A 172467-nucleotide genomic window follows, 5' to 3' on the forward strand; every position below is an offset into this window, starting at 1 on the left:
CCGACAGGGCCAGCAGTAACCAGACCGGGTGCAGCCCGACAGAGCTGCCGACCAGCTTGGGTGTCAGGAAATTGCCCTCGGTGACTTGTCCAATGGCAAAGATACCCGCGATCAGCCCGATATGAGCCCAGTCGCCCCAGAACTGAAACAGCGCAAGCCCGATTGCCAGCGAGCCACCGATAAGGGCGCCCAGATAGGGAATGAACGTGACCAAGCCCGCGATAAAGCCCACAATCAGACCGAATTGCAGGCCAGCAAGCATCAGTGCGACCGCGTAATAGCTGCCAAGGATCAAGCAGACCGTTCCCATGCCGCGCACGAACGAGGCCAGAACCGCGTCGATCTCTCCGGCAAGCCGCCTAATGATGGGTGCATGGTCACGTGGCAGCAGCTCTCCGATGCGGGCGGTCATGCGATCCCAGTCCAACAGCAAGTAGACGGCCACGACCGGGACAATGACCAACAGAACAACGATGTTGATCGCGGAGCCCAGCGAGGTCAGCAGCGTCTGCATAACGTCGCCGGTCTTGGATTTCAGCGTTTCGCCAAAGGACACCAGCATCGCGTGCGTGCTCGAGTCCCGGTCAAGCAATGACGGGAACTGTTTTTCTATGAAACTGCGCAACTGTTTGAACAGATCGGGCAGTACATCGACAAGATCCAGCAACTGGGTGATCAGCGCAGGGACTACCATCAGAATTGCCAGTACAAACCCCAGAACACCGACGACCGTGATGACTGCCGTGGCGGCCATACGCGACAGGCCCAGCCGCTCCAGCCGGTCAGCGACCGGATCAAGGAAATAGGCAATGGCCCCGCCGATGACAAAAGGCAACAAGACATCGCCAAGGGCCCACATGATCAACGCGAAAACCGCAGCGGCGATGCTCCAGTATCTCAGCTGATCCTTAACCGGCAAAGCCATGGCGATCCCCTTGTTCAGGCCCTTGCAGGTGTTCTTGGCGCATCAAAGCCCATGATGCAAGCGGTTCATAGCGCTTGCGTTTGCAGGGGTCAGCCGCGCAAGGTTCCCAATTCAGGCGTGTCTTTGGTGGCGGTCTCATCGGGCCAGTTGGTGCGCCAAATCTCGGCCGACCAGTGCCCGCAATGAACCGCCGGGCGGTCAAAGCCGGGCAGGGGTGGCAGCAAAGGCGCGACGACGACGTCGTGACGGGGCACCGCGAAATAGGGAAAAGAATACCGTTCCTGACCCGATCGGTTCACAACCCGATGGGGCGTGGATTTCAACCGCCCGCCCGACCACAGTTCAAGCATGTCGCCGATATTCACCACGAAACCACCGGGCGGGCAGTCGGGCGTGATCCAGCCGCCGCTGCGGGTCTGCACCTCAAGCCCGCCCACCGGATCGGGGGCAATGATGGTCAAGGCGTCGGTATCCTTGTGCGGATGGATACCATAGCCTGCCTCATCCTCGGCCTGTGGCGGGTAATGCAGCAGGGTCATGTTGGTCATCGGGGCCCGGAATGCACTGCGCAGCGCGTCGGCTTTCAGATCCAGTCCCGCCTCTAACGCGCCCAGCAACAGATCGGTGACGCGATCCAGTTGCCGCCAGTAACCCAGAATGACCTCTTTCGCACCGGGTACACCGTCGGGCCAGATGTTTGGCCCGTATAACGCGCAATCCTCACGCACCGGGTCGTCTGCTGCGACCTCGTGATGCAGTTTGTACCCCTCGTACTTGTCGGCCTTGCCCGAGCCATCATTGGGTGTGAAAAACCCCATGGGTATATAGCCGCGATAGTTGGCGCGGGTGATGGCCTGATCCCATTTTTGTGCGTCATCGACGGCAAAAATCTGTCGGGTGATCTGGCGTACCTGATCCACGGTCTGCCGGGATACGCCTGTCCCGGTGATCGACAAGAAGCCGATCCCCTGACAGGCCGCAAGGATGTCTCGGACCGTCGCGTCATAGGCTGCGGTTCCCGGGGCAGTCAAAGGCGCAATATCAATCGTTGGGATACTGTCCATCAGTGAATCCTCACCCCCTGGCGTTGCAGTTCAGCTCGAACCGGTGCCAGATTCAGCTGGTCCAGCTCCTGATTGCTTTTCAATGATACCGCTGCGGCGATTCCCGCGCCCTGACCCATGACCGCGCAACAGGCCATGTTGCGCGTGGCGGCATGCGCCACCCGGTCCGCGCCATGTGACCGTCCTGCAACCAGCAGGCCTTTGATGCCCTTGGGCAGCATCGACCGATAGGGGATTTGCATATACCGCCCCGTAGTTGGCAGGATCAGAATGCCATAGCCGTCGATGAACTCGGGATAGATGCCGATCGTATCCTCGAACCGGCCCTGATGGCGGGCATCGTTTTCGGTCATGTTGTAGACCGCGTCGATCTTGCGGGTGTCGCGGATGCCGATGGTCATACCGAAATTCCGCAAACGTGCGTTTTCGCAACCGGGCATGAACCGTCGCAGCGCCTCGATGGCCAGCATGGTCTGGCGGCGACCTTCAATCTCGCCGCGCGTCAGGCTGTCGGGATCGGTGCCGTCAACCTCGGCCAGATGGATGAGGTTCATGTATGTCAGCTCGCCCGTGTCATGCATCGCGCCCCAGGTGCCGGCGATGGTGTTCAGATGCGGCGGGATCAGCCCCTGATCGATTGCTTGCTGGAACGGTTTGTGTACGAAGGGTGAGAACATGTCGTCCTCTTTACCCGAGGTCTCAATGTTCCACTCTCCGCCGCCGCCCCAATCCTTGTAGGTCTGCGGGTCAGCTTTTACACCTTCCATAAAGGCCCGCTTGTCGACGCCCGCCAGGTGAAACATGACCGAGGCCGCCATCATGTCCTCGCGCGGAGTTTTGTGGGTCGGCGCACCCGCGCGATGGGCCACATCCGCGTCGCCGGTGGCATCGATGACGACCTTGGCCAAAATCGCTTCGCGCCCGGCCTTGGATTCTGTGATGACACCGGTGATCCGGTCGCCTTCCAGGATCGGGGACACGAATTGCCGATGCAACATCGGATGCACGCCCGCTTCTTCGACCAGCTTGTCGGCCACCAGTTTGAAGCCTTCGCTGTCCAGCTCATAGCTCAGGGACTGGCTTTCCGGAACGGCGGCTCCCATCTCCTTGGCGCGGGTTTCAAACTCCATCCCGATGCCGCCTGCCTCGACGGTTTGCTCGTGCCGGTACCAGGCAAATCCTTCGACGCCGACGGCAGTGATATTGCCGCCCATGCAGCCGAAACGATCAACCAAAGATACCTCGGCCCCCGCACGTGCCGCTGCAAGCGCTGCGGCCAACCCGGCGGGGCCGGAACCGACGACCAGAACATCGGTTTGATGAATGACGGGGATTTGGCGTGCGGGTTCCTGAATGGTCTGCATCGGCGCCTCATGGAATTTGCGTTTCCGCTACCATGGCAGTCCCGATTGGCGGGTCAATCAAAAAACCGACTGCCGCAAGGTCGGAAAACACCAATGCGCGATTGCCCCCGGCAGGGCTTTGGCATAATCACCTGTCCAGTCGAATTCTTACCTTTGAAGGTCCGTCCATGCGCCTGAGCCGTTACTTTCTGCCCGTTCTCAAGGAAACCCCGTCCGAGGCTCAGATCGTCAGCCACCGGCTGATGCTGCGTGCAGGGATGATCAAGCAGGCCTCTGCCGGGATATATTCCTGGTTGCCGCTGGGCTTCAAAGTGCTGCGCAAGCTGGAAAACATCGTCCACGAAGAACAGGCGCGGGCCGGTCACATCGCGATTCAGATGCCTATAATCCAGTCGGCGGATCTGTGGCGTGAATCCGGGCGCTATGATGACTACGGTCAAGAGATGCTGCGGATGAAGGACCGTCATGACCGCGACATGCTGTTCACGCCTACGGCCGAAGAACTGGTGACAGATATCTTCCGCGGCCACGTGAACAGCTACAAAGACCTGCCGCTGACGCTCTACCAGATCCAGTGGAAGTTCCGCGATGAAATCCGCCCGCGTTTTGGCGTGATGCGGGGGCGCGAGTTCTATATGAAGGACGGATACAACTTCGACCTGACCAAGGAAGATGCGCTGCACGCCTATAACCGCCATCTGGTCAGCTATCTGCGCACTTATGAACGGATGGGACTTCAGGCGATTCCGATGCGCGCCGATTCAGGCCCCATTGGTGGCGATGACACGCATGAGTTTCTGGTTCTGGCCGATACCGGTGAATCCGAGGTTTTCTATGACAGCGCCGTCACCGACCTGACCTTTGGCGATCGTGAAATCGATTATGACAACCGCGAACAGTGTCAGGCCATTCTGGAAGAGTTCACTTCGAAATACGCCCGCACTGATGAAACCCATGACGAGGCGCTGTTCAACCAGATCCCCGAAGAACGCCGCCGCGTGGCTCGCGGCATTGAGGTGGGCCAAATCTTCTACTTTGGCACCAAATACTCCGATCCCTTGGGCGCAACTGTCCAAGGCCCGGATGGCAAACCGGTTCCGGTTCACATGGGCAGCCATGGTATCGGTGTCAGCCGCCTTGTAGGAGCCATCATCGAGGCCAGCCATGACGATAAAGGCATCATCTGGCCCGAGGGCGTGACCCCGTTCCATTGCGGTATCGTCAACCTCAAGCAGGGCGATGACGAAGCCGATGCAGCTTGTGACAAGATCTACACGGCGCTGACGGCTTTGGGTCTGGAACCGCTCTATGACGACCGCAATGAACGTGCTGGCGGCAAATTCGCCACGATGGACCTGATCGGTTTGCCCTGGCGCATCACGGTTGGCCCGCGTGGTCTGAAGAATGGTGTGGTTGAACTGACCTGTCGCCGCACTGGCGAAAACGAGGAACTGAGCCCCGAGGCGGCCGTTACCAAAGTTGCTGAGATTTACCAGCGGATCGCATAAGCGACCATCAGTTGCTGCTGCGAGGTGGTGTTGAAACTCACCCTGTGATCTGGATGGGGTGCCGGAGGCTCAGACCTGGCGGCCCTTCCCAAGTTACCTGAATACCGACCGCGTCAGTCGGTCGGTTCTCAGTTTTGATCCGACGTCGGGCGCTCGGCCAGGACGTCTCCGTTGGCTCCGTCACCTGTCGCCACAACAATCGGACGGCCAAGGCGGCTGATCAGTTCGCGAAACTCGATATCCAGAAAGCGCAATCCGCAAATCCGCGCATCAGTTGCCCGATCCGTGATACACAAACGGCCTTGCCGGAAAACCAGACGATATCCTTTGTCTTTCAGGATGTCTGCCAAATTGCCCCAGCTTGCCGCGGTGACAAAGATTGGCCGAATGGCCGCGCGCAGCAAGGCTGCGGTTTCACAATCTAATTCTGTTGAAGCCTGACGGGTCGAAATTGCACCCGCACCATTGGTTGAAATTTGTAAATTCATTGAGCGACCCCCGCTCTTTAAATGTGTTCCCCCATGGTCAGGGTGGCAAAGTTTCTGAAAATAATCAAAAAGAGTAATAAAATTTCGCACTTATTGTTGCCTTTACGATTCAGTGGCTCACGATGCGCGATGATTAACGTCATACCTGAAACAATCACCTTCTGTCTGTGATGCGCTTCACAACTCATGGTGTAGCGCCCGAATTGAAAGACACCTGTTTTGCACATGTATTTTGGTCATGTCCCGAAACGATTCGGCTCATTCAGGCTGAGGAACCGGTTCAGGGTGACAACCGGCTTGACCATTGGGCGAAATGCCGAAAGGGTCGCCGCAAACAAGAAAACCCGGAGCAGGCATGGCCAAGACACCCCCGCCCTTTGCCCCTTTTGAATGGAAAATCGCCTGGCGATATCTGCGCGCGCGCAGGGCCGAAGGCGGCGTCAGCGTGATGACATGGATCTCACTGATCGGGATCACGCTTGCCGTGTTCGCGCTGATTGCAACGCTGGCCGTCCGTTCGGGTTTTCGGTCTGAATTCGTCGGCACCATTCTGGGCGCCAATGCGCATGTGACAGTCTATTCCTCGGGTGAATTTGACGCGCAGGGCCGGGTGGATCGGACAATTGCCGACTACAACGAACGCACTGACCGCATTGCGCTGGTGCCCGGTGTTGAACGTGCCGCACCGCTGGTGAAGGGGCAGGTGCTGATCACCAACCGCGACAGCAGCAGCGGGGTCGAGGTGTTTGGCATCCGACCAGACGATCTGTTCGACCTGCCGGGTATCGCGCAGGCGGACCAGGCGGCGGGGGACCTGTCGGACTTCCAGACAGGTGAGGATGTCATCGCCATTGGATCGGGTGTGGCCCGCAGTATTGGGGTCACTGTCGGGGATGTGGTCAAACTGACCTCGCCCAACGGGGTCAAAACCGCCTTTGGCACGTCGCCGCGCGTGAATGCCTATCGCGTTGTCTATGTGTTTTCGGCCGGTCGCTATGACATTGACCGCACCCGCGTCTACATGCCGTTTTCGCAGGCGCAGGGCTTTTTCAACCGTGAAGGGGTGGCGGATGAGATCGAAGTGATGGTGGACAAGCCCGAAGATCTTGGCCCGATCCTGATTCCCATTCTTGAGGCGTCGGGCGAGCGCAGTCAGATCTGGACATGGCAGGACGCATCCGGCGGCTTCCTGCGCGCGCTCGAGGTTGAGGATAATGTGATGTTCATCATCCTGTCGATCCTCGTTCTGATTGCTGCGATGAACATCGTTTCGGGCCTGATCATGCTGGTCAAGAACAAGGGGCGCGATATCGGTATCTTGCGCACGATCGGCCTGAGCGAAGGATCGGTTCTGCGTGTCTTTTTCATCTGCGGTGCGTTCACCGGCCTGATCGGCACTGCAATGGGGGTCATCCTGGGATGCCTCTTTGCAATCTACATTGATCCGATCTTCTCATTCGTGAACTACGTGATGGGCGGTGGCGTGTGGGATCCGTCGATCCGCGGCATCTACGCTCTGCCGGCCGAACTGCATCTGAGCGATGTGCTCAAGGCGACGTGCCTGTCGCTTGGCCTGTCTTTCATCGTCACCTATTTCCCCGCCCGCCGCGCGGCGCGGCTGAACCCGGTCGAGGCGCTGCGCTATGAATGAAGTCACCTTGCGTCTGAACGGTCTGACCAAGACCTACCTCAAAGGCACACCGGGCGAGGTGCAGGTTCTGCGTGGGGTCGACCTCGAACTGCGCGCAGGTGAAGCTGTGGCCATGGTTGCGCCGTCAGGGGCAGGCAAATCGACGCTTCTGCACATTGCCGGTCTGCTGGATCGGCCTGACGACGGAACCGTCGAAATCGGAGGGCAGAATGTGAACGGCAAGGGCGACCGAACCAGAACGGCGTTGCGTCGGCAGGATATCGGGTTCGTATACCAATTCCATCACCTGCTGCCCGAGTTTACGGCACTGGAAAACATCACATTGCCGCAACTGGCCAATGGCGCGTCCGAAAAAGCTGCTCAGGCACGGGCATTGGATTTGCTGGACCGTGTGGGCGTCGCCCCGCGCGCCAGTCACCGCCCTGCGGCGCTGTCGGGCGGGGAACAGCAACGCGTGGCCTTTTGCCGGGCGCTTGCCAACGCGCCGCGTGTTTTGCTGGCGGACGAACCGACAGGCAATCTGGACCCTGATACTTCGGATCAGGTGTTCGATGCCCTGATGACACTGGTGCGGGACGAGGGATTGTCGGCGTTGATCGCAACCCACAACCTCGAACTGGCGGCGCGCATGGACCGCATGGTCCGGCTTGAGGGCGGCGTGCTCAGGCCAGTTGAGTGATCGCAACACCGATGGCCATGACGGCGATACCACCCGCCCGCATCAGGGTGAGGGGTGCCACCTGCGCGCCGAACAGGCCGAAGTGATCGATTGCCGCCGCACTGATCAATTGCCCCAACAGAACAAAGAACACGGCGTTTCCAACGCCGAAATGTGGGGCGACATGGGTGATCGACAACACATAGAATGCAATCAGGATGCCAGCGAACAACAGGTGTTTCGGGGCCTGCGCAACCTTGGACAAGGCTGCAAAACCGGGAAACAACAGCATGGTCAGCACCGAGGCGGCCAGGGCAATTGCAAACAGCACCACAGCTGCCGTTGTCGGTGATCCGATGACCTTGCCAAGGGCCGCGTTAAGAGCGGCCAGTATCGGAATTCCAAATCCGGCGGCCAGCATGATGGCTGCGTATTGTGTCATTGCCCGAACCCTCTGCACCTATTTCGTTGATCTGGATCATTGCGTCCATATGCCTGTCGGGCAACCCTGCAAATGTCAATCGTGACAGGAGGATACGATGTTCAAGGCAACGATCGGTATGCTGGTTCTCGGGGTTTCGGCTGCTGCCGCACAAGCTGCTTGGGCGCAGGATGCCGCGACCGGAGAGGAACTCTATTTGCATTACTGCGCGACCTGTCACGGGATTGACGCAACCGGGCAGGGGCCGATGGCCAGCGTGCTGGTTGTTCAGCCGTCCGATCTGACCGCATTGTCCGGCGAAAGCGGGGTGTTCCCGACCGCCCGCGTTGTCGCCCGCATCGACGGTAGGGACCCGCTGGTCAGCCATGGCAGCCCGATGCCGGTCTATGGCCCTTATTTCGACGGGCAGGACACATCCATGAAAACACCGGAAGGTCAGCCGATCCTGACCAGCCAGCCGATCGTTGATCTGGTGGCATATCTGGAAACCGTGCAGCGCGCACGGAACTAACTGCAAATCCCTTCGATCCTGGCTTCGCTCCATGGGATCAGGACCGGGCGCTCGCGCCCTTGTTCCGGCAGGGGCGACAGATCAAAATGGGTGCCCAGCATGTCGTGCAGTCTTTTGGTACGCTTGGCCTGGGGGGCCAATGCGCGACAGCACACGTATTCCTCGACGATCGCGCCCTGCTGTTCGAACCCGTAGGTCAGAAAATCCGGAGAGGTTTCGAGGTCGAACAGATACGGATCCCTCCGGCCTCCATGTTCCGCCGCAGCGCGCAGGGGGTGGTAACCCGTGGTCCGGCGATTCTGCCATTGCCAGACATGCGTCAGCTCATGGGCCAAAAGCATCGCGGCCAGCAGGTTCATCTGATCCGGAAATTCCGACATATAGTCCTCCAGATACCAGTCGCGGGCAAAGTAGACTTTGTTGAACAGGGCCACGGCGGCAGGTTTGCCCGTCACCGGCCCGGGGTCCACCGGGGGCAGAATGCGCTCGCGGCAGGCCAGTCGCGGGCGTTCTTCGCGGAAATACGTCACGTTGGTAACCGGGGCACCTTCGACCAGACGGATGTGATCCAGTTCCAGGGTTTCCCCTTGAATGGTTTCCGCAAAATCGCGCTCCTGCTCAGTCAACTCACGACCGCAGGCGGCCAGCAACAAAAGTGAAGCAATGAATACACGCAGAACCATAAGTTGAATCTTATTCCGCTGCGGGTATTCCGCAAACCGTTTTCACAGACTCATGGCCAGAACCCGGCTGATTTCCGTAAGTGATCGCCCGGACTGACCCATCCATGTATTAAAGGCGTTCTGAACCGCCTCCATCGCTTTCTTCGAGGTGGCAGGCTTGTCGATCACACCTTCAGCAATCAGCCGGGCGGTGACATCCTGAGACAGAATGAAACTGTCCCGCCCGGCAAACCGCATTGCGTACTGCGCCGAAGCGCCGCCCAGTCGGGCCCCGCGTTTTGCCAGCATTGCCAGAAGGTTGACGTAGTCATCAGATGGCCAGCCGCCTAACACTTTACCCGCGCCGCCTTCCTCACGCAGTTCAAGCAAGAATGCAGCGTTATCCCGTACAGCCGCGATCTTGGTTCCATTCCTTACGATGCGCGTATCCTGCAAAAGGGTGTCAAACTTCTCATCATCCATGAACGCGCATCGCCCCACGTCGAACCCGTTAAAGGCTGATTCGAACCCGTCCCATTTGTTTTCGATGACTTTCCAGTTGAAGCCAGCCTGAAAGATGCATTTCGTGATGACCGACAGCCAGCGATCCTCGGGCATCGCTGCCAGTTCCGCAGGGGTTTTCGGTTTGCTCAGTTTTGCGCCCAGTGCTTCTGGACCGCCGTGGCGCGCGGCTGCGATTTCAAAGATTTCGTCAAACGTTCGCATCTGTCTAACCTTGATGTTGCCCGACTATAAATGTTTATCTTTTGTTCTTGTTTGGCAATGAAAAATCTGACCGTGTCCAGATTTGAGGCAGCCCAACGAATAACCGGATTCGCAGAAAAATGCGGATTTTCGAAAGAAGTTCTCGACAAAAGGTGGCAAAATGTTTTCTGATTGACTCGTCAGTCAACGTCCCGTCTTAGCGAAATGGAACAAGGCAAGCCGGGTTGGATGCGTAAAGGGAGCCGGGAGGGGGGAACAATCTGGCAGAAAGATCTTTTCCACAATTTGGAAACGGATCACTGTTCTTTTCCAGCCAAATTTGTGCATGCTGCGGCATGGCATTGTCATCAGACAGAAAGACCGGCGGGAAAATCCTTGCCGGGATGGGCAAAACAAATATGACAGGGAGTTAAGTCCATGAAAAAACTAAGTGTAAGCCTAATGGCTCTGAGCGTTGCAGGCGCAGCGCAGGCGGCGGATATGGGTGCCGTGGATGAACCGATCAAATTGGCGATCAACGAATGGACCGGCCAGCATGTCACCACGCATGTGGCGGGAGAGATGCTCAAGGCTGCCGGGTACAACGTCGAATATGTGACCGCGGGCATGATGAACCAGTTCCAGGCGCTGGCCGATGGCGACATCGACGCGACACTGGAAATCTGGTCTTCCAACGTTTCCGATGAATACGCCAAGAAAATCGGTGAAGGCACTGTGGTTGAAATCGGTGATCTGGGTCTGGATGCCAAGGAAGGCATCGCATACCCGGCGCATGTGGCCGATCTGTGCCCGGGCCTGCCCGCATGGGAAGCGCTGAAAGATTGCGCTCAGGTCTTTGCGACGGCGGAAACTCTGCCCGGTGGTCGTCTGGTCGACTACCCGGCCGATTGGGGTACTCCGGGCGCCGATCGCATGACCGGTCTGGAATTGCCGTTCAAAGCCGTACCAGCAGGGTCCGAAGGGGCGCTGATCGCGGAATTGCGCGCCTCGACCGAACGCAAATCGCCGCTGCTGATCACTTTCTGGCAGCCGCATTGGGCGATGTCGGCCTATGACGTTCAGTTCGTCGAACTGCCCGCCGGTGAAGAGGCGTGCTTCAGTGATCCGGCCTGGGGCCCGAACCCGAATGCTGTCAATGACTGCGACTTCTCGCCCTCGCGCATCTTCAAGGCCGGCTGGAGCGGTATGGAGGAGAAATGGCCAGCAGCCTTTGAAATCCTGACCAACTATCAGCTGGCGGTTGAAGACCAGCAACCGATGATGGGCGCGATCGACGTTGACGGTGGAAAGGTCGAAGAAGTTGTCGCCGCATGGATGGCCGAAAACGAAGGCAAGTGGCGTCCGGTTGTTGACGCGGCAACCCAGTGAGCCCGCGTAAGTGACGGACACGACCATGCCAGCCATCGCCTGCCGGAATCTCTGGCAGGTGTTTGGCCCCGGCGCTGACAAAGCCCTGACCGACGCGCTGTCTCGGTCAGGGAATGACGCCGACAAGGCTGCCGCCGCCCTTCGGGAACAGGGGCTGATCCCCGCTGTTCAGGATGCCAATTTCGAGGTTCAGGAGGGCGAGCTTTTTGTCATCATGGGTCTGTCGGGCTCGGGCAAATCCACGCTGATCCGCTGCATCTCGCAGCTGCTGCCCGGTACGGGCGGCGAGATTCGGGTGGATGGCGAAAACGTCATCGGAGCCTCGAAGAAGGCCCTGACCGAGTTGCGCCGCAAAAAACTGGGCATGGTGTTCCAGCATTTCGGCCTGTTCCCGCATATGACCGTTTCTGAAAACGTGGCCTATCCGCTGCGCGTGCAGGGTGTGGGCAAGAAGGAACGGCTGGCGCGCGCGCAGGAGGTGATCTCCCTGGTCGGTCTGGAAGGGCGCGAAGACAGCTTTCCGCGCCAGCTTTCAGGTGGCCAGCGTCAGCGTGTGGGCATTGCCCGCAGCCTCGCTGTAAATCCCGATATCTGGTTTCTGGATGAACCGTTCTCGGCCCTCGACCCATTGATCCGCCGCCAGTTGCAGGATGAATTCCTGCGTATTCAGGCGACGCTGAAGAAATCCATCGTCTTCATCACCCATGACATTCAAGAGGCGCTGAAGCTGGCCGACCGCATCGCCATCATGCGCGACGGCAAGATTGTTCAGATCGGAACGCCCACTGATATCGTGTTGCGCCCGGTGGATGATTACGTGCGCGAATTCTCGAAGGATGTCGCCAAAGGTCAGCACGCCAAGGTCGCCTCGGTCATGCGGAGCGAGGCGGAATGTGGCCCCGATGATCCCGGCCTCACCACCTCGATGACGCTGGACGCAGCCCTTGCGCATTGCATGGAGCTGTATGAACCCGTGCCCGTGCGGGATGAGGCGGGCAATGTCGTTGGCACGGTGCATCCGTCCGATCTGGCCGCAGCTCTTCAGGTGGACGAGACATGACCGCCATAACCGACCTCCCGACACGGCGCAGTGCGCAGTTGACGGCAGGTGCGAAGGCCGCCCTGATAACTGTTATCGTCGGTGCAGTTTGCCTTGCGCTCGAGGGTATCGCCCCGTGGCTGGTCAAGTGGCCCGCCGCGTGGGAACTGCCTGCAACCCAATGGGTTGGCGCGTTTCTGGACTGGTTTCTGAACCTGATCAAACCGGCAATGCGGCTGTTTTCGGACCTGATGACCCACCCAATGAACTGGGCGAATTTCGTGCTGGGCAAAACGCCATGGCCCATTCTGATCGGGATCGTGACCGCGTTGGGCTGGTATCTGGGCGGCTTGTCCATGGCCGCACTTGGCTTTCTGGGCCTCAGCTTTGTTTTGGCCTCGGGCTATTGGGCCGAAAGCATGAATACGCTGGCGCTTGTCGCCGTGTCTGTCCCTGTGGCGCTGGTCATTGGGGGCGGCATCGGCATCCTCGCCAACGAAGTGCCAAAGGTGAAATCCTTTGTGCAGGCCGTGCTGGACATCATGCAGACGGTGCCAACCTTTGCCTATCTGACACCGCTGCTGCTGCTGTTTGGATTTGGTCCTGTTGTTGGTCTGATTGCTTCGGCCATCTATGCCGCACCGCCAATGGCGCGCAATGTCATGCTGGGATTGGAACGGGTAGAGCCCGAAATCAAAGAGGCGGCCATCATGTCTGGCGGCACTCGGTTCCAGCAGCTGTTCCAGGTCGAAATCCCTGCCGCCACCACTCAGATTATGGTCGGTGTGAACCAATGTCTGATGGCCGCATTGTCGATGGTTATCATCGCCGCCGTCATCGGTGGGTTCAACGATATCGGCTGGGAGGTTCTGCTGACCATGCGCAAGGCGCAGTTCGGCGAATCGCTGATGGCGGGTCTGGTTATCGTGGTCTTTGCCGTGGTGATCGACCGGATGAGCGGTACTTTGGCGACCGAGCGTAAACGCTATGACAGCCGCGTTGTCTGGGCGATGCTGGGTTTTGCTGTTGTCTTCACCGCCGCCTTCTGGGCGTGGTTGCCAAATCCTGCGGAATTGACCCTGCTGGACCCGATGGCCGAGGTCGTGGACAGCGGCCTGACCGCGTTCACGCAGGCCAACGGCCAGTGGCTGGACGCCCTCAAGAACAACTCATTGTTCTATGTACTGCTACCGCTTCGGATCGGGTTGGATCAGGCGGTGCTGCCCTTCACATGGGGTTTCCAGTGGACGTCGAGCATGAGCTATGGCCTGTTCGCGGCCGGTGCCGGAATTGCGCTTTTGATGGCGTGGCGCGGGCGGCTGACTGGCGGGCTGGTCGTTCTGATCTTGATCGGAATGCTGGAAACCGGCATCGCGAACCTGCCGTGGCCCTTTGTCCTGACCGGCGCTGCCGCGCTGGGCTGGGTCGCCGGGGGCTGGCGTCTGGCCGCGCTCTGCGTGGGGCTGCTCTGCACCATCCTCGTCTCGGGCCTGTGGGAAAGGGCGCTGCTGTCGCTCTATCTTAGTGGTGCAGCGGTGTTTACCTGCGCTTTGGCAGGGGGGCTGATCGGTCTTGCCAGCGCGGTATGGCAGCCTGTGTGGAACGTGGTTCGCCCGATCTGCGACATGTTGCAGACGATCCCCCTGTTCGTGTTCCTGATCCCGGTGCTGATGGTGTTCCAGATTGGTGAGTTCTCGGCCTTTCTGGCGATCTGTGCCTATGCGATTGTCCCGATGATCCGCTACACGCGGCACGGGCTGGTCAATACACCGGATGAGATGATGGAGGCCGCAATTTCAAGCGGTGCGACCGAGTGGCAGATCATGCGCGATGTGCGGGCGCCTTATGCGGCCCCGACCATCCTTCTGGGGCTGAACCAGACCATCCTTTACGCCTTCGCCATGCTGGTCATCGCGGCACTGATCGGGACCACCGGTCTGGGCCAGTCGATCTATCTGGCGCTGGGTCAGGCGGATGTAGGATTGGGCATATCTGCCGGGGCCGCGATGGCGATTCTGGCACTGATCGCAGACCGCATCGTGCAGGGCTTTGCCGAAGAACGCCGCGCGGCGCTTGGGCTGTAATACAGGGCAGGGACGGTGCGTCCGCCCCTGTGACCCAACTTGATTTCGGGCAAGGAAGTCGCTGTCCTCCCAGTCTAGACCGACCCCAACACGTTTGGAGAATATCATGACCGGTTGGGGCCTTTTTCTTGCAGCACTCATCGTTTTCCTGCTCAGCCATGCAATTCCTGTACGGCCCACCGTGCGGGGTTGGCTGATCGGCACGCTCGGCCGCCGGGGGTATTTCGCGGCCTATTCACTTCTGTCTTTGGCCGTGCTGGCCTGGCTGATTGTTGCCGCTGCAAACGCCCCCTATGTCGAGGTCATTCCGCCGTTCGCAGTCTTGCGCTGGTTGCCGATACTGATCATGCCCGTGGTGTGCTGGCTGGCTGTGACCGGGCTTGCGATCCAGAACCCGTTTTCTTTCGGAGGGATGGGCAACAGGTCCTTTGACCCCGAACACCCCGGTATTCTGCGCACCACCCGCCACCCGATCCTTGCCGCGCTGCTGTTGTGGTCCTTGGCGCATCTTCTGACCAATGGAAGCCTGTCACATGTGATTCTGTTCGGCCTGTTTGCCGGATTTTCTGTTATGGGCATGGACCTGATCGACAGGCGTAAATCGCGTGAGATGGGCTTTGAATGGGTCCGGTTGTCCCGAAATACGTCGCGGTTCTCACTCCGCTCACCGCGACCCTGGCCACGCCCCTGGGTCTGGCTGACCGCACTGGCCGCTTATGCGGTTCTTCTTCACCTGCACGCACCTGTGATTGGTCTGTCGCCGCTTCCTTGACTGGGGGAGTGGTCGGGCAGCGCCTTGCGTGCTATTTGAAACGTCACAATCGAATTACAAGAGGTCCAAGATGCATCTGGCCTATGTCACCACCACCGACCGCGGCGCGACGGATCGCCTGCTCAGTGCTGTTGCTGAACGTCTGCTGGCGTCCGGCGCGAAACTGGCCGGTGTCGTGCAAACAAACACGGAATGCGCCGACAGCAGCAAATGCGATATGGACGTGCGCGTGCTGCCTAATGGCGAAACCATCCGTATCTCGCAATCACTGGGCACCCAGTCCCGCGGCTGCCGTCTGGACCCCGCAGCGCTGGAACAGGCGGTTGGGTATGTGACCGCCTCGCTTGCGAACGCGCCGGACCTGCTGATTATCAACAAATTCGGTAAACATGAGTCTGATGGGCGGGGGTTCCGCCCGGTGATCGGCGAAGCGCTGGCGCTGGAAATTCCGGTGCTGGTCGGCGTGAACGGGCTGAACGCCGAAAAGTTCAACGCCTTCGCCGAAGGCGCGGCCGAGGAGTTGCCTGCGGACTTGGACGAAATCGTGCGTTGGTTCAACCGCATAGCTCAGATGCGCCCGGCTGCGGAATAGGTGGGCAATCGACCGGCGTGTTGATCTGAACGTCATGACATGCGGTGGCGAAGACCACGCGGAACCCTTCGTCCACGATCCAGTCGTGTTAGCCCCGGGTTAAGATCTGTAAAACTGATCAGGTCTGTCGCATCTGAGAATGGTGGCAGACCAAAAGCAATAACGCAGCTGCCAGATTACAGAGCAGTGCGGACTACACGTCCTGACCATCTTCGAAATACATTGGAAAGATGGTGGGCGACCCTGGAATCGAACCAGGCGTGCGTCTCCGCGAGGGAGTTACAGTCCCCTGCCACACCTTGCGGCCTGTCGCCCACTGTCAGGCGTTGCACCTGACGTGGAGGCGTGATTACTAGCGCACCAAAGGAGCGTCAACAGGAAAATTTCCCTTTGGCGCAGGAAACCGAATTCCCGGCCCGGAGGCCCTTGAAATGAAGAAACCCAAATGGGTCGTCGAAAAGGAACAGGCGCGCAAAGCTGCCGCTGCAGAAACCGTCTGGCTGTTTGGCCTGCACGCGGTTCGCGATGCGCTGATGAACCCAAAACGGCAAAAACTACACCTGATGGTGACGCGGAATGCATGCGATAAACTGGCGGAAGCTATTGAATTTGCTGGGATCGAGGCCGAGATAGTCGACCCGCGCAAGTTTTCTGCCCCCATCGATGCCGGATCAGTACATCAGGGCGCAGCGCTAGAGGTCAAGCCGTTGGAATGGGGTAGTCTGGCCGATAACTGCATCGGTCGCGAAAACCCTCGTGTCATTCTGCTGGACCGGGTCACCGACCCGCACAATGTTGGGGCGATTCTGCGCTCGGCCGAAGTTCTGGGGGCCAGTGCTGTGATTGGCACACGCCACCATTCCGCGCCCGAGACCGGAGCACTGGCAAAAACCGCCAGCGGCGCGCTTGAGCGGCAGCCCTATCTGCGGGTGCGCAACCTTTCGGACGCGATTGTCGAGCTTCAGGGCATGGGCTTTCTGGTTCTTGGACTGGACGGAGAAGCCGACGTGACAATCGAAGGCGCTTTGGGCACTGGCCGGAACCGCCCCGTCGCGCTTGTGCTGGGCGCGGAAGGTCCAGGATTGCGGCAGAAGACAAAGGAAACCGTGGATCAGTTGGTTAAAATTGACGCAGCCGGGGGATTTGGTTCCCTGAACGTCTCAAATGCTGCGGCAATCGCCTTATATGCATCGCGACCCTGAATAAAGGAGAGCATCATTCCCGGTCCTGCCAAAATCGCGACCTGCTGTTATTGCGGCACCCGGGCTGCCCTGATCCTGAAAGGCAAGGAACGGCACGAGCTTAGCTGTTCCAGCTGTGGGGCACCGCTGCACGACCTGAAGATGTTGCCCGTGCGGAAAGTACTCAAACCCGAACCGATGCGCGCCGCTGTGTCTCATACTGCCCCTCGGAAAACAAAGCGCAAAAAGAGGAAAAAGACCATGCTTGCGCGCGTGTTCGATGAAGCATGGGACGTGATCGAAGACGTCTTTGACTAAGTTTCAATTGGAGGACACTCATTCACAACCGCGTCAACAGGGGTTTCGAAAAGCGCGAAAAGTTGCATCTTGATGGTCTTGAATGTGCAGATTCCAATGTGACGATGCTGAACCGACGTACTCTTCTTTGCTCGCTGAGCACTGTGCTGCTTGCCCCTGCCGTATTTGCGCAGGACAAACCCGTGTATTACGCCACTGATGGTGTGGCGTTGGCGGGGTATGATCCCGTGTCATATTTTGGCAGCGATGCGCCCTCAAAAGGGGTGCCCGAAAATGCGGTCATGTGGAAAGGTGCCCGGTGGCATTTCAAATCGCAGACAAATCGTGAGCTCTTCGAGGGCAATCCGCGCGCCTTTGCGCCGCAGTTCGGCGGCTATTGCTCGTACGGGATGGCGATGGGCGTGCTGAAAAGCACAGATCCCAAGGCGTGGCAGGTGGTCGATGGGCGCCTTTACCTGACGCATTCGCCCGAGGTCGAGGAAATCTGGGGGCAGGATCGGGCAGGGTACATTGCGATGGCCGAGGAAAATTGGCCCGCAATTCTCTACGGAAGATAGGTAAAGTTCAGCTAATTGTGAAAAGTCATCACAAAAATGCGCTGCCCCTCTTTTTTTTAATAGATCCATGCTTAAATGTCACAGTGACCGCGGAACGGAACTGCCGCGGGTCATTTCACTGTCCCTCGTTCCAACAACTGGCGCCCAAGCTTTCTTGGGCGCTTTTTTCTTTTTGGAACACTGTTAAGGATAGGGCATGCCAGATTATTCCGATCAGTACCTCAAGGCCATTTTGCAACGCACCAAGACGGTGGCTGTTGTCGGCGTTTCCATGAACCCGGTGCGACCCAGCTATTACGTGGCTCGCTATTTGTCGCTGAAAGGGTTCAAGGTGATTCCCGTCAATCCGGGCCACGCGGGCAAAGACCTGTTTGGTCAGACGGTTTGCGGCAGCCTGTCAGAAATTTCCGAGCCTGTGGACATGGTGGACATTTTCCGGCGGTCCGAGGTCGTGCCACCTATTGTGGACGAGGCGCTGGATGCGTTTCCGTCGCTCGGTACGATCTGGATGCAGATTGGCGTGGAACACCCCGAAGCGGCGGCAAAGGCCAAGGCCCGTGGGGTCGATGTGGTGATGAACCGCTGCCCCAAAATCGAATATCAGCGCCTGTTTGGCGAATTGCGCATGGGTGGATTTTCGACCGGGATCATTTCGTCCAAGCTTTAGGGTTTGGCGGGGACGTAAGGTTTCAGGCGGGCGACCTGTTCCTTCCGCCGCTTTTCCAGCACCACGTCGCGCGGGACCCAGTCATACCGGGTATCCTCGACCAGCGGAGACCAGAACAACACGCCGCCATAACGCCACGGGTCCAGTACGACACCGTCATACAGCGTCGCGCCTTTACGGCTGATGATTGCGGTGCTGTGGTCGATCCGCGTCGGGTTGTCCGCGTTTGCGATGGCACGGTGCAGATCCAGCGTCCGGAAGTTTTCCTGTTTCAGCCGCCGTTCGATATCCTCGGCCCAATGCCAGCACAGCCCACGCGGGCGCAGCCCCTTGTTGACCTTCATATTATGGATCAGGGGCGGGTCTGTGATCTGGTATTCCTCGACCAGCTGGGCGGTATAGGCGTAAGCGATTCTCGCCGCGCGTCGGGCCTCCTCGGGGTCGATATCCGGGCCAAGGCCCTGAATCTCCGAGGCGAGCCGCTGCACCTCATCCCCGGTCGAGCGCGGCGGCGAGGTGCAGCCAGCCACGATGGCAAGGGTTGCCACAAGCATCAAAACTCGGATCATATCGCGCCTTCGCCCTGACAGTCTGGCATCCGATTATAACGGCACAGGCGACGGTGCGGAACCCGGGCCTTACCCTTTGGGGCGGGCAGCCTTTTCGGCGATACCACTGGTGCCCTGACGGCGGTCCAGCTCGGCCAGAACATCATCCAGCGCCACGTCCCGCGCGGCCAGCATAACCAGAAGGTGATACAACACGTCCGCCGCTTCCGAGGTCAGCTTAACCTGATCCCCTTTTACGGCTTCGATGATGGCCTCTATGGCCTCTTCACCAAATTTCTCGGCGCATTTCTCAGGGCCTTTCGCAAGTAGCTTGGCCGTCCAGCTGCTGTCGGGATCAGCCCCCTTGCGTGCCTCGATCGTGGCGGCCAGATCGTGCAAGATGCTCATGTCAACCTCATGGGGATGCCAGCTGCGACCATATGTTCCTTGGCCTCGCGGATGGTGTATTCGCCGAAATGGAAAATCGATGCCGCCAATACGGCGCTTGCGCCGCCCTTGGTGACGCCCTCGACCAGATGGTCCAGAGTGCCAACACCGCCCGAGGCGATCACGGGCACATCTACCGCGTCGGAAATGGCGCGGGTCAGCGGCAGGTTGAACCCGGATTTGGTGCCGTCGCGGTCCATTGAGGTCAGCAGGATTTCACCGGCCCCCTTGGCGACCACGGCTCTTGCAAAGGCAACCGCATCAATGCCGGTGGGTTTGCGCCCGCCATGGGTAAAGATTTCCCACTTGCCGGGGCTGACGGTCTTGGCGTCGATGGCGCAGACAATGCATTGACTGCCGAACTGATCTGCCGCTTCGGCAATCACGTCCGGGTTGGCAACCGCGGCCGAGTTGAAGCTGACCTTGTCCGCCCCCGCCAGCAGCAAGGCGCGCACATCGTCTTTTGTTCGCACCCCACCGCCCACGGTCAGCGGCACGAAACACTGTTCCGCCGTGCGCTGTACCACATCGAACATGGTGCCGCGATTCTCATGGGTCGCGTGAATGTCGAGAAAGCAGATCTCGTCCGCTCCGGCTGCATCATAGGCTTTGGCCGATTCCACCGGGTCGCCCGCATCGCGCAGGCCCACGAAATTCACGCCTTTGACCACACGGCCATCAGCAACATCAAGGCAGGGAATGATCCGGGTTTTCAGCATAGGATATCCTTTACGGGCGCACCTCTAGCGGCAAAGCCTTGCCGATGCCAGACTTGTGATTGTGAGCGGTCTCAAATCTGTGAGAATTGGGGTGAATTTCACAGAAGGAATATCGATATGCGTAGACTGATTCTGGCTTATGTTTTTTCGTTCGGAGGCGCGCTGACCGCTATGGCAGATGATCTGATCAAGGTTCAAACCGACAAATCCGTGGCCGAGGCGCTGGACGCGCTTGAAGCTGCCGTCGGAAATGCAGGCGCAACCGTGTTTGCCCGCATCGACCACGCGGCCGGGGCGGAAAAGATCGGCACGCCCATTCCCGCCAATCAGGTACTGATTTTCGGCAACCCTGCGCTGGGTACGCCAGCCATGCAGATCGACCCGCGTGCCGGGCTGTTTCTGCCTCTCAAGGTGCAGGCTTACGAAGACGCCAATGGCCAGGTGTGGCTGATCTATGAAGACCCGAAAGAGACATTGGACGACCTGAACGATGTCGACAAATCACCGGTCATCGAAAAGATGCGCGGTGCGCTGGCCAAGCTGACCGCCGCAGCCGCGCAATAACCGATCACGACAGGGCGCGGATGGCCTCGGCCAGGTCAATCGCGCCATCATAAAGCGCCCGACCCGAAATCGCGCCGTTCAGCGCAACGCCACAATCGCGCAGGGCGATCAGGTCGTCCAGCGAACTGACACCGCCTGAGGCGATCACCGGGATGGAAACGGCCTGTGCCAGGGCAGCGGTCGCTTCGATGTTCGGGCCCTGCATGGCACCGTCGCGATTGATATCGGTGTAGATGATTGCCGCAACGCCTGCGTCTTCGAAACTACGGGCCAGATCGGTGACCTGAACGTCGGTCTCTTCGGCCCAGCCCTTGGTGGCCACCATGCCGTTGCGTGCGTCGATTCCGACGGCGACCTTGCCGGGAAAGGCTTTGGCTGCTTCGCGCACAAGGTCGGGGTTTTCGACAGCGACAGTGCCCAAAATGACCCGCGCCAGCCCTTTCTCGATCCAGGTTTCGATCGTGGCCATGTCACGGATGCCGCCGCCCAGTTGCGCAGGCACCTTGCACGCTTTCAGAATTGCCTCAACCGGCGCTGCGTTGACCGGCTCGCCTGCGAATGCGCCGTTCAGGTCGACCAGATGCAGCCATTCGCACCCTGCCTCGACAAAAGCACGGGCCTGAGCGGCCGGGTCTTCGTTGAACACGGTGGCCTTGTCCATTTCACCACGCAGCAGGCGTACGGCATTGCCGTCTTTGAGGTCGATGGCGGGGTAGAGGATCATGTCGGGCGGCCCTATATCACTGTTACACGCGCGGGATATCGCACAAGCAGGGCAGGGGATGCAACGCGACGCTGGGTCATTCTTGCCCGTCGCCCACCGGCGGGTCAGACTGCCTTCAAAACAGGGAGAAAATCATGAAAACTTTTACTCTTTCAGCGGGCCTGATGCTGCTTGCTACGGCTGCTTTTGCGGACGATCCGGTTGACGGCCTGTGGAAAACCGCGCCGGGCGATACAGGTGGCTATCTGCATGTGACGATTTCCGAATGCGGCAGTGCGATCTGCGGCACCATCGACAGCGCTTTCGACGCGGATGGCAACCAGCAGCTGGAATATGAGAACCTTGGCAAAAAGATCATCTGGGACATGGTTCCCGAAGGGGGCGGCAGCTATGACAGTGGTAAAATCTGGGCCCCCGACCGGGACAAAACCTACAACTCGAAGATGTCACTGGACGGCCAGAACAAGCTGACCGTCAAGGGATGCGTGGCGGGCGGCCTGATCTGTCGCGGGCAAACCTGGACGCGGGTTCAGTAAGCCTCAGGGCTTCCAGGTCAGGAAGTTGCCCAGCATGCGCAGGCCAACATCCTGGCTTTTCTCGGGGTGAAACTGCATCCCAACCATCGTGTCGCGGCCAATCACGGCCGTGACGTCCTGCCCATATTTCACATAAGCCAACCGCTGCGCCGGGTTGCTTACACGGAAGTGGTAGGAATGGACGAAATAGGTGTGATCGCCTGATTTCACCCCGGCAAAGATCGGGTGATCGCTTCCCAGAACCAGATCGTTCCAGCCCATATGCGGCACTTTCAGCGCGGCATCTGACGGTTCGATCCGAACAACATCACCTGCCACCCAGCCCAGACCATCGGTCTCTGTGTATTCATGGCCTTTGGTTGCCATCAGCTGCATACCAACACAGATACCCAGAAACGGACGGCCCTTCTGTTCGACCGCTTCGACCATCGCGTCATAAATACCCTTATGGCCGCGCAGCTCGGCGGCACAGGCCGGGAAAGCGCCATCTCCGGGCAGAACCAGTCGGTCCGCACGCGCAACCACATCCGCGTCAGAGGTGACGACAACGTCACCAGCGCCGACCTCTTGCGCCATGCGCTGAAACGCCTTTTCCGCTGAATGCAGATTGCCGCTTTCATAGTCGATGATGGCTGTCAGCATTTACAGCGCGCCCTTGGTCGACGGAATCGCATCCGCCTTGCGCGGATCGGTCTCAACCGCATCACGCAACGCGCGCGCGACAGCCTTGAACGCAGCCTCGGCGATGTGGTGGCTGTTGAAGCCGTGCAACTGGTCAATATGCAGGGTAATGCCGCCATGGGTGCTGAGCGCCTGAAAAAACTCGCGCACCAGTTCCGTGTCGAACGTACCGATCTTTTGCGTCGGCAGATCGACAGTCCACATCAGGAACGGACGGCCCGACAGGTCCAGCGCACAGCGCACCTGAGCGTCATCCATCGGTAGATGGCATTCGCCATAGCGCCGGATGCCCTTCTTGTCGCCCAGGGCCTGTGTCAAAGCCTGACCCAGGGCGATGCCGGTATCCTCGACCGTGTGGTGATCGTCGATGTGATAGTCACCCTTGGCGCGGATTGTCATATCAATCAACGAGTGGCGCGCCAGCTGGTCCAGCATATGGTCAAAGAACCCGACGCCGGTCTGATTGTCATAGGTGCCGGTGCCATCCAGATTGACCTCGACCGAAATTTCGGTTTCGGCGGTCTTGCGGCTGATCGAAGCGGTGCGCATGGGCGAATTCCTTTTGCTACAGGCGCGCTTATAGACGGGGTGGGGCCGGTTGATCCAGACCATGCGTTGCAATCGCTGCAAACTGTTGCAAGGGATTGCACCCGGCCCGGCACCATGTCAGCTTGCAGACAACACGAACCAACAGGGCCACGCCATGTCCACCTGCGTATTCATCCAGATCCGCTGCAAACCCGGCACCACCTACAAGGTCGCCGAGGAAATCGCGCTGCGCGAAATACACTCAGAGCTTTATTCCACTAGTGGTGAGTTTGATCTGATGCTCAAGCTCTACATCCCCGAAACCGAGGATGTAGGCCATTTCATCAACGAACACCTGCTGGTGATTCCCAATATCGAACGCTCGCTGACGACGATGACGTTCAAGGCGTTTTAACCCAACTCAAACGTTGTCACGCCATAGATGCGGGTCAGGTCGATATCCGGTTGATCGCCGGAATACATCCGGGCGGTTTCGAACACTTTCGTAAGACCCAGCTTGTCGGCCAGTGCAAAGGCGGCGTTGTTGGGTTGTGGCATGTCGATGAACACCTCTTGCCCACTTTGATCTTCGGGCAGAGCTTTTAATACGCTTGCAAGCAGTGCTTCGGCAATGTCGGCGCGGTCCGCAAACAGCGGCCCGACCTTGTATCCGGTCCGACAGGGGCGCAGCGTGGCATAGCCTTTGATCTGCCCGTCTTCGGTAAACACGCGGGACACATGGCCGCTTGCGCTCAGCCAACCATGCAGGAACGCATCGCGCCGGGCGGGGAAAAGCTGACGATCATAGTCCCTTAACGCATCTGAAACGGTGCTCAGCACATCAACACCAGCGGTCGGTGCCAGCGCGCCTAGGATATCTGCAACCCGCCCTGAAAAGCGGTAGTTGTTATAGGCAAAGGTGAACCCGGATTTCCGGTAGTTGTCCTGCTGCTCGACCACGCCATCCAGACCCATGTTGCGCGCGGCACAGTGGGCCAGCGCGTGCTGCGCAATCTCAAGCCCGTGGCCATGGTGTCTGTATTCTGGCTTGACGATGTAGAAACCCAAAAAGGCAAAATCATCGTCGTAGTTCACCGCCGAGACAGACGCGATCAATTCGCCATCCAGAAAACCTCCCAAGAACCCATCGGGATCAGTTGTACGAAAGCACTCGGCATCGTGACGACCCGGATTCCACCCCTCGCGCCCGGCCCAATCCACAGCCTCCTGCAACTCATCAGCGGACAAGGGGCGGATAACATAATCAGACATGCGAACATCCCGTGTTGCGAATTGCATTCAGAATGCCGCAACCGGGGCAGAAGAACCAGCATGTTTGGAAGGTTTGGTATCTGGAGCGGGCGAGGCGATTCGAACGCCCGACCCTAACCTTGGCAAGGTTATGCTCTACCCCTGAGCTACGCCCGCATCAGATACACATGTGGTCCGAAGACCTCTCAATGGAGCGGGCGAGGCGATTCGAACGCCCGACCCTAACCTTGGCAAGGTTATGCTCTACCCCTGAGCTACGCCCGCGCCGTTGAGTGAGGAGGGATGTATAAATTCCCACGCGGGGCTGCAAGCGGAAAAACACAAAAAGCGGGAAAAATCTTTTCGACGGAATCCGGCCCGTGATCCGTTCAACCCGTAATGCAAATCAGTAAAACACAGGCAGGAGGTGCCGTCATGATATCCGTTGCAGACCTGAAGATCGTGACACTTGCCGCGATGATTCTGATCGGCGCTGCCATCCTGAAGCCGGACCTGCATGAACATGATCAGTTCACACCGGTTCTGCTGGGTGCACCGCAGATCGAAACAACCGTTCTGGCAGGGTAACACCCGCCAGACGGCCTAAAGCGCCAGAATCAGGTTTGCGAAAGCCGCCCCCAGAATGGCGAGGAACGTCAGGCTCATGCCGGCCTGCCGCAGGATGACGATCTGCGGCGTTCGCCCAAATCCGTACGCATGCAAAAGACGCCCCGCCAGCAACATCAGCCCCAGCAGATGGACCAATATTCCGGCCGCGCCCTGAAGCTCAACCATGGCAATCAGCAGCAGGGAAATCGGGGCGTATTCGGCGCAGTTCGAGTGTGTCCGTATCGCCTTGATCATCAGCTTGCTGCCACCATCCCCGACCGAGATCTTATCGCTGCGTCGTTGCAGGATCACTTTGACGCTGAGTGTGACGTAGAGAATTGCGACCAGGGCCGCATAGATCGGGGTGATTGCAAGCATAATGGGTCTCCGCTCAATCATAGAAAAAGGCCGTGCGGTCTCCCGCACGGCCTGATGAACATTAGATTGTTTTATGGCTTATTCCAGTTCGATCAGAAGGTCCTTTGCGTCAATCTGGCCGCCGGGCTGGATATGCACGGCTTTGACCGTCGCATCACGCTCGGCATGGATACCGGTTTCCATCTTCATTGCCTCGATGGTCAGCAGCATGTCGCCTTCCTTGACCTGCTGGCCTGCGGTGACGGTAACAGTGGCCACAACACCCGGCATCGGCGCACCGACATGATCGGGGTTGCCGACCTCGGCCTTGGGGCGCGCCTGTGTGGTTGATGTGACCATCCGGTTCGGCACCCGGATCACACGCGGCTGGCCGTTGAGTTCGAAGAAAACCTTGACCTCACCTTTTTCATCCGTCTCGCCGATGGCCTGACACCGGATTTCCAGCGTCTTGCCGGGGTCGATCTCGGCCGTGATCTCTTCGCCGGGCTCCATGCCGTAGAAGAAGGTGCGCGTGGGAAGGGTGCGGACCGGGCCGTAAATCCGGTGACGGCCCATGTAATCCAGAAACACCTTGGGATACATCAGGTACCCGTTCAGGTCCTCGTCATCGACCTCTTTGCCTTCCAACTGCTTGGACAACTCGGCGCGGGTGGCTTCAAGATCGACGGCAGGCACGTCCTTACCGGGGCGCTGGGTGTTGGGGGCCTCGTCCTTCAGCACCTTCTTGATGATGGTGTTCGGGAATCCTCCCGGAGGCTGACCCAGATTGCCGCGCATCATGTCGACGACCGAGTCGGGAAAGGCCACATCTGTCGCCGGATCCTCGACCTGTTCGCGGGTCAGGCCCTGACTGACCATCATCAGGGCCATGTCGCCAACAACTTTCGACGACGGCGTTACCTTTACGATATCGCCGAACATCTGGTTCACATCGGCGTACATCTGCGCGACCTCGTGCCAGCGCTCTTCCAGACCCAGACTGCGCGCCTGCGCCTTGAGGTTGGTGAACTGACCGCCCGGCATCTCGTGCAGATACACCTCGGACGCCGGGGCCTGCAGGCTCGATTCGAAGGCCGCATATTGACCGCGCACTGCCTCGAAGTAATCGCTGATCTCGCGGATGGCCTTGATGTCCAGCCCGGTGTCACGGTCGGTGTGGCGCAGGGCCTCGACCACGGTGCCCAGCGTCGCCTGGGAGGTGTTGCCGCTGAAGCTGTCCATTGCGCAATCCACCGCGTCCACACCCGCCTCAGAGGCGGCAAGGATGGTGGCGCTGGCGATGCCGGCCGTGTCATGGGTGTGGAAGTGGATCGGCAGTCCAACCTCTTCCTTCAGCGCCCGGATCAGAATCTTGGCCGAGGCTGGTTTCAACAGGCCCGCCATATCCTTCAGACCCAGAATATGCGCGCCTGCGTCGCGCAGTTCCTTGGCCATGCCGACATAGTATTTCAGGTTATATTTGGCGCGATCAGGATCCAGAATATCGCCGGTATAACAAACGGTGCCCTCGCAGATCTTGCCGTTGTCGATAACAGCATCCATCGCAATACGCATGTTCTCGACCCAGTTCAGCGAGTCGAAGACGCGGAAGACATCAATGTTTTTCGATGCCTGGCGCACGAATTCCTGCACCACGTTGTCGGGGTAATTGGTGTAACCAACCCCGTTCGCACCCCGCAGCAGCATCTGCGTCATCAGGTTCGGCATTGCCTCACGCAGGTCGCGCAGTCGCTGCCATGGGCATTCCTGCAGGAACCGGTAGGCCACGTCGAAGGTCGCACCGCCCCAGCACTCGACCGAAAACAGCTGCGGCAGGTTCGCGGCATAGGTTGGCGCCACCTTGATCATGTCGATCGACCTCATCCGGGTCGCCAGCAGCGACTGGTGTCCGTCTCGCATGGTGGTGTCGGTGATCAGCAGCTGCCGCTGCGCCTTCATCCAGTCGGCCACAGCCTGCGGGCCTTTCTGCTCCAGCAGGTTGCGCGTGCCCATCCGCGGCTCAGCCTTCGGCGCGGGGGGCTTGGCGACTTTCAGGTCGGCACGAGGTTCGGGGCGGCCCTTGGTTTCGGGATGACCATTCACCGTGATATCGGCGATATAGGTCAGAACCTTGGTGCCCCGGTCGCGGCGGCGCTTGAAGGCAAACAGATCCGGCGTCGTGTCGATGAACTTAGTGGTGTATTCATTCGACAGGAAGGTCGGGTGCTTCAGCAGGTTGATGACGAAATCGATATTGGTGCTGACGCCGCGAATTCGGAACTCGCGCAGGGCGCGGTCCATCCGGCTGATCGCCTTCTCGGGTGTCGGCGCCCAGGCAGTGACCTTTGTCAGCAGCGAGTCGTAATACCGCGTAATCACCCCGCCCGCATAGGCCGTGCCGCCATCCAGACGAATGCCCATGCCCGTGGCCGAGCGGTAGGCGGTGATACGCCCGTAGTCGGGGATGAAGTTGTTCTGCGGGTCTTCTGTGGTGATCCGTGTCTGCAGCGCATGACCGTTCAGATGCACCTCTGCCTGACTGGTGGCACCGGTGGCTTCGGCCAGCGTTTTGCCTTCGGCGATCAGGATCTGCGCTTGAACGATATCGATGCCGGTGACCTCTTCGGTGACCGTGTGTTCGACCTGTACGCGCGGGTTTACCTCGATGAAGTAGAACTTGCCCGTCTCCATATCCATCAGAAACTCGACAGTGCCCGCGCATTCGTAATTCACATGGGCACAGATCTTGCGGCCCAGTTCGCAAATCTCGGCGCGCTGATCTTCGCTCAGGTACGGGGCAGGGGCGCGTTCGACGACCTTCTGGTTCCGGCGCTGGACCGAGCAGTCGCGTTCATAAAGGTGATAAATCTCACCATGCTTGTCGCCCAGGATCTGCACCTCGACATGGCGGGCACGGATGATCATCTTTTCCAGATAGCCTTCGCCATTGCCAAAGGCGGCCTCAGCCTCGCGGCGGCCTTCCAGAACCTTTTCTTCCAGCTCATCCTCCGACTGGATCGGGCGCATCCCGCGCCCGCCGCCGCCCCAGGACGCCTTGAGCATCAGCGGGTATCCGATCTCGGCGGCCTCCTTGCGGATCGCGTCCATGTCATCACCCAGAACTTCGGTGGCCGGAATGACAGGCACACCGGCCGCGATGGCCACGCGCCGCGCGCTGGCCTTGTCACCCAGTGCACGCATGGTCTCGGCCCGGGGGCCGATGAAGGTGATGCCGTTTTTGACACAGGCATCCACGAAATCCGGGTTTTCGGACAGCAGGCCATAGCCCGGATGGATCGCATCCGCGCCGCAGTGTTTGGCCACGCGGATGATCTCGTCAATCGACAGATACGCCGCGACCGGACCCATGCCCTCGCCAATCTGATATGCCTCGTCCGCCTTGAACCTGTGCAGGCCCAGTTTGTCTTCTTCAGCGTAAACAGCGACGGTGCGTTTGCCCATCTCGTTTGCTGCGCGCATGACGCGGATGGCAATCTCGCCGCGATTGGCGATCAGGATCTTGTTGAAGTCTGTCATATCAGGTCCCGGTCTTTGGTGTTTGGGCGTCTTATTGGGCGGAGAATACGCACAGGTACATCCGTTCTTCTGGGTAGAACCGGCATGTTATCGCTCGCAAACGCCCTTTGGCCTCGGCACACTTATAGGGATGCCGCGTTGCAGCATCAATAATTTAGCGTTTCGTCTCAAACTGACATAAATCGGCCAGTCCCATCTGACCCATATTCGCGTGCAGATCCCGCCTCAGGATATCGATCACATGCGCGGGGCCTTTCGCGCCAAGTGCCGCAATACCGTACAAAAAAGCGCGCCCCAGCATGACGAAATTCGCGCCCAGCGACAGCGCGCGCAAGATATCCAGCCCGCCTTCGACACCGCTGTCGAATATCAGTGGCAGGCGGGTCGCGTTCCGGATCGCGGGAAGAACCTCGATGCTGGCCGGGGCTGCATCGAACTGTCGGCCCCCGTGATTCGACACCCACAGGGCGTCCACACCCACCTGTCCCAGCCTGTCCGCATCCTCGGGGCGTAGGATGCCTTTCACGACAAACGGCCCATCCCAATGATCGCGCAGCCATTTGACGTAATCCAGATCCGGAGAGGTTCGCAGCAGGTATCCGACATGGGCCGTCGGCGGCAGATCACCGGGGTCATCGATATACTTGTCCAGTGTGCGCATGTGTGGAACACCGCTGCGCAGCATGCCCAGCGCCCAGGCGGGCCTTTGAGCGATCTGCGCCAGCAGGCGCGGTGTCAGTTTCGGCGGCTGCCGCAGGCCCGAGCGTGTTTGCCGCTCCCTGCGCGAGGCGACAGGGACATCAGCGGTCAGAACCAGGGTTCGAAATCCCGCCCGGCGCGCCCGGTTCAGCATGTCCATGCGAATCTCGGGGTCCCTTGGCGGATACAACTGGAACCACGCGGTCTCGCCCAGATAGGGGGCCAGGTCTTCTGGGCTCTGACTGGCCACCGTCGACAGCGAATAGGGAATGCCTGCTTTGGCGGCGGCCTGTGCCAGCAACCGCTCCGCATCAGGCCAGACCAGACCGGACATCCCGATCGGCGCAATACCGAAGGGCAAAGGACAGGTGCCGCCCAAGATTTTCACTGACGTATCGAATTCAAGGTCCCCATGCAGGATCGAGGGGCTCAGACGGACATCATCCAGCGCCTTTCGATTGCGATGCCGCGTCGTTTCAATCCCGGTGCCACTGTCGATATATTCCCACACGAAGTGCGGCAGCCGACGGCGTGCGCGGCGTTTCAGATCGGGTATGCCGGGATAGGTACTGTGCAGGCCCATAAGGATTGATCCGGCCTGCGGGGCGATTCGGCAAGGTTTTCAAGCGGCTTCCGGCGATGGGCGTTTACCCGTTGCAGGAACGCGCCTTGCCTGCTCCAGCGCCCCGGCGGCGACGTGAACCTGATTGCGCCCCTTGTCCTTGGCGACATACAGCGCATCATCCGCGGCACGCATCAAATCCTGCGGCATGGTGCCGTGGGCGGGGTAATGCGCGACCCCGACCGAGATTGTGATACGGGGCAGGGCCTTTTCACCATAGCGGACAATGACCGCCTCGACCGACTGGCGCAACTGCTCGGCACGGGTCATGGCATCTTCGGGGCTGTTGTCGGGCAGGATCAGCATGAATTCCTCGCCGCCGATGCGGCAGGCGATCTCGTCCCGGTCGCAACCCTGTTCCAGCGCCGCGCCGACGGCACGCAACACCATGTCTCCGGCGTCATGACCGTGCGTGTCGTTGAATTTCTTGAAGTGGTCCACGTCCACGGCAATCAGGCTCAGCGCTGCGCCGGTCTGCTGGCTGCGGCTGATGGCCTTGCGCAATGTCTCGGTCATGTGGCGGCGGTTGAACAGCCCGGTCAGCGGGTCGCGCACCGACTGGTCATGCAGTTGATCGCGCATACGGACATTGGCGATTGCCATGCTGATCTGTTCGGCGCACAGCTGCGCCAGCTTGCGGCTTTTATGGAAACAGGCTTCACGCCCCTCAGCTGCACGCAGATGCAACAGACCAACGGTTTCCCCGTGGGCCAGAATGGGAAAACAGAAATAGGGCCGTCCGTCATGCGGTTCGGCATGTTCGCAGACAAAATCGATCTCTGAGGCACCGAACTCATAAGTCCGGCCGCGCCTCAAACCCCAGCATCCTTCCGGATGGATATGAGATTTATGCGTTCCCCCGTTCCAGCTGGCACATCCGTCCAGCACATCGCGCGAGTTGGAATAGACGTACACGCTGCCCTCAGCCTCGGGCAGGATATGGGTCATAAAGCGGGCCACCATGTCGAAAAGCTCATCCAGTGAGCGGCTTGATTGCAACCACTCGTTCAACTCGCCCAGCAGGCGCACCTCGCGCGCCAGGCGAAGCTGCTCTCCCATCAGTTCGCGTTCTTTCACGGCCCGTTTGCGCAGATCACGCATCTGGCGGCGGTTGGTGCGGTGGACAATCAGGATGACAGTGGTCAGTGCCAGCAGCGCGACACCGCTAAGAAACACCAACGACCAACGCACACGGGTAATGAACAGGGTCCTGAGATCGGTGATGTCCGAATAGAACTCGATAGCGCCCAGGAATACGCCATCCACGGTGATCGGCGTATAGACTTCGGCCACATGGCGGCTGCCCGGGCCGGTTCGCTTAGCGGGGTCGTTGTCAAATGAATCAACCTCTGTCGCGGGCTTTTCTTCGTGGTTGTAGTAGACCCTTCCGGCGGCGACGACCGACTGGAAGTAAGGTTTTGTATTCACGGCCCCAATATCGTTTGCACGGGTCGACCAGAACACCTGACCGGATGCGTCAAACAGCTTGAACCGATAAATATCCGAGGTTTCGGGCAACAGCATCAGGAATTCCGCGTCATGCTCGTTTAACTCATGGAACCGAAACGTTGCATCCAGATTGTTCAGATGGCTTTCGACCTGACGGCTTAGCCGCATGGCGTCTTTTCGCAGGTCCGATTCCAACATGCGGTCTACAACCGGGGCTGGGGTCGCATAAATCCCCCATCCCGCTGCCGCTGTCAGCGCGATCAGAATCAAGGTCACACCCACAAGTTTCAGCCGTGACGACCCGCCCGCCAGTTCCGTCGCTTCCATCTGTTCCACTCCCGCAGCCATGGAACCAGCATCCGGGTCAGGACTTGACAGAGGGTTAACAGCCCTACAGGACAGCGGCATCTTTGTTTAGAATTGAATGCAAAAAGACCTGAAAAATCCCCGCGAACAAGCCGTGAACAAACTCTTTCCCTTGGCGATCATCCGGCGTAGTTTGGGGGCATGAGCAGTTTTGACGAAATGGACGCCTTCGAAGGCGCATCGCTGTCGGCGCGGGCTATGGCCGTGCGCCCTTCGCCCTATCTGGATGATCTGAACCCGGCGCAACGTGACGCGGTCGAACGTCTGGACGGCCCGGTTCTGATGCTGGCCGGGGCGGGGACGGGCAAGACCAAGGCGCTGACGGCCCGGATTGCGCATCTGCTCAACACGGCGCGCGCGCGCCCGAACGAGATTCTGTCGGTGACCTTCACCAACAAGGCCGCGCGCGAGATGAAAGAACGAGTAGGCCGCTTGCTGGGCCAGCCAGCTGAAGGAATGCCATGGCTGGGCACCTTCCATTCTATTTGCGTCAAACTGCTCCGCCGCCACGCGGAACTGGTCGATCTGAAATCGAACTTCACGATTCTGGACAGCGACGACCAGCTGCGCCTGCTCAAGCAATTGGTTCGGGCCGCCAATATCGATGACAAACGCTGGCCGGCGCGGATGCTGGCGGGGATCATCGACGACTGGAAAAACCGTGCGCTGACGCCCGACAAGGTGCCTGTGGCGGATGCCGGGGCCTATAACAACAAGGGCATTGAGCTCTATGCCCAATACCAGACCCGCCTGCGCGAGTTGAATGCGGTGGATTTCGGCGACCTGCTGTTGCACATGGTCACGATTTTTCAGACCCATCCGGATGTTCTGGAACAATACCAGCGCTGGTTCCGCTACATCCTTGTGGATGAGTATCAGGATACCAACGTTGCCCAGTACCTGTGGTTGCGGCTGCTGGCCGGGGGTCACAAGAACATCTGCTGCGTGGGCGATGACGACCAGTCGATCTATGGCTGGCGCGGGGCCGAGGTCGGCAACATCCTGCGGTTCGAAAAGGACTTTCCCGGTGCCTACGTGGTGCGGCTGGAACAAAACTACCGCTCGACCCCACATATTCTGGCGGCGGCTTCCAACGTCATTCGGGGCAACGAAAGCCGTTTGGGTAAAGAGCTTTGGACCGATGCCAAAGACGGCCACAAGGTCAACCTGATCGGCCATTGGGATGGCGAGGAAGAGGCCCGCTGGATCGGTGAGGAAATCGACGCGATGCAGGGCGGGACGCGCGGTATCCGTCCGATGAACCTTGATGAGATGGCGATTCTCGTCCGTGCCTCGCACCAGATGCGCGCCTTCGAGGACCGGTTCCTGACCATCGGTCTGCCCTATAAGGTGATCGGCGGCCCGCGTTTCTACGAGCGGATGGAGATCCGCGATGCCATGGCCTATTTCCGGCTGGTGACCAGCCCCGAGGATGATCTGGCGTTCGAGCGGATCGTGAATACGCCTAAACGCGGATTGGGCGACAAGGCGCAGCAGGCCATTCAGATTGTGGCGCGCGAGAACGGCGTGTCTCTGGTCGAAGGTGCCCGGATCGCAGTCGACAATGGGCTGATCAAGGGCAAGGGCGGCAAAGCGCTGCGCGAATTGATCGACGGGTTGGCCCGGTGGAATGCGATGACACGCGGTCCCCGGATTGAGGTCGATGATGACACTGTTATCGATGATGGGGTTTCGCCGATCCGATATGGCGCGCCCGAGCATACCCATATCGAACTGGCCCAGATCATTCTCGACGAATCCGGCTATACGGCCCATTGGCAGAACGACAAGACCCCCGAAGCGCCGGGGCGTCTGGAAAACCTCAAGGAACTGGTCAACCAACTGGACAATTTCGAAAACCTGCAAGGGTTTCTGGAACATGTCAGCCTGGTCATGGACAATGAGCAGGATGGTGACGGCGCTAAAGTCTCGATCATGACCCTGCACGCGGCCAAGGGGCTGGAGTTTCCCGTCGTTTTCCTGCCGGGGTGGGAAGACGGGCTGTTCCCCTCGCAGCGGTCGATGGACGAAACCGGCCTCAAAGGACTCGAGGAAGAACGCCGTCTGGCCTATGTCGGCATCACCCGCGCCGAAGAGGTTTGTACGATTTCCTTCGCCGCTAACCGGCGGGTATTCGGGCAATGGCAGAACTCAATGCCGTCACGGTTCATTGACGAGTTGCCCGAGGACCATGTCGAGGTGCTGACACCTCCGGGCCTTTATGGTGGCGGTCATCAGACGGCGGGCATAGAAACCCGCGCGGCCGAAGCCAACGTCTATAACTCGCCGGGCTGGAGACGGCTGCAGGCGCGGCAGGGCCAATATGGCATGTCGCAACCCCGCGAAAGCCGCAACACGGTGATCGACGCCACCGCACTGGCCAGTTTCACGCTGGGCGAGCGGGTGTTTCACCAGAAATTCGGTTATGGCGCGGTGATCGGGATCGAAGGTGACAAGGTCGAGGTCGATTTCGACAAGGCGGGCATCAAGAAAGTGGTCTCGCGTTTTCTGACCAACAAGGATGACGTCCCGTTCTGAGGCGTCATATCCCGTCGACCAGAACCAGATTGGTGGTTGCGGTGGCCTTTCGGATCTTCGCCAGTTCGATGTAATCCGGGTCGTCCTTCCAGGCTTTCGCCGCTGCAAGATCCGGAAACTCCATCAACACAATCCCGCCTTCTGGCCAATCGCCTTCGATCCGTTCGACCGGTTTGGATGAGACCGTCAGCAGGCGACCGCCGTGGCGGTCGAAGATCGGCATGAAACCTGCCAGATAGCCCTGGTACCCGTCGGGGTCGTGAATGTTGATCTGCGCAATGAAATAGGCGGCCATGGCGTCCTCCGCATCAGAAGTCAGGATGCCATCCTACACCAGTGTCTGAAAAACAAAAAACGGCGGTTCCCAGGGAGGAGGAAAGGGAACCGCCGTCTTGTCAACATCAGAGCAGGGAGGAGGAGAGCCCTGATGTATGCGAACCCGGGTTTGAACCCGGTATGAGGAAGACGCGGCGATGTCAGGGAGGAGGAAGACATCGCCGCGCGCTTTCAACATCAAGGCAGGGAGGAGGAAGCCCCGATGTATCCGTGTCCGGCAGGTTGAGGCCGGTATAAGGTGCGGCAACGTCAGGGAGGAGGGAGACGCTGCCGCTGATTACAGACCCTAAGGGAGGAGGAAGGGCCTGATCTCAGTATGCTTGTTGCGCTTATCGCGCGGATTGTTCGCTCGCTGCCTGCATGGCAACGCGGCGGATCATCGAGCGGTGCAGGCCAAGATCGGCTAGCTCGCGGTTCGACAGAGCGGACAGTTCATTGACGGTCTGGCGGTACAGGCGATAGCGCACGAACCGGGTCTTTGCGTTTTCCAAAACTGCGCCAAAACCAAACGCCGGTGCGTTCTTTACTGCTGTATGCGTGCTTGCGACTGCCATGCTCATCATCCGTATCTTTTTGTCTTGCCGGTATCGTCCGGCCCTTGCTTGAGACTGAAGATAGGCAAATGCTGCAATTGCACAATAGGTCACGACATCAATGCTGCTATGCAGCAAATGCATAGATTGGCTCAGTTTTTTCTTCCTGCCGCGATGCGCCTTGAAAATATGGGGTCGACCCTAGGTCAGCTTTTGCGGCGACATCTGGCTCTTCACGGCGGCCTGCCTTTGAATTGAGCGCGCTCGGCGGGAAAATGGGCAAAACATATCCGTTCTGATGTTGACAAGGCATGGGTAAATCGCTCGTGGGAAATCATGGGGCGATGTGGTCGCGTGGGGGAGATTGCCGGAAAGCGATCCGAAATTCTGAACGATTCGAAGGGCTGATTGTGCATTTGGGGCTAATATTTCCAGTCCAAAAGAAAAGCAGGCAAATTTCTTGGGAAATCGCGGGAAAAAATTCGGCCGCAGAATTTTCTATATATAGGGGTGGGTTTTTCATCATCCGCTAAAACTGGTGTCATAGGACTCGAATCCTTCAATGATATTCCGCTCTGGCCGTGTTCCTCATGACACGCTGCGCAAGTTTCCTATTGATTTCCATGAATTCCCATGTCATCCCTAATGCATCCGATGAGGACGAGGCAGCAGGGGCACCAAACGACCCCGACCAAAAATATTCAGGTTTCATACAGGCATCTCGCTTTCATCAACCAAGAGATCCGGCGCGCGGGCGAGCAGACATCCCCCCAGGTGGCGCGCGCAGCTGGACATCCCGCTTAGCGGGTCAATGCGGCGGGTTGATCAGTGGCAGCAGATCAACCCGCCGTTTTTCATCCGGGGGGGCCGTGAATTCAAGGTGGGGCGCAAGCGAAAGGGACAGTCGTCTTGGCGCGCAGGTTTAGAGGTGAGAGCCACCACAAGGTGGATACGAAGGGCAGGGTGTCGATCCCGGCCTCGTTTCGCCGTGTGCTTGAATCGTCCGATCCCAACTGGCAGCCCGGTGACAACCCTGAACTGGTGATTGTCTATGGCGACCATCGCCGCAAGTTCCTTGAATGTTATACCATGCAGGCGATTGACGAGGTTGATGCCAAGATCGATGCCTTGCCGCGTGGCTCGATGCAGCGGCGGATGTTGCAGCGCATGTTCCACGGTCAGTCCTTCCCGACCAACGTGGACGAAACCGGGCGTCTTGTGCTGCCCGCCAAGCTGCGCAGCAAGATCAGTCTGGAAGGAGAGGCGTTCTTTATTGCCGCAGGTGACACCTTTCAGATCTGGAAACCCGAGACCTACGAGGTCGAGGAACTGGCCAAGACCGAAGAATGGATGGATGATCTGCCTGACGATTTTGATCCGATGCAGTTCCTAGATGGCACCGGGGATGCGTAACGGCATGGCCGGCGCTGCGTCCTCATCAGAAAAACCACATATTCCCGTTCTGCTGCGCCCCTTGCTGGCTGCGGTTGCGCCGGTCACTGGCATCTGGCTGGACGGCACGTTTGGCGCGGGCGGCTACACGCGCGGGCTGTTGGAGGCCGGGGCGGACAAGGTTATCGGTGTAGACCGAGATCCGCTGGCCTTTGAAATGGCGGCAGATTGGGCGCAGGATTACGGCGACCGGCTGGTGATGCAGCCCGGCGTATTCTCGCGCATGGACGAATACGCGCAGGACCTGGACGGCGTTGTACTGGATCTTGGCGTGTCCTCGATGCAGCTGGATCAGGCCGAGCGCGGGTTTTCCTTCATGAAGGACGGTCCGCTGGATATGCGGATGAGCCAGCAAGGCGAAAGCGCCGCCGATCTGGTAAACACCGCGACCGAGGCGCAACTGGCCGATATCCTGTTCCACTATGGCGAAGAACGCGCCAGCCGCCGGATTGCCAAGGCGATTGTCAGGGCACGAACCGAGGCGCCGATCACAACAACCCTGCGACTGGCCGAGATTGTCGAATCCTGCCTGCCGCGTCCGAAACCGGGGCAATCGCATCCCGCAACGCGCAGTTTTCAGGGCCTGCGGATCGCGGTGAATGCCGAATATGAAGAGCTGTTTCAGGGCCTTATGGCTGCCGAACGTGCGCTGAAACCCGGTGGGCAGCTGGCCGTTGTCACCTTCCATTCCATCGAGGACCGGATGGTCAAACGGTTCTTTCAGTCGCGCGCGGGCAAGACAGGGCGTGCGAACCGCTATGCGCCCGAGATGGAACAGGACCAGCCGCAATTTACGCTGAAGACCCGCAAGGCGGTGGGGCCCGACGAACAGGAATTGCAGGAAAACCCGCGCGCGCGCTCGGCCAAGCTGCGTGTTGCGATCCGTACCGATGCTCCGGCGGGGGAAATTGAGGCCCGCGCCATTGGAACGCCTCAACTGGGGGGAAGGGCAAGATGAAGAGTGTTTTGTATGTGTTGACTGCCCTGTCCGTGTTCGGATTGGCGCTTTGGGCCTATCAGGAGAATTATCGCACCCAACAGGTGGTGAAGGAAACGCAATCCCTGCAACGCGAGATCGGCATGGCGCAGGTGCGGCTGGCGGTCCTGAACGCCGAATGGGCCTATTTGAACCGCCCCGACCGGCTGCGAGAGCTGGCAGACCTGAATTTTGAACGTCTTGGTCTGCTGCCTCTGCGGGCCGAACAGTTCGGGCGCGCCGATCAGATTGCCTTTGCCGAGGATCCTGACCTGCCCATCGTTGACCCGATTGAATTGCAGGCCATCACCGACGTTCAGGCCTTGGGCGAGGTGCAGATCCCATGACACGCACGCCCCTTCGCCCACTGGCCCGTATCCTTGACGCCCGCGCTCGGGGCGAAAACCCAAAGGCGATCGAGCGTGAAAACATCCGCAAGCGCCACGAAGACATGAAAGACCGCGCCCGCGCCCGCGCCGAAGGGCGTCTGCTGGTGCTGGGGTTGTTCTTCTTTTGCGCTTTCACGGTGGTTGGCGTCCGCATGGGTATGTTGGCAACGTCCGAGGCGCAGGAGCCGCTGGCCAATGCGCCGGGGGCTGCGATTGCCATGCAGCGCGCCAATATCGTCGACCGCGAAGGGCGCATTCTGGCAACCAATCTGGACACTTATTCCGTCTACGCGCAGCCACCGCTGATGATCGACCCGATTGCGGCAGCAGATCAGCTGGTCGCGATCTTCCCCGATCTGGATAAAGAGCGTCTGGTCAAGGACTTCACCGGCAACCGCAAGTTCCTGTGGATCAAGAAACGCATCTCGCCCGAACAGAAACAGGCCGTGCACGACATCGGTGATCCCGGCATCCTGTTTGGCCCGCGCGAAATGCGCCTCTATCCCAATGGCAAGCTGGCCGCGCACATCCTTGGCGGCTCCGGCTTTGGCCGCGAGGGCGTCAGCGCCGCCGAGGTGATCGGTGTGGCCGGGGTGGAAAAGCAGTTTGACGACTATCTGCGCGATCCCGCCAACGGCAACAAGCCGCTGCAACTGTCGCTGGACCTGACCATTCAGGCCGCGGTCGAACAAGTGCTCTATGGCGGTATGAAGATCATGAATGCCAAGGGCGCGTCGGCGGTTCTGATGAATGCGCATACGGGCGAGGTTGTATCCGCCGCCTCGCTACCCTCATTCGATCCCAATGATCGCCCACGCCCGCCGACCTCAGGGTTTGATCCCTCGGACAGCCCGCTGTTCAACCGCTATGTGCAGGGCGTGTACGAGCTGGGGTCAGTCTTCAAGATTTTCACCGCCGCGCAGGCGGTTGAACTTGGGCTGGTAAACTCGAACACCATCATCGATACATCCGGCCCGATGAAGATCGGGCGCTTCCCGATCGGAGAGTTCAACGGCAAGAATTACGGCAAGATCAGCGTGGCGGATGTGATCGTCCACAGTTCGAACCGTGGCACCGGGCGTCTGGCGTTGCAGATCGGCGCGCAGCGGCAGCAGGACTTTCTGAATGCGCTCGGCATGTTCGACCCGACCCCGTTCGAGATTGTCGAGGCCACGGGCGGTGTGCCGCTGAAGCCAAAGAAATGGGGCGAGTTGAGCACTGTGACCATCTCCTACGGCCATGGCCTGTCAACCAGCCCGATGCATCTGGCAGCGGGATATGCGGCGATTGCCAATGGTGGGCACTATGTCAGCCCGACCATCCTGCGCCAGAACGGCCCGCAATACGGCCCCCGTGTGATGTCGCAGGGAACCGCGCGTCAGGCGCAGAAAATGTTGCGCAAGGTGGTGACGGATGGCACTGCCAGCTTTGGCGAGGTGAAAGGGTATGACGTGGCTGGCAAGACCGGCACGGCAGACAAGCCCAAGCCACGCGGCGGGTATTACGAAGACAAGGTCATCGCCACTTTCGCAACGCTCTTCCCGGCCTATGATCCGAAATATGTTCTGATCGTCACGCTGGATGAACCTTCAATCGTGGCTTACGGCGAAAAACGCCGCACCGCAGGCTGGACCGCGGTGCCTGTAGCTGCCGAACTTATTGGTCGCGTGGCACCTCTGCTGGGCTTGCGTCCCCGGCTTGAGCCTGAGGCGGGCGCTGCTATAACGCTGACCTCAAACTAGGCTGTCCGGCAAGAGGTGGGTCATGGGCACAAGGTCAAAGAAACTCAGCCAACTGGCCCTGACCGCGCGAGGCGGGGTAAACCCCGAGATCACCGGGCTGGCCGTTGACAGCCGCGAGGTGAAAGACGGTTTCCTGTTTGCAGCCCTTCCCGGCACGCGGGTTCATGGTGGTTCGTTCATCCAATACGCCCTGCGCATGGGGGCCGCCGCCATCCTGACCGATGCCGAAGGGGCGAGAATCGCAGCAGCTGAACTTGCGGTGTCGGATGCGGCGCTGGTGGTTGTCGAAGACCCGCGTCAGGCGCTGGCCGGGGCCGCCGCCCTGTGGTTCGGCGCGATGCCGCAGACCATTGTCGCGGTCACCGGAACAAACGGAAAAACCTCGGTTGCCACCTTTGTGCGCCAGATCTGGACCGAACTGGGCCATGCCGCCGTCAACCTTGGGACAACCGGTGTCGAAGGGGCATGGACAGCACCGCTGGCCCATACTACGCCCGAGCCGATCACCCTGCATCGCTGTCTGGCGGAAGCCGCCGAAAACGGCGTGACCCATGCCGCGATGGAGGCCTCGTCCCACGGCCTCGAACAGCGCCGCCTGGATGGCGTGCACCTTACCGCTGCCGGGTTTTCGAACTTCACGCAGGATCATCTGGATTACCACGAGACTTTTGAAGCGTATTTCGCAGCCAAGGCCGGGTTGTTCGACCGGGTTCTGCCGCAGGATGGCACGGCTGTTATCAACCTGAGCGATCCCAAGGGGTCTCGGGTCCGCCGGATCGCCGAGGCACGCGGTCAATCGGTGCTGACCGTCGGGTTGGGCGACGCCGATCTGTGCCTGATCAACCAGCGGTTCGATGCCACCGGGCAGGATCTGCGATTTGCGTGGCAGGGCCGGACCTTCCAGACCCGCCTGAACCTGATCGGCGGGTTCCAGGCCGAAAACATCCTGCTGGCCTGCGGGCTGGTGATTGCTGCGGGCGACAGCCCCGAACGGGTCTTTGAAACGCTGCCGCACCTGACCACCGTGCGCGGGCGTATGCAACTGGCCGCTACCCGCGACAACGGCGCGACGGTTTTTGTGGATTACGCGCACACCCCCGACGCCGTGGCCACCGCCCTCAAGGCGCTGCGTCCGCATGTGATGGGTCGTTTGATCGCCATTGTCGGCGCGGGCGGCGACCGCGATGCCACGAAACGCCCGCTGATGGGAAAGGCAGCCGCCAACCACGCAGATATGGTTTTCGTCACCGACGACAACCCACGCAGCGAAGACCCCGCCGCCATCCGCGCCGCCGTCATGGCAGGTGCACTCGAGGCAGCGGGCGACGTCAGCGTGACCGAGGTCGGCGACCGCGCCGAAGCCATTCTGCGCGGCATCGATGCCCTGCAACCCGGCGACGCGTTGCTGATTGCCGGCAAGGGCCACGAAACCGGGCAGGTCGTCGGCGATCAGGTGCTGCCCTTCGATGATGTCGAACAGGCCAGCATTTCCGTCGCCGCGCTGGACGGGAGGGTCGCATGACGCTCTGGACAGCATCCGAGGCCGCTCAGGCAACGGGTGGGCGGGTCACGGCCGACTGGACCGCTGATGGTGTCTCCATCGACACGCGCACCCTTCAACCCGGTGATCTGTTTGTTGCGCTGAAAGCGGCGCGGGACGGGCATGATTTCGTGGCTCAAGCGCTTGAGAAAGGCGCGGGCGCGGCTTTGGTCTCGCATATTCCCGACAACGTATCGCCAGACGCACCACTGCTGATCGTTGATGATGTGAAGGTGGCGCTCGAGGCATTGGGGCAGGCGGCTCGCGCCAGAACGAATGCGCGTGTGGTGGGGGTGACCGGCAGTGTCGGCAAGACGTCGACCAAGGAAATGCTGGCCGTGATCCTTGAAACACAAGGCAAAACCCATGCCAGCGTGGCCAGTTACAACAACCACTGGGGCGTTCCGCTTACCCTTGCACGGATGCCGCGCGACACTGAATTCGCGGTGATCGAGATTGGCATGAACCATCCGGGCGAGATTGCCCCGCTGGCCCGGCAGGCCCGCCCGCATGTGGCGCTGGTCACGACCGTGGCGGCGGTGCATCTGGAAGCCTTCGAGAATGTGGCTGGCATCGCCCATGAAAAAGCTGCGATCTTTGAAGGGCTCGAACCCGGTGGCGCGGCAATCGTCAACGCAGATATCGACCACGCGGACATCCTGCGCCAAACGGCGCTTGGGCAGGGGGCCGGGATTGTTGATTTCGGCCAAGGCGCAACGGATTACCGGCTGACCGACGTTCAGCAGGCGGCGAACACCGTGAAAGCCGAGGCTGCCGTTTGTGAACAGGTAATCCGATTTGAGGTGAACTCTGCCGGTACGCATTTCGCCATGAACGCGCTGGGGGCCTTGGCAGCCTGCGTTGAATTGGGTGTTGATCTCGATGACGCCGTCGCAGGTCTGCGCGCATGGTCCCCGGTCAAGGGGCGCGGCGTACGGGAAAGCATTCCTCTGCCCGGCGGCGGGCAGATCGAACTGCTGGATGACAGCTATAACGCCAACCCGACCTCGATGGAGGCCGCGCTGGATGTACTCGCTGCCTCACAAGGCAAACGCCGCATCGCCATTCTGGGCGACATGAAAGAGCTGGGCACACAGGAAGTGGCGATGCACGCCGCCATGGCCGATGCCGAAGCGATGGCACATGTCGATCAGGTGCATTGTATCGGCCCGTTGATGCGGGCACTGCACCACGCGCTGCCCCCTGCCAAACGCGGTCTCTGGTCCGAAACCAGCGCCGAGATGGCCGGACGGTTGCCGTCGCTGGTCAGGGACGGCGATACTGTTCTGGCCAAGGGCTCTCTCAGCATGGGATTGGCCTCGATTGTTGACGGTCTGCGCAAAATGGGGCAAGGGGGCGCGCTTGATGGGTGATCACGCCCATGCGCCTCGTGTGAGAAAGGTATTGTCATGCTGTACTGGTTGACCGCCCTGTCGGATGGCGGGGATTTCTGGAACCTCTTCCGGTATATCACCTTCCGCGCAGGCGGTGCCTTCATGACGGCACTGATCTTTGGGTTCATCTTCGGAAAGCCCCTGATCAACGTGCTGCGCAGAAAGCAGGGCAAGGGCCAGCCGATCCGCAATGATGGCCCCGAGGGGCATTTTTCCAAGGCAGGCACGCCAACAATGGGCGGGTTGCTGATTGTCGGTGCTCTTGTGACCTCGACCCTTGTCTGGGCACGTCTGGACAACCCTTACGTCTGGATGGTGCTTTTCGTGACCCTGTCTTATGCGGCCATTGGATTCGCGGATGACTATGCCAAGGTGTCGAAACAGAACACCAAGGGCGTTCCGGGGCGGATGCGCCTTGCCTTGGGCGTGATCATCGCGGTGCTGGCCGCGCTCTGGGCGACGTTGCACCACCCCGAAGCGTTGCAGAATCAACTGGCCGTGCCGGTGTTCAAGGACACGCTGGTCAATCTGGGTATCTTCTATATCCCGTTCTCGATTGTCGTGATCGTAGGGGCCGCCAACGCGGTAAACCTGACCGACGGTCTGGACGGTCTGGCCATCATGCCAGCGATGATCGCCGCCTCGACGCTGGGCGTGATCGCCTATGCCGTGGGCCGCGTCGACTTTACCGAATATCTCGACGTGCATTACGTGCCGGGCACGGGTGAGATCTTTATCTTCACCTCTGCGCTCTTTGGTGCGGGTCTGGGATTTCTGTGGTACAACGCCCCCCCGGCGGCGGTGTTCATGGGGGATACCGGATCGCTGGCACTGGGCGGCGCGCTGGGCGCTATTGCGGTGGCCACCAAGCACGAGCTGGTTCTGGCCGTCGTCGGCGGCCTGTTCGTGGTCGAGGCGTTGAGCGTGATCATTCAGGTTCTCTACTTCAAACGCACCGGCAAGCGGGTTTTCCTGATGGCCCCGATCCATCACCATTATGAGAAAAAAGGCTGGGCCGAGCCGACCATCGTCATCCGCTTCTGGATCATCTCGCTGATTCTGGCGATGATCGGTCTGGCAACGCTGAAGGTGCGGTAAGGCTCCCGCCAGGTTCGGTGGGCCTGCGGCCCTCCTGCCACCTGTTGGGCCCGGCTCGCGCCGCAGCGCGAGCCTGACACGCCCCTTGTCATTGTGATTTTCTTCAGTGCAGTGTGGCCTCCAAATCCAAATCAAAGAAGGTGTGTAGAATGATCCCGGTCAAAGGCTTTTCAGGGCAGAAAGTTGCGGTTCTGGGATTGGGCCGGTCCGGTTTGGCAACCGCACGCGCCTTGCGCGCAGGCGGGGCGGAGCCGGTCTGCTGGGATGACAACCCGACAACCCGCGCCATAGCCGAAGGCGAAGGATTCTCCTGTGCCGACCTGCGCAAACAGGGGGCGTTTGACACTATTGCCACGCTCATCGTTTCACCGGGCATTCCGCATCTTTATCCCGAACCCAACCCCGTGGTTGCCGCAGCCTTGGACGCAGGCGTGCCTGTGGACAATGATATCGGGCTTTTCTTCCGCTCCTTCGCGGGGCCGGAATGGAGCAACTATGACACTCCGCCACGGGTCATCGCGGTCACCGGCTCGAACGGGAAATCCACCACTGCGGCGCTGATCCATCACATCCTGACCGAAGCCGGGCGCGAGGCGCAGCTGGCCGGAAATATCGGGCGCGGGGTCCTGGATATCGATCCGGGTGGCGATGGCTCGGTCGTGGTACTGGAACTTTCCAGCTATCAGACGGAACTGGCCCGTGCGCTGACCCCGGATGTGGCGGTGTTCACCAACCTTTCACCAGATCATCTGGACCGCCACGGTGGCATGGGCGGATACTTCGCGGCCAAACGAAGGTTGTTTGCCGAAGGCGGCCCGGACCGTGCGATCGTTGGAATCGATGAAACCGAAGGTGCCTTTCTTGCTGGCCAACTGGCCGAAGGGCCGGCGGATGACCGGGTGATCCGTATCTCGGTAACGCGAAAGCTGACCGGGCCGGGTTGGCAGGTCTTCGCGCGCAAGGGGTTTTTGTCGGAATACCGCAAGGGGCGGCAGGCCGGGTCCATCGACCTGCGCGCGATCAAGGGCCTTCCCGGTGCCCATAACCACCAGAACGCCTGCGCGGCGTATGCGGCCTGCCGGTCGCTGGGCCTTGCGCCACGCGTGATCGAAGACGCGCTGCACTCGTTCCCGGGCCTGCCCCACCGCAGCCAGATCATCGCCGAGGCCGACGGGGTTACCTATGTCAACGACTCCAAGGCGACCAATGTCGACAGCGCCCTGAAAGCGCTTATGGCGTTCAAAAAGATCCGATGGATCTGTGGCGGCCTTGAAAAGGAAGGCGGTGTCGCAGCCCTGAACGCAGCAGCGGATCAGGTGATCAAAGCCTATGTTATCGGTCGTGAGGCGGCGGGCTTTGCGATGCAACTGACGTCCGACGCACAGGTTTGTACCACGATGGAGGCGGCAGTGGCGCAGGCCATGGCGGATGCACAGGCGGGCGAGACCGTTCTGCTGGCCCCGGCAGCAGCAAGTTTCGATCAATATGACAATTTCGAACAGCGTGGCGACGATTTCACAGCGCAGGTGCAAAAACGGCTGGGCTAACACCGCACCTGCAACAGCCTGCCGGTACGTGTGGACATTTTTCAGTCAGATTGACACTTTGTTGGAATTGAGGTTGCGTCACCTTAAGTTCAATATAGAGGAAGCGGAAATGTCTGCACGCAAAATTCTCTCCATCCTTCCCGTCGTTGCGCTGGCCGGGGCCTGTGCCAATAGCGGGGCGAATTATGTTCCTATCATCGACGGGCCTGTGGGGCCGAACTACCAGTCCGATCTGGCCAATTGTCAGGCGCTGGCGCGGTCCCGCCCGACGCTGGACAGCAACACCGCAGGCGCTGCCGCCATCGGCGCGGCCGGTGCTGCGGCAACCACGGCAATTATCGACAACAGCGCCAGCGATCTGGGTCGCGCGGCGGCCGCTGGTGCTCTGGTCGGTGTGGGTGCCAGCGCGATCAGCAACACCCAGAACCAGGAAGTGATCGTGCGCAACTGCATGCGCGGTCGCGGCTACAACGTCGTAGGTTAATGTCGCGCAAACGGAAGTGTAGGTTAATGTCTGGCGGCAATGGCAACACCTGCGGCATGGCCTGATGACCACGCCCATTGAAAGTTGTAGCCGCCAAGCCACCCGGTGACATCCACCGCTTCGCCAATCGCATAGAGGCCAGGGACATCCTTGGCCTCCATCGTTTTCGACGACAGATCATCGTTATCTATTCCGCCCAGTGTGACCTCGGCAGTGCGATACCCTTCGGTTCCCGACGGTACCAGCCGCCAGTCAGACAGGGCCGCGACCAGTTCAGACAGCTTCGCGTCCGACTGATCGGCCAGATTGCCGGACATCGGAATGACTTGGCTCAGATACTCGACCAGCCGGGACGGCAGATGCCGCGCCAGTTCCGTTGTCAGCGCCTTGCGCCCGGCGTTTTGCCGTTGCGCACGCAGCAGATCGAACAGGGGCAGTTCGGGGATCAGGTTCACGCCGATCTCCTCACCTTCGCGCCAATAAGAGGACAGCTGCAAAACGGACGGCCCGCTGAGGCCGCGATGGGTGAACAACAGCGCTTCGTCAAAACTTGTGCGTTTGTTGGAAAGCCGCACGGGCAGGGAAACACCGGACAGGTCCTTGAACCGGCCATCCGAAAAGGTGAATGGCACCAGCGCCGCGCGGGTGTCGGTCACCCGCAGGCCAAACTGCCGGGCAATGTCATAGGCCAGCCCGGTCGCGCCCATCTTGGGGATGGATTTGCCCCCCGTGGCCAATACCAGATTGGCACAGGTCAGATGCAGGCGCTGCCCCTCACGCTCGACCTCCAGCGCGAATCCGATGCCATCTTTGCGCAGATCACGCAGCGCGGTCTGCACCCACAGCTCGGCACCGGCGCGGCTCATCTCGTTCAGCAACATCTGGATGATCTGCTTTGAAGAGCCATCACAGAACAACTGCCCAAGCGTTTTCTCATGCCATTTGATGCCGTGCCGGTTCACCAGATCGACAAAATCCCACTGCGTAAACCGCGCCAGCGCGGATTTGCAGAAATGCGGGTTTTGCGACAGGAAGTTGTCCGGGCCTGCATACATATTGGTGAAATTGCACCGCCCTCCGCCCGAGATGCGGATTTTCTCGCCCGGCGCCTTGGCGTGGTCGATCACCAGCACCCGCCCACCGCAACGGGCCGCGCACATCATGCCTGCCGCTCCGGCGCCCAATATGATCGTATCGAACCTCATGCACCGCCCTTGGCGTGGATTTTCGGCGATGACAAGGGTGAAACCCAGCGCATCGGGCCTGAGGCAAAGGATTTAGTTGTCAGGTGAATGATTCCCGGAAATTCGGGGCTTGAGCGCGGTGACACCCTTGCGTGGGGTCCGATTTGGGCTGGTTGTCGGGATTTTGCGCGGGTGTTTCGGGGCTGGGCTGGAAGGGCGCAGATCGCAGAAAACCACGTTCGGGTCCGGTCAAAATGCGGCACCGTTCAGGTTGTGCAGGGCACCTGATCCCGCCACGTGTGGGGCCACCAAACAGAGTGGTGACTGGCTTGACCGGCAGAAACGGTGAGGGCCGGGCAACGTTCGGATACTTTTTGGAGAATCGATTTCCGGTACCTGTCAGCCGCTGTTGCGTCGTACTGTCCGCCCGGTTCAGCGGCAACAGGAAGGTCCAATGCCAAGGACTTGACCGGGGTCAGCCCTCGCGCACTCCTAACGGGAAGTCTTGCCGCATCATCCCGTCTTGCCCGCCAAGCACCAAGCGCCACAGATGCCGGGTAAATTGGCCAAATTACACCGAAAAATATGTGCAAAAATAAAAATATGTCGACGGAAGTTCACTAAAACAATACAATAACCCTTATTATTTTGAACTTAACGCATTTTAGAAACCAAATCTCATCAGCGGGCCGATTAATGCCTCGTGATTTCCATTCAGGCCCGTGGCCCGTCCCGCGCAATGCAGCGCCATTCACACCCGTCGGCTGCATTTGCAATCGCAACACGCCTTTGATGCGTGCCAGCCTGCCTGTTTTCGCGGTGGCACATTTCAACAAGTTAAAGAGTTCCGAGACACGATCATGGGTATTAATCTGAATTTGAACAATCCAAGCGACCTTCCCAAGGCGCGGCTCAGGGCGATCCTGTTCCTTGATGCATGTGATTACTCTGCCGCCGTCCGCGAGGCCGAGCTTGAAACGCTGGCCAGAATCCGCCGCGATCTGAACTGCGTCAGCGATCTAGTTAACAGCTTTCGGGGCCGGGTGACCGGCCTGACCGGTGACGGGCTGTGCGCCGTCTTTCCAAGTGCGCGTGCCGCCGTCGAAACTGCGCTGGGGGTGCAGGATGTCCTGACCCATGCCCCCGACCGGTACGCCAAGGGGTATCGAATTGGGATACATCTGGGCGACACGTTCGAGGTTGACCAGCAGATCATCGGTGACGCCGTGAACACGGCAGCGCGCATCGAAAGCGTCGGCTCATCCGGCGAGGTTCTGGTCTCAAGCGTTGTGCGCAATGCGCTGCGCGGGCGGCAGGATTTCCTGTTCAACTCGATCGGGCGGCCCAATCTCAAGAATATCGGTGCCTCGCTCGAGCTGTTTAAAGTTGCACGCGCGACAATCGACGTCCCCTATGAGAAGGACGGAAAAGAACAGCCGGTTCCTGTTCCCGCCAACCCAACGGCTTTCCGGTCAGAACAGCTGTCGTTCACCTTACCGCGCCCGAATTTCGTGATCGGTCTGTTGTCTCCGGATGTAGGGGGTGGTTCCGAAACCGCGGCATTCGTGTCCAACATCGTTGCGGAACAGCTGTCCAAATCCCTTACCGAAACCGAAGCGCTTGAGGTTCAGGATTACCGGGTGCCGCAGATTGCGTTCCCGCAGGAACCTTTGTCGGCAGGGCCTGACCTGTTCCTGCAATGCCGCGCCTCGACCTGTGGCAGCATGTTGCAAGTGTCCGCCACAGCAATGCGGTCGGAAGACAGGAAAGTGATCTGGAGCCAGAATGTAGTGGCCGATCAAGGTGACTTTCTGGGTCAAAACTGCTCTGGGCTGACGTCGTTCATCAGTTATGCCACCGACGCCTTGCTGACGGCCTTGCTGAACGGGCGTCACATGCGCGACCCGGCCGCCCATCACGCGGCGAAAACCGCCGTTGCCGCCGTGCATCACCTGCTGACCATGACCGGGCCGGGGCTGGACCAGCTCGAGGCCGATATTCTGGCGGCTTACGAGCTTGATCCCAAGCCGGTCTATCTGGCGTGGCTGGCCTATGTCACGACCTTCAAGGTCGGCGAACGGTACGGTACCTGGGATGCCGCGCTGGAAGCGCAGGCGCGCGATCTGGCCCGCCGCGCGGTCGAGGCTGACCCGGATAACGGCACCGTTCTGGGCCTTGTCGCCCACGTGCACTCCTACGTGTTCCGAGAGTTTTCGGTGGCGCAGGATCTGGTCGACCGCGCGCTCGAGCTCAGCCCTTATCGGGCGATGAGCTGGGATTCAGCCGCCATGCTCTATTGCTACACGGATCGTCCGGCGCTGGCGGTTGAAGCCGCGCAGAAGGCGCGGCTTATCGGGCGGCACAGCCCATACCGGCACCTGTTCGACGGGGCCGGTTGCGTCGCCGCGCTGGTCAATGGCGAGTTCGAGAAATCCATCAGGTTCGGAGAATCCGTGATGGAGGTTCAGCCGCAGTTCAAAACCGTCATGCGCTATCTGGCTGCGGCTTACGGGCACGCAGGTGACCGGCAGCGAGGCGAGTTCGCCTTGCAGCGGTTGACCAGTCTGGAACCGGACATGTCGCTGGCCTGCATCCAGCAGGACCGGTTCCCGGTGCCAACACGGTTCAGCGCGCAACTGATGGAAAGCGGCCTGTCCAGGATCGGGTTGCCGCAATACGCTTGAAGTAGGGGTAAAAGTAGGGGGTTTACTTATGTCTTACGTGTCCACGCTCAACGGTTTCGGAATGATGGTCCGACGTGGTGAGCTGATCTCGTGCAAAGTGGTGAAACTGATGAACCTTGCCGGAACCGGTGGTCTCGGTGCCTCACCGGGGGACAATCGAAAGGCGTTGGACAATTTCATTTACGACGCGCAGAGGGAAAGCTTCATCGATTACCTCAATGCCATTCATGATCTGGATCCCGAGTTGCTGGATATTGAAAAACTGCGCGAGCTTACCGAGTTCATGCAGAACGAAGAATTCATCGACCCCTTCAGGTCTGACAGCCGTGTAAAAGGTGCGAAAGACGAAGAGATCGGGAAACGCTCTGCCCTCGGCGCGGCGTCTGTCGCGATGAGCGCATCTTCGGCATTCGCACTGAACCGAAACCGCAATAGAAACCGCAATCGGAACAGAAACCGGAACCGAAACAGAAATCGCAATCGTAACAGAAACCGCAGCGATTTTGACGTCGGCGGCAGCGATGCCTCCTTCGGCTGGCGCGAGATGCGCGATCTGTGCCGGATCGGTATGCTGCCCGCATCCGGATTGCTGGGCAAGGTCTGGGAAAATATCGATCTTCTGCCGCCACCGGGGCCTGACGAAAGCATGAAGGAAACTGAATACCTGCTGATCCTGCAAGGGCGGCTCAAGTGGTCAAATCAGGCAACACGGCGCGAGGAAATCGTGGCGCAGGCAGGCTTTGGCATCGATGAATATCTCAGTCCGCTGGGCATTGACGAGAAGGGCGGCTTTGATGCGACCCGCGCGCTGATGACGATCCTGCTGGAACTGACGAATGAAATCGGCCTGACCTACAAGAACCGCTTCAGCCGGCCCAGACCCAATATTATCCAGCCGCTGATCCGGCCCTTTCTTCCGGTGCCTTATCATGCGGCTTACCCCTCGAACCACTCCTACCAATCCTTCGCGATTGCCGAACTGTTCTCGCGTCTGATCCCCGAACATCCGGGCACTGTCGCTTTGTTCCACCGCGCCCAGCGGATTGCTGAAAACCGCGAATGGGCCGGTTTGCATTATCCAAGCGACACAGCCGCCGGGCGAAGTCTGGCCAGAAAAACCGTGGCTTACCTGACCGAGGTTCTGGACGAACTGATGGACGAAGCACAAGACGAATGGCTGGGCTAAGGATCAACGCGAGGTGACGAAATGACCGCAGGAAACGAAGACTACGCACGCTATTACTATCTCTGGCATCTGGTCGCGATCAAAGCCTTGACCGTCAAGGCGCCCCTACCAGCCGACGGAGAGACCTGCCCGGAAATCGATACCGCGACCTGGGATTTCACAGGTCCCGCTCTGGCCGAGGCGAAAATCGCCCTGATCGACATGGGCGTGGCCCCGCATCACCCGAACCTGAAATCGCCGGACACCGGACCGGTTCCGGCGGACAGGGTCATTCGGGACGACGCCCTTGATCTGGCCAGCCACCCGTTCGGCGTCAAATACATCGACCGGTCGACTGTTGCGGCAGGGGCCGAGCATATCGAAGAACAGGTGCAACATCTGTCGGGCATTCAGGACCCCTTGGGCATTCCGGGCCTGACCTCTCAGGAACGGCGGGTGATTGCCGGGCTGAGGTCGGGTTTTGGCGTCAAACGTTACATCGATGCCTATGACGATCGCTATGCCGGGCACGGCACCAGCTGTGCCGGGCTGGCCTGCGGAACCAGCTTTGCAGCCGATCAATTCGGCAATACCGGCAATATCGCGGCGTATTACGGGGTCGATCCCAAAAGCAGGATTATTCCGATCACGACGTCGATCTCGCCCAGCCCGGAAGAATTGATTGCGGCGTTTCTTTATGCCCTCCACAAAGGCGCGCATGTCATCCTGTTTCCGCGCGATGCCGCGAACCCTGCTCATTGGCCGGGATATAGGTTTCGCCCTGCCACTGGCACCGAGCCGTTCTATCCGGGTCTGGACTCGCACGAAAAGACCCGCCTGCACGAGACGAGGCGCGACGAACCCGACGGCGACGCGCGCGACATCTCGATGGCATGGTCGGCGCTGGACAAGATCATCAAATGGGTCAGCACGAGAATCCCGGTGGTCTGTGCCGCTGGCAATGACGGTCGAAGCGAGTTGATTTATCCTGCCAGCTTGTCCGGTGATCCAACCAACGGGATCATCTCGGTGGGGGCCGTCAACTATAATGGCACCCGGTCCGGGTATTCGAACTACTCTGCTGATCTGACCGTTTCCGCCCCCTCGGATGACGGTGAGATATACAACCGCTATCAAATTCGTCTGGACCGTGATGCAGCCTCGGCCACTGACTTCCATCTGGAAAACCCGAAACATCACCTGAAACGCGACGGCAGTGGTGACGCGATCCCGATTGTCGATTTCGCATCTCAACGGTTGGTGACGTTGGATGTGCCGGGCCCGCGGGGCTATGTCGAAGGCAGCCTTGCCGCGGCTGTCGAAACCCGAAAAAAGGCTGTGGATGATCCTGCCGGGCTTTATACTGAATTCGGCGGAACTTCGGGGGCCTCGGCCCTCGTTGCAGGGGCGATCGCGATGATGCAGCGAAAGTCGCCCAATGTTCTCAATGGTGTGCAGATCAAAGCCATCTTCAAGAACCTCGAAACATCTGCAACGCGTTTCGACAACACCCACTGGTATTGGTCCTCTGCCGCAGGAACCCTGCAAGCTGACGCGATCAACGGTTACACGCCACCCCCCAGGGCCGAACTGTTCGGTGTGGCGGGGTTGCTGGATGTGCCGCTGCTGCTGACCAAAGTCTGACAGCCCGCCGCCTTCCGCCCGGTGGCCGTCGCAACACGGCTGACCGGCGGTCCGGGTGTGCGGCACGGGTCTTGGGCGGGAAATCCCGATTTGCCCGCGAACAGGCTGGCCTGATCGCCAAATTGCATGTAGACTTTCAGCCAGATCCCGAAAACGGGGCGTTAACGAGGCAGAGAGTGGCGGTATCTCATGACTGAGATGGTGTATGGCGCGGTCCAGGACCAGCGCGGAGAACCGATTCTACCGAAATGGTGGCGTACTATCGATCGCTGGACGATGTCCTGCGTTCTGATCCTGTTTACCATCGGACTGTTGCTGGGGCTGGCCTCTTCGCCGCCGCTGGCCGGTCGTAACGGGTTCGATCCCTTCCATTATGTCGAGCGCCAGGCCTTCTTTGGCGGATTGGCGCTGATCGCGATGCTGCTGACCTCGATGATGTCTCCAACCTTGGTGCGGCGTCTGGCCGTTCTGGGTTTTCTGGGGGCCTTCGTCGCTCTGGTCTTCCTGCCGGTGTTTGGAACGGATTTCGGCAAAGGCGCGGTGCGCTGGTATTCACTGGGCTTTGCCTCGCTGCAACCGTCCGAGTTTCTGAAACCCGGCTTTGTCGTCGTGGCTGCATGGCTGCTGGCCGCCTCGCAGGAAATCAACGGTCCTCCGGGGCGGTTGTGGTCCTTTGCGCTCTGCATGGCCATCGTGGCCATGTTGGTGATGCAACCCGATTTCGGTCAGGCCTGCCTGATCCTGTTCGGCTGGGGCGTCATGTATTTCGTGGCCGGGGCCCCGATGCTGCTGTTGCTGGGCATGGCCGGTGTTGTCGTTCTGGGCGGGATGTTGGCCTATTCGAATTCCGAACACTTTGCCCGCCGCATCGACGGCTTTCTGAATCAAGAGGTCGATCCGACCACCCAGCTTGGCTATGCCACCAACGCCATCCGCGAAGGTGGCTTGTTCGGCGTCGGCGTAGGGGAGGGGCAGGTGAAATGGTCGCTGCCCGATGCCCATACCGATTTCATCATCGCCGTCGCGGCCGAGGAATACGGCCTGATCCTCGTCATGATCATCATTGCGCTGTATGCGCTGATCGTCGTGCGCTCGCTGCTGCGGCTGATGCGCGAACGCGACATGTTCATTCGTCTGGCCGGTACCGGTCTGGCCTGCATGTTTGGCGTTCAGGCGATGATCAACATGGGTGTTGCGGTACGTCTGTTGCCCGCCAAAGGCATGACTTTGCCGTTCGTCAGCTATGGCGGCTCGTCGCTGATTGCAGGCGGTATTGCCGTCGGCATGCTGCTGGCCTTCACCCGAAACCGCCCACAGGGCGAACTAGGCGATATTCTGCGCGGACGAGGATAATGGGGAACCCTTACCTGTTGATTGCGGCTGGCGGCACCGGGGGCCATATGTTCCCCGCTCAGGCGCTGGCCGAGGCGATGCTGCACAAGGGCTGGCGCGTGCGCCTGTCCACCGACCCGCGCGGTGCGCGCTATACCGGCGGCTTTCCCCATTCGACTGAAATTGTCGAGGCGTCCTCGGCCACCTTCGCCCGTGGCGGTCTGGCGGCCAAGGCGATGGTTGGCCCGATTATCGCTGGTGGTGTCACCAGCATGGTCTTCCAGATGATGCGCGACAAACCCGATGTTGTCGTAGGCTTTGGCGGTTATCCCTCGATCCCGGCGCTGGGCGCAGCGACCCTGCTGAAAGTTCCGCGGATGATCCATGAACAGAACGGGGTACTGGGCCGCGTGAATCAGCTGTTTGCAACCCGCGTTGCACAGGTGGCCTGCGGCGTCTGGCCGACGGATCTGCCTGAAGGCGCGCATGGCATCCACACTGGCAACCCGGTACGTGCCGCGGTTCTGGACCGCGCCGCCGCCGGGTATATCCCGCCGGGTGACTATCCGATGTCGGTTCTGGTGATGGGCGGCTCGCAGGGTGCGCGCATCCTCAGCGATATGGTGCCCGGTGCGATTGCCGCGCTGCCCCAAGACCTTCGCGCGCATATCCGTGTCTCGCATCAGGCGCGGGATGAAGATGGCGAACGGGTCAGCGCATTCTACCAAGATCATGGTATCCGCGCCGACGTTCAGCCCTTCTTCGATGACATTCCCCGCCGCATGTCGGATGCGCAGCTTGTGATCTCGCGCTCGGGCGCGTCCAGCGTGGCCGATATCTCGGTCATCGGTCGCCCTTCGATCCTGATCCCGTTTGCTGCTGCCGCCGGGGATCATCAGACCGCCAACGCGCGCGGGCTGGTCCAGGCCGGCGGGGCCATCATGATCCCGGAAAATGCGCTTGACGTTCCCACGCTGACACAGCAAATCACCACGGTTCTCACGAACCCCGAAGCCGCACAGAAAATGGCCCATGGTGCCCTGTCGGTCGGGGCGCCCGATGCCACCCAGCGTCTGGTCGCTCTGGTCGAGCAGCTGGCGCAGAAGGAGACCACATGAACCCAGCAACCAAACTGCCGCAGGACGTAGGGCCGATCCATTTTGTGGGCATCGGCGGGATCGGCATGTCGGGCATCGCCGAGGTGCTGCTGAACCTGGGGTATCAGGTACAGGGCTCCGATTTGAAAGCCTCGAAGATCACCAACCGGCTGGCCAGTTTGGGGGCCGAGATTTTCGTCGGCCAGCGCGCCGAAAACCTTGAAAACGCCGCCGTTGTGGTTGTCTCGACCGCGATCAAACCGGGCAACCCGGAACTGGACCAAGCCCGCGCCCGAGGGCTGCCGGTTGTCCGCCGCGCCGACATGCTGGCCGAACTCATGCGTCTGCGCTCAAACATTGCCATTGCCGGAACACACGGCAAGACCACCACGACGACCATGATGGCCGAACTGATGGTGGCCGGCGATTTCGATCCGACCGTGATCAATGGCGGCATCATCCACGCCTATGGATCGAACGCGCGGATGGGGCAGGGCGAATGGATGGTGGTCGAAGCCGACGAGAGCGATGGCTCGTTCAACCGCCTGCCCGCAACCATTGCCATTGTCACCAATATCGACCCCGAGCATATGGAACATTGGGGTGATTTCGACAGGCTGCGCGACGGCTTTTACGAATTCGTCTCGAACCTGCCATTCTACGGTCTGGCCGTCTGCTGCACCGATCATGCCGAGGTTCAGGCCCTTGTCGGCCGCATCACCGACCGCCGCGTGCGCACCTATGGGTTCAACGCGCAGGCGGATGTGCGGGCTGTGAACCTGACCTATAAGGGCGGCGTGGCGCATTTCGACATCCACCTGCAATACGAAGACAAGATGATCGAAGGCTGCACCCTGCCGATGCCCGGCGATCACAACGTCTCAAACGCGCTGTCCGCTGTGGCTGTCGCCCGCCATCTGGGCATGAAAGCTGCGGAAATCCGCGATGCGCTGGCCAATTTCGGCGGCGTCAACCGTCGCTTTACAAAGGTCGGAGAAATCGACGGTGTCACCATCATCGACGATTACGGCCACCACCCGGTCGAAATCGCCGCCGTTCTCAAGGCCGCCCGTCAGGCGACCGAAGGCCGCGTGATTGCGGTGCATCAGCCGCACCGCTATTCCCGACTGTCCAACCTGTTTGATGATTTCTGCACCTGCTTCAACGACGCCGATGTTGTGGCGATTGCCGAGGTTTTTGCCGCTGGCGAAGACCCGATCGAAGGTGCCTCGCGCGACGATCTGGTGCAGGGCCTGATCCGTCACGGACACCGCCACGCCCGTGCGCTGCTGGATGAAGACGATCTCGAACGCCTCGTGCGCGAACAGGCCCGTCCGGGCGATATGGTCGTCTGCCTCGGGGCCGGTACGATCAGCGCCTGGGCCAATGGCCTGCCCGAGAGATTGCAAAGAAAACAAGCTGTTTGACGCGTCATTTGTTTGTCGCACAACTTAAAAGTGTGATACTCTGACTGCAGCAGTCGCGTGTCCTCGGAGGGGCGAATGGACTATTCGATGATCTTTGCAGCGCTTTGGGTGATCTGCGCCACCATCGTGGCAATGTTGCCGATGCGGCTGCAATTCCCGCCGGGGTTTGTCCTGCTGATCTGCGCACCAGTGCTGGTCGTGTGGCTTGGGTATGTCCATGGCTGGTTCTGGTCGGTCGCGGCATTTGCCGGGTTCGTGTCGATGTTTCGCAACCCCATCCGGTATTACTGGCGCAAATGGACAGGGCACGAGGTCGCGGAATGACATGGTCTATCGCTCTGGCGGCCCTGTGGGGCTTTGCCGCCAACATCCTTGCGCTGATCCCCAGTACCGACAACCACTGGACGCGCGCCTATATCCTGATCATCGTGGGCATTCCCATCGTCGGCTATGTCACCTATGAAAACGGCCCCTGGATCGGTTTGCTGGTGCTGGCAATGGGCATGTCCGTGCTGCGCTGGCCGGTGATTTATCTGACCCGTTGGACAAAGGCGAAAATGCAGGGCATGAAGGCGGCCAAAGAATAACCGGCCAACTTCAGGAGATCTGTCATGGCGACAATCGCCACATTTGCCTATCTACCGCTCGTTTCCTTCGTTCTGGGTGCCGCTGCCGGGTTTACGGCGGGCCGCTGGCTTGGCCTGCGCAGCCTTCTGTGGCTGATCGGGCTGACATCCGCGGTTGGTCTGGGGCTGATCGTCGTGCTGGCCGGTGTCGGAACGGGTGAAGAAGACAAGGCGTTCGGCCCGCTGGTCTGGTTGACTGCCGGCGTTCTCCCCTTCCTTTTCGCCGCAATCATGGGCGGGGTCGGTGGGCGCAGCCTGGCGGTGCGCGCGACTACATGACACGGCTTCCCCCTGTCCTTCCTGACGTCCGGGGCCGCCTGTCCAAAGCGCGTAACCTGTCTGACCTCACATGGCTCCGCGTCGGTGGGCCGGCGGATTACCTGTTTCAACCTGCCGATATCGAAGACTTGCAGGCCTTCCTGCGCGATCTGCCGGATGGTGTGCCGGTCTTCCCGATGGGGGTCGGCTCGAACCTCATCGTGCGCGATGGTGGCTTGCGGGCCGTGGTGATCCGGCTGGGGCGCGGGTTCAACGCCATCTCGGTTGAGGGCAATACGGTCATCGCGGGCGCTGCCGCACTGGACGCGCATGTTGCGCGCAAGGCCGCGGATGCGGGTGTGGACCTGACCTTTCTGCGCACCATCCCCGGCTCGATCGGGGGCGCGGTGCGGATGAATGCGGGCTGTTACGGCAGCTACACGGCGGACGTGCTGCGCAAGGCCACCATTGTCACCCGGCAGGGCGACCTGCGGGACCTGACGACCGAGGAACTGAACTTTCGCTATCGCCAGTCCGACTTGCCCGAAGGCGCCGTTCTGATTTCGGCCACGTTCGAAGGCCCGTCCGGCGATCCCGATGATCTTCATGCCCGAATGGAAGCGCAACTGAAAAAGCGTGACGAAACACAGCCCACCAAGGACCGCAGCGCCGGATCGACGTTCCGCAACCCGGCCGGGTTTTCTTCGACCGGGCAGGCCGATGACGTGCATGACCTCAAGGCGTGGAAAGTGATCGACGATGCCGGAATGCGCGGTGCGGCACGCGGCGGGGCGCAGATGAGCCCGAAACACTCGAACTTCCTGATCAATACCGGCACCGCCACCGCTGACGACCTCGAAGGCCTGGGCGAAGAGGTGCGAAAAAAGGTTTACGAAACAAGCGGCATCACGCTAGAGTGGGAAATCATGCGGGTCGGTGATCCGCTAAAAGAATAAAGCCCCGACCGTCAGACCAAAACAGGCAAATTCAGGCGACGGATCAAAGGCATAAACGCAGTACGGACCACCACATAAGGTCCGGGGACATTGAGGCGCACATTGGGTATGTCGAGCAGGACAAACCCCAAAGTGGCGGTATTGATGGGCGGCCCCTCGGCGGAACGCGAGGTGTCTCTCAGCTCTGGGCGCGAATGCGCAGCCGCCCTTGTGGGAGAAGGCTTTGAAGTGGTCGAACTGGACGCAGGTCCCGACCTCTATGCGCGCCTGTTGAATATTCAGCCGGATGTGGTTTTCAACGCCCTGCATGGCCGCTGGGGCGAGGATGGCTGCGTGCAGGGGATGCTGGAATGGATGCGTATCCCCTATACCCATTCGGGCGTTCTGGCCTCGGCCCTTGCGATGGACAAGCAGCGCAGCAAAGAGGTGTTCCGGTCCGAAGGCCTGCCCGTTGTCCCCAGTGTGATCGTCCCGCGTGCCGAAGTGACCCGCGCCCATGTGATGGAACCGCCCTATGTGGCCAAGCCCAATAACGAAGGGTCCAGTGTCGGTATCTACATCGTCCACGAAAACGCCAACGGCCCGCCGCAGCTGTCCGAAGATATGCCCGACCAGATCATGGTCGAGAAATACGTGGCCGGGCGCGAGTTGACCGTGACCGTGATGGGCGACCGCGCCCTGACCGTGACCGAGATCATGACCGATGGCGGCTGGTACGATTATGACGCCAAGTACAAACCCGGTGGATCATGGCACGTGGTCCCTGCCGATATCCCGCAGGACATCTTTGATCGCTGTATGGATTATGCCTTGCGCGCGCATGATGCTTTGGGCTGCAAGGGTGTCAGCCGCACCGATTTTCGCTGGGATGACAGCGCGGGTGCTGATGGGCTGTTTCTGCTGGAAACCAACACCCAGCCTGGCATGACACCCACCTCGCTGGCCCCGGAACAGGCCGCGCATATGGGCATGACATTTGGTCAGCTCTGCGCCTGGATGGTTAAGGACGCCTCATGCAACCGTTAATCGCCAGCCGCTCTCTGGAAATCCATCGCACCAAGCCCCTTGCCGGGCCGGATGCCGATTTTGCCTCGGCTGATACGGAGCCGCATGACACCCAGCCCATTTTGCGTCTGCGCGGGGCGCGGGTGTTTTCCCGCACCGCACGCCGCAGCGATCCGGCCCCGTCGCGCCTCAGCTATCGTCTTCAGCGCTGGATGCTGACACCGGGTATCCGTCTGGGCGTCAAGCTTGGCCTGCCGATCTGCGCCATTGCCGCGGCAGTTGGCGTCTATTTTGCCTCTCAGGAACGGCGCGAAGCGCTTGGTACCTATATTGCCGATATTCGCACCTCGATTCAGGAACGCCCCGAGTTCATGGTTAACCTGATGGCCATCGACGGGGCAGGCACCAGCCTGTCCGATGATATCCGCGAGGTCGTGCCTCTGGATTTCCCGATCAGTTCCTGGGATCTGGATGTCGAACAGATGCGCGACACGATCACCGGGCTTGATCCGGTGAAATCGGCAACCGTACGTATCCGTCCGGGCGGCATCCTTCAGGTCAACGTGGTCGAGCGTCAGCCCGTGATTGTCTGGCGGACGCATGACGGGCTCGAACTGCTCGACGAGACCGGCGCGCATGTCAAGGAAACCACCTCTCGCAAGGACCATGCCGACCTGCCGCTGATCGCGGGCGCGGGCGCGGATGCCCATGTGGCGCAGGCGCTCGAGATCTTTCAGACCGCCCGCAGCCTGGGCAATCGTGTGCGCGGGCTGGTGCGCGTGGGTGAACGGCGCTGGGATCTGGTCCTGGACCGTGGCCAGCGCATCATGCTGCCGACCGAGCGCCCGGTGCGCGCGCTGGAACGCGTCCTTGCGGTGAACGAGGTGCAGGACCTTCTGGAACGCGACGTGGCCGTGGTCGACATGCGCCTTGGCCAGCGTCCCACCATCCGAATGACCAAAGCCGCCAGCGAAGACTGGTGGAATACAAAAGTGACACTGAGTAACGGGCAGTAACGAGCATGATGACCGATCTTTATCAGTCCCAACGCGCCATGCGTCAAATGCGGCGCCAGGCATTGCAACGCGGTGTGATCGCGATTCTGGATGTGGGCAGTTCCAAGATTGCCTGCCTCGTTCTGCGTTTTGACGGATCGGGCCGGCTGAGTGAAGATAACACCATCGGCTCAATGGCGGGGCAGACTGGGTTTCGGGTTATCGGGGCCGCAACGACACGTTCGCGCGGCGTACAGTTTGGCGAAGTCACCGCCATGCAGGAAACCGAACGCGCCATCCGCACCGCGCTTCAGGCCGCACAGAAGATGGCCGATATCCGTGTCGATCACGTCATCGCCTGTTTCTCGGGGGCCAACCCGCGCTCTTACGGGCTGGACGCACAGGTTGATCTGGATGGCCAGCTGGTGACCGAGGCCGAAGTGGGTCGTGTTCTGAACGCATGCGACGTGCCGGATTACGGCGACGGGCGCGAGGTGCTGCACGCACAGCCGGTCAACTTTGCGCTCGACAACCGCTCGGGCCTGATCGACCCGCGCGGGCAGATGGGCCAAAGCCTTGCGGTCGATATGCACATGCTGACCGTCGATGCGATGGCGATCCAGAACATCGTGCGCTGTATCAAACGCTGCGATCTGGAACTCGCCGGGATTGCGAACTCGGCCTATGTCTCGGGAATTTCCGCGCTGGTCGAAGATGAGCAGGAACTCGGCGCGGCCTGTATCGACATGGGCGGCGGTACCACCAGCGTTTCGATCTTCATGAAGAAACACATGATCTATGCCGATTGCGTGCGTATGGGCGGCGATCACGTGACCGCCGATATCTCGATGGGGTTGGGTGTGCCCGCAGCAGTTGCGGAGCGGATCAAGACGTTCAATGGCGGCGTTCATGCGACCGGCGCTGATGACCGCGACATGATCGATATCGGCGGCGATACCGGTGACTGGGAACACGACCGCCGCACAGTCAGTCGGGCCGAACTGATCGGCATTATGCGTCCGCGCGTCGAGGAAATTCTAGAAGAGGTCCGCGTGCGTCTGGATGCGGCCGGGTTTGAACACATGCCAAGCCAGCAGATCGTTCTGACCGGTGGCGGCAGTCAGATCATGGGGCTGGACGGTCTGGCGACCCGCATCCTTGGTCAACGCGTGCGTCTGGGCCGCCCGCTGCGAGTGCATGGCCTGCCGCAATCGGCGACAGGACCGGCGTTCTCGTCCTCAGTGGGGCTTAGCCTGTTTGCGGCGCACCCGCAGGACGAATGGTGGGATTTCGAAATCCCGGTCGACACATATGCCGCGCGCCCGTTCAAGCGGGCCGTCCGGTGGTTCCGTGACAATTGGTAGACACCTGCAACGGGCCGCGCTGTGTACGGCCCTGTTGCCGGGATGGGTTTCGGCCCAGACCATCATCACGCCCGAGGCATTTCTGGATGCCGCCGTCGGCAAAACGCTCACGTTCCATGAGATTCGCAGCGGCTATTTCGTCGGGACCGAGCAATTTCTGAACCGTCACGCTTCGGTTTGGCGACAAGAGGGGCAGGGCTGTGTCTATGGGCAGATCACCACGCCAAACGGTCAAATCTGCTTTCTCTATGACAATGATCCAGATGGTATTCCCGTCTGCTGGTGGCCCTTCCTGCACGAAGGCCGTCTGATGGTGCGTCTGGCCTCGTTTGCAGAAAGCGAAATCCAGGAGGTGCGCAGCATCACCGAAACCAGCCTGAACTGTCCAAGTGCGCCGCTCAGTTGAAAAATCCGGTTGCGGCGCGCCGATTTATCCCTCAAGATATCCACAAGGCCCGGCAGAGGCCTCGCGGCAGGACCTGAGCAGTTTTCCGCAGTGTAAATGATGGTCGACCAAAGCGTGACGAACGGCTGAGTCCTCGCGCCGGGGTCGTCTGCCTAGTGATGGTCGCCGCTGTTTCCGCTATATCTGGCAGTACCTGCGAAATGCCGCCGGTTTCTGCCTTATTTCCTCCATATTTTGTGGTGAATCGCGATTTTTGACGTGACCTTTTCGCATCAGCCCGCTAGAATCGAGCAAGGATAGGTAAGAAAAATACCGCTTTGGCGGAACATAAATACAGGCGGACAGAGCATGACATTGAATCTTTCGATGCCCGGGCAAGACGAACTGAAGCCTCGGATTACAGTATTTGGCGTTGGCGGTGCGGGCGGTAACGCTGTCAACAACATGATTGAAAAACAGCTGGACGGCGTCGATTTTGTCGTCGCCAACACCGATGCGCAGGCGCTGCAGCAAAGCCAGTCCTCGGCGCGGGTGCAACTGGGTGTGAAGGTCACCGAAGGTTTGGGGGCAGGGGCCCGTCCGGCCGTGGGTGCCGCTGCTGCCGAAGAAAGCATCGAACAGATCGTCGACCATCTGGCAGGCGCGCATATGTGCTTTATCACCGCGGGCATGGGTGGCGGCACCGGCACCGGCGCCGCTCCGATCATCGCGCAGGCCGCGCGTGAGCTGGGTGTGCTGACCGTGGGTGTCGTAACCAAGCCCTTCCAGTTCGAAGGTGCCAAGCGGATGCGTCAGGCCGAGGACGGTGTTGAGGCACTGCAAAGGGTCGTCGACACGCTGATCATCATTCCGAACCAGAACCTGTTCCGCCTCGCCAATGAAAAGACTACCTTTACCGAGGCGTTCTCGATGGCCGACGATGTCCTGTATCAGGGTGTCAAAGGCGTAACCGACCTGATGGTGCGTCCAGGCCTGATCAACCTCGACTTTGCGGATGTACGCGCCGTGATGGACGAGATGGGCAAAGCCATGATGGGCACCGGTGAGGCAACTGGCGAAGACCGCGCCATTCAGGCGGCGGAAAAAGCCATCGCCAACCCGCTGCTGGACGAAATCAGCCTCAAGGGCGCCAAGGGTGTACTGATCAACATCACCGGTTCGCACGACCTGACCCTGTTCGAGCTGGACGAAGCCGCCAACCGCATCCGCGAGGAAGTGGACCCCGAGGCGAACATCATCGTCGGCTCGACGCTGGATACCGCGATGGAAGGCGGCATGCGCGTGTCGGTTGTTGCGACCGGCATCGACGCCACCGAAAAAACGGCTGATATTCCGGTCGCGCGCCGCTCGATGTCCGAGCCGCTGACCCGCACCGTTTCGGCCGAAGAATACGGTCGCGAAGAAGCGCCCGCAGCCGCCGAAATGGCAGAGCCCGCGCCGCAGATGGAAGAGGACCGCGAACCTTCGCTGTTTGAAGCCGCGGAAGAGCCCGCCCAGCCGAAGTTCCAGCCGTTTGATGAACGGGATGAGGACGATCTGCCGCCACCGGCCTATCAGCCGCGCGTCGCCGAATTCGAGCCGCAGCCCGAGCAAATAGAACCGGCGCCCGAGGCTTTTGTTGCCCCGCGCGCGCCTGTCGCAGGCACCCCGTCGCCCGAAGCGCTCCAGCGTTTGCAGGCAGCGGTTCAGAAGGTTCCCTCGGCAGCTCAGCGCGCCGCAGCGCCCCGCCCGCAAGCGGCGGTTTCGCATCACGAACCCGAAGAACGCTCGCGGTTTGGCTTCAATCGGCTGATCGACCGGATGACCGGGCATGCCTCTGATACACCGGCCCATCCGCCGCGTCAGCAGCCCGTTCTGCGCCAGTCCGAGGCCACGGCACCGATTCACGATGAGGCCGACCCGGATCAGGATCGTATCGAAATTCCAGCCTTCCTGCGCCGTCAGGCCAACTGATCGCGGTAACAAAATCCACTCACGGGGTCGCCATTTGGCGGCCCTAATTCTTTTTAAAACAGTGGCTTACGAACGGGTAAGCAGGGTTTTGCCGATCTGTTACATACATGTTTCATTCGGTTACAAAGAGTGAGTTGAGCCTTGACGCGGGCTTCCTTAACTGAGTGTCCAACACAGCCCTAGCAGGCTGGACACCACTCGCCGAGGCCCATTTTGCAACATACGCTCAAATCTCCGGTCACGTTTAAAGGCGTCGGGCTGCATAGCGGCAAGCCTGCGACCATGATCCTGAAACCGGCAGCAGCTGGTCATGGCATCTGGTTCAAACGGACGGATATCCATCTGGGCGATGCGATGATCCCGGCGATCTATCACGTGGTCGAACGGACCCCGCTTTGCACCCGTCTGGTGAATGATGCCGGGGTGTCGGTATCCACCATCGAACATATCATGGCAGCTTTGGCCGGGTGCGGCGTTCACAACGCACTGATTGAAATCGACGGCCCCGAAGTTCCGATCATGGACGGGTCTTCGATCGATTTCGTACGCGGCATCATGGCCCGAGGCGTGCGCCGTCAGGCCAGCCCGGTGCTGGCCTATGAGGTGCTGAAGACCGTCACCGCATCGCGTGAAGGGGCCAGCGCAAGCATCGCACCTGCGGATGGGCTGATCATCGATTTCCACATTGATTTCGAAGACAGCGCAATCGGCAGCCAGACCAAGACGCTGGATATGCGCAACGGGTCGTTCGCGCGCGAACTCAGCGATTGCCGCACCTTCTGCCGCCGCATTGATGTTGAAGCCATGCGCGAACACGGGCTGGCCCTGGGCGGTACTCTGGATAACGCCGTGGTCGTGCAGGGCAGCGAGGTTCTGACGCCCGGCGGGTTCCGCCGCGTCGACGAAGCCGTGCGCCACAAGATGCTGGATGCTCTGGGTGACCTCTATCTGGCAGGCGGGCCGATTCTGGGCCGTTTCACGGGCGACAAGTCGGGTCATTCGCTGACCAACACATTGCTGCGCAATCTGTTTGAAACGCCCGGCGCGGTGCGCCCGGTTCTGTGCACGCCGGAACAGGCCGCACGCCTGCCCGGGCAGGGCTTGATCGTAAACGAAATTCCCGAAGTCGCCTGATCAGATCAACTCTGACGACATTTGCGCCAGATGTTGCATAAGGCGTTTTGCACCGGAATATTCTGTGCTAGACCATGGCTCAATTCGGGGCGAACCCCATTAAGTAAGACGACAAGGATGGGCGGTATGGTTGGCAGCAAAGCGGCAGTCAGATTCGCAGGCGCGGTTCTTCTGGCAGCAGTTTTGACGGCATGCGGTAACGGGGGCGGCCTTTTCGGCAACAAGGGCGCGGACCGGGAACAGAATCTGGAAGGGTTCACACCGGAACAGATCTACACCCGTGGCGAATACGAATTGTCGCAGAATCGCTCGGATGACGCGGCTTGGTATTTCTCCGAGGTTGAGCGTCTGTATCCCTATTCAGACTGGGCCAAGCGTGCGCTGATCATGCAGGCGTTCTCGTTCCACTCCGACAAGAACTACGAAGAAAGCCGGGCCGCGGCCCAGCGGTATATCGACTTCTATCCAACGGACGAAGACGCGGCCTATGCCCAGTATCTGCTGGCGCTCAGCTATTACGACCAGATTGACGAGGTCGGGCGCGATCAGGGGCTGACCTTTCAGGCGCTGCAATCGCTGCGCACCGTGATCGAGGTTTATCCCGACAGCGAATATGCCACCTCGGCAGTGTTGAAATTCGATCTGGCCTTTGACCATCTGGCCGGCAAAGAGATGGAGATCGGGCGCTATTACCTGCGTCAGGATCACTTTGCCGCGGCCATCAACCGCTTCCGCGTCGTGGTCGAGGATTTCCAGACCACGTCCCACACCGCCGAAGCGCTTTATCGTTTGGTCGAGGCTTATCTTTCCCTCGGCCTGCTGGATGAGGCGCAAACCGCAGGTGCCATCCTTGGCTACAACTACCAATCCTCGGAATGGTATGACGATGCGTACAAGCTGCTGACCTCACGCGGGCTTCAGCTCAAGAGCCGTGGCAACAACTGGCTCAGCACGATCTATCGTCAGACCATCAAGGGTGAGTGGTTGTAATCGCCATGGCATTAGGCTTGGGACGCTGAAGACCCGATGCTGCGCGCCCTTGATATCCGCGACATGCTGATCATCGACCGGCTGGAACTCAGTTTTCAGCCGGGCCTGAATGCGTTGACCGGTGAAACCGGCGCGGGCAAGTCGATCCTTCTGGATTCGCTGGGCTTTGTTTTGGGCTGGCGCGGGCGTGCGGAACTGGTACGGCAAGGTGCGGCACAGGGCGAGGTTGTGGCCGAGTTCGAGCTTTCCGCCGATCATCCCGCACATGCGATACTGTCCGAAGCGGGCCTGCCAGGCGGGGATGAGCTGATCCTGCGCCGGGTCAACACCGCCGAAGGGCGCAAGACCGCTTGGGTCAATGACCGTCGCTGCTCGGGCGATGTGCTGCGCGCACTGTCGGAAACCCTGATCGAACTGCACGGCCAGCACGATGACCGCGGGTTGCTGAACCCGCGCGGCCACCGGGCCATGCTGGACGATTTCGCCGGGGTCTCGGACCGGCTGACATCCGTTCGTGCGGCCTGGACCGTTATGTCACGCGCCCGCAAGGCTCTGACCGAGACCGAGGCCGCGCTGGCCGCCGTCCGAAGTGAGGAAGATTTCCTGCGCCACGCGGTTTCCGAGCTGGATCAGCTTGATCCTCAGCCCGGTGAGGATGCCGAACTTGATGCCCGCCGCCGCATGATGCAAGGGGCCGAGCGTATCCGCGATGATGTCGCCCGCGCCTACGCGCTGCTGTCGGGGGACGGTGCCGAAGGGGCGATGTCCGACGCTATCCGGTGGCTGGAAGGCGTGTCCGGCAACGCAGGTGGTCAGCTGGACGAACCGATTGCCGCGCTGGGGCGCGCGATGATTGAACTGGGCGAGGCGCAGGATGGCGTGAACGCCTGCCTTCAGGCGCTGGACTTCAACCCGTCGGAACTGGAACAGGCCGAGGAACGCCTGTTTGCCATCCGCGCACTGGCCCGCAAACATGACGTGGCCCCGGATGACCTGGGCGCGTTTGCCGACACTCTGCGCACCCGCCTCAACCAGTTGGAAGCAGGCGATGCCGACCTGGCGGACAGGCGTGCCGCTGTGGACGCGGCACAAAAGGCTTATGACAATGCTGCCGCCGACCTCAGCGCGGCCCGCGCGGCGGCTGCCGGGCGGCTGGACGCTGCCGTCATGGCGGAACTGGCTCCGCTCAAAATGGAACGCGCGGTGTTCCGGACCGAACTCATCCCGGCTGAACCCGGCCCCGAAGGAACCGACGCGGTGGCCTTTACCGTGGCCACCAACCCGGGCGCGCCGGCGGGGCCGCTGAACAAGATCGCCTCGGGGGGTGAACTCAGCCGCTTCCTGCTGGCGCTCAAAGTGTGCCTGTCGGGCGATGACAGCGCCCGCACGATGATCTTTGACGAGATTGATCGCGGCGTTGGCGGGGCCACTGCCGACGCGGTCGGGCGCAGGCTCGCGTCATTGGCGCAGGGCGGGCAGGTGCTGGTTGTCACCCATTCTCCGCAGGTCGCCGCGCGTGCGGCGCATCACTGGCGGGTGCAGAAACAGGTCACGGACGGGCAAACCCTGTCCACCGTCATCCCTCTGGCCCAGCCCGACCGGGTGGACGAGATTGCGCGCATGGTGGCGGGCGACACCATCACGGACGAGGCCCGCGCCGCCGCCCGGGCCCTGCTGCAGGCCTGATGCGCCCGTGGCACGAATTGGCCTCACACTGTCGCTATCTCACTTTTATTAGGGTGCTCCGTGGCTTACTAAGGGTTACGTGATGATCCCCGAGGGCCAATGACCCAGTCGACCCGCACCGTTCTGCGCAACCAGCTCAATCAGGCTCTGGCCGCGATCAAGGATGCGTGGCGGGTGATGCTGCGCCGGGGGCCAAGCCAGATCCAGTTCTGGTTCATCGCACTGGTCATCGGTATCGCTGCCGGTTTCATGGCGCTTGGGTTCCGCAAAGCCATCCGTGCGTTGCAGGCCTATCTCTATGACACCGGCGACGTCCTGCTGCTGCACAGCCATGCCGAGAAACTGCCGTGGTTCATGATCCTGATCATCCCGATCATCGGTGGGCTGGTCGTGGGCCTGATCCTGAACCGGTTCACCAATGACGGGCGCGTGAGGTCAGTCGCAGATGTGATCGAAGGGTCCGCCATCACCGACGGGCGGGTCGAGGTCAAGGCCGGCATCGCCTCGTTCTTTGCCTCGCTGATCACGCTCAGTTCGGGCGGGTCAACGGGCCGAGAAGGCCCCGTGGTGCATATGGCCGGGGTGATTTCCACCTGGGTCAGCAACCGCATCCATGCCGACGGGATTACGGGCCGCGACCTGCTGGGCTGTGCTGTCGCCGCCGCCGTATCAGCCAGCTTCAACGCCCCCATCGCCGGGGCCCTGTTCGCGCTCGAGGTCGTGCTGCGCCACTTCGCCGTGCATGCCTTTGCCCCGATCGTCATCGCCTCGGTCGCCGGAACGGTAATCAACCGCCTCGAATATGGCGACGTTACCGAGTTCACGCTGGAAACGCCCGGATCGCTGCAATTCTATGTCGAACTTCCCGCCTTCCTGATCCTCGGCCTGATCTGCGGCTTTGTCGCGCTGCTGCTGATGCGATCGATCTTCTTTGCTGAAGATATCGGCAGCCATATCCAGAACCGCCTGTCCATTCCGGGCTGGCTGCGACCGGCCGTGTCCGGCGCGATGCTGGGGCTGATGGCGATCTGGTTCCCGCATATCATCGGTGTGGGCTACCAGACTACGATCCGCGCTTTAACCGGTGATCTGGTTCTGACGACCGCGATCCTTTTTGCGGTGACCAAGACAATCGCCGTGGCGATCACCATGGGCGGGCGCATGGGGGGTGGGGTGTTTTCACCGTCCCTGATGATCGGCGCGCTGACCGGGCTGGCGTTCGGACTGATCGCCACTGGGCTGCTGCCGGATGTGTCCGGCACGCACACACTTTATGCCTTTGCCGGAATGGGCGCGGTGGCCGCGGCGGTGCTGGGTGCCCCGATCTCGACCACTCTGATCGTGTTTGAACTGACCGGCGACTGGCAGATCGGCCTTGCTGTTATGGTCAGTGTGTCCATGTCCACGGCGCTGGCCTCACGCCTGGTGGACAGGTCCTTCTTCCTGACCCAGCTGGAACGCCGCGATGTCCATCTGGCCGCCGGGCCGCAGGCCTATCTGCTGGCAATGCTCCGTGCCGGGGCGGTAATGCGTCCGCTTGGGGATCAACGGTCGATCACTGCGGACGAGGCGCAAGCCCTGATCAAACAGGGCCTGTGCATTCAGGCCAGCGCCACGCTTGAGGCCGCGATGCCCTATTTCGACCGCGACGACATTCCCTGCATTCCGGTTATCGTTCTGGAACAGGACGGGTCCGAGACACCGGTTGGCGCGCTCTACCATGTCGACGCGCTCAAGGCTTACAACCGGGCCCTTGCAGCCACCGCGGCCGAGGAACATTCGTGAGGGGCCCGCGACCGGGACAAGCGTTCCCGAAGCCTCCGCTGAAACCCTGTCCGGCGCCTCTAAATCTGCTCCACCTTCACCGAGTCCACCGGATAAAACGCCAGGTATCCCTTGATCTCGGCCACGGTGGAAATCGGGTCTTCATAGCTCCAGACCGCGTTTTCGGTCACCGAGGATTTGTTGACGATGGAAAAATGCGTCGCGTCGCCCTTGCCGGCGCAATGCGTCACCTTGTCGGTCTGATCCAGAAACGCCATCGCAACATCGCCGCGCGGAAAGTAAATCACCGGAGCTTTGTCGCCTTCGTGCAGTTCCAGCGCGTTGCTCGTTTCGCCCAGAATCGCACCGCCCGAACGGACAGTCCATTTGCCCGGTGCTTTTTGGATCGTGATCTCAGTCATTTCTATTCCTTCCGTCGACGTATTGGGGCCTCTCCTCTGCCCGTTCTATGTAACAGGCGGGTGTCAGATCGGCGCAGTTGCGGCATCCAACCACAGTTGCGCGTCATGTCCCAGCCTTGGGCGGATTTTTTCCGCGACGTCGCGATGATAGGCGTTCAGCCAGCCGCGTTCGTCAGGCGTCAACATATCCACCATGATCAGCCTGCGGTCAATTGGCACAAATGTCAGGGTGCGCCAGCACAGCATCGCGCGTTCCGCATCGCCACCGGGCAGGGCCGGGGCTTCTTCTACAACCACTAGGTTTTCTATGCGGATGCCAAAAGCGCCCTCGCGGTAATATCCCGGCTCATTCGACAAGATCATGCCGGGTTGCAGCGGGACATGGCTGACCTTCGACAGGCGTTGCGGCCCCTCATGCACGCTCAGATAGGCCCCGACACCATGTCCGACACCATGGTTGAAATCCTGCCCCGCCGCCCATAGCGGCGTGCGGGCCACGCATTCGATATCACGTCCGGCCAGCCCTGCGGGCCAGCGCAGCATCGACATGGCAATCATGCCCTTCAGCACGCGGGTGAAGCAGGTCTTTTCCTCCGCCCCGACAGTGCCGATGGCAAGCGTCCGCGTGATATCGGTGGTGCCATCCAGATATTGCCCGCCACTGTCCAGCACCAGCAGATGACCGTCCTGCAACCGGCTGTCGGTCTCGTCCGTCACGCGGTAATGCATGATCGCGCCGTTCGGGCCTGTCCCGGCAATGGTATCGAACGAGATATCCTGCAACACATTGTCCCTGCGGCGGTTGTCTTCCAGTCGCGTGACCACCTGCGTCTCGGACAGGCTGCCGGGGGGCTGTGCGTCCAGCCAGCACAGAGTTTCGACCACCGCCACCGCATCGCGCAAATGCGCCTCGGCGCTGCCCGCGATTTCGGCCGGGTTCTTGCAGGCCTTGGGCAGGGCACAGGGGTCGCCGCCATCCACCATGGCATCGCCCAACGCGTCTGCCACGATCTGCGGCACCGTGCTCAGATCCACCTGCACCGCACCGTCCAGCACTGCCACCGCATCCAGAAACTCCGCAGGGTTGCGAACCGTTACCTTCGGGTCCAGATGATCCTGCACGTCCAACAGTTTTGCCGCAGCCATGAACAGCTCGACCCTGCCGTCGTCATGCAAGATCGCAAACCCGTGGGCCACGGGGTTGTAAGCGATATCCGATCCCCGGATGTTCAGCAGCCACATGATCGAATCCGGCAATGTGATTACTGCGGCCTTTCGCCCGGCCTGCCGCAGGTCTGCGGCCAGTCTGGCAATCTTGCTGTCAGCGGTTTCACCCGCAAATTCGATCGGATGCGCCTTGACGGCCTGCATCGGCGGTTCAGGCTGGTCTGCCCAGATCCGGTCCACCAGATTGTCGCAGCGCACCAGTTCGACGCCTGTGCCCTCAAGCTCGTCAAGCGCGGCCGAGATTTGTCCTGCCGCGTGCAGCCATGGGTCGAAACCGACCTTGCCTCCACCGGGCAACTGCTCTTTCAGCCATGCACTCAGGCTCACGTCAGGCCACGGCACCGGCGTGAACACATCCGCGACCTGCGCCTTGACCTGCGTGCGATACCGCCCGTCGATGAACACACCAGCCATGTCGGTCAGCGCAGCACAGAACCCGGCCGATCCCGTAAACCCGGTCAACCAGGCCAGACGCTCATCCCGCGGGGCCACATACTCGCCCTGGTGCGCATCCGACCGTGGGATCAGAAACCCGTCCAACCCTTCGTGCACCAGCTCAGCGCGCAACGCAGCCAGACGCGGCGGCCCCTGCTCGGGCCGCGCGGTCACCTCAAAGGACTGGAACATACTACTCCTCCCTCAGCCGGGCGGTCGATATCGCCGCCTTTTCATCTTTTGGGAAATACTCCCGCCGGAGGCAAGGCCAGCCTAGCCGACCTTTTTCATCCCCATCACCCGCGCCCGCGCGCGTGGATCACTGTCGAACAAAGCCGCCAGTTGTTCCGTCATCGCACCAGCCAGCTGTTCCACATCGGTGATCGTCACCGCACGGTCGTAATACCGGGTCACATCATGACCGATACCAATCGCCAGCAGCTCGACCATCTTGCGCTTTTCCACCATGGCAATCACATCGCGCAGGTGCTTCTCCAGATAGTTGGCGGGGTTCACGCTCAGCGTTGAATCATCAACCGGAGCTCCATCCGAAATCACCATCAGAATCTTGCGCTGCTCGTGCCGCGCGATCATCCGGCGATGCGCCCATTCCAGCGCCTCACCGTCGATGTTTTCCTTCAGCAGGCCCTCTTTCATCATCAGCCCCAGATTGGGCCGCGCCCGCCGCCACGGCGCATCGGCACCCTTGTAGATGATGTGGCGCAGGTCGTTCAGACGGCCGGGTTGCTGCGGGCGGCCATCGTTCAGCCATGCCTCGCGCGCCTGACCGCCTTTCCACGCCCGCGTGGTAAAGCCCAGAATCTCGACCTTCACATTGCAGCGTTCCAGCGTCCGCGCCAGAACATCGGCACAAATGGCCGCGATCGAGATCGGACGCCCCCGCATCGACCCCGAATTGTCCAGCAACAGCGTCACCACCGTATCGCGGAACTCGGTATCCTTCTCGACCTTGAAACTCAGCGGTGTGGTGGGGTTTGCCACAACGCGCGCCAGACGGCCCGCATCCAGAATGCCTTCCTCGCGGTCGAATTCCCAACTGCGATTCTGTTGCGCCTGCAATCGGCGCTGCAACTTGTTGGCAAGGCGCGAAACCGCCCCTTTCAAAGGTTCAAGCTGCTGATCCAGATAGGCCCGCAGCCGTTCCAGTTCCGCAGGCTCGGCCAGATCTTCGGCCGCAATCTCTTCATCATGCGTGCTCAGATAGACCTTGTAATCCGGGTCGGCCTCGGATGCGGGCGGCGGGGCAGGCGGCTCCAGCGGCGCTTCGCCATCCGGCATCTCCGCCTCGTCACCCAGCTCATCCTCGGCCATCTCATCCATCGAGACCTGCGCCTGAGATTGATCCTGCTGCTCTTCCTGTGTCTGCTCAGGGGTCGCATCCGCGTCCTGATCGTCCTGATCATCCTGACCGGTGCTGTCAGGATCGGGCTGTTCCTCGGCGTCGTCCTCGGCCTGATCTTCCTGATCGTCGTCCAGCTCGTCGGGGTCATCGCCCAGCTGATCGCCATAGCCCAGATCCTTGATCATCTGCCGCGCGAACTTGGCAAACTCCGCCTGATCCGACAGCACGTCATCAAGGTTCTCCAAGACGCCACCGGCCTGTTCCTCAATAAACCCGCGCCACAGGTTCATGATGTTCTCGGCCGCAGGCGGCAGATCGCGCCCGGTGGCCAGATGCCGGATCAGATAACCCGCCGCCACCGACAAGGGCGCATCGGCAGGCTGCTTGCACTGGTCATAGCCGCGCCGGATCGCCTCATGCCCGATCTTGACGTCTATGTTGCTGGCGGTGCCGGGCATATCCCGCGCACCCATCGCCTCGCAACGCGCCGTCTCCATCGCCTCGTACAAGTCCCGCGCCATATCCCCCGGAGGCGCATAGCGCGCATGGGTGGCGTCATCATGATACCGACGCTGCAAGGCCAGCGCATCCGCCGTGCCGCGCGCCAGCAGAACCTCTTCCCGCGTCATACGCCGAGACACCTGCGGCAGCCGCATCGACTCGCCCGACAAGCCCGACGGATCGACGGTGTATGAAATGTTCAGTTCAGGATCATCAGCCATGACCTTGGTGGCCTCGGCCAAGGCCTTCTTGAAGGGATCGGCAGGGTTGTCGTTCTTCTGTGCCATGTCCTTAAGCCCTCATCAAAGTGACCTGCCCGGCGCGGAAAACAATAACGGATCCGACTTCATCTGGCCAAAAATATCCCCGCCGGAGGCATTGCGCCCGGAACGGGCGCAATCCGGGCGCTTAGCCCAAGCTCGCACTCGCCGCGCTTTCCGGCAATTCCTCGTCAAAGCAGCGCTGATAGAACTCGGCAACGGTCTGACGTTCCAACTCGTCGCACTTGTTCAGGAACGACAGGCGGAAAGCATAGCCCACGTTGCGGAAGATCTCGGCATTTTGCGCCCAGTTGATCACGGTCCGCGGGCTCATGACGGTGGACAGGTCGCCATTCATGAAGGCGGTCCGGGTCAGATCGGCCACGGTGACCATCTGGCTGACGGTCTTGCGGCCCTCGGCGGTGTTGTAATGCGGCGCCTTCGACAGCACGATCATCGTCTCGGCATCATGGCTCAGATAGTTCAGGGTCGAGACCAGCGACCAGCGGTCCATCTGTGCCTGGTTGATCTGCTGCGTGCCGTGGTACAGCCCCGTGGTATCGCCCAGACCCACGGTGTTTGCGGTGGCAAACAGGCGGAAACACGGGTTCGGCGTGATGATCTCGTTCTGGTCCAGCAGGGTCAGTTTGCCATCATGTTCCAGCACCCGCTGGATCACGAACATCACGTCGGCGCGGCCTGCGTCATATTCGTCGAACACGATGGCCACGGGGTTGCGCAGGGCCCAGGGCAGGATACCTTCGTGGAACTCGGTCACCTGCTTGCCATCGCGCAGTTTGATTGCGTCCTTGCCGATCAGGTCAATCCGGCTGATGTGGCTGTCCAGGTTCACGCGCACAGCGGGCCAGTTCAGACGGGCGGCGACCTGCTCGATATGGGTCGATTTGCCGGTGCCGTGATAGCCCTGAATCATCACCCTGCGATTATGGGCAAAGCCCGCCAGGATCGCCAATGTTGTCTCGGGGTCAAACTTGTAGGTCGGGTCGATCACGGGCACACGGTCGGTGGCTTCGGCAAACCCTTTGACCTTCATGTCCGTATCAATGCCAAATACGTCACGGACCGAGATATCTTCGGTGGGTTTTGCGTTTACATCGATCGATCCGTCAGCCATGCGCCTTGTCCTTATCCTTTGCCCCGCTCACCGGGTTTGAACCCGTGTGTGGTGCAACATATTGCGGACAAGGGCAAGGGAAAGCGGCCCGCTCCGAAAGGTGAGCAGGTTTTTCTTTCAAACTGGCCCTATTGACGCGCGGACGATCCTTGGTCGCGATGGGTACAAGACGCAGATCAAGCCGCGTTCATCAACAATGACAGTGCTGCCATTCGGACGCACCCGCCAAACCATGTGTCCGAAAGGCTGCACGCAGGTAGGTATTCAACAATCTACATGTTGTAGAGGATGACCTTATCAGGCATATAATATGGTCTTATGGGGCGTTTTGTAAGTGATCGGGTGTTGGTGAAGCAGGAATGCCAAGCGCAGGCCTTACCGGGGTGTCGCTCCGTGTCGAATGACAGGCAGACGTTAGAAATTGCCAGCAAAGCCGCGGTGACTCCCGGTGGCATTTAACGCTCTTCTCCACACCGTCAATACGACGGGCCAGAACGATCTCATCGTCCAGAACACGACACAACCCGCGATCATCAGCGGATCGATGGTGTCGTTTGACGGGGGCACGACCTTCCAGCCCTACACCTATCTTGGCCAGGGAAACTATCGCGGAACCGGGGAAACCGGAGAGTTCATTCAGGTCGGCGGGCAAATCTACGCCTGGGATGCCAATAACCCAACCGGTCCGATGACCACCGGAAACTGGAAGATCACCCCAGTTGATCTGAACCCGACCGATCCACCCTGTTTTGTCTCGGGCACCCTGATCGAAACGGATTGCGGTCCGCGCCCGGTCGAAGATCTGGCCGTGGGCGATCGGGTTTGCGTGGCCGGTGGGACCACGCTGCCCATCGAATGGATCGGCAAACGAACGCTCAGCGCGCAAATCCTGCGCGTCCGGCCCCAATTCAACCCGGTTTGCATCCGGCGCGATGCGATGGGCAAGGGCCTGCCGGACAGGGATCTTTACCTTTCTCCGCAACACCGGGTCGTGCTGGGGGGCTGGCGGGCCGAGCTATATTTTGGCGCACCAAGCGTGTTCTGCGCGGCCATTCATCTGGTCAACGATGATACCATCCGGCAGGTGACGACGGGCGAAGCGGTGACATATTACCACATCGCCTGCGCCGAACATGTGATCCTCACCTCGCACGGCCTGCAAAGCGAAAGCCTGTTTCCGGGCGATATGGCGCTGAAATCACTGCATCGCGACGATGTCGAGGAACTGCGCGCGCTCTTTCCGGGGTTACTTTCAGACGCAGGACCGCACCCCCAAACGTGCCTAAGCTGCCTGACCGGGCGTGAGGCACGCGCGTTGCGAGACATGTTCGCAGACTAGGCCCACATAACGGAAATCGTGGCGCCGCTGTTGGTGCGCGCCCGGATCACGCCCCGCTGTTAACTGCATAAGTGCAGAATTTGCTAATCGGGGATCAACCGAACAAGGTTTGACGCCTTCATCCTCCGGGACATCGACCCAACATCATTCGCGCATGGCACGGGCATTATGGGCCGTTCAACCCGCCTATGCCCCAATCGGCATGGGTCTCGATAACACTGGCCACAGCCAGCGCCTTTTCCGCGATATCCTCCGGAGTGTCCTCGGCGAACGCGATGCGGGTCATCCTGTCGTGCATCGCTTCCGAAGTGTAAAACTCAAAGGCTCGCGTATTGCCCGGGCTGTTCCAGAACGCGGTGATCCAGATCGAGTCTCGCCCCGGAACGCAATATGCACACCAATCGCGCCACAGGCGCAGCACCAATTCGGTATCCGGGCTTGCGGCGACCTGTTCGAACAGCGACTCCAGCGGCCACCCTGCCAGGGCGAACATGCAAAGCGTATCGTCCAGACAGCCGCGTTCCCGTGCCATCTCGCGTTTCAGATACGCGCGCTGGAACCGGTCCAGAATCTGCCATTCCTCGGGTGACCAGTTATCCGGGTTACCGGTTTCAAACCGGTTCAGGCTCACCTCCAGCCCAACACTGGCGGGGTCTTCGTCCACAGACAGAATCTCAAGGATCCGGGGCAGTAGGTACCCCCATGTTTCGCGGGCTATCCCCGCGGGATCACAAGCGGCGAAGAACCAATCCTGAACGTAATGCAGGGGCAGCTCGGCAATGGACGGCGTGAAGAAGTCCGCCTCAATATCGGCGTCCATGCAGCAGCCTTCGCAAACCTCGATACTGCTCGGCTTTGGATAGGCGAAAACCCTGTACGCATCGCTGACGATGTCAGAAAACGGATGATCCGGCGGGATCTTGGCTTTTGGTGGTTTCTGCTCTTTGCGTACCACGGTCCTTGCATCCAAAACTGTTCTGTCGGGGCAAGGCCACGTCAGTGTCATCCCTGAACGCTACGAAACCCGGATCGATGCGTAAAGCTATGGTCGCGTGGTCAAAGCGAAAACCAAAGCTCATCCTTGCGAAAACCGCCTTTCACAAGACGACCCGCTTTCAACACATCCGGAAACTCGTCCTCCCAGTCCCGGAACATGTCATTTGTAACGATACGTGCCTTGCTGTCCCGCGCCGCCTGCAAGATCAACGGATCTGCCGGCGTGCCTTTGGGCGCGACCATGACCCGCTTGGCCCGCAAGCCCAGGGCGCGGCTCAGCGCCCGGTCGTTCATGTATTCCCCTTCGACCTTGTACCCGACGTTCGCATCGAACACGACGCCCGGTTTGAACCCGGCTTGCTTCAGGCTGGCCAGAACCTGCCGCAACGTTGCCAGATCCGGTGCGCCGTCTTTCCAGTGCATCACGTTCGACCCGTCCACGATGATCCATGTGTTGGCCCTGCGCCAGCCGAACCAGGCCCGGATCAGAAGGATCGTACTGGCGAACACACAAAGCAGGGCCAAAAGGAACAGCCAGTCCATCTCGGTTGGATAGAACTGCGCCACGACCAGCCCGCAAAGTGAGGCAAGCAGCAAAAAGAAAGGCATACGCACAGCGGTTGCTCCGGGAAAAGCACTGTTTTAATTCCCACTACTATTGCGGGAATTGAAACAGGTTTCCAGACAGCATCCTCACAATCCGTTCAAACTGTGTAAACAGCTGGCGACTGACGGCGGCCCTACTTGAAATTCCGGCTGTCCTTGATCTGGTCCCAGGCCCAGACGACCTCTTGCAACTGCTCTTCCTGCGACCGGTCGCCGCCGTTCATGTCCGGATGCAGCACCTTGATCAGCTTCTTGTACGCCTTGCGCACTTCGGTTTTGGACCAGCTGTCATGGGCTTCCAGAATCTCGATTGCACGGCGTTCAGTGGGGGGCAGGCGACGTCCGCCACCACCCGAGGTGCGCCCCTTGTTCTGCGTGCTGTTGGCGCCCAGAACCTGATGCGGGTCCTCAATGCCCAGACGGGCCCAGGCGCGCGCCTCCGGGTCTCCCATCGGCTTGGTCTCACGTTCCCAAACCTTGTCCTTCGAGCGTTGCGCGTTCAGCTCGGCCTCAGTGGTGCCATCGAAGAAGTTCCACTTCTGGTTATACTCGCGCACGTGCTGCTGGCAGAACCAGAAATAGTCATCCAGAACATCCGGTGCCTTTGGTGCGCGGAACTTGCCCGGCTCGTCACACCCGTCGTGATCGCAGATCCGGACCGAGGTCTCGGACGCGCCTGACATGCCCCGGCGCCCACGCGGGTTCTTTTTCTTGGCGCTGGAAACGGACATATCGAATCCGAAGGGGTCTGATTTCGCCATGCTCTATCCTCACGAACGCATCTTTTCGACTCGGAGGCAGCAGTTTAGTCTAAGCAGCCGAAAGTAGAAGAGGGGGGCGGCAAAAATTTTGCCGCTGAGCAAAAAAATGAGTGTGACCGACGAAATCCGAACCCGCCTGCAAGCCGCCTTTGACCCGCATGAACTTGACGTGATAGACGACAGCGAAAGCCATCGCGGCCATGCAGGTCACAGGGAAGGCGGCGAAAGCCATTTCAACGTCCGCATCCGCGCCGCCGCATTCGCCGGTCAATCCCGTGTCGCCCGTCACCGGGCCGTGCACAAGGCGCTGGGCGACATCGTGCCCCGCATCCACGCGCTGGCGCTGGATATCGGAACCTGACGCTGCGCCCTATTCCGCGCTCATCTGTGCCGACGGGGTCGAGGCCGAGATCGCATATTCCTCATCCGTCATGACGTCTTCGATCCCCTCGAACAGAGGCGTCGACAGGTAACGCTCGCCCGTATCCGGCAGCATCACCAGCATGACGGATCCCGGCGCCGCGGTTTCCGCCAGATTCATGGCCACCGCAAAGGTCGACCCGCCCGAGATCCCGGTGAATATCCCCTCTTCCGAGGCAAGGCGGCGCGCCCATTCAATCCCTTGCGGCCCCGGAACAGGGATCAGCTGGTCGTAATAGGCGTTGTCGATGGCTTCCTGAAGGACCCATGGAATGAAATCCGGCGTCCAGCCCTGAATCGGGTGCGGCTCGAAATTGGGGTGGCTTTCGGTGGGCTGGTGATCGTCGTTGCGCGTATTCACATAGCCTGACGACACGATGGCGGCATTTGCCGGTTCGGTCAGGATGATTTTCGTATCGGGCCGCTCCTTGCGCAACACTCGTGACACCCCAGCGACCGTGCCGCCGGTGCCATATCCCGTGACCCAGTAATCCAGCTGCGTGCCTTCGAAATCCGCAAGGATTTCCCGTGCGGTCGTATTCTCGTGAATATCGGCATTGGCTGCGGTCTCGAACTGGCTGGCCAGAAACCACCCGTTTTCCTCGGCCAGTTCCTTGGCCTTGGTATACATGCCGAACCCCTTTTGTGCCTTGGGGGTCAGAACAACCTTCGCGCCCAGAAAGCGCATCAGCTTGCGCCGCTCGACCGAAAAGCTCTCGGCCATCGTCACGACCAGCGGATATCCCTTGGCCGCACAGACCATGGCAAGCCCGATCCCGGTATTGCCCGATGTCGCCTCGACAACCGTCTGACCGGGTTTCAGCCGCCCGTCCCGTTCTGCCGCCTCGATGATATTCAGCGCCAGCCTGTCCTTGACCGACCCCGCCGGATTGAACGCTTCGAACTTCACATAAACGGTCACATGCTCCGGCGCGATCCGGTTGATCCGGATACAGGGCGTGTCGCCGACTGTATCAAGGATGCTGTCATACAGGCGTGCCCGCCCCTGTGTCTGCCGAATACCCATTTCAAAATCCCTCCCGGTTTTCCGGTTAACATGCCACAGATTTCGCTGGGTTGATAAGCACATATCGCGCCCGCAGCGCCAAACCTGCCCGCGGGCGGGCTGCTCAAACTGCGGTGCACACCGTGTTGCAGGTGTAACCGCACGTCAAACCCTGATCCGTCTCAGGCGTCTTTCTTGTCATTGGCGGTATCAGTGTCCTGGTCAACCTGGTCCCGGCTTTTCAACGACAAAGGCGGTTCATTCGCTTCTTCCGAAATTGGTTTCGGCGCGGCCACCACACCGGGGCCGGGGATCGGTTGGGCCAATGGGGTATCGTCAAACTCGGGCACTTCTCCGATCACCGACGCATCGACTTCTTCGGCCACGACCCGCCGGAACACCAGCACATTGCGCCAGTTTGTGGTCGATCCGGTCAGGCCCGAGCGTTCCTCGCTGGGCAGCAGCTCGGCGCGCTGGTATTCCCAGCCGTCCTGCGCCATCTGGTTCAGAACCTGTTCGACCGAGACCGCAAAGCGGCCCTCGGCCGTTTTCACGCCCTTGGCTTTCACGCCCTTTTGCGGCGCGGGGACGACCTTGTATTCAAAAAGCTGCATCAAGTGTTCCTAAATACCTGTTCGCGCCAACTTACCACGCTGACCCCGGGGTGAAAGGGCCGTCGCCCGAGCGGCGGTTTTCAGCCCTGATTATTGCCGCCAGCCTGTGCCGCCTTGGTCACAACCGACAGGCACAGCTCGGTCGCCACTGCCATGTCCTGCACCGAAATCCACTCCAGCGGCCCGTGAATGCACTGCATTCCGGTGAACAGGTTGGGGCAGGGGGTGCCGAACTCGGTCAGGCGCGACCCGTCGGTGCCGCCGCGGATCGGCACCGACAGCGGCTCGATCCCCAGCTCGCGGCAGGCGTCGCGCGCCAGATCAACCGGTGTCATGTCGTTTTCCAGCCAATAGCGCATGTTCCGGTACTGGTGGCTGATATCGCAGGTGATGGTCGCGCGCGGTTCCGTGGCCTGTACGGCCGCACAGACCTGCCGCACGATGTCACGTTGCGCCTCAAGGCCCTCCATCTCGAAATCGCGCAGGATCAGCTTGATTTCCATCTCGGACGACCCGCCGCTCATGTCGGTGACATGGATGAACCCGTCGCGGCCATCGGTTGTTTCGGGCGTCATGGTGGCCTGCGGCAAGGTCTGCACGATCTTTGCCGCCAGATGGGCTGCGTTCACCATCTTGTCCTTGGCCAGTCCGGGGTGGATCGATACCCCCTCGATCCGGATCACGGCGCGGTCGGCCGAGAAGCTTTCATATTCGATCTCGCCCACTTCGGCACCGTCCAGAGTATAGGCGAAATCCGCCCCCAGATCCTTGGGCAGCTGTTCGGTAACGCCGCGCCCGATCTCTTCATCCGGGGTAAAGGCAATGCGGATAGGCCCGTGCGGGATATCCGGGTTTTCGATCAGATGCCGCGCCATGGTCATCAGGATCGACACCCCGGCCTTGTCATCCGCGCCCAGCAGGGTGGTACCCGACGCCGTGATCAGGTCATGTCCGATCTTCTCGGCCAGATAGGGGTTCTCGTCCGGGGACAACACCAAATCCGGATTGTCCGGAAAGGAAATGTCGCCACCGTTATATCCCTTGATCACCCGCGGCTTGACGCCCGTTGCATTGAACTGGGGGGCCGTATCCACATGCGCCAGAAAGCCCACCGTCGGGCCGGGCGCGGTGCCGGGGATGCTCGCGACGACCACGCTGTCACCTGTCAGTGTCACATCCTTTGCGCCGATCTCGGTCAGTTCCTGCTTCAGCAGGTTCAGCATGTCGAACTGTATCTGTGTGCTCGGCGTGGTCGCCGAGGTCTCGTCGCTCTGACTGTCGATCGCCGCGTAACGCACCAGCCGATCTTCGAGTTCCTGATCAAATCTGTTCTGCATGATACCTCACCTCTCTGGGTCGGAAGAAAGGGTGCAATCACAGGCGAAGTCAAGCCGATGAGCTGACCCCATTTCTTAAGAAATCGTGGAAATCTGATTGTACAAACCTGACAACTGCCACTGGCAGGCTTGTACAAATTGTAAGGTTCAGGAACTCAGCTTCTTGCTGACCAAATCGTTAACGGCCTTCGGGTTGGCCTTGCCGCCGGTCGCTTTCATCACCTGACCCACGAACCATCCCGCCAGTTTCGGGTTCACCTTGGCCTTCTCGACCTGCGCCGGATTGGCCGCGATGATCTCGTCCAAAGCGGCCTCGATCGCGCCGGTGTCGGTGACCTGTTTCATTCCGCGATCTTCGACGATCTGCGCCGGATCACCGCCTTCGGTATAGACGATTTCAAACAGGTCCTTGGCGATCTTGCCCGAGATAGCATCAGAGGAAATCAGGTCAATGATCCCACCCAGCTGCGCCGGAGAAACCGGCGACTCCGTGATGTCGTGGTCTTCTTTTTTCAGACGTCCGAACAGCTCGTTGATCACCCAGTTTGCGGCCAGTTTGCCATTGCGGCCCTGCGCGACCTCTTCGAAATAGGCCGCCGATTCCACTTCAGCAGTCAGCACTGAAGCGTCATAGTCGGTCAAGCCGAACTCACTGATAAAGCGCGCTTTTTTGTCGTCAGGCAGTTCTGGCAGATGGGCGGCGATATCGTCCACCCATGCCTGTTCGATCTCCAGCGGCAGCAGGTCGGGATCGGGGAAATAGCGGTAATCATGCGCTTCTTCCTTGGACCGCATCGACCGGGTTTCGCCCTTGTCCGGATCATACAGACGGGTTTCCTGCTCGACCTTGCCACCGGCTTCGACAATGGCGATCTGGCGGCGGGCTTCGACTTCAATGGCTTGCTGGATGAACCGCATCGAGTTCATGTTCTTGATCTCGCAACGGGTGCCCAGATGCGAAAAGTCCTGTGTTTCCTGATACTTCTCATAAGCACCCGGCAAACAGATCGAGACGTTGACGTCCGCCCGCAGGTTGCCGTTCTGCATGTTGCCATCGCAGGTGCCCAGATAGCGCATGATCTGGCGCAGTTTGGCGATATAGGCGGCGGCCTCTTCCGGCCCGCGAATATCAGGGCGGCTGACGATCTCCATTAGGCAGACACCGGTCCGGTTCAGGTCGACAAAGGACATGTGCGGGTCCATGTCGTGGATCGATTTGCCTGCGTCCTGCTCCATGTGGATACGTTCAATCCGCACCATGCGCGCAGTGCCGTCACCCATCTCGACCAGCACTTCGCCTTCGCCCACAATAGGATGATAAAGCTGGGAAATCTGGTAACCTTGCGGCAGGTCAGGATAGAAATAGTTCTTGCGGTCAAAGGCCGATTTCAGGTTGATATCCGCTTTCAGGCCCAGCCCGGTGCGCACCGCCTGTTCCACGCAGAACTCGTTGATCACCGGCAGCATCCCCGGCATTGCCGCATCCACGAAGGCCACGTTCGAGTTCGGCTCGGCCCCGAATTTGGTGGACGCGCCCGAGAACAGCTTGGCATTGGATGAGACCTGCGCATGCACCTCCATTCCGATCACCAGTTCCCAATCGTGCTTGGCCCCGGCAATGGTTTTGGGTTTGGGCATTTCGTGTGTCAGGTCGAGCATGGCGCGCCTCATTTCCGCAGAAGTCTAAGCCTGCGTATTAGGCCCGGCAGGGCCTAGGGGCAAGGGGGAATCCTGACGCGTTCAGTTCTTGGAAAACTGCAGACCGGACGGTGTGAAGGTTACATCCTTGCCGCTGCGCAGTTCATCCCGGAACAGATCCGAGATAGCGCGCAGCGCGTCGCGCTGACCGCGCGCAGCAAACCGCTCGGGCGAGTTGATGCGGACCGAGTTGTTGAACCCGTTGGCGGCATGGGCCCAGATCAGGGGGTGAAGCTCGGTCAGGTGATCGCGGATCAGCCAGTTTGCGGTGTCGCGCATCTGGGCGCGGACATTGTCTGCCTTTTCGTTCAGCCCGTGACCATTCTGAATGGTGATTGCACAATAGGCCGACAACATATTGATCATCTGCTGATCAGGGCGCAGACCGACGATATCGCGCAATCCTTCAAGGAAATATTCGACATCGACCTGTGCGCAGGCCTCTTCGTCCAAAGCGATGGCATCGAATTGCACCCACGTATATCCACCTGCGCCCCAGATATCCTGTGTCCGGACGGCATTGCGCAGCGCCTGTAATTCCAGTTCTGCGTAGCTGCCGAACCACCGGGGCAAAAGATGGCTGCCCATCGCGCGCATGTGACGCTGATTGTGCGGGTCCAGTGTGATCAGGTGCTCGTACTCATCGGCAACGCGGGCGTTTGACTTGCGCTGCCCGGCCAACAGGGCACAACCGGCGGCCGCAATCAGAGGGCTGTCCGGCGCATCCGCCTTGCACTTGGGCAGGATCGCAGCGGCCCGGTCGAAATGAGCGGCACAGCGCGAGCGGTGCAAGGGCGGCAAGGCCGTGTCCGTGGCGTTCCCGCGCCAGGCCCAGGCCAAATCGATATGGGCCAGCGCCACAACGGCAGCGATCATCGGATCACCAGGATTGTCAGACAACTCGCCTTCCAGTTCCGAAATACCACCCAGCAAATCGTAATCGGATATGGCCTTGCCGTCCGACAGCGCATGTTCCGCAGCCAGAACCACGTCAGATCTGGCCCCGAACGCCAAAAGATCGGCAATCGGCATACCATCCGATACGGCGGCACGATCCTGATCCGCTGCACGCATTTCTTCGGACAACTCGGTCCAGCGGTCCTGTCTGGCCAGATAGCGCCCATGTTCGATTGTAGAATGTCCAATCAGATTGTCGCAATTCGATGTCGCCACAGGAATGTTGAGCTGCCCATGTTCAGGCAGGGCAGCGGCCAGCGCAGATTTCGTTGCGCACAGATCTTCTGAGGCGTCCGTGGGATTGGATATGGGCTGGGCAAACAACGCCCTTAACGACCGAAACATGGTAAAACTCAAAACTGTAAAAACACTTAACTGAGTCTGAAGTCTGGCGAGGTATCAGGCTCAATTCAAGTGATTTGCTTAATAAACTTTGTTTTTTGTGTCCAATGAGCCCGTAGATCACGCAGTGTTTCAGATAACAGTGAAATGATGACGGTTTACGCGAAAACCTGCCTGTTTCAGAATGGCTTCCAGCTCCCGATGCGGTGGCAGAGACTCATCTGGCAGCCGGATTCGTTTCCCGGATTTCAGGACGATGGATACGCGAACGGAAAAGTCCCACCGGGTGTCAAATTGGAAATGGTCGATATCCCGCATTGGGATGTCGCCCTTACGATTACCCGTGAACCAGCACACTGCATCCGCGTCCAGCTGCACCCCGGCGCTGGTGTTCTGGATCACGTCCCATAGCGCTGGGAGGGTGGCCAGAGACAGCAGGCCAACAACCCACCAAGCCGCGTCGAACAGGATGACCAGAGCCAGCAGGGTCGCGTAGATGCTTGCCAGAATGACCAGTGTTCGCGTGTTCCGGTTGCGACGGGTAAAGCTGTAGGGTGTCATGCGCCGAGGATGCGGGATACCATTTCCGTCGTGTCGCGCGACAGGTTCGGAGTTTCCGCAATGCGGGACAATTGTGCGCGCATCAGGTCCTGACGCCCGGCGTCGTACCGTTTCCAGGTCTGGAAGGCAGAACACATCCGTGCCGTGGTTTGCGGGTTCACAGGATCAAGGCGGATCAGCCAATCGGCCAGCAGGCTGTACCCGGCACCATCCGGCTGGTGGAACCCTGCGTGGTTCATCGCCAGCGCGCCCATGACAGCGCGGAACCTGTTCGGGTTCTTCCAGTTGAAGTCGGGATGCCAGGTCAATGCCTTCGCTGCTTCCGGTGTCGCCTCTGGTGCGGCCATGGTCACCTGCAAGCCAAACCATTTGTCCATGACCAGCCGGTCATGCTGCCATTGGTCATAGAAGGCGGCCAGCTGCGCCTCGCCCTTGCGGGCGCGCAGCAGGCAGGACAGGGCGGTCAGTTGCAGGGTCATGTTATCCGCTTTGGCATACACAGTGGCCGCCATTGCCCCTCCGTCCAGACGAGAAGTCAGCGCCAGTGCCGCGCTGCCAAGGGCGCGTTTTCCGGATTGCTCGGCATCCGGGCTGTAGGGGCCATCCACCAACGCCTCGCTGTGCAGACGGGGCAGCAGATCCTGCACGTGCTGTGCCGTGGCCTGCCGCAGCGTTTCGACCGCCGACCAGATTGCCATCGGATCTGGCGTGTGACCGCGTTCATGCAAAGCCGCAGCCAGTTCGGATTGCGTCGGCAGCCCAAGCATCAAGGCGCGATAGGCCGGGTCCAGCGTGTCGTCGCGCAGCACGGCCAGCAGCCCGTCAAGGTAATCGGCGTCTGGGGTTGCCTCGTCCAAGATCATCCGCAGCAAGGTGTTTTGCGCCAGCGATCTGCCAGCCTGCCAGCGGTTGAACGGATCTGTGTCATGCGCCAGCAGAAACGCGCGTTCGGCGTTTGAATGATCGTGTTCCAGAATGACCGGTGCCGAGAAATCGCGCAGGATCGAAGCTGTGGGCCTTGTCGCAAGCCCGGTGAACTGAAAGCTCTGCTCGGCCTCTGTCAGTTCCAGCACTTCAGTCGTGCGGACCTCATCCCCGTTTGGCCCCAGCAGGCCAACAGCGACCGGGATCACCTGGGGCAGTTTCTCTGCCTGACCCGGTGTGGGATCGGTGCGCTGTTTCAGTGTCAGGGTATAGGTCCCGTCGGCCCAATCTTCAGATACGGTCAAACGCGGCGTGCCCGATTGGCTGTACCACCGTTTGAACTGGGTCAGGTCGCGGCCTGTGGTGTCTTCGAACACCTTCAGCCAATCCTCGATCGTGCAGGCCTGCCCGTCATGGCGGTCAAAATAGAGGTCCAGCGCCTTTGCATAGGCCTCATCCCCGACCAGCCGTTTCAACATGCCGATCACTTCGGCACCTTTTTCGTAAACGGTGGCCGTGTAGAAATTGTTGATCTCCTGAAAGCTTTCGGGCCGGACCGGGTGCGAGAGCGGGCCGTTATCCTCAGGGAATTGCCGCGCCCGCAGGTCGATGGCGTCGTGTATGCGCTTTACGGGGGCCGAGCGCATGTCGGATGTGAACTGTGCATCGCGGAAGACGGTCAGGCCTTCTTTCAGACACAGCTGGAACCAGTCGCGGCAGGTGATGCGGTTGCCTGTCCAGTTGTGGAAGTACTCATGCGCGATGATCGCCTCGATCCGTTCGAAATTGGCATCGGTCGAGGTTTCGGGACTGGCCAGAACAGCCGAAGAGTTAAAGATGTTCAGCCCCTTGTTTTCCATCGCGCCCATGTTGAAGTCATCGACGGCGACGATGTTGAAGACGTCCAGATCGTATTCCCGGCCATAGACGTCTTCATCCCATTTCATGGACTTCTTCAGCGCCTCCATTCCGAAGGCGCATTTGCCCGCATCCCCCTGGCGTACCCACAGGTTCAACTCAACATCCCGGCCTGATTTGGTGGTGAATCGGTCGGGATGGGCCACAAGATCCCCAGCGACAAGCGCAAACAGATAGGCAGGCTTGGGCCACGGGTCGGTCCATTCGGCCCATCCTTCGCCTTTGCCCGAAGGGTTGCCGTTCGACAGCAGAACCGGCAGGTCACCATTGATGCGCACGGTAAAGGTGGACATGACATCGGGGCGATCCGGGTAATACGTGATCTTGCGGAAACCTTCCGCCTCGCACTGGGTGCAATACATGCCGTTCGACATATAAAGCCCCTCCAACGCCGTGTTGTTGCCCGGATCGATCTCAACTTCGGCTTCCCAGATGAACGGGGCGTCGGGAACATCGGCGGTCAGGCCCTTGTCCGTGACGTCGGGCGAAACTTCGGTTCCGTTAATGGAGGCGCGGATCAGGTTCAGATCCTCGCCATGCAGGAAAAAGGTGCGGTCGGAGGCGTCGGGGTTTGGACGAAACGCGATACGCGACGTGACCCGTGTTGCATGTGCCGACAGATCGAAGGTCAGGTGCACGCTGTCCAGCAGATAACCAAATGGAGTGTAGTCTTTCAGGAAGATCGTGGTGGGGGCAGCGTCGCGCATGGGGGCCTCGCATCGGTTCGTGTCTGGCGCGACGTTAGGGGCATCGTTCCAGAGCTGCAACTGGCCCCCGCCATTCCCTTGTTGTTTTTGAAACAGCTTCCGTTCGATCCGAATAACCCTAACGCAAAGTCGAAAGTTGCCTATCGGAAACTTTCGGCCTAAGTCACTTACGCATACAATGGCACACAATCGCAGGAGAGCAGGAAGATGAGTGGCAGACAAACCCTGAGCGGGCTGCAGATCGATCCAATACTGGCAGAGTTTATCGAGACGCGGGCATTGCCGGGTACGGGTGTGTCGGCGCAGGATTTCTGGGCGGGTCTGGCGCGACTGGTGTCTGAACTGGGGCCGAAAAACCGCGCGCTTCTGGCCAAGCGGGCCGAAATACAAGGGCGCATCGATGGCTGGCATATTGCGCGCAAGGGTCAGAGCATTGATCCCACTGACTATCAGGAATTTCTGAAGGAAATCGGCTATCTGGTCGATGAAGGCGCGGATTTCCAGATCGAAACAACGAATGTCGACCCCGAGATCGCTCTGACACCGGGGCCGCAGCTTGTTGTGCCGATCACCAACGCACGCTTTGCGCTGAACGCGGCGAATGCGAGATGGGGCAGCCTGTATGATGCGCTTTATGGCACCGATGCGATAGGCGATCTGCCAACAGGCGGTGGGTATGATGCGGCGCGCGGTGCACGGGTGATTGCATGGGCGAAAGCCTTTCTGGATGACGCTGTACCTCTGGCTGGTGGGTCTTGGGCCGACGTGTCGGGACTGCATGTCGAAGAAGGTGCTCTTTCCCCGGCACTGGCAAACCCCGATCAATTTGTTGGTTTCGGTGGCGCGGCAGACAAGCCGGCTTTTGTGCTTCTGAAAAACAATGGCCTGCATATTCAGATCATAATCGATCCGACTGGAGCCATCGGTGCCTCTGATCCCGCAGGTATAGCAGACGTCCGGCTGGAATCCGCTCTTTCAACGATTATGGACTGCGAGGACTCGGTCGCTTGTGTTGATGCGGCGGATAAGGTCGTTGCCTATGGCAACTGGCTGGGCCTGATGAAGGGTGATCTGACCGAAGACGTCACCAAGGGCGACACCACGTTTACCCGCAAGCTGGCAGAGGATCTGACTTTCACCACACCGACAGGTGAGCAGGCGACCCTGAAAGGCCGGTCGCTGATGCTGGTGCGGAATGTCGGCCACCTGATGACGAACCCGGCCGTTCTGGACGCCGAAGGGCGCGAGATTGGCGAAGGGTTGATGGACGCACTCTGCACCACTCTGATCGCAATGCATGACCTGCAACGGGATGGGGGGAACTCGGTCGAAGGGTCGGTTTATGTTGTGAAGCCCAAGATGCACGGGCCGGAAGAGGTTGCCTTTGCGGTCGAGATTTTCGACATGGTCGAAGACATTCTGGGTCTGCCGCGCAACACCGTAAAGCTGGGGATCATGGATGAGGAGCGCCGCACGTCGGTAAACCTGAAAGAGTGCATTCGCGCCGCGAAATCGCGCGTCGCCTTTATCAACACCGGTTTCCTGGACCGGACGGGGGATGAGATTCATACCTCGATGGAGGCCGGGCCGATGCTGCCCAAGGGCGACATCAAGAACACGCCCTGGATTGCGTCTTATGAAGACCGCAATGTCGATATCGGTTTGGCCTGTGGCCTGAAAGGCAAGGCGCAGATTGGCAAAGGCATGTGGGCGATGCCGGACCGGATGGGCGACATGCTTGAGGCCAAGATCGGTCACCCGCTGGCTGGTGCGACCTGCGCCTGGGTGCCGTCGCCCACAGCTGCGACGCTGCACGCCACACATTACCACAAGGTCAACGTACTGGCCCGTCAGGACGAGATCGCAATGGCGGGTGCCCGAGGAACACTTGACGATTTGCTGACCATTCCCCTGCTGGGGGGGCGCAATCTTGGCGACGCGGAAATCTCGCGCGAGGTCGAGAATAATGCACAAGGCATTCTGGGCTATGTCGTGCGTTGGGTCGATCAGGGCGTGGGATGTTCCAAAGTCCCCGACATCAATGACATCGGGTTGATGGAAGACCGTGCGACCTGCCGAATTTCGTCTCAGGCACTGGCCAACTGGTTGCATCATGGCATTGTCGACGAGGCACAGGTGATGGCTGCGATGCAGAAAATGGCGGCTGTCGTGGATCGCCAGAATGCAAGTGATCCGGGTTATGTCCCGATGGCGCCGGGCTTTAACGGAATCGCTTTTCAGGCGGCTTGTGACCTTGTGTTCAAAGGTCGTGTGCAGCCCTCGGGCTACACCGAGCCGGTCCTGCACGCGCGCCGTCTGGAATTGAAGGCGGCCACAGCGTAAAACGAAGGGGGCGATCCGCCCCCCTTTTCTTCTTTCGACATGCAGACACAGGAATGCACATGGAAGTTTCCCTTCGCAAAGCCCGTACCATTATCCGCAAAGCACTTGAGAAAGGCCGCGAGATGGAGCTGAAGCCACTTTCAGTGGTTGTTCTGGACGCAGGCGGCCACGTCATCGCGTTCGAGCGCGAGGATGATGCCGCACCGGGCCGCTTTGCGATTGCGCATGGCAAGGCATATGGCTCTGTCATGCTGGGTATGGCGGGCACGGCACAGATGCAGCGGGCCGAGGCGCAAGCCTACTTCATGGCGGCGGTAAACGGTGTGTATGGCGGGCAGGTCGTGCCAGTTCCGGGCGGGGTCTTGCTGCGGGGGCGAAAGGGGGACGTAATTGGTGCCGTTGGGGTTACCGGCGACACGTCTGAAAACGACGCTGCCGTTGCGATGGCGGGAATTGAGGCCGCCGGGTTGGACGGAGAGATATAGATCCGACCATAGAGAGCAGCTCCGTCAAAGTAATGACTTGGCGCATGTTCCCAACTTGAAGTTTGGTGCTGGGAAAACGTGCCGAGACTGGACTAAATGTCGGGAGAAAATTTGTGCACCCCTGAACACGTCCCTGCGCTGTCACGCAGGAGGTGTATTCTTGCACGACTGTGAAGCTGCGGTTAGCTTCCTTTCCAAGGGGATGAATAACAAGGAAAGCGGAATGTCTCGACCCGTTGTTGGTATTATCGGCAACTCATACCTCATGAACGATCAATACCCGACCCATGCAGGGGGGACGATGAACTCTGACGCTGTGGCGAACGTTTCAGGATGTTTGCCGCTGCTGATCCCCGCCGATCCCCGTTATGTATCGGTTGAGGAGTTGCTGGAGGTTTGCGACGGGTTCCTTCTAACCGGCGGCCGCCCCAATGTGCATCCCGAAGAATATGGTGAACCCGCAACCGAGGCGCATGGAGAGTTTGACCGCGCGCGTGACGCAATCACCTTGCCGCTGGTTCGGGCCTGTGTGGACCGGGGTCAGCCGTTTCTGGGTATTTGCCGCGGATTTCAAGAGGTCAACGTGGCCATGGGCGGAACGCTCTATCCGGAAATTCGCGATTTGCCGGGGCGGATGAACCACCGGATGCCGCCCGATGGTACACTTGAGGAAAAATTTGCACTGCGCCATGTTGTGAAACTGACCAAAAATGGTGTGTTCCACGACTTGTTTGGTGCGCAGGAGGTCATGACCAACACGCTGCACGGGCAGGGGATCAAGTGCATCGGACAGCGTGTGGTGATCGATGGGCATGCGCCGGACGGAACGCCCGAGGCAATTTATGTCAAGGATGCGCCCGGTTTCACGCTGTCCGTGCAATGGCATCCCGAATGGGATGCGATCAACGACCCGGTTTCACGCCCCTTGTTCGAAGCCTTCGGCATGGCTGTGCGGGGATGGGCGGCGGGGATTGCCTGTCAGGCAGTTCAGAAATCAGCCTGACTTGGGCACCGGACCGTGCGGGTGCGCGACGGGCCGGTGAAGGGGAAGGTAAATGGCAATCAGACCAGCAGGTTGAACTGATTGACCAGCGGCAGGCTGCGCGCACGTTTGCCGGTCAGATCAAACAGAGCGTTGCCCAGTGCGGGCATCGAGGGGGGCGTGCCGGGCTCACCAGCGCCGCCCATATGGCGATTGGTCTCCAGAACGCGCACCTCGACTTGTGGCGCGGTATGCATACGAAGGGCGTCATAGTCAGGGAAGTTGAACTGCTCGACTTCCCCGTCGGCAAAGGTGATCGCGCCGAAACATGCAGCCGACAGGCCATACATCATGCCGCCAAACATCTGCGCCTTGACATTTTCCGGGTCCAGCGCCAGCCCCATGTCGCAGGCGATCCAGGCCTTGTGGACGCGGATGGCACCGTCTTCGTCGACCACTTCGATAACTTGAGCCACCGGAGTGCCGAAGCTGTAGGTGAAGGCCACGCCACGGCCCACACCGTCAGGTGTTTTTCCGGTCCAGTTGGACATTTCCCTGACCGCCTCCAGACATCCGGCAGATGGGGCGTGTTCGGTTCTCATCAGCTCTAGCCGGAAGTCCAGCGGGTCGCGCCCTGCGGCATGGGCCAATTCGTCCATGAAGGTCTCGTGGAAAAAGCCGTTGTGGCTGTTGCCGACCGAACGCCAGAAGCCTACCGGGACAGCCAGATCAGCGACGTGGCCGCTCATCCGGTAGTTTGGCACGGCGTAAGGCTGGTTGAAGAACCCTTCGACCAGCACTTTGTCGGGTCCGCCTCCGGGGAAGCCGGTGTAACGCTCGACCGCCTGTTGCGTGCAGGACTGTGCCGCAACCTTGCCGTCAATGAGAACGGCTTTGCCGTCCTGAACAGCGCCGCGCATCCGGGCGATGGCGCCGGGGCGGAAGTAGTCGTGACGCATGTCTTCTTCGCGGCTCCAGGTTGTCTGGACCGGTATGCCAGGCACAGCCATCGCGACCTTGGTGGCGATTTCCGCAAAATCCAGCTCACCCCGGCGGCCAAACCCACCCCCCAGATAGGTGGTGTGAATCTGAACAGCCTCAGTGTCCAGATTTGCGGTATTCGCAGCGCGAAACCGGATCAGCGTCGGGGCCTGATTGCCGCACCACAGCTCCAGAGTATCTCCGGTATAGAGCGCGGTGGCATTCATCGGCTCCATCGTGGCGTGCGCCAGATAGGGCACTTGGTATTCGGCAGTGATCTCGGTCGCGCCATCCGGCGTCATGCTGACATCGCCATCGTCGCGCATAGTCGAGTTCGGCGCGTCGTCAAACGCCTCGGCAATCTTTGAGAAAATGCCGTCCGTATCAGGTGGATATGGTGCATCGCCCCAGTCGATCTCAACAGCCTCAACCGCCTGGTTGGCCAGCCATGTGTTGTTCGCGATCACGGCAACACCAGTGCCCAGATCAACAACCTTCTCGACCCCGGGCATGGAGATTGCCGCACTGTCGTCAAAGCTGATCATCGCGCCACCCAGTTTGGGGTTCATGCGCACGGCAGCAAATTTCATACCGGGCAGGCGAACATCGATGCCAAACTCGGCAGTGCCTGTCACTTTGCCCATCATGTCCAGTCGCGGTTGTGTCCGGCCCAGATAACGCCATTGGGACGGGTCTCGCAAAGGTACCTCGACGGGTTCCAGTCCGGACGCTTCCACTGCAAGATCGGTATAAGCGATCTTGTCACCGTTCGGGGCGATGACATGGCCTGAAGCTGTTTTCAGGTCCGAGGGCGCGACCCCCAACCGATCAGCGGCGGCGCGTTTCAGCGTTTCACGGGCCGAAGCGCCGGCTTGCCGCATCCTCTCGAACCCGTCCTTCATCGAGGTTGAGCCGCCTGTGACTTGCAGGCTTAGGGCCTTGCCAAGAACACCCAATGCTTCACCTAAGTTGTGCTGGAAGTCCGAGATGTCGTAGCCCTTGTTTGGCAGTCCCTCGCCCATCATGGCTGAGTTGTAATAGGCGGTTGCTGCCGGACCGTGCAGGACGGTGATTTGATCCAGATCGACATCCAGTTCTTCGGCGATCAGCGCGGCCCACGTGGTTTTCACGCCCTGTCCCATCTCGGCACGGGGCGCGAACAGGGTGACGCCATTCTGATCGATCAGCACGAAGGGGTTCAGTGTCGCTTCACCTTCTTTCGGTTTCAGCGGGTTGGGGGCAGGGCGGGTGACATAATACGCGCCAAAGGCGACGCCGCCAACAATTGCGGCTGAGCCGATCAGGAACGTACGGCGGAAAATTTTGCCAACAGAAGCCATCTCTTATGCCTCCTTCAACTTGGATGCTGCGTCGTGGATCGCGGCCCGGATGCGAGGGTAGGTGCCACAGCGGCACAGGTTTCCCTGCATCGCCTCATCGATCTCTGCGTCCGTGGGCGCAGGGTTTTGCGCAAGCAGGGCAGCGGCCTGCATGATCTGGCCCGACTGGCAATAGCCACATTGCGCCACCTGATGATCAGCCCAGGACTGCTGGATCGTAGCCAGCGCTTCTGGCGTTCCGACGCCTTCGATTGTGGTCACCTCGCCCCAGACATTCGACAGCGCCACCTGGCATGAGCGTACGGCCTCGCCATCGATATGAACCGTACAGGCCCCGCAAGCGGCGACGCCACAGCCGAACTTGGTGCCGGTCAGGCCAACCTCATCCCTCAGAACCCAAAGCAGGGGGACATCATCCGGCAGGTCGATCTGATGGGGAGTTCCGTTAATCTTCAGGGCCGTCGCCATGGCGCACCTTTTTGTATCTGTGGAAGGTGCTGACATAATGGTTGTAAAGTGTCAGTCTGTCAATTGACAAATTAAACAAAGAATGTCAGAGATTTTCTTATGAAAGATACGAGTGACGAATCCCGGCAGAAAGCGATCCTAGCATCTGCTTTTCAGGCCTTTTCCGCATACGGGTTCCGCAAGACCTCGATGGATGACATTGCGCGCGGTGCAGGGATGTCGCGGCCAGCGGTCTATCTGTATTTCAGGAACAAGGAAGCGATCGTTCGCAAGCTGACCGAACGGCATTACGAGGAAAAGACCGTAGCGGTGGCCGAGGCGTTGAACGGCGAAGGCTCGGTTTCGGACATTGCCAGGAAGGCGATCCATGCCCAGACCGAGGGTATGGCTGCGATTTTGGCGTCGCCGCATGGGCTTGAGATGCTGGACACAACCAAATCCATGGCCATCGATATTGTCGAGCGGGGCGAAGGGGAACTTGCCGCGCTTTATGCCGAATGGCTGAGGCGAGAGCAGGATACTGGCCGCGTTCGCCTGTTCGACACGCCTGAAGAGACGGCGAAAACACTTACGGTCACGCTGAAGGGGATCAAGCTGACTGCGTCAGACGCCGAGGAATTTGAAAGGCGCACCAACCAGTTGGCGGCCCTGATCGGGGCCGGGCTGGAAATCAGGTAACGCGCTGTCGGGATTTGTACTCGGGCGTGTCCCAAAGCTTGTTCTGCATGACATCCGCCAGAATCCCGACTGCACGCTCGACATCACTTTCATCGATATACAGCGGCGTGAAACCAAACCGCATTGTGTCAGGTGCGCGGAAATCTCCGACGACACCACGCGCGATCAGCGCTTGCATCGCGGCGTAGCCTTCCTTGAAGCGGAATGAAACCTGACTGCCACGCTGCTCGGGAACACGCGGGCTGTCCAATTGCAAGTCGGGGCAGGTCGCCTCGACCCGACAGATGAAAAGCTCGGTCAATTCAATGGATTTGGCGCGCACATCCGCCATGTCGGCCATATCCCAGATATCCATGGCCGCCGAAAGTGCGGTCATTTGGATGATCGGAGGTGTTCCAACGCGCATACGCTCAATCCCGCTTCCGGGCCGATAGTCCAGGTCAAAGGCAAAGGGCGCTTCGTGCCCCAGCCAGCCGGACAGGGCCGGGCGCACACTATCTGCCAGTCGGGGCGCAACATAAATGAAAGCGGGCGCACCGGGGCCGCCATTGAGGTATTTATAAGTGCACCCGACTGCGAAATCGGCATTGCACCCTGCAAGGTCAACGGGGATAGCACCTGCGGAATGCGCCAGATCCCAAACCGTCACGACACCATTGGCATGGGCCAGTTCCGTCAGCGCTTTCATGTCGTGCATCCGGCCCGTACGGTAATCCACTTCGGTCAGCATCAGGACCGCGACCTCTTCTGTGATTGCATCTGCGACGCCCTGCGGGTCGACGACGCGCAGTTCGTATGCGCCCCCAAGGGATCGCAGCAGGCCATCGACCATGTACAGGTCTGACGGAAAGTTCCCATTGTCGGAAAGCACAACCTTGCGGGTCGGGTTCAGTTCAAGAGCAGAGGACACGGCCTGATAAACCTTGATCGACAGGGTGTCGCCGGTCACGACGCTGCCCGGCTCGGCACCGATCAGGCGGCCAATTCGATCTCCAAGCCCAGTGGGAAGGCCCATCCAACCGGCCTTGTTCCAGCCGGTGATCAGCATTTGCCCCCATTCCTCGGTCAGCATGTTCTGCACACGAGACGCAGCCGTTTTAGGCAGCGGACCCAACGAGTTGCCGTCCAGATAAATCACGCCCTCGGGCAGGTCGAACATGGCTTTGGTTGCTGCAAAATCGGTCATGAAGGTTCACTCACTTGTGTGGTCGTCTTTTGTTGCATTTGGGGTAGCCGATCCTGACATGTCTGTCTATCGATGCGACATACTGGTCTTTTGCCAATCTGGCCGAAAAACGGTAGGACGTCGGTCAGAAGCGACATATACCCGACACTGTCGTCGCTCATGAGGGATTGGAATGCGCTGGATAGATGTACCGCCGGTTTGGTTGATCGCTTTCGCGGCGCTGGCATGGGCGCAAGCCAGATACATGGCGCTGGGTCTGTCTCTTGAGAGTGGCCTGACCGACCTTCTCAGCGGAGTTCTAATCGGCGGCGGCCTTCTGATGGCCGTTCTAGCCATTGTCGAGTTTCGCCGCCACAAAACAACCGTCATTCCCCATGAGACACCGACCGCGATGGTGCAAACGGGCATCTACAAACGCAGTCGAAACCCGATCTACGTCGGTGACGTTCTGATTCTTGCGGGTTTGATCCTGCGGTTTGACGCCGTGTTGTCACTGGTTTTGGTTCCAGTCTTCGTCTGGGTGCTGGAGCGCCGGTTTATCCTGCCGGAAGAAGACCGCCTGCGCCGGCAGTTCCGCACGGATTTCGCACGCTACGAACGCAAGACGCGGCGTTGGATCTAATGTGGCTGATTTCGTGATGTCACGTAAAAAATGCTGCACTTGCGAAATAATGTTGCGCAGGATACATCTTTGCTTAACAAAGAATACCGACCACCCGCTCGGACAGAGTAAAAATTAGGGGGACTGCCAGTGAAGATAGGCACGCCAAAGGAAATACTGGACGGTGAGAGCCGGGTTGCAATGACGCCCGACTCGGCCGTGCAATTGCAGAAGTTGGGCTATGAGTGCCTGATCGAGAAAGGCGCGGGCGCGGCTGCCGGTTTTTCGGATGCCGCATACGAGGCCGTAGGCGTTGAGGTGGTCAAGACCGCAGCGTCGCTGTGGAAGACCGCGGATATCATTGCCAAGGTTCGGATCCCGACTGAGGCCGAACTGAAACGGTTGACCAAGGGCAAGACCCTGATTTCGTTCTTCAATCCTGCGGGCAACGAAGAAGGAATGGAGCTGGCCAAATCCAAGGGCGCCAACGTGATCGCCATGGAGATGGTGCCACGCATCTCGCGTGCGCAGAAGATGGACGCGCTGTCGTCGATGGCAAATATCGCGGGCTATCGCGCCGTGATCGAGGCAGGCAACAACTTTGGCCGTTTCTTCACCGGTCAGGTGACCGCCGCCGGTAAAGTTCCTCCTGCCAAGGTGCTGATCGTTGGGGCCGGTGTGGCCGGTCTGGCCGCAATCGGGACGTCCACGTCGCTGGGCGCGATCACCTACGCGTTCGACGTGCGCCCTGAAGTGGCCGAACAGGTCGAATCGATGGGGGCGGAGTTCGTCTATCTGGACTTCGAAGAAGAGCAGCAGGATGGCGCGGCCACAGGCGGTTATGCCTCGGTCCAGTCGGAAGAATTCCGCAACGCCCAGCTGGCCAAGTTCCGCGAACTTGCGCCCGAGATGGACATCGTGATCACCACCGCCCTTATCCCCAACCGTCCGGCGCCCAAGCTGTGGCTGGAGGATATGGTCAAGGCGATGAAGCCGGGTTCGGTCATCATCGACCTTGCAGCCGAGCGTGGCGGTAACGTCGAAGGCACTGTGCCGGATGAGAAAGTCGTAACCGATAATGGCGTGACCATAATCGGTTATACAGACTTCCCCAGCCGGATGGCGGCACAATCCTCGTCGCTTTATGCAACCAACATCCGTCACATGATGACTGACCTGACGCCCGAGAAGGACGGTCAGATCAATCACAACATGGAAGATGACGTGATCCGCGGCGCAACCGTGACCCATGCGGGTGAGATTACCTTCCCGCCGCCACCGCCCAAGATTCAGGCGATTGCGGCGCAGAAAAAGCCCGAGGTCAAGGAACTGACCCCGGAAGAGAAAAAGGCGCAGGAGATTGCGGCCTTCAAGGCGCAGACCAAGCAGCAGTTCACCCTTTTGGGTGTTGGTGGCGCGCTGATGCTGCTGGTGGGGCTGGTTGCCCCGGCCAGCTTCATGCAGCATTTCATCGTCTTCGTGCTGGCCATTTTCGTTGGCTTCCAGGTGATCTGGAATGTCTCGCACAGCCTGCACACGCCGCTGATGGCGATCACCAACGCGATCTCGTCGATCATTATCGTTGGGGCGTTGATGCAGATCGGATCGGGGTCGTTCCTGGTCATTCTGCTGGCGGCGCTGTCCGTCTTCATGGCCGGGATCAACATTTTCGGCGGCTTCCTCGTAACCCGGCGCATGCTCGCCATGTTCCAGAAATCTTAAGGAGGCCGGGCACATGGAATTTGGCTTCACCACTGCCGCCTACGTTGTTGCGGCTGTTCTGTTCATCCTTTCCCTTGGCGGGTTGTCGAACCAGGAAAGCGCCAAGCGCGCGGTCTGGTACGGCATCGTCGGCATGGCGCTGGCGGTCTTTGCCACACTGGTTGGCCCCGGTTCTGGCCTGTGGCTGCTGTCGATCCTGCTGATCATTGGCGGCGGTCTGATCGGTCAATACGTGGCGCAGCGCGTCCAGATGACCGAGATGCCGCAGCTGGTGGCCGCGATGCATTCACTCGTCGGTCTGGCCGCTGTGTTTGTGGGTTTCAATGCACATTTTGAAATCGGCAACGTGGCACAGGTCATGGCGATTGCGGATACGGCGAAAGAGGCGGATCTGCATGATCTGGGCACATTTGCCAAACTGATCGCCAAGAAGACACCGGCCGAACTGGCAATCCTGCACGTGGAACTGTTCCTTGGTATCTTTATCGGTGCGATCACCTTTACCGGTTCGGTCGTGGCCTATGGCAAGTTGGCGGGCAAAGTGACCTCGGCGGCGACAAAGCTGCCCGGTGGTCATGCGCTGAACGCGGCGGCAGCGGGCCTCTCGCTGATCTGTCTGATCTGGTACACCGCGTCTGGCGGGCTGTTGCCGCTGATCCTGATGACCCTGGCCGCTCTGTTCATCGGTTATCACCTGATCATGGGCATCGGTGGCGCGGACATGCCAGTGGTTGTGTCGATGCTGAACAGCTATTCGGGCTGGGCCGCGGCGGCGATTGGTTTCTCGCTGGGCAATGACCTGCTGATCGTGGTCGGCGCGCTGGTGGGCTCAAGCGGTGCGATCCTGTCCTACATCATGTGCAAGGCGATGAACCGTCACTTTGTCAGCGTGATCCTGGGCGGCTTTGGTGGCCCGCAGGGTGAACAGATGGCTGTTGAGGGAGAGCAGGTGGCTATTGAGGCTGATGGCGTGGCTGCAGCCTTGAACGATGCCGACAGTGTAATCATCATTCCCGGCTACGGGATGGCGGTTGCGCAGGCACAGCAATCGGTCAGTGAACTGGTCCGTAAGCTGCGCGCCAAAGGTAAAGAGGTGCGTTTCGCGATCCACCCGGTCGCGGGTCGTTTGCCGGGTCACATGAACGTGCTGCTGGCCGAGGCGAAGGTGCCCTATGATATCGTTCTGGAAATGGACGAGATCAATGATGACTTCCCGGACACGGATGTGGCCATCGTTATCGGCTCGAACGACATCGTGAACCCTGCGGCGCAGGAAGATCCCAACAGTCCCATTGCCGGTATGCCAGTTCTGGAATGCTGGAAGGCCAAGCAGGTCTTCGTGTCAAAACGTGGTCAGGGTACAGGGTATTCGGGTATCGAAAACCCGCTGTTCTTCAAGGAAAATACCCGCATGTTCTATGGCGACGCCAAAGCGTCTCTGGACAAGCTGCTGCCGATGATCGAGTGATTAACCGGTTTGATCCATTTGCAAAGGGCGCCTTTGAGCGCCCTTTTCTTTTTTTGTGCTGTTGGGGGCTTTGCCCCCAAACCCCCAGGATATTTATGGCCAGATGAAGCGGGCGGGTTGTGATATACTCGATGCCGTGTGGTAGGAGCGAAACATGCAGAAAGTGAACGGTATAGGGGGCGTATTCTTTCGGGCCAGTGATCCTGAGGCGTTGAGCCGCTGGTACGAAGAACATCTGGGCGTAAACCACTATGATCCGGTGCCCTGGAAGCAGCGCGAAGGGTATACGGTGTTTGCGCCTTTCGCTAAAGACACTGAGTATTTCGGAAACCCGGATCAGCAATGGATGATCAATTTTCGGGTCGATGATCTGGGCGCGATGATACAGCAGCTCGAAGCTGCCGGAATCTCTGTTGAGACCCGCCCAGACTGGGACAGCGAGATCGGAAAGTTCGCTCGGCTTCACGATCCGGAGGGAAATCCGATCGAGCTGTGGCAGCCAAATCAATGAGATAGTCGGTTTGTATACCTTTGTATTCGTGTAAGTATATGAAATAAAATAAGAATTGATGTATCCGAGTTGTGACGTATAGTGCGGACACCGCTATCGGAGCCTCGGAATGACGCCAATCGATGATCACCCGCTGCGCTATGCGCTGGCAAATGAACTTCATGCCCGCCCGTTTCCGGCCGCCGATACGCCGTGCACGGTCGCCTTTCTTGCGATCAAGAAGCGTGAAGCAGCCGTCGCTCGGGACCGCAGTCAGGATATTGCCCATCTGATCGATCTGCTTGACCGACATGGGGCGCAACATCCGCAGCCGGGGGCCACGCATTACGCCGGGCAGATAGGACGCCATTGGCTGAAATGGGAGCAGCACACTGAGTTTGTGACGTATACGGCGATTGTGCCGAATGTCAGCGGCCGCCCCTTCAACCCGGCTGATTTCGAGGTATTTCCCCCGGATTGGCTAATGGCCAGTCCGGGCCAGAGGATCACCTCGCTGCTGATGCGGGTGGTGCCGCGCCCGGAAGATGCGGCTGTAAAGGTCGCTCTGGCTGATTGGTTCGAACCTGAAAGTCTGGCGGTGTCGCGGGTGTTGGATGCTTCAGCAATTTGCGCCAGCGATTTCCGTATCGACCCGGCTGGTCACATGCGTTTTGCCCTGTTCGTGACCGAAGGCACGGGCACGCGCCGCACAGGGCGTATCATCCAGCGGCTGTGCGAGATCGAGACATACAAGGCGATGTCGATGCTTGGCTTTGCCCGCGTCAAACAATTGGCCCCCCGGATCGAGGAACTGGATGCCCAGCTGGCGAAGCTGATGGTTGAAATGACGGATGACACCACCCCACCAGATGCGCTGTTGCCTCAATTGCTGGCCATATCGACCGAGCTCGAGACCATATCGGCCCGCAGTTCGTTCCGATTCGGTGCGACCGGCGCTTACGAGGCGCTGGTCAATCAGCGGATCGATGTCCTGCGCGAGGAAAGGTTCGAAGGCGGCCAAAGCTTTGCCGATTTCATGATGCGCCGTTATGACCCTGCGATCCGTACCGTGAAATCAACAGAACGCCGCCTGCAGGCGCTGTCTGACCGGGCCATACGTGCGGGTGAGTTGTTGCGCACAAGGGTGGACGTCGAGCGGAGTGCACAAAATCAGGCCCTGTTGGAAAGCATGGATCGTCGGGCCGATCTTGCCTTGCGCTTGCAGCACACGGTTGAGGGCCTTTCTGTGGTGGCCATCAGTTATTACGCGGTCTCACTTGTCGGCTACCTTCTGTATCCGTTGACTGCCGCCGGCATAAGCAAGGGAATGCTGACGGCGGCGGCGACGATCCCGGTTGTAGCGGGCGTATGGTTCGCCGTTCGGCGCATCCGCAAACGCCTGGGTTAAGCTGCAATTGCCAATTTGCGCCCAACCTGTAGAACGGGTGAGGCGGGCAGACAGCACGAGGTTCTCTGTTGATTGGTGTTTTCTCGGCATGGCGGGCAGTTGCGACCATGTTCATCCTGAACGGGGCTTTGTTCGGCATCTGGGCCTCGCGCATACCGGCCGTGCGCGACCGGTTGGAGCTGTCCCATGACGCGTTGGGGTACGGGTTGTTGTTCATGGCGGCCGGGGCCGTCTGTTCGTTTCCGGTCACAGGGCGGTTGACGGATCGGTATGGCGCAGTTGCGATAACCCGGATTGTGGCCGTTCTGTACACGCTGTCGCTGGTCCTGCTTGCTGTTGCTGACGGGTTTTGGGCGCTGGCGTTATGTTTGTTTGTTTTTGGCGCCTTTCACGGATCGATGGATGTGGCGATGAATGCCTGGGCCGCCGAGGTCGAGCAGGCATATGACAAACCTGTAATGTCGTCATTCCACGCCATGTGGAGCCTTGGGGCCGGTCTTGGCGCGCTCAGCGGGTACGTGGCTGTTCAGATGGGGCTGACGGTTCTGGTGCATTTCCTATTGGCGGGTGGCGCGGTTGTTGCCTTCGCGCTGGCCTTGTCGTGGGTGCGCTGGACGTCGAAACGGTCCGAGCGGTCGCAAAGCTCGGGTTTTGCTTTGCCCTCGGGCGCGCTGATACTGGTCGGATTCGCGGCCATGTGCGGTGCATTGGGTGAAGGCGCCGTCGCAGACTGGAGCGCGATTTTCCTGCGAGACGTTTCCGGGGCGCCCGAAAGTGTTGCCGCATTGGGCTATGCCGTGTTTTCCGTGACGATGGTGGCGTTTCGCCTAGCAGGCGCGATTGTCATTATGCGGTTTGGTCCCGCTGCGACGGCCCGGTTCGGCGGGATCAGCGCGGCGTTGGGCGTTTTCGCTGTGGTTTCTTCGGTCGCGCCTTTGCCCGCATTGGCGGGGTTTGCGCTGATGGGCATAGGGTATGCGGTGATCATGCCGCTGGCGTTCAGCCGTGCAGCCAGCGATCCGCTTGTCCCGCCGGGGCAAGCCATCGCAAGTGTAGCTACGCTGGGATATGGCGGGTTATTGATAGGGCCGCCGCTGATCGGATTTTTGGCGGAACTGTTTGGCCTGCGTCTGGCGTTCGCCGTGCTGTTGCCATTGGCCGTTCTGATCGTGCTGTTGGCCGGCGCGCTGAGGCGCGCCGACTAAACTTGTTTCAGCGTCCGCGAATGCGGGGATCCAGCGCGTCGCGCAGACCGTCACCCAGATAGTTGACGCTCAGCACCGTCAGCGAGATTGCCAGACCGGGCCAGAATACACGCTCGGGGTATTGCTGAAGATAGTCGACACCATCAAACAACAGGCGGCCCCATGTCGGGAAGTCGGGCGGGAATCCCAACCCAAGGAAGGACAGCGCGCTTTCGGTGATGATCGCTGTGGCAATCCCCAGCGTTGCCGACACCATGATTGGCGACAGAACGTTCGGCAGGATATGCCGCGTGATGATCTGGCTGTTACTGGTGCCGATGGAGCGCGCGGCGAGAACGAATTCACGTTCCTTGATGGCCAGCACGTCGCCGCGCACGATCCGCGCCGTAGGCATCCACGAGGTGATGCCGATGGCACTGACGATCAGAATGAAGATCCCGCGCTCCAGTCCGAATGCGGCTGACAGAGGCTCGCGGAACAGAAGCATCATGACCAGCAGCAAAGGCAGCAGGGGCAGAGCCAGAAACAGGTCGGTCAGGCGCATCAGCGGCCCATCGAGCCGTCTGAAGAATCCTGCCAGAACGCCGATGAACGATCCCAGAAACAGCGCCAGCAACATCGCGGTTATGCCAACCGAGACTGAGGTTTGACCACCCGACATCATGCGCGCAAGAATGTCGCGACCCAATTGATCGGTGCCAAAGGGATGCGTCCAACTGGGGCCCTGATTGCGCGACCGGATATCGATCTGGGTTGGATCGATGCTCCACAGATACGGGCCCAAATAAACACCGGCGACGATGATGATAAACAGGATCGCACCGACCATTGCGCCTTTGTGGGTCTTGAACTGATCCCACACATCGCGCCATTGGCTGCGGGGAGGGGTGGCCAGTTCTTCCATCACGCCGGCCGTTGGCAAGGCGGTTGAAGCAGGTGCAAGTCCTTCGTCCGGGACCAGCGTATCGGTACGATCATGATCAGTCATATCGAATCCTCGGGTCCAGAATGCCGTAAAGCACGTCGGCGATCAGGTTGAACAACACGATCAGTACGGCAAAGATGAAGGTCAGGGTTTGCACCATCGGCAGATCATTGGCCTGAATCGCTCCGATCAGCAGCTGACCGATGCCATTCACTTTGAACACCTGCTCGGTGATGATGGCGCCACCAAAGATGGACGGAATACCCAGCGCAATCACGGTGACCACCGGGATCATCGAGTTTCGCAGAACGTGAACCATGACCACGGTGTATTCGCTGAGACCCTTGGCGCGGGCGGTGCGAACATAATCCTGATTGAGGTTATCCAGCATGGACGCGCGCATGAACCGGCTGAGCTGCGCTGTAATCTGCAAGGCCAGAACCATGACCGGCATGATCATCTGTTTGAGTTGCACAACGAAACTGTCCCAGCTGTTGACCACCAGCGTGGTGTCATAGATCGACGGGAACCAGCCCAGCTGGACCGAGAATATGACGATCACCAGAACACCCGAGAAGAAGGGTGGAACGGAAAAGCCAACCATCGACACGAATGTGCCCATCTGGTCGAACCACGAATACTGGCGGTAGGCCGAATAGATGCCGATGGGCAGCGCGATCAGGATGGCGACCACATAGGCGGTGCCGACAACCCACAGGGTCTGCGGGATACGCTGAACGACGATGTCCATGACCGGTGAGCGGGTCTGCCACGAAATCACACGCAAGTCGCCTTCGGAGAAGGTTGTACCGAATACAGAGTCGACCAATACCTGTGGTTCTATCCAGAAGAACTGCACGATCCATTTCCAGAACCGGATATGCATCGGCTGGCCGAGGCCAAGCGCCTCGCGCATCTTCTCTTTGACTTCCGGGGGAACGGTGAGCGGAACCTGTGCCATCGGGTCGCCAGGGGCAAGCTCGAGCAGCAGGAAGATGACGAGGCTGATGAACAGCAGTGTGGGCACCGCCAACACCAGTCGTCTGATTGTAAAGTTGAGCATTCAAAGGCGCCTTTGTTGATGCGTCTTCTTGTTGGAACGGCCTGCAAATGACCGCGCCCCGAAGATCGGGGCGCGGCTTGGCAGGTTTAACGCTTAGGAGCCGGTTTTGCGGTACCAGTCCGCAACGTTCCAAAGCTCGCTGTCCCAAGTGTTCAGGATCACGCCACCCAACGTGTTGGAATGTGCAGAGACCCGTCCACGATCAACCAGCGGAACCACGACATAGCTGTCCTTGGTCAGCATATCGTTGAGTTTACGTGCAATTTCGCCACGCTTTTCAAGCTCACCGGTGCGGCCCAGTTCGGCCACCAGCTTGTCATACTCGGCGTCACAGTAACGGTTGATGTTCTCACCCTGCCACTGGCTTTCCGGCTTGGGTGCCTTGTCACAGGTGTGCTGCGCAAGATAGCTTTCCGGATCGGTGCCATCGAAGTTGTTGGCGTACATTTCAACGTCTGCATAGAAACGCTGGAATGTGTCCGGGCTGCCCGGGTCACCGCCGAAAAAGACCGACGCGTTGATGTTGCGCAGCTCGGTTTCAACACCGATTTGGCTCCACCATTCCTTGATCAGCGCCTGGAAGTCCTGACGAACAGCGTTGGTCGAGGTTTGATAGACCAGCGACAGTCTTACACCATCCTTGGCGCGGACGCCGTCAGCGCCTTTCACCCAGCCGGCTTCATCCAGCATCTGGTTCGCGCCGTCAATGTCCTGCGTCAGACACTCGGTGTTGTCGCTTGCGTACAATGCCGGGGCCGGTACCAGGTTGCAGGTCGGGCGACCGGCTTGACCGTAGCCAATCTCAACCAGAAGATCACGGTCGATTGCCATCGACAGGGCCTTGCGAACAGCCAGTTCCGACAAGGCTGGGTGCGGATGTTTGGCGGTTGAACGTTCGCCTTCAGGCAGGCTGGGGGACGGATCTGTCATGTTCATTTCGATCCGCTCAACCAGGGTCCCGAATGCCGCGATGGGAGTACCTTTACCACCTTCCTTCATCTGCTCGATGACTTCAGGCGCCAGCTGCAGGTTCCACGCATAGTCGAATTCGCCGGTTTCCATCACAGCACGGCCAGCCGCCGTTGCGTCACCGCCACCTTTGAAGGTCAGCGTGGCAAAAGCGGGCTTGTTTGGGTCACGATAATTCGGGTTGGCCGACATGGTGATCACGTCGTTTGGCTTGAATTCGTCCACAACAAACGGGCCGGTTCCGATCGGGCCAAAGTTCTGGTCTGTACATTCAGGCGCCTTGGAGCCCATGCAGTTCTGAAACTGGGCCATCTGGATAATTGGCGACTGACCACCCATGAACGGGCCATAGGGGTTCGGCTTTGGTTCGGCAAAGTTGACCTTGATGGTCAGATCGTCGATTGCCTCCACGCTTTCGACGCCTTCAAACTTGGCAAGCTGGGCGCAACCACCTTCCGGATGCATGCAATAATCCGCGGTGAACTTTACGTCGGCCGACGTCACGGGCGATCCATCGGACCAGACCAAACCGGATTTCAGCTTCCACGTGATCGATTTCAGATCCGACGAAACACCACCGTTTTCCACGGTCGGGATATCCTCGGCGAGATAGGCTACAAGGTTCCCGTCTTGGTCATAGCGACCGAGCGGTTCAATCACCAACGAAGCCGATTCGATGTCTTTGGTGCCCGAGGACAGGTACGGGTTCAGGATCGACGGAGCCTGCCAGTAAATGATGCTGACATTGCCGTCCGATCCACGCTCAGCAAAGGCCGCAGGGGCCATCGCCGTGCTTGCAATCGCACCAAGCAAAAGGGTTTTGATTTTCATAAGTTACTCCCAAGTTGGACACGTTCGTGTCTCGATTATCTCCGCAAGGCCTGCGGGTTTGGCGTTGCCGCCCCAAGGTAAGGTTTTGATCAACAAAGATAATAGCGCTAACGATTTCAGTCTGCGCCGCCTCCCCAGGTCGGTTACATGGCGTATCGAAACAGAACCTGAGAAAATTGCAAGTAGTGCCGTCGCGAAAATGTGTAATGGGTTTGACTTTTCCCGGCGGCCCGCCTTAGCGTTCGGAATTCAGAAAAAGAATACCGTCGTCAAGGGAGCGCGCGCGTGCTGGATCAGCCTATTGCACAGATTAAAAAACTGCGGGTGGAGTTTCAGACGAAGGATGGCCCCGTTGTCGGTGTTGAGGATGTCTCGTTCGAGATCAAACCGGGTGAAACCGTTTGTATCGTTGGCGAATCGGGCTCGGGGAAATCGGTGTCGTCGCTGTCGCTGATGCGGCTGGTCGAGTTCGGAGGGGGTGAAATCGCGGGTGGTGAACTTCTGTTCGATCGCCGCGATGGGGGCGAAATGGACCTGTCCAAAGCCGATCCGGATCTGATGAAACAGATTCGCGGCAACGAGATCGGGATGATTTTTCAGGAGCCGATGACGGCGCTGAACCCAGTTTTTACCGTTGGTCGCCAGTTGACCGAAGGTCTGCGCATCCACAAGCAGATGTCGAAGGTACAGGCCGAGGACCGGGCGCTTGAGTTGCTGCGCCAGGTTCGCATCCCCGAGCCTGAGCGTCGTTTGAAACAGTACCCGCATGAGCTGTCGGGCGGGATGCGCCAACGTGTCGTCATCGCAATGGCGATGGCCTGCGAACCCCGCTTGCTGATCGCGGATGAACCTACCACAGCGCTGGACGTGACCATTCAGGCCGAGATCCTGGCCCTGATGGATCGCCTCAAGCGCGAAACCGGTACGGCGGTAATGTTCATCACCCATGACATGGCGGTTGTGGCGCAGATGGCTGACCGTGTTGTCGTCATGTATCGCGGCAACAAGGTCGAAGAGGGGACCGTCAGGGAAATCTTTGAAAACCCGCAGCATGATTACACCAAGGCGCTTTTGGCCGCAGTGCCGAAGCTGGGTGAAATGCAGGGTAAGTCGGCGCCCGAACCGATGAAGTTGCTGGGTGTCGAGGGGCAGAAAATTGCACCCATCCCCGGAACCGAAGAAGTTTTGTTGACGGTAAAGAACCTGACCACGCGGTTTCCGGTCAAAGGTGGTCTTCTGCGGCGCACGATCTCGAACGTTCATGCGGTGGAGGATGTGTCATTCACACTGAACAAAGGTCAGACGCTCAGCCTTGTGGGCGAATCCGGGTGCGGCAAGTCCTCGGCCGGGCGTTCGATCCTGCGGCTGGTCGAGCCGATGGCGGGTGAGGTCAATCTGGACGGTGTCGATATCATGAAGCTGGACCCGTCCGGCCTGCGCAAGGCGCGGCTGGACATGCAGATGATCTTTCAGGACCCGTTCGCCTCGCTGAACCCACAAATGCAGCTGGTCGATCAGGTCGCCGAGCCGATGCGCAACTATGGCGTGGCGTCGGGATCCGAGTTGCAGGACCGCGTCGCACAATTGTTCGACAAAGTGCAGCTGCCGCGCAGCTTCATGCGTCGTTTCCCGCATGAAATGTCCGGTGGGCAGCGTCAGCGGATCGCGATTGCCCGCGCACTGGCCCTGAACCCCAAGCTGATCATCGCGGATGAGGCGGTCTCGGCCCTCGATGTGTCGGTTCAGGCACAGGTTCTGAACTTGATGATGGAACTGCAATCCGATTTGGGACTGTCTTATCTGTTCATCAGCCATGACATGGCCGTGGTTGAACGTGTCAGCCACTATGTCGGCGTTATGTATCTGGGCCGCATTGTGGAACTGGGCCCGCGTGCGCGTGTGTTTGAAAACCCACAACACCCCTATACGCAGGCGTTGATGAAGGCAGTTCCAATTGCTGACCCGAACAAGCGAAAGACTGAAAAAGACCTGAACTTCAAACCGATCCCGTCACCAATCCACCCTGTCGATTTCAAACCGGAACCCTCTCAATATCACGAGGTTGAACCGGGTCACTTTATCCTGACCACAGACAGTGGGTACTGACCCGATGGGCAAGCGCCTGACGCCGCTTGAGATCATGACCAAGCTGATCTCATTTCCAACCGTGAGTCGTGACACCAATCTGCCGTTGGTCGACTGGGTGGAAGAATACCTGAAAAGCCATGGGATCACGTCGCACCGCTGGGCTGATCCGAATCAGCCGCATAAGGCGGCGATCTTTGCGCATGTCGGCCCTTTGGAAGAAGGCTCAGTTGTGCTGTCCGGGCACACGGATGTAGTACCGGTTGACGGGCAACCCTGGGACACCGACCCCTTCACCGTGACCGAGAAGGACGGCAAATATTTCGGGCGCGGCACCTGCGACATGAAGGGATTTGATGCGCTTGCCATCTGGACGCTGGTCGAGGCGCATTACGCAAATGTGAGGCGACCGCTCCAACTTGCGCTGAGTTTTGATGAGGAAGTCGGGTGTACCGGAGCGCCGCCGATGATCGAGGCAATGCAGGGCATTTTGCCCAAAGGCTCGGCGGTGATCGTAGGTGAGCCGTCGATGATGCAGGCGGTAACGGGTCACAAGGGCGGTTTCGGCTTTGACACCCATATCGTCGGGTTCGAAGTTCACAGCTCGATCATGCACACAGGCGTCAACGCCATCATGGCAGCGGCCCCATTGATCGACTGGGCCAACCAGCAGAACGCGCGGAACTTGGCGGCGCAACCCAGTGCCGTTGCCGCCGTATTCGATCCACCCTGGACAACCTGCCATGTCGGTATGATTGAAGGCGGAACGGCCCACAACATTACTGCCAAAGACTGCCGGTTCATGATGGATTTTCGGACCGTGCCCGACGAAACGCAGGCCCAATGGCGAGATGCCTATTTCGAACAGGTTCGGCACATTGAGGCTCAGATGCAGGCCGTTCACCCGGATACCCGCATCGAACTGACTGAAAACTTCGCGATTCCGGGGTTGATCCCGGAAGAGGATGGTGAAGCCGAAGCACTGGTACGCGCCCTGACCGGAGACAACGCAAGCCATGTGGTCAGTTACGGGACCGAGGCAGGTCAGTTTCAGGAGGCCGGGTATTCTGCCGTGATATGCGGACCCGGAGACATAGCGCAGGCCCATCAGCCGAATGAGTTCATTACGATTGAACAATTCGAAGCCGGTCATAAATTCATGCAGAGATTGGTTGAAAAACTATGCGCCTAGCCCGGTGTAATACGGTGCCAGCGGTTGAGAGAAAGGTCTTGAGATGCCCGTGAAAAACAGACTTGCGGAAATGCATGGCGAGATCACCGAATGGCGCCGCCACCTGCACGCCCATCCGGAGCTGATGTATGACGTCCATGAAACTGCGGCGTTTGTCGCTGCCCGTCTGAAAGAATTCGGAGTGGACGAGATCACTCCGGGCGTTGGCAAAACGGGCGTTGTCGGGGTGATCAAAGGGCGCACGGATACGCAGGGGCGCGTCATCGGCCTGCGTGCAGACATGGACGCGCTTCCGATTGAAGAGGCGACAGGGCTGGACTATGCCTCGACCGTGTCGGGCAAGATGCACGCCTGTGGACATGACGGGCATACTTCGATGCTGCTTGGGGCCGCGCAGTACCTTTCCGAGACGCGCAATTTCGATGGCACCGTGGTTCTGATCTTCCAGCCTGCCGAGGAAGGCGGGGCCGGCGGTCTGGCCATGTGTCAGGACGGGTTGATGGACCGCTGGGGCATTCACGAGGTCTATGGCATGCACAATATGCCCGGTCTTCCGGTGGGAGAGTTCGCAATTCGCCCCGGCGCGTTGCTGGCCTCGTCCGATGAGTTTGAAATCACCGTCACTGGCAAGGGCGGACACGCCGCTGCACCGCATGAGGCGGTGGATACAACACTGGTGGCCTCGCACATCGTTGTTGCCTTGCAATCGGTGGTGTCCCGGACCGTTGACCCGATCAAGCGAGTTGTCCTCACCGTTGGTACGTTTGTGACGGACAGCGTAGCGTCGAACGTGATCGCTCATACGGTTCGTTTGCAGGGAACCGTGCGGACACTTGACCCCGAGTATCGCACAATCGCCGAAGAACGCGTGCGCCGGATCGCCGAGGATACGGCCTCGGCCTTTGGCGCGAAGGCAGAGGTTATCTGGACACCGGGATACCCGGTGACAGTGAATTCCGAGGCCGAAACAGGCTATGCGGCCGAGGCGGCAGTTGCGGTTGCGGGCAAGGTCAATGACAGCACGGACCCGATCATGCCGTCCGAAGATTTTGCCTATATGCTTGAAGAACGCCCCGGCGCGTACATCTTTATCGGGAACGGGGATACGGCCATGTGCCATCACCCGCAATACAACTTTGACGACGACGCGATCCCCGCCGGTTGCAGCTGGTTTGCCGAGCTTGTGGAACGACGATTGCCTGTCGCATGAAACAGGGAGAATGACATGCCGATCAAGAACCGTCTCGCAGAGATGCATGATGAGATCACCGGTTGGCGGCGTGACATTCACCAACACCCGGAAATTCTGTACGACACCCACCGCACCAGTGCGCTGGTTGCGGAAAAGCTGAACGAGTTTGGTTGCGACGAGGTCGTGACCGGCATCGGTCGCACAGGAGTCGTCGGCGTCATTCGCGGCAAAAGCGACACGCGGGGCCGCGTGATTGGCTTGCGCGCGGATATGGATGCCCTGCCGATGCAGGAACAGACCGGGTTGGACTATGCCTCAGAAATACCGAATGCGATGCATGCCTGTGGTCATGACGGGCATACTGCGATGGTTTTGGGGGCCGCCAAGTATCTGGCGGAAACCCGCAACTTTGATGGCACGGCAATTGTGATCTTTCAGCCTGCCGAAGAGGGTGGGAATGGCGCCGAGGCCATGTGCAAGGACGGTCTGATGGATCGGTTCGGCATTCAGGAAGTCTATGCGATGCACAATGTGCCGGGTGTTCCTACCGGGCAGTTTGCCATTCGTTCGGGTCCGTTGCTGGCAGCGGCTGATGAGTTTGACATCCATCTTGAAGGGCGCGGCGGCCACGCGGCAAAACCTCATCAGACGATTGATACAACGGTGATGCTGTCGCAGCTGATCGTGGCGTTGCAGACGATCGTGTCGCGCAACGCGGATCCGATTTTGCAGGCCGTGCTGTCTGTGACCTCGGTCGAGGCGTCCTCGAAAGCGTTCAACGTGATCCCGCAATCGGCGCGGATACGCGGCACCGTTCGGACCCATTCCAACGAGTTGCGCGACCTGATCGAACAACGGCTGAAGGAAGTCTCGGAAGGGACCGCCGCAACATTTGGCGGGTCCGTGAACGTCACCTATACGCGCGGTGTTCCAGTGACGATCAATGCCGAAGCCCAGACGGGATATGCAGCAGAGGCTGCGGTGTCGGTCGGGGGCAGTTGCATTGAAGCGCCGATGGTGATGGGGGGCGAGGATTTCTCGTTCATGCTGGAAGAGAGGCCCGGGGCATTCATCGTCTTGGGCAACGGTGACAGTGCCGGGCTGCACCACCCCGAATACAATTTCAATGACGAGATCATCCCCATTGGGTGCTCGTGGTTTGCGGAAATGGTCGAGCGCCGGATGCCGGCGGCGTGACCTGAATCAGGAGAGAGAAAAGACATGCCAGTCAAGAACCGCTTTGCCGAATTGCAGAATGAAATCACGGAATGGCGAAGGGATCTTCACGAAAATCCAGAGATCCTGTTTGAGACCCACCGCACCAGCGCGAAGGTGGCCGAGAAGCTGAAGGAGTTCGGATGCGATGAGGTTGTAACCGGTATCGGACGTACCGGCGTTGTGGGGGTGATCAAAGGCAAGTCGGACAGCAAGGGAAAGGTGATCGGCCTGCGCGCAGATATGGATGCATTGCCGATACATGAGGCGACGGGGCTGGACTATGCCTCGAAAACGCCGGGTGCGATGCATGCCTGTGGTCATGACGGGCACACAGCGATGTTGCTGGGGGCGGCAAAGTACCTGTCGGAAACCCGCAACTTTGACGGCACCGTTGTCGTGATCTTCCAACCTGCTGAAGAAGGTGGCGGCGGGGGCCGCGAAATGTGCGAAGACGGCATGATGGACCGCTGGAACATTCAGGAAGTCTACGGCATGCATAACTGGCCGGGACAGCCTGTCGGCAAGTTCGCAATCCGACCGGGGTCGTTCTTCGCGGCAACCGATCAGTTCGACATCACCTTTGAGGGTCGCGGCGGACATGCGGCCAAGCCGCATGAGACCGTGGATACCACAGTACTGGCAGCGCAGGCTGTCCTTACGTTGCAAACGATTTCTTCGCGCAATGCCGACCCGATTGATCAAGTTGTGGTGTCAGTGACATCGTTCGAGACGTCATCCAAGGCGTTCAATGTGATCCCTCAGACCGTGCAGATCAAAGGCACGGTGCGCACCATGAGCAAGGGCATGCGGGATCTGGCTGAAAAGCGGATCAACGAGATTTGCAACGGTGTTGCGGCCACGTTTGGCGGCACCGCTGACGTGACCTATATTCGTGGATATCCGGTGATGGTGAACAGCGACGAGCAAACAGAGTTTGCGGCGGATGTGGCCCGGTCGGTGTCCGGTGATTGCGACGAGGCACCTTTGGTCATGGGGGGCGAAGATTTTGCCTTCATGCTGGAGGAACGCCCAGGCGCTTATATTCTTGTGGGCAACGGTGACACCGCAATGGTTCATCACCCGGAATACAATTTCAACGACGAAGCCATTCCGGCCGGATGCAGCTGGTGGGCGGAGATTGTCGAACAGCGGATGCCAGCCGCCTGATCGAGAGGGGGGGGGCTCTGCCCCCACACCCCCGGGATATTTCTAGCCAGATGAAGCGGGATCCTCTGCTTGCAGATCAAGCACCGTGCAGAGGGTTTCGACGACGGCATCCAAGGCGGTCGATTGCGTGTTGACGCAGGATTGTGCAGCCGTTCTGGCGGCTTGAAGGGCATTCTGGTCCGACAGCCAATGTGAAACGGCCTCAGAGAGGTCAGCGGATGTCTGGACCTCGACAGCGCCCTTGGCGTCGATCAGCGGGGCAAAGGTTTCTGCAAAGTTGAAATACCCCGGGCCGGTGATCACGGCGGCCCCGGCCTGTGCCGGTTCAAATGGGTTGTGTCCGCCAATCTCTTTCAGTGAGCCCCCAAGGAACACGATCGGGCAAAGCGCGTACCAGGTTCCGGTTTCGCCCAGTGTGTCGGCAACATACACGTGCGTCGTATCTGTGATCGGTGCATTTTTTGACCGGAAGGATGCCTTGAGCCCGGCGTTGTTCAGAAGTTCTGCAACCTCGTCGCGTCGTTCGGGGTGGCGTGGGATCAGTAGCAGCAGAAGGTCGGGCCAATGTTGCAATAACGCCTTGTGGGCTGTCAGAACGCTGTCCTCTTCTCCGGCATGGGTGGAACTGGCGATCCAGACAGGTCTGGCGGCTATTTGCGCACGAATGTCGTCCAGCGTGCTCTGGTCCACGGGCAGAGGATCGGACATGGCCTTGAGGTTGGTGCCGGGCTGCACCCGTTGGGCTGGGGCGCCCATGGCAATCAGGTTGACTGCTGTTTTGTTGTTTTGCGTTAAGAGCAGACGAAATTTATTCAGAACAAACCTTGCTGTTTTAGGGCGCTTCTTCCATCCGGCGACAGATTTGTCCGACAATCGAGCATTCAGCAGAGCCAGCGGAATGTCGCGCCCCGCGCTTTCGACAATCAGCCGCGGCCAGATCTCGCTTTCGACGAAGATCCCGGCATCGGGTTGCCAATGGTCCAGAAAGCGTTGAACCGGGCCGGCTGTGTCAAGCGGTGGGTACTGGTGTCGGGTGCGAGGCGGCAGTCGCTTTTCGATCAGGGCCGCTGAGGTTGGCGTTCCTGAGGTGATCAGAAACTCGGTTTTGGGAAGGCGGTCGGCCAGCCGATTGATCAGAGTGAGGACCGACAGGCTTTCGCCGACACTGGCGGCGTGGAACCAGATCAACTGCCCTGCGGTGCGGGGCATACTGGCATGGCCAAGACGCTCCTGTTGGCGATTGGCTGGTACACCGGTAGCCTCAAGTTTCTTTCGGACGGTTCTCCAGACCAGAGGTGCGGCCAGAGAGATCAAGGCGCAGTACAGGGAGTACAGTGCTGTGGGGCGGTCTTGGTGATCCGGCATATATCAGCCGCCTGTATGGCTCATATGGCGGCTCATCCGACCATCAACGGACTGGCGAGAATAGTCGAAGTCATGACCTTTTGGCTTCAGGTTAATCGCCGCACGGATGGCATCTTCAAGCGGCTGTTCGGTATCGGGGTGATCCCGCAATGCGCCCCGCAGATCCGCCATGTCCTCCTGCCCCAGACACATATAAAGCTCGCCGGTGCAGGTCAGGCGCACGCGGTTGCAGCTTTCGCAGAAATTGTGGGACAGGGGCGTGATGAAGCCGATCTTCTGACCTGTTTCTTCCAGCCTGATATAGCGGGCCGGTCCGCCTGTGCGTTCGGCCAGATCAGTGATCGTGTAATGGTTTTCGTACTCTTTGCGCACATCCTTGAGAGACCAGTATTGATCCAGTCGATCCTCGTTACCGATATCGCCCATCGGCATGACCTCGATCCAGGTCAGGTCCATGTCGCGCTCGGCGCACCATTCGGTGATCTTCGGCAGTTCGGGTTCGTTGAATCCCTTGAGCGCAACAGCGTTGATCTTGATCCGCAGCCCGGCCTTTTGCGCCGCGTCGATGCCATTCAGTACCTGTTTGAGGCGGCCCCAGCGCGTGACTTTTGCAAATTTGTCGTCATCCAGCGTATCCAGGGAAACATTCACACGGCGCACACCGGCGGCATAAAGATCTTCGGCAAAGCGATGCAACTGCGAACCGTTTGTCGTGAGCGTCAGCTCTTTCAACGCACCGCTTTCCAAGTGGCGGGTCATGGCGTTGAAGAAGGTCATGATATTGCGACGAACCAATGGCTCACCGCCGGTAATGCGCAGTTTCTCGACGCCCATTCTCACAAAGGTCGAGCACATGCGATCCAGCTCTTCCAGCGTAAGAAGGTCTTTCTTGGGCAGAAAAGTCATGTTTTCGGACATGCAGTAGACACAGCGAAAATCACAGCGGTCCGTAACGGAGACGCGGAGATACGTGATAGCGCGGGCAAACGGGTCGATGAGCGGAGCAGACATGCGACATAGGTAAGGCTGTAACCTGCCTGCGACAAGTGCGAACTGCGCTTTGCACTGGATCACACCCGCATGGGGTTGTAGTTTCCGGGAATGAAAAAGGCATTTGTTTTTCTATGCGTTGTTTTGACCGGGTGCGATACTGTCCGGGCATCGACGGAACGTGTGTTCGGGTCGGGGGATGAGGCGGCTGCGGCCGTATCGGACGTTGAAACTGCGCCAGTTGTCGCTGAGGAGGTTCTTCGGCCCGAGCCGGTTGCGGCACGCCCCAGTTGGGTCGGAGCCAAAACAACCATTGCCGGGCTTGGTGATCCGACCACACCAGGGCGCTGGATGCAGACGCCGCTGGTCGATAGCGAGGTAACGGCGCGAGTTGTTGTGCCCAGAACCGGCGCGCAGGCCTATATCACCCTAGTTCCTGCCGCAGGCCCGGAAAGTAGCGGCAGCCGCTTGTCGCTGGATGCCATGCGGGCCCTTCTGGTGCCATTAGACGAACTGGTCGAAGTCGCGGTCTATGCCGACTGACTTTTCAGGTATTTGGCTGCTTCGCGTCGGGCGAACGGTTTCATGGCATCACCATGTCTGTCCAGAAACGCGATCACACGTTCGGGGTCGTGTTTGGACAGTTCCCGGAGCCACCAGGCGATTGATTTCTGAATAAACCAGTCGCGGTCAGGGACATATCCGGCGGCCCAGCCGAGGATACAGTCGCGACGTTGCAGGTCTTCGGGCTTGGGGTGGTTCTGTTTGGTCCAGGGCAGTGTTGCGACAAGGGCCGCGCGCCGGGTCCACATGTGATCGGACTGAGTCCACTGTTCGACGACAATCAGTCTCTCGGGGTCGGCCATCAGTCGTTTTTGCATCGCCATGCAGGCATGATCGGCGACGGCCCAGGCGTCAAAATCCGGTAGCCAGCTTTGAAGCAGGTCCCAAACCTGATCGTCGGGCCGGATGCGGGTCTGGGTCAGAAGCTTGGCCGCGGCAAGGCGCGCTTCGTGGATATCGGTTTGCCACAGCGCCTTGGCCAGCGCGACGTGTTTATTCACATCCAGCTCTTGCCGCCATGCTTTGGTCAGATCGTTGAGAACCGGGTTGGCGACGCCCAGATAGACGCGATCCGCCTTGTGATAACTGGCCATCTGACTCGCACGTTCGGGGTCGGCATGGGCTTTGATCTGATCAAGAAAAGTGGTCAGCATCGGGGCCAGACCGGAACGCCTGTTGGTTCGCCGTCTATCGTCTGGCTGTTCTTTTCTGCCCAATAAGACCGGATGTCGCCGTCCGTTTTGCCATCGACCCATTTCTGCATCGTGTCGCGGTCGGACTGGAATGCCATGAACGGCACTGCATACCCGCAGGAGGTCTGAACCATTTCGATCGACTGGTCGTAGATCTGCCGGGCGCTGCGGTGGTTGGGGAAAAGATTGGCCAGTTCATCCCAGCCCTCATCTCCGACGTGCAGAGTGCGGGCAGTGCCATATGTGCGCAGGATCAGTGGGCGCGTGGTGAAGGAGCACCACATCAGTGTCATCCTGTTGACCTGCATCAGATGCCCCGCCGTCTCGTTGCCGCTGCCAGTCAAGTTCATCCAGACGATGCGGTTTGGTCCCAGCACCCGCAGCGAGTCCATACCTTTGGGCGAGATATTGACCTTCCCCTCGGTCCCGGCGGTGCCGACGAAGAACATATGCTGATCTTCGATGAACTTTTGATGCGCGTCATCAAGCTGGGGAAACTGTTTGGACATGGGTCACTCTACCGTCACTGATTTTGCCAGATTGCGCGGCTGGTCTACATCCGTCCCTTTGGCTACAGCCGTGTGGTATGCCAGCAACTGTGCGGGAACCGAATAAAGGATCGGCGCAAGACTGGTGTGAATATGTGGCATCCGGATTGTGCTCCAGACGCCGTCTCCGGCCTCGTCAATTCCATCATCATCAGACACAAGGATCACTTTGCCCTTGCGCGCCATCACTTCCTGCATGTTCGACACGGTCTTGTCGAACACGGTGTCGCGGGGTGCCATGACGACAACAGGCATATGCTTGTCGATCAGGGCGATGGGTCCGTGTTTCAACTCGCCCGATGCATACCCTTCGGCGTGGATATAGCTGATTTCCTTGAGCTTCAGCGCCCCTTCCATTGCCAGAGGATACATCAGGCCACGGCCCAGGAACAGAACGTCGCGCGCCTCGGACAGGCGTTGGGCTGCTTTGCGGATCGCCCGGTTCTGATCCAATGCCGTGTTCAGCACGGTCGGCAATCCGCGCAGCGCAGCGGTGTGATCGGCGATTTCCTCATCGGTCAGAGTGCCGCGGTCGGCCGCTGCCTTGAGCGCCAGCATCAGCAAAACACTTAGTTGACAGGTGAAGGCTTTGGTCGAAGCCACACCGATTTCAACGCCAGCATGGATCGGCAGGGCGATATCGCTTTCCCGAGCAATCGAGCTTTCGGGGACATTGACGACGGAAACGATCTTGTCCGCCTTGCCCTCGCAATAGCGCAGCGCGGCCAAGGTGTCGGCGGTTTCACCTGACTGGCTGACAAACAGCGCCAGTGTGCGACCCGTGATCGGAGGTTCGCGATAGCGGAACTCGCTGGCGATATCGACTTCCACCGGCATCTTTGCCAGTTGCTCGAACCAGTATTTCGCAGTCAGGCAGGCATAAAACGCTGTACCGCAGGCGACCATGGTCAGACGGTCCAACTTGCTGAAATCCAGCTCGGCGTCGGGTAACACCACGCGATCACCGCCCGTGGGCAGGTAGGATCGGATGGCCTCAGCCACAACGATAGGCTGTTCAGCGATTTCCTTGGCCATGAAATGCTTATGCTCGCCCTTGTCGGCGCGCGCATGATCCAGCTTGATCTTGCGCTTTTCCCGGTTGGCCAGTTCACCGGCCTCGTTGCGGATTTCCAATGATGTTCGGGTCAGAACCGCGCGGTCGCCTTCCTCAAGATAAGTGATCTGGTTGGTTAGCGGCGCAAGGGCAATGGCGTCCGAACCCACATACATCTCACCATCCCCGTGGCCGATGGCCAGAGGTGATCCTTTGCGGGCGGCTACAATCAGGTCGTCCTCACCATCGAACAGGAATGCAAGGGCGAAGGCACCTTCCAACTTGTCGATGGTCTTGAAAGCGGCCTCGACCGGGGACATGCCTGTGTTGAGGTGATGTTCCGTCATCAGCGCGACGGTTTCCGTGTCGGTTTCGGTCTTGAAGGCCACGCCGTGTTTGGCCAGTTCCGCCCTCAGGTCGCGGTAGTTTTCGACAATCCCGTTGTGAACCACGGCCACCGGGCCAGCCTTGTGGGGATGCGCGTTGTTGACGGAAGGCGCACCATGCGTGGCCCAGCGGGTGTGACCAATGCCGGATTTTCCCGGCAGCGGATCATGCACCAACAGATCGCTGAGGTTGACCAGCTTGCCGACCGCACGCCGACGCCCCAGGACACCGTCATTAACGGTTGCAATCCCGGCACTGTCATAGCCGCGATATTCCAGCCGTTTCAGGGCTTCTACCAGAATAGGGGCTGCTTCATGCTGCCCCAAGACACCTACAATTCCACACATATCTCAGGCCTCGTTTTCGCGGCGAGCCTTCTTCGCCTTCAACATTTCAAACAGTTTTCGCGCGTAGCCGGGTTTGTTTTCCTGCTTGGCGCGCGCCAAGGCCAACGCCTCGGGCGCTACGTCTTTGGTCACCACTGTGCCTGTCGCTGTCATTGCGCCATCGCCCACCGTGACCGGGGCCACGAGCATGGTGTTGGAGCCGATAAAGACATTCGCACCTATGTTGGTCTTGTGCTTCATCACACCATCATAGTTGCAGGTGATTGTTCCCGCGCCGATATTCGTCGCAGCACCCACCGATGCGTCCCCGATATAGCTGAGGTGGTTGACCTTCGCGCCTTCGGCGATTTCTGCATTCTTGATTTCGACGAAATTGCCAACCCGCGTGTTTTCGGCCAATTCTGCGCCCGGACGCAGCCGCGCGTAGGGGCCGACGATGGCACCGCGACTGACATGGCACCCTTCCAGATGGGAAAAGGCCCGGATGGTTGCACCGCTTTCGACACTCACTCCGGGGCCGAAAACCACGTTGGGTTCGATTACTGTGTCACGCCCAATCACAGTGTCTGCGGACAGGTATACCGTATCCGGTGCCATCAATGTGACACCCATATCCAGCAGTTCTGCCCGCGCGCGCGCCTGAAATACGGCGTCGGCGGCGGCCAGATCAGCGCGTGAGTTCACGCCCAGCGTCTGCGCCTCGTCACAGGCGACGGCGGTTACGTTCAGACCGCGGTTGCGGGCGATCTCAACTACGTCTGTCAGATAGTATTCGCCTGAGGCATTGTTGTTTTCAACGGCGTCAATCAGCGAAAAAAGCAACCGGGCATCACAGGCCAAAAGGCCCGAGTTGCAAAATGTTATGGCGCGCTCATCATCTGATGCGTCTTTGAATTCGACAATGCGTTCCAACGTGTCGCCATTCATGACCAACCGGCCATAGCGGGCCGGATCAGCCGCTTCGAACCCAAGGATGACCAGGTCATTTCGGGACCGTGCCTCGACCATCCGCTCCAGCGTATCGGGTTGTAAAAACGGGGTGTCGCCGTAAAGAACTACGATATCACCGTCGAACCCGTCCAGTGCTGTCCGGGCCTGACCAACCGCATGGGCTGTACCCAATTGTTCCTCCTGAACGGCTATCCGGGCATCTTCGTCTTCGTCCTGAGCAACCTTTGCTACAGCTTCGGACCCGTGGCCGGTGACGATCACCGTGCGTTCGGGCGACAAAACAGACCCGGCACGCATCGCGTGAACAAGCATCGGAGCCTGAGCGATGGGATGCAGGACTTTGGGAAGGTCCGAATTCATCCTGGTGCCTTTTCCGGCGGCAAGGATGACAAGGGCAATGGTCATGAAATCGTTTTCTCTTTGTGTTTTGTTGCCGACCGTTTTATCCGCTGGGGGCAAAGGCGCAAGCTGTTCGGCCATCAAACAAGATTGCCGATTGAAACAGGACACGGCGAAAACCTGCCGAAACAGGAGGCAACATGCGGACCGTCATCTTCGATCTGGACGGCACTTTGGCGGATACATCAAGCGATTTGCTGGCGGCAGCGAACCATTGTTTCCGCGAAATGGGGCATGGTGATGTGCTGGTCCATGGGCAGGATGCAGGCATCGCGCTGCGTGGCGGGCGCATGATGTTAACCCAAGGGCTGAAACGCGTTGGAGCTTACGACGAGGACACCGTTCAGGCCTATTATCCGGTTCTGCTTGAGGCTTACGCGCAAGATATCAACACCCACACAAGTTTCTATCCGGGAGCGTTGCAGGCCGTCGAGATGCTGAGTAACGCGGGCTACGGTGTCGGCATTTGCACCAACAAGCCGGAACATCTGGCCGAATTGTTACTGACGCGCATGGGAGTGCGGGACCGTTTTGCCTCGTTGGTAGGTGCGGATACGCTGCCGGTGCGCAAGCCGGACCCGGCCCCTCTGCGCGAGGCTGCGCGACGGGCCGGGGGAGATCCAGCCTGGTGCGTGCTGATCGGAGATTCGGATACCGACCGCAATACCGCCCGAGCGGCAGGGGTCCCATCGGTTTTGGTGACTTTCGGGCCGTCAGGGGAGGACATGGCAGCGCTGGAGCCCGAAGCCCTGCTGCATCACTTTGACGACTTGCCCGATCTTGTGCCTGATCTGATCGGTGCGGCAGCCTGAAACCTTGACCGGACCCTGTCGGAGATCCAGAAAAAGACCATGACGGAAACATTCATTGGTAATTTCACGCAGCAGGAACCCCTTCCAGACGACGCAATCGAGGCAGCGCTGGCTGTCCTGCGTCACGGGCGGCTGCATCGCTATAACGTGGTCCCCGGTGAGTTGGGGGAAACGGCCCTGTTGGAACAGGAGTTTGCTGCACAGATGGGGGCCAAGTATTGCTTGGCGGTTTCCTCTGGCGGTTATGCGCTAGCCACCGCGTTGCGGGCCGTCGGTGTGCAGCCGGGCGACCCGGTTCTGACCAATGCGTTCACTCTGGCTCCGGTGCCGGGATCAATTGCATCGGTCGGAGCGCGGGCGATCTTTGTCGGCGTCACCGAAAACCTGACCATCGATCTGGAGGATCTTGAGGGCAAACTGGATCAGGCCCGTGTCCTGATGCTCAGCCATATGCGCGGGCATCTGTGTGACATGGATCGTCTGATGCAGATGTGTGACGCGGCAGGCGTTATCGTGATCGAGGACTGCGCACACACGATGGGCGCGGCCTGGCGTGGTCAGTTGTCGGGGCGGCAGGGGGCGATCGGGTGTTATTCCTGCCAGACCTATAAGCACGTGAACTCGGGCGAGGGCGGTTTGCTGGTTACTGATGACGCGGAACTGGCGGCCAAGGCCACAATGCTGTCGGGGTCATACATGCTGTATGAACGCCATCTGGCAGCGCCGGGACCTGAAGTGTTCGAGCGGATAAAGTACACCACACCCAATGTGTCCGGTCGCATGGACAATTTGCGTGCCGCCATCCTACGCCCTCAGTTGCGGGATCTGGACCGGCAGGTGACACGGTGGAACGAGCGCTATCGCGAGATCGAGACCGGGCTGCGCCGCACTCCGGGCCTGACGATTGTCGAGCGACCCGAAGAGGAAACCTATGTCGGGTCTTCGATCCAGTTCCTGCTGTTGGATTGGTCGCCTGAGCGGATAGCCGACGTTATCAGCCGCTGCGCCGCGCGTGGGGTCGAGATCAAATGGTTTGGCGGGGCTGAGCCAACAGGGTTCACGTCGCGCTATGACAGCTGGAGATATTTTGAAAGCGAACGAATGCCGGAAAGTGATCGTGTTCTGGCAGGCATCATGGATATGCGTGTGCCGCTGACCTTTTCACTGGAGGATTGCCAAGTGATCGCGCGCATCATCCGAGCCGAAGTGGGCGCAGTTTATCAATCCTAGCAAAACAGAGTGCGCTTTCAGCGCACACTCGACCCTTGAGAGCGCCGCCCGGTTTGGGCGGCGTTTCGCGTTTTGGTCCGGGCTTTCACAAAGATTGACCGAAGACAGATTCGCTGTTAGAGATTTATTGAACACTTGTTCATTAATGCGGAGGGAGGACACAGATGTTCATGGCCACGATGAAGTTTGATCTGGGTGAGGATGTGAACGCCCTGCGCGAGATGGTGCATCGGTGGGCGCAGGAGCGTGTCAAGCCGATGGCGGCTGAGATTGATGCCAAGAACAGCTTTCCGAATGAACTGTGGAAAGAAATGGGAGAGCTTGGTCTTTTGGGTGTCACCGTGCCAGAAGAATACGGCGGTGCGGGCATGTCCTATTTGGCGCATACAATTGCTGTCGAAGAAGTTGCGCGCGCTTCTGCCTCGGTTTCGCTGTCTTATGGGGCGCATTCCAACCTGTGTGTGAACCAGATCAAGCTGAACGGTACGGAAGAGCAGAAACAGAAATACCTGCCGCGCCTAGTATCGGGAGAACATGTGGGTGCGCTGGCGATGTCGGAACCTTCCGCAGGTTCGGACGTGGTGTCGATGAAGCTGCGGGCGGAAAAACGCAACGACCATTACCGACTGAACGGCAACAAGTACTGGATCACAAACGGGCCAGACGCGGATACACTGGTGGTTTATGCCAAGACAGACCCCGATGCCGGATCGAAGGGTATTACTGCATTTCTGATTGAAAAAGAGATGAAGGGTTTTTCGACTTCACCCCATTTCGACAAGTTGGGGATGCGCGGGTCGAACACGGCTGAACTGATCTTTGAAGATGTCGAAGTGCCGTTCGAGAACGTATTGGGAGAAGAGGGCAAGGGCGTAGCCGTGCTCATGTCAGGTCTGGACTATGAGCGCGTGGTTCTGGCCGGGATCGGAACCGGCATCATGGCCGCCTGTCTGGATGAGGTGATGCCGTATCTGGCCGAGCGCAAGCAATTCGGCAAACCGATTGGCAGCTTCCAACTGATGCAGGGCAAGATTGCCGACATGTATACCGCGATGAACTCGGCACGGGCCTATGTCTATGAGGTGGCCAAGGCCTGTGATCGAGGAGACGTCACTCGGCAGGACGCAGCGGCGTGCTGTCTCTACGCATCCGAACAGGCGATGGTTCAGGCGCATCAGGCGGTTCAGGCGCTGGGCGGGGCAGGGTTTCTGTCGGATGCACCGGTCAGCCGGATTTTCCGGGACGCCAAGCTGATGGAGATCGGCGCAGGCACCAGCGAGATTCGACGGATGCTGATCGGCCGGGAAATGATGAACGAAATGCGCTGAACGAAAACGCCCCGCAGACGAGTTTGCAGCGGGGCGTTTCGATCAAAGGATCAGAAGCGATGAACGTAGGAAATACCGACCAGCCAAGGGTCGATGTTTGCAGTGCCAATATCGGCTCCGTTCAGCGTGACGTCCGAGTCGATGTCGAACCAGCGCACATTCAGACGGACCGCACCTTTGTCGGTGATCATATAGTCGAGACCGGCTTGCAGCGATACGCCGAAGGAATCATCGACCTTGAGGTTGCCAAGGGCAGATTGCTCGTCAAAGAAGATGGTATAGTTCAGACCGGCACCGACATAGGGCTTCCAGGCGCTATTGGTCGGGAAGTGATAGTTCAGCGACAAGGTGGGCGGCAGATGTTTGACGCTGCCAGCGTCCACGCTTCCGCCCAAGGTGACGTTATGTTTGAACGGGGTCGCGGCCAGCAGCTCGATCCCCAAATTGTCCTGGATGAAATACTCGGCGGTGAAGATCGGGCGCGTATCCGAGTCGATATCGGCGCTAAGGCCGGCCAGAGTTCCGTTGTTGGATTTCGGGTCCAGGTACCCCACACCGATACCGAGAGTCCAATCCCCCTGAGATTGGGAAAACGCAGGGGCGGCCAGAGCCACCAACGCGGTGGAAAGAGTCAAAGCGGCGAGTTTCTTGGTCATTGTCTTGCCTTTGGTTTCGTTGATGACCTTGGTGTTGCAGCGACTGAAATTGCCCACTCTGATCTGCATCAAGTAAACGTGAAAGAACTGGCTGCAGATGAATCGATAAGTGCAGGAAATATAGGGAATAATCACCGTGCTAAGCGCTGAGCGCATACCGGGTTTGCGCCCGGATGGAGGCTGGGATCTGCCGGACAGTCTGAACATGGCGCAGCAGTGCCTGCGGCATGCGGGGGATCGGGTTGCGCTGATCGATTTAACCGGACCGGACCCGCAGCGCATCAGCTATGCGCAGCTGTCGCAAATGACGGACGGAATAGCCCGAGCATTATTGCGCCATGTGCAGCCCGGTGATCGCGTTGGAGTATTGCTAAGCCAATCTCCCTGGTGTGCGGCGGCCCATCTGGCGATCTGGAAGATCGGCGCGGTGTCGGTCCCTTTGTTCAAACTGTTCAAGCAGGACGCGTTGCGGTCGCGGGTCAGTGACGCAGGTGCCCGGATTGTGCTGACCGACGCCGAAGGGGCTGATCTGTTGGGTGATCTGGCTGCGCCTTTGATCGCGTCGGAAATTGGCGAGGAAGGCCTTGCTGTACCATTCGTCGCGACCAGCCCAGATGATCCGGCAGTGTTGATCTACACCTCGGGCACCACCGGCAGCCCGAAGGGCGCGCTGCATGGACACCGGGTTCTGACCGGGCATCTGCCGGGAGTTTCGATCAGCCATAATCACTTGCGCGAAGGTGACTGTCTTTGGACCCCGGCGGATTGGGCGTGGATCGGCGGGCTGTTCGACGTGCTGATGCCGGGTCTTGCGCTGGGCATTCCCGTCGTTGCCGCGCGGCTTGAGAAATTCACCCCCGAGGCCTGCGCTGACATCATCGCGCGTGGCGGGGTGCGGAACGTCTTTTTCCCACCAACGGCGCTGCGAATGCTCAAGGCAGCGGATCAGGTGATCCCTGGCCTGCGCTCGGTTGCATCGGGTGGTGAGCCGCTGGGGGCCGAGATGTTGGCCTGGGGGCGGCAGGCGTTTGGTCTGACTATCAACGAGTTCTACGGTCAGACCGAGTGCAACATGGTCGTATCATCTTGCGCCGAAGATTTCCCTGTGCGTCCCGGCTGTATCGGCCAACCGGTGCCAGGGCATGAGGTTGCGGTGATTGATGAAGACGGCAACCCGACCGGTGAAGAGGGCGACGTGGCCATCCGGCGCGGCTCGGCCTCGATGCTGCTGGAGTACTGGAATCGCCCCGAAGCGACTGCCGACAAGTTCCGGGGCGACTGGCTGATCACCGGTGATCGCGGCGTGTGGGAGGGCGACTATCTGCGTTTCGTAGGGCGCGATGACGACGTGATTACCTCGGCGGGTTACCGCATTGGCCCGGCCGAGATCGAGGACTGCCTGCTGACCCACCCGGCAGTGGCGACGGTAGGCGTGGTCGGCAAACCCGATCCGCTGCGAACCGAGATTGTCAAGGCCTATGTGGTGCTGAAGCCGGGAGCCGAGGCTGCAGAGCAGGAGTTGCAGGATTGGGTCAAAGACCGTTTGGCGCACTATTCCTATCCGCGCGAGGTGGCGTTTCTGGAGGAACTGCCGATGACGGTGACGGGGAAGGTGATCCGGAAGGAATTGAAGGCGCGGGCGGCGGGGGAGATTGGTTCGTGAGAGAGACTCGCGTCATAAGCAGGTTACTATGGTCGGCCTCGGTCGCTCTGATCTTTCCGTCAGCAGCACTGAGTACTGACGATGATCCGAGTCAGTTCCATGAGCCCGTCCTCGGCGTTGAAGATTGGTTAGATGGGTGCGCGCGACTCAGCGAAGAAACGGTGATGACGGTTTCGAAAACCGAACTGGAAACCGACTGTGTCTTGTTAGCGTTGGAATATTGTACACGGGAGCAGTCGAACTCTTATGGCGAGATATGTCACGACATTTTGGTTGAGCATATTCTATTTCGAAGTGAAGAAATTTCGAAATCATTGCCTGTGAACCCGAACCTAACGGAAGTCAGGCGATTTTCGTATGCCAATGCTTTGCAGCGTGCTTCGGAAGTTACTCAAGCAATTTGCGGTGCCGATTTGTCTGAAAAACAGTGCCAATTAAAGAATGCAACTTTGAGGTGGCTGGATTTGCTGTATGCAGACCGGCTGCTGGAGGGTGAACGAAAATGAAACTCACATCCAAAGCCATGCCCGCCTCCGAGGGCTTCAAGACAAACCGCGCCGCTCATCTCGACGCGCTGGCGCAGATCTCTGCCGCCGCCGAGGCAGCCCGTATGGGGGGCGGCGAGAAATCCCGCGCGCGGCATGAATCTCGGGGCAAGATGTTGCCGCGCAGGCGGGTGGCGAACCTGCTTGATCCGGGGTCTCCGTTTTTGGAAATCGGCGCGACAGCGGCGCATGGGATGTATGGTGATGCCGCGCCATGTGCCGGGGTGATTGCGGGGATTGGCCGGGTGCAGGGGCGCGAAGTCATGGTGGTGTGTAACGATGCCACCGTGAAGGGCGGCACCTATTATCCGATGACTGTCAAAAAGCACCTGCGCGCGCAGGAGATTGCCGAGGAAAACCATCTGCCCTGCATCTATCTGGTCGACAGCGGCGGCGCGAACCTGCCCAATCAGGATGAGGTGTTCCCCGACCGCGACCATTTTGGCCGTATTTTCTACAATCAGGCGCGGATGAGCGCGAAGGGTATCCCTCAGATTGCCGTGGTGATGGGATCATGCACGGCGGGTGGGGCCTATGTACCTGCGATGTCCGATGTGACGATCATCGTAAAGGAACAGGGCACGATCTTTCTGGCAGGGCCACCATTGGTCAAAGCTGCAACGGGTGAGGTTGTTAGCGCCGAGGATCTGGGTGGCGGCGATGTGCACACACGCCTGTCGGGTGTGGCGGATTATCTGGCCGAAGATGATGCACATGCGCTGGCATTGGCGCGGCGGGCTGTCGGGTCATTGGGGGGTGCCGGGCTGAAGCCCGGCCTACGGTTCGAAGCACCCGAGGAGCCAGCTTATGATCCCGAGGAAATTCTGGGGGTCGTTCCCGCCGACCTGCGCACGCCCTATGACATCCGTGAAGTGATTGCACGGCTGGTCGATGGCTCTCGATTTGATGAGTTCAAACCCCGATTTGGTGAGACACTGGTCACCGGCTTTGCCCATGTCAAAGGGTGTCCCGTCGGGATCATTGCCAACAATGGCGTGCTGTTCTCGGAGGCCGCGCAAAAGGGCGCGCATTTCGTGGAGCTGTGTTCGCAGCGCAAAACCCCGCTGGTGTTTTTGCAGAACATCACTGGCTTCATGGTCGGCCGCAAATACGAGAACGAGGGGATCGCCCGCCACGGCGCCAAGATGGTGACCGCCGTGGCCACCACCAACGTGCCCAAGATCACCATGTTGGTCGGCGGCTCGTTCGGGGCCGGAAACTATGGAATGGCCGGTCGGGCCTATCAGCCACGGTTCCTGTGGACATGGCCCAACTCGCGCATCTCGGTGATGGGGGGCGAGCAGGCAGCCGGTGTTCTGGCCACCGTCAGGCGCGATGGGATCGAACGACAGGGCGGCACATGGTCGGCAGAGGAAGAGGCTGAATTCAAACGTCCGACGTTGGACATGTTCGAAGAGCAATCGCACCCGCTTTATGCCTCGGCCCGTCTCTGGGATGACGGCATCATCGACCCGCGCAAAAGTCGCGATGTGCTCGCCTTGTCTCTGAGCGCCGCACTGAACGCCCCGATAGAGGAGACACGTTTCGGCGTGTTCAGGATGTAAGATGAACGTTTCATTGAATGACGTCATGGCACGCTATCCGGGTGCCCAGACTTTCAAGTTTGGTGACAATGCCCGGCTGAGTGCTGAGCTGCTGGCATTGGTACGATCAGGGCGGAAAACGGCAACCTGCGGTGCGTTGCGCGACTATCCCGAAGGTAGCCCTGACACTCCTGTTGTCGGGCGGAGAGACATTGCGCTGGATTGGGATGATCGTCCGGCCTTGGTGATCGAAACGGTCGACGTCTCGACCTGCCGATACTGCGACGTAACCGAGGATTTCGCGTTGGCAGAGGGCGAAAATGAAACGCTCGAGGGATGGAGAGAGGGGCATCGCCAGTATTTCGAACGCAATGGCGGGTTTGATCCCGAGATGGAGCTGCTGCGCGAACGATTTCGCCTTGTCGAAGTTCTGGCGGTTGAGGGGTAAGCTATGTTCAACAAAATCCTGATTGCCAACCGGGGCGAGATCGCTTGCCGGGTTATGGAAACCGCTCAGAGGATGGGCGTGTCCTGTGTGGCTGTTTATTCCGATGCGGACGCTGCGGCCAAGCATGTGCAGATGGCGGATAAGGTCATTCATATCGGCGGCCCCGCCCCGGCGGAAAGCTATCTGAAGGGCGATGTGATTATTCAGGCTGCGCTGGATACGGGCGCGCAGGCGATCCATCCCGGTTATGGCTTCCTGTCAGAGAACCCCGATTTCGTCGACGCGGTCGAGGCTGCGGGTTTGACCTTTATCGGCCCATCAGCGGATGCGATCCGCAAGATGGGCCTCAAGGATGCGGCCAAGGTGTTGATGGAACAGGCTGGCGTGCCCGTGGTGCCCGGCTATCACGGCGACAATCAGGATCCCGAACATTTGGCGGGTGCGGCGGATGCGATTGGGTATCCGGTGCTGATTAAGGCCGTTGCAGGCGGCGGCGGTAAAGGTATGCGTCTGGTCGAACGCCCCGAGGATTTCCGTTCCGCATTGGACAGCGCACGGGGCGAAGCCAAAACCGCTTTTGGCAATGACGCAGTGCTGGTCGAGAAATTCGTGGCCAAACCTCGCCATATCGAAGTGCAGGTATTTGGTGACGGTACCCATGCGGTGCATCTGTTTGAACGCGATTGCTCGTTGCAACGCCGCCATCAGAAAGTGATCGAAGAGGCACCAGCCCCGGGCATGACTTCTGAGATGCGGGAGGCGATGGGGCAGGCCGGTGTGCGTGCCGCCGAGGCGATCGGGTACAAGGGTGCAGGCACGGTGGAGTTCATCGTCGATGCCTCGGACGGGCTGCGCCCCGACAGATTCTGGTTCATGGAGATGAACACCCGCCTGCAGGTGGAACACCCGGTTACAGAGGCCATCACCGGCATCGATCTGGTGGAATGGCAGTTGCGCGTTGCAGCAGGAGAGAGCCTTCCCAGGCAACAGGATGATCTGTCGATCTCGGGTCACGCCTTCGAGGCCCGGCTTTATGCCGAGGATGTACCAAAAGGGTTCTTGCCGGCGACAGGTACACTGACTCATCTGGTTTTCCCGGCCAACTGCCGTGCGGATAGTGGCGTTCGCGCAGGTGACACGATCAGCCCCTGGTATGACCCGATGATTGCCAAAGTGGTGGTGCACGGTCCGACCCGCGCCGTCGCGCTTGAGACGTTGAACCGAGTGCTGCGGGAGACCGAAGTGGCGGGCACCGTTACGAATCTCGCCTTTCTGGGAGCGCTGACCCGCCATGACGGATTTGCCTCGGGCGATGTGGATACGGGCCTGATCGGGCGCGATCTTGACGGGTTGGTGCGGGAATCGCCGACTTCGGCCACAACCGCAGTTGCGGCTGCTATGACCGCACTGGATTTGGTTAATGTCACGCCTGACACCGGGTTTTCGCTCTGGGCTCCGTTGCATCGGGCGGTGCAGCTGTCCGATCAGGGAGAGGTTTTTGATCTGGACGTGCAGGTCGACGGGTCGGATCGCCAGCTTTGGCAGCTGGGCGAACACCGTGTCGTGGCCGAGCGGATCTCGGGGCAGTGGACGCTGAACGGCGCACCGATGCCGCGGGTCGCTGTCAGCGGAACAACTTTGACCGTATTTACCGACTACGGTCACAGTTTCGACGTTATCGACCCGCTGGACCGGGATGCCAGCGCGACGGGTGACACCAACGTGATCGAGGCGCCGATGCCGGGTCTGGTCAAGGCAGTTTTTGCCACCGCGGGGCAGACCGTTCAGGAAGGCGACCGTTTGGCCATTCTGGAAGCGATGAAAATGGAGCATTCGTTGCTGGCCGCGCGCGATGGTGTGGTGGCCGAGGTGCTGGTCGAAGATGGCGCGCAGGTCGAGGCTGGGGCAGCTTTGGTGCGTTTGGAAGAAGAGTGATCTGTACCCGCGCGGCTTGACGTGCCACGGTCGCGCGATCCGTATTTGGAATGAGAACAAGCCATAAGGGGTTCTGACATGGGTGATCTGGTCGAAATCTACGAAGTTGGACCGCGCGACGGGCTACAAAACGAAACGCGTGAGATACCGGTTGCCGACAAGGTGGCGCTGATCAATTGCCTCAGTCGCGCCGGGTTTCGACGGATCGAAGTTGCAAGCTTTGTCTCTCCCAAATGGGTGCCTCAAATGGCGGGGTCGGCGCAGGTTCTGGCCGGTATTACCCGCGCGGACGGCGTGCGCTACGCGGCGTTGACGCCGAATATGCGCGGGTATGAGGATGCGCTGGCCGCCAAAGCGGATGAGATTGCCATTTTTGCGTCGGCTTCCGAGGGGTTTTCCAAGGCAAACATCAATGCCTCGATCGCCGAGTCAATCGAACGGTTCACGCCGATTCTCGAAGCGGCGCGTCATATCGACCTTCCGGTTCGCGGCTACGTCTCTTGCGTGACGGATTGCCCCTATGATGGCCCGACCCCGCCCGAGAAAGTCGCCGAAATTGCCGACCGGTTGTTTGCGTTGGGCTGTTACGAGGTGTCATTGGGGGACACGATCGGGCAAGGCACGCCAGACAAGATTGCGCATATGCTTCTGGCGGTTCGGGAAAGGGTTCCTGTGACGCGGCTTGCCGGGCATTTTCATGACACCAATGGGCGTGCAATCGACAATATCGATGCGGCACTTTCGCTGGGTGTGCGTGTGTTCGACGCGGCCGTGGGTGGGCTTGGCGGTTGCCCATATGCTCCGGGGGCTGCGGGTAATGTCGCGACTGAAACCGTTGCAGCGCATTTGCACCGGTTGGGCTATCAAACCGGTCTGGATATCGATGTGGTCGAAGAGGCCGCGCAGATGGCCAAGGCGTTGAGAGGCTAACATGTTCGAAACAATCTCGATTTCAGCAGACGAACGCGGTGTTGCCACGTTAACTCTGGACCGGGCGGAAAAGCACAACGCGCTCTCGGGTCAGATGATTGCCGAGCTGACACAGGCCGCGTCGCAACTGGGTCAGGATGGCACTGTCAGAGCGGTCGTTCTGGCTGCTGCGGGAAAGACGTTTTGCGCTGGTGGTGATCTGGGATGGATGCAGGACCAGATGGCGGCCGACAAGGCGACGCGGTTTGTCGAGGCGCGCAAGCTGGCCGAGATGTTGCAGGCGTTGAACACGATGCCCAAACCCCTGATCGGGGCGCTACAAGGCAACGCCTTTGGCGGAGGTGTTGGAATGGCGGCCGTGTGCGATGTCGCCATCGGTGTAGATAGTCTGAAGATGGGACTGACCGAGACCCGGCTTGGGCTGATCCCAGCGACAATCGGCCCTTATGTTATCGCTCGTATGGGTGAGGCGCGGGCACGGCGTGTATTCATGTCGGCCCGGTTGTTCGATGCGCCCGAAGCGGTTGATTTGGGATTGCTGGCAAAGGCTGTGCCTCCCGAGCAGCTTGCGGCTGCGATAGAAGATGAACTCCGGCCCTATCTTTCGTGCGCGCCGGGGGCAGTTGCATCTGCCAAGGCATTGGTTCGAACTCTGGGACCTCGTATTGATGATGCCACAATCGACCAGACCATCAACGAACTGGTCGAGCGCTGGGAAACGGAAGAGGCACGTGAAGGGATCGCGGCGTTCTTCGAAAAACGTAAACCTGCATGGAATAAGTAAGTTTACCGAGTTTCCGTAAGCCAATGCAAATCGCTCGTGATGCGATTCTATGCCGCGCTGTCAAGCGTATGTTTGATGGCAGAGGGGGCTGTGTTCGGTTGACCCTCTGACCCGGCGGGGATAGAGAATGTCCAGTCAACACGCCAATTGACGGCGCACCCGACAAGATGCGTGCGCAAGAAAGGAGCTATTCGTGGAAGACCTGCTGCGGGAGTATCTCCCGATTCTGGTGTTTCTGGCCGTTGCCGTAGGCCTTGGAATCGTCCTGATTCTTGCCGCCGTTGTACTGGCTGTCCGCAATCCCGACCCCGAAAAGGTCAGCGCATATGAATGTGGCTTCAATGCATTCGACGATGCGCGAATGAAATTTGACGTCCGATTCTATCTGGTCTCGATTCTCTTCATCATCTTTGATCTTGAGATCGCATTCCTGTTTCCCTGGGCTGTCGGGTTCCGCGATATCAGCGATGTCGGCTTCTGGTCGATGATGGTGTTTCTGGCCGTGCTGACCATCGGCTTTGCCTATGAGTGGAAGAAAGGGGCCCTGGAATGGGAGTGATGACCGGTGCAAATACCGCTGGCGTCGACAAAGAAGTCGCCACTCAGGCCCTGAATGCCGAGTTGCAGGACAAAGGTTTTCTGCTGACCTCGAGCGAGGATATTATCAACTGGGCCCGTACGGGTTCGCTGCATTGGATGACCTTTGGTCTGGCCTGCTGCGCGGTTGAAATGATGCACACTTCGATGCCGCGCTATGATGCGGAACGTTTCGGCATCGCGCCACGCGCCTCTCCGCGCCAATCTGACGTGATGATCGTGGCTGGCACGCTGACCAACAAGATGGCTCCTGCCTTGCGCAAGGTTTACGACCAGATGCCCGAGCCGCGCTATGTGATCTCGATGGGATCCTGCGCGAATGGGGGGGGCTACTACCACTATTCCTATTCCGTCGTGCGTGGCTGTGACCGGGTTGTTCCGGTGGATATTTACGTGCCTGGCTGCCCTCCAACCGCCGAGGCGCTGCTTTACGGTCTGCTACAGCTGCAACGCAAAATCCGCCGCACCGGCACAATTGTACGCTGAGGGGAAGGGTAGATGAGCGAAGCACTCAAAGAACTCGGCACCCAGCTTGAACTGAAACGAGCCGATTGCGTTCTGTCCTGGGATGTGACCCATGGCGAGCTGAACGTCGATGTGGCGCCGTCGAATCTGGTGGAATTCGTAGAATTCCTGCGGTCGGACCAAAACTGCAAGTTCTCAACATTGGTGGATATCACCGGCGTCGATTACCCCGAACGTGCCAAGCGGTTCGATGTGGTGTACCACTTCCTGTCGATGTACCAGAACCAGCGTGTCCGTCTGCGGGTTTCGATCCGCGAAGATGACATGGTGCCTTCGATCGTCGATATCCACCCCTCGGCCAACTGGTTCGAGCGTGAGGTGTTCGACATGTTCGGCATCCTGTTCTCGGGACATCCAGATTTGCGGCGGATTCTGACGGACTATGGATTCCGTGGCCATCCGCTGCGCAAGGATTTCCCGACCACCGGCTACACCGAGGTGCGTTATGACGAGGCGCAGAAACGCGTGGTCTATGAGCCGGTCAGTCTGGTGCAGGAATACCGTCAGTTTGATTTCATGTCCCCATGGGAAGGTGCGAACTACATTCTGCCGGGGGATGAGAAACAGGAGACGTAATCATGGAGTTCCTGATCTGGATAATTCTGGTTGTTGCAACGGTCATTCCGATGATCAAGCTGCTGCCGCATTTCGGGATCAACAAGAACTGGGCGTTTGCATGCATCATCTCTCCGGTCGTGATTGTCCTGCTGTGGATGATGGCGATGAAACTGCAAGAGATGGAGCGACGCTGAGATGATGGGTGAGTTGATCATTCTGGGCGCGTTAGGGGTTCTACTGGCCGGAGCTGCGGTCAAAGCGACCGAGGCGGAAAAGGTCCGGGTTCGGGCCGAAGCAAAGAAGAAACGAGGGCGGTGATGGACGGCTCAAGATACGATGACGGCAGCACGGACGCGCTGAGCGGCGAGCAGAAGATCCGCAACTTTAACATCAACTTCGGCCCGCAACACCCTGCGGCTCACGGAGTTTTGCGTCTGGTGCTCGAGTTGGACGGTGAAATCGTCGAGCGTTGCGACCCGCATATCGGCTTGCTGCACCGTGGCACCGAAAAGCTGATGGAAAGCCGGACCTATCTGCAGAACCTGCCGTATTTCGACCGTCTGGACTATGTAGCACCGATGAACCAGGAACATGCCTGGTGTCTGGCCATCGAAAAGCTGACCGGGGTCGAGGTGCCGCGCCGTGGCTCTCTGATCCGGGTTCTGTATTCCGAGATCGGGCGCATCCTGAACCACCTGCTGAACGTGACGACGCAGGCGATGGACGTCGGCGCACTGACCCCGCCACTCTGGGGTTTTGAAGAGCGTGAAAAGCTGATGGTGTTCTATGAGCGTGCCTGCGGTGCCCGCCTGCACGCCGCTTATTTCCGTCCGGGTGGTGTACATCAGGACCTGCCGCCGGAACTGCTGGACGATATCGAGGCGTGGAGCCACGAATTCCCCAACGTCCTTGATGACATTGACGGGCTGCTGACCGAAAACCGCATCTTCAAACAGCGCAACGCTGATATCGGCGTCGTGACCGAGGATGACATCCAGAAGTACGGCTTCTCGGGCGTGATGGTGCGCGGATCGGGTCTGGCATGGGACCTGCGCCGCGCGCAGCCCTACGAGTGCTACGACGAGTTCGAGTTCCAGATCCCTGTTGGCAAGAACGGCGACTGTTATGACCGCTACCTTGTCCGTATGGAAGAAATGCGCCAGTCGCTGCTGATCATCCGTCAGGCCATCGCCAAAATCCGCGAGTGCCCGGGTGACGTTCTGGCGCGTGGCAAGATCACTCCGCCGAAACGCTCGGACATGAAGACCTCGATGGAAAGTCTGATCCATCACTTCAAGCTGTACACCGAAGGCTTCCACGTTCCTGCCGGTGAAGTTTATGCCGCCGTCGAAGCCCCCAAGGGCGAGTTCGGCGTCTATCTGGTCGCTGACGGCACCAACAAACCCTACCGCGCCAAACTGCGCGCGCCGGGTTTCCTGCACCTGCAAGCCATGGACCACGTTGCCAAAGGCCACCAACTGGCCGACGTCGCCGCCATCATCGGCACTATGGACGTCGTATTTGGAGAGATTGACCGCTAATGCTCCGCCGTCTTCATCCCGAACAACCTGAAAGCTTTGCCTTCACCGCTGCCAACCAGCAATGGGCCGAAGCGCAGATTACCAAATATCCCGAAGGCCGTCAGGCCAGTGCGGTGATCCCTCTGCTGTGGCGTGCGCAGGAGCAGGAAGGCTGGCTGAGCCGCCCGGCGATTGAATCCGTCGCCGACATGCTGGGTATGGCTTATATCCGCGTGCTAGAGGTGGCCTCGTTCTACTTCATGTTCCAGCTGCAACCGGTGGGATCTGTGGCCCATGTTCAAGTTTGCGGAACGACCTCATGCATGATTTGCGGGGCCGAGGATCTGATCGCTGTTTGCAAGGAGAAGATCGCGGCCAAGCCACACGTGCTGTCCGCCGATGGCAAGCTGAGCTGGGAAGAGGTCGAATGCCTTGGCTCCTGCACCAATGCGCCGATGGCGCAGATCGGCAAGGATTACTACGAAGACCTGACCGCTGCGAGCTTTGGCAAGATCCTTGATGATCTGGTGGCGGGGAAAGTTCCGACGCCGGGCCCGCAGAATGGTCGCTATGCGGCTGAACCGCTCAAGGGGCTGACCAGCCTGACGGAGTATGACAGCGGCAAAACGCAGTACAACGCCAGCGTCGAACTGGCCACCGATATTGGCGATACGGTCAGGCGCATTGATGGGACCGAGGTTCCGATCCTGACCCCTTGGTTGGGCAAGGATGGCAAAGCGGCTGCGACCAAAGCTGCACCGAAGCCGCCCAAAGCGCCAGCCCCAGCGAAACCTGCTGTGAAACAGGCCGCTGAGGCGAAGGCAGCGCAAGAGGACCAGCCCGAAACACTGACAGGCGCGCGCGACGGCAAGGCAGATAACCTGAAACTGTTGAAAGGCGTAGGCCCCAAGCTGGAGCAGACCCTGAACGAGTTGGGCTTCTTCCACTATGATCAGATCGCAGCCTGGACGCCGGAACAGGTCGCATGGGTAGATGCTCGGTTGAAGTTCAAGGGCCGGATCGAGCGCGATGGCTGGATTGAACAGGCAGCCAAGCTTGCGGCGGGTGAGGAAACCGAATTTGCCAAACGTGCCAAGGAAGATGGCACTTACGAAGACTAAACGGGTGCCCCATCGGGGCATCGGGGGATGATGGACAAGGATAAGGATCAGGCCATAGCCCGAAAGGGCCGACATATCGGCATCGTCATTGCGGTGACGATGGTGATCTGGCTTGCCATGAACCTGTTCATTGGCCCCGCGCTGGGTTTGACGGCCCGGCACGCGCTGCTGTTTGATTTTGCCGCTCTGGCGGCATTCATTTATGCGGGTGTGAACATTTTTCAACTCTGGCGCATGCGTCAGGACAGCTGAAGGTAACGAATGATGCTTAAGGATCAGGACCGGATCTTTACCAACATCTACGGGATGCACGAACGCACGCTGAAAGGCGCGCAAGCCCGCGGGCATTGGGACGGCACAGCTGGCCTGATTGAAAAGGGCCGGGACTGGATCATTCAGACAATGAAGGATTCCGGGCTGCGCGGACGCGGCGGTGCGGGCTTCCCAACTGGCCTGAAATGGTCGTTCATGCCAAAGGAAAGCGACGGTCGCCCTTCCTATCTGGTTGTGAATGCCGATGAATCCGAGCCCGGCACCTGCAAAGACCGTGAGATCATGCGCCATGATCCGCACACGTTGATTGAAGGGTGTCTGATCGCCTCTTTCGCGATGAACGCGCATACCTGCTATATCTACCTGCGCGGCGAATATATCCGCGAGCGCGAGGCATTGCAGGCTGCGATTGACGAGGCCTATGACGCGGGGCTTCTTGGCAAAAACGCCGCTGGTTCGGGCTGGGATTTCGATCTTTTCCTTCATCACGGGGCAGGGGCTTATATTTGTGGCGAGGAAACCGCCCTGATCGAAAGCCTTGAGGGCAAGAAGGGTATGCCGCGGATGAAACCTCCGTTCCCGGCGGGCGCGGGGCTGTACGGATGTCCGACCACTGTGAACAACGTGGAATCCATCGCGGTGGTGCCGACCATCTTGCGACGGGGTGCGGATTGGTTCGCTGGATTTGGTCGTCAGAACAACGCAGGTACCAAGCTATTTGCGATCTCGGGCCACGTGAACAACCCTTGCGTCGTCGAAGAGGCGATGTCGATCCCGTTCGAACAGCTGATCGAAACCCATTGCGGCGGCATTCGCGGCGGGTGGGATAATCTGCTGGCGGTTATCCCTGGTGGATCCTCGGTTCCCTGCGTGCGCGGTGAAAACATGCGCGACGCGATCATGGATTTCGATTACTTGCGCAACGATCTGGGTTCGGGTCTGGGCACGGCAGCGGTGATTGTGATGGACAAATCCACCGACATCATCAAGGCGATCTGGCGCCTGTCGAAGTTTTACAAGCATGAAAGCTGTGGTCAGTGTACGCCGTGTCGCGAAGGCACCGGCTGGATGATGCGTGTGATGGATCGTCTGGTGCGCGGTGAAGCTGAGCTGGAAGAGATCGACATGTTGTTTGACGTGACCAAACAGGTCGAAGGACACACGATCTGCGCCTTGGGCGATGCGGCCGCCTGGCCGATCCAGGGCCTGATCCGGAATTTCCGGGAAGAGATCGAAGACCGCATCAAGGCTCAGAAATCGGGCCGTATGGGTGCGATGGCAGCGGAGTGAACGAGATGGAAGTGTTTGCAGAATATAGCCACGCAATTGCGTCGGTTGTGCTTTTCACGCTGGTTGTATTGTTTCTGGCGCCGTTTTCGGCACTGGCCAAACAAGCCAAGGGGCTGGCACCCGGTGCGACACCTGACCAGGATTATGCCGACAAGGCGTATCGTCTGAACCGGGCGTATCTGAACGGGACGGAGACACTTCCTGCGTTTGTGACAGTCATTACAGCGGCGATTCTGCTGGGCGTCAGCCCGTTCTGGGTAAACCTGCTGGCCTCGGTGGCGCTGGTTGCGCGCTTGGCGATGCTGGTGGTGCACTTGAAGGGGATCGGCAAGCCAACCAGCGGCCCGCGGACAATTTTGTATGTGATCGGATGGGCGTGCATGTTCGTGATCGGGCTTATGGCATTGGTCGCGGCGTTTTGATAGCGACGCTGCGGAACAGAAAACAAAGAGGGAAAGTATGAAGGCCCCCAAAGCCCTTATTGTTGCGCTGGCATTGGCTGGTGTTTCCGCTTGCGGTCTGGTTAAACCGTCGGCAGATCGGCTTTTGTTTGATGGCAAGTCGTTCAGAACCAAGGCGAAGGTGGTCGACAAGAAGACCTCGCCCGCGGACTTTACGGTTGTCGTCAAAGGCGTCTCTGCTTCACTCGATGGTGCGCGCGAGGCCGGACGTCATGAAGGAACCAAATTCTGCATCCAGAACTTCGGGTCGTCTCGGATTTCGTGGACGGTGGGTCCGGATACAGACCCGCAGAACCTTAGCATCAGCAATGATCAACTGACATTTGCAGGAACCTGCCAGCGGCCATGACCGGTGTTTTTCCATATCTCCGGTGGGCGGGCAGGGTGTTAATGCCTAGCAGCCGCGAACCGCTTCGTCTTGGACAGTCCAAGACGAAAGGAAAACCCATGTCTGTTACAAAACTAGCCGCCCTCGCATCGCTGATGGCCTTGCCGACGGTTGTAGAAGCAAAGCCGCCCTTGAGGGATGTCAAAGAGATCGACAACGAACTCTACTACATCGCCATTGCAAATGAGATTTCCGAGTTCTGCCCGTCGATCAGCGGGCGGCGATTGAAAGCGATCAGTGTGATGTGGGGACTGCGGTCCAAAGCGAATAATCTGGGGTACTCGGACACGGAAATCCGCTCATATGTCGAGTCGGATGCTGAAAAGGATCGGATGCGGGCCAAGGGCGAGGCTTATCTGGCGAAAAACGGCGTGTCCTACGACAACCCCAAAACATTCTGCTCTTTGGGGCAGAAGGAAATCCAAAGAAACAGCGCCATTGGCGTTTATTTGAGAGCGAACTGAGAGCCATGTCTGACCTCCGCAAGATCAATATCGACGGGCAGGAAATCGAAGTCGAAGGTGCGATGACCCTGATACAGGCCTGTGAGCAGGCCGGGGTCGAGGTGCCGCGTTTCTGCTATCACGAGCGTCTGTCGATTGCGGGAAACTGCCGGATGTGTCTGGTTGAAGTGGTGGGCGGACCGCCGAAACCGGCTGCATCCTGCGCGATGCAGGTACGCGATCTGCGCCCGGGGCCAGAAGGGCAGCCACCGGTGGTCAAGACGAACTCTCCCATGGTCAAAAAGGCCCGCGAAGGTGTGATGGAGTTCCTGCTGATCAACCATCCGCTGGATTGCCCGATCTGCGATCAGGGCGGCGAATGCGATCTTCAGGATCAGGCGATGGCTTATGGCCTGTCCGGTTCGCGGTTCAAAGAAGCCAAGCGCGCGGTTGATGATCTGGATCTGGGACCGCTTGTGGGCACGGCAATGACCCGCTGCATCAGTTGCACCCGTTGCGTGCGCTTTACCACCGAAGTCGCTGGGATTACTCAGATGGGTCAGACAGGGCGCGGTGAGGATGCCGAGATCACCTCGTATCTGAACCAGACGCTGGATTCGAACCTTCAGGGCAACATTATCGACCTGTGCCCGGTTGGGGCGCTGACCTCGAAACCTTATGCGTTTACGGCACGCCCGTGGGAATTGACCAAAACCGAAAGCATCGACGTCATGGACGCGCTGGGATCGAACATTCGTGTCGATACCAAAGGGCGCGAGGTGATGCGCTTCCTTCCGCGGAATCATGACGGAGTGAATGAAGAGTGGATCAGCGACAAAACCCGCTTTGTCTGGGACGGGTTGCGGCGTCAGCGACTGGACAAACCTTACATCCGCGAAAACGGCAAGCTGCGCCCGGCCTCATGGTCCGAAGCTCTGACCAAGGCCGCAGAAGCGCTGAAAGGTGCTGAGAAGCCAGCCGGTATCGTCGGTGATCTGGTACCGGTCGAGGCCGCATTGGCATTGAAACAGATGATCGAAGGGCAAGGCGGAGTTGTTGAGTGCCGCACCGATGGGGCCAAGCTTCCGGTCGGGAACCGTGGCGGATATGCCGGGACCGCCGCGATTGAAGTCATCGATACGGCCGAGCGTATTCTTCTGATTGGCACCAACCCGCGCGATGAAGCACCGGTTTTGAACGCGCGTATCCGCAAGGCGTGGGCGCACGGGGCCGAAGTCGCTTTGGTGGGTCCAGCGGTCGATCTGACTTATGGGTACCATCATGTGGGCGATGATCGCGCAGCGCTGCAAAAGGTTGTCGACATGGGCGGCGACGATGAAATCAGGGGTAAACGCTCGCTGGTCATCGTCGGGCAGGGAGCGCTGCAGGAGGCGGACGGAGGAGCTGTTCTGGCTGCCGCGCAAACAATTGCCGCAAATACGGAAAGCGGCCTGATCATTTTGCACACTGCGGCGTCGCGCGTGGGCGCGATGGATGTGGACGCCACCAACGATGGCGGCATGGAAGCAATCAATGCTGCGGATGTGATCTATAACCTTGGTGCGGATGAGGTCGAAATCGGCGAAGGCGCCTTTGTGATTTATCAGGGCAGCCACGGGGATCGGGGCGCGCATCGCGCAGATGTGATCCTGCCGGGCGCGGCATATACCGAGGAAAACGGTCTGTTCGTGAACATGGAAGGCCGCCCGCAACTTGCGATGCGCGCCGGGTTTGCGCCTGGTGAGGCCAAGGAAAACTGGGCCATCCTGCGTGCGCTGTCGGCTGAACTGGGGGCGACACTCCCCTATGACTCGCTTGCGCAGTTGCGCACAGCCTTGATCGAGGCGGTTCCCCATCTGGCCCGCATCGACGAGGTGATCGAGAATGAGGTTCAAGCGCTGGAGGCCGGGTCTTTGGGCAAGGCGACCTTCCGCAATGCGATCAAGGATTTCTATCTGACCAACCCGATCGCACGGGCCTCGCAACTGATGGCTGAGCTTTCAGCGCAGGCGCAAGCCCGCAAAGCTGAGAAGATTGCGGCGGAATGAACAAAAGCAGTTTCATATCGCAAACCAGCGCTGTGGTCGGGTGGCACCTGACTGCGCTGGAAATGTGCGTGAAACGAAAGAAAAAGGGTGGCGCAATGGCGGCAGATGCTGTTTACACCAACGCGCCGACCCAGCCGCAGTTTGCGCAGGCATCTGGCCTTTGCATCGCGCGCGAAAAACGGAATACCCACGGTGTGAGGACCAATGGCTGAATTCTTTAACACCCCCGGCGGAATAGCCATCATCATTCTGGCGCAAGTGCTTGCTGTTGTTGCCTTCGTGATGATCTCGCTGTTGTTCCTTGTTTATGGCGACCGCAAGATCTGGGCCGCTGTCCAGATGCGCCGCGGCCCTAACGTGGTCGGCGTTTACGGTCTGCTGCAATCGGTGGCGGATGCGTTGAAATACGTCGTCAAAGAGGTCGTGATCCCCGCGGGGGCCGACCGCACGGTTTTCATCCTCGCGCCGCTCACCTCTTTCGTGTTGGCGATGATCGCCTGGGCGGTGATCCCGTTCAATGATGGCTGGGTCCTGTCGGACATCAACGTCGCAATCCTCTATGTCTTCGCCGTGTCCTCGCTTGAGGTTTATGGCGTGATCATGGGTGGTTGGGCGTCGAACTCAAAGTACCCGTTCTTGGGCTCGTTGCGCTCAGCCGCGCAGATGATCTCATACGAGGTTTCCATCGGTCTGATCATCATCGGTGTGATCATCTCGACCGGGTCGATGAACTTTGGTGACATCGTCCGCGCGCAGGATGGGTCGTTCGGCTTCTTCAGCTGGTACTGGCTGCCGCATTTCCCGATGGTCTTTCTGTTCTTCATTTCGGCGCTGGCCGAGACCAACCGACCACCGTTTGACCTGCCCGAAGCGGAATCGGAACTGGTGGCGGGTTATCAGGTCGAATATTCGGCCACACCCTTCCTGCTGTTCATGGCCGGTGAATACATCGCGATCTTCCTGATGTGCGCGCTGACCTCGCTGCTGTTCTTCGGCGGCTGGCTGTCGCCAATCCCGGGCCTGCCCGATGGCGTGTTGTGGATGGTCGCCAAGATGGCGTTCTTCTTCTTCATCTTCGCGATGGTCAAGGCCATCACGCCTCGCTACCGCTATGACCAGCTGATGCGATTGGGCTGGAAAGTTTTCCTGCCGTTCTCGCTGGTTTGGGTGGTCTTTGTGGCCTTTGCGGCGAAATTCGACTGGTTCTGGGGCGCATTCGCCCGTTGGAGCGTAGGAGGCTGATATGGCAAACATCGATTACACCCGCGCTGCCAAATACTTCCTGCTGCAGGATTTCTGGGTCGGCTTCAAACTGGGGATGAAGTATTTCTTCGCTCCCAAGGCCACCCTGAACTATCCGCACGAAAAAGGCCCTCTGTCCCCGCGGTTTCGCGGTGAACACGCCCTGCGCCGCTATCCAAACGGTGAAGAGCGCTGCATCGCGTGTAAACTGTGCGAGGCGGTCTGCCCGGCACAGGCCATCACCATCGATGCCGAACCCCGCGCGGACGGCAGCCGCCGCACCACGCGCTATGACATTGACATGACCAAGTGCATCTATTGCGGCTTCTGCCAAGAGGCATGCCCGGTTGATGCCATCGTCGAAGGCCCGAACTTTGAATTCGCGACGGAAACCCGGGAAGAGCTGTTCTACGACAAGGAAAAACTCCTGTCGAACGGCGAGCGCTGGGAAGCCGAGATCGCGCGCAATCTGGAACTGGACGCACCGTACCGATGAGTGACAGCCCGACAAATCCGTTCGAGCTGATGATGAAGCAAGCTCAGGACATGGCCAAGGCGATGAACCCGGCGATGGAAAGCTTCTCGCCCAAGGGGTTCGAGGCGCTGTGGCCAACCATGCCCAAAGAGGTCATGGAGATGATGTTCGGCAACACCGTCAACAAGGACGGGCTGGATGCCAAAACGCGTCTGCTTCTGACGCTGGCCGGGCTGACCTGCCAGGGTGCGCAGGCGGATTCGGCCGTGCGCCAGACCGTGCGTCATGCGCTGGAAGCGGGCGCGAAGAAACAAGAGATCGTGGAAACGATCGGTCAGATGTCGGTCTTTGCCGGCATCCCGGCCATGACCCGCGCGCTGGATCTGGCGCAAGAGGTCATGGGCGACAACGAGGATGAGGATCAATGACCGTCTTTGCCTTCTACCTGTTTGCCATCAGCGCCATCACCGGCGGGCTGTTCACGGTGATCAGCCGCCAGCCGGTGCACTCGGTCCTGTGGCTGATCCTGGCGTTTCTGTCCTCGGCAGGGCTGTTCGTGCTGCTGGGGGCCGAGTTCGTGGCGATGCTGCTGGTCATCGTCTATGTCGGCGCGGTCGCGGTTCTGTTCCTCTTCGTGGTGATGATGCTGGACGTGGACTTTGCCGAGCTCAAGGCCGAAATGGCGCGCTATATGCCGCTGGCCCTGCTGATTGGTCTGATCATCCTGATGCAGTTTGTCATGGCTTTCGGGGCGTGGGACAGCGCACAGGGTGCTGCGGCCAATCTGGCCCAGCCGGTCCCGACAGACCGCCACAACACCGAGGCGCTTGGCCTCATCCTTTACGATCAATATTTCCTTCTGTTCCAACTGGCGGGCCTGATCCTGCTGGTGGCCATGATCGGCGCCATCGTTCTGACGCTGCGCCACCGCAAGGACATCAAACGTCAGGACATTATCGGCCAGATGATGCGTGACCCGGCCAAGGCGATGGAGTTGAAGGACGTGAAACCGGGGCAGGGGTTGTGAAAATTAACTCGGGCATATTCGGCTTAGCATTGGCAAGCGTACCCTTGTCTGCAGTCGCGTTTCCAATAGCGGAGTGCGACGGCCAACCGTTATTGTCACATCATTGGATTGCAACCGAGCACCAAGTAATCGGTGACGGAGTTTTAGCGTTCTACGAAGTTGGCGGTCTTTGCGACGACGAACTGGGATGCACGGAATCGGAATTTCTAAAAATTTCAGCTTGCGAGACCGGGCAAACACTTAGAGTCGTGACGCGACTCAACAGGGAATACGACAACACATTGTTGGATCGGACTGACGAGGCTAGTGACTCCCTACAAAAACTAGCCGAAGTCGATGCAAGCCATTCGTGGGAATCTGTGAAAGCGACCTTTGTGCGGAGAGCTTTCCAAGTCGAAGAATACACGGAATCGAAAGAAAACTGTGCCTGCGCGGCGGCGTTCCCAGAACTTCGCAACGGGAAAGAGAAATTCGAGGGACTATGAGACGATGATCGGACTTGAACACTACCTCACGGTCGCGGCGACGCTGTTCGTCATCGGCATCTTCGGTCTCTTCCTGAACCGCAAGAACGTCATCATCCTGCTGATGAGCATCGAACTGATGCTGTTGGCGGTGAATATCAACCTTGTGGCGTTTTCCAGTTTCCTCGGCGATCTGGTCGGGCAGGTGTTTACGCTGTTCGTGCTGACCGTTGCGGCGGCCGAGGCGGCGATTGGTCTGGCCATTCTGGTCTGTTTCTTCCGCAACCGCGGTACGATCGCGGTTGAAGACGTCAATATGATGAAGGGGTAAGGGAACATGGAAACCACCATCCTCTTTGCCCCGCTGGTGGGCGCGCTGCTTTGCGGGTTCGGCTGGAAGTTCATTGGCCAGAAAGCTGCCATGTGGACGGCGACGGGCCTGCTGTTCCTGGCCTGTCTGCTGTCCTGGATCGTGTTCTTCACCTTCGACGGGCACACGCAGCAGATCGAGATCATGCGCTGGATCGAAAGCGGCTCGCTTTCGACAAGCTGGGCCGTCCGTCTGGACCGACTGACGGCAATCATGCTGATCGTTGTGACGACCGTCTCGGCGCTCGTACACCTGTATTCCTTCGGCTACATGGATCACGACCCGCAATGGCGCGAAGGCGAAAGTTATAAGCCACGTTTCTTCGCCTATCTGTCCTTCTTCACTTTCGCCATGCTGATGCTGGTGACGGCGGATAATCTGGTGCAGATGTTCTTTGGCTGGGAGGGCGTCGGCGTCGCCTCATACCTGCTGATCGGGTTCTATTATCGCAAGCCTTCGGCCAATGCGGCGGCAATCAAGGCCTTTGTGGTCAACCGGGTTGGCGACTTTGGGTTTGCTCTGGGCATCTTCGCGCTGTTCTTCCTGACCGACAGTATCAACTTCTCGGATATCTTTGCCTCTGCTCCTACGCTGGCAGAAGAGAAGCTGCATTTCCTGTGGGGGGAATGGACCGCGATCGAAGTGATCTGCGTTCTGCTGTTCATCGGTGCCATGGGTAAATCGGCGCAGTTGATCCTGCACACGTGGTTGCCGGACGCGATGGAAGGCCCGACGCCTGTGTCAGCGCTGATCCACGCTGCGACCATGGTGACCGCAGGCGTCTTTTTGGTCTGCCGCATGTCCCCGCTGATGGAGTTCGCACCGGGCGCGACAGGGTTCATAACTGTTCTTGGGGCCTCGACTGCGTTCTTTGCGGCTACTGTTGGTCTGGTTCAGACCGATATCAAACGTGTCATCGCGTATTCGACCTGTTCGCAGCTAGGCTACATGTTTGTGGCGGCGGGCGTGGGCATGTATTCGGCGGCGATGTTCCACCTGTTTACGCATGCCTTTTTCAAGGCGTTGTTGTTCCTTGGGGCCGGTTCCGTGATCCACGCGATGCATCACGAACAGGAGATGACCGAATATGGCGGTCTGCGCAAAAAGATCCCCTACACCTTCTGGGCGATGATGATCGGTACCCTGGCGATTACCGGTGTTGGTATCCCGCTGACCACCTTTGGTTTTGCCGGTTTCCTGTCAAAAGACGCAATTATCGAGAGCGCCTATGCGGGCGGATCAAGCTATGGCTTCTGGTTGTTGGTCGTCGCTGCCGCGTTCACCTCGTTCTACAGCTGGCGTCTGATCTTCCTGACCTTCTATGGCGAGCCGCGCGGCGACAAGCACACGCATGATCACGCACATGAAAGCCCGATGGTCATGCTGGTGCCGCTGGGTGTACTGTCGCTGGGTGCGGTATTCGCGGGCATGATCTGGTACGGAAACTTCTTTGGCCATGCGGATAAGGTCGGCAAATTCTACGGTATTCCGGTTGCAGAAGCCTCAGAGCATGCCGAGGCCAGTGATCACGCGGCGGCGGATGCGTCGCACGGCGAAGACAGCCATGCCGATGACAGCCATGCTGATGACGCCGCGCATGGTGAGAATGCCGCAGAGGGCGGGGACCACCATTATGTGTTTGCGGGCGAGCCGGGTGAAGGGGCGCTTTATATGGCGCCGGACAACCACATTCTGGACGATGCGCATGCGGCTCCGAAATGGGTCAAGGTTTCACCATTCGTTGCGATGGTGCTTGGCTTTATCGTGGCCTATTGGTTCTACATCGTGAACACGTCTCTGCCCGCACGTCTGGCAGCAAACCAGCGTCCGCTGTACCTGTTCCTGCTGAACAAATGGTATTTCGACGAAATCTACGACGCGATCTTTGTCAAACCCACTGTCGCCCTTGGCCGGTTCTTATGGAAACGCGGTGACGGCAACACGATTGACGGCTTCCTGAATGGGGTTGCTATGGGCGTGATTCCCTTCTTCACCCGCCTCGCAGGCAAGGCGCAGACCGGGTACATCTTTACTTACGCCTTCTGGATGGTTTTGGGCATTGCGGCCCTTGTCACCTGGATGTCGATCGGCGGAGGCGCACACTAATGGACAATATCCTATCTATTGTCACCTTTATCCCCGCCATCGCAGCAGGCATTCTGGCGCTGTTCCTGCACGGCAGCGACGTTGCAGCGCAGCGCAACGCCAAGTGGATTGCATTGCTGGCGACAACTGTGACGTTTCTGGTGTCAATTGGCATCTACACAGGCTTTGATCCTTCGAACACCGGTTTCCAGATGGTGGAAGAGGGTGAATGGCTGATGGGCCTGAAATACAAGATGGGTGTGGATGGAATCAGCGTTCTGTTCGTGCTGCTGACCACTTTCATCATGCCGCTGACCATTCTGGCCAGCTGGAATGTGACGGACCGCGTCAAAGAATACATGATTGCTTTCTTGCTGCTGGAAACGCTCATGCTGGGCGTGTTCATGGCGCTGGACCTGGTGCTGTTCTACCTGTTCTTCGAGGCGGGTCTGATCCCGATGTTCCTGATCATCGGTATCTGGGGCGGCAAGGATCGTATCTATGCCAGCTTCAAGTTCTTCCTTTACACCTTCCTTGGCTCGGTGCTGATGCTGGTGGCCATGGTCGCAATGTATGCTGACGCGGGCACCACGGATATCGAAGCGCTGATGGCCCATCAGTTCGCATCCGAGAGTTTCAGCGTGTTGGGCATCTATGTCACCGGCGGTATGCAAACGCTGATGTTCCTGGCCTTCTTCGCGTCTTTTGCGGTGAAAATGCCGATGTGGCCGGTGCACACCTGGTTGCCCGATGCGCACGTTCAAGCGCCGACGGCGGGCTCGGTCGTGCTGGCCGCGATCCTGTTGAAGATGGGCGGCTACGGCTTCCTGCGGTTCAGCCTGCCGATGTTCCCGGTTGGCTCGGCGGTGATGACTGATCTTGTGCTTTGGATGTCAGCTATAGCGGTTGTTTATACCTCGCTGGTGGCACTGGTGCAGGAAGACATGAAAAAGCTGATCGCGTATTCCTCGGTCGCGCATATGGGCTTTGTCACGATGGGCATCTTTGCAGCGAACCAGCAAGGCATTGACGGCGCGATTTTCCAGATGCTGAGCCACGGGTTCATCTCTGCCGCGCTCTTCCTCTGTGTCGGCGTGATCTATGACCGGATGCACACCCGCGATATCGAGGCTTATGGCGGTCTGGTCATCCGGATGCCCGCCTATGCGCTGGTCTTCATGCTGTTCACCATGGCCAATGTCGGACTGCCGGGCACCAGCGGGTTTATTGGTGAGTTCCTGACACTCATGGGTACATTCCAGGTTAACACCTGGGTGACTGCAGTTGCGGCGACCGGTGTGATCTTCTCGGCAGCCTACGCGCTGTGGCTCTACCGTCGCGTTGTCTTCGGGGATCTGATCAAGGAAAGCCTGAAGGCGATGACCGACATGAGCTCGCGCGAGCGGCTGATTTTTGCCCCGCTGATCGTGATGACGATCCTTCTGGGCGTTTACCCGTCACTGGTGACCGATGTGATCGGCCAATCGACGACGGCACTCATTTCGAACTATGACACGGCTCTGGCCGCGGCTAAGGCTGCGACCCAGACTGCCGCTTCGCATTAAGGGAGCTTTGGAGACATGATCCAGGCTGATCTGACAATTATCCTGCCGGAAATCGTTCTGGCGATCTATGCGATGGCGGCTCTGTTGGGGGCTGTCTACACCTCGAAAGACGGGCTGGCTTCGGTTCTGGTCTGGACCACGGCGGGCCTGATGGCGGTTCTGGCGATCTGGATCGCTACCCAGGGCAGTGGCACCAACGTAGCCTTCAATGGCATGTTCGTGGATGACGGGTTCGCGCGTTTTGCCAAAGTTGCCATCCTTTTGTCGGCAGGTGCCGTGCTGGTGATGAGCCAGGAATACATGGCGCGCCGGGGTCTGCTGCGCTTTGAATATCCGTTGCTGGTGGCCCTTGCAGCCGTCGGTATGATGATGATGGTGAGCGCGGGCGATCTGATGTCTCTTTACATGGGACTCGAGCTGCAATCCCTTGCGCTGTATGTTGTTGCCGCGCTGCGTCGTGACAGCGCGAAATCAACCGAAGCAGGGCTGAAATACTTTGTTCTGGGCGCTCTCAGTTCAGGTCTGCTGCTGTATGGTGCTTCGCTGGTTTACGGGTTCACAGGCACGACACTGTTCTCGGGCATTATTCAGACGGTCCATCATGGGGATGTCTCGGTTGGTCTGTTGTTTGGCCTGATCTTCCTGATTTCGGGTCTGGCATTCAAGGTTTCGGCTGTTCCGTTCCATATGTGGACACCGGATGTCTATGAAGGGTCGCCGACGCCAATTACGGCCTTCTTTGCCACCGCCCCGAAAGTCGCGGCAATGGCCTTGTTTGCACGCCTGCTGCATGACGCCTTCGGAGGTGTGGTCAAAGACTGGCAGCAAGTGATCGTTTTGCTGTCGGTGCTGTCGATGCTGCTGGGGGCGGTTGCCGCAATTGGTCAGCGCGACATCAAGCGACTGATGGCGTTCTCGTCGATTGCCCATATGGGCTATGCGCTGATCGGTCTGGCGGCAGGCACCGAGTTGGGTATTCAGGCGATGCTGATGTATCTGGCGATTTACGTGACCATGAACATCGGCACGTTTGCGTTTATCCTGATGATGGAACGCGACGGCAAACCCGTCACTGACATTGATGCGCTGCGCCAGTATTCCAAACGTGATCCGGGCAAGGCCCTTGCTGTTCTGATCCTGATGTTCTCGCTTGCCGGTGTGCCACCGATGCTGGGTTTCTTTGCGAAGTTTGGTGTTTGGCGGGCTGGTGTAAGTGCCGATTTGACCGGCCTTGTTGTAGTTTCAGCCATCGCATCGGTAATTGGCGCCTTCTATTACCTGCGGATTGTGTTCTACATGTATTTCGGGGCCGAGAACGAAGACCCGATTGAAACGCGGTCGACACCCGTTCTGTGGGTCGCCCTGATGGGGTCCGCGGCGCTGATGCTGATCGGGGTCTTCTATCAGTTTGGGATCGAGGGCGCGGCAGCGGCTGCGGCGGCAACTCTTGTCAACTGAACGTTTTGCACAATCTGAAAGAGGGGGCTCGGTCGCGTGACCGGGCCTTTTTGATATGACCAAGTGGCCACAAGGCTATGGCCTGCACGAGGTGCAGGAAGTTGATAGCACACTCAACGAAGCAGCGCGGATTGCCCCCAATGCCCGTGGTCCTGTGTGGATCATGGCGCATCATCAGACGGCTGCGCGTGGGCGACGCGGACGGTCATGGGCCAACCCTATGGGCAACCTTGCCGCGACCCTTTTGATGCGCCCTGAAGGTGCTCCAGAACAGGCGGCTCTGCGCAGTTTTGTTGCGGCACTGGCTCTGTTTGACGCTTGTGTCTCTGTGACGGGGCGTGCGGCGGGGCTGTCGTTGAAATGGCCCAATGACGTACTACTGAACGGTGGCAAGCTTGCTGGTATTTTGCTGGAAAGCGCCGGGCAGGGGCGTGGTGTGGCGTATCTGTCCATCGGTATTGGTGTGAATCTGGCCAACGCCCCAGACGCCGACGCGGTGGAACCGGGCGCGGTCCGACCTGTCTCTCTTTTGTCGGAAACCGGTGCAAACGTCACGCCCGAGGATTTTCTGACCGAGCTTGCTTCAGCCTATGCCAAATATGAAACTCAGTTTGTTACCTACGGGTTCGAACCCATTCGCACCGCGTGGCTGTCCCGTGCTGCCCGGCTGGGCGAGGTTATTACGGCCCGTACCGGCACGTCTGAGACGGTTGGGACCTTCGAAACGGTAGACGCAGGCGGTAACCTTGTCTTAAACACCGCCAAAGGCCGCGTGAGCATTCCTGCGGCGGATGTCTATTTCTGAAAGGGGCGCAAATGCTTCTGGCCATTGATTGCGGCAATACCAATACAGTCTTCTCGATCTGGAACGGTCAGGAATTTCTGTGCACCCTGCGCACCTCGACCCATCATGCACGCACGGCGGACGCCTATTTCACTTGGTATTCGACGCTGGTGAAACATTACGGGATCGAGGCGAATATCTCGGATGTCATCATTGCGTCGACCGTGCCGCGCGTGGTGTTCAACCTGCGCATCTTTGCCGATCGCTTTTTTGGGTGCAGGCCGCTGGTGGTAGGTAGGCCGGATTGCCTGTTGCCCGTGCCGCCGCGCGTGGATCAGGGGACTGTGCCGGGCCCGGATCGACTGGCCAATGCAGTTGGTGCATTTGACCGTCATGGCGGCAATGTCGTTGTGGTGGACTTTGGTACCGCAACAAATTTCGACGTTGTCGCCGCGGACGGTGCCTATGTTGGGGGCGTCATCGCTCCGGGTGTGAATCTCAGCCTTGAGGCTTTGCATCAGGGCGCAGCCGCACTGCCGCATATCGACATCACGCGTCCCGAGAAGGTGATCGGTACGAATACGGTTGGTTGTATCCAGTCAGGCGTGTATTGGGGGTATTCCGGCCTGATCGAGGGGCTGATCGCGCGGATCAAGGCCGAATATGGAATGCCGATGAAAGTCGTGGGAACCGGAGGGTTGGCCCCCTTGTTCGATCAGGCCGACGTGGGGTTCGACGTAATCGAAGATGATTTGACGATGCACGGCTTGACCGTGATTCATCGCTATAACAAGGATAATGGCTCGATATGAGCAGTGAAAGATTGATCTACCTGCCGCTGGGTGGCGCGGGCGAAATTGGTATGAATGCCTACGTGTACGGATATGGCCAGCCCGGGCAGGAACGCCTGATCCTGGTGGATCTGGGTGTCACCTTTCCCGATATGGACACAACACCGGGCGTCGACCTGATCTATGCGGATATTTCTTGGTTGAAAGAACGGGCCGACCGGCTGGATGGCGTTTTCATCACCCATGCGCATGAAGACCATGTCGGCGCCGTGGCTCATTGCTATGAGGCACTGGGAGCTCCGATTTATGCCCGGGCTTTCACGGCCAATATCGCGCGTCGCAAGATGGAAGAATACGCGCACCCGACCGATGCGGTGACAACCGTGTCCTCTTGGCCCGAAACGATCTCAGTCGGACCGTTTACGGTGGGCTTCCTTCCGGTTTCACATTCGATCCCGGAAAGTGCTGCTTTGGTCATCGACACGCCCGCAGGGCGCGTGGTGCACTCGGGTGATTTCAAGCTAGATGCAAACCCAGTCGTGGGCGAAGCCTTTGATCCCGACCTGTGGGCCGAGATTGCCAAGCCGGGCGTCAAAGCGTTGGTTTGCGACAGCACGAATGTTTTCTCGGCGCATCCGGGCCGTTCGGAATCCGAGGTCGGGCCAGAGATTACAAAGCTAGTCGAAAACGCCGAGGGTATGGTTGTGGCAACCACCTTCGCGTCGAACGTGGCACGGGTCAAAACACTAGCCGAGGCGGGCGCGCGAGCGGGGCGTTCGGTTGTGTTGCTAGGGCGCGCAATGCGGCGGATGATCGAAGCTGCGACCGAAACCGGTATCCTGTCGGACTTCCCCAAGGTGATCAGCGCGGAAGAAGCGTTGGATCTGCCGCGCCAGAACCTGATGCTGATCGTGACTGGCAGCCAGGGCGAACGCCGTGCGGCAAGCGCGCAACTGGCCCGTGGCAAGTACCGTGGTCTGGAACTGTCCGAAGGCGACCTGTTCTTGTTTTCGTCGAAAACCATTCCCGGAAACGAACGTGGCGTGATTTTCATCATGAACCAGCTCAGTGAAAAGGGCGTGGATGTGGTGGATGACAGCTCGGGCCTCTATCACGTCTCTGGCCATGCGAACCGACCTGATCTTGAGAAGGTGCACGCGCTGATCGATCCGCAAATTGTGATCCCAATGCATGGAGAGCACCGGCACCTGCGCGAGCATGTCAAACTGGCTGAGCAGGGCGGCAGAACGGGTGTGCTGGCCGTAAACGGCACCATGCTGGACCTCAGCGGCAATGCACCCGTGGTGGTCGACTATGTCGAATCCGGGCGTACCTATCTGGACGGTACGGTGAAAATCGGTGCGTTGGACGGCGTGGTACGGGACCGTATTCGCATGGCTCTGAACGGCCATGTTACTGTGACGGTTGTTCTGGATGAAGAAGACGAGCCGCTGGGCGAACCGTGGTGCGACACGATGGGCCTGCCCGAGGTCGGAACGTCCCGCGCCGGATTGGTCGAAGTGTTGGAAGAAGACCTGAACCAGTTCCTAATGCGGGCGGCGGCCAAGACCCTACGAGATGACGACAAGCTGGAAGACGAAATGCGCCGGATCGTGCGTCAGACGGCAAAAGCGGAAATCGGCAAAAAACCCGAAGTGACGGTGGTTGTCAGCCGGATGCGGTGAAACTGATTGGTCAGTCGTGCTCGGGCATCGGATAGCCTCTGAGCCGCAGGAACAGATTGGCTTCTTCGTTGTTCTGATAGAACGGAACCGATACTGGCGGCTCGGGTGAGGTCACCCGGGCTGCGACCTCGGCCAGAACAACCTCGGTGATAAACGGCAGATCCAGTTCACGCGCCCGATCCAGTTCCACCCATTGCAGATGCGACAGCTCGTCCGAGGCATGGCTGAAATCATCCAGATCGCCCTGCAGCGCATCGGCATCGACCAGAAAAAACCGCGCATCGAAGCGGCGGGGGCGGCCGGGCGGTGTGACTGCGCGAAAAACAAATTGCAGCGCAGCTGCCGACGGCACGTAACCCATGGCGGAAAAGCTCTGCCAGTCGTCAGGAACGCTGCCCGGCCAGTGTCCTGTCTGGCCAAGGACAAGTCCTGTCTCCTCCCAAAGCTCGCGAATTGCTGCGGCGGCAAGGGCGTGTTGTTTTCCGGATTCCGCCTGTTCCGCCAACCGCTCAAAACACAGGTCAGGCAGTGCGGTCGCAAGCGGTACATCTGCATCCGCCGGATCGACAGCTCCACCGGGGAACACGAATTTGTTGGGCATGAACACGGCCTTGGACCCACGTTGCCCCATCAGGATCGACGGATTGGTCCACCTGTTTCGCAGCACGATGACGGTTGCGGCATCGCGGATGGCGGTCTTGTCGGTCGTCATGCGGAAAACAATCGCTTCTTCCGGCTCATGAATCGTTGCCAAAACCGTGCATACGACGCGCCCACTGATAAGCGACCACAGCGCCTTTCAGACGGGGGAGCAAAAACAGCGACAGTGCAACGCAAGCAATGGAAAACCCGATGGCCATCACCCATGGGTCCGGGCGCCAGTTCACATACGAGACGTGCAGGGCCGGGGCCAACAGGTGCCCGACCAGCAGGATCGTCAGATAAGCTGGGCCATCATCGGCGCGATGGTGAAACAGTTCCTGCCCACAGTTCGAGCAGGTGTCATTCACCTTCAGGTAGCTGTGCAACAGCTTGCCTTCACCGCAATTTGGGCACTTGCACCGAAACCCTTTGACCAATGCAGGCCAGGTTTCTCGCTCGTTCTGGGTTGTGGTGTCGATCGTCTGATCCGTCATAATATAACTCGCGCAGTAATCTTTGGCGGATAATGCGCCTGAACGGGTGGTTTTTAAAGGGGGGTGCGTCGCTTTGCAACGCACCTCAGGTGAACCACGTCGTGAAATACCGCGCTGGTTCAAAAAAAGTTGCTGGCACCGCGACGGAATTCCCTGCCTCGCGCGTTTGAATGGTTATGAGCAGCGGCACTCAGGCCGCGTCAACAAGGGAAAACCGAAATGAAAAATGCAAAGTTCATCACGGCGATTGTCCTGTCGGGTGTTGCAATCACCGGCACGTCCGTTCTGGCGGCTGGTCCGGGTGGTCGTGAGCCAGTGTCCTTTCAGGAATTGGATGCCAATGGCGATGGTCAAGTGACGCAGCAGGAGATGGAAGCACATTACACCGAGCGTTTCTCAGCCGCGGATACCGATGGGGACGGCCAGCTCAGCCTAGAGGAGATGCAGGCTGCTGCTCAGAAAAAAGCAAACGACCGGGTCGCCAAAATGTTCGAAAACAACGATGCGAACAATGACGGGTTCCTAAGCCAGGACGAGTTGCCGAAACCGCGCCGGGGTGACAAGATGTTTGACCGGATGGATGCAGATAACAGTGGTGGAATATCGGAACAGGAATTTGCCGATGCCAAAGACCGGATGGGACGGCACCATAAGAAAAAGAACCATAAGTCAGGTGCAATCGACAACTGAAGCAGGGTGGAGGACCTGACCTCCCACCTACACGATGTTCGCGGTGCGGATTGCACCGCGAGCTCTCTCAGCGACGATGTGTTGCTGAGCCAATTCGCTGATGGTGACGCACAGGCTGCGCGGGTTTTAACCGATCGCCTTGGGCCGCTTTGTTATTCCGTTGCGTTGCGTATGTTGGGCAATCGGGCCGAGGCAGAAGACGTAACGCAGGAGGCGATGATGCGGTTGTGGCAGATGGCGCCGGATTGGGTGCCGGGTCAGGCCAAAGTTTCGACATGGCTGTATCGCGTAACGCTGAACCTGTGTGTGGACATCCGGCGCAGGAAGGCCCCCGGCAGGTTGTCGGATATTCCTGAGCCGGAAGATGGCAAAGCCAGCGTGGCCGACCGACTGCAGGATGAAGCCCGCGTGGACGCGTTGCAGCTTGCCCTGGCGGAGCTGCCAGAAAGGCAGAAGCAGGCTGTGGTTCTGCGCCACATCGAAGAGTTGCCCAACACTGAAATTGCCGGGATCATGGGAATTTCAGTGGAAGCGGTTGAAAGCTTGACCGCGCGGGGCAAACGAAGTCTGACCGCGATACTGGCCGGGCGACGTGAAGAACTGGGGTATGACGATGACGGATGAAAACCTGGAACTGGATCATTTGTTTGCGCAGGCTCGGCAGAGCCGACCGGCGCTGCCCGACGATCTGGCCGTGCGCATCCAGACAGATGCTGAAAAACTCCGTCTTAGTCGCCTAGGGCCTGAACCTCGACCTCAATCTTCGATCTGGCATCGAATGATGGACAACGTTGGTGGCTGGCAGGGGGTGGGCGGCTTGATCGCCGCCAGTGCGGCGGGGCTCTGGATCGGCTTTTCCGCGCCGGGGTTCCTGCCCGACCCTGCTAATCTGCTGACCTCGCAAGAGACGGCTCTTTTTGTGGCTGACCTTGGATATGACACGAGTTTTCTGGAGAGCACAGAATGAACGCTGCCCCTAAACCGAAACGCCGGTGGATGACAGTATTGCTGGTCTTGTCATTGGCTCTGAACCTGTTGGTTGTCGGTGTTGCAGTCGGAACTGTGCTGCGCCTGAAGGATGGAGATCACACCGAGGCACCGCCGGGATTCGGCCCGGCGCTATATCGCTCTTTGCCGAAAGATGATCGAAAAGCGATGCGAGGGGAACTGTCTGCGCTACGCGAAAAAGACCTAAGGGGGCGCAGACAGGACTTTGAAGCCTTGAGCCTGGCACTGCGCACAGTGCCCTTCGAACCAGTCGCCGTTGAAGTGTTGTTGCAGAAACAGTCGCAGGCAACGGCAGAACTGCAACTAGCCTTGCAGACACGATGGCTGGCTCGCGTCACCGCCATGAGCGACGCAGAGCGGCAGTCTTATGCGGACAGGTTGCAAAAGATCGTCGAACGCGGGCCGCATGGACACAAGAAAAAGGATTGACGAGTTCAGGCGGCGCTTTGCCTGATACTCACCTGATTGCGCCCCGCTTTTTTTGCTGCGTAAAGGGCTTTATCGGCGGCTTTCAGGATATCTTCTACAGGAACGGGCGTGCGTTCTTTTCCCGGCTGACCCGATTGCGGCATCTCCAGCCCAATGCTGATCGTGACGTTAACCTGTAAACCTTGGTCCGATAGCAGGAACGGGGCGCGACAAATGCTGTCGCAGATGGTCTCAGCCAGTTTTCTGGCTTGCTTTTGTGACACATCGGGCACCGCGAACATGAACTCTTCACCGCCGATACGGGCGACAAAACCTTTGGATCCTAGTGCGCTTTGCATGCGTTTTGCGGCCAGCGTCAGAACACAATCACCGGCGCCGTGGCCATGGCAGTCATTGATGGCCTTGAAATGGTCCAGATCCGCCAGCATGACGGCAAAGCCACACCCGGTACGGGCAGACTGGCGCACGATCTGATCCAATGCCCGCATGGCGTAACGACGATTGTGCAACCCGGTCAGCGGATCAATCCAGGACTCGGCGATCCCTTTTCTCAATGATACGCGCAAATGATCAAGCCGCGCCTTGCGCGCAATCTGATTGTTCAGCCGCAACAGGATCTCTTGCGCGCAGAATCCCCCCAGGCACACGGCGTCTGCTCCTCTGTCCAGCGCTTCTGAGGCCTGCACGGCATCGTAGTCTTGCAAGACGCCAATCAGGACAGTGTTCCGGGTTGCTGCCCGTGACCTGAGATCTGCAAGGATATTCAGCGCGGACGGGTGCGAGCTCAGTTCGACCACAATCGCGTCCGGTATCGGTCCGGACAAAACGCCCTGCAAGTTCGATTGAAGGTGCCAGGACAGATCGAAATGGTGCTGGCCTTGCAAGGCCTTGTGCCAAAGGGCACCGGTTCGGACAGTATTGGTCAAGATATCAACCCGGGCCGCGTTCGGGGGGGTGATCATGACAGGGGCGGGTTCCCCAAATCCAATAGGTTGTGATCCGTTGCTGACCTGCAAATCTTGAGTAACTGCGCGCGCACGCAAAAGGCTGCGAATGCGTGCCAGCAGCAACGTATCTTTGAAAGGATGCGTCAACACATCGTCCAGCCCGTCTTTCAGGGCACGCAGGCGCGCGTTTTTGTCATTCTGTGCTGCAAGTACGACAACGGGCACGTCATCCAGGCCAGATACTTCGGTAAGGGCTTTCTTGACATCTGCGGCTGTTCCGTCGGGCAATGTCTGTGCCGTCAGTACAAGGTCCGGCTGAACGCGACGCGCAAGGGCTTGTAGCCCTTCAAGTTTTCCACCCTGTACCACGTGATACCAGGCAGCGGTCAGTTGAACCTTCAGCATTATGCGGTTGGTTGATACCCCGTCGAGGACAAGGATGGTGCCTTGCACAGACATAGTCGTTCACCGTTGATTGCATGCGTGAACAAATTGTTTATGAGTCTGGTTAACAAACTCTTTCCATCACCTGATCCGAGCACTGTTTATGTCCATTTCGCCCGATTCAGCCGAGACTCTTGCTCTGACGGCCTTGGGTTGGCTGGTCAGCAATGACGAGCTTTTGCCTGTCTTTCTTGGCTCGACAGGTGCTTCGATCGGGGATGTTCGCAATCGGGCCGGTGACCGGGACTTTCTGGCTTCGGTTCTCGATTTTCTAGTGCTTGACGATTCGTGGGTCATGGCGTTTTGTGACGCCAACTCGATCGCCTATGATCACCCTGCCCAAGCGCGGGCGGTTCTGTCAGGCGGTGGCGATGTACACTGGACCTGAACACCTTTTCCGCAGGAGCACGCGATGCCAATAGAAGCAATCGTCTTCGACAAGGATGGCACTTTGTTCGATTTTGCCAAAACCTGGGGAACCTTCGGGCGGTCGTTGCTGATGCGTCTGACAAAGGGGGATGTAGACCGGGCTGTGGAACTCGGCAGCATCATCGGATTTGACTTCGAGCAAGAGCGGTATTCCACGGATAGCATTGTGATAGCCGCAACAGTCGAAGAAATCGCCGAGGTGCTTATTGCGCATGTTGACGATGTGACATTGCAGGAAGTTGTAGACATGATGAATGCCGAGGCCGCAGCGGCTCCTCAATCCCCTGCCGTGCCGTTGGGTCCATTCCTGAAAGGGTTGCAGCAATCCGGGATCAAACTGGGCCTTGCGACAAATGACAGCGAGCATCCGGCTTTGCAGCATCTGGAATCTGCGGGAATACGCGAACACTTCGATTTTGTCGCCGGGTATGACAGTGGTCATGGGTTCAAACCCGGGCCAGGTCAGTTGCTGGCCTTTGCCGCACAGGTCGGGGTCGAGCCGTCGCGCATTGCAATGGTGGGGGACAGTGTTCATGACCTGCAAGCGGGGCGCGCAGCCGGGATGATCACCATTGGCGTTTTGACCGGATTGGCTGAAGCAGATGCGCTGGCACCGATGGCGGATGTGGTCCTTCCGGATATCGGTCACATTCCAGCGTGGCTGGCCGAAAAATGATGTGTTGATCCAGAAAATCGACGAACAATTATAGAAAACCGACAAGCTCTGTCGCAGATGGAGCGGCCAGAAACGCGTCTTCGGGTCTTGCTTGTACCAAGCCAGAACGGAGGCAACCATGGCCGAAACCAACACACGCAAACGCCGCGGCGGAGGACGCGCAGGTGCGGCAGCGCGCAGGGGTAGTGCGGTGATTGACCAGATGCCGTGGGACCCACCCATCAATATAGATCGCCCGACTGAACCGCTGGATCAGGCCGGGATCGAAGCGATCCATGAAGGGGCCATGCGTATTCTGGAAGAGATCGGGATCGAATTCTACAACGAAGAGGCAATCGGCATCCTGCGCGAAGCGGGGTGCACGATCAATGGTGACAACGTCCGCATGGGGCGCGATTTTGTCATGGAGATGATCGCCAAGGCGCCCAGCCAGTTTTCCATTACCCCCCGAAATGTTGACCACAGGATCGAGATAGGTGGAAAGAACATTCTGTTTGGCAACGTTTCGTCGCCGCCCAATTACTGGGACATGGAAATCGGAAAGAAAGTGCCGGGCAATCGCGAGATGTGCCAGAATCTTCTGAAACTGACGCAGTACTTCAACTGTATTCACTTCGCTGGCGGATATCCTGTAGAACCCGTCGATATTCATGCCAGTGTCCGGCATCTGGATGTGCTGTATGACAAGCTGACCCTGACCGACAAGGCGATGCACGCTTATTCGTTGGGTAAGGAACGTGTTGAAGATGTGATGGAGATGGTGCGCATCGCGGGCGGTCTCAGCCACGAGGAATTCGAGGCCTCGCCACGGATGTACACCAACATCAACTCGACCTCGCCGTTGAAGCATGACCATCCGATGATAGATGGTTGCCTGAGATTGGCGCGGCGCGGGCAGGCGATTGTCGTAACCCCCTTTACGCTGGCGGGGGCAATGGCACCAGTAACGATGGCGGGTGCGGTTGCACAGTCCCTGGCCGAAGCCTTGTGCGCCATCGCTCTGTTCCAATATGTGCGCCCTGGTATCCCCTGTGTAATCGGAACTTTCACATCCAATGTGGACATGAAATCAGGCGCGCCCGCTTTTGGGACGCCGGAATACATGCGCTCGACACAGATGACCGGGCAGATGGCGCGATATTATGGGCTGCCGCTGCGTTCATCCGGTGTGTGTGCGGCCAATGTGCCAGACGGGCAATCCGTGTGGGAAACCTCGAACTCACTCTGGGCGGCCGTACAGTCGGGCACCAACATGGTGTACCACGCCGCCGGTTGGCTGGAGGGCGGCCTGATCGCCAGCCCGGAAAAATTCATCATGGATTGCGAGGTTTTGCAGCAAATTCAGCGCTATATGAACCCTAATCTGACCGCGACCGGGCCGGATGAGATTGCTTTGGATGCAATTCGAGCGGTTGGCAATGACGGTCACTTTTTTGGCATCCAGCATACACAGGATCGCTACAGCACGGCCTTCTACCAGCCCTTCCTGAGTGACTGGAAGAACTATGAAGGCTGGGAGGCCGCCGGAGGCATCTGGACGGCTGAGCGTGCGCATCACATGTTCAAAGAGATCATCTCGAGCTTTGAAGCCCCTCCGATGGACGATGGTATTCGCGAGGAACTGGCCGAGTTCGTCGAACGCCGCAAGGCCGAAGGCGGCGCGCCGACGGACTTCTGACAAGGTGGGTAGTGTCGTCTTGATACTCCGCTGCATTCACAGCAACTCGGGGCGAATTTTGGCTATTTGTTAAGGTTTCTCAGACCACAGTGCCAAGGACACCAATCTGAGGCATCCGATGCATGGTCTGATCAATCGGGCGATACAGTCCTTTGTCGGCGCGACCTACGGGCAATCCTGCTGGGTTCGCGTGACCGAAGGTGCGCGGCTTGGGTTTGTCGAGTTTGAAGCCATGCTCATCTATGACGATGACATGACGACCCGGTTGCTCGAGGCCCTGAGTATTGACCTCAACCGACCACAGGCGGAAATCCTTGAAGATCTAGGAACATATCTGGTGTCCCATCCGAACATGGAAGGGCTGCGCCGACTGCTCAGGTTTGGGGGTGTCACCTATGTCGAGTTTCTTCATTCCCTAGATGATCTTGCGGATCGTGTGAGACTGGCTGTCTCTGATCTGACTTTGCCTGCGCTTGAGTTGAGAGAGCTTTCAGCCACGGAATACCAGTTGTGCTGCCTTCCGGACTTACCGGGATTTTCCAGTGTTATGGTCGGGGTCCTACGAGCGATGGCCGATGATTATGGTGCGCTGGTGATGCTGTCGCATGAGGGTCGTCAGGAGTTTTGTGAAATCATTTCAATCATTTTGGTCGAAAGCGCCTTTGCCGAGGGGCGCCATTTTGATCTGGGGGCTCGGAACAGATGACGCATACCCAAGAACTGGCCGAACTTCTGGAAACGCTTTGCCCGATGTTCATGTTGGTGGACCGCAGCGGATGCATTCAACAAGCGGGCCCGACATTGCAAAAGTTGCGGCCCGAATTGCCTTTGGTCGGGCTGGGGGTTCTGGACATGTTCGAGCTGATCCGCCCCAGAACAGTCACCACCCTTCCCGCATTGATGTCGATGGCCGGTGCCAAACTGCATCTGAGATTTCGCGATGAACCACGTACGACCCTGAAAGGCCTGGTCGCACCCTTGCCCGAGACGGGCGGTGCAGTCATCAATCTGTCATTCGGTATTTCGATTTTGGATGCGGTTCGGGATTACGCCCTGACGAGCGCAGATTTTTCCGGCACCGACCTGGCGATCGAGCTGTTGTATCTGGTCGAAGCCAAATCTGCCGCGATGGAAGCGTCCCGTTCACTTAATCTCAGGCTTCAGGGGGCAATGCTAGCCGCGGAAGAGCAGGCATATACCGATACATTGACAGGATTGAAGAACCGCCGCGCGATGGATCATTTGCTGGGGCATCTGATCCTGGCAAATTCTACATTTGCCCTTATGCATCTGGATTTAGACTTCTTTAAATCCGTGAATGATCGGCTGGGCCATGCCGCCGGGGATTACGTTCTGCAACAGGCGGCCCGCATCATGCTTGAAGAGACGCGTGGAGACGATACGGTTGCGCGGGTTGGAGGGGATGAGTTTGTCATAATTTTCAAGGGCCTGACGCGGGAAGAAACTCTGGAGTCCATCGCCGGCCGTCTGATCGCAAGGTTGAATGAACCCATGATATTTCAGGACCAACCGTGCTGTATCTCTGCAAGTATCGGAACGGCCTTGTCCACCCAGTTCAAGGTTCCCAAAGCCGCCGACATCCTTCACGCCGCCGACGTCGCCCTTTATCAGGCCAAGCGAGACGGCCGGTCCTGTCACCGCCTGTATTCCACGCTGATCAAAGCGCAAACCTGAGTTTTTCCTGTTTCCGGGTCGGAGATTTCAGGCGAATTTTCAAGCGAGCTGAACGGCCTTTGTTAACTGCTTGGCAATCTGGTGCCGGATGGGTGGCAGTTCCCCTACCACTGGCAGCAGAACGCCTTTGAACCCTGCTTGGCTCAATCCGGCGGGCACGTCGTCCACTGCGTGCCCCCCGGTGCAGGCGAAGAACGGAAGGCACAGCGCCTGAGCCCCCGTGCCGGTTGCGGCTTCGGAAATGTATGGCGGTTCTTCAACAAACCCAACGCGGACAGATTTGAAAGCCAGCATTTCTTGAAGTTGCGATGCGAAGTTCAGAGCCACGACCGAGGGGTTTCGGCTACGCCCTGACCCATGTGCTGCAATGACCAGGTCGGTCGACGCAGCTGCCCAATTCCTTTCGGACAATTCGGATTGCAGGGCGCGTGCGGTCAATTCCGGTAGCTCTGGGTCAACACCCAACGGGTCTAGAATGCGCGCTTTGTGATCCCCTAATCGTTTGGGCAAAGCGCTGGTGACAAACCATCCATTTGCCATGAAAAGCGGATAAATGACCGTGTTTTCCGGCAGGCTGCTCAGCTTAGCCTCGAACGCGCCGGGCGCGGCCAGAGTTGCGGCATGCACCGTTACATGCTCGGTCAGGGCGTCGACCGTAGCCGCGAACGCAGCCAAAGCAGCCTCGGCCGGTTCTGGATCGGACGGCTGACCATGTGCGACGATGATGGCATGTGGCATTTGGATCTCCTGACACGATATGCGTTAGGTGCCTCTGTGCGAACCGAAGTCAACACTACTGTTAGCCCAGAACCGTTAGCCAAAGCCAGACAGTCAGGATGGATGTGGCTGTCCCAATGAGAACAGCCGAAGCTGCCACCCGCTTGGCGCGGCCATACATGTTAGCAAAGATATAGGCGTTGAACCCCGGCGCCATGGCTGCGTTCAACACGCCCGAGCGGAACAGATCCTGCGGTAGCCCTGTGGATTTGCCGAATATCCACACAAGGCTGGGATGCAGCATCAGCGAGATACAGCAAACAAAAGCGATGGTGCGCAGATCGCCTTCGGGTTTGTATTTGACCAATACCCCGCCCAGTGCAAACAGGGCGCCAGGCAGGGCGGCCCGCGTGATCAGACCAAGGGCTTCGTCCACCACAGCCGGGATGGCCAAACCGGATAGATTAACCACGAATCCCAGTGCAATACCAAGGATCAGCGCGTTCTTGAACATTGCAGACAGAACAGAACGCGCCATGCGTACGCCACCGTTTCCGCGATTGCGGACAACCTCCATCACCGTGATCCCTACGCCGTAACAAAACGGGGAATGGAAGGCGATAATCGCATAGTTGCCTGTCAGGTTCTCGGGACCATAAGCGCGTTCGGTAATCGGCAATCCCAGCAGAACCGAGTTAGAGAACAGGCAACAAAACCCGATAGCCACGCAGTCTTCCCATTCGCGGCCGAAAATGATGCGCGCACCAAAAAGACCAGTGATGAAACACATGGCGGCGGCGGAATAGAAACTGGCCAAAAGCCGGGGATCGAAACTGGCGCTGAGGTCCAGATGCGCGATGGCAAGAAACAACAGGCATGGGATCGCGAACCCTTGAGTAAATCTCATCAGCCCGTCGACATGGTCTTCTTTGAAATATCCTGTTCGTGTTGCCGTGTAACCGGCGCCGATCACAAGAAAGACAGGAAGAATGACGTCAATCAGACTTTGCAGCATTTGGCCCCCGTGCAACGGCCAGGTTGCGATATCTTATGCAAAAGGAACAGGGGCCTGAAACGCGTGATGTATCACCATCCCGTCATAGGCGGGGGTGGTATTGTCCGGAGTTTCTGCATCGACGGTCGCATAGTCCAGATCGATATGCATATTGGTCAGTATCGCCTGTTTTGGTTGCAGCTTCCCAATCCATTCCAGCGTTTTTTCCAGATGTGCATGTGTGGGATGAGGGCTTCGGCGCAGGGCGTCGATAATGAGATAATCCAACCCTTCCATTTCAGGCCATGCGTGGTCGTAAATTTCGGCAACATCCGGCAAATAGGCGAGCTGCCCCATACGAAAGCCCAGAGAATCAATCGAGCCGTGGTTCACCTTGAATGGACGAAACGGAATGGAACCGCCGGGTCCGTTGATTTCGAACGGCCCTTCGATGGACTTGAGGTCGAGGATCGGAGGATAGGGTGACCCTTCGGGTTGAATGAAGGCGTATCCAAACCGCCCCAGCAGGGCGTTCTGAGTATCACCATCAGCCCAGACCGGAACACGGGTTTTCATGTTGAACACGATCATGCGCAGGTCGTCGATTCCATGGACATGATCCGCGTGAGAATGTGTATAGACCACACCATCAAGCCGCCCGGTGCCCGTGTCCAGCAACTGGCTGCGCATGTCCGGGGTCGTATCAATCAACACGGAGGTTGTGCCGCCTGGACCGTCACGCTCGACAAGCAGGGAACAGCGTCGGCGAATGTTCCTGGGGTTTGCAGGGTCGCAATCACCCCAGTGACCACCCAACCGGGGTACGCCGCCTGACGATCCGCAGCCCAGAATGGTAAATCTCAATTCGGTCATGCAGCGGCCCTGTACGTTGCCGCCTTGCTGAACAGCCGGTCAAAGTTCGCCTGAGTTTGGGCGGCAAAAGCCGGATACTCCAGCCCGAACAGCTCGGCCCCTTTTCGGGCTGTATGTGCGGTATAGGCCGGTTCGTTTCGCTTGCCACGATAAGGGGGCGGTGCCAGATAGGGCGCGTCAGTTTCCACCAGAATGCGATCCACTGGCGCGCTTGCGAAAATGTCGCGCAACTCCTGGCTTTTGGGAAAGGCCGCAATGCCGGACATGGACAGATAAAACCCCAGATCCAGCGCGGCTTTGGCCAACTCGGCCGAGGACGAGAAACAGTGCATCACGCAGGAATAGGGCGCGTTGCGATACTCTTCGGCCAAAATTTGGGCCATATCGTCGTCTGCGGCGCGGGCATGAATGATCAAAGGCAACCCTGTGCACTGGGCGGCTTCGATATGAATGCGCAGCGACTGCTTCTGAAGCTCTGCTCTGTCGGCTGTATAGTGGTAATCCAGACCGGATTCGCCGATGCCCACAAATTTCGGGTGCTGTGCCAGTGCAACCAGTTCATCGACCGAGACCATAGGCTCGTCTGCGGCACTCATCGGGTGGGTCCCTGCGGCGTAGAATACCGGCGCATGGGCTTCGGCAATCGCACGGACCGCGGGTTCATTGCGCAGCTTGGTGCAAATCGTCACCATCCGGGTCACGCCAGCCTCGGCTGCGCGCGAAATGATGTCGCTCAACTGACCGTCAAAATCCGGGAAGTCCAGATGGCAATGACTGTCGGTGATCTGGGGGGTGTCGCTCATCTGACCTGGCCGGCGGTTTCCTGTATCTTGAACACCGTATCTAGGACCAGAGCGGCAGGGTCAAGGTTCACCGCCTGACCATGTCGCGCGCGGGCTGTGATTGTCGCGGCGACTTCGGCCCATCGACGAGCCTGATCCGTAGAATTCGACAATCTGGCCAGCGTTTCAGCTTCGTTCGGGGCGGCTTCGGGGGACGGTGGTGCGCCGGTTGCCCCGGTCAGGGCCAGCCGAGACAAGGCGACATCGATCAGTGTCAGCAGCAGATCAAAGCGCTCGGCCGCGCCGCGTTGTGCTGCAGCCTCGGCCAGGGCCAGTGCGCGCTGCCGGTCCAGACGGGGCAGGGTGCCCAGAATGGCAATCAGTTCGGCATAGATTTCAAGTCCGCCCAGATTGATCAGGCGAACCGCGTCCCCGACCGAGCCAGCGGCCAATGCGGCGAGATATTCGGGGTGCGCCGGTAAGGTCGTCCCGGTTTGCGACAGCGCGTCCTGCATATCCCCAGCGCTCAGGGGCCCCAGACGTAGGGTACGGCAACGAGAGCGGATGGTTGGCAGCAAGCGTGAGGGTTGGTGCGACACCAGCAAAAGGACTGTACGCGCCGGAGGTTCTTCCAGCATTTTCAGCAACGCGTTAGCGGCGCTGACATTCATCTCATCCGCGGAATCCACGATTACGACCCGGCGCCCGCCATCGGCAGAGGACAGGCCAAAGAACTTTCCCAGTTTTCGGATGTCGTCCACAACGATTTCGTTGCGCAGCCGCCCCTGATCATTCAGTGACCTAGCTATCGCGGCCAATCCCGGCTCGGCCCCGGCCAGTATGCGACGTGACACCGGGTGGTTGGGATCAATGTCGAGAGCCCCTGGCGGTGGCGGCGCGCCAAACAGCCCACCGTCGTTTGCCAAAGGTGTTGCCAGCAAGAACCGCGCAATCCGCCAAGACAACGTCGCCTTGCCGACGCCACGCGGCCCGGTCAGCAACCAGCCGTGGTGCAGCCGGTCCGAGTTGAAGGCGGTCAGAAACGCCTGTTCTGCCGCATCCTGACCAAAAAGCTGGGCGGTCTCGCGGGGATGCGGCGCACCAGGCACCTGATCCGGAGAGGGGATTTCGTCATTCATCGTCTATCGCAATGCAGCCTGGACGATTTCTGTCACATCCTGTGCAACGCTGTCCATGTCCCGGTTGCCGTCCACAACGCGGAAACGGTCGGAAAACTCACGGGCCAGCGCCAGAAAGCCCGCCCGCATTTTCTTTTGCAGGTCCGGGCCGAAATCTTCGAACCGTTCTTCCGCGCCTTGCCGCCCTTTGGCGCGGGACAGGCCGGTATCGGGGTCCATGTCGATCAGCAGCGTCAAGTCAGGCTCGCGCTTGATCATCAGGCTGTGCAGCTGATCAACAAGGCCGCGCAGATCTCCCCGCGATAGGCCCTGATACATGCGTGTGCTGTCGGCAAAACGGTCGCAGATCACGACTTGCCCTGCGGCCAGCGCGGGTTCGATCGTACGTTCCAGATGGTCGCGGCGGGCGGCCGTGAACAGCAGAATTTCCGTTTCTGCCGACCAGCGGTCGGGATCACCTTCCAACACCAGACTACGAATTTCTTCCGCGCCAGGCGAGCCGCCCGGTTCACGCGTCAAAACGACCTCATGACCTTGCGCGCGCAGTTGATCTGCCAGCATCCGCGCCTGAGTTGACTTGCCTGATCCGTCAATGCCTTCGAAAGTCAGAAATAACCCAGCCCTGGTCACATCGACTCCAGCGGGTTATTGATCACGTCTTTCAGAACAATGCCACCAACGGTCAGCATACGAACGACAAATCCACCAATTGCAACGTCTTCCGCTGCCACGAGCGGACGTCTTATTTCCGGCAATCCTTCAGGCTTGATGACAAGCTCGGCCAGTTGCTGGCCTTTTTTGACCGGCGCATTGATGGGACCCTGATAGACAACTTCGGCCTTGACGTTCTGTGTGCCCAGAACTGGAAACAGAACCGTCAGATCGCCGTCAGGTACAAGACCTACGGTCTTTTTCTCGCCCATCCACAGCTTGGCTTCGGCTATCGGCGTTTCCGCGTTGGCAACTGTCCTCTCGACAAAATTTCGAAACGACCAGTTAACCACGGCCTCAGCCTCCTCTGCCCGTTGGCCGGTGCTGTCCAGCCCGCTGAGGACGAAGATGACACGGCGGTCGCCCTGTTTGGCGGAGCCGACGAGGCCGTATCCGGCCTCCTGCGTGTGGCCGGTTTTCAGGCCATCCGCGCCGATGCTCAGTTTCAGCAACGGATTGCGGTTACGGGCATTCGATGGCGCACGGCCATCGAATTCGAATTCCTCTTCTGAAAACAGGGGGTAATATTCGGGGAAGTCGGTAATCAGCCTGTCGGCCAGAACCGCCAGATCGTGAACCGACATCATATGTCCGGCGGCAGGCCAACCGTTCGAGTTCGCGAAATTCGAGTTGTTCATACCGATCTGCTTGGCGCGTTGGGTCATATATCGGGAAAACCCTGCCTCTGTCCCGTCGGGGCTCAGCGCCTCGGCGAGCACCACGCAAGCGTCATTGCCTGACAGAACGATGATGCCGCGCAGCAGGTCCTCGACCCGAACCCGGTCCTGCGTGTTCAGAAACATGGTCGAGCCGCCATAGCTCATCGCGTGTTCGGACACGGGCAGGGTTTCGTCCAGCGTCAGTCTTCCGTCACGCAGCGCTTCGAAAGCAACATACAGCGTCATGAGCTTGGACATGGATGCAGGCGGCAAGGGTTGATCAGCGTCTTTTGCCAAAAGCACCGTACCGGTGGTCTGATCGATCACATATGCCGCGCGGGCGGATGTATCAAAAGCCTGAGCCGGGATTGCCAGCACGGCAAGCCCAAAGGCCAGAACAGAAACTCGCAATGAGGATAGCATGTTATGCCTCCCTGTATCAGTCGGACACGGTGAACGCATCTTTGAAACCAAGATCCTTTACATCTTTTTGAATGGCTTTGCGTTCGGCCCGGGTTGTGGCAGGGCCAACCAGGACCCGCCATACTGTTTTGTTTTCGGTTTTCAGTTCCCGCACAACAGTCGACATGCCATTCCGGCGCACTTTCTCAGCAGCGGCATTGGCATTTGCTTCGACGCTGAATGTCCCGATCTGCACGAATGGTTTGCTCAGCGGAGACGCAGCGCCTGTTGCTGCTGCCGCGGCCGGAATCGCTTCGGTCGCGTCAATCGCGGCTGCCGCGCCTTCGATGGGGTCCAGCGGCGTTTCGGTGATTTCAGTGGGGTCTTTCTTTTGCCACCACTTCCGTTTCGCGGGTTTTTCAGCAGGGGCTTCGACAGGCGCATCGGACAACGCCGGTGCAACTTCTGCGGCCACATCCACACTGTCTGTTGCGACATCCGCCGCAGCCACGGTGGCTCCCGCAGCCGCCGCTGCTGGCTCTTGTTTCTGCCACCACTTCCGCTTGGCGGGTTTTTCTTCAGCGGGCTCTGTCGGATCCTCAGTGGCTGATGCCGCGTCGGTGGTCGTATCCGTACCTTCGGTCGCTTCGTTGGCAGAACTTGCCGCTTCCGCCGCAACCACTGCTGCACCGGCTGCTGCCGCTGGCGCCTCCTTTTGCCACCATTTCGGCTTGGCAGTTTTTTCGCTATCTGCCGCGGATGGATCGTCGGTGGCTGCGGCGTCCGACACCGCAGCCGTATCCGCCGCTTCGTCTTCCGGTTTGGGCGCGTCCTCTGGTGGTGATTCCTTTGCAACTTCACGGCGCAGAGCGACAACACTGACCTTTGTCGGCGCGCCCGCCAGCATTCCGAGCTGTTCCGCAGCCGCAGATGACACCTGAAGTGCCGGGCCGGGCAGGTTGCGTTCACGTCGGAACAGGGCCCCTGTTACGGACTTGTTGTTTGCGGTGTTCGTAATCACGACACGCTCGGGCTGTGAAACATCCGGGTAGGCAACCCAGATCCCACCCAGCGAGGGTCTGCCATCCCAAAGCCCCGCTTCGGTGACCTGAAAAACATCAGGGGCTTCGACGTCACGCTGCGAGCCCGAGGCCGCCTCGGGAAGGAGTTCGGTTTTGTTTGAGTTTTCTTCAGGTTTTTCAGCCTCTTGAAGAATGTCCTCACACCCGCTCAGAACTGTCAAAGTCAACGCCAGATACGCCAACCGTTTTGGTCCCGGGCGTGTCATGATCGCTCGCTTCATCTGCTTATCCCTTGCCTGAAGGGGTCTCGTTCTCGGAACCCCGCTGCCGGTCTGCTGGTTCTGCTTGCCAGCCTGTTTCGGTCTATTTCGGGGATCATAACGCGGCTGAAGAGTCATGGAAAGACCGCTGCGCGGGCTTCGGCAAGAAATCCCGATTTCGACTTGCCTCTGGCAGAACTTGCGCTTAGACCCTGCCTTCGACGGGGAGGTGGCAGAGTGGTCGAATGCGGCGGTCTTGAAAACCGTTGGGCGTGAGAGCGTCCCCAGGGTTCGAATCCCTGTCTCCCCGCCACCCATACCCGTCTCACTTCAGTTGTGTTTTCTGACCCGGAATTGTGCCGCAATTTCCGCGAGTTGGCGCGTGCGCTTTCAATCAGAGACGGAGCAGACTGTACATTCAGAGCGCAATTCCGGCCGCAGTCTCAGTGCCGCATTTTGGCGGGGTCGCTTTGGGCTGGATTTCCCTGATACCCGGCAATTTACAGGGAATTTTCGTGAAACGGGTCTGAGTTCGGTCATTTCTCCTGTCAGAACTGCATGTTTTTCAGAGGTTTATGTTGCAAATTCCCTAAAAAGCGGAACAGGGAATTTTCTCGCGGGAACAGGGAATTGTTCCGGCGGATCAGGGAGGGCGAACCCTGTATCAGGGACGCAGGATCTGAAGCTATCAAAAGCCGAACTGGCGTTCCTGTTCGGACTATTTTGTTGAAAAACTCGGGCTTGATCGGTTGGTAAGTTGCTGATTCAATTCTTCCTAAAGGGAGGGATCAGCCATGATGGGACCGAGACAGGAAGCGCAAGCGTCGCTGTTTTACGAGTTCTCGCTGGAGGATCATGTCCCGCAAGACCACCTTTTGCGCTCGATTGACCGGTTCGTCGATCTGGGCAGCATTCGCGCGCACCTTACGGATTTCTACAGCCACACGGGCCGGCCCTCCGTCGATCCCGAACTGCTGATCCGCATGCTGTTGG

General features: G+C 59.2%; 169 protein-coding genes and 4 tRNA genes (1 of these 173 only partly in view). 111 read left to right on the forward strand and 62 right to left on the reverse strand.

Going from position 1 to position 172467, the window contains the following annotated elements; all coding sequences use genetic code 11:
- The 3 genes from AC2FLU_RS15430 to AC2FLU_RS15440 form a co-directional block, all read right to left on the reverse strand.
- Positions 1-925 carry the 5' portion of an AI-2E family transporter gene (locus AC2FLU_RS15430; RefSeq protein ID WP_496812040.1) on the reverse strand. 149 nt of this gene lie to the left of the window's left edge, so 925 of the gene's 1074 nt are visible here — the first part of the coding sequence; it begins with the start codon at positions 923-925; its stop codon lies beyond the left edge, outside the window.
- An 89-nt stretch (positions 926-1014) separates the two neighbouring features.
- A complete protein-coding gene (locus AC2FLU_RS15435; protein ID WP_496812041.1) occupies positions 1015-1989 on the reverse strand; it encodes an isopenicillin N synthase family dioxygenase in 975 nt (324 codons plus the stop codon).
- Positions 1989-3353: an FAD-dependent oxidoreductase gene (locus AC2FLU_RS15440; protein WP_480622227.1), complete on the reverse strand. Its 1365-nt coding sequence runs from the start codon at positions 3351-3353 to the stop codon at positions 1989-1991. Before AC2FLU_RS15440 ends, AC2FLU_RS15435 begins: the two co-directional genes overlap by 1 nt.
- A gap of 167 nt (positions 3354-3520) precedes the next feature.
- On the opposite strand from AC2FLU_RS15440, the gene proS reads away from it, so the two are divergent.
- On the forward strand, positions 3521-4861 hold the full coding sequence (gene proS / locus AC2FLU_RS15445; RefSeq protein WP_480622228.1) for a proline--tRNA ligase: 1341 nt from the start codon (positions 3521-3523) through the stop codon (positions 4859-4861).
- Positions 4862-4989: 128 nt separating this feature from the next.
- Here proS and AC2FLU_RS15450 read toward each other — a convergent pair whose 3' ends face one another.
- Positions 4990-5349: a hypothetical protein gene (locus tag AC2FLU_RS15450; protein ID WP_480475861.1), complete on the reverse strand. Its 360-nt coding sequence runs from the start codon at positions 5347-5349 to the stop codon at positions 4990-4992.
- A 355-nt stretch (positions 5350-5704) separates the two neighbouring features.
- Here AC2FLU_RS15450 and AC2FLU_RS15455 point away from each other — a divergent pair, with 355 nt between their 5' ends.
- Positions 5705-7000, forward strand: coding sequence for a lipoprotein-releasing ABC transporter permease subunit (locus AC2FLU_RS15455; protein ID WP_480475863.1), 1296 nt, complete (start codon positions 5705-5707; stop codon positions 6998-7000).
- Positions 6993-7679, forward strand: coding sequence for an ABC transporter ATP-binding protein (locus AC2FLU_RS15460; RefSeq protein ID WP_480516242.1), 687 nt, complete (start codon positions 6993-6995; stop codon positions 7677-7679). Before AC2FLU_RS15455 ends, AC2FLU_RS15460 begins: the two co-directional genes overlap by 8 nt.
- Here the strand turns inward: AC2FLU_RS15460 and AC2FLU_RS15465 are convergent.
- On the reverse strand, positions 7663-8100 hold the full coding sequence (locus AC2FLU_RS15465; protein WP_267366019.1) for a DMT family transporter: 438 nt from the start codon (positions 8098-8100) through the stop codon (positions 7663-7665). The two genes, AC2FLU_RS15460 and AC2FLU_RS15465, sit on opposite strands and share 17 nt — an antisense overlap.
- Before the next feature lie 97 nt (positions 8101-8197).
- Here AC2FLU_RS15465 and AC2FLU_RS15470 point away from each other — a divergent pair, with 97 nt between their 5' ends.
- Positions 8198-8611, forward strand: coding sequence for a c-type cytochrome (locus AC2FLU_RS15470; RefSeq protein WP_480475867.1), 414 nt, complete (start codon positions 8198-8200; stop codon positions 8609-8611).
- Here AC2FLU_RS15470 and AC2FLU_RS15475 read toward each other — a convergent pair.
- Together AC2FLU_RS15475 and AC2FLU_RS15480 are read right to left on the reverse strand one after the other, a co-directional pair.
- A complete protein-coding gene (locus AC2FLU_RS15475; RefSeq protein WP_480554060.1) occupies positions 8608-9294 on the reverse strand; it encodes a hypothetical protein in 687 nt (228 codons plus the stop codon). The genes AC2FLU_RS15470 and AC2FLU_RS15475 overlap by 4 nt on opposite strands.
- A 42-nt stretch (positions 9295-9336) precedes the next feature.
- Complete coding sequence (locus tag AC2FLU_RS15480; RefSeq protein WP_480622233.1) at positions 9337-9999, reverse strand: DNA-3-methyladenine glycosylase I; 663 nt, start codon at positions 9997-9999, stop codon at positions 9337-9339.
- A gap of 417 nt (positions 10000-10416) precedes the next feature.
- On the opposite strand from AC2FLU_RS15480, the gene AC2FLU_RS15485 reads away from it, so the two are divergent.
- The 5 genes from AC2FLU_RS15485 (at position 10417) to AC2FLU_RS15505 (ending at position 15854) form a co-directional block, all read left to right on the forward strand.
- Complete coding sequence (locus AC2FLU_RS15485) at positions 10417-11367, forward strand: ABC transporter substrate-binding protein (RefSeq protein ID WP_209504562.1); 951 nt, start codon at positions 10417-10419, stop codon at positions 11365-11367.
- Positions 11368-11377: 10 nt separating this feature from the next.
- The gene (locus tag AC2FLU_RS15490) at positions 11378-12427 is read left to right on the forward strand and encodes a quaternary amine ABC transporter ATP-binding protein (protein WP_480475875.1); all 1050 of its coding nucleotides are present in this window, start codon (positions 11378-11380) and stop codon (positions 12425-12427) included.
- The gene (locus tag AC2FLU_RS15495; RefSeq protein ID WP_480554062.1) at positions 12424-14490 is read left to right on the forward strand and encodes an ABC transporter permease; all 2067 of its coding nucleotides are present in this window, start codon (positions 12424-12426) and stop codon (positions 14488-14490) included. The genes AC2FLU_RS15490 and AC2FLU_RS15495 overlap by 4 nt, the downstream gene beginning before the upstream one ends.
- Before the next feature lie 106 nt (positions 14491-14596).
- Positions 14597-15262, forward strand: coding sequence for an NnrU family protein (locus AC2FLU_RS15500; protein WP_480554063.1), 666 nt, complete (start codon positions 14597-14599; stop codon positions 15260-15262).
- Positions 15263-15332: 70 nt separating this feature from the next.
- On the forward strand, positions 15333-15854 hold the full coding sequence (locus AC2FLU_RS15505; protein ID WP_480493779.1) for a DUF2478 domain-containing protein: 522 nt from the start codon (positions 15333-15335) through the stop codon (positions 15852-15854).
- A 231-nt stretch (positions 15855-16085) separates the two neighbouring features.
- On the opposite strand, the gene AC2FLU_RS15510 is transcribed toward AC2FLU_RS15505, so the two are convergent.
- Positions 16086-16169: transfer RNA gene (locus tag AC2FLU_RS15510), tRNA-Tyr, on the reverse strand.
- A 116-nt stretch (positions 16170-16285) separates the two neighbouring features.
- Here AC2FLU_RS15510 and rlmB point away from each other — a divergent pair.
- The 4 genes from rlmB (at position 16286) to AC2FLU_RS15530 (ending at position 18577) form a co-directional block, all read left to right on the forward strand.
- Complete coding sequence (gene rlmB, locus AC2FLU_RS15515; protein ID WP_480516251.1) at positions 16286-17056, forward strand: 23S rRNA (guanosine(2251)-2'-O)-methyltransferase RlmB; 771 nt, start codon at positions 16286-16288, stop codon at positions 17054-17056.
- A 15-nt stretch (positions 17057-17071) separates the two neighbouring features.
- Positions 17072-17353, forward strand: coding sequence for a hypothetical protein (locus AC2FLU_RS15520; RefSeq protein WP_480517718.1), 282 nt, complete (start codon positions 17072-17074; stop codon positions 17351-17353).
- 182 nt (positions 17354-17535) lie between these two features.
- On the forward strand, positions 17536-17910 hold the full coding sequence (locus AC2FLU_RS15525; protein WP_496812042.1) for a YHS domain-containing (seleno)protein: 375 nt from the start codon (positions 17536-17538) through the stop codon (positions 17908-17910).
- A gap of 196 nt (positions 17911-18106) precedes the next feature.
- Complete coding sequence (locus AC2FLU_RS15530; RefSeq protein WP_496809117.1) at positions 18107-18577, forward strand: CoA-binding protein; 471 nt, start codon at positions 18107-18109, stop codon at positions 18575-18577.
- Here AC2FLU_RS15530 and AC2FLU_RS15535 read toward each other — a convergent pair.
- From AC2FLU_RS15535 to hisF, 3 genes are all read right to left on the reverse strand, one after another.
- Positions 18574-19146, reverse strand: coding sequence for a hypothetical protein (locus AC2FLU_RS15535; RefSeq protein ID WP_496809118.1), 573 nt, complete (start codon positions 19144-19146; stop codon positions 18574-18576). The genes AC2FLU_RS15530 and AC2FLU_RS15535 overlap by 4 nt on opposite strands.
- A gap of 69 nt (positions 19147-19215) precedes the next feature.
- Positions 19216-19533 carry a phosphoribosyl-ATP diphosphatase gene (locus tag AC2FLU_RS15540; RefSeq protein ID WP_480475891.1) on the reverse strand — a complete coding sequence of 106 codons (318 nt, stop codon included), beginning with the start codon at positions 19531-19533 and terminating at the stop codon, positions 19216-19218.
- Positions 19530-20291, reverse strand: coding sequence for an imidazole glycerol phosphate synthase subunit HisF (gene hisF / locus AC2FLU_RS15545; protein ID WP_480476924.1), 762 nt, complete (start codon positions 20289-20291; stop codon positions 19530-19532). The genes AC2FLU_RS15540 and hisF overlap by 4 nt, the downstream gene beginning before the upstream one ends.
- Positions 20292-20408: 117 nt before the next feature.
- Here hisF and AC2FLU_RS15550 point away from each other — a divergent pair, with 117 nt between their 5' ends.
- The gene (locus AC2FLU_RS15550) at positions 20409-20855 is read left to right on the forward strand and encodes a DUF302 domain-containing protein (protein ID WP_480493785.1); all 447 of its coding nucleotides are present in this window, start codon (positions 20409-20411) and stop codon (positions 20853-20855) included.
- Between the two features lie 4 nt (positions 20856-20859).
- Here AC2FLU_RS15550 and hisA read toward each other — a convergent pair whose 3' ends face one another.
- Positions 20860-21579: a 1-(5-phosphoribosyl)-5-[(5-phosphoribosylamino)methylideneamino]imidazole-4-carboxamide isomerase gene (hisA, locus tag AC2FLU_RS15555; protein ID WP_480493786.1), complete on the reverse strand. Its 720-nt coding sequence runs from the start codon at positions 21577-21579 to the stop codon at positions 20860-20862.
- Positions 21580-21713: 134 nt separating this feature from the next.
- Between hisA and AC2FLU_RS15560 the strand changes: the two genes are divergently transcribed.
- Entirely contained in the window at positions 21714-22115 is a 402-nt protein-coding gene (locus AC2FLU_RS15560; RefSeq protein WP_209504550.1) for a DUF2147 domain-containing protein, read from the forward strand.
- Positions 22116-22118: 3 nt separating this feature from the next.
- On the opposite strand, the gene hisH is transcribed toward AC2FLU_RS15560, so the two are convergent.
- Both hisH and hisB read right to left on the reverse strand, forming a co-directional pair.
- The gene (hisH, locus tag AC2FLU_RS15565; protein WP_496809119.1) at positions 22119-22757 is read right to left on the reverse strand and encodes an imidazole glycerol phosphate synthase subunit HisH; all 639 of its coding nucleotides are present in this window, start codon (positions 22755-22757) and stop codon (positions 22119-22121) included.
- Positions 22758-23345 carry an imidazoleglycerol-phosphate dehydratase HisB gene (hisB, locus tag AC2FLU_RS15570; RefSeq protein WP_480554066.1) on the reverse strand — a complete coding sequence of 196 codons (588 nt, stop codon included), beginning with the start codon at positions 23343-23345 and terminating at the stop codon, positions 22758-22760.
- Between the two features lie 154 nt (positions 23346-23499).
- Here hisB and AC2FLU_RS15575 point away from each other — a divergent pair, with 154 nt between their 5' ends.
- The gene (locus tag AC2FLU_RS15575) at positions 23500-23739 is read left to right on the forward strand and encodes an Lrp/AsnC family transcriptional regulator (RefSeq protein WP_480482339.1); all 240 of its coding nucleotides are present in this window, start codon (positions 23500-23502) and stop codon (positions 23737-23739) included.
- Here AC2FLU_RS15575 and AC2FLU_RS15580 read toward each other — a convergent pair.
- The 3 genes from AC2FLU_RS15580 to AC2FLU_RS15590 all read right to left on the reverse strand — a co-directional run bounded on the left by AC2FLU_RS15580 (position 23736) and on the right by AC2FLU_RS15590 (position 24860).
- On the reverse strand, positions 23736-24596 hold the full coding sequence (locus AC2FLU_RS15580; RefSeq protein ID WP_496812043.1) for a GNAT family N-acetyltransferase: 861 nt from the start codon (positions 24594-24596) through the stop codon (positions 23736-23738). The genes AC2FLU_RS15575 and AC2FLU_RS15580 overlap by 4 nt on opposite strands.
- Positions 24597-24677: 81 nt before the next feature.
- Positions 24678-24752, reverse strand: a tRNA-Gly gene (locus AC2FLU_RS15585).
- A 33-nt stretch (positions 24753-24785) separates the two neighbouring features.
- Positions 24786-24860: transfer RNA gene (locus AC2FLU_RS15590), tRNA-Gly, on the reverse strand.
- A 150-nt stretch (positions 24861-25010) separates the two neighbouring features.
- Between AC2FLU_RS15590 and AC2FLU_RS15595 the strand changes: the two genes are divergently transcribed.
- Positions 25011-25163, forward strand: coding sequence for a hypothetical protein (locus AC2FLU_RS15595; protein ID WP_480475907.1), 153 nt, complete (start codon positions 25011-25013; stop codon positions 25161-25163).
- A gap of 15 nt (positions 25164-25178) precedes the next feature.
- Here the strand turns inward: AC2FLU_RS15595 and AC2FLU_RS15600 are convergent, their stop codons facing one another.
- From AC2FLU_RS15600 to AC2FLU_RS15615, 4 genes are all read right to left on the reverse strand, one after another.
- Entirely contained in the window at positions 25179-25562 is a 384-nt protein-coding gene (locus AC2FLU_RS15600) for an MAPEG family protein (RefSeq protein WP_480475909.1), read from the reverse strand.
- Positions 25563-25640: 78 nt separating this feature from the next.
- Positions 25641-29078, reverse strand: coding sequence for a pyruvate carboxylase (locus AC2FLU_RS15605; protein WP_480516264.1), 3438 nt, complete (start codon positions 29076-29078; stop codon positions 25641-25643).
- Positions 29079-29232: 154 nt separating this feature from the next.
- Entirely contained in the window at positions 29233-30360 is a 1128-nt protein-coding gene (locus AC2FLU_RS15610) for an alpha-hydroxy acid oxidase (protein ID WP_496809120.1), read from the reverse strand.
- A gap of 39 nt (positions 30361-30399) precedes the next feature.
- Positions 30400-32196 carry a sensor domain-containing diguanylate cyclase gene (locus AC2FLU_RS15615; protein ID WP_496812044.1) on the reverse strand — a complete coding sequence of 599 codons (1797 nt, stop codon included), beginning with the start codon at positions 32194-32196 and terminating at the stop codon, positions 30400-30402.
- Positions 32197-32355: 159 nt separating this feature from the next.
- Between AC2FLU_RS15615 and AC2FLU_RS15620 the strand changes: the two genes are divergently transcribed.
- Complete coding sequence (locus AC2FLU_RS15620; RefSeq protein WP_480554070.1) at positions 32356-34752, forward strand: ATP-dependent helicase; 2397 nt, start codon at positions 32356-32358, stop codon at positions 34750-34752.
- A 4-nt stretch (positions 34753-34756) separates the two neighbouring features.
- Here the strand turns inward: AC2FLU_RS15620 and AC2FLU_RS15625 are convergent, their stop codons facing one another.
- On the reverse strand, positions 34757-35047 hold the full coding sequence (locus AC2FLU_RS15625) for a DUF1330 domain-containing protein (protein ID WP_480475919.1): 291 nt from the start codon (positions 35045-35047) through the stop codon (positions 34757-34759).
- 370 nt (positions 35048-35417) lie between these two features.
- Positions 35418-35642 carry a DUF1127 domain-containing protein gene (locus AC2FLU_RS15630; RefSeq protein ID WP_480516274.1) on the reverse strand — a complete coding sequence of 75 codons (225 nt, stop codon included), beginning with the start codon at positions 35640-35642 and terminating at the stop codon, positions 35418-35420.
- An 888-nt stretch (positions 35643-36530) separates the two neighbouring features.
- Here AC2FLU_RS15630 and mraZ point away from each other — a divergent pair.
- The 9 genes from mraZ (at position 36531) to AC2FLU_RS15675 (ending at position 46243) form a co-directional block, all read left to right on the forward strand.
- Entirely contained in the window at positions 36531-37034 is a 504-nt protein-coding gene (mraZ, locus tag AC2FLU_RS15635; protein ID WP_496812045.1) for a division/cell wall cluster transcriptional repressor MraZ, read from the forward strand.
- Positions 37035-37038: 4 nt separating this feature from the next.
- Positions 37039-38031, forward strand: a complete 993-nt coding sequence (rsmH, locus tag AC2FLU_RS15640; RefSeq protein ID WP_480476928.1) for a 16S rRNA (cytosine(1402)-N(4))-methyltransferase RsmH — start codon at positions 37039-37041, stop codon at positions 38029-38031.
- A complete protein-coding gene (ftsL, locus tag AC2FLU_RS15645) occupies positions 38028-38396 on the forward strand; it encodes a cell division protein FtsL (RefSeq protein WP_496714764.1) in 369 nt (122 codons plus the stop codon). Before rsmH ends, ftsL begins: the two co-directional genes overlap by 4 nt.
- On the forward strand, positions 38393-40180 hold the full coding sequence (locus AC2FLU_RS15650; protein WP_496809124.1) for a peptidoglycan D,D-transpeptidase FtsI family protein: 1788 nt from the start codon (positions 38393-38395) through the stop codon (positions 40178-40180). The genes ftsL and AC2FLU_RS15650 overlap by 4 nt, the downstream gene beginning before the upstream one ends.
- Before the next feature lie 22 nt (positions 40181-40202).
- Positions 40203-41702 (forward strand): UDP-N-acetylmuramoyl-L-alanyl-D-glutamate--2,6-diaminopimelate ligase, encoded by a 1500-nt coding sequence (locus AC2FLU_RS15655; protein ID WP_496809125.1) that lies wholly within the window; start codon positions 40203-40205, stop codon positions 41700-41702.
- A complete protein-coding gene (locus AC2FLU_RS15660; RefSeq protein WP_496809126.1) occupies positions 41699-43093 on the forward strand; it encodes a UDP-N-acetylmuramoyl-tripeptide--D-alanyl-D-alanine ligase in 1395 nt (464 codons plus the stop codon). The genes AC2FLU_RS15655 and AC2FLU_RS15660 overlap by 4 nt, the downstream gene beginning before the upstream one ends.
- A gap of 36 nt (positions 43094-43129) precedes the next feature.
- Positions 43130-44212, forward strand: a complete 1083-nt coding sequence (gene mraY, locus AC2FLU_RS15665) for a phospho-N-acetylmuramoyl-pentapeptide-transferase (protein ID WP_480475931.1) — start codon at positions 43130-43132, stop codon at positions 44210-44212.
- A 149-nt stretch (positions 44213-44361) separates the two neighbouring features.
- Complete coding sequence (gene murD, locus AC2FLU_RS15670; RefSeq protein WP_496809127.1) at positions 44362-45759, forward strand: UDP-N-acetylmuramoyl-L-alanine--D-glutamate ligase; 1398 nt, start codon at positions 44362-44364, stop codon at positions 45757-45759.
- A gap of 109 nt (positions 45760-45868) precedes the next feature.
- Positions 45869-46243, forward strand: a complete 375-nt coding sequence (locus tag AC2FLU_RS15675) for a glycine zipper family protein (protein ID WP_480475937.1) — start codon at positions 45869-45871, stop codon at positions 46241-46243.
- Between the two features lie 23 nt (positions 46244-46266).
- Here the strand turns inward: AC2FLU_RS15675 and AC2FLU_RS15680 are convergent, their stop codons facing one another.
- Positions 46267-47448 carry a BaiN/RdsA family NAD(P)/FAD-dependent oxidoreductase gene (locus AC2FLU_RS15680; RefSeq protein ID WP_496809128.1) on the reverse strand — a complete coding sequence of 394 codons (1182 nt, stop codon included), beginning with the start codon at positions 47446-47448 and terminating at the stop codon, positions 46267-46269.
- A gap of 839 nt (positions 47449-48287) precedes the next feature.
- Here AC2FLU_RS15680 and AC2FLU_RS15685 point away from each other — a divergent pair.
- The 19 genes from AC2FLU_RS15685 (at position 48288) to AC2FLU_RS15775 (ending at position 69934) form a co-directional block, all read left to right on the forward strand.
- Positions 48288-50111 carry an adenylate/guanylate cyclase domain-containing protein gene (locus AC2FLU_RS15685; protein WP_496809129.1) on the forward strand — a complete coding sequence of 608 codons (1824 nt, stop codon included), beginning with the start codon at positions 48288-48290 and terminating at the stop codon, positions 50109-50111.
- Between the two features lie 28 nt (positions 50112-50139).
- A complete protein-coding gene (locus tag AC2FLU_RS15690) occupies positions 50140-51297 on the forward strand; it encodes a phosphatase PAP2 family protein (RefSeq protein ID WP_480604449.1) in 1158 nt (385 codons plus the stop codon).
- A gap of 21 nt (positions 51298-51318) precedes the next feature.
- Positions 51319-52920, forward strand: coding sequence for a S8 family serine peptidase (locus AC2FLU_RS15695; protein WP_480516294.1), 1602 nt, complete (start codon positions 51319-51321; stop codon positions 52918-52920).
- A gap of 189 nt (positions 52921-53109) precedes the next feature.
- Entirely contained in the window at positions 53110-54273 is a 1164-nt protein-coding gene (gene ftsW, locus AC2FLU_RS15700; protein ID WP_480475947.1) for a putative lipid II flippase FtsW, read from the forward strand.
- On the forward strand, positions 54273-55370 hold the full coding sequence (locus AC2FLU_RS15705; RefSeq protein WP_480475949.1) for a UDP-N-acetylglucosamine--N-acetylmuramyl-(pentapeptide) pyrophosphoryl-undecaprenol N-acetylglucosamine transferase: 1098 nt from the start codon (positions 54273-54275) through the stop codon (positions 55368-55370). The genes ftsW and AC2FLU_RS15705 overlap by 1 nt, the downstream gene beginning before the upstream one ends.
- Positions 55367-56776 carry a UDP-N-acetylmuramate--L-alanine ligase gene (gene murC, locus AC2FLU_RS15710; RefSeq protein ID WP_480475951.1) on the forward strand — a complete coding sequence of 470 codons (1410 nt, stop codon included), beginning with the start codon at positions 55367-55369 and terminating at the stop codon, positions 56774-56776. Before AC2FLU_RS15705 ends, murC begins: the two co-directional genes overlap by 4 nt.
- A 75-nt stretch (positions 56777-56851) precedes the next feature.
- Positions 56852-57100: a DUF2484 family protein gene (locus AC2FLU_RS15715; protein ID WP_480516296.1), complete on the forward strand. Its 249-nt coding sequence runs from the start codon at positions 56852-56854 to the stop codon at positions 57098-57100.
- Complete coding sequence (locus tag AC2FLU_RS15720) at positions 57097-57363, forward strand: DUF2484 family protein (protein ID WP_480475955.1); 267 nt, start codon at positions 57097-57099, stop codon at positions 57361-57363. The genes AC2FLU_RS15715 and AC2FLU_RS15720 overlap by 4 nt, the downstream gene beginning before the upstream one ends.
- 24 nt (positions 57364-57387) lie before the next feature.
- Complete coding sequence (locus AC2FLU_RS15725; protein WP_209504519.1) at positions 57388-57681, forward strand: hypothetical protein; 294 nt, start codon at positions 57388-57390, stop codon at positions 57679-57681.
- The gene (murB, locus tag AC2FLU_RS15730) at positions 57678-58616 is read left to right on the forward strand and encodes a UDP-N-acetylmuramate dehydrogenase (protein WP_480493806.1); all 939 of its coding nucleotides are present in this window, start codon (positions 57678-57680) and stop codon (positions 58614-58616) included. The genes AC2FLU_RS15725 and murB overlap by 4 nt, the downstream gene beginning before the upstream one ends.
- A 102-nt stretch (positions 58617-58718) precedes the next feature.
- The gene (locus tag AC2FLU_RS15735) at positions 58719-59642 is read left to right on the forward strand and encodes a D-alanine--D-alanine ligase (RefSeq protein WP_496809163.1); all 924 of its coding nucleotides are present in this window, start codon (positions 58719-58721) and stop codon (positions 59640-59642) included.
- Complete coding sequence (locus AC2FLU_RS15740; RefSeq protein ID WP_480475959.1) at positions 59630-60637, forward strand: cell division protein FtsQ/DivIB; 1008 nt, start codon at positions 59630-59632, stop codon at positions 60635-60637. Before AC2FLU_RS15735 ends, AC2FLU_RS15740 begins: the two co-directional genes overlap by 13 nt.
- 8 nt (positions 60638-60645) lie before the next feature.
- On the forward strand, positions 60646-61980 hold the full coding sequence (ftsA, locus tag AC2FLU_RS15745) for a cell division protein FtsA (RefSeq protein WP_480475961.1): 1335 nt from the start codon (positions 60646-60648) through the stop codon (positions 61978-61980).
- Positions 61967-62386: a hypothetical protein gene (locus tag AC2FLU_RS15750; protein WP_480604439.1), complete on the forward strand. Its 420-nt coding sequence runs from the start codon at positions 61967-61969 to the stop codon at positions 62384-62386. Before ftsA ends, AC2FLU_RS15750 begins: the two co-directional genes overlap by 14 nt.
- A 348-nt stretch (positions 62387-62734) precedes the next feature.
- On the forward strand, positions 62735-64339 hold the full coding sequence (ftsZ, locus tag AC2FLU_RS15755) for a cell division protein FtsZ (RefSeq protein WP_480554080.1): 1605 nt from the start codon (positions 62735-62737) through the stop codon (positions 64337-64339).
- A 213-nt stretch (positions 64340-64552) separates the two neighbouring features.
- On the forward strand, positions 64553-65473 hold the full coding sequence (gene lpxC, locus AC2FLU_RS15760; protein ID WP_480516302.1) for a UDP-3-O-acyl-N-acetylglucosamine deacetylase: 921 nt from the start codon (positions 64553-64555) through the stop codon (positions 65471-65473).
- Between the two features lie 126 nt (positions 65474-65599).
- Positions 65600-66463, forward strand: coding sequence for an outer membrane protein assembly factor BamD (locus tag AC2FLU_RS15765; protein ID WP_480475969.1), 864 nt, complete (start codon positions 65600-65602; stop codon positions 66461-66463).
- Between the two features lie 36 nt (positions 66464-66499).
- Complete coding sequence (gene recN, locus AC2FLU_RS15770) at positions 66500-68149, forward strand: DNA repair protein RecN (RefSeq protein ID WP_480604435.1); 1650 nt, start codon at positions 66500-66502, stop codon at positions 68147-68149.
- A 99-nt stretch (positions 68150-68248) separates the two neighbouring features.
- Complete coding sequence (locus AC2FLU_RS15775) at positions 68249-69934, forward strand: chloride channel protein (RefSeq protein WP_496809130.1); 1686 nt, start codon at positions 68249-68251, stop codon at positions 69932-69934.
- 59 nt (positions 69935-69993) lie between these two features.
- Here the strand turns inward: AC2FLU_RS15775 and AC2FLU_RS15780 are convergent, their stop codons facing one another.
- The 4 genes from AC2FLU_RS15780 to cobS all read right to left on the reverse strand — a co-directional run bounded on the left by AC2FLU_RS15780 (position 69994) and on the right by cobS (position 75256).
- Positions 69994-70335: a DUF427 domain-containing protein gene (locus AC2FLU_RS15780; protein WP_480475975.1), complete on the reverse strand. Its 342-nt coding sequence runs from the start codon at positions 70333-70335 to the stop codon at positions 69994-69996.
- Between the two features lie 63 nt (positions 70336-70398).
- A complete protein-coding gene (locus AC2FLU_RS15785) occupies positions 70399-72189 on the reverse strand; it encodes an aminopeptidase P family protein (protein WP_496809131.1) in 1791 nt (596 codons plus the stop codon).
- An 81-nt stretch (positions 72190-72270) separates the two neighbouring features.
- Complete coding sequence (cobT, locus tag AC2FLU_RS15790; RefSeq protein ID WP_496809132.1) at positions 72271-74148, reverse strand: cobaltochelatase subunit CobT; 1878 nt, start codon at positions 74146-74148, stop codon at positions 72271-72273.
- Between the two features lie 121 nt (positions 74149-74269).
- Positions 74270-75256: a cobaltochelatase subunit CobS gene (cobS, locus tag AC2FLU_RS15795; protein ID WP_480475981.1), complete on the reverse strand. Its 987-nt coding sequence runs from the start codon at positions 75254-75256 to the stop codon at positions 74270-74272.
- Positions 75257-75704: 448 nt separating this feature from the next.
- On the opposite strand from cobS, the gene AC2FLU_RS15800 reads away from it, so the two are divergent.
- Entirely contained in the window at positions 75705-76595 is an 891-nt protein-coding gene (locus AC2FLU_RS15800; protein ID WP_496809133.1) for a Hint domain-containing protein, read from the forward strand.
- A 166-nt stretch (positions 76596-76761) separates the two neighbouring features.
- Here AC2FLU_RS15800 and AC2FLU_RS15805 read toward each other — a convergent pair whose 3' ends face one another.
- From AC2FLU_RS15805 to AC2FLU_RS15815, 3 genes are all read right to left on the reverse strand, one after another.
- Positions 76762-77550 carry a hypothetical protein gene (locus AC2FLU_RS15805; RefSeq protein WP_480493813.1) on the reverse strand — a complete coding sequence of 263 codons (789 nt, stop codon included), beginning with the start codon at positions 77548-77550 and terminating at the stop codon, positions 76762-76764.
- A 101-nt stretch (positions 77551-77651) separates the two neighbouring features.
- A complete protein-coding gene (locus tag AC2FLU_RS15810; protein WP_480475987.1) occupies positions 77652-78200 on the reverse strand; it encodes an NYN domain-containing protein in 549 nt (182 codons plus the stop codon).
- Positions 78201-78331: 131 nt separating this feature from the next.
- Positions 78332-78958, reverse strand: coding sequence for a J domain-containing protein (locus tag AC2FLU_RS15815; RefSeq protein ID WP_480475989.1), 627 nt, complete (start codon positions 78956-78958; stop codon positions 78332-78334).
- A gap of 106 nt (positions 78959-79064) precedes the next feature.
- Here AC2FLU_RS15815 and AC2FLU_RS15820 point away from each other — a divergent pair, with 106 nt between their 5' ends.
- Positions 79065-79319: a BolA family protein gene (locus AC2FLU_RS15820; RefSeq protein WP_209597754.1), complete on the forward strand. Its 255-nt coding sequence runs from the start codon at positions 79065-79067 to the stop codon at positions 79317-79319.
- A 9-nt stretch (positions 79320-79328) separates the two neighbouring features.
- Here the strand turns inward: AC2FLU_RS15820 and AC2FLU_RS15825 are convergent, their stop codons facing one another.
- From AC2FLU_RS15825 to pepN, 7 genes are all read right to left on the reverse strand, one after another.
- Positions 79329-80405 carry a PLP-dependent cysteine synthase family protein gene (locus tag AC2FLU_RS15825; RefSeq protein ID WP_480493815.1) on the reverse strand — a complete coding sequence of 359 codons (1077 nt, stop codon included), beginning with the start codon at positions 80403-80405 and terminating at the stop codon, positions 79329-79331.
- A gap of 161 nt (positions 80406-80566) precedes the next feature.
- A complete protein-coding gene (locus tag AC2FLU_RS15830) occupies positions 80567-80998 on the reverse strand; it encodes a DUF4177 domain-containing protein (RefSeq protein ID WP_480475993.1) in 432 nt (143 codons plus the stop codon).
- Positions 80999-81078: 80 nt separating this feature from the next.
- Positions 81079-82335, reverse strand: coding sequence for a peptidase T (gene pepT, locus AC2FLU_RS15835; protein ID WP_496809134.1), 1257 nt, complete (start codon positions 82333-82335; stop codon positions 81079-81081).
- 147 nt (positions 82336-82482) lie between these two features.
- Positions 82483-83994, reverse strand: a complete 1512-nt coding sequence (gatB, locus tag AC2FLU_RS15840; protein ID WP_496714749.1) for an Asp-tRNA(Asn)/Glu-tRNA(Gln) amidotransferase subunit GatB — start codon at positions 83992-83994, stop codon at positions 82483-82485.
- Positions 83995-84075: 81 nt separating this feature from the next.
- A complete protein-coding gene (locus AC2FLU_RS15845) occupies positions 84076-85335 on the reverse strand; it encodes a hypothetical protein (RefSeq protein WP_480622266.1) in 1260 nt (419 codons plus the stop codon).
- 129 nt (positions 85336-85464) lie between these two features.
- Positions 85465-85893, reverse strand: a complete 429-nt coding sequence (locus AC2FLU_RS15850) for a hypothetical protein (protein WP_496812046.1) — start codon at positions 85891-85893, stop codon at positions 85465-85467.
- Complete coding sequence (gene pepN / locus AC2FLU_RS15855) at positions 85890-88442, reverse strand: aminopeptidase N (RefSeq protein WP_496812047.1); 2553 nt, start codon at positions 88440-88442, stop codon at positions 85890-85892. Before pepN ends, AC2FLU_RS15850 begins: the two co-directional genes overlap by 4 nt.
- Before the next feature lie 207 nt (positions 88443-88649).
- Between pepN and AC2FLU_RS15860 the strand changes: the two genes are divergently transcribed.
- The 3 genes from AC2FLU_RS15860 to AC2FLU_RS15870 all read left to right on the forward strand — a co-directional run bounded on the left by AC2FLU_RS15860 (position 88650) and on the right by AC2FLU_RS15870 (position 92273).
- Complete coding sequence (locus AC2FLU_RS15860) at positions 88650-90785, forward strand: malate synthase G (RefSeq protein WP_496812048.1); 2136 nt, start codon at positions 88650-88652, stop codon at positions 90783-90785.
- 59 nt (positions 90786-90844) lie between these two features.
- Positions 90845-91270, forward strand: a complete 426-nt coding sequence (locus tag AC2FLU_RS15865) for a GlcG/HbpS family heme-binding protein (RefSeq protein ID WP_480481817.1) — start codon at positions 90845-90847, stop codon at positions 91268-91270.
- A gap of 223 nt (positions 91271-91493) precedes the next feature.
- On the forward strand, positions 91494-92273 hold the full coding sequence (locus AC2FLU_RS15870; RefSeq protein ID WP_480516334.1) for a gamma-glutamyl-gamma-aminobutyrate hydrolase family protein: 780 nt from the start codon (positions 91494-91496) through the stop codon (positions 92271-92273).
- 59 nt (positions 92274-92332) lie between these two features.
- On the opposite strand, the gene AC2FLU_RS15875 is transcribed toward AC2FLU_RS15870, so the two are convergent.
- Both AC2FLU_RS15875 and AC2FLU_RS15880 read right to left on the reverse strand, forming a co-directional pair.
- Positions 92333-94573, reverse strand: coding sequence for a xanthine dehydrogenase family protein molybdopterin-binding subunit (locus AC2FLU_RS15875; protein ID WP_496809138.1), 2241 nt, complete (start codon positions 94571-94573; stop codon positions 92333-92335).
- A gap of 3 nt (positions 94574-94576) precedes the next feature.
- Positions 94577-95041 carry a (2Fe-2S)-binding protein gene (locus AC2FLU_RS15880; protein ID WP_480516338.1) on the reverse strand — a complete coding sequence of 155 codons (465 nt, stop codon included), beginning with the start codon at positions 95039-95041 and terminating at the stop codon, positions 94577-94579.
- 99 nt (positions 95042-95140) lie between these two features.
- On the opposite strand from AC2FLU_RS15880, the gene AC2FLU_RS15885 reads away from it, so the two are divergent.
- A complete protein-coding gene (locus AC2FLU_RS15885; RefSeq protein ID WP_480554095.1) occupies positions 95141-95719 on the forward strand; it encodes a TetR/AcrR family transcriptional regulator in 579 nt (192 codons plus the stop codon).
- Here AC2FLU_RS15885 and kynU read toward each other — a convergent pair.
- Positions 95712-96905 carry a kynureninase gene (gene kynU / locus AC2FLU_RS15890; RefSeq protein ID WP_480554096.1) on the reverse strand — a complete coding sequence of 398 codons (1194 nt, stop codon included), beginning with the start codon at positions 96903-96905 and terminating at the stop codon, positions 95712-95714. The two genes, AC2FLU_RS15885 and kynU, sit on opposite strands and share 8 nt — an antisense overlap.
- Before the next feature lie 172 nt (positions 96906-97077).
- Here kynU and AC2FLU_RS15895 point away from each other — a divergent pair, with 172 nt between their 5' ends.
- The 6 genes from AC2FLU_RS15895 (at position 97078) to AC2FLU_RS15920 (ending at position 103799) form a co-directional block, all read left to right on the forward strand.
- Entirely contained in the window at positions 97078-97527 is a 450-nt protein-coding gene (locus AC2FLU_RS15895; protein WP_480516344.1) for a methyltransferase family protein, read from the forward strand.
- 129 nt (positions 97528-97656) lie between these two features.
- Positions 97657-99228 carry a Re/Si-specific NAD(P)(+) transhydrogenase subunit alpha gene (locus AC2FLU_RS15900; protein ID WP_480516346.1) on the forward strand — a complete coding sequence of 524 codons (1572 nt, stop codon included), beginning with the start codon at positions 97657-97659 and terminating at the stop codon, positions 99226-99228.
- Between the two features lie 13 nt (positions 99229-99241).
- On the forward strand, positions 99242-100696 hold the full coding sequence (locus tag AC2FLU_RS15905) for an NAD(P)(+) transhydrogenase (Re/Si-specific) subunit beta (RefSeq protein ID WP_480476023.1): 1455 nt from the start codon (positions 99242-99244) through the stop codon (positions 100694-100696).
- Between the two features lie 154 nt (positions 100697-100850).
- Positions 100851-101207 carry a VOC family protein gene (locus AC2FLU_RS15910; RefSeq protein ID WP_480516348.1) on the forward strand — a complete coding sequence of 119 codons (357 nt, stop codon included), beginning with the start codon at positions 100851-100853 and terminating at the stop codon, positions 101205-101207.
- A gap of 109 nt (positions 101208-101316) precedes the next feature.
- Positions 101317-102594, forward strand: a complete 1278-nt coding sequence (locus AC2FLU_RS15915; RefSeq protein WP_496812049.1) for a DUF3422 family protein — start codon at positions 101317-101319, stop codon at positions 102592-102594.
- 68 nt (positions 102595-102662) lie between these two features.
- Positions 102663-103799 carry an MFS transporter gene (locus tag AC2FLU_RS15920; protein WP_496809139.1) on the forward strand — a complete coding sequence of 379 codons (1137 nt, stop codon included), beginning with the start codon at positions 102663-102665 and terminating at the stop codon, positions 103797-103799.
- 7 nt (positions 103800-103806) lie between these two features.
- On the opposite strand, the gene AC2FLU_RS15925 is transcribed toward AC2FLU_RS15920, so the two are convergent.
- The 3 genes from AC2FLU_RS15925 to AC2FLU_RS15935 form a co-directional block, all read right to left on the reverse strand.
- On the reverse strand, positions 103807-104787 hold the full coding sequence (locus AC2FLU_RS15925) for an ABC transporter permease (RefSeq protein ID WP_496809140.1): 981 nt from the start codon (positions 104785-104787) through the stop codon (positions 103807-103809).
- The gene (locus tag AC2FLU_RS15930; RefSeq protein WP_209504480.1) at positions 104780-105787 is read right to left on the reverse strand and encodes an ABC transporter permease; all 1008 of its coding nucleotides are present in this window, start codon (positions 105785-105787) and stop codon (positions 104780-104782) included. Before AC2FLU_RS15930 ends, AC2FLU_RS15925 begins: the two co-directional genes overlap by 8 nt.
- A gap of 93 nt (positions 105788-105880) precedes the next feature.
- The gene (locus AC2FLU_RS15935) at positions 105881-107587 is read right to left on the reverse strand and encodes a peptide ABC transporter substrate-binding protein (RefSeq protein ID WP_480476033.1); all 1707 of its coding nucleotides are present in this window, start codon (positions 107585-107587) and stop codon (positions 105881-105883) included.
- A gap of 285 nt (positions 107588-107872) precedes the next feature.
- Between AC2FLU_RS15935 and AC2FLU_RS15940 the strand changes: the two genes are divergently transcribed.
- The 5 genes from AC2FLU_RS15940 to AC2FLU_RS15960 are packed head-to-tail and all read left to right on the forward strand — an operon-like array spanning position 107873 to position 114441.
- On the forward strand, positions 107873-109693 hold the full coding sequence (locus tag AC2FLU_RS15940; RefSeq protein WP_496809141.1) for an ABC transporter ATP-binding protein: 1821 nt from the start codon (positions 107873-107875) through the stop codon (positions 109691-109693).
- 4 nt (positions 109694-109697) lie between these two features.
- Positions 109698-110864: an acetylornithine deacetylase gene (argE, locus tag AC2FLU_RS15945; RefSeq protein ID WP_496809164.1), complete on the forward strand. Its 1167-nt coding sequence runs from the start codon at positions 109698-109700 to the stop codon at positions 110862-110864.
- A gap of 43 nt (positions 110865-110907) precedes the next feature.
- The gene (locus tag AC2FLU_RS15950; protein ID WP_496809142.1) at positions 110908-112074 is read left to right on the forward strand and encodes a M20 aminoacylase family protein; all 1167 of its coding nucleotides are present in this window, start codon (positions 110908-110910) and stop codon (positions 112072-112074) included.
- Between the two features lie 15 nt (positions 112075-112089).
- Positions 112090-113253: a M20 aminoacylase family protein gene (locus AC2FLU_RS15955; RefSeq protein ID WP_496809143.1), complete on the forward strand. Its 1164-nt coding sequence runs from the start codon at positions 112090-112092 to the stop codon at positions 113251-113253.
- Between the two features lie 24 nt (positions 113254-113277).
- Positions 113278-114441 (forward strand): M20 aminoacylase family protein, encoded by a 1164-nt coding sequence (locus AC2FLU_RS15960; protein ID WP_267362899.1) that lies wholly within the window; start codon positions 113278-113280, stop codon positions 114439-114441.
- Between the two features lie 42 nt (positions 114442-114483).
- Here AC2FLU_RS15960 and AC2FLU_RS15965 read toward each other — a convergent pair whose 3' ends face one another.
- Positions 114484-115806 (reverse strand): 3-deoxy-D-manno-octulosonic acid transferase, encoded by a 1323-nt coding sequence (locus AC2FLU_RS15965; protein WP_496809144.1) that lies wholly within the window; start codon positions 115804-115806, stop codon positions 114484-114486.
- Positions 115807-115809: 3 nt separating this feature from the next.
- Entirely contained in the window at positions 115810-116817 is a 1008-nt protein-coding gene (gene moaA, locus AC2FLU_RS15970) for a GTP 3',8-cyclase MoaA (RefSeq protein WP_480476047.1), read from the reverse strand.
- 90 nt (positions 116818-116907) lie between these two features.
- On the opposite strand from moaA, the gene AC2FLU_RS15975 reads away from it, so the two are divergent.
- Positions 116908-117339 (forward strand): hypothetical protein, encoded by a 432-nt coding sequence (locus tag AC2FLU_RS15975; RefSeq protein WP_480516362.1) that lies wholly within the window; start codon positions 116908-116910, stop codon positions 117337-117339.
- Here AC2FLU_RS15975 and AC2FLU_RS15980 read toward each other — a convergent pair.
- The 4 genes from AC2FLU_RS15980 to glmU are packed head-to-tail and all read right to left on the reverse strand — an operon-like array spanning position 117327 to position 121744.
- Positions 117327-118013 (reverse strand): DNA alkylation repair protein, encoded by a 687-nt coding sequence (locus AC2FLU_RS15980; RefSeq protein WP_496809145.1) that lies wholly within the window; start codon positions 118011-118013, stop codon positions 117327-117329. The genes AC2FLU_RS15975 and AC2FLU_RS15980 overlap by 13 nt on opposite strands.
- Entirely contained in the window at positions 118007-118561 is a 555-nt protein-coding gene (locus tag AC2FLU_RS15985; protein WP_496809146.1) for a pyridoxamine 5'-phosphate oxidase family protein, read from the reverse strand. Before AC2FLU_RS15985 ends, AC2FLU_RS15980 begins: the two co-directional genes overlap by 7 nt.
- A gap of 3 nt (positions 118562-118564) precedes the next feature.
- A complete protein-coding gene (gene glmS, locus AC2FLU_RS15990; RefSeq protein WP_480516368.1) occupies positions 118565-120388 on the reverse strand; it encodes a glutamine--fructose-6-phosphate transaminase (isomerizing) in 1824 nt (607 codons plus the stop codon).
- A gap of 3 nt (positions 120389-120391) precedes the next feature.
- On the reverse strand, positions 120392-121744 hold the full coding sequence (glmU, locus tag AC2FLU_RS15995) for a bifunctional UDP-N-acetylglucosamine diphosphorylase/glucosamine-1-phosphate N-acetyltransferase GlmU (RefSeq protein ID WP_496809147.1): 1353 nt from the start codon (positions 121742-121744) through the stop codon (positions 120392-120394).
- A 134-nt stretch (positions 121745-121878) separates the two neighbouring features.
- On the opposite strand from glmU, the gene AC2FLU_RS16000 reads away from it, so the two are divergent.
- The 3 genes from AC2FLU_RS16000 to AC2FLU_RS16010 all read left to right on the forward strand — a co-directional run bounded on the left by AC2FLU_RS16000 (position 121879) and on the right by AC2FLU_RS16010 (position 125108).
- Entirely contained in the window at positions 121879-122550 is a 672-nt protein-coding gene (locus AC2FLU_RS16000) for an HAD-IA family hydrolase (protein WP_480516372.1), read from the forward strand.
- Positions 122551-122589: 39 nt separating this feature from the next.
- Positions 122590-123780 carry a DegT/DnrJ/EryC1/StrS family aminotransferase gene (locus AC2FLU_RS16005; protein ID WP_480554109.1) on the forward strand — a complete coding sequence of 397 codons (1191 nt, stop codon included), beginning with the start codon at positions 122590-122592 and terminating at the stop codon, positions 123778-123780.
- A gap of 164 nt (positions 123781-123944) precedes the next feature.
- Positions 123945-125108 (forward strand): isovaleryl-CoA dehydrogenase, encoded by a 1164-nt coding sequence (locus tag AC2FLU_RS16010; RefSeq protein ID WP_267362877.1) that lies wholly within the window; start codon positions 123945-123947, stop codon positions 125106-125108.
- A gap of 50 nt (positions 125109-125158) precedes the next feature.
- Here AC2FLU_RS16010 and AC2FLU_RS16015 read toward each other — a convergent pair whose 3' ends face one another.
- A complete protein-coding gene (locus AC2FLU_RS16015) occupies positions 125159-125764 on the reverse strand; it encodes an OmpW/AlkL family protein (protein WP_480554146.1) in 606 nt (201 codons plus the stop codon).
- A 136-nt stretch (positions 125765-125900) separates the two neighbouring features.
- Between AC2FLU_RS16015 and AC2FLU_RS16020 the strand changes: the two genes are divergently transcribed.
- The 33 genes from AC2FLU_RS16020 to AC2FLU_RS16180 all read left to right on the forward strand — a co-directional run bounded on the left by AC2FLU_RS16020 (position 125901) and on the right by AC2FLU_RS16180 (position 154783).
- Complete coding sequence (locus AC2FLU_RS16020) at positions 125901-127427, forward strand: AMP-binding protein (RefSeq protein WP_480554111.1); 1527 nt, start codon at positions 125901-125903, stop codon at positions 127425-127427.
- Positions 127424-127933, forward strand: coding sequence for a hypothetical protein (locus AC2FLU_RS16025; RefSeq protein ID WP_496809148.1), 510 nt, complete (start codon positions 127424-127426; stop codon positions 127931-127933). The genes AC2FLU_RS16020 and AC2FLU_RS16025 overlap by 4 nt, the downstream gene beginning before the upstream one ends.
- Positions 127930-129537 carry a carboxyl transferase domain-containing protein gene (locus tag AC2FLU_RS16030; RefSeq protein ID WP_496809149.1) on the forward strand — a complete coding sequence of 536 codons (1608 nt, stop codon included), beginning with the start codon at positions 127930-127932 and terminating at the stop codon, positions 129535-129537. Before AC2FLU_RS16025 ends, AC2FLU_RS16030 begins: the two co-directional genes overlap by 4 nt.
- A gap of 1 nt (position 129538) precedes the next feature.
- Complete coding sequence (locus AC2FLU_RS16035; RefSeq protein ID WP_496809150.1) at positions 129539-129964, forward strand: ASCH domain-containing protein; 426 nt, start codon at positions 129539-129541, stop codon at positions 129962-129964.
- A 3-nt stretch (positions 129965-129967) separates the two neighbouring features.
- The gene (locus AC2FLU_RS16040; RefSeq protein ID WP_496809151.1) at positions 129968-131899 is read left to right on the forward strand and encodes an acetyl/propionyl/methylcrotonyl-CoA carboxylase subunit alpha; all 1932 of its coding nucleotides are present in this window, start codon (positions 129968-129970) and stop codon (positions 131897-131899) included.
- Positions 131900-131977: 78 nt separating this feature from the next.
- Positions 131978-132829 (forward strand): hydroxymethylglutaryl-CoA lyase, encoded by an 852-nt coding sequence (locus AC2FLU_RS16045; RefSeq protein ID WP_480545725.1) that lies wholly within the window; start codon positions 131978-131980, stop codon positions 132827-132829.
- Position 132830: 1 nt separating this feature from the next.
- Complete coding sequence (locus tag AC2FLU_RS16050; RefSeq protein ID WP_480476075.1) at positions 132831-133613, forward strand: crotonase/enoyl-CoA hydratase family protein; 783 nt, start codon at positions 132831-132833, stop codon at positions 133611-133613.
- 193 nt (positions 133614-133806) lie between these two features.
- A complete protein-coding gene (locus AC2FLU_RS16055) occupies positions 133807-134172 on the forward strand; it encodes an NADH-quinone oxidoreductase subunit A (RefSeq protein WP_209504455.1) in 366 nt (121 codons plus the stop codon).
- The gene (locus AC2FLU_RS16060; RefSeq protein ID WP_209504454.1) at positions 134163-134696 is read left to right on the forward strand and encodes a NuoB/complex I 20 kDa subunit family protein; all 534 of its coding nucleotides are present in this window, start codon (positions 134163-134165) and stop codon (positions 134694-134696) included. Before AC2FLU_RS16055 ends, AC2FLU_RS16060 begins: the two co-directional genes overlap by 10 nt.
- Before the next feature lie 12 nt (positions 134697-134708).
- On the forward strand, positions 134709-135311 hold the full coding sequence (locus tag AC2FLU_RS16065; RefSeq protein ID WP_480554116.1) for an NADH-quinone oxidoreductase subunit C: 603 nt from the start codon (positions 134709-134711) through the stop codon (positions 135309-135311).
- Positions 135312-135313: 2 nt separating this feature from the next.
- Positions 135314-135487 carry a hypothetical protein gene (locus AC2FLU_RS16070; protein WP_170569030.1) on the forward strand — a complete coding sequence of 58 codons (174 nt, stop codon included), beginning with the start codon at positions 135314-135316 and terminating at the stop codon, positions 135485-135487.
- A 1-nt stretch (position 135488) separates the two neighbouring features.
- Entirely contained in the window at positions 135489-135611 is a 123-nt protein-coding gene (locus tag AC2FLU_RS16075; RefSeq protein WP_280923171.1) for a hypothetical protein, read from the forward strand.
- Complete coding sequence (locus tag AC2FLU_RS16080; protein ID WP_480476079.1) at positions 135611-136834, forward strand: NADH-quinone oxidoreductase subunit D; 1224 nt, start codon at positions 135611-135613, stop codon at positions 136832-136834. Before AC2FLU_RS16075 ends, AC2FLU_RS16080 begins: the two co-directional genes overlap by 1 nt.
- The gene (gene nuoE, locus AC2FLU_RS16085; protein WP_480476081.1) at positions 136834-137934 is read left to right on the forward strand and encodes an NADH-quinone oxidoreductase subunit NuoE; all 1101 of its coding nucleotides are present in this window, start codon (positions 136834-136836) and stop codon (positions 137932-137934) included. The genes AC2FLU_RS16080 and nuoE overlap by 1 nt, the downstream gene beginning before the upstream one ends.
- 30 nt (positions 137935-137964) lie before the next feature.
- Positions 137965-138186, forward strand: coding sequence for a DUF5337 domain-containing protein (locus AC2FLU_RS16090; protein ID WP_209598087.1), 222 nt, complete (start codon positions 137965-137967; stop codon positions 138184-138186).
- A gap of 12 nt (positions 138187-138198) precedes the next feature.
- Positions 138199-139497: an NADH-quinone oxidoreductase subunit NuoF gene (gene nuoF, locus AC2FLU_RS16095; protein ID WP_209504919.1), complete on the forward strand. Its 1299-nt coding sequence runs from the start codon at positions 138199-138201 to the stop codon at positions 139495-139497.
- Between the two features lie 5 nt (positions 139498-139502).
- Positions 139503-139919, forward strand: coding sequence for an MAPEG family protein (locus tag AC2FLU_RS16100; RefSeq protein WP_480493845.1), 417 nt, complete (start codon positions 139503-139505; stop codon positions 139917-139919).
- A 37-nt stretch (positions 139920-139956) separates the two neighbouring features.
- The gene (locus tag AC2FLU_RS16105; RefSeq protein ID WP_480493846.1) at positions 139957-140307 is read left to right on the forward strand and encodes a hypothetical protein; all 351 of its coding nucleotides are present in this window, start codon (positions 139957-139959) and stop codon (positions 140305-140307) included.
- Between the two features lie 98 nt (positions 140308-140405).
- Positions 140406-140810: a DUF5333 domain-containing protein gene (locus AC2FLU_RS16110; protein ID WP_480604374.1), complete on the forward strand. Its 405-nt coding sequence runs from the start codon at positions 140406-140408 to the stop codon at positions 140808-140810.
- Positions 140811-140815: 5 nt separating this feature from the next.
- Positions 140816-142837 carry an NADH-quinone oxidoreductase subunit NuoG gene (gene nuoG / locus AC2FLU_RS16115; RefSeq protein WP_496809152.1) on the forward strand — a complete coding sequence of 674 codons (2022 nt, stop codon included), beginning with the start codon at positions 140816-140818 and terminating at the stop codon, positions 142835-142837.
- Complete coding sequence (locus AC2FLU_RS16120; RefSeq protein WP_496809153.1) at positions 142834-143049, forward strand: hypothetical protein; 216 nt, start codon at positions 142834-142836, stop codon at positions 143047-143049. The genes nuoG and AC2FLU_RS16120 overlap by 4 nt, the downstream gene beginning before the upstream one ends.
- On the forward strand, positions 143042-144079 hold the full coding sequence (gene nuoH, locus AC2FLU_RS16125; protein ID WP_117868407.1) for an NADH-quinone oxidoreductase subunit NuoH: 1038 nt from the start codon (positions 143042-143044) through the stop codon (positions 144077-144079). Before AC2FLU_RS16120 ends, nuoH begins: the two co-directional genes overlap by 8 nt.
- A 1-nt stretch (position 144080) precedes the next feature.
- Positions 144081-144575 (forward strand): NADH-quinone oxidoreductase subunit NuoI, encoded by a 495-nt coding sequence (gene nuoI, locus AC2FLU_RS16130; RefSeq protein WP_480554123.1) that lies wholly within the window; start codon positions 144081-144083, stop codon positions 144573-144575.
- Positions 144572-144982, forward strand: coding sequence for a carboxymuconolactone decarboxylase family protein (locus AC2FLU_RS16135; protein ID WP_170476531.1), 411 nt, complete (start codon positions 144572-144574; stop codon positions 144980-144982). The genes nuoI and AC2FLU_RS16135 overlap by 4 nt, the downstream gene beginning before the upstream one ends.
- On the forward strand, positions 144979-145581 hold the full coding sequence (locus AC2FLU_RS16140; RefSeq protein WP_480516396.1) for an NADH-quinone oxidoreductase subunit J: 603 nt from the start codon (positions 144979-144981) through the stop codon (positions 145579-145581). The genes AC2FLU_RS16135 and AC2FLU_RS16140 overlap by 4 nt, the downstream gene beginning before the upstream one ends.
- On the forward strand, positions 145578-146066 hold the full coding sequence (locus AC2FLU_RS16145) for a hypothetical protein (protein ID WP_480545722.1): 489 nt from the start codon (positions 145578-145580) through the stop codon (positions 146064-146066). The genes AC2FLU_RS16140 and AC2FLU_RS16145 overlap by 4 nt, the downstream gene beginning before the upstream one ends.
- 4 nt (positions 146067-146070) lie before the next feature.
- Positions 146071-146376 (forward strand): NADH-quinone oxidoreductase subunit NuoK, encoded by a 306-nt coding sequence (gene nuoK, locus AC2FLU_RS16150; protein ID WP_005984024.1) that lies wholly within the window; start codon positions 146071-146073, stop codon positions 146374-146376.
- A gap of 6 nt (positions 146377-146382) precedes the next feature.
- Positions 146383-148521: an NADH-quinone oxidoreductase subunit L gene (gene nuoL / locus AC2FLU_RS16155; protein ID WP_496809154.1), complete on the forward strand. Its 2139-nt coding sequence runs from the start codon at positions 146383-146385 to the stop codon at positions 148519-148521.
- A complete protein-coding gene (locus AC2FLU_RS16160; RefSeq protein ID WP_480516404.1) occupies positions 148521-150065 on the forward strand; it encodes an NADH-quinone oxidoreductase subunit M in 1545 nt (514 codons plus the stop codon). The genes nuoL and AC2FLU_RS16160 overlap by 1 nt, the downstream gene beginning before the upstream one ends.
- A 15-nt stretch (positions 150066-150080) precedes the next feature.
- On the forward strand, positions 150081-151523 hold the full coding sequence (gene nuoN / locus AC2FLU_RS16165; protein WP_496809155.1) for an NADH-quinone oxidoreductase subunit NuoN: 1443 nt from the start codon (positions 150081-150083) through the stop codon (positions 151521-151523).
- Positions 151524-151578: 55 nt separating this feature from the next.
- Positions 151579-152328, forward strand: coding sequence for a biotin--[acetyl-CoA-carboxylase] ligase (locus AC2FLU_RS16170; RefSeq protein ID WP_480476106.1), 750 nt, complete (start codon positions 151579-151581; stop codon positions 152326-152328).
- 11 nt (positions 152329-152339) lie between these two features.
- Complete coding sequence (locus AC2FLU_RS16175) at positions 152340-153119, forward strand: type III pantothenate kinase (protein WP_480476108.1); 780 nt, start codon at positions 152340-152342, stop codon at positions 153117-153119.
- Positions 153116-154783 carry a ribonuclease J gene (locus tag AC2FLU_RS16180; RefSeq protein WP_480516406.1) on the forward strand — a complete coding sequence of 556 codons (1668 nt, stop codon included), beginning with the start codon at positions 153116-153118 and terminating at the stop codon, positions 154781-154783. The genes AC2FLU_RS16175 and AC2FLU_RS16180 overlap by 4 nt, the downstream gene beginning before the upstream one ends.
- Positions 154784-154793: 10 nt before the next feature.
- Here AC2FLU_RS16180 and AC2FLU_RS16185 read toward each other — a convergent pair whose 3' ends face one another.
- Positions 154794-155495, reverse strand: coding sequence for an NUDIX hydrolase (locus AC2FLU_RS16185; protein ID WP_480516408.1), 702 nt, complete (start codon positions 155493-155495; stop codon positions 154794-154796).
- Positions 155496-155520: 25 nt separating this feature from the next.
- The gene (locus AC2FLU_RS16190) at positions 155521-155919 is read right to left on the reverse strand and encodes a DUF983 domain-containing protein (RefSeq protein ID WP_480516410.1); all 399 of its coding nucleotides are present in this window, start codon (positions 155917-155919) and stop codon (positions 155521-155523) included.
- Between the two features lie 219 nt (positions 155920-156138).
- Between AC2FLU_RS16190 and AC2FLU_RS16195 the strand changes: the two genes are divergently transcribed.
- Genes AC2FLU_RS16195 through AC2FLU_RS16210 form a run of 4 tightly spaced genes read left to right on the forward strand, consistent with a single transcriptional unit; the run spans position 156139 to position 158046 of the window.
- Positions 156139-156609, forward strand: coding sequence for an EF-hand domain-containing protein (locus AC2FLU_RS16195; protein WP_480516412.1), 471 nt, complete (start codon positions 156139-156141; stop codon positions 156607-156609).
- Positions 156610-156615: 6 nt separating this feature from the next.
- Positions 156616-157233: an RNA polymerase sigma factor gene (locus AC2FLU_RS16200; protein WP_480516414.1), complete on the forward strand. Its 618-nt coding sequence runs from the start codon at positions 156616-156618 to the stop codon at positions 157231-157233.
- Positions 157223-157576 carry a hypothetical protein gene (locus AC2FLU_RS16205; protein WP_480604361.1) on the forward strand — a complete coding sequence of 118 codons (354 nt, stop codon included), beginning with the start codon at positions 157223-157225 and terminating at the stop codon, positions 157574-157576. Before AC2FLU_RS16200 ends, AC2FLU_RS16205 begins: the two co-directional genes overlap by 11 nt.
- Positions 157573-158046 carry a periplasmic heavy metal sensor gene (locus AC2FLU_RS16210; protein WP_480604359.1) on the forward strand — a complete coding sequence of 158 codons (474 nt, stop codon included), beginning with the start codon at positions 157573-157575 and terminating at the stop codon, positions 158044-158046. Before AC2FLU_RS16205 ends, AC2FLU_RS16210 begins: the two co-directional genes overlap by 4 nt.
- Positions 158047-158051: 5 nt before the next feature.
- On the opposite strand, the gene AC2FLU_RS16215 is transcribed toward AC2FLU_RS16210, so the two are convergent.
- Positions 158052-159452 (reverse strand): diguanylate cyclase domain-containing protein, encoded by a 1401-nt coding sequence (locus tag AC2FLU_RS16215; RefSeq protein WP_480476120.1) that lies wholly within the window; start codon positions 159450-159452, stop codon positions 158052-158054.
- A gap of 88 nt (positions 159453-159540) precedes the next feature.
- Between AC2FLU_RS16215 and AC2FLU_RS16220 the strand changes: the two genes are divergently transcribed.
- The 5 genes from AC2FLU_RS16220 to AC2FLU_RS16240 all read left to right on the forward strand — a co-directional run bounded on the left by AC2FLU_RS16220 (position 159541) and on the right by AC2FLU_RS16240 (position 163915).
- Positions 159541-159825: a DUF3572 domain-containing protein gene (locus AC2FLU_RS16220; protein WP_480476122.1), complete on the forward strand. Its 285-nt coding sequence runs from the start codon at positions 159541-159543 to the stop codon at positions 159823-159825.
- A gap of 24 nt (positions 159826-159849) precedes the next feature.
- The gene (locus AC2FLU_RS16225; RefSeq protein ID WP_480516416.1) at positions 159850-160542 is read left to right on the forward strand and encodes an HAD family hydrolase; all 693 of its coding nucleotides are present in this window, start codon (positions 159850-159852) and stop codon (positions 160540-160542) included.
- 118 nt (positions 160543-160660) lie between these two features.
- Complete coding sequence (locus AC2FLU_RS16230) at positions 160661-162220, forward strand: trimethylamine methyltransferase family protein (RefSeq protein ID WP_496714731.1); 1560 nt, start codon at positions 160661-160663, stop codon at positions 162218-162220.
- A gap of 118 nt (positions 162221-162338) precedes the next feature.
- Entirely contained in the window at positions 162339-162926 is a 588-nt protein-coding gene (locus AC2FLU_RS16235) for a heme NO-binding domain-containing protein (protein WP_480604353.1), read from the forward strand.
- Positions 162923-163915, forward strand: coding sequence for a diguanylate cyclase domain-containing protein (locus tag AC2FLU_RS16240; RefSeq protein WP_496809156.1), 993 nt, complete (start codon positions 162923-162925; stop codon positions 163913-163915). Before AC2FLU_RS16235 ends, AC2FLU_RS16240 begins: the two co-directional genes overlap by 4 nt.
- 39 nt (positions 163916-163954) lie before the next feature.
- On the opposite strand, the gene AC2FLU_RS16245 is transcribed toward AC2FLU_RS16240, so the two are convergent.
- The 8 genes from AC2FLU_RS16245 to AC2FLU_RS16280 all read right to left on the reverse strand — a co-directional run bounded on the left by AC2FLU_RS16245 (position 163955) and on the right by AC2FLU_RS16280 (position 171495).
- Positions 163955-164653 (reverse strand): CbiX/SirB N-terminal domain-containing protein, encoded by a 699-nt coding sequence (locus AC2FLU_RS16245; protein WP_480486183.1) that lies wholly within the window; start codon positions 164651-164653, stop codon positions 163955-163957.
- A gap of 61 nt (positions 164654-164714) precedes the next feature.
- Positions 164715-165647, reverse strand: a complete 933-nt coding sequence (locus AC2FLU_RS16250; protein ID WP_496809157.1) for an AEC family transporter — start codon at positions 165645-165647, stop codon at positions 164715-164717.
- Between the two features lie 33 nt (positions 165648-165680).
- The gene (locus AC2FLU_RS16255; RefSeq protein ID WP_496809158.1) at positions 165681-166499 is read right to left on the reverse strand and encodes an MBL fold metallo-hydrolase; all 819 of its coding nucleotides are present in this window, start codon (positions 166497-166499) and stop codon (positions 165681-165683) included.
- Entirely contained in the window at positions 166496-167302 is an 807-nt protein-coding gene (locus AC2FLU_RS16260) for a TatD family hydrolase (protein WP_496714726.1), read from the reverse strand. The genes AC2FLU_RS16255 and AC2FLU_RS16260 overlap by 4 nt, the downstream gene beginning before the upstream one ends.
- Positions 167299-168420: a DNA polymerase III subunit delta' gene (locus AC2FLU_RS16265; RefSeq protein ID WP_496809159.1), complete on the reverse strand. Its 1122-nt coding sequence runs from the start codon at positions 168418-168420 to the stop codon at positions 167299-167301. Before AC2FLU_RS16265 ends, AC2FLU_RS16260 begins: the two co-directional genes overlap by 4 nt.
- 3 nt (positions 168421-168423) lie before the next feature.
- Entirely contained in the window at positions 168424-169050 is a 627-nt protein-coding gene (gene tmk, locus AC2FLU_RS16270) for a dTMP kinase (protein WP_480476142.1), read from the reverse strand.
- Entirely contained in the window at positions 169047-170213 is a 1167-nt protein-coding gene (locus tag AC2FLU_RS16275; protein WP_480476144.1) for a D-alanyl-D-alanine carboxypeptidase family protein, read from the reverse strand. Before AC2FLU_RS16275 ends, tmk begins: the two co-directional genes overlap by 4 nt.
- A gap of 16 nt (positions 170214-170229) precedes the next feature.
- Entirely contained in the window at positions 170230-171495 is a 1266-nt protein-coding gene (locus AC2FLU_RS16280) for an SPOR domain-containing protein (protein ID WP_480554136.1), read from the reverse strand.
- Between the two features lie 202 nt (positions 171496-171697).
- Between AC2FLU_RS16280 and AC2FLU_RS16285 the strand changes: the two genes are divergently transcribed.
- Positions 171698-171787, forward strand: a tRNA-Ser gene (locus AC2FLU_RS16285).
- A 481-nt stretch (positions 171788-172268) separates the two neighbouring features.
- The coding region (locus AC2FLU_RS16290; protein WP_496812050.1) for a transposase at positions 172269-172467 on the forward strand (199 nt) is incomplete at its 3' end.

Source organism: Ruegeria sp. SAZD013, assembly GCF_059612525.1.

Coding starts and splice junctions, on each gene's coding strand:
- AC2FLU_RS15435 (WP_496812041.1), bottom strand. CDS start 1,989: ATGGACAGTATCCCAACGATTGATATTGCGCCTTTGACTGCCCCGGGA.
- AC2FLU_RS15440 (WP_480622227.1), bottom strand. CDS start 3,353: ATGCAGACCATTCAGGAACCCGCACGCCAAATCCCCGTCATTCATCAA.
- proS (WP_480622228.1), top strand. CDS start 3,521: ATGCGCCTGAGCCGTTACTTTCTGCCCGTTCTCAAGGAAACCCCGTCC.
- AC2FLU_RS15450 (WP_480475861.1), bottom strand. CDS start 5,349: ATGAATTTACAAATTTCAACCAATGGTGCGGGTGCAATTTCGACCCGT.
- AC2FLU_RS15455 (WP_480475863.1), top strand. CDS start 5,705: ATGGCCAAGACACCCCCGCCCTTTGCCCCTTTTGAATGGAAAATCGCC.
- AC2FLU_RS15460 (WP_480516242.1), top strand. CDS start 6,993: ATGAATGAAGTCACCTTGCGTCTGAACGGTCTGACCAAGACCTACCTC.
- AC2FLU_RS15465 (WP_267366019.1), bottom strand. CDS start 8,100: ATGACACAATACGCAGCCATCATGCTGGCCGCCGGATTTGGAATTCCG.
- AC2FLU_RS15470 (WP_480475867.1), top strand. CDS start 8,198: ATGTTCAAGGCAACGATCGGTATGCTGGTTCTCGGGGTTTCGGCTGCT.
- AC2FLU_RS15475 (WP_480554060.1), bottom strand. CDS start 9,294: ATGGTTCTGCGTGTATTCATTGCTTCACTTTTGTTGCTGGCCGCCTGC.
- AC2FLU_RS15480 (WP_480622233.1), bottom strand. CDS start 9,999: ATGCGAACGTTTGACGAAATCTTTGAAATCGCAGCCGCGCGCCACGGC.
- AC2FLU_RS15485 (WP_209504562.1), top strand. CDS start 10,417: ATGAAAAAACTAAGTGTAAGCCTAATGGCTCTGAGCGTTGCAGGCGCA.
- AC2FLU_RS15495 (WP_480554062.1), top strand. CDS start 12,424: ATGACCGCCATAACCGACCTCCCGACACGGCGCAGTGCGCAGTTGACG.
- AC2FLU_RS15500 (WP_480554063.1), top strand. CDS start 14,597: ATGACCGGTTGGGGCCTTTTTCTTGCAGCACTCATCGTTTTCCTGCTC.
- AC2FLU_RS15505 (WP_480493779.1), top strand. CDS start 15,333: ATGCATCTGGCCTATGTCACCACCACCGACCGCGGCGCGACGGATCGC.
- rlmB (WP_480516251.1), top strand. CDS start 16,286: ATGAAGAAACCCAAATGGGTCGTCGAAAAGGAACAGGCGCGCAAAGCT.
- AC2FLU_RS15530 (WP_496809117.1), top strand. CDS start 18,107: ATGCCAGATTATTCCGATCAGTACCTCAAGGCCATTTTGCAACGCACC.
- AC2FLU_RS15535 (WP_496809118.1), bottom strand. CDS start 19,146: ATGATCCGAGTTTTGATGCTTGTGGCAACCCTTGCCATCGTGGCTGGC.
- AC2FLU_RS15540 (WP_480475891.1), bottom strand. CDS start 19,533: ATGAGCATCTTGCACGATCTGGCCGCCACGATCGAGGCACGCAAGGGG.
- hisF (WP_480476924.1), bottom strand. CDS start 20,291: ATGCTGAAAACCCGGATCATTCCCTGCCTTGATGTTGCTGATGGCCGT.
- AC2FLU_RS15550 (WP_480493785.1), top strand. CDS start 20,409: ATGCGTAGACTGATTCTGGCTTATGTTTTTTCGTTCGGAGGCGCGCTG.
- hisA (WP_480493786.1), bottom strand. CDS start 21,579: ATGATCCTCTACCCCGCCATCGACCTCAAAGACGGCAATGCCGTACGC.
- AC2FLU_RS15560 (WP_209504550.1), top strand. CDS start 21,714: ATGAAAACTTTTACTCTTTCAGCGGGCCTGATGCTGCTTGCTACGGCT.
- hisH (WP_496809119.1), bottom strand. CDS start 22,757: ATGCTGACAGCCATCATCGACTATGAAAGCGGCAATCTGCATTCAGCG.
- hisB (WP_480554066.1), bottom strand. CDS start 23,345: ATGCGCACCGCTTCGATCAGCCGCAAGACCGCCGAAACCGAAATTTCG.
- AC2FLU_RS15575 (WP_480482339.1), top strand. CDS start 23,500: ATGTCCACCTGCGTATTCATCCAGATCCGCTGCAAACCCGGCACCACC.
- AC2FLU_RS15580 (WP_496812043.1), bottom strand. CDS start 24,596: ATGTCTGATTATGTTATCCGCCCCTTGTCCGCTGATGAGTTGCAGGAG.
- AC2FLU_RS15595 (WP_480475907.1), top strand. CDS start 25,011: ATGATATCCGTTGCAGACCTGAAGATCGTGACACTTGCCGCGATGATT.
- AC2FLU_RS15600 (WP_480475909.1), bottom strand. CDS start 25,562: ATGCTTGCAATCACCCCGATCTATGCGGCCCTGGTCGCAATTCTCTAC.
- AC2FLU_RS15605 (WP_480516264.1), bottom strand. CDS start 29,078: ATGACAGACTTCAACAAGATCCTGATCGCCAATCGCGGCGAGATTGCC.
- AC2FLU_RS15610 (WP_496809120.1), bottom strand. CDS start 30,360: ATGGGCCTGCACAGTACCTATCCCGGCATACCCGATCTGAAACGCCGC.
- AC2FLU_RS15615 (WP_496812044.1), bottom strand. CDS start 32,196: ATGGCTGCGGGAGTGGAACAGATGGAAGCGACGGAACTGGCGGGCGGG.
- AC2FLU_RS15620 (WP_480554070.1), top strand. CDS start 32,356: ATGAGCAGTTTTGACGAAATGGACGCCTTCGAAGGCGCATCGCTGTCG.
- AC2FLU_RS15625 (WP_480475919.1), bottom strand. CDS start 35,047: ATGGCCGCCTATTTCATTGCGCAGATCAACATTCACGACCCCGACGGG.
- AC2FLU_RS15630 (WP_480516274.1), bottom strand. CDS start 35,642: ATGGCAGTCGCAAGCACGCATACAGCAGTAAAGAACGCACCGGCGTTT.
- rsmH (WP_480476928.1), top strand. CDS start 37,039: ATGGCCGGCGCTGCGTCCTCATCAGAAAAACCACATATTCCCGTTCTG.
- ftsL (WP_496714764.1), top strand. CDS start 38,028: ATGAAGAGTGTTTTGTATGTGTTGACTGCCCTGTCCGTGTTCGGATTG.
- AC2FLU_RS15650 (WP_496809124.1), top strand. CDS start 38,393: ATGACACGCACGCCCCTTCGCCCACTGGCCCGTATCCTTGACGCCCGC.
- AC2FLU_RS15655 (WP_496809125.1), top strand. CDS start 40,203: ATGGGCACAAGGTCAAAGAAACTCAGCCAACTGGCCCTGACCGCGCGA.
- AC2FLU_RS15660 (WP_496809126.1), top strand. CDS start 41,699: ATGACGCTCTGGACAGCATCCGAGGCCGCTCAGGCAACGGGTGGGCGG.
- mraY (WP_480475931.1), top strand. CDS start 43,130: ATGCTGTACTGGTTGACCGCCCTGTCGGATGGCGGGGATTTCTGGAAC.
- murD (WP_496809127.1), top strand. CDS start 44,362: ATGATCCCGGTCAAAGGCTTTTCAGGGCAGAAAGTTGCGGTTCTGGGA.
- AC2FLU_RS15675 (WP_480475937.1), top strand. CDS start 45,869: ATGTCTGCACGCAAAATTCTCTCCATCCTTCCCGTCGTTGCGCTGGCC.
- AC2FLU_RS15680 (WP_496809128.1), bottom strand. CDS start 47,448: ATGAGGTTCGATACGATCATATTGGGCGCCGGAGCGGCAGGCATGATG.
- AC2FLU_RS15685 (WP_496809129.1), top strand. CDS start 48,288: ATGGGTATTAATCTGAATTTGAACAATCCAAGCGACCTTCCCAAGGCG.
- AC2FLU_RS15690 (WP_480604449.1), top strand. CDS start 50,140: ATGTCTTACGTGTCCACGCTCAACGGTTTCGGAATGATGGTCCGACGT.
- AC2FLU_RS15695 (WP_480516294.1), top strand. CDS start 51,319: ATGACCGCAGGAAACGAAGACTACGCACGCTATTACTATCTCTGGCAT.
- ftsW (WP_480475947.1), top strand. CDS start 53,110: ATGACTGAGATGGTGTATGGCGCGGTCCAGGACCAGCGCGGAGAACCG.
- AC2FLU_RS15705 (WP_480475949.1), top strand. CDS start 54,273: ATGGGGAACCCTTACCTGTTGATTGCGGCTGGCGGCACCGGGGGCCAT.
- murC (WP_480475951.1), top strand. CDS start 55,367: ATGAACCCAGCAACCAAACTGCCGCAGGACGTAGGGCCGATCCATTTT.
- AC2FLU_RS15715 (WP_480516296.1), top strand. CDS start 56,852: ATGGACTATTCGATGATCTTTGCAGCGCTTTGGGTGATCTGCGCCACC.
- AC2FLU_RS15720 (WP_480475955.1), top strand. CDS start 57,097: ATGACATGGTCTATCGCTCTGGCGGCCCTGTGGGGCTTTGCCGCCAAC.
- AC2FLU_RS15725 (WP_209504519.1), top strand. CDS start 57,388: ATGGCGACAATCGCCACATTTGCCTATCTACCGCTCGTTTCCTTCGTT.
- murB (WP_480493806.1), top strand. CDS start 57,678: ATGACACGGCTTCCCCCTGTCCTTCCTGACGTCCGGGGCCGCCTGTCC.
- AC2FLU_RS15740 (WP_480475959.1), top strand. CDS start 59,630: ATGCAACCGTTAATCGCCAGCCGCTCTCTGGAAATCCATCGCACCAAG.
- ftsA (WP_480475961.1), top strand. CDS start 60,646: ATGACCGATCTTTATCAGTCCCAACGCGCCATGCGTCAAATGCGGCGC.
- ftsZ (WP_480554080.1), top strand. CDS start 62,735: ATGACATTGAATCTTTCGATGCCCGGGCAAGACGAACTGAAGCCTCGG.
- AC2FLU_RS15765 (WP_480475969.1), top strand. CDS start 65,600: ATGGTTGGCAGCAAAGCGGCAGTCAGATTCGCAGGCGCGGTTCTTCTG.
- recN (WP_480604435.1), top strand. CDS start 66,500: ATGCTGCGCGCCCTTGATATCCGCGACATGCTGATCATCGACCGGCTG.
- AC2FLU_RS15775 (WP_496809130.1), top strand. CDS start 68,249: ATGACCCAGTCGACCCGCACCGTTCTGCGCAACCAGCTCAATCAGGCT.
- AC2FLU_RS15780 (WP_480475975.1), bottom strand. CDS start 70,335: ATGACTGAGATCACGATCCAAAAAGCACCGGGCAAATGGACTGTCCGT.
- AC2FLU_RS15785 (WP_496809131.1), bottom strand. CDS start 72,189: ATGTTCCAGTCCTTTGAGGTGACCGCGCGGCCCGAGCAGGGGCCGCCG.
- cobT (WP_496809132.1), bottom strand. CDS start 74,148: ATGGCACAGAAGAACGACAACCCTGCCGATCCCTTCAAGAAGGCCTTG.
- cobS (WP_480475981.1), bottom strand. CDS start 75,256: ATGGCTGACGGATCGATCGATGTAAACGCAAAACCCACCGAAGATATC.
- AC2FLU_RS15810 (WP_480475987.1), bottom strand. CDS start 78,200: ATGCCTTTCTTTTTGCTGCTTGCCTCACTTTGCGGGCTGGTCGTGGCG.
- AC2FLU_RS15815 (WP_480475989.1), bottom strand. CDS start 78,958: ATGGCGAAATCAGACCCCTTCGGATTCGATATGTCCGTTTCCAGCGCC.
- AC2FLU_RS15820 (WP_209597754.1), top strand. CDS start 79,065: ATGAGTGTGACCGACGAAATCCGAACCCGCCTGCAAGCCGCCTTTGAC.
- AC2FLU_RS15825 (WP_480493815.1), bottom strand. CDS start 80,405: ATGGGTATTCGGCAGACACAGGGGCGGGCACGCCTGTATGACAGCATC.
- AC2FLU_RS15830 (WP_480475993.1), bottom strand. CDS start 80,998: ATGCAGCTTTTTGAATACAAGGTCGTCCCCGCGCCGCAAAAGGGCGTG.
- pepT (WP_496809134.1), bottom strand. CDS start 82,335: ATGCAGAACAGATTTGATCAGGAACTCGAAGATCGGCTGGTGCGTTAC.
- gatB (WP_496714749.1), bottom strand. CDS start 83,994: ATGCTCGACCTGACACACGAAATGCCCAAACCCAAAACCATTGCCGGG.
- AC2FLU_RS15845 (WP_480622266.1), bottom strand. CDS start 85,335: ATGTTTCGGTCGTTAAGGGCGTTGTTTGCCCAGCCCATATCCAATCCC.
- AC2FLU_RS15850 (WP_496812046.1), bottom strand. CDS start 85,893: ATGACACCCTACAGCTTTACCCGTCGCAACCGGAACACGCGAACACTG.
- pepN (WP_496812047.1), bottom strand. CDS start 88,442: ATGCGCGACGCTGCCCCCACCACGATCTTCCTGAAAGACTACACTCCA.
- AC2FLU_RS15860 (WP_496812048.1), top strand. CDS start 88,650: ATGAGTGGCAGACAAACCCTGAGCGGGCTGCAGATCGATCCAATACTG.
- AC2FLU_RS15865 (WP_480481817.1), top strand. CDS start 90,845: ATGGAAGTTTCCCTTCGCAAAGCCCGTACCATTATCCGCAAAGCACTT.
- AC2FLU_RS15870 (WP_480516334.1), top strand. CDS start 91,494: ATGTCTCGACCCGTTGTTGGTATTATCGGCAACTCATACCTCATGAAC.
- AC2FLU_RS15875 (WP_496809138.1), bottom strand. CDS start 94,573: ATGGCTTCTGTTGGCAAAATTTTCCGCCGTACGTTCCTGATCGGCTCA.
- AC2FLU_RS15880 (WP_480516338.1), bottom strand. CDS start 95,041: ATGGCGACGGCCCTGAAGATTAACGGAACTCCCCATCAGATCGACCTG.
- AC2FLU_RS15885 (WP_480554095.1), top strand. CDS start 95,141: ATGAAAGATACGAGTGACGAATCCCGGCAGAAAGCGATCCTAGCATCT.
- kynU (WP_480554096.1), bottom strand. CDS start 96,905: ATGACCGATTTTGCAGCAACCAAAGCCATGTTCGACCTGCCCGAGGGC.
- AC2FLU_RS15895 (WP_480516344.1), top strand. CDS start 97,078: ATGCGCTGGATAGATGTACCGCCGGTTTGGTTGATCGCTTTCGCGGCG.
- AC2FLU_RS15905 (WP_480476023.1), top strand. CDS start 99,242: ATGGAATTTGGCTTCACCACTGCCGCCTACGTTGTTGCGGCTGTTCTG.
- AC2FLU_RS15910 (WP_480516348.1), top strand. CDS start 100,851: ATGCAGAAAGTGAACGGTATAGGGGGCGTATTCTTTCGGGCCAGTGAT.
- AC2FLU_RS15915 (WP_496812049.1), top strand. CDS start 101,317: ATGACGCCAATCGATGATCACCCGCTGCGCTATGCGCTGGCAAATGAA.
- AC2FLU_RS15925 (WP_496809140.1), bottom strand. CDS start 104,787: ATGACTGATCATGATCGTACCGATACGCTGGTCCCGGACGAAGGACTT.
- AC2FLU_RS15930 (WP_209504480.1), bottom strand. CDS start 105,787: ATGCTCAACTTTACAATCAGACGACTGGTGTTGGCGGTGCCCACACTG.
- AC2FLU_RS15935 (WP_480476033.1), bottom strand. CDS start 107,587: ATGAAAATCAAAACCCTTTTGCTTGGTGCGATTGCAAGCACGGCGATG.
- argE (WP_496809164.1), top strand. CDS start 109,698: ATGGGCAAGCGCCTGACGCCGCTTGAGATCATGACCAAGCTGATCTCA.
- AC2FLU_RS15950 (WP_496809142.1), top strand. CDS start 110,908: ATGCCCGTGAAAAACAGACTTGCGGAAATGCATGGCGAGATCACCGAA.
- AC2FLU_RS15955 (WP_496809143.1), top strand. CDS start 112,090: ATGCCGATCAAGAACCGTCTCGCAGAGATGCATGATGAGATCACCGGT.
- AC2FLU_RS15960 (WP_267362899.1), top strand. CDS start 113,278: ATGCCAGTCAAGAACCGCTTTGCCGAATTGCAGAATGAAATCACGGAA.
- AC2FLU_RS15965 (WP_496809144.1), bottom strand. CDS start 115,806: ATGCCGGATCACCAAGACCGCCCCACAGCACTGTACTCCCTGTACTGC.
- moaA (WP_480476047.1), bottom strand. CDS start 116,817: ATGTCTGCTCCGCTCATCGACCCGTTTGCCCGCGCTATCACGTATCTC.
- AC2FLU_RS15975 (WP_480516362.1), top strand. CDS start 116,908: ATGAAAAAGGCATTTGTTTTTCTATGCGTTGTTTTGACCGGGTGCGAT.
- AC2FLU_RS15980 (WP_496809145.1), bottom strand. CDS start 118,013: ATGCTGACCACTTTTCTTGATCAGATCAAAGCCCATGCCGACCCCGAA.
- AC2FLU_RS15985 (WP_496809146.1), bottom strand. CDS start 118,561: ATGTCCAAACAGTTTCCCCAGCTTGATGACGCGCATCAAAAGTTCATC.
- glmS (WP_480516368.1), bottom strand. CDS start 120,388: ATGTGTGGAATTGTAGGTGTCTTGGGGCAGCATGAAGCAGCCCCTATT.
- glmU (WP_496809147.1), bottom strand. CDS start 121,744: ATGACCATTGCCCTTGTCATCCTTGCCGCCGGAAAAGGCACCAGGATG.
- AC2FLU_RS16000 (WP_480516372.1), top strand. CDS start 121,879: ATGCGGACCGTCATCTTCGATCTGGACGGCACTTTGGCGGATACATCA.
- AC2FLU_RS16005 (WP_480554109.1), top strand. CDS start 122,590: ATGACGGAAACATTCATTGGTAATTTCACGCAGCAGGAACCCCTTCCA.
- AC2FLU_RS16010 (WP_267362877.1), top strand. CDS start 123,945: ATGTTCATGGCCACGATGAAGTTTGATCTGGGTGAGGATGTGAACGCC.
- AC2FLU_RS16015 (WP_480554146.1), bottom strand. CDS start 125,764: ATGACCAAGAAACTCGCCGCTTTGACTCTTTCCACCGCGTTGGTGGCT.
- AC2FLU_RS16030 (WP_496809149.1), top strand. CDS start 127,930: ATGAAACTCACATCCAAAGCCATGCCCGCCTCCGAGGGCTTCAAGACA.
- AC2FLU_RS16035 (WP_496809150.1), top strand. CDS start 129,539: ATGAACGTTTCATTGAATGACGTCATGGCACGCTATCCGGGTGCCCAG.
- AC2FLU_RS16040 (WP_496809151.1), top strand. CDS start 129,968: ATGTTCAACAAAATCCTGATTGCCAACCGGGGCGAGATCGCTTGCCGG.
- AC2FLU_RS16045 (WP_480545725.1), top strand. CDS start 131,978: ATGGGTGATCTGGTCGAAATCTACGAAGTTGGACCGCGCGACGGGCTA.
- AC2FLU_RS16050 (WP_480476075.1), top strand. CDS start 132,831: ATGTTCGAAACAATCTCGATTTCAGCAGACGAACGCGGTGTTGCCACG.
- AC2FLU_RS16060 (WP_209504454.1), top strand. CDS start 134,163: ATGGGAGTGATGACCGGTGCAAATACCGCTGGCGTCGACAAAGAAGTC.
- AC2FLU_RS16065 (WP_480554116.1), top strand. CDS start 134,709: ATGAGCGAAGCACTCAAAGAACTCGGCACCCAGCTTGAACTGAAACGA.
- AC2FLU_RS16070 (WP_170569030.1), top strand. CDS start 135,314: ATGGAGTTCCTGATCTGGATAATTCTGGTTGTTGCAACGGTCATTCCG.
- AC2FLU_RS16075 (WP_280923171.1), top strand. CDS start 135,489: ATGATGGGTGAGTTGATCATTCTGGGCGCGTTAGGGGTTCTACTGGCC.
- AC2FLU_RS16080 (WP_480476079.1), top strand. CDS start 135,611: ATGGACGGCTCAAGATACGATGACGGCAGCACGGACGCGCTGAGCGGC.
- nuoE (WP_480476081.1), top strand. CDS start 136,834: ATGCTCCGCCGTCTTCATCCCGAACAACCTGAAAGCTTTGCCTTCACC.
- AC2FLU_RS16090 (WP_209598087.1), top strand. CDS start 137,965: ATGGACAAGGATAAGGATCAGGCCATAGCCCGAAAGGGCCGACATATC.
- nuoF (WP_209504919.1), top strand. CDS start 138,199: ATGCTTAAGGATCAGGACCGGATCTTTACCAACATCTACGGGATGCAC.
- AC2FLU_RS16100 (WP_480493845.1), top strand. CDS start 139,503: ATGGAAGTGTTTGCAGAATATAGCCACGCAATTGCGTCGGTTGTGCTT.
- AC2FLU_RS16105 (WP_480493846.1), top strand. CDS start 139,957: ATGAAGGCCCCCAAAGCCCTTATTGTTGCGCTGGCATTGGCTGGTGTT.
- AC2FLU_RS16110 (WP_480604374.1), top strand. CDS start 140,406: ATGTCTGTTACAAAACTAGCCGCCCTCGCATCGCTGATGGCCTTGCCG.
- nuoG (WP_496809152.1), top strand. CDS start 140,816: ATGTCTGACCTCCGCAAGATCAATATCGACGGGCAGGAAATCGAAGTC.
- AC2FLU_RS16120 (WP_496809153.1), top strand. CDS start 142,834: ATGAACAAAAGCAGTTTCATATCGCAAACCAGCGCTGTGGTCGGGTGG.
- nuoH (WP_117868407.1), top strand. CDS start 143,042: ATGGCTGAATTCTTTAACACCCCCGGCGGAATAGCCATCATCATTCTG.
- nuoI (WP_480554123.1), top strand. CDS start 144,081: ATGGCAAACATCGATTACACCCGCGCTGCCAAATACTTCCTGCTGCAG.
- AC2FLU_RS16135 (WP_170476531.1), top strand. CDS start 144,572: ATGAGTGACAGCCCGACAAATCCGTTCGAGCTGATGATGAAGCAAGCT.
- AC2FLU_RS16140 (WP_480516396.1), top strand. CDS start 144,979: ATGACCGTCTTTGCCTTCTACCTGTTTGCCATCAGCGCCATCACCGGC.
- nuoK (WP_005984024.1), top strand. CDS start 146,071: ATGATCGGACTTGAACACTACCTCACGGTCGCGGCGACGCTGTTCGTC.
- nuoL (WP_496809154.1), top strand. CDS start 146,383: ATGGAAACCACCATCCTCTTTGCCCCGCTGGTGGGCGCGCTGCTTTGC.
- AC2FLU_RS16160 (WP_480516404.1), top strand. CDS start 148,521: ATGGACAATATCCTATCTATTGTCACCTTTATCCCCGCCATCGCAGCA.
- nuoN (WP_496809155.1), top strand. CDS start 150,081: ATGATCCAGGCTGATCTGACAATTATCCTGCCGGAAATCGTTCTGGCG.
- AC2FLU_RS16170 (WP_480476106.1), top strand. CDS start 151,579: ATGACCAAGTGGCCACAAGGCTATGGCCTGCACGAGGTGCAGGAAGTT.
- AC2FLU_RS16175 (WP_480476108.1), top strand. CDS start 152,340: ATGCTTCTGGCCATTGATTGCGGCAATACCAATACAGTCTTCTCGATC.
- AC2FLU_RS16180 (WP_480516406.1), top strand. CDS start 153,116: ATGAGCAGTGAAAGATTGATCTACCTGCCGCTGGGTGGCGCGGGCGAA.
- AC2FLU_RS16185 (WP_480516408.1), bottom strand. CDS start 155,495: ATGACGACCGACAAGACCGCCATCCGCGATGCCGCAACCGTCATCGTG.
- AC2FLU_RS16190 (WP_480516410.1), bottom strand. CDS start 155,919: ATGACGGATCAGACGATCGACACCACAACCCAGAACGAGCGAGAAACC.
- AC2FLU_RS16195 (WP_480516412.1), top strand. CDS start 156,139: ATGAAAAATGCAAAGTTCATCACGGCGATTGTCCTGTCGGGTGTTGCA.
- AC2FLU_RS16205 (WP_480604361.1), top strand. CDS start 157,223: ATGACGGATGAAAACCTGGAACTGGATCATTTGTTTGCGCAGGCTCGG.
- AC2FLU_RS16210 (WP_480604359.1), top strand. CDS start 157,573: ATGAACGCTGCCCCTAAACCGAAACGCCGGTGGATGACAGTATTGCTG.
- AC2FLU_RS16215 (WP_480476120.1), bottom strand. CDS start 159,452: ATGTCTGTGCAAGGCACCATCCTTGTCCTCGACGGGGTATCAACCAAC.
- AC2FLU_RS16220 (WP_480476122.1), top strand. CDS start 159,541: ATGTCCATTTCGCCCGATTCAGCCGAGACTCTTGCTCTGACGGCCTTG.
- AC2FLU_RS16225 (WP_480516416.1), top strand. CDS start 159,850: ATGCCAATAGAAGCAATCGTCTTCGACAAGGATGGCACTTTGTTCGAT.
- AC2FLU_RS16230 (WP_496714731.1), top strand. CDS start 160,661: ATGGCCGAAACCAACACACGCAAACGCCGCGGCGGAGGACGCGCAGGT.
- AC2FLU_RS16235 (WP_480604353.1), top strand. CDS start 162,339: ATGCATGGTCTGATCAATCGGGCGATACAGTCCTTTGTCGGCGCGACC.
- AC2FLU_RS16240 (WP_496809156.1), top strand. CDS start 162,923: ATGACGCATACCCAAGAACTGGCCGAACTTCTGGAAACGCTTTGCCCG.
- AC2FLU_RS16245 (WP_480486183.1), bottom strand. CDS start 164,653: ATGCCACATGCCATCATCGTCGCACATGGTCAGCCGTCCGATCCAGAA.
- AC2FLU_RS16250 (WP_496809157.1), bottom strand. CDS start 165,647: ATGCTGCAAAGTCTGATTGACGTCATTCTTCCTGTCTTTCTTGTGATC.
- AC2FLU_RS16255 (WP_496809158.1), bottom strand. CDS start 166,499: ATGACCGAATTGAGATTTACCATTCTGGGCTGCGGATCGTCAGGCGGC.
- AC2FLU_RS16260 (WP_496714726.1), bottom strand. CDS start 167,302: ATGAGCGACACCCCCCAGATCACCGACAGTCATTGCCATCTGGACTTC.
- AC2FLU_RS16265 (WP_496809159.1), bottom strand. CDS start 168,420: ATGAATGACGAAATCCCCTCTCCGGATCAGGTGCCTGGTGCGCCGCAT.
- AC2FLU_RS16275 (WP_480476144.1), bottom strand. CDS start 170,213: ATGCTATCCTCATTGCGAGTTTCTGTTCTGGCCTTTGGGCTTGCCGTG.
- AC2FLU_RS16280 (WP_480554136.1), bottom strand. CDS start 171,495: ATGAAGCGAGCGATCATGACACGCCCGGGACCAAAACGGTTGGCGTAT.